At 58.7% G+C, this 230,686-nt stretch carries 188 protein-coding genes, 6 tRNA genes, 1 pseudogene and 1 CRISPR repeat array (2 of these 196 cut by a window edge); of the genes and pseudogenes, 97 read left to right on the top strand and 98 right to left on the bottom strand.

Features of this window, described 5'->3' with window-relative positions; genetic code table 11:
* From DMP17_RS02345 to glpD, 5 genes are all read right to left on the bottom strand, one after another.
* On the bottom strand, positions 1-421 hold the beginning of the coding sequence (locus DMP17_RS02345) for an N-acetylmuramic acid 6-phosphate etherase (protein WP_337827475.1). 494 nt of this gene lie to the left of the window's left edge; 421 of the gene's 915 nt are visible here — the first part of the coding sequence; the start codon lies at positions 419-421; its stop codon lies off the left edge, out of view.
* A complete protein-coding gene (locus DMP17_RS02340; RefSeq protein WP_337827474.1) occupies positions 414-1,991 on the bottom strand; it encodes a sodium:solute symporter in 1,578 nt (525 codons plus the stop codon). Before DMP17_RS02340 ends, DMP17_RS02345 begins: the two co-directional genes overlap by 8 nt.
* 56 nt (positions 1,992-2,047) lie before the next feature.
* Positions 2,048-4,846, bottom strand: coding sequence for a TonB-dependent receptor plug domain-containing protein (locus DMP17_RS02335; RefSeq protein ID WP_337827473.1), 2,799 nt, complete (start codon positions 4,844-4,846; stop codon positions 2,048-2,050).
* Positions 4,847-5,149: 303 nt separating this feature from the next.
* Positions 5,150-5,704 (bottom strand): SOS response-associated peptidase family protein, encoded by a 555-nt coding sequence (locus tag DMP17_RS02330; RefSeq protein ID WP_337827472.1) that lies wholly within the window; start codon positions 5,702-5,704, stop codon positions 5,150-5,152.
* Entirely contained in the window at positions 5,704-7,212 is a 1,509-nt protein-coding gene (glpD, locus tag DMP17_RS02325; RefSeq protein ID WP_337827471.1) for a glycerol-3-phosphate dehydrogenase, read from the bottom strand. The genes DMP17_RS02330 and glpD overlap by 1 nt, the downstream gene beginning before the upstream one ends.
* A gap of 79 nt (positions 7,213-7,291) precedes the next feature.
* Between glpD and glpK the strand changes: the two genes are divergently transcribed.
* Positions 7,292-8,773, top strand: coding sequence for a glycerol kinase GlpK (gene glpK, locus DMP17_RS02320; protein WP_337827470.1), 1,482 nt, complete (start codon positions 7,292-7,294; stop codon positions 8,771-8,773).
* 253 nt (positions 8,774-9,026) lie between these two features.
* On the opposite strand, the gene rpmE is transcribed toward glpK, so the two are convergent.
* The 14 genes from rpmE to DMP17_RS02250 all read right to left on the bottom strand — a co-directional run bounded on the left by rpmE (position 9,027) and on the right by DMP17_RS02250 (position 22,829).
* On the bottom strand, positions 9,027-9,254 hold the full coding sequence (gene rpmE, locus DMP17_RS02315; RefSeq protein WP_337827469.1) for a 50S ribosomal protein L31: 228 nt from the start codon (positions 9,252-9,254) through the stop codon (positions 9,027-9,029).
* A 134-nt stretch (positions 9,255-9,388) separates the two neighbouring features.
* Complete coding sequence (fabZ, locus tag DMP17_RS02310; protein WP_337827468.1) at positions 9,389-9,868, bottom strand: 3-hydroxyacyl-ACP dehydratase FabZ; 480 nt, start codon at positions 9,866-9,868, stop codon at positions 9,389-9,391.
* Between the two features lie 5 nt (positions 9,869-9,873).
* Entirely contained in the window at positions 9,874-10,482 is a 609-nt protein-coding gene (locus tag DMP17_RS02305; protein ID WP_337827467.1) for an OmpH family outer membrane protein, read from the bottom strand.
* The gene (bamA, locus tag DMP17_RS02300; protein ID WP_337827466.1) at positions 10,482-13,232 is read right to left on the bottom strand and encodes an outer membrane protein assembly factor BamA; all 2,751 of its coding nucleotides are present in this window, start codon (positions 13,230-13,232) and stop codon (positions 10,482-10,484) included. The genes DMP17_RS02305 and bamA overlap by 1 nt, the downstream gene beginning before the upstream one ends.
* A 91-nt stretch (positions 13,233-13,323) precedes the next feature.
* Positions 13,324-14,457, bottom strand: a complete 1,134-nt coding sequence (rseP, locus tag DMP17_RS02295; RefSeq protein ID WP_337827465.1) for an RIP metalloprotease RseP — start codon at positions 14,455-14,457, stop codon at positions 13,324-13,326.
* Entirely contained in the window at positions 14,454-15,620 is a 1,167-nt protein-coding gene (locus DMP17_RS02290) for a 1-deoxy-D-xylulose-5-phosphate reductoisomerase (RefSeq protein ID WP_337827464.1), read from the bottom strand. The genes rseP and DMP17_RS02290 overlap by 4 nt, the downstream gene beginning before the upstream one ends.
* On the bottom strand, positions 15,617-16,366 hold the full coding sequence (locus tag DMP17_RS02285) for a phosphatidate cytidylyltransferase (RefSeq protein ID WP_337827463.1): 750 nt from the start codon (positions 16,364-16,366) through the stop codon (positions 15,617-15,619). Before DMP17_RS02285 ends, DMP17_RS02290 begins: the two co-directional genes overlap by 4 nt.
* The gene (uppS, locus tag DMP17_RS02280; protein ID WP_337827462.1) at positions 16,363-17,055 is read right to left on the bottom strand and encodes a polyprenyl diphosphate synthase; all 693 of its coding nucleotides are present in this window, start codon (positions 17,053-17,055) and stop codon (positions 16,363-16,365) included. The genes DMP17_RS02285 and uppS overlap by 4 nt, the downstream gene beginning before the upstream one ends.
* Positions 17,056-17,085: 30 nt before the next feature.
* Complete coding sequence (gene frr / locus DMP17_RS02275; protein WP_337827461.1) at positions 17,086-17,643, bottom strand: ribosome recycling factor; 558 nt, start codon at positions 17,641-17,643, stop codon at positions 17,086-17,088.
* A 4-nt stretch (positions 17,644-17,647) separates the two neighbouring features.
* Entirely contained in the window at positions 17,648-18,373 is a 726-nt protein-coding gene (gene pyrH / locus DMP17_RS02270) for a UMP kinase (RefSeq protein WP_337827460.1), read from the bottom strand.
* A 364-nt stretch (positions 18,374-18,737) separates the two neighbouring features.
* On the bottom strand, positions 18,738-19,682 hold the full coding sequence (tsf, locus tag DMP17_RS02265; RefSeq protein WP_337827459.1) for a translation elongation factor Ts: 945 nt from the start codon (positions 19,680-19,682) through the stop codon (positions 18,738-18,740).
* 117 nt (positions 19,683-19,799) lie between these two features.
* The gene (gene rpsB, locus DMP17_RS02260) at positions 19,800-20,588 is read right to left on the bottom strand and encodes a 30S ribosomal protein S2 (RefSeq protein WP_337827458.1); all 789 of its coding nucleotides are present in this window, start codon (positions 20,586-20,588) and stop codon (positions 19,800-19,802) included.
* Between the two features lie 247 nt (positions 20,589-20,835).
* The gene (locus DMP17_RS02255; RefSeq protein ID WP_337827457.1) at positions 20,836-21,588 is read right to left on the bottom strand and encodes a hypothetical protein; all 753 of its coding nucleotides are present in this window, start codon (positions 21,586-21,588) and stop codon (positions 20,836-20,838) included.
* A gap of 149 nt (positions 21,589-21,737) precedes the next feature.
* Entirely contained in the window at positions 21,738-22,829 is a 1,092-nt protein-coding gene (locus DMP17_RS02250) for an NAD-dependent epimerase/dehydratase family protein (protein ID WP_337827456.1), read from the bottom strand.
* Between the two features lie 254 nt (positions 22,830-23,083).
* Here DMP17_RS02250 and DMP17_RS02245 point away from each other — a divergent pair, with 254 nt between their 5' ends.
* Both DMP17_RS02245 and DMP17_RS02240 read left to right on the top strand, forming a co-directional pair.
* Positions 23,084-24,031, top strand: coding sequence for an SDR family oxidoreductase (locus DMP17_RS02245; protein WP_337827455.1), 948 nt, complete (start codon positions 23,084-23,086; stop codon positions 24,029-24,031).
* A 216-nt stretch (positions 24,032-24,247) separates the two neighbouring features.
* Entirely contained in the window at positions 24,248-24,490 is a 243-nt protein-coding gene (locus DMP17_RS02240; RefSeq protein WP_337827454.1) for a hypothetical protein, read from the top strand.
* 432 nt (positions 24,491-24,922) lie between these two features.
* Here DMP17_RS02240 and DMP17_RS02235 read toward each other — a convergent pair whose 3' ends face one another.
* Together DMP17_RS02235 and DMP17_RS02230 are read right to left on the bottom strand one after the other, a co-directional pair.
* Positions 24,923-25,723: a CDP-alcohol phosphatidyltransferase family protein gene (locus DMP17_RS02235; RefSeq protein WP_337827453.1), complete on the bottom strand. Its 801-nt coding sequence runs from the start codon at positions 25,721-25,723 to the stop codon at positions 24,923-24,925.
* 86 nt (positions 25,724-25,809) lie between these two features.
* Positions 25,810-26,547 (bottom strand): phosphatidylserine decarboxylase, encoded by a 738-nt coding sequence (locus tag DMP17_RS02230; RefSeq protein WP_337827452.1) that lies wholly within the window; start codon positions 26,545-26,547, stop codon positions 25,810-25,812.
* 224 nt (positions 26,548-26,771) lie between these two features.
* Between DMP17_RS02230 and DMP17_RS02225 the strand changes: the two genes are divergently transcribed.
* A complete protein-coding gene (locus DMP17_RS02225) occupies positions 26,772-27,992 on the top strand; it encodes an NADP-dependent isocitrate dehydrogenase (protein WP_337827451.1) in 1,221 nt (406 codons plus the stop codon).
* A gap of 100 nt (positions 27,993-28,092) precedes the next feature.
* Positions 28,093-29,709 carry a bifunctional GNAT family N-acetyltransferase/carbon-nitrogen hydrolase family protein gene (locus DMP17_RS02220; RefSeq protein ID WP_337827450.1) on the top strand — a complete coding sequence of 539 codons (1,617 nt, stop codon included), beginning with the start codon at positions 28,093-28,095 and terminating at the stop codon, positions 29,707-29,709.
* Positions 29,710-29,833: 124 nt separating this feature from the next.
* Here DMP17_RS02220 and DMP17_RS02215 read toward each other — a convergent pair whose 3' ends face one another.
* Complete coding sequence (locus DMP17_RS02215; RefSeq protein ID WP_337827449.1) at positions 29,834-31,081, bottom strand: FAD-dependent oxidoreductase; 1,248 nt, start codon at positions 31,079-31,081, stop codon at positions 29,834-29,836.
* A 181-nt stretch (positions 31,082-31,262) separates the two neighbouring features.
* Between DMP17_RS02215 and DMP17_RS02210 the strand changes: the two genes are divergently transcribed.
* Positions 31,263-33,050, top strand: a complete 1,788-nt coding sequence (locus DMP17_RS02210) for a cation:proton antiporter domain-containing protein (RefSeq protein ID WP_337827448.1) — start codon at positions 31,263-31,265, stop codon at positions 33,048-33,050.
* A gap of 162 nt (positions 33,051-33,212) precedes the next feature.
* On the opposite strand, the gene DMP17_RS02205 is transcribed toward DMP17_RS02210, so the two are convergent.
* A complete protein-coding gene (locus DMP17_RS02205) occupies positions 33,213-36,161 on the bottom strand; it encodes an insulinase family protein (RefSeq protein WP_337827447.1) in 2,949 nt (982 codons plus the stop codon).
* A 129-nt stretch (positions 36,162-36,290) separates the two neighbouring features.
* Here DMP17_RS02205 and DMP17_RS02200 point away from each other — a divergent pair, with 129 nt between their 5' ends.
* Positions 36,291-37,139, top strand: a complete 849-nt coding sequence (locus DMP17_RS02200) for a carbon-nitrogen hydrolase family protein (protein ID WP_337827446.1) — start codon at positions 36,291-36,293, stop codon at positions 37,137-37,139.
* 21 nt (positions 37,140-37,160) lie between these two features.
* Here DMP17_RS02200 and DMP17_RS02195 read toward each other — a convergent pair whose 3' ends face one another.
* The 3 genes from DMP17_RS02195 to DMP17_RS02185 all read right to left on the bottom strand — a co-directional run bounded on the left by DMP17_RS02195 (position 37,161) and on the right by DMP17_RS02185 (position 40,603).
* Entirely contained in the window at positions 37,161-38,882 is a 1,722-nt protein-coding gene (locus tag DMP17_RS02195) for a DEAD/DEAH box helicase (protein ID WP_337827445.1), read from the bottom strand.
* 357 nt (positions 38,883-39,239) lie between these two features.
* Complete coding sequence (locus DMP17_RS02190; RefSeq protein WP_337827444.1) at positions 39,240-39,464, bottom strand: hypothetical protein; 225 nt, start codon at positions 39,462-39,464, stop codon at positions 39,240-39,242.
* 359 nt (positions 39,465-39,823) lie between these two features.
* The gene (locus DMP17_RS02185; protein WP_337827443.1) at positions 39,824-40,603 is read right to left on the bottom strand and encodes an NUDIX hydrolase; all 780 of its coding nucleotides are present in this window, start codon (positions 40,601-40,603) and stop codon (positions 39,824-39,826) included.
* 213 nt (positions 40,604-40,816) lie between these two features.
* On the opposite strand from DMP17_RS02185, the gene DMP17_RS02180 reads away from it, so the two are divergent.
* Complete coding sequence (locus DMP17_RS02180; protein WP_337827442.1) at positions 40,817-41,431, top strand: DUF4126 domain-containing protein; 615 nt, start codon at positions 40,817-40,819, stop codon at positions 41,429-41,431.
* A gap of 22 nt (positions 41,432-41,453) precedes the next feature.
* Here DMP17_RS02180 and DMP17_RS02175 read toward each other — a convergent pair.
* Positions 41,454-41,529, bottom strand: a tRNA-Ala gene (locus DMP17_RS02175).
* A 78-nt stretch (positions 41,530-41,607) separates the two neighbouring features.
* Between DMP17_RS02175 and DMP17_RS02170 the strand changes: the two genes are divergently transcribed.
* Complete coding sequence (locus DMP17_RS02170) at positions 41,608-42,684, top strand: NADP-dependent oxidoreductase (protein WP_337827441.1); 1,077 nt, start codon at positions 41,608-41,610, stop codon at positions 42,682-42,684.
* A 50-nt stretch (positions 42,685-42,734) separates the two neighbouring features.
* On the top strand, positions 42,735-44,381 hold the full coding sequence (locus tag DMP17_RS02165) for a hypothetical protein (RefSeq protein ID WP_337827440.1): 1,647 nt from the start codon (positions 42,735-42,737) through the stop codon (positions 44,379-44,381).
* 55 nt (positions 44,382-44,436) lie between these two features.
* On the opposite strand, the gene DMP17_RS02160 is transcribed toward DMP17_RS02165, so the two are convergent.
* The 3 genes from DMP17_RS02160 to DMP17_RS02150 form a co-directional block, all read right to left on the bottom strand.
* Positions 44,437-45,333 carry a hypothetical protein gene (locus DMP17_RS02160; protein WP_337827439.1) on the bottom strand — a complete coding sequence of 299 codons (897 nt, stop codon included), beginning with the start codon at positions 45,331-45,333 and terminating at the stop codon, positions 44,437-44,439.
* Positions 45,334-45,429: 96 nt separating this feature from the next.
* The gene (locus DMP17_RS02155) at positions 45,430-46,860 is read right to left on the bottom strand and encodes a DEAD/DEAH box helicase (protein WP_337827438.1); all 1,431 of its coding nucleotides are present in this window, start codon (positions 46,858-46,860) and stop codon (positions 45,430-45,432) included.
* Between the two features lie 143 nt (positions 46,861-47,003).
* Entirely contained in the window at positions 47,004-47,537 is a 534-nt protein-coding gene (locus DMP17_RS02150) for a hypothetical protein (RefSeq protein WP_337827437.1), read from the bottom strand.
* 173 nt (positions 47,538-47,710) lie between these two features.
* Between DMP17_RS02150 and DMP17_RS02145 the strand changes: the two genes are divergently transcribed.
* A complete protein-coding gene (locus DMP17_RS02145; RefSeq protein ID WP_337827436.1) occupies positions 47,711-49,168 on the top strand; it encodes an FAD-binding oxidoreductase in 1,458 nt (485 codons plus the stop codon).
* A gap of 192 nt (positions 49,169-49,360) precedes the next feature.
* Positions 49,361-50,146 carry a SapC family protein gene (locus DMP17_RS02140; RefSeq protein ID WP_337827435.1) on the top strand — a complete coding sequence of 262 codons (786 nt, stop codon included), beginning with the start codon at positions 49,361-49,363 and terminating at the stop codon, positions 50,144-50,146.
* A gap of 334 nt (positions 50,147-50,480) precedes the next feature.
* Here the strand turns inward: DMP17_RS02140 and DMP17_RS02135 are convergent, their stop codons facing one another.
* Positions 50,481-51,407, bottom strand: coding sequence for an N-formylglutamate amidohydrolase (locus DMP17_RS02135; protein WP_337827434.1), 927 nt, complete (start codon positions 51,405-51,407; stop codon positions 50,481-50,483).
* Between the two features lie 133 nt (positions 51,408-51,540).
* On the opposite strand from DMP17_RS02135, the gene cpdR reads away from it, so the two are divergent.
* From cpdR to acs, 3 genes are all read left to right on the top strand, one after another.
* Entirely contained in the window at positions 51,541-51,936 is a 396-nt protein-coding gene (gene cpdR, locus DMP17_RS02130; RefSeq protein WP_337827433.1) for a cell cycle two-component system response regulator CpdR, read from the top strand.
* Positions 51,937-51,998: 62 nt separating this feature from the next.
* Positions 51,999-52,073 (top strand) — tRNA-Val (locus DMP17_RS02125).
* A gap of 140 nt (positions 52,074-52,213) precedes the next feature.
* Complete coding sequence (gene acs / locus DMP17_RS02120) at positions 52,214-54,175, top strand: acetate--CoA ligase (RefSeq protein ID WP_443217806.1); 1,962 nt, start codon at positions 52,214-52,216, stop codon at positions 54,173-54,175.
* Positions 54,176-54,552: 377 nt separating this feature from the next.
* Here acs and DMP17_RS02115 read toward each other — a convergent pair.
* Positions 54,553-54,627 (bottom strand) — tRNA-Thr (locus DMP17_RS02115).
* Positions 54,628-54,744: 117 nt separating this feature from the next.
* On the opposite strand from DMP17_RS02115, the gene DMP17_RS02110 reads away from it, so the two are divergent.
* Positions 54,745-54,879 carry a hypothetical protein gene (locus DMP17_RS02110; protein WP_337827431.1) on the top strand — a complete coding sequence of 45 codons (135 nt, stop codon included), beginning with the start codon at positions 54,745-54,747 and terminating at the stop codon, positions 54,877-54,879.
* Between the two features lie 327 nt (positions 54,880-55,206).
* Here the strand turns inward: DMP17_RS02110 and DMP17_RS02105 are convergent, their stop codons facing one another.
* On the bottom strand, positions 55,207-56,211 hold the full coding sequence (locus tag DMP17_RS02105; RefSeq protein WP_337827430.1) for a peptidylprolyl isomerase: 1,005 nt from the start codon (positions 56,209-56,211) through the stop codon (positions 55,207-55,209).
* A gap of 103 nt (positions 56,212-56,314) precedes the next feature.
* Here DMP17_RS02105 and DMP17_RS02100 point away from each other — a divergent pair.
* Positions 56,315-56,405, top strand: a tRNA-Ser gene (locus DMP17_RS02100).
* A 67-nt stretch (positions 56,406-56,472) separates the two neighbouring features.
* A CRISPR array of direct repeats spans positions 56,473-57,829; the repeat unit is 36 nt; unit sequence GTTGCAGCTGGACCGTGATTTCTGAACTGCTATGAT.
* 73 nt (positions 57,830-57,902) lie between these two features.
* Here the strand turns inward: DMP17_RS02100 and cas2 are convergent.
* The 3 genes from cas2 to cas9 all read right to left on the bottom strand — a co-directional run bounded on the left by cas2 (position 57,903) and on the right by cas9 (position 62,469).
* Positions 57,903-58,208: a CRISPR-associated endonuclease Cas2 gene (gene cas2 / locus DMP17_RS02095; protein ID WP_337829749.1), complete on the bottom strand. Its 306-nt coding sequence runs from the start codon at positions 58,206-58,208 to the stop codon at positions 57,903-57,905.
* Positions 58,209-58,246: 38 nt separating this feature from the next.
* Positions 58,247-59,185, bottom strand: coding sequence for a type II CRISPR-associated endonuclease Cas1 (gene cas1, locus DMP17_RS02090; RefSeq protein WP_337827429.1), 939 nt, complete (start codon positions 59,183-59,185; stop codon positions 58,247-58,249).
* A gap of 71 nt (positions 59,186-59,256) precedes the next feature.
* Positions 59,257-62,469, bottom strand: a complete 3,213-nt coding sequence (cas9, locus tag DMP17_RS02085) for a type II CRISPR RNA-guided endonuclease Cas9 (protein WP_337827428.1) — start codon at positions 62,467-62,469, stop codon at positions 59,257-59,259.
* Between the two features lie 462 nt (positions 62,470-62,931).
* On the opposite strand from cas9, the gene DMP17_RS02080 reads away from it, so the two are divergent.
* Genes DMP17_RS02080 through DMP17_RS02070 form a run of 3 tightly spaced genes read left to right on the top strand, consistent with a single transcriptional unit; the run spans position 62,932 to position 69,399 of the window.
* On the top strand, positions 62,932-66,111 hold the full coding sequence (locus DMP17_RS02080; protein ID WP_337827427.1) for a TonB-dependent receptor domain-containing protein: 3,180 nt from the start codon (positions 62,932-62,934) through the stop codon (positions 66,109-66,111).
* Positions 66,092-67,885, top strand: coding sequence for a gamma-glutamyltransferase (ggt, locus tag DMP17_RS02075; protein ID WP_337827426.1), 1,794 nt, complete (start codon positions 66,092-66,094; stop codon positions 67,883-67,885). The genes DMP17_RS02080 and ggt overlap by 20 nt, the downstream gene beginning before the upstream one ends.
* Before the next feature lie 53 nt (positions 67,886-67,938).
* A complete protein-coding gene (locus DMP17_RS02070) occupies positions 67,939-69,399 on the top strand; it encodes an amidohydrolase (protein ID WP_337827425.1) in 1,461 nt (486 codons plus the stop codon).
* A gap of 90 nt (positions 69,400-69,489) precedes the next feature.
* Here DMP17_RS02070 and DMP17_RS02065 read toward each other — a convergent pair whose 3' ends face one another.
* Positions 69,490-69,693: a DUF1674 domain-containing protein gene (locus DMP17_RS02065; RefSeq protein WP_337827424.1), complete on the bottom strand. Its 204-nt coding sequence runs from the start codon at positions 69,691-69,693 to the stop codon at positions 69,490-69,492.
* 146 nt (positions 69,694-69,839) lie between these two features.
* Between DMP17_RS02065 and htpX the strand changes: the two genes are divergently transcribed.
* Positions 69,840-70,739, top strand: a complete 900-nt coding sequence (htpX, locus tag DMP17_RS02060; protein ID WP_337827423.1) for a zinc metalloprotease HtpX — start codon at positions 69,840-69,842, stop codon at positions 70,737-70,739.
* Between the two features lie 133 nt (positions 70,740-70,872).
* Positions 70,873-72,144 (top strand): RsmB/NOP family class I SAM-dependent RNA methyltransferase, encoded by a 1,272-nt coding sequence (locus DMP17_RS02055; RefSeq protein WP_337827422.1) that lies wholly within the window; start codon positions 70,873-70,875, stop codon positions 72,142-72,144.
* Between the two features lie 3 nt (positions 72,145-72,147).
* On the opposite strand, the gene DMP17_RS02050 is transcribed toward DMP17_RS02055, so the two are convergent.
* The 4 genes from DMP17_RS02050 to DMP17_RS02035 all read right to left on the bottom strand — a co-directional run bounded on the left by DMP17_RS02050 (position 72,148) and on the right by DMP17_RS02035 (position 74,918).
* On the bottom strand, positions 72,148-72,483 hold the full coding sequence (locus DMP17_RS02050) for a hypothetical protein (protein WP_337827421.1): 336 nt from the start codon (positions 72,481-72,483) through the stop codon (positions 72,148-72,150).
* 88 nt (positions 72,484-72,571) lie between these two features.
* Positions 72,572-73,285 carry a ribonuclease T2 family protein gene (locus tag DMP17_RS02045; RefSeq protein WP_337827420.1) on the bottom strand — a complete coding sequence of 238 codons (714 nt, stop codon included), beginning with the start codon at positions 73,283-73,285 and terminating at the stop codon, positions 72,572-72,574.
* On the bottom strand, positions 73,272-74,117 hold the full coding sequence (gene nadC / locus DMP17_RS02040) for a carboxylating nicotinate-nucleotide diphosphorylase (protein ID WP_337827419.1): 846 nt from the start codon (positions 74,115-74,117) through the stop codon (positions 73,272-73,274). Before nadC ends, DMP17_RS02045 begins: the two co-directional genes overlap by 14 nt.
* An 81-nt stretch (positions 74,118-74,198) precedes the next feature.
* Entirely contained in the window at positions 74,199-74,918 is a 720-nt protein-coding gene (locus DMP17_RS02035) for a TetR/AcrR family transcriptional regulator (RefSeq protein ID WP_337827418.1), read from the bottom strand.
* A 348-nt stretch (positions 74,919-75,266) separates the two neighbouring features.
* Here DMP17_RS02035 and DMP17_RS02030 point away from each other — a divergent pair, with 348 nt between their 5' ends.
* The 5 genes from DMP17_RS02030 to DMP17_RS02010 all read left to right on the top strand — a co-directional run bounded on the left by DMP17_RS02030 (position 75,267) and on the right by DMP17_RS02010 (position 80,820).
* A complete protein-coding gene (locus tag DMP17_RS02030; RefSeq protein WP_337827417.1) occupies positions 75,267-76,457 on the top strand; it encodes a CaiB/BaiF CoA transferase family protein in 1,191 nt (396 codons plus the stop codon).
* 82 nt (positions 76,458-76,539) lie between these two features.
* A tRNA-Leu gene (locus tag DMP17_RS02025) sits at positions 76,540-76,626 on the top strand.
* A 230-nt stretch (positions 76,627-76,856) separates the two neighbouring features.
* Positions 76,857-77,720 carry a LytTR family DNA-binding domain-containing protein gene (locus DMP17_RS02020; protein ID WP_337827416.1) on the top strand — a complete coding sequence of 288 codons (864 nt, stop codon included), beginning with the start codon at positions 76,857-76,859 and terminating at the stop codon, positions 77,718-77,720.
* A gap of 108 nt (positions 77,721-77,828) precedes the next feature.
* Positions 77,829-80,087: a TonB-dependent receptor gene (locus DMP17_RS02015; RefSeq protein WP_337827415.1), complete on the top strand. Its 2,259-nt coding sequence runs from the start codon at positions 77,829-77,831 to the stop codon at positions 80,085-80,087.
* Between the two features lie 25 nt (positions 80,088-80,112).
* The gene (locus DMP17_RS02010) at positions 80,113-80,820 is read left to right on the top strand and encodes a hypothetical protein (RefSeq protein WP_337827414.1); all 708 of its coding nucleotides are present in this window, start codon (positions 80,113-80,115) and stop codon (positions 80,818-80,820) included.
* Between the two features lie 102 nt (positions 80,821-80,922).
* Here DMP17_RS02010 and DMP17_RS02005 read toward each other — a convergent pair whose 3' ends face one another.
* From DMP17_RS02005 to DMP17_RS01985, 5 genes are all read right to left on the bottom strand, one after another.
* Positions 80,923-81,921: a FecR family protein gene (locus tag DMP17_RS02005; RefSeq protein WP_337827413.1), complete on the bottom strand. Its 999-nt coding sequence runs from the start codon at positions 81,919-81,921 to the stop codon at positions 80,923-80,925.
* A complete protein-coding gene (locus DMP17_RS02000; RefSeq protein WP_337827412.1) occupies positions 81,918-82,244 on the bottom strand; it encodes an RNA polymerase sigma factor in 327 nt (108 codons plus the stop codon). Before DMP17_RS02000 ends, DMP17_RS02005 begins: the two co-directional genes overlap by 4 nt.
* Positions 82,245-82,250: 6 nt before the next feature.
* A complete protein-coding gene (locus tag DMP17_RS01995) occupies positions 82,251-82,436 on the bottom strand; it encodes a sigma factor (RefSeq protein WP_337827411.1) in 186 nt (61 codons plus the stop codon).
* A 330-nt stretch (positions 82,437-82,766) separates the two neighbouring features.
* Positions 82,767-83,006, bottom strand: coding sequence for a hypothetical protein (locus tag DMP17_RS01990; protein ID WP_337827410.1), 240 nt, complete (start codon positions 83,004-83,006; stop codon positions 82,767-82,769).
* A 2-nt stretch (positions 83,007-83,008) separates the two neighbouring features.
* Entirely contained in the window at positions 83,009-83,383 is a 375-nt protein-coding gene (locus DMP17_RS01985; protein WP_337827409.1) for a TetR/AcrR family transcriptional regulator, read from the bottom strand.
* A gap of 432 nt (positions 83,384-83,815) precedes the next feature.
* On the opposite strand from DMP17_RS01985, the gene DMP17_RS01980 reads away from it, so the two are divergent.
* Both DMP17_RS01980 and DMP17_RS01975 read left to right on the top strand, forming a co-directional pair.
* Positions 83,816-87,091, top strand: coding sequence for a TonB-dependent receptor domain-containing protein (locus DMP17_RS01980; protein ID WP_337827408.1), 3,276 nt, complete (start codon positions 83,816-83,818; stop codon positions 87,089-87,091).
* 219 nt (positions 87,092-87,310) lie between these two features.
* On the top strand, positions 87,311-87,781 hold the full coding sequence (locus DMP17_RS01975) for a hypothetical protein (protein ID WP_337827407.1): 471 nt from the start codon (positions 87,311-87,313) through the stop codon (positions 87,779-87,781).
* An 86-nt stretch (positions 87,782-87,867) separates the two neighbouring features.
* Here the strand turns inward: DMP17_RS01975 and DMP17_RS01970 are convergent, their stop codons facing one another.
* Positions 87,868-90,651 (bottom strand): TonB-dependent receptor plug domain-containing protein, encoded by a 2,784-nt coding sequence (locus DMP17_RS01970; RefSeq protein ID WP_337827406.1) that lies wholly within the window; start codon positions 90,649-90,651, stop codon positions 87,868-87,870.
* A 258-nt stretch (positions 90,652-90,909) separates the two neighbouring features.
* On the opposite strand from DMP17_RS01970, the gene DMP17_RS01965 reads away from it, so the two are divergent.
* Together DMP17_RS01965 and DMP17_RS01960 are read left to right on the top strand one after the other, a co-directional pair.
* A complete protein-coding gene (locus tag DMP17_RS01965) occupies positions 90,910-92,808 on the top strand; it encodes an isoaspartyl peptidase/L-asparaginase (protein WP_337827405.1) in 1,899 nt (632 codons plus the stop codon).
* Positions 92,809-92,903: 95 nt separating this feature from the next.
* Positions 92,904-96,251 (top strand): hybrid sensor histidine kinase/response regulator, encoded by a 3,348-nt coding sequence (locus tag DMP17_RS01960; RefSeq protein ID WP_337827404.1) that lies wholly within the window; start codon positions 92,904-92,906, stop codon positions 96,249-96,251.
* On the opposite strand, the gene DMP17_RS01955 is transcribed toward DMP17_RS01960, so the two are convergent.
* A complete protein-coding gene (locus DMP17_RS01955; protein ID WP_337827403.1) occupies positions 96,228-96,860 on the bottom strand; it encodes a response regulator transcription factor in 633 nt (210 codons plus the stop codon). The genes DMP17_RS01960 and DMP17_RS01955 overlap by 24 nt on opposite strands.
* 209 nt (positions 96,861-97,069) lie before the next feature.
* Between DMP17_RS01955 and DMP17_RS01950 the strand changes: the two genes are divergently transcribed.
* Together DMP17_RS01950 and DMP17_RS01945 are read left to right on the top strand one after the other, a co-directional pair.
* Entirely contained in the window at positions 97,070-98,500 is a 1,431-nt protein-coding gene (locus DMP17_RS01950) for a DcaP family trimeric outer membrane transporter (protein WP_337827402.1), read from the top strand.
* 51 nt (positions 98,501-98,551) lie between these two features.
* Entirely contained in the window at positions 98,552-100,222 is a 1,671-nt protein-coding gene (locus DMP17_RS01945) for an MFS transporter (RefSeq protein ID WP_337827401.1), read from the top strand.
* 175 nt (positions 100,223-100,397) lie between these two features.
* Here DMP17_RS01945 and DMP17_RS01940 read toward each other — a convergent pair whose 3' ends face one another.
* Positions 100,398-100,562: a hypothetical protein gene (locus DMP17_RS01940; protein WP_337827400.1), complete on the bottom strand. Its 165-nt coding sequence runs from the start codon at positions 100,560-100,562 to the stop codon at positions 100,398-100,400.
* Positions 100,563-101,130: 568 nt separating this feature from the next.
* On the opposite strand from DMP17_RS01940, the gene DMP17_RS01935 reads away from it, so the two are divergent.
* The 3 genes from DMP17_RS01935 to DMP17_RS01925 are packed head-to-tail and all read left to right on the top strand — an operon-like array spanning position 101,131 to position 105,466.
* On the top strand, positions 101,131-102,396 hold the full coding sequence (locus DMP17_RS01935; protein ID WP_337827399.1) for an HlyD family secretion protein: 1,266 nt from the start codon (positions 101,131-101,133) through the stop codon (positions 102,394-102,396).
* Positions 102,393-103,988 carry an MDR family MFS transporter gene (locus tag DMP17_RS01930; RefSeq protein WP_337827398.1) on the top strand — a complete coding sequence of 532 codons (1,596 nt, stop codon included), beginning with the start codon at positions 102,393-102,395 and terminating at the stop codon, positions 103,986-103,988. The genes DMP17_RS01935 and DMP17_RS01930 overlap by 4 nt, the downstream gene beginning before the upstream one ends.
* A 2-nt stretch (positions 103,989-103,990) precedes the next feature.
* The gene (locus DMP17_RS01925; protein ID WP_337827397.1) at positions 103,991-105,466 is read left to right on the top strand and encodes an efflux transporter outer membrane subunit; all 1,476 of its coding nucleotides are present in this window, start codon (positions 103,991-103,993) and stop codon (positions 105,464-105,466) included.
* Positions 105,467-105,705: 239 nt separating this feature from the next.
* Here the strand turns inward: DMP17_RS01925 and DMP17_RS01920 are convergent, their stop codons facing one another.
* Complete coding sequence (locus tag DMP17_RS01920) at positions 105,706-105,924, bottom strand: hypothetical protein (RefSeq protein WP_337827396.1); 219 nt, start codon at positions 105,922-105,924, stop codon at positions 105,706-105,708.
* 70 nt (positions 105,925-105,994) lie between these two features.
* On the opposite strand from DMP17_RS01920, the gene DMP17_RS01915 reads away from it, so the two are divergent.
* The 4 genes from DMP17_RS01915 (at position 105,995) to DMP17_RS01900 (ending at position 110,342) form a co-directional block, all read left to right on the top strand.
* Complete coding sequence (locus tag DMP17_RS01915) at positions 105,995-106,555, top strand: TetR/AcrR family transcriptional regulator (RefSeq protein ID WP_337827395.1); 561 nt, start codon at positions 105,995-105,997, stop codon at positions 106,553-106,555.
* Between the two features lie 194 nt (positions 106,556-106,749).
* Complete coding sequence (locus DMP17_RS01910; RefSeq protein WP_337827394.1) at positions 106,750-107,448, top strand: RBBP9/YdeN family alpha/beta hydrolase; 699 nt, start codon at positions 106,750-106,752, stop codon at positions 107,446-107,448.
* 184 nt (positions 107,449-107,632) lie between these two features.
* Complete coding sequence (locus DMP17_RS01905; RefSeq protein WP_337827393.1) at positions 107,633-107,812, top strand: YezD family protein; 180 nt, start codon at positions 107,633-107,635, stop codon at positions 107,810-107,812.
* Between the two features lie 106 nt (positions 107,813-107,918).
* A complete protein-coding gene (locus DMP17_RS01900; protein ID WP_337827392.1) occupies positions 107,919-110,342 on the top strand; it encodes a TonB-dependent receptor in 2,424 nt (807 codons plus the stop codon).
* Between the two features lie 182 nt (positions 110,343-110,524).
* Here the strand turns inward: DMP17_RS01900 and DMP17_RS01895 are convergent, their stop codons facing one another.
* Positions 110,525-111,595 carry a PLP-dependent cysteine synthase family protein gene (locus tag DMP17_RS01895; protein ID WP_337827391.1) on the bottom strand — a complete coding sequence of 357 codons (1,071 nt, stop codon included), beginning with the start codon at positions 111,593-111,595 and terminating at the stop codon, positions 110,525-110,527.
* 198 nt (positions 111,596-111,793) lie between these two features.
* On the opposite strand from DMP17_RS01895, the gene DMP17_RS01890 reads away from it, so the two are divergent.
* From DMP17_RS01890 to DMP17_RS01855, 8 genes are all read left to right on the top strand, one after another.
* Positions 111,794-112,801 carry a complex I NDUFA9 subunit family protein gene (locus DMP17_RS01890; protein WP_337827390.1) on the top strand — a complete coding sequence of 336 codons (1,008 nt, stop codon included), beginning with the start codon at positions 111,794-111,796 and terminating at the stop codon, positions 112,799-112,801.
* Positions 112,802-112,907: 106 nt separating this feature from the next.
* A complete protein-coding gene (locus DMP17_RS01885; protein ID WP_337827389.1) occupies positions 112,908-113,708 on the top strand; it encodes an undecaprenyl-diphosphate phosphatase in 801 nt (266 codons plus the stop codon).
* A gap of 131 nt (positions 113,709-113,839) precedes the next feature.
* Positions 113,840-115,327 (top strand): NAD(P)-dependent oxidoreductase, encoded by a 1,488-nt coding sequence (locus DMP17_RS01880; RefSeq protein ID WP_337827388.1) that lies wholly within the window; start codon positions 113,840-113,842, stop codon positions 115,325-115,327.
* Positions 115,324-116,163, top strand: coding sequence for a DUF2059 domain-containing protein (locus DMP17_RS01875; RefSeq protein WP_337827387.1), 840 nt, complete (start codon positions 115,324-115,326; stop codon positions 116,161-116,163). Before DMP17_RS01880 ends, DMP17_RS01875 begins: the two co-directional genes overlap by 4 nt.
* Positions 116,163-120,677, top strand: a complete 4,515-nt coding sequence (gene gltB / locus DMP17_RS01870) for a glutamate synthase large subunit (RefSeq protein ID WP_337827386.1) — start codon at positions 116,163-116,165, stop codon at positions 120,675-120,677. Before DMP17_RS01875 ends, gltB begins: the two co-directional genes overlap by 1 nt.
* A 170-nt stretch (positions 120,678-120,847) precedes the next feature.
* Positions 120,848-121,798: a PEP-CTERM sorting domain-containing protein gene (locus DMP17_RS01865; protein ID WP_337827385.1), complete on the top strand. Its 951-nt coding sequence runs from the start codon at positions 120,848-120,850 to the stop codon at positions 121,796-121,798.
* Between the two features lie 135 nt (positions 121,799-121,933).
* Positions 121,934-122,536 carry a hypothetical protein gene (locus DMP17_RS01860; protein WP_337827384.1) on the top strand — a complete coding sequence of 201 codons (603 nt, stop codon included), beginning with the start codon at positions 121,934-121,936 and terminating at the stop codon, positions 122,534-122,536.
* Positions 122,537-122,708: 172 nt separating this feature from the next.
* Positions 122,709-123,380 carry a glutathione S-transferase family protein gene (locus tag DMP17_RS01855; RefSeq protein WP_337827383.1) on the top strand — a complete coding sequence of 224 codons (672 nt, stop codon included), beginning with the start codon at positions 122,709-122,711 and terminating at the stop codon, positions 123,378-123,380.
* A 30-nt stretch (positions 123,381-123,410) separates the two neighbouring features.
* Here DMP17_RS01855 and DMP17_RS01850 read toward each other — a convergent pair whose 3' ends face one another.
* Both DMP17_RS01850 and ubiG read right to left on the bottom strand, forming a co-directional pair.
* Complete coding sequence (locus DMP17_RS01850) at positions 123,411-124,013, bottom strand: YdeI/OmpD-associated family protein (RefSeq protein ID WP_337827382.1); 603 nt, start codon at positions 124,011-124,013, stop codon at positions 123,411-123,413.
* A 33-nt stretch (positions 124,014-124,046) separates the two neighbouring features.
* On the bottom strand, positions 124,047-124,763 hold the full coding sequence (gene ubiG, locus DMP17_RS01845) for a bifunctional 2-polyprenyl-6-hydroxyphenol methylase/3-demethylubiquinol 3-O-methyltransferase UbiG (RefSeq protein WP_337827381.1): 717 nt from the start codon (positions 124,761-124,763) through the stop codon (positions 124,047-124,049).
* A gap of 123 nt (positions 124,764-124,886) precedes the next feature.
* Here ubiG and DMP17_RS01840 point away from each other — a divergent pair, with 123 nt between their 5' ends.
* From DMP17_RS01840 to DMP17_RS01790, 11 genes are all read left to right on the top strand, one after another.
* Positions 124,887-126,131: an aspartate kinase gene (locus DMP17_RS01840; RefSeq protein ID WP_337827380.1), complete on the top strand. Its 1,245-nt coding sequence runs from the start codon at positions 124,887-124,889 to the stop codon at positions 126,129-126,131.
* The gene (locus tag DMP17_RS01835) at positions 126,131-127,129 is read left to right on the top strand and encodes an NAD(P)H-dependent flavin oxidoreductase (RefSeq protein ID WP_337827379.1); all 999 of its coding nucleotides are present in this window, start codon (positions 126,131-126,133) and stop codon (positions 127,127-127,129) included. The genes DMP17_RS01840 and DMP17_RS01835 overlap by 1 nt, the downstream gene beginning before the upstream one ends.
* Positions 127,130-127,329: 200 nt before the next feature.
* Complete coding sequence (locus tag DMP17_RS01830; RefSeq protein ID WP_337827378.1) at positions 127,330-128,370, top strand: hypothetical protein; 1,041 nt, start codon at positions 127,330-127,332, stop codon at positions 128,368-128,370.
* A gap of 79 nt (positions 128,371-128,449) precedes the next feature.
* Complete coding sequence (ptsP, locus tag DMP17_RS01825) at positions 128,450-130,744, top strand: phosphoenolpyruvate--protein phosphotransferase (RefSeq protein ID WP_337827377.1); 2,295 nt, start codon at positions 128,450-128,452, stop codon at positions 130,742-130,744.
* Positions 130,745-130,908: 164 nt separating this feature from the next.
* Complete coding sequence (locus DMP17_RS01820) at positions 130,909-131,811, top strand: helix-turn-helix domain-containing protein (protein WP_337827376.1); 903 nt, start codon at positions 130,909-130,911, stop codon at positions 131,809-131,811.
* A gap of 205 nt (positions 131,812-132,016) precedes the next feature.
* Positions 132,017-132,916 carry a tetratricopeptide repeat protein gene (locus DMP17_RS01815; protein ID WP_337827375.1) on the top strand — a complete coding sequence of 300 codons (900 nt, stop codon included), beginning with the start codon at positions 132,017-132,019 and terminating at the stop codon, positions 132,914-132,916.
* Complete coding sequence (gene tilS, locus DMP17_RS01810) at positions 132,888-134,015, top strand: tRNA lysidine(34) synthetase TilS (protein ID WP_337827374.1); 1,128 nt, start codon at positions 132,888-132,890, stop codon at positions 134,013-134,015. The genes DMP17_RS01815 and tilS overlap by 29 nt, the downstream gene beginning before the upstream one ends.
* A 2-nt stretch (positions 134,016-134,017) precedes the next feature.
* On the top strand, positions 134,018-134,785 hold the full coding sequence (locus DMP17_RS01805; RefSeq protein ID WP_337827373.1) for an energy transducer TonB: 768 nt from the start codon (positions 134,018-134,020) through the stop codon (positions 134,783-134,785).
* 177 nt (positions 134,786-134,962) lie between these two features.
* On the top strand, positions 134,963-136,915 hold the full coding sequence (gene ftsH / locus DMP17_RS01800) for an ATP-dependent zinc metalloprotease FtsH (RefSeq protein WP_337827372.1): 1,953 nt from the start codon (positions 134,963-134,965) through the stop codon (positions 136,913-136,915).
* 254 nt (positions 136,916-137,169) lie between these two features.
* Positions 137,170-137,649: a hypothetical protein gene (locus tag DMP17_RS01795; RefSeq protein WP_337827371.1), complete on the top strand. Its 480-nt coding sequence runs from the start codon at positions 137,170-137,172 to the stop codon at positions 137,647-137,649.
* An 81-nt stretch (positions 137,650-137,730) separates the two neighbouring features.
* Positions 137,731-138,339 carry a DUF3800 domain-containing protein gene (locus DMP17_RS01790; RefSeq protein ID WP_337829748.1) on the top strand — a complete coding sequence of 203 codons (609 nt, stop codon included), beginning with the start codon at positions 137,731-137,733 and terminating at the stop codon, positions 138,337-138,339.
* A 58-nt stretch (positions 138,340-138,397) separates the two neighbouring features.
* Here the strand turns inward: DMP17_RS01790 and rpoZ are convergent, their stop codons facing one another.
* A complete protein-coding gene (gene rpoZ, locus DMP17_RS01785) occupies positions 138,398-138,742 on the bottom strand; it encodes a DNA-directed RNA polymerase subunit omega (protein ID WP_337827370.1) in 345 nt (114 codons plus the stop codon).
* 91 nt (positions 138,743-138,833) lie between these two features.
* Between rpoZ and DMP17_RS01780 the strand changes: the two genes are divergently transcribed.
* Positions 138,834-140,231, top strand: coding sequence for a phospholipase D-like domain-containing protein (locus DMP17_RS01780; RefSeq protein ID WP_337827369.1), 1,398 nt, complete (start codon positions 138,834-138,836; stop codon positions 140,229-140,231).
* 16 nt (positions 140,232-140,247) lie between these two features.
* Here the strand turns inward: DMP17_RS01780 and DMP17_RS01775 are convergent, their stop codons facing one another.
* The gene (locus DMP17_RS01775) at positions 140,248-140,868 is read right to left on the bottom strand and encodes a class I SAM-dependent methyltransferase (RefSeq protein WP_337827368.1); all 621 of its coding nucleotides are present in this window, start codon (positions 140,866-140,868) and stop codon (positions 140,248-140,250) included.
* Positions 140,869-141,027: 159 nt separating this feature from the next.
* Here DMP17_RS01775 and DMP17_RS01770 point away from each other — a divergent pair, with 159 nt between their 5' ends.
* Positions 141,028-141,339 carry an antibiotic biosynthesis monooxygenase family protein gene (locus tag DMP17_RS01770; RefSeq protein WP_337827367.1) on the top strand — a complete coding sequence of 104 codons (312 nt, stop codon included), beginning with the start codon at positions 141,028-141,030 and terminating at the stop codon, positions 141,337-141,339.
* 52 nt (positions 141,340-141,391) lie between these two features.
* The gene (locus DMP17_RS01765) at positions 141,392-142,669 is read left to right on the top strand and encodes an MFS transporter (protein WP_337827366.1); all 1,278 of its coding nucleotides are present in this window, start codon (positions 141,392-141,394) and stop codon (positions 142,667-142,669) included.
* Positions 142,670-142,720: 51 nt separating this feature from the next.
* Here the strand turns inward: DMP17_RS01765 and DMP17_RS01760 are convergent, their stop codons facing one another.
* Positions 142,721-145,054: a CDC48 family AAA ATPase gene (locus DMP17_RS01760; protein ID WP_337827365.1), complete on the bottom strand. Its 2,334-nt coding sequence runs from the start codon at positions 145,052-145,054 to the stop codon at positions 142,721-142,723.
* Positions 145,055-145,506: 452 nt separating this feature from the next.
* Here DMP17_RS01760 and DMP17_RS01755 point away from each other — a divergent pair, with 452 nt between their 5' ends.
* Entirely contained in the window at positions 145,507-146,385 is an 879-nt protein-coding gene (locus tag DMP17_RS01755; RefSeq protein WP_337827364.1) for a LysR substrate-binding domain-containing protein, read from the top strand.
* A gap of 164 nt (positions 146,386-146,549) precedes the next feature.
* Here DMP17_RS01755 and DMP17_RS01750 read toward each other — a convergent pair whose 3' ends face one another.
* On the bottom strand, positions 146,550-147,002 hold the full coding sequence (locus DMP17_RS01750) for a peptidylprolyl isomerase (protein WP_337827363.1): 453 nt from the start codon (positions 147,000-147,002) through the stop codon (positions 146,550-146,552).
* 142 nt (positions 147,003-147,144) lie between these two features.
* Here DMP17_RS01750 and mgtE point away from each other — a divergent pair, with 142 nt between their 5' ends.
* Complete coding sequence (gene mgtE / locus DMP17_RS01745) at positions 147,145-148,689, top strand: magnesium transporter (protein WP_337827362.1); 1,545 nt, start codon at positions 147,145-147,147, stop codon at positions 148,687-148,689.
* Positions 148,690-149,176: 487 nt separating this feature from the next.
* Here mgtE and DMP17_RS01740 read toward each other — a convergent pair whose 3' ends face one another.
* Positions 149,177-149,863, bottom strand: coding sequence for a hypothetical protein (locus DMP17_RS01740; RefSeq protein ID WP_337827361.1), 687 nt, complete (start codon positions 149,861-149,863; stop codon positions 149,177-149,179).
* 181 nt (positions 149,864-150,044) lie between these two features.
* Complete coding sequence (locus DMP17_RS01735) at positions 150,045-151,310, bottom strand: YncE family protein (RefSeq protein ID WP_337827360.1); 1,266 nt, start codon at positions 151,308-151,310, stop codon at positions 150,045-150,047.
* Between the two features lie 78 nt (positions 151,311-151,388).
* Between DMP17_RS01735 and DMP17_RS01730 the strand changes: the two genes are divergently transcribed.
* The 4 genes and pseudogenes from DMP17_RS01730 (at position 151,389) to DMP17_RS01715 (ending at position 158,773) form a co-directional block, all read left to right on the top strand.
* Entirely contained in the window at positions 151,389-153,518 is a 2,130-nt protein-coding gene (locus tag DMP17_RS01730; protein ID WP_337827359.1) for a S9 family peptidase, read from the top strand.
* A gap of 98 nt (positions 153,519-153,616) precedes the next feature.
* A pseudogene (locus DMP17_RS01725) lies at positions 153,617-156,709 on the top strand (valine--tRNA ligase); the annotation flags it as partial.
* A gap of 131 nt (positions 156,710-156,840) precedes the next feature.
* Positions 156,841-157,320: a hypothetical protein gene (locus DMP17_RS01720; RefSeq protein WP_337827357.1), complete on the top strand. Its 480-nt coding sequence runs from the start codon at positions 156,841-156,843 to the stop codon at positions 157,318-157,320.
* A 37-nt stretch (positions 157,321-157,357) separates the two neighbouring features.
* A complete protein-coding gene (locus DMP17_RS01715) occupies positions 157,358-158,773 on the top strand; it encodes an MATE family efflux transporter (protein ID WP_337827356.1) in 1,416 nt (471 codons plus the stop codon).
* 2 nt (positions 158,774-158,775) lie between these two features.
* Here the strand turns inward: DMP17_RS01715 and DMP17_RS01710 are convergent, their stop codons facing one another.
* Together DMP17_RS01710 and DMP17_RS01705 are read right to left on the bottom strand one after the other, a co-directional pair.
* Entirely contained in the window at positions 158,776-159,522 is a 747-nt protein-coding gene (locus DMP17_RS01710; RefSeq protein WP_337827355.1) for a lysozyme inhibitor LprI family protein, read from the bottom strand.
* Between the two features lie 47 nt (positions 159,523-159,569).
* Entirely contained in the window at positions 159,570-160,106 is a 537-nt protein-coding gene (locus DMP17_RS01705; RefSeq protein WP_337827354.1) for a hypothetical protein, read from the bottom strand.
* A 160-nt stretch (positions 160,107-160,266) separates the two neighbouring features.
* Here DMP17_RS01705 and uvrA point away from each other — a divergent pair, with 160 nt between their 5' ends.
* The 3 genes from uvrA to DMP17_RS01690 all read left to right on the top strand — a co-directional run bounded on the left by uvrA (position 160,267) and on the right by DMP17_RS01690 (position 165,526).
* Positions 160,267-163,344 (top strand): excinuclease ABC subunit UvrA, encoded by a 3,078-nt coding sequence (gene uvrA, locus DMP17_RS01700; protein WP_337827353.1) that lies wholly within the window; start codon positions 160,267-160,269, stop codon positions 163,342-163,344.
* A gap of 66 nt (positions 163,345-163,410) precedes the next feature.
* Positions 163,411-164,496, top strand: a complete 1,086-nt coding sequence (locus DMP17_RS01695) for a restriction endonuclease, SacI family (protein ID WP_337827352.1) — start codon at positions 163,411-163,413, stop codon at positions 164,494-164,496.
* A 34-nt stretch (positions 164,497-164,530) separates the two neighbouring features.
* Positions 164,531-165,526, top strand: a complete 996-nt coding sequence (locus tag DMP17_RS01690; RefSeq protein ID WP_337827351.1) for a DNA cytosine methyltransferase — start codon at positions 164,531-164,533, stop codon at positions 165,524-165,526.
* A 42-nt stretch (positions 165,527-165,568) separates the two neighbouring features.
* Here DMP17_RS01690 and DMP17_RS01685 read toward each other — a convergent pair whose 3' ends face one another.
* The 3 genes from DMP17_RS01685 to dinB form a co-directional block, all read right to left on the bottom strand.
* Complete coding sequence (locus DMP17_RS01685) at positions 165,569-166,954, bottom strand: amidohydrolase (protein WP_337827350.1); 1,386 nt, start codon at positions 166,952-166,954, stop codon at positions 165,569-165,571.
* A gap of 20 nt (positions 166,955-166,974) precedes the next feature.
* Positions 166,975-167,646 carry a DUF4893 domain-containing protein gene (locus DMP17_RS01680; protein WP_337827349.1) on the bottom strand — a complete coding sequence of 224 codons (672 nt, stop codon included), beginning with the start codon at positions 167,644-167,646 and terminating at the stop codon, positions 166,975-166,977.
* A 112-nt stretch (positions 167,647-167,758) separates the two neighbouring features.
* Positions 167,759-168,856, bottom strand: coding sequence for a DNA polymerase IV (gene dinB, locus DMP17_RS01675; protein ID WP_337827348.1), 1,098 nt, complete (start codon positions 168,854-168,856; stop codon positions 167,759-167,761).
* Between the two features lie 193 nt (positions 168,857-169,049).
* On the opposite strand from dinB, the gene DMP17_RS01670 reads away from it, so the two are divergent.
* Positions 169,050-169,838, top strand: coding sequence for a sulfite exporter TauE/SafE family protein (locus tag DMP17_RS01670; protein ID WP_337827347.1), 789 nt, complete (start codon positions 169,050-169,052; stop codon positions 169,836-169,838).
* Here DMP17_RS01670 and DMP17_RS01665 read toward each other — a convergent pair.
* The 4 genes from DMP17_RS01665 to DMP17_RS01650 form a co-directional block, all read right to left on the bottom strand.
* Positions 169,835-170,482, bottom strand: a complete 648-nt coding sequence (locus DMP17_RS01665) for an RES family NAD+ phosphorylase (RefSeq protein ID WP_337827346.1) — start codon at positions 170,480-170,482, stop codon at positions 169,835-169,837. The two genes, DMP17_RS01670 and DMP17_RS01665, sit on opposite strands and share 4 nt — an antisense overlap.
* Before the next feature lie 34 nt (positions 170,483-170,516).
* A complete protein-coding gene (locus DMP17_RS01660; protein WP_337827345.1) occupies positions 170,517-170,900 on the bottom strand; it encodes an antitoxin Xre-like helix-turn-helix domain-containing protein in 384 nt (127 codons plus the stop codon).
* 80 nt (positions 170,901-170,980) lie between these two features.
* The gene (locus DMP17_RS01655) at positions 170,981-171,889 is read right to left on the bottom strand and encodes a 3-hydroxybutyrate dehydrogenase (protein ID WP_337827344.1); all 909 of its coding nucleotides are present in this window, start codon (positions 171,887-171,889) and stop codon (positions 170,981-170,983) included.
* Positions 171,886-173,088 carry a patatin-like phospholipase family protein gene (locus DMP17_RS01650; RefSeq protein WP_337827343.1) on the bottom strand — a complete coding sequence of 401 codons (1,203 nt, stop codon included), beginning with the start codon at positions 173,086-173,088 and terminating at the stop codon, positions 171,886-171,888. The genes DMP17_RS01655 and DMP17_RS01650 overlap by 4 nt, the downstream gene beginning before the upstream one ends.
* 68 nt (positions 173,089-173,156) lie before the next feature.
* Here DMP17_RS01650 and DMP17_RS01645 point away from each other — a divergent pair, with 68 nt between their 5' ends.
* Positions 173,157-173,636 (top strand): PaaI family thioesterase, encoded by a 480-nt coding sequence (locus tag DMP17_RS01645; RefSeq protein WP_337827342.1) that lies wholly within the window; start codon positions 173,157-173,159, stop codon positions 173,634-173,636.
* Entirely contained in the window at positions 173,633-174,007 is a 375-nt protein-coding gene (locus DMP17_RS01640) for a PaaI family thioesterase (protein ID WP_337827341.1), read from the top strand. Before DMP17_RS01645 ends, DMP17_RS01640 begins: the two co-directional genes overlap by 4 nt.
* A gap of 19 nt (positions 174,008-174,026) precedes the next feature.
* Here DMP17_RS01640 and DMP17_RS01635 read toward each other — a convergent pair whose 3' ends face one another.
* The 5 genes from DMP17_RS01635 to argH are packed head-to-tail and all read right to left on the bottom strand — an operon-like array spanning position 174,027 to position 178,805.
* On the bottom strand, positions 174,027-175,037 hold the full coding sequence (locus DMP17_RS01635) for a zinc transporter ZntB (RefSeq protein ID WP_337827340.1): 1,011 nt from the start codon (positions 175,035-175,037) through the stop codon (positions 174,027-174,029).
* Positions 175,019-175,795 carry a precorrin-2 dehydrogenase/sirohydrochlorin ferrochelatase family protein gene (locus DMP17_RS01630; RefSeq protein ID WP_337827339.1) on the bottom strand — a complete coding sequence of 259 codons (777 nt, stop codon included), beginning with the start codon at positions 175,793-175,795 and terminating at the stop codon, positions 175,019-175,021. The genes DMP17_RS01635 and DMP17_RS01630 overlap by 19 nt, the downstream gene beginning before the upstream one ends.
* A complete protein-coding gene (gene lysA, locus DMP17_RS01625) occupies positions 175,795-177,078 on the bottom strand; it encodes a diaminopimelate decarboxylase (RefSeq protein WP_337827338.1) in 1,284 nt (427 codons plus the stop codon). The genes DMP17_RS01630 and lysA overlap by 1 nt, the downstream gene beginning before the upstream one ends.
* A 24-nt stretch (positions 177,079-177,102) precedes the next feature.
* Positions 177,103-177,369 (bottom strand): hypothetical protein, encoded by a 267-nt coding sequence (locus DMP17_RS01620; RefSeq protein ID WP_337827337.1) that lies wholly within the window; start codon positions 177,367-177,369, stop codon positions 177,103-177,105.
* Complete coding sequence (gene argH / locus DMP17_RS01615) at positions 177,366-178,805, bottom strand: argininosuccinate lyase (RefSeq protein WP_337827336.1); 1,440 nt, start codon at positions 178,803-178,805, stop codon at positions 177,366-177,368. Before argH ends, DMP17_RS01620 begins: the two co-directional genes overlap by 4 nt.
* Here argH and DMP17_RS01610 point away from each other — a divergent pair.
* Entirely contained in the window at positions 178,765-179,382 is a 618-nt protein-coding gene (locus DMP17_RS01610; protein ID WP_337827335.1) for a TlpA family protein disulfide reductase, read from the top strand. The two genes, argH and DMP17_RS01610, sit on opposite strands and share 41 nt — an antisense overlap.
* A 256-nt stretch (positions 179,383-179,638) precedes the next feature.
* Entirely contained in the window at positions 179,639-180,820 is a 1,182-nt protein-coding gene (locus DMP17_RS01605; RefSeq protein ID WP_337827334.1) for a cell wall hydrolase, read from the top strand.
* A 127-nt stretch (positions 180,821-180,947) separates the two neighbouring features.
* On the opposite strand, the gene DMP17_RS01600 is transcribed toward DMP17_RS01605, so the two are convergent.
* The 14 genes from DMP17_RS01600 to hisG form a co-directional block, all read right to left on the bottom strand.
* Positions 180,948-183,944 (bottom strand): TonB-dependent receptor domain-containing protein, encoded by a 2,997-nt coding sequence (locus DMP17_RS01600; RefSeq protein WP_337827333.1) that lies wholly within the window; start codon positions 183,942-183,944, stop codon positions 180,948-180,950.
* A gap of 223 nt (positions 183,945-184,167) precedes the next feature.
* Positions 184,168-184,243: transfer RNA gene (locus DMP17_RS01595), tRNA-Phe, on the bottom strand.
* Between the two features lie 55 nt (positions 184,244-184,298).
* Positions 184,299-184,556, bottom strand: a complete 258-nt coding sequence (locus tag DMP17_RS01590) for a DNA gyrase inhibitor YacG (protein ID WP_337827332.1) — start codon at positions 184,554-184,556, stop codon at positions 184,299-184,301.
* Complete coding sequence (locus DMP17_RS01585) at positions 184,537-185,529, bottom strand: hypothetical protein (protein WP_337827331.1); 993 nt, start codon at positions 185,527-185,529, stop codon at positions 184,537-184,539. Before DMP17_RS01585 ends, DMP17_RS01590 begins: the two co-directional genes overlap by 20 nt.
* An 8-nt stretch (positions 185,530-185,537) precedes the next feature.
* Positions 185,538-186,113 (bottom strand): Maf family protein, encoded by a 576-nt coding sequence (locus tag DMP17_RS01580; RefSeq protein ID WP_337827330.1) that lies wholly within the window; start codon positions 186,111-186,113, stop codon positions 185,538-185,540.
* Positions 186,114-186,149: 36 nt separating this feature from the next.
* Entirely contained in the window at positions 186,150-186,401 is a 252-nt protein-coding gene (infA, locus tag DMP17_RS01575) for a translation initiation factor IF-1 (RefSeq protein WP_337827329.1), read from the bottom strand.
* A gap of 112 nt (positions 186,402-186,513) precedes the next feature.
* On the bottom strand, positions 186,514-187,374 hold the full coding sequence (locus tag DMP17_RS01570; RefSeq protein WP_337827328.1) for a cupin-like domain-containing protein: 861 nt from the start codon (positions 187,372-187,374) through the stop codon (positions 186,514-186,516).
* The gene (locus tag DMP17_RS01565) at positions 187,371-188,453 is read right to left on the bottom strand and encodes a GNAT family N-acetyltransferase (RefSeq protein WP_337827327.1); all 1,083 of its coding nucleotides are present in this window, start codon (positions 188,451-188,453) and stop codon (positions 187,371-187,373) included. The genes DMP17_RS01570 and DMP17_RS01565 overlap by 4 nt, the downstream gene beginning before the upstream one ends.
* A 280-nt stretch (positions 188,454-188,733) precedes the next feature.
* Complete coding sequence (locus tag DMP17_RS01560) at positions 188,734-190,839, bottom strand: sodium-translocating pyrophosphatase (protein ID WP_337827326.1); 2,106 nt, start codon at positions 190,837-190,839, stop codon at positions 188,734-188,736.
* Between the two features lie 235 nt (positions 190,840-191,074).
* On the bottom strand, positions 191,075-191,995 hold the full coding sequence (thiL, locus tag DMP17_RS01555; RefSeq protein WP_337827325.1) for a thiamine-phosphate kinase: 921 nt from the start codon (positions 191,993-191,995) through the stop codon (positions 191,075-191,077).
* A 41-nt stretch (positions 191,996-192,036) separates the two neighbouring features.
* Positions 192,037-192,483: a transcription antitermination factor NusB gene (nusB, locus tag DMP17_RS01550; RefSeq protein ID WP_337827324.1), complete on the bottom strand. Its 447-nt coding sequence runs from the start codon at positions 192,481-192,483 to the stop codon at positions 192,037-192,039.
* Between the two features lie 24 nt (positions 192,484-192,507).
* On the bottom strand, positions 192,508-193,029 hold the full coding sequence (locus tag DMP17_RS01545; protein ID WP_337827323.1) for a DUF1993 domain-containing protein: 522 nt from the start codon (positions 193,027-193,029) through the stop codon (positions 192,508-192,510).
* A 10-nt stretch (positions 193,030-193,039) separates the two neighbouring features.
* Positions 193,040-194,338 (bottom strand): histidinol dehydrogenase, encoded by a 1,299-nt coding sequence (hisD, locus tag DMP17_RS01540; RefSeq protein WP_337827322.1) that lies wholly within the window; start codon positions 194,336-194,338, stop codon positions 193,040-193,042.
* The gene (gene hisG, locus DMP17_RS01535) at positions 194,325-195,068 is read right to left on the bottom strand and encodes an ATP phosphoribosyltransferase (protein ID WP_337827321.1); all 744 of its coding nucleotides are present in this window, start codon (positions 195,066-195,068) and stop codon (positions 194,325-194,327) included. Before hisG ends, hisD begins: the two co-directional genes overlap by 14 nt.
* Between hisG and DMP17_RS01530 the strand changes: the two genes are divergently transcribed.
* Positions 195,036-196,112 carry a DUF2332 domain-containing protein gene (locus DMP17_RS01530; RefSeq protein ID WP_337827320.1) on the top strand — a complete coding sequence of 359 codons (1,077 nt, stop codon included), beginning with the start codon at positions 195,036-195,038 and terminating at the stop codon, positions 196,110-196,112. The two genes, hisG and DMP17_RS01530, sit on opposite strands and share 33 nt — an antisense overlap.
* 7 nt (positions 196,113-196,119) lie before the next feature.
* On the opposite strand, the gene DMP17_RS01525 is transcribed toward DMP17_RS01530, so the two are convergent.
* Both DMP17_RS01525 and DMP17_RS01520 read right to left on the bottom strand, forming a co-directional pair.
* The gene (locus tag DMP17_RS01525; protein ID WP_337827319.1) at positions 196,120-197,043 is read right to left on the bottom strand and encodes an alpha/beta fold hydrolase; all 924 of its coding nucleotides are present in this window, start codon (positions 197,041-197,043) and stop codon (positions 196,120-196,122) included.
* A 305-nt stretch (positions 197,044-197,348) separates the two neighbouring features.
* Positions 197,349-197,687: a BolA family protein gene (locus DMP17_RS01520; RefSeq protein ID WP_337827318.1), complete on the bottom strand. Its 339-nt coding sequence runs from the start codon at positions 197,685-197,687 to the stop codon at positions 197,349-197,351.
* Between the two features lie 86 nt (positions 197,688-197,773).
* Here DMP17_RS01520 and DMP17_RS01515 point away from each other — a divergent pair, with 86 nt between their 5' ends.
* Both DMP17_RS01515 and cobS read left to right on the top strand, forming a co-directional pair.
* A complete protein-coding gene (locus DMP17_RS01515; RefSeq protein ID WP_337827317.1) occupies positions 197,774-198,373 on the top strand; it encodes a J domain-containing protein in 600 nt (199 codons plus the stop codon).
* Positions 198,373-199,377: a cobaltochelatase subunit CobS gene (cobS, locus tag DMP17_RS01510; protein ID WP_337827316.1), complete on the top strand. Its 1,005-nt coding sequence runs from the start codon at positions 198,373-198,375 to the stop codon at positions 199,375-199,377. Before DMP17_RS01515 ends, cobS begins: the two co-directional genes overlap by 1 nt.
* 356 nt (positions 199,378-199,733) lie before the next feature.
* On the opposite strand, the gene DMP17_RS01505 is transcribed toward cobS, so the two are convergent.
* On the bottom strand, positions 199,734-200,675 hold the full coding sequence (locus DMP17_RS01505) for a DUF808 domain-containing protein (RefSeq protein ID WP_337827315.1): 942 nt from the start codon (positions 200,673-200,675) through the stop codon (positions 199,734-199,736).
* Between the two features lie 80 nt (positions 200,676-200,755).
* Entirely contained in the window at positions 200,756-201,397 is a 642-nt protein-coding gene (locus DMP17_RS01500; RefSeq protein WP_337827314.1) for a hypothetical protein, read from the bottom strand.
* A gap of 56 nt (positions 201,398-201,453) precedes the next feature.
* Here DMP17_RS01500 and cobT point away from each other — a divergent pair, with 56 nt between their 5' ends.
* Complete coding sequence (gene cobT / locus DMP17_RS01495) at positions 201,454-203,364, top strand: cobaltochelatase subunit CobT (protein ID WP_337827313.1); 1,911 nt, start codon at positions 201,454-201,456, stop codon at positions 203,362-203,364.
* Here the strand turns inward: cobT and DMP17_RS01490 are convergent.
* Positions 203,361-204,047 carry a TetR/AcrR family transcriptional regulator gene (locus tag DMP17_RS01490; protein ID WP_337827312.1) on the bottom strand — a complete coding sequence of 229 codons (687 nt, stop codon included), beginning with the start codon at positions 204,045-204,047 and terminating at the stop codon, positions 203,361-203,363. The genes cobT and DMP17_RS01490 overlap by 4 nt on opposite strands.
* A gap of 91 nt (positions 204,048-204,138) precedes the next feature.
* Between DMP17_RS01490 and DMP17_RS01485 the strand changes: the two genes are divergently transcribed.
* Positions 204,139-205,575: an 8'-apo-carotenoid 13,14-cleaving dioxygenase gene (locus DMP17_RS01485; RefSeq protein ID WP_337827311.1), complete on the top strand. Its 1,437-nt coding sequence runs from the start codon at positions 204,139-204,141 to the stop codon at positions 205,573-205,575.
* A gap of 443 nt (positions 205,576-206,018) precedes the next feature.
* Here DMP17_RS01485 and DMP17_RS01480 read toward each other — a convergent pair whose 3' ends face one another.
* Positions 206,019-208,658: a TonB-dependent receptor plug domain-containing protein gene (locus DMP17_RS01480; protein WP_337827310.1), complete on the bottom strand. Its 2,640-nt coding sequence runs from the start codon at positions 208,656-208,658 to the stop codon at positions 206,019-206,021.
* 351 nt (positions 208,659-209,009) lie between these two features.
* On the opposite strand from DMP17_RS01480, the gene DMP17_RS01475 reads away from it, so the two are divergent.
* Together DMP17_RS01475 and DMP17_RS01470 are read left to right on the top strand one after the other, a co-directional pair.
* Positions 209,010-210,386 (top strand): class II 3-deoxy-7-phosphoheptulonate synthase, encoded by a 1,377-nt coding sequence (locus tag DMP17_RS01475; protein WP_337827309.1) that lies wholly within the window; start codon positions 209,010-209,012, stop codon positions 210,384-210,386.
* 13 nt (positions 210,387-210,399) lie between these two features.
* A complete protein-coding gene (locus DMP17_RS01470) occupies positions 210,400-211,344 on the top strand; it encodes a cation diffusion facilitator family transporter (protein WP_337827308.1) in 945 nt (314 codons plus the stop codon).
* 232 nt (positions 211,345-211,576) lie between these two features.
* On the opposite strand, the gene DMP17_RS01465 is transcribed toward DMP17_RS01470, so the two are convergent.
* The gene (locus DMP17_RS01465; protein ID WP_337827307.1) at positions 211,577-211,984 is read right to left on the bottom strand and encodes an EVE domain-containing protein; all 408 of its coding nucleotides are present in this window, start codon (positions 211,982-211,984) and stop codon (positions 211,577-211,579) included.
* Here DMP17_RS01465 and DMP17_RS01460 point away from each other — a divergent pair.
* Positions 211,976-213,031 carry an isopenicillin N synthase family dioxygenase gene (locus DMP17_RS01460; RefSeq protein ID WP_337827306.1) on the top strand — a complete coding sequence of 352 codons (1,056 nt, stop codon included), beginning with the start codon at positions 211,976-211,978 and terminating at the stop codon, positions 213,029-213,031. The genes DMP17_RS01465 and DMP17_RS01460 overlap by 9 nt on opposite strands.
* Positions 213,032-213,161: 130 nt before the next feature.
* On the opposite strand, the gene DMP17_RS01455 is transcribed toward DMP17_RS01460, so the two are convergent.
* Together DMP17_RS01455 and DMP17_RS01450 are read right to left on the bottom strand one after the other, a co-directional pair.
* Positions 213,162-213,923, bottom strand: coding sequence for an SDR family oxidoreductase (locus DMP17_RS01455; protein ID WP_337827305.1), 762 nt, complete (start codon positions 213,921-213,923; stop codon positions 213,162-213,164).
* The gene (locus DMP17_RS01450; RefSeq protein WP_337827304.1) at positions 213,920-214,291 is read right to left on the bottom strand and encodes a dihydroneopterin aldolase; all 372 of its coding nucleotides are present in this window, start codon (positions 214,289-214,291) and stop codon (positions 213,920-213,922) included. Before DMP17_RS01450 ends, DMP17_RS01455 begins: the two co-directional genes overlap by 4 nt.
* Positions 214,292-214,393: 102 nt before the next feature.
* Here DMP17_RS01450 and DMP17_RS01445 point away from each other — a divergent pair, with 102 nt between their 5' ends.
* The 4 genes from DMP17_RS01445 to DMP17_RS01430 all read left to right on the top strand — a co-directional run bounded on the left by DMP17_RS01445 (position 214,394) and on the right by DMP17_RS01430 (position 217,547).
* The gene (locus tag DMP17_RS01445) at positions 214,394-214,930 is read left to right on the top strand and encodes a GNAT family N-acetyltransferase (RefSeq protein ID WP_337827303.1); all 537 of its coding nucleotides are present in this window, start codon (positions 214,394-214,396) and stop codon (positions 214,928-214,930) included.
* Between the two features lie 180 nt (positions 214,931-215,110).
* Entirely contained in the window at positions 215,111-215,713 is a 603-nt protein-coding gene (locus tag DMP17_RS01440; protein ID WP_337827302.1) for a DUF1285 domain-containing protein, read from the top strand.
* Positions 215,710-216,342, top strand: coding sequence for a CoA pyrophosphatase (locus DMP17_RS01435; protein WP_337827301.1), 633 nt, complete (start codon positions 215,710-215,712; stop codon positions 216,340-216,342). The genes DMP17_RS01440 and DMP17_RS01435 overlap by 4 nt, the downstream gene beginning before the upstream one ends.
* Entirely contained in the window at positions 216,339-217,547 is a 1,209-nt protein-coding gene (locus tag DMP17_RS01430) for a CCA tRNA nucleotidyltransferase (protein ID WP_337827300.1), read from the top strand. Before DMP17_RS01435 ends, DMP17_RS01430 begins: the two co-directional genes overlap by 4 nt.
* A 347-nt stretch (positions 217,548-217,894) precedes the next feature.
* Here the strand turns inward: DMP17_RS01430 and parC are convergent, their stop codons facing one another.
* Positions 217,895-220,201 carry a DNA topoisomerase IV subunit A gene (gene parC, locus DMP17_RS01425; protein ID WP_337827299.1) on the bottom strand — a complete coding sequence of 769 codons (2,307 nt, stop codon included), beginning with the start codon at positions 220,199-220,201 and terminating at the stop codon, positions 217,895-217,897.
* A gap of 517 nt (positions 220,202-220,718) precedes the next feature.
* On the opposite strand from parC, the gene DMP17_RS01420 reads away from it, so the two are divergent.
* Positions 220,719-221,939: a GGDEF domain-containing protein gene (locus DMP17_RS01420; RefSeq protein ID WP_337827298.1), complete on the top strand. Its 1,221-nt coding sequence runs from the start codon at positions 220,719-220,721 to the stop codon at positions 221,937-221,939.
* Between the two features lie 193 nt (positions 221,940-222,132).
* Positions 222,133-223,284 (top strand): GGDEF domain-containing protein, encoded by a 1,152-nt coding sequence (locus DMP17_RS01415; protein WP_337827297.1) that lies wholly within the window; start codon positions 222,133-222,135, stop codon positions 223,282-223,284.
* A gap of 36 nt (positions 223,285-223,320) precedes the next feature.
* Here DMP17_RS01415 and DMP17_RS01410 read toward each other — a convergent pair whose 3' ends face one another.
* The gene (locus DMP17_RS01410; protein ID WP_337827296.1) at positions 223,321-224,613 is read right to left on the bottom strand and encodes a M20/M25/M40 family metallo-hydrolase; all 1,293 of its coding nucleotides are present in this window, start codon (positions 224,611-224,613) and stop codon (positions 223,321-223,323) included.
* A 361-nt stretch (positions 224,614-224,974) separates the two neighbouring features.
* Between DMP17_RS01410 and rnk the strand changes: the two genes are divergently transcribed.
* From rnk to DMP17_RS01375, 7 genes are all read left to right on the top strand, one after another.
* Complete coding sequence (rnk, locus tag DMP17_RS01405) at positions 224,975-225,388, top strand: nucleoside diphosphate kinase regulator (protein ID WP_337827295.1); 414 nt, start codon at positions 224,975-224,977, stop codon at positions 225,386-225,388.
* A gap of 114 nt (positions 225,389-225,502) precedes the next feature.
* Positions 225,503-226,246, top strand: coding sequence for a class I SAM-dependent methyltransferase (locus DMP17_RS01400; protein ID WP_337827294.1), 744 nt, complete (start codon positions 225,503-225,505; stop codon positions 226,244-226,246).
* Between the two features lie 469 nt (positions 226,247-226,715).
* Positions 226,716-228,293 carry a 2-polyprenylphenol 6-hydroxylase gene (gene ubiB / locus DMP17_RS01395; protein ID WP_337827293.1) on the top strand — a complete coding sequence of 526 codons (1,578 nt, stop codon included), beginning with the start codon at positions 226,716-226,718 and terminating at the stop codon, positions 228,291-228,293.
* A 26-nt stretch (positions 228,294-228,319) separates the two neighbouring features.
* Positions 228,320-229,543 carry a bifunctional phosphopantothenoylcysteine decarboxylase/phosphopantothenate--cysteine ligase CoaBC gene (gene coaBC / locus DMP17_RS01390; protein ID WP_337827292.1) on the top strand — a complete coding sequence of 408 codons (1,224 nt, stop codon included), beginning with the start codon at positions 228,320-228,322 and terminating at the stop codon, positions 229,541-229,543.
* Between the two features lie 3 nt (positions 229,544-229,546).
* Positions 229,547-229,966 carry a DoxX family protein gene (locus DMP17_RS01385; RefSeq protein WP_337827291.1) on the top strand — a complete coding sequence of 140 codons (420 nt, stop codon included), beginning with the start codon at positions 229,547-229,549 and terminating at the stop codon, positions 229,964-229,966.
* Positions 229,963-230,403, top strand: coding sequence for a dUTP diphosphatase (dut, locus tag DMP17_RS01380; RefSeq protein ID WP_337827290.1), 441 nt, complete (start codon positions 229,963-229,965; stop codon positions 230,401-230,403). The genes DMP17_RS01385 and dut overlap by 4 nt, the downstream gene beginning before the upstream one ends.
* Before the next feature lie 93 nt (positions 230,404-230,496).
* On the top strand, positions 230,497-230,686 hold the 5' portion of the coding sequence (locus DMP17_RS01375; protein WP_337827289.1) for a HesA/MoeB/ThiF family protein. It continues 572 nt past the right edge of the window; only the first 190 of its 762 coding nucleotides appear in the window; the start codon lies at positions 230,497-230,499; its stop codon lies off the right edge, out of view.

The raw sequence follows: 230,686 nt of genomic DNA, 5'->3' as shown, positions 1-230,686 counted from the left end.
GGGTGCGCCCGCTCGCCGCCACACCGATGAGGACATCGTCGGCTCCGACACCCAGCGCCGCTATTTCCGCGCGCGCGGCAGCGCCATCATCTTCCGCGCCTTCGACGCTCGCCGCCAAAGCGCCCATACCGCCCGACATCAGATAGCCGAGCCGCGCTTCGGGCCAGCCGAAGGTCGGGCCAAGTTCGACACCATCCTGCACCGCGACGCGCCCCGATGTGCCCGCGCCTGCATAAAGAAGGCGGCCTTTATCGCCCATCCTGTCGGCAGCCGCATCGGCGGCGTCCGCTATCGCCTGAGTCTGGCTGTGGAGTGCGGCAATCGCGGCGGCCTGCCCGTCAATCATCGCCTGCACCGCATCCGCCGTCGGCCAACGGTCTATGTCCGCATAGAGCGGATCGACGCTTTCGGTATCAGCCATATGCGCGCTCTCCCGCTGCCGGTGCCGCCTTATTCTGGTTGCCCGTCAGGCAAACCAGTGTGGCGACCAGCGTACCGAAGCAAAGCTGGAACGGGAAGGCAATATTTTTGAGCATTACCGGCAGGCCGAGGCTGTCCACCACATAGGGCTGGAACAACAGGATCGTTACAAAGCCGATGACAAGTGCGGCGATGACCGAGGCCGCCGATCCGCGCTTGGTAAACACTGCCGTAAAATAGACACCGAGCAGCCCGGAATAAGCGAACGCCATCACGCCCAGCACAAATTCAAGCAGCGGGCTGTTACTATAGCGTTGCCAATAATAGCACAGGATCGACATGGCGAAGAGCGCAAGGCCGATGATAATCATCGTCACACGACCGGCGAAAATATAATGTTGCTCGCTCGGCTTTTCCTGCCCCTGCCGCTCCTTCCACGGGCGATAGAAATCATTCACGAACACCGCCGACATGGAAATCACACCGGAGTTGATTGCCGCCGCTGCAATCACGCCGACCGTCACCAGCCCGCGTAAGCCCGGAGGAATTTCGCTTAGGATGAAGTGCATGAAGACGGTAATCTTCTCGCCTTGGAAATTTTTCGAAATCTGGCTCGCGCTGGTCCCCATAAGGTCGGGCCGTTCATAGAAAATATAAAGGAGCGAGCCGATCATCAGGAACAGGAAAATGACCGGGATAGACACCCAGACCGACGCATAAAGCGCGCGCGCACCATCTTTGGAATCGCGGCAGGCGAGAAGGCGCTGCGTCGTGTCCTGATCCAGCCCCGAATTGGCAAGGTTAATCAACACAAGTCCTGTAAAGGCTGCCAGCACCGAAAAAGGCGCGGTGAGGCTCAAGGAGCTATCGACCATTTGCAGCTTGTTGACGCCATCGGGCGCGTGGCGCAGCCCTTCGATAATCTCCGGCACGCTCGCGGGAATTTTCATGAGCAGGAAAACCAGCACCATGATCGCCGCGCCGACATACAGCACGACCTGCACCAGATCGCTCCAGATGACCGAATTCAATCCGCCCATGAAGGTGAATACCAGCCCGAAAATCAGCAGGATGAAGGAGGCAATGATGATGTGCGAAGGCTGGACATCAAGAAACACGATCATCGACACGGCAATGGCCGCAAGATAAAGCCGCGCTCCGCTCGCCAACACGCGCCCGACCAGATACATCGCCGCCGCCGCGCGTCTTGCGGTCACGTTAAAGCGTTGCTCAAGCAGTTCGTAAACAGTGGACGCACCCATCGCATAAAAGCGCGGGATGAGAACCGTTGCGACCACCCAAGCGCCGATCAACGCGCCGACCGTGCTCATAATATAAGTATAATTGCCACGGAAACTATTGTCCGGAACGCCAAGGAAAGTCGCCGCCGACTGCACCGTCGATAACACCGACACCGCTACCAGCCATGTCGGCGCATGGTGGCTGGCAAGGAAATAATCGTCGGCCTTGGTCATATCGCGGCGCGTCGACAAATAGCCCGCCACCGCAAGGATCAGCACATAGCCACCCAAAATCGCCCAGTCGAAAGCGGTAAAGGAAAGTGCGTTCATCGGCCCACCCTAACGAGATAACGGGGTGCCTTTATGAGACACCCCGCATCATAACATCAATGCTTATAGGTAATCGACACACCAAAGGTCGTGCCCAGCACATCATAAGTATCGGGATAGGTATTATAGGCCCCCGCATTTTTGGGAAGCGGCGGCTTTTTGTTAAAGAGATTATCGACCCCGAAACCCAGTTCCAGCCCTTGAAGCGGCGTCGGGCGCAGGCTGAAATTAAGGTCGAAATAATTATAGGCCGGGATTTTTGCGGTGCTACCGACGGTCGAATCCTTGACCGACCCGATGCGGGTCCAGCCGATTTGCGCGGTGAGCGGTTCGCTGTCCCAGGTGAAGGTCGCACGGTGGCGGTAATCGGGGGCAACAAGCGTCACAAGGTCGGACGAACAGCGCGCACCATAGCTGCCCTTACAATCAACCGGCTCCAGCACCGCGTTGCGGCGGATCGAATAATCGGTCACAATCGAGCCGACATAGCCGAAATTCCACCGCTTGCCCGGCAGGCCGAACGGCACATCAAAGCCATAGCGCGCTTCAATGTCGATGCCTTCCTGCTTGATCGACGCCAAGTTGCGGTCATCGACATAGGCGTGGAGCAGATAGCCGGTGGCGGGGTCGCGGGTAATCGCCTGACACAGCGGATTGTCTGCGCGCGGATCAGTCACATAACAGCTTGAAATCGCATCGACCGGCTGGATTTGTCCGACCGCATCCTTGATGTTGATCTTGTACCAGTCGACCGACAGCATGAAGCCGGGCAGGAATCGCGGCGTCAATACACCGCCTGCGGTCCAGGTCTTGCCCTTTTCCGCATGGATGGTGGGGTTGCCGCCGAAATAATATTGCCCCTTAAGGTTCGCCGGATTGTCGGAATCATAAGCGCCTTTATAGCCCATCGCCGTACATTGGCTGATTGTCGCCTGATTGGTCGCGCCGACGCACGGGTCGCCAGCATAGCGCGGGAAGAGACGCGCAACGGTGCGTAGATTGGCGAACGGAATCGAGAAGATCGGGTTCGCAAATTCGCCAAGATTGGGATCGCGGATGACCGTCTGACGTGTGCCGCGCAGGCGCAGATCATCGCTCACCGTCCAGTTGACGCCAAGCTTATGCGTCGCATAATCCTGCTTCACGCCGAAGGAGCGGGTGTACCAGCTTTGGCGATACGCACCTTCGACGGTAAGTTTTTGAATGAGCGGCACATCCTTGATGACCGGCACAATAAGTTCGCCGAACAATTCATGCACGCTGATGAACGGGTCGACCACCGGCGAGCTTTCCGCGCCTTGGTTGAACGACAGGCCCAAATCCGCGCCATAATCGAACTTGCCCTTTTCGTGGCGATATTCATAGCCTGCGGTAAAGCCCCACGGCCCGGCCCACCCATTGAAGAAATCGCTGCTATCGCCCGACAGATAGGCCGATGCGACCTGCTGGATACGGGTGCGGTCGCCATAGTCGAAATCGCGCACGAGCGGGGAATAATCGCCGCCGGGGCCGAAAATATCGGTGGCGTTGGCAAGGCCCGCGAACGCCGATTTGAGGCCGTCATTCTTGACCGTAATTTCTTCCTTGGAGCGGCCATATTGATAATAAGCGTCCCAACGGATCGCGGGAGTTAAATCACCGCGCAGGCCAATCTGGCCTTGAATATTGTTGCGCTCATTGGCGGCATAAGTGGTGCCAAGCTCGCCCAGCGACTTTTGCACATTGACCGTCGCGACGCCATTCACAAAGGTCAGCATCGAGCGCGCTTGCGCATCGAGATAGGGATTATCTTGACGGATCTGGACATTGATGCCCGCCGCCCCCGTCGTAATCGGGTTCTGGCCCGAACGGGTGCCGCCCTTAGTCTTGACCTTGGCATACATCACGCGGCCATAGGCTTCGATGCCGTCGGTCAGTTCATAGTTGAAGAACAGGTCGGCATTGATGCGCTGGAGCGGCTGAACCAGCAAAAATTCCGGCGTATAATCGGTCGTCTGCGGGGTCAGCGTGAACTGGCCATTGGCGTCATAGGAAAATTTCCGTCCGCTCGCCACATCGGTATAATTGCCGCCAATGGGAAGCGTCGCCACGCCCTTGCGCGCAAAATTACGCTTGCCTGCGAGCAGCGCATTGCGGTCGGTATATTCGACATAGCCGAGGATATTGCCACGATCTCCAAGGTTTGCGCCCGCCATCAAATGCGCGCTCGCTTGCGACCCGCCGCTGCTGACCGCACGATAGCTCGCATTGGCGGTGATGCCTTCATAGTTGCGCTTGGTGATGAAGTTGACGACGCCGGCAACCGCATCCGCACCATAAACCGCAGCAGCGCCGCCCGTCAGCACATCGACCCGATCGAGCAAAGCCGCCGGAATCGTGTTCACATCGACCGCGTTGCGGAAACTGAAGGGCAGCGCGCGCGTGCCGTTGACCAGCACAAGAGTGCGGTTCTGGCCCAAGTTCCGCAGGTCCAGCGTTTGCGCGCCAAAAGCATCGCTGCCGACCGAAGTTGCATTGACGCCGCCCGCAAGCTGCGGGACTTTGGCGGTGAAGTCTTCAATCGTGACCGCGCGTTGCAGCTTGATCTGCTCGCCGCCCAAGGCACTGACGGGGCTGGTCGAAGTGAGGCCCGGCGAGCGGATGCGCGTGCCGGTGACGACAATGTCGCTCTCGCCCGATGTTTCCGCAGCAACACTCGCGTCACTGGCCGCCTCTTGCTGATCCTGCGCATAAGCCGGGACCGCCGCCAACATCATCGACACCGCCAGCACAGCACTCCCGCCCATCAGGCGGCGCGAAACATTAGAAACCATCAGACTTCCCCTTTTTGTCTTGCCCCCACGGGCAGGCATCATGTCATGAATTTGTAACGCGAATTATCCCAGCTTCACGCGCCATGCAATACCATTTTGATACCAATTTTTATGGGGAGGAAACTCTGCCGGAGGAGCGTAGCGCAACATTGCCCCTAGCTCCTCCCCGAGCTTGCTCGGGGAGGTGGCGCGCGCGTTAGCGCGTGACGGAGGGGTTGCGAGCGATAGCGAGCGTGCCGAGCTGTCGGAGATGAAGGGGGTTCGCTTACGCTCACCACCCCTCCACCATTCGCCTTTGGCGAACGGTCCCCCTCCCCGAGCAAGCTCGGGGAGGAACTGTTTTTTTCACCCCACCCGCAATAATTGGCTCGGATAGCTTTCCACCAATTTCTGCGCTTGACGCCAATCTTGGGTCAGCCAATGGGCCTGTTCGGCCGCATCCAAAATCACCGGCATTGAAAACACGCCTCGGTCCACCAGCGCACGGTTGGCGTCGGTGGTGACAATCGCAAAGGCGGGATAGTCGGTCGTGTCTTTCCAAATCCCGGCAAAGGCGAACAATCCGCCCGACACCACACCACATTCCACCGCCCGTCCCTTGGCGCGGAGGGTGAAGCTGGTAGCGGGCACCAGGCAGCGCAGCCCCACATGGCGTAAATTTCCAATCCAGAACGGGCTTTCCAGATTGCGCACGGTCAGCACTGCCGCGTCTCCGCCCTTTGGCGGGGGATAGCCCCAGAAAAAGGGCCGCAACATCCGCTTGCCATCGGGCCGCGCGGTGATGACCGGCGCAGGCGACAGCGCATTGACCGTGCCCTCCTCCCACACATCCTGACCAATGCTCGCGCGGAAATGGTCACCTATGGCAGGAGCGCTGGCATCAAGTTGATATTGGTGCATCAATCTACCCCGGAAGATGTTGGGATATCGGGATATTCAACCGCAAACCAATCCGCAAAAGCCGCGCGTTCTTCGCCGCGCATATGCAGCCCGCATTTGGTCCGCCGCCATAAAATATCGTCGGGCGCGCGTGCAAATTCCTGTGCGACCAGATAGCGGACTTCGGCTTCGGTCAAACCCCCGCCAAAATCGCGGCCCAGTTCGGAAAACATGGCAATATCACCCAATAAAATATTGGTTTTACTACCATAGCAACGGAAAAGACGGTGCAGATATGCCTTGCCCAGCTTGGGATAAGCCGCCTCCAGCTTCCGGCGCTCCACCGCAATATCCCCGACGGCAAAATCGCCGCCCGGCAAATGCGCGCGTGCGGTCCAAGGCGCGCCTTGCGCCCCCAGCGCATCCTCGACCCGCTCCAGCACGGTTTCGGCCAGCTCGCGATAGGTGGTGATTTTACCCCCGAAAATGGAGAGGATCGGCGCGTCACTTCCGCCCTCCCCTACGTCCAGCGCCAACACAAAGTCGCGCGTTACCGCGCTCGCATCCTTGGCATGATCTTCATAGAGCGGGCGCACCCCGGCATAGCTCCACACCACATCATCCGCCGTGATATCGTGGAGAAAATAACGGTTCGCCGCCGCAACCAGATAGGCGGTTTCGGCCTCCGAAATGGCGGTCCCCTCCTCCGGCGTCCCTACCGATACCTCGGTCGTGCCTATGAGCGTGAACGCTTCCTCATAGGGGATAGCGAAGATAATCCGGCCGTCTTCCTGCTGGAACATATAGGCCCAATCGCCATCATGGAGGCGCGGCACGATGATATGGCTGCCTTTGACGAGCCGCACATGGGCGGCTTCATCATGCGCGCGATATTGGGCGATGATGCGGTCGACAAAAGGCCCGCCCGCATTTATGATCTTGCGCGCCTCGACGCTGGTGCCGTCACCCAATTCGGCCTGCCAATGGCCGTCCCTGCGCTGGAGGCCGGTGCAAGCGGTGCGGGAACGTAATTCCCCGCCGCGTGCGACAAAATCGACCGCGTTCAACGCCACCAATCGCGCATCATCGACCCAGCAATCCGAATAGGCAAAGCCCGTCACCAGATCATGATGGAGCGGCGCGCCCTCGCGCACATGACGCAGGCGTAGCGTGTCGGTGCCGGGGAGCAATTCGCGCTTGCCCAGATGATCGTAGAGAAACAGGCCCAGCCGCAGCAACCAGGCAGGCCGCATCCCCTCCACTACCGGCAGGATGAAACGCAGCGGCCAGATAATATGCGGGGCCGCGCGCAACAAAATCTCGCGCTCCCCAAGGGCTTTCCTGACCAACGCAAAGTCATAATGTTCCAGATAGCGCAGGCCGCCGTGGATGAGTTTCGTGGACGCGCTTGACGTATGGCTCGCCAAATCCTCCTTTTCGACGAGCAGCACCTTATAGCCGCGCCCCGCCGCATCGCGCGCGACGCCTACGCCGTTAATCCCGCCGCCTATCACCAGAAGATCATACATTTTGGCCGCCATTCCTTTTGCAACGCGGCTTGACCCCATCCGCGCGTCGCGCTCTATTCTCCCTCATAAGGGGAAGCGCATGACAGGCAACCGCCAGAGTAAGATTATCATTCTCGACGAAGGCACGACATCGACGCGCGCGATGCTGTTTGATGCGGGCGGGACATTGCTGGGGAGTGCGCAGCGCGACCTCACCCAATATTATCCAGCGCCGGGTCTCGTCGAACATGATGCAGGCGAGATTTGGGATAAGACGCTCACCTGCTTGCTCGAAATGATTGCCCATGCGGGCGGCGCGGGCGAAATTGCCGCCATCGGCATCACCAACCAGCGCGAAACCGTAGTTTTTTGGGATAAGGAAAGCGGGCAACCGCTCACCCGCGCCATTGTGTGGCAGGACCGGCGCACCGCAGATCGCTGTGCCGCGCTCAAAGTCGAGGGTGCGGAAACGATGGTGCAGGCCAAGACTGGCCTGCTGCTCGACCCTTATTTTTCTGGGAGCAAAATCGGCTGGGCGCTTGAAAATTGGCCGGAGCTCAAGCGCGCCGGAAGCCGCCTTGCGGTGGGAACCATCGATAGCTGGCTTGTTTATAAACTCACCGGCGGCGCGCGGCATCTGACCGATGCGTCTAATGCCTCGCGCACCGCTTTGATGGACATCGAAAAAGGCGGCTGGGATGCAGAACTTTGCACGCTGTTCGGGGTGCCGATGGAGATTTTACCGACCATCGCCGACAGTATCGGGACATTCGGTGCTAGCGACGCGCGGCTAACCGGCGCCGCTATTCCGATCACCGGCATTGCTGGCGACCAGCAGGCCGCGACCATCGGGCAAGCCTGTCTGTCGGTCGGCGAAACCAAGGCGACCTTTGGCACAGGAGCCTTTGTGCTGACCAATACGGGCACGAAAAAGCCCGTCTCGACCAACCGCTTGCTCGGCACCATCCTGTACCAGCAGCAAGGCGAGCGGCATTATGCGCTGGAAGGGTCGGTATTTGTCGCGGGGTCGCTCGTCCAATGGCTGCGTGACGGGTTGAAACTCATCGGATCGAGCGCGGAAACCGAAGGCTTGGCGCGTTCGGTGGAGGATAATGGCGGCGTGACTTTAATCCCTGCGCTGAGCGGGTTGGGCGCGCCTTGGTGGCGCTCCGATGTCAGCGCAACCATGACGGGTATGAGCTTTGCCACCGGCAAGGCGCATATTGTGCGCGCCGCTTTGGAGGCGATGGCGCACCAGACGCATGATTTGCAACGCGCTTTTGCGGCAGATGGCGCGGATTGGGCGGGTTTGAAAATCGACGGCGGGATGAGCGCCAATGACTGGATCGCACAGGATCTGGCTGATATTTTGCAAGTGACGGTCGAACGGCCCTTATTCGTCGAAACCACCGCCTTGGGTGCGGCAATGCTGGCGGCTGTTGGGGCCGGAATTTATCCAGACCTCAAGGCCGCAGCTGTGATGCGCGGCGAAACGCAAAGCTTTGCGCCACAGATGAACGAGCAGGTGCGCAGCGCAAGGGTCGTGCAATGGCGCGGCGCGATGGAGCGGTTGCTGGGATGAAGCTGGCGGTGATCTAGCCCCTCCTCCTTTAGGGGAGGGGCCTACGGAGACTTAGGAATTTTACGCGCAAGCGAAAATTCTTAGTCGTAGTGGGGTGGGGTTTGTCGGCAAACGCCGTGCCTGACTGACAACCCCCACCCCAACCCCTCCCCTGAAGGGGAGGGGCAAAATTGTGTCGCCACACACCCCGCCCAAAAAGAAAGGGCGCCCGAAACCGGACGCCCATCCGTTTTTTGCTTGGCGCAAGAAAAGCTTATTTCTTGAGCGTCAAACCACCGAAACGCTTGTTGAAGCGTGCAACCTGACCGCCAGTGTCGAGGAGACGGCTGTTGCCGCCGGTCCAGGCCGGGTGCGAGGTCGGGTCGATATCGAGTTGCAGCGTGTCGCCTTCCTTGCCCCAGGTGGAGCGCGTTTCGAACACATTGCCGTCGGTCATCTGGACCTTGATCATGTGGTAATCGGGATGGGTATCTTTTTTCATGTCAATAAGCTCCGATAAATTGGCTGGTTCCGACCAGCCTCTTGGATGCAAGTAAAAATCGAAGCCGCGCCCCTATCGCAGAGCGCGGCCTAAAGCAAGGTTTATCCGTTGCCGTTAGGAACTGGCCTACCGACTTATTCCGGCGCGTCGGCAATCATTGCGGTAAATTCACATTCCGCCGCCAATCCGTCTTCCAGCTCGGCGCGGCCTTTGAATTTGCAAATGGTGCGCTTTTGCTGGAGGATTTCGGCATGAAGGCTCAGCAACACGCCGGGTTCAACCGGCTTTCTGAACTTCGCGCCTTCAATCGCCATAAAATAGACGAGCTTGCCCGAATTGGCGAGGCCAAGCGATTCGACCGCGAGGACGCCAGCCGCTTGTGCCAAGGCTTCGACGATCAGTACGCCCGGCATGATCGGGCGGCCCGGAAAATGGCCTTGGAAGAAAGGCTCGTTCATCGACACGGCTTTGACCGCATGGATGCTCTTGCCCAATTCCATCGACACAACGCGGTCGACGAGCAGCATCGGATAGCGATGCGGCAAAAGTTGCATGACCCGCCGGACGTCCAGCGGGCCACGCATTTCATTTGCGGCAGTGTCTTCGCCTGCCATGTGTCTTAGCGGCCCTTGGGTGCCGGTGCCGGAGCTGCCGCCGGAGCGGGGGCCGGCGCAGGGGCTACAACATTGACCGAGGGAAGCTGGCGGTTCAGTTCGGCCAGCACATCATTGGTGATGTCCACCGACTTTGCGGTCGCCATCGTCACCGCCATGTCGAGCGCAATATTCGCACCCTTGGCGGTCATTTGCTGGGTCACGATGGGGTTCAGGCGATCTTCGATCTGCTTTGCAACATAAGCGCGGTTACGACCGAACGTCTGTTCGCCGCGTGCGATTTCCTGCTGTGCTGCCGATTGCTTCTGCTGGAACGCGGTCGCACGCTGTTGCAGCGCGGCGTCGGGAGCTTTGCCGTTCAGCGCCTGAATAGCGGTGTCGAGCGACTGGGCTTCGGTCTGGAGCGGCTGGCCGAGCTGCTGCGCACGGGTCTGGAGCTGCTGAAGCTGGGTCTGAAGCTGGGTTTGTGCCGCCTTGCACGCGGTGCATTCGGCAAAGATACGCTCGCGATCAACAACCGCAACAACGGCGGGGCCGATCTTTTGCGCCTGCGCGATGGACGGAACAGCCGCGGCAGCACCAACGGCCAGAATGGTCAGAAGAGTCTTTTTCATCAGAATTGGGTTCCTACATTAAAGGTGAACAATTTTGTATCGTCGCCGGGTTCTTTGAGAAGGGCACGCGCCACGTCGATGCGGAACGGACCAAATGGGGAATTCCAGTTGACGCCGACACCAATAGAAAGACGCGGCTTGGCCGAATTACCATAAAAACGTTCTTCAAACGGGGAAAGGGCGGTGAAGCCTTCCGGGCAGACATTATACTGCGTGCCCGTTATCGTTGTTCCGTTGTCGCCGGTGGTTACCGATTGGGTCGCAAATTTCTGCTCTCCGGTGGTCCCGTTGCGGCAAATGGATTTGATGATTTTTTCCCCGCCGACAACATCGGTAAATGTATTTTCAAGCGTGGTCAGCGTCGGCGTCTTCACTCTCCACACCGAACCGATGTCAACAAAGACCGAAGGGCGCAAGCCCATGGATTTGGTTCCGGATCCCATCGGAATTTCCAGTTCGGCACGGCCCATATAGAAAGCCCGGCCACCCAACGCATCGTCCACCGCGCCTTTGCGGAAAAGGTTGAAAACGGGGTTTTTGGGGTCGGTAATGTCAATTGCCGCCTTATCTGACATATCGGCATAATATTTGAGAACGCGCGGACCGATGCCGCGAATATCGAATCCACGCATTTGCGGTTCGCCGAGGAAGAAACGGTCGTTCAGACGGATCTCGTCTATGCCGGGACCACGGCTCTTTTCGAACGGGTGGATATAGCCGCCTTGCGCCTGTACCGAGAAGATGAAGCCCTTGCCCAAATTCCAATATTTGTCGGCATTGAGCGAAGTGCGCAGATATTTGACGTCCCCGCCAAGGCCAGCAAAATCCTGACTAAGCGCGATGCTGTGACCGCGCGTCGGGCGCAAGCTGTTGTCGCGGCGGTCATAGGCGATGGTATAACCCAGAAGCGAGGTGGTGCGCTTGCCGATAGCATCGCAAAGATAACGGCCCGCAATATAAGGATCGCACTTGCCGCCAAAATAATAAATATCCTTGTCGAGGCTGACCTTGTCCAGATTGAATGTATAGCGCCCCTGCATCGTCATATATTCCGTGAGCGGCACACCGATCCGGATGGACGCACCCGTGGTCGATTGTTCGAATGTGGTCTTGCGCTCGTTCGAATTGATGAAGTTGAACGAGTTGAGGTCGCGGCGGTAAATGCTGCCGCTCAATGCAATATTGCGGTCGAACAGATAGGGTTCGGTAAAGCTCAGCTCCGCCGATTTGGAATAGCTCGACCAGTTGACCGAGGCGCCAAGCTGTTGCCCTTTCCCGCGGAAGTTGCGCTGGCGGATCGAGCCATTCAAAATGAAACTTTCAAGGCTGGAGAAACCGGCCGAAAGCTGTAATTCGCCGGTCGATTTTTCTTCGACATTGGCTTCCAATATGATGCGGTCCGGTGCGCTGCCGGGCTTTTGTTCGATTTTCAGATTTTCCTGAAAATAGCCGAGCGAATTGATGCGGTTTTCCGAACGCTTGACGGCGAAAGTATTGAACGCATCGCCTTCATTCAAACGGAATTCGCGACGGACAACCTTGTCCTGCGTCAGCGTATTGCCGTTCACATCGATACGTTCGACATAAACGCGCGGTGATTCCCCGACCTTGAACAAGATGCCCATGGTCTTGGCGTCTTTATCGCGCGAAAATTGCGGATTAATATCGGCAAACGCATAGCCGAACATACCGGCGGTTTCGGTGAGGCGGTCGACCGTATCTTCGACCAGCTTGGCATTATACCAATCGCCCTGCTTCATCGGCAGCGTGGCCTGCAGCATTTCCGGACGGAAATCGCGCAATTCGCTTTCGACCTTCACATCGCCGAATTTATAGCGTTCGCCTTCTTCGACTACATAGGTGATGATGAAGTCCTGCTTGTCGCTGGTAAGCTCGGCCACCGCCGACACTACGCGGAAATCGGCATAGCCTTCAGTCAGGTAAAATTGACGCAGCTTTTGCTGGTCATAAGCCATGCGGTCGGGGTCATAGCTGGTATTACCGCTGAGGATGGTGGTGAGACCAGCCTGTTTGGTCGCCATTTCGCCGCGCAATTCGCCATCGGAAAATTGGGTATTGCCGATAATGTTGATCTGGCGGACCTTGGATTTCGGCCCTTCGTTGATTTCGAACACGATGTCGACGCGGTTCTGGTCAAGCTGGACCATCTTCGGTTCGACGCTCGCGGCATAGCGGCCTTGGCGCTTGTAAAGTTCAAGGATGCGCGCAACATCGGCGCGGACCTTGGAACGCGTATAAATCTGGCGCGCCTGCATCTTGATTTCAGGGCGGATTTTATCTTCTTTGAGGCGCTTATTGCCTTCAAGGATGACGCGGTTGATGACCGGATTTTCCTTGACCTGAATGACCAACGCGCCCTGATTATCGGTAATCTGCGCGTCAGCGAACAATTCGGTCGCGTAAAGATCCTTGAGCGCCTCGTCCAACGACGCGCGCGTATAAGGTTGGCCGGGGCGCAGGCGGATATAGGATAAGACTGTGTCGGGTTCGAGGCGCTGGTTGCCGACGACGACTACCGAACGGATCGTGCCGACCTGCTGCGTCGTCACCAGCGAGGGGGCGGTTTGGGCAGCGGGGTCTTGCGCAGCCGGTGCGGGTGCTGGCGCAGGCGCGGTTTGGGCCGCAGCGGGCACCGCCATCGAGACGAGGATTGTTCCCGTCAGCAGCACGGCCATAAAACGGCGCGAGGTATGAAACTGGCCACCGCTCTGGTTGTTTTTCGCTGTCACGCGCATCTATCCTCTATCTCTAATCACTTTGTGCAAGCCGCTGGCAAGTTCCATCGGTAACCAATCGGCTGCTCTCCCTGCCCCAAGCTGGCTATCCAATCAAGCCAACGATGCGTTTCCATACGCCAAAACTTTCAAGGTCGTTGAATGTCACGACCAGAAACAATGTTGCGACCGCCGCAAATCCGAACCGGAAGGCCCATTCCTGAACCTTCGGATTGGCCGGTTTGCGGCGAACGGCCTCTATCGCATAAAATAGCAAATGCCCACCGTCCAGCATCGGCAGTGGCAGCAAATTGATGAACCCAAGATTGATGGAGATAAGCGCAATCAGGAAAATGAAGGCCTCGACGCCAATCGCCGCGCTCTCGCCCGATTGCTTGGCAATCTTGAGCGGGCCACCCAAATCCTTGATCGTGCGCTTGCCGGTAATAATCTGTTTCAAGCCCTCGACCATCGTGTCGAGGATCACGACCGTTTGCCGCCACGCATAGCCCGGGGCTTCCAGCAATGACACATCGGCCCATTGCGGCTTGCCGGGAGAAACACCGATAAAGCCGCGGCGGAATTCATTGCCGAAACGGTCTTTTTCGACCAGCTCGCGCGTGGTTACTATGAGTTCGCGTGATGCACCATCGCGTTCAATCACCAATTTTACAGGCTCGCGCACCTGTAGCGCGACGCTGCTCACAATATCCTGGAACACGGTGATGCGGTCGCCATTGGCGCTGACGATACGGTCGCCTGCCTTAAGGCCCGCTTGTTCGGCGGCGGAGCCTTCCACTACCTGCCCCACCACCGGCGGCGTGACAGACTGTCCGTACACAAGGCCGAAGCCCATCAGGATAAGAAACGCAAAAATGAAATTGATTGCAGGGCCTGCAAATACAATCGCCGCGCGTTTCCAGATCGGCTGATATTGGAACATATGCGCGCGCTCGGCGGCGGTTGCATCGGGTTCGATGTCGCCGGGCTGGCTCACCGGGTTCATATCGCCTGCAAATTGCACATAGCCGCCCAAAGGCAGCCAGCCAAATTTCCAGCGCGTGCCATGCTTGTCGGTAAACCCGGCCACCTCGCGGCCAAAGCCGATGGAGAAAATGTCCGATTTCACCCCGCACCAGCGCGCGACAATATAATGGCCGAATTCATGCACGAACACCAACGGGCCAAGCACGAGGATGAACGCGCCGATGGTCCATAAAATGCCGGGATTTTCGATCACGCTGCTTTGCGCTCCACCATTTGGGCTGCGATCCGGCGGGCTTCTTCGTCGGCCGCATAAATATCCGCCAATTCCTTTGGCGTGTGCGGCCTATAGCTGTCCAATACCGCCTCGACAATGGCCGCTATATCAAGAAAAGCGATGCGCTTTTGTAAAAAAGCAGCAACGGCGATTTCATTGGCGGCATTAAGCTGGGCCGGGCGCGCCCCGCCCTCCTCTATCGCCTGTCGCGTCAGGCGCAGCGCAGGGAATCGCACCGGATCGGGCGCTTCAAAATCGAGGCGGCCTATCGTCGCCAGATCGAGCGGCGCGCACGGCGTTTCCATCCGCACCGGCCAAGCGAGCGTCGAGGCAATCGGGATACGCATATCGGGCGAGCCAAGCTGCGCCAAGGTCGAGCGGTCGCGATATTCGACAAGGCTGTGGATCACCGATTGCGGGTGGACGATGATTTCGATTGCGTCATGACCGACGGGGAACAGATGATGAGCTTCAATCAGCTCCAGCCCCTTATTCATCATCGTCGCGCTGTCGATCGAGATTTTCGCGCCCATGGACCAGTTAGGATGCGCAACCGCCTGTTCGGGGGTGACTTTGCGCATATCGTCAAGGCTATGACAACGGAACGGACCGCCGCTTGCGGTGAGGATGATGCGGCGCACATCTTCAATCCGCCCGCCCGACAGGCATTGGAAAATCGCATTATGCTCGCTGTCGACGGGGAGCAGTGTCGCGCCTGACCGTGCGGCGGCGGCCATCATCAATTCGCCCGCACTGACCAGCGATTCCTTATTGGCGAGCGCGACCGTCTTGCCGCCTTCAAGCGCGGCCATAGTCGGCGCAAGGCCCGCACAGCCGACAATCGCGGCCATGGTGAAGTCTGCTCCCATGCGCGCCACTTCGACCAGCGCCGCCTCTCCGCTTGCGCGGCCGATATTGGTGCCGGAGAGGGCCGTATCGAGGTCAGCGTCGCGCGCGCTGTCGCCGATGACGGCAATTTTTGCTTCAAATTCGCGCGCTAACGCCGCTAGACCCGCCGCATCCTGATGGGCGGTAAGCGCCACCACGCGCCATTGGTCGCGGTTACGCCGCACCAGATCAAGTGTGGACTGGCCGATAGAGCCGGTCGCGCCAAAGATGGAAATGCTGCGTTGCTGGCTCATGCCGGGCTGCCGGTGAGCCAGAGAATCGCGCCTATCGCGATGGCGACAGGCAGCAGACCGTCAAGCCGGTCCAAGACTCCGCCATGCCCCGGGATGAGCGCGCTCGAATCCTTGACTCCGGCGCGGCGCTTCATCCAGCTTTCGAAAAAATCACCCATTTGCGCGAGCACCGCCATTGGCGCGCCAAGCTTGAACAGGGTTGCATCGGATCCGATCCAGCGCCCGATCAGCCAGCTCACCAGTCCTGCGGCAACCATACCGCCGATCAGCCCCGCCCAAGTTTTGGACGGCGAGATTGCGGGCGCAATTTTGGGGCCGCCTATCGTGCGACCTGCAAAATAAGCGCCGATGTCGGTCGCCCACACGGTCGCCATCAGCCATAAGGCGCCTGCAAAGCCCAGCACCTCGCGCACCAGAAACAGCGCCAAAACGCCAAGCGCAACATAAAGGAAGCCGCCGGTCAGCCAGCCCCCGCGCGCAAAGGACGTCAGCGGCATTTTGCCGGTAATGCCATGCCATTCCCACAGCATCGCCGCCGCTGCCGCCAGTGCTAGCGCGGCAAAGACCCAGCCGCCTGCCCATAATGCAGCCACCGCGACCGCGATCATCACCACGCCCGACACAGCGCGCACGCCAAGGTCGCTGTTGCGCTTCAAAGTCACGGTTGTGGAATCGGTCGGCGTGGAATCAGCAAGCGGCACGCCGCCTTCGCTGCTGTCACCCGTTTTCATCTCGTCAGGGGTCATAGACCGCCATATCTCCGGTTACGGTGGGCAAATTCTTCTAGCGCCTTTTCCAAATGTTTAGGCGTGAAATCCGGCCATAATATGTCTGTAAAATAAAGCTCTGCATAGGCGGCCTGCCACAAAAGAAAGTTGGACAGCCTTTGTTCACCCGATGTGCGGATGATAAGATCAAGCGGCGGCATCCCGGCGGTATAAAGATGCGCCTCGATGGCCTCGGTGCTAATGTCACCCGCAGCAGCGGCGGCTTGCGCGGCCCGCACCAGCTCATCCTGCGCGCCATAGTTGAGCGCAACCGCGAGCGTAGAACCTGTATTGCCCGCCGTGCGCGCAACCGCCTCGTCGAGCAGCTTCACCAGTTCGGGCGCGAGCGCCTGATAATGGCCGATAATTTTGAGCCGCACATTATTGGCGTCAAATTCGTCAATATCAGCTTGGATGAAATGTTTGAGCAGGCCCATGAGGTCGCTCACTTCCTCCGCCGGACGCTTCCAATTTTCCGACGAAAAAGCATAGAGGGTGAGCGCCTCCAGCCCCATTTCGCGCGCCGCCCGCGCGATCTTGCGGACCGTTTCTACCCCCGCCTTATGCCCGGCAAAGCGCGGCAACAGGCGCTTTTTCGCCCAGCGGCCATTGCCATCCATGATGATGGCAACATGGCGCGCAAGCGGGGGGATGTCGGGCGGCGTCACAAAAACAGATTTCGGCAAAAGACCCCCGGCTTATTGGCCGAGAATTTCCTTTTCCTTGGTGCTTGCGGCGGCATCGGCATCTTCAATCGCCTTGTCGGTGAGCTTTTGCACCTCGGTTTCCAGACGTTTTTTATCGTCTTCGGAAATCTCTTTCTTATTTTCGTCGGTCTTGATGGCGTCCATCGCGTCGCGGCGCACGTTCCGGATCGCAACCCGCGCTTTTTCCGCATATTGGCCCGCAACCTTGGAAAGCTCCTTGCGGCGCTCTTCGGTCATGTCGGGGATCGGCAAGCGGATAGTCTGGCCATCGGTGATGGGGTTAAGTCCCAGCCCTGCCGAGCGGATCGCTTTTTCCACCGGCGTGAGGTTCGATTTATCCCACACCTGCACCGACAACATACGCGGTTCGGGAGCGGACACGGTCGCAACCTGATTCAACGGCATATTCGCGCCATAGACTTCGACCTGAATCGGATCGAGCAGCGACACGTTGGCACGGCCCGTGCGTAAGCCGCCCAGATCATGCTTCAACGATTCAACAGCGCCCGTCATGCGGCGTTCTACATCCGCTTTGTCATATTTCGGCATGGGATTAATCCTCCTGATTGCTGACGACCGTGGCATCGCCCTCACCGCTCAAAACCCGCGCAAGATTGCCGGGTTCGCGGATGTTGAACACCACGATCGGGATATTATTGTCTCTGCACAAGGCGACCGCGCTCGCGTCCATGACTTTCAAGTCGTCTGCCAGCACCTTGTTAAAACTCACATGGTCATAGCGTTTGGCGTCCGTGACCTTTTTGGGGTCGGCATTATAAACGCCGTCCACGCTCGTCCCTTTGAACAGCGCGTCGCACTTCATTTCGGCAGCACGCAAAGCTGCGCCGCTATCGGTGGTGAAATAGGGCGCGCCAACGCCTGCGGCGAAAATCACCACCCGCCCTTTTTCAAGATGGCGTTCGGCGCGGCGGCGGATGACCGGTTCGCACACCTGATCCATCTGGATGGCCGATTGCACGCGGGTCGGAACGCCCAGTTGCTCCAGCGCATTTTGCATGGCGAGCGCGTTCATGACGGTGGCGAGCATCCCCATATAGTCGGCCTGCGCGCGGTCCATGCCCTTGGCAGCGCCCGCCATACCGCGGAAAATATTACCGCCGCCGATAACAAGGCACAGTTCAAAACCGCTATCCTTGGCCGCTTTCACCTCGGCCGCCATGCTCGCCACGGTGTCGGGGTCAATCCCGAACGGGGTCGCGCCCATCAACGCTTCGCCGCTGAGCTTGAGCAAAATCCGGCGATAGGTGGGGCGGGTCATGGAAGGGGCGTTCCTCTTATATTTTCGCTAGGGTTTCTAGCATATTCCGGGGCGTCGGGAAGCGCCCGATGCAACTATGGCGCGGACCATAGGGGAGCCGCGCCATAGTCTCAAGACAGGATTGGCAAACTTGTATTTTGCTTACAAGTCCGTCCGGCAGGTTTGCCCGCCAAGTCCATCCAAGCGGCTATTCTTTTACGAACATTCGCCTACCCCCTCACCGTTCGCACTGAGTAGAGGTCGAAGACCTCGTATCGAAGTGCCTATTTCCGGTCCTTCGATACGCAGCTTCGCTGCTACTCAGGACGAACGGGGAAAGGGAAGAAGTGTCGAAAAGAACCTGCCACTCGTTAAGAAATATGGCTTATGCGCCGCCGACAGCCGCCGCAACTTCTGCGGCAAAGTCGGTTTCCTTCTTTTCAATGCCTTCGCCAAGCTGGAAGCGCGCATAGTCGGTGAGCGTGATGGTGGCACCCGCTTCACGACCGGCAGCGGCCACAACTTCGGCGACCGGCGTTTTGCCGTCCATCACGAAAAGTTGCGACAGAAGCGCATTTTCCTTGCGATATTTGGCAATCGCACCGTCAACCATCTTGGCGACAACATCGGCAGGCTTGCCGCTTTCGGCAGCCTTTTCTTCGGCAATCGCACGTTCGCGGGCAATCGTGTTGGCATCAAGGCCTTCACCATTCAATGCGAGCGGGAAAGCGGCAGCAATGTGCATCGCAATCTGCTTGCCGAGCGGTTCGAGAACATCGGCACCCGCCGAGCTTTCGAGCGCAACCAGCACGCCGATCTTGCCAAGGCCGGTAGCCGCTGCATTGTGAACATAGCTCACAACCGCGCCTTCGTTGACGTTGAGCAGCTTCACGCGGCGGACATTCTGGTTTTCACCGATGGTCGCAACATTGTTGGTGAGCGCATCCTGCACCGTGCCGCCAGCGGGGTAAGTCGCCGCGAGCAAAGCGTCGGCGCTGTCCGCACCGGTTTCAAGGGCAACTTGCGTCACGTTACGCACGAAATCCTGGAACTGTTCATTTTTGGCAACAAAGTCGGTTTCCGAATTGACTTCGACAACCGCACCCTTGGTGCCACTGGTGGCAACGCCGACCAGACCTTCAGCCGCCGTACGGCTCGACTTTTTGGCAGCCGCAGCAAGACCTTTCGAGCGCAGCCAGTCCACAGCTGCTTCAAGATCGCCATTGGTTTCGGCCAATGCGGTCTTGCAGTCCATCATACCGGCGCCCGAACGTTCGCGCAGTTCTTTTACGGTAGCAGCAGTAACTACAGACATGGTTACTTCCTTCATTTGTTTGAATGTGCAAGCGGAGGAGCGCTGCGAGTTTGACCCTCAGCGCCCCCCGTGAATTTATTTGTTTACATATATGTGACGGGGCCGCGTTTTTCCGCTGCTCCCGTCATTATATCAGGCGTCAGCAGCCGGGGCTTCTTCAGCCACCGCTTCTACCACGACTTCTTCCGCAACCGGATTTTCGGCAGCGCCGATGTCCATGCCACGGTCAGCCTGACCACGCTGGTTGCCACGGGTGGCAGCAGTCGCAACCGCTTCACAATAAAGGCGGATAGCGCGGCTGGCGTCGTCATTCGCCGGAACCGGGAAAGCGATGCCGTCGGGCGACACGTTCGAATCGAGGATCGCAACCACGGGGATGCCAAGCACATTGGCTTCCTTGATGGCGAGTTCTTCCTTGTTGGCGTCGATCACGAACATCACGTCCGGAATACCGCCCATGTCGCGGATACCGCCGAGCGAAAGCTGGAGCTTTTCCAGTTCGCGCGTGCGCTGCAACACTTCCTTCTTGGTGAGACCGGCGGTGTCACCCGAAAGCTGTTCTTCCAGCGTCTTCATGCGCTTGATCGAGTTCGAGATGGTCTTCCAGTTGGTGAGCATCCCGCCCAGCCAGCGATGGTTGACGAAATGCTGACCCGAAGCTTGCGCTGCTTCCGCGATCGGGCCTTGCGCCTGACGCTTGGTGCCGACGAACAGCACTTTGCCGCCATTAGCAGCAACTTGCGCAACAAAGTCGAGCGCGCGCGCGAACAATGGCACGGTCTGCGACAAGTCAAGAATGTGGATGCCGTTGCGGTCGCCGAAAATATAAGGCTTCATCCGCGGGTTCCAGCGATGGGTCTGGTGGCCGAAATGTGCGCCGGCCTCAATCAATTGCTGCATCGTGACGACAGGTGCCGCCATAGTCTTTCTCCTTCCGGTTGGTCCTCTGGAAAGCAAGAAACCTTGAACAGACCTGAAAGGACGTTCGCGGCACCGGTATGTGCGCTTTCCATGTGGAATGGCGCGGCCCTTAACGGGCATGGCCTATAATTGCAAGATGTAATTGCCGTATAAAGCCGACGCTTTGCGGCTGGAACGGCCGGGCGACGGAAGCAAGCCAAATGCCTGACAGGCTTGCCTCCGTCGACTTAAAGGGCAAAACCCAAACTTACTGCGCAACCCGCAGCGTATATTTCCCCTTGCCGCGATCGCCTGTGCTGGTCGCGCGGATGACATAATTACCGGTTGTTTCAGGAGTGAATACGATCATCGCATTGACGCCACTGCCGCCATCATCGTCGGTTTCAAGCGGCTCGCCGGTGTTACGCTCGCCCTGGAACAGCGCAAGGGCGGGGTCGAGATCATCATTATTGCGGTCACGGTCCATGCCGATAATCGCAGGCTTTCCGCCTTCCATCCGCACCAGATAGTCATCGACGCGCTTATTCTGCACTTCGGGATCGCTCGCGGTCAGTTCGCCATGGAACAGCCGCACCGTCATCGTGCCGGTGCTGGCGGGCGTTGCGCGGGTCGGCGCAGGCAAAGGCGGCAATTCGCGGATCCGCAGCGTATAGCGACCAAGGTCGCTATCGACCGCCTTGATGCGCAGCTTATATTGGCCGCTGCGGTCCGGTGTATATTCGATAGCCGCGCCATTGCCTTCGCCGCTATCATCATCCTGCGCCACCGCATTATCGTCATCGCGCATATCCGCATCAGGCGCATAAAGTTCGAGCATCGGGTCGAAATCTTCGGAATCGGCGGTAATCACATAGCGTTGCCCGGCCTTTAGCGTCAGCGTGCGCGTGCCATAGGGGCGACCGTCGCGCGGGCTATCCGCCCCCAGCGTCCCCTGAATCGGCGTCCCGGCGCCTTGCGCAATAGCAGGGGCGCTTATGCCGCCTATGCCGAGGGCCACCACCGATGCCATGCCTGCCAATGCCGTTGCCAAACGCTTCATGCTTGAACCTCCTATTATGTTGAACCCTGTATCCGCTCAGAGCCTTAACCGGAACGAAGGTAAATGGAACCGCAAATTGCGGGAGATTTTTGATAAAAAATTGCGCTATCTCATAGGGCATTGTTGGCAAACAGACTATTTGCACAATCGACCACCGTTTCCGCAACGGGGCGCGGCCTATAGTCAAGCCGTTCCGCCGCACGGGCGCTGGAAAAAACCGGAAGGCCGCTATGGCTGGCCACAAGCTGGCGTAGTTCGGGATCGAAGCCCGACGCAAGCTTCACAATCATGTCCGGATAGGCGCCCGTCGGCACTTTACGCGCCTTGTCGCCCAGTCGCTCGCGCAAATGCTGGGCGATTTCGGGCAAGCTCACCGCTTCGCCCGCAATGATGAAGCGTTGTCCGTCGGCTTGGGGGCTGAGCATCGCCGCAATATGCGCTTCGGCAAGATCGCGCACATCGGCAATCTGCAAGCGCAATTCGGGAAGGACGCGCGGCTTTCCTTGTAATATCCGTTGGATAAGCCCTACAGCTTCCACCATATCGCGGTGGAGGACCGGTCCCAATATTGTGCCGGGGAGCAAGGTCACAAATTCCATCTTGCTACCGCCGCGCCGGACTTCTTCGGCCATAAAGTCCCATGCTCCGCGCTCGGCATATAATTTGGACAGGCTATAATCATCCATCCCCGGTTTTTCGGGGTCGGTCCATACATGTTCGGTCGATACAGGCGCGCCGTCCGGCATCGCAGCCATGAGCGAAGAGGTCATGACGACGCGCTTCACGCGCGCATTCATGCTCGCACGCAGCACGCGGATCGCCCCGCCAACCGCCTGGTTGATGAGATCAGGTCCTTGATTTTCAATATCTTGCGCTTTGGGATAGGCAAGGTGCAACACATGGGTGCAGCCGCGCACCGCAGCATCCCATCCAGCTTCGGAGGCGAGATCCGCCTCGGCAAAGTCCAGCCGTTCTTGCCAGTCCTGCTGTGCGCCGGGCATCTTGGCCAGCGCCGCGCGGACAAGCGTTTCCCCTTCGCTGCGCCGCACGCTTGCGCGCACCGCAAAGCCACGTTCCAGCAAGAGCGCAATGCACCATCCTGCTACGAAACCGGTCCCGCCGGTGACCAACACGCGTCCGCCTTGTGACGGATGTAGTTCAACCACCTTGCCCCGCGTCGCGCTTGCGCGCTCCTGTTCCATACCGTCTCCAGACCCGTCTTATGACGTCCGTGATAGATTTTATGTCGCGCAAGGCAAGCGTTAGATGATTGTAAAATTGTGAAAAAAGTCACATTTTTCAGTTGCATCGCCTGTTTTGCCTAGCGGTTTTAACAGCCTTGAAAATTGAAAAACGGGCATAAAAGCGGATTAACCGAAGTTAGATTATGCAACCCTCTGCCCATCCCATCTGTTCTCTTTTTTGCAGGATATAACCCTCCTGACGGTGAGAAGAGATGGCACAGCAGAAAAACAAAGGCCGATTGGCCAAAGGACGAGAGGGCAAAGTCGGCGAAACCCCTGCCGAGAAAAAAGGCAAGGCCAAGGCTGCGCAAAAGTTGAAGCAAAAGGGAAGCCGGAAAGCCCCTGACCGCGGGCAGGAGGAATCGCTTGCCCGCGCGCCGGATTACACTCCCGTCTATCGCGGCTCCGACCGGCTTAAGGGCCGCGCCGCGATCATTACCGGCGGGGATAGCGGGATCGGCCGCGCGGTGGCTCTCCTGTTCGCGCGTGAAGGGGCGATGGTAGCCATCACCTATCGCGACGATGATGTCGACGCCAAGGAAACGCTTCGCCTCATCGAAGCAGAAGGCGCGCGCGGGCTTATCATCAAGGCCGACGTGTCCGATCCTGCCGCCTGCAAACGCACGGTTGCGAGCACGGTCAAAAGCTTTGGTCGCCTTGATATTCTGGTCAATAATGCGGGCGTCCAATGTCCGGCAGAAGATATTCGCGAAATCAGCACGCGCCAGCTTGAAGATACATTTTCCGTCAATATTTTCGGAATATTCTATATGGTTCAGGCGGCGCTCGACCATTTGGAGCGCGGCGCGGCGATTATCAACTGCACCAGCGTCACAATGTATGAAGGCTCGCCCAAATTGCTGGATTATAGCGCGACCAAGGGCGCGATTACCGCCTTCACCCGCTCGCTGAGCGAAAATTTGGTGGCGCACGGTATCCGCGTCAATGCGGTTGCACCGGGGCCGATCTGGACGCCGCTTAATCCGCTGGGCGGTGCCGATGCCGACAAGGTGCGCCATTTTGGCGAGACGACGCCGATGCAGCGCCCCGGCGAACCCAATGAAGTCGCCCCCGCCTTCCTGTTCCTCGCTTGCGCTGATTCGAGTTATATGAGCGGACAGGTATTGCATCCCAATGGCGGCACGATTGTGAACGGATGAGGCGGTTGGCCCCTGCCCCCTTAAGCGCCAGCAAATTGGCCGTTTTCCACGGCGTTACGCGAATGAGAACAAAAAGTGAATATTTACGCTTGACGCGCAGAAGGAATAATGGAACATAAAGCGAACATGGAACCGGAAACGCCGGAACATCGTTATCCCTGCCATAAAGGCGGGAGGAACGGATTGACCGGATAAAGGCTTGATAAGGATTTGGTTATGGTCGCGTTCATTGCTTCGATGCTGTTTACTGTCGCGTTTCTTGGCTCGCTCGCCGTCATCGGCGTGATGCTTTATGGCAAGCGCGACACAATCCTGTTAGCGCTGATGGGCGAACATATCCCCGATGGCAGCAAAGGCGCGCCAATCCGCGTTCACGCACCCCGCCACGCGCCCCGCACACAGCGTCGCTTGGCCCCAGCCCCCTCCCCCGCCCAAATCCGCCGCGCCGCCGTGGCGTAAGAGGGTTGCGCGGGAAGTCGCCTTGCGGTGACCGCTCCGCACGAATTCAGATTTCCGCGAGTTCGATATAAGATCACCACAATGCGTGCCGGATAATATCTATGAATATCGGAATATAGATAATGCGCGGGATATTACCCCGCCATTGTTAACGGATAGGAGCCAATCCTCAAAATCCGACGCCGCCTCTCAAAAACCTCCCCTGAAAAGGGGAGGTGGCATTTGCGCAGCAGATGACGGAGGGGTGACACCCTCTCGGGAGCAGATGCTCTATCACATCATTCAGCAGCGACCTCGCAATCAACGCCTCTCTTTTGCGGGACACCACATTGATGGAATATCGCACTTTCGGGGCAGTTTTTACCGTGCAGCCTTACCAAACATCACTGCAGCCTATGCGTTAGCATCACCACGATACGCTATTCGTCCACCCTACCCCGCCACGCGGTTGCGTTTCACTTTCGCATAGCTTGCAATGCTGAACGGAATGGCGACCAGATAGAGGATGCACACTACCGACAATGTAGGCCAAGGCGCGGTGATGAGCGCAACGCCGAGCAGGCCGATTGCCGCAATCGCTTCCATCCGCACCGAACGACGCAGGCGCACCGAGGCCCAGCTAAAGGTCGCAATGTTCGAGATCATCAGGAAAGCCACCAAAAGCATCCACGGCATGACCACATACCATGTGCGGAACCAGTCATTATCGGTCACAAACCATAAGAACATCGGCAACAACGCGAGGCCCGCGCCCGCAGGAGCCGGAACGCCGGTGTTGAACCCTGCCGATTTGTGCGGCTGATCGCTCACATCAATGCGCGCATTGAACCGCGCCAACCGCAAGGCACAGCAGACCGCAAGCGCAATCGAGGCCACCCAGCCGAATTTGGGCGCGCTACTCAGCGACCACAGGAAAATGGTAAGCGCGGGCGCGACGCCGAACGCGGTCACATCGGAGAGGCTATCCAGTTCAGCCCCGAAACGGGTACTACCCTTGAGCGCACGGGCAACCCGCCCGTCCAGACCGTCCAAAATCCCTGCAAAAATGATGCATAACAGCGCATTTTCCCACAAGCCGCCAATCGCAAAACGCACACCGGTAAGTCCCATGCACAGCGCCAGCGCGGTAATCGCATTGGCCGGGACCGCGCGCAGCGGGATATTGCCGATATGCGCGCCCTTGGCTTGCAGCCGTTCAGGCGCGTCGGGGTCGGGCTGTTGCTCTGCTTCCATCGTCTTTGTGTCGGCCCTCTCTTATGGCGGTCTTATAGCGGGTTTTGACGAGCTTGCCGAAACCGTGGCACCCTTCATGCCGCAAATTAGTGCGGAATGCCAATCAGTTCCGACGCATTGCCAATATCGGCTATGATGGTTTCGCCCGCAACTGTCCGCTGCCCTTGCGTCACGCGCGGTTCAGTGCCTTCGGGAAGATAAACATCGACACGGCTGCCAAAGCGGATAAGCCCGACGCGCTCGCCCGATGCGACCATATCGCCGGGCTTCACAAAGGTGACAATGCGCCGCGCGACCAGCCCGGCAATTTGGGTAAAGCCGATTTTGACGCCATCGGCGCGCTCGACCAGAAAATGCTGGCGCTCATTGTCTTCGCTCGCTTTATCAAGATCGGCGTTCAGGAATTTGCCCGGAATATAGATGACCTGCCGCACCGTGCCCGCCATTGGCGAACGGTTGATGTGGACATCGAATACGCTCATGAAAATCGACACGCGCGTCATCGGCGCATCGCCCAGCCCCATCGGTCCGGACATTTCGGGCGGCGGCGGCACTTTCTGGATGAGCGTGATAAGCCCGTCTGCGGGCGCAATCACGAAATTTTCGCCCTGCGGCGTGACCCGTACCGGATCGCGGAAAAAAGCCAGCACCCAAAGCGTGATGCCCGCCATCGGCCAAGCAAGGGTCTCCCATGCCATGAAAGCGAAAAAGGCGGTGATAGCGGCGGCGATAAGCGCGAATTTGCGCCCTTCCGGATGCACGTCGGGCCGTTCCCATTTAATGCCGGGACCGGCGCGATTATCATATTTTTGCGGTAAAGACATGGGTTCATTCCCTAAGCAGTGTTGCGCTCCGTTACAACAGTCCAAATGCACTCGACTGCCAAAAACGATATGCAAAGCGTTTCACAACCAATAAAATCCGCCTTATTCGTCCGGCCAGACGCTTGAATATCCCAGACGCTTGAATATCGACGCCGCTTTGCTTAAGGCCCTCCCATTCATTCATGGCCCCGAGTGGCTCTCCCCGGCAAAGAGGCAAATCTTCTATGAGCAAGATCAAGGTAAAGAACCCGGTCGTCGAAATGGACGGCGATGAAATGACCCGGATCATCTGGCAATGGATCCGCGAAAAGCTGATCCTGCCTTATCTTGATATTGACCTCAAATATTATGATCTGGGCGTCGAAAAGCGCGACGAAACCGAAGACAAGATTACGGTCGAAGCCGCTAAGGCGGTCCAGCAATATGGTGTCGGCGTCAAATGCGCGACCATCACGCCGGACGAAGCGCGCGTTGAAGAATTTAACCTCAAATCGATGTGGAAGTCGCCCAACGGCACGATCCGCAACATTTTGGGCGGCGTCGTGTTCCGCGAGCCGATCGTTATCAAGAACGTCCCCCGCCTCATTCCGGGCTGGACAGACCCCATCGTAGTTGGCCGTCACGCTTTTGGCGACCAGTATAAGGCAACCGATTTCCGCGTTCCCGGCCCCGGCAAGCTCACCATCAAATGGGCGGGCGAAAATGGCGAAGTGATCGAACATGAAGTGTATGACTTCCCCGATTCCGGTGTGGCCATGGGTATGTATAACCTCGATGAATCGATCCGCGATTTTGCCCGCGCATCGCTCAATTTCGGTTTGCAGCGCAAATGGCCGGTCTATCTGTCGACCAAGAATACGATTTTGAAAGCCTATGACGGCCGCTTCAAGGATATTTTCCAGGAAGTTTTCGACAAGGAATTCAAAACCCAATTTGATGAAGCTGGCATTGAATATCAGCATCGCCTGATCGACGACATGGTGGCTTCGGCCCTCAAATGGTCGGGCAAGTTCGTCTGGGCGTGTAAGAATTATGATGGCGATGTGCAGTCGGATCAGGTCGCCCAAGGCTTTGGTTCGCTTGGCCTCATGACCTCGATCCTGATGACGCCGGACGGCAAGACGGTCGAAGCCGAAGCCGCGCACGGCACCGTTACCCGCCACTATCGCCAGCATCAAGAAGGCAAGGCGACATCGACCAATCCGATTGCGTCGATCTTTGCCTGGACCGGCGGCCTTAAATATCGCGGCGAATTTGACGGCACGCCGGACGTCACCCGTTTTGCCGAAACGCTGGAACGCGTGTGTATCGAAACGGTTGAAAATGGTCAGATGACCAAGGATCTTGCAATCCTCATCGGCCCCGACCAGCCGTGGATGACCACCGAGCAATTCTTTGAAGCCATCCGCGTCAATCTGGAAAAGGCGATGGCGGACTGGAAATAATCCGCAAGCCATGCGTTAACAGACACCGAGGGGGTGGCGATCACACATCGCCGCCCCTTTTCTTTTGCCTATCCATCGGCCCATCAATCAGGGAGCCAGCATGACCACCACCCGTTCCGCCCGCCTTGAAGTGCGGCAGGCCAAACATAGCGATGTGCCGGGCATCGCCGCGCTCATCCGCCGCGTTTATGAAGAGTTGCCGCCTTATACTTATGGCGAAATTCGGGCGCAGATGAACAATTATCCCGAAGGCGAATTTGTCGCGGTGCTGGACGATAAGGTGGTCGGCTATTGCGCCTCGATGCGGATTTCGGGCGCGATTGCGCTGAAACCGCATGATTGGGACGAGATTACGGGCAACGGCTTCGGCTCGCGCCATGACCCGACCGGTGACTGGCTTTATGGCTATGAGATGTGCGTTGATCCCAAGGTGCGCGGCACCCGTATCGGGCGCAGGCTTTATGAAGAGCGCCGCGCGCTCGCCGAGCGGCTGGAGCTATCCGGCATCGTGTTCGGTGGCCGGATGCCGGGCCTGTCCCGCGTATGGAAGAAAATGGGCGAGGATCCGGAGGAATATCTCGCGCAAATTGTCGCGGGCAAAATCCATGATCCGGTGATCCGTTTCCAGCTCGCCAACGGGTTTGAACCGATTGGCGTCCTCGCCAATTATCTCCCCGAAGATAAACGCTCCAAAGGTTTTGCCGCGCATATGGTGTGGCACAATCCCTATGTCGAACGCGATAAGCCGGTGAAGCACCGCCTACCGCGCGGGGTCGAGGCGGTGCGTTTGGCAACATGCCAGTTGCAGGCGCGCGCGGTCAAAGACTTTGACGAATTTTTGAAGAATATAGAATATTTCGTTGATGTTGCAGCAGATTATGAAGCCGACTTCATTGTCTTTCCCGAACTTTTCACCCTCTCATTGCTCTCGTTCGAAGATCGCGAGTTGAGCCCGCAAGAGGCTATCGAGGCGCTTACCAAATATACGCCCAAGCTTAAAAAAGCCTTCGCGGCGATGGCGCTCAAATATAATATCAACATCATCGGCGGCTCGCACCCGACGCGCGCGGACGATCATGATATTCAAAATGTCGCTTATGTATTCCTGCGCGACGGGTCGGTGCATGAGCAGGAAAAAATCCACCCTACGCCCAATGAACGCTATTGGTGGAACATCAAGGGCGGCGATAAAATCGAAGCAATTCCGACCGATTGCGGACCGATTGGCGTGCTGATTTGCTATGATAGCGAGTTTCCGGAATTGGCACGGCGTTTGGCAGATGAAGGCGCGCGCATCATCTTCACGCCTTTTTGCACCGATAGCCGTCAGGGCTATTTGCGGGTGCGCTATTGTTCACAAGCGCGCGCGATTGAAAATCAATGTTTTGTCGTGCTGTCCGGCAATGTCGGCAACCTTCCCAATGTCGGCAATATGGACATCCAATATGCGCAAAGCTGCATATTGACGCCGTGCGACTTCCCGTTCGCGCGCGATGGCATTGCGGCGGAAGCCACGGAAAATGTAGAAACTTTGACGATCAGCGACGTCAACTTGGCCGACCTCAACTGGGCACGCGCCGAAGGCACAGTGCGCAACCTCGCCGACCGCCGTTTCGACCTCTACCATATCGAATGGGACCGCGCGCAGGGCAAAGGCCATGGGCGGAGCAAGCCGAGGGCGGAACCGATCGGCACGAATAAGCCGGGTGGTGGTTGATGGGATGGCTCCCCTCGCGCTTGCGGGAGGGGGCGGGGGTGGGTCTGCCCGCTAATCCAATAGCCTAGGCTTGAACCATAGCCCACCCCTACTACGACTAAGAATTTTCACTATGTTCAAATTCCTAAGTCTGCGTTGCCCCGCCCGCAAGTGGAAGGGGGTTTAATGCGCCGCCTTCCGGACTCTCCACTCTTTCCCGCCTTATGCCTAAGCCGACCATCCGCCCGGGGATCCGTTGCAAAAGCGGGTAGCGGTCGAGTAGCCGCACTATCCACGGGGCTTTCGTCGGGCCTTTGCCTTGCAGCAAGGGGGTAATCAACCCGTTTTGCGCCAATCTTTGTCCGACCTGAATGAGCCGCGTGGGGAGCATCCGGCGGGCCTGCACTTTGGCGAGCAGCGCGTCTATTGCTGCCCCCTGCGCCATCGGCCCTGCGAGGATATTGGCCGCCGCGACCGCATCCTGAATAGCAAGATTAATCCCCACACCGCCAATCGGCGACATGGTGTGGGCCGCGTCCCCGATGACGAGCAACCCCGGCTTCGACCAGTTTTTGAGCCTATCGAGCGCGACCGAGAGCAGTTTCAACTGCGCCACATCGGTCAGCACCGTGTCGAGCGGTGCAAGCTCTGGCGCGAGCCTTTCTATTCGCGCGCGGAACGCCGCTATCCCTTCGGCTTTCAACGCTTCCGCGCTGTCTTTGGGGATGAGATAGGCGCATTGCCAATAATCGCTGCGGTCGATCATCACCATCATCGCACCGCCATCTACAACGCCGCGCAAGCCCCCTTGCGCGTTCGGCGATTTGGGGATGGGGAACCATAATATATCCATCGGCGCGCCCAATATTTCGGCCTCAAACCCGGCATTATCGCGCACGATAGAGCCGCGCCCGTCTGCCGCAATGACCAGCCCGCCGCCATCGGTGATGATGCGGCCATCGTCCAATTGCACCCCCGCAACCCGCCCGTTTTCTTCGACCAGCCCCGCGACCTTGGCCTTCATATGGAGCGTGAAATGCGGGTAGCGCATCGCTTCATCGCGGAGAAAGTCTAGAAATTCCCATTGCGGCATCATCGCGATAAAGGGCGCGGGCGTTGGCAAATGGCTCAAATCGCCAAGCTTATAATCTTTGCCTCCAAAGCGGGTTTGCGCGCTATCAATCCGGCTATGCGGCCGCGCGAGAAACATATCCAGCAGCCCCAACTGGTCGAGTATCTCCATCGTCGAGGGATGCACCGTATCGCCGCGAAAATCGCGGAAGAAATCGATATGTTTTTCAAATACCGTCACCGGCACGCCAGCGCGCGCGAACAGCAAAGCGGCCATCATACCGGCAGGGCCGCCGCCGATAACAAGGAGGGAGCGGGACATGATAGGGCCTCCTTCGGAAACAAAAACAATGCCAAGATTGGCCAAAGGCGCAAGAAAAGTCACTAGCGCACGATTTTTTTCTGTTCAGTGCGGCCCCTGCGCCATAGACCCTATGTCATGAATTTATCGCCGCGCCTTTGCCTTTTGTCCCCTGCCCGCTTCCCGATGCACGGAGGGCGGTTTGGCGTCTGACCTGCTGATCCGCGATATTTCGGACGCGTTGGTGATTTTAGGCGCGGCGGGGCTGGTCATCCCGGCCTTTGCGCGGTTCCGCATCAGCCCGGTGATCGGTTTCATTCTGGTCGGCGTGTTGGTCGGCCCGTCCGCGCTCGGCTCTCTGGTGGATGACTATCCCTGGCTTTTTTATGTCACCATCACCGACCCGGAAGGGATAGCGCCTTTTGCCGAATTCGGCATCATCTTGCTGCTCTTTTCCATTGGGCTGGAGCTGAGTTTCAAGCGTTTATGGTCGATGCGGCGGCAAGTGTTCGGCGTAGGTGCGGCAGAATTGCTAGGCTGCGGCGCGCTGATTGCGCTCATCCTTTACGGCTTTGGCCTGTCGGAAAAAGGCGCGATCGGGCTGGGCCTCGCGCTCGCTTTATCCTCGACCGCGCTGGTGCTGCCGATGGTCGGCACCAAAAGCCCGGTCGGAAAAGCCGCCTTTTCGATGCTCTTATTTGAAGATCTGGCGCTGGTCCCGATCATCTTCGCGCTTGGTGCTATGGCGCCTTATGCGAGCAAAGATGGCTGGGATGGCCTGTTCGAAACGCTGGGGTTTGGCGCGCTCACCATCATCATATTGTTCCTCGCCGGCCGTTTTTTCCTGCCGCGCCTATTTGCCCAAGCCGCGCGCACCAAAAGCCCCGAACTATTCCTGTCGGCCAGCCTGCTCGTCGTGATTGTCGCCAGTCTGGCGACCGCGGGCGTCGGCCTGTCGCCGATTGTCGGCGCGCTGCTGGCCGGGCTGCTCATCGCTGAAACCGAATATCATGGCGAGGTTGAAACCATGACCGCGCCGTTCAAGGGGCTGGCCTTGGGGGTGTTCCTCATCACCATCGGCATGAGTCTCGACATTGCGACCATCCTCAAACAATGGCCGGACCTGTTGATGGCGGTGGTCGGCGTGGTGCTGATAAAATCGGTGGTGACGGGTTTGCTGCTGCGTTTTTCGGGCGCGCCCAAGGGGCTGTCGGCGGAAGTTGGCCTGCTCATGGCCTCGCCTTCGGAAACCACGCTCATCGTTTTAACAACGGCGCTGGCGGCGGGCATTATCAGTATGCAAACCGCGCAATTCTGGCAGATTGTGACGGCCATCGGCCTCACCATCACGCCTTTGCTGGCGAAACTCGGCCAATATATTGCGCGGCGCATCGAAAATAAAAGCGGCGATTTGCAGCAGATTATGGATGCCGACAGCGGCGAGCGGCGCACCATCATATTGGGCTTTGGCCGCGTGGGGCAGGTGGTCGCCGACATGCTGGAGCGGCACGGCCAGCCCTATCTTGCTGTCGAGGCGAATATTGATGTGGTCATCGCCGCGCGCGCGGACGGCTATAAGGTGATTTTCGGCAATACCGCGCGGCCCGAAATGCTAAACCGGCTCAATCTCGACAATGCCGCAGCGATTGTCATGACGATGAATGATCCGGTGCAGCAGGTGCGCTCGACCGCGCAAATCCGCAAAAACTGGCCCGACGTGCCGATTGTAAGCCGCGCGCGCGATGCCGACCATGCTGCTGCCCTCTATAAAGCAGGCGCGACCGATGCGGTGCCGGAAACGCTGGAAAGCTCGTTACAGCTTTCCGAAGCGGTGCTGGTGGATTTGGGCATCGCGATGGGCCCGGTGATCGCGTCGATCCATGAACGCCGCGCGGAAATGCGGTCCGAAATCATGCGCAAGGGTGACATGGACGAAGAGCCCCGTTTGCGACGGACACAAATGCCTCAGCCTAAGCCAAGTGAGGGGTAAGGCGCGGTCGGCTCCCTTTATTGTCATTGCGAGCGCCGTTAGGCGCGCGGCAATCCAGAGCAGTCAAACGCGGACGCCTGTGCTATTCGGTTCTGGATTGCCGCGCCGCTTCGCGGCTCGCAATGACGGGCGTTCGGGAAATAAGGAGCGTAAACCCGCCCCTTATTTCGGCCCTTTTTCCGGCATGACCTGCATCGTCCAAGCCCCGTTCGGGGTCATATACTGCTTGGCCATGCGCTGGATGTCGGCAGGCGTCACGCTTGCAAGGTCGGCAATATAGTTGCGCAGCGAATTGAACCTCTGCGGCTCGCTCGTTGCCCCTTCCAGTTGCAGCATCCAGAACATATTGCCGGACGAAGCGCGCACCACCTGCTCTTTGATCGGGCCGACCGCGCGCTGGAGTTCGTCGTCCGTCGGCGGTGTTTTGGCAAGATCAGCGGCGATGCTGCGTGAAATTTCGAAAAATTTCGCGACATCATCGGGTTGGAGCAGGCTGACGGCCATCAAGGTGCCGCCATTGTTTAGGCTGTCCGGCCATTCACTCACCACTTGCGGGGCATAGCTTGCGCCCTGCTCCTGCCGCATCCGGTCGAACAGACGGTCGGTGAAGATCGCCGCCAGCACATCGAGCCCGCGCCCTTCCTTGACCTTGGCAAGCCCGCCGCCGGTCGGCCAAGCGATGACTGCTGCGGCTTGGTTATCGTCGCCCTTATGGGTGAGCGTAACCGGCGCTTTGCCGACCGCCAAGGGGGTGACATTGGCATGTGCTGCCGGAATGGTCGCCGGACGGTCCGCCAGCGCGCCGAAGGTTTCGGTCAAAAGAGCATTGATATCAACCGTGCGCAAATCGCCGAAAACTTGGATTTCCACCGGTCCATTGGCGAGCAAAGGCGACCAAAAGGCCTTGAATTTTTCAGGCGTCAGCGCGTCAATGTCCGCCTTGTCCGGGGCCATCCAACGTTTGTCCCCGCCGTGGAGCAAGCCTTCCAACTGGCGCTTGATAACCTCCATCGCCGATCCCTGCTGCGACACAAAGCCCATCTGCTCGCTCGCTTTGATGCGATGCACCGGCTCGGGATTCCACGCAGGCGCGGAAAGCTGGGCTGCGAGCAGACGCAACTGGTCTTTCAGATCCTGCGGCGTGGTTTCGGCCCGCAATTCGAACGCATCATCATCAATATTGAAATCAAGATTGATGAGCCGCCCGTTGGTGATGCGGTCAATATCATTCTGTTTGAGCTTGCCGATACCGCTGGCTTCAAGGCCGTAAAGGCCGGTCCATAACAGGTTCGGAGCGGTCGGGCTCAACGCCTTGCGCCCGCCGCCAAAGCGCACATTGACGCGCACCTTGCCTGGCTCGATATCGCTATTATAGACCAGCGCGGTCATGCCATTGCTGAAGCGTTTGAGGTCCATGTCAAACACCGGCACCTTGGCTTCAGCGGTGACACTGCCCGGCGCGCCAAGTTTAGGCAGATCGTCAAAGGTCGCCTTGCTTTCGACCAGCCGCGCCTTGCTGTCCGCCGGAATAGTGCCGGTCGCCGCCGATGCGAGCTTTTTCTCGGCATCGGGTATGGCCATCGGGCTGGACATGAACGCACGGGTTGTGCCGGAAAACAGCTTGCGCGTGGTTTCGAGCAAAGCCTGGGGCGTCGCCAATTGTTTGGTCGAGCGGAACAGCCAACGTTGGTTCGTCGGGTCCGTCACGGTTTCGCGAATATCGAGCGCGTTGACCAAATCATCGGCCTGCTTCGAGCCTGCCTCATTCTGGCGGTTTTCTACCTCTTTGGTGAGGAAAGCATCGACGGTCGCAAATTCGCGGTCAATATCCGCCTGACTTGGCGGTGATTTCATCGCATCCTCGATCACGCCGCGCACATCGCGTAGCGCCTTTTCCCACTCATTATTGAGCGGGACAATCGACACCGATGTCACGTGCGCCGAGCGGCTGATCTTGTCGTCCGATACCGATGCGACCAGATAAGAGCCCCCGTTGCGCGCGCGATTTTCCAGACGGCGGTTAATCAGCATATTGGCGAGATAGTCGAGATACAGGCCTTGCGTATATTTGATCGAGTCGGTGACCTGCCGCCAAGGCCGCGCGACCGTATAGGTCACGACCATCGGCTGGGTCGGCTCGACTATTGTTTTGGCAACCGCTTTGCCCTTAACCGGATCGCCGAAGTCGGGGTCGGTCGGGGCCGCGCCATCAGCTTTCCAATCGCCGAAATATTTGGCGACCAGTCCCGCATATTGCGCCGGATCGCCATCACCGGAAATGATGATGACCACACGGTCGGGACGATACCAGCGGTCGTGGAACGCCTGGATGGCACTGGCCGTTGCGCCACCGATGGTTTTGGGGGTGCCGATGGGCGAGCGCACTGCAAGCCGTTGTCCGGCAAAGACATGTTCGCGCTGCGCATCCCCTTGCCGCTGTTGCGGGCCGTCGGATTCACGCTGTTCGGCCATAACCACCGATTTTTCGGTGTCGATGGTGCGCTGGTCTAGTTTGGGCTCGCGCACCATGCCCGACAATATCTTGATGCTTTCGTCCAGCCCTGATGCGGTCGCATTGGGGAGGTCAAGCTGATAGACGGTGTGGGTCGGCGATGTTTGCGCATTGCTGTCGCTACCAAAGGTCGCGCCGAGCCGTTGCCATACGCGCTTGGCTTCGCCATCGGGCACATATTTGGATCCCCGGAACAGGAGATGTTCAAGGAAATGCGCAAAGCCGCGCTCGCTATCTTCCTCCATCAGCGAACCGGCATCGACGCGCACGCGGATCGCGACCTGTCCCGGCGGCACTCCGTTTTTGCGCACCGCATAGCGCAGGCCATTGGATAAAGTGCCGAACTGCCAGCCCTTGTCCGGCGGAATATCGCTGCCCTTGTAGAGCCAGGCCGACGTATCGACATCGGCCGGAAGCGGCGGAATGGCAGGCGCTTGTACCGGCGGATGCGTGGCCATGACCGGCGTTGGCGGAGCGGGTGCGGGACTTTGCGTAGTTTGTGCCTGCACCAAGGTCGGCATCAATGCCGTGGTCAGAAGGAAAGACAGCAAGAGCGCAGGGCGCTTCTTGCGCGAGGCCACAACATTTTGATGTTTCATAAACCAGCTATATAAGCCCGTTTGCTTGCTCGCCAGTGAATAGTGATGTCGGAAAGAATGTGCGGGGGAGGCCTGACAGGATGAAGTTAACATTCCGATCGGATTTCTTTTCTGTATGATGCGGCCATCATGACCGGTTCCAACGCCCCATTCACCATTGCCCTTTTGCAGATGACCAGCGGCATTGAGCCTCAACGCAATTGCGCGCAGATTGTTGCAGCTTTGGAAGAGGCACGGGCGGGAGGCGCAAAAATATTATTTGCGCCCGAAATGTCGCTGTTGCTCGACCGTGACCGGCAGCGGTCAGCGGCGCATATCGGCTATGAGGTAGAGAGCAGCGAGATTGCGGCGTTGCAGCAAGCCGCGCGCGATAGCGGCTTATGGCTCCATCTCGGCTCCGCGCCTTTTGTGGACGAGCAGGATGGAAATAAGCGCGTCAACCGCACATTAGTTATTGATGACAAGGGCGTGGTGCGGGCGCGTTATGATAAAATCCATCTGTTCGATGTGGATTTGGCGACCGGCGAAAGCTGGCGGGAATCCTCGACTTATACAGGGGGTGGAGCGCCGGTTGCCGTCGATACGCCGTGGGGCCGGTTGGGGCTTTCCATCTGCTATGATCTGCGCTTTCCCGACCTTTATCGCGCGCTCACCGATGCAGGCGCGACAATGCTCGCCATTCCAGCGGCCTTCACCGTGCCGACGGGCGAGGCGCACTGGCATATTTTGCAGAGCGCGCGGGCGATTGAAGCGGGGGTATTTGTGATTGCGGCGGCACAGGTCGGCCCCCATGAGGACGGGCGCAAAACCTATGGCCATTCGCTCGTCATCGACCCGTGGGGCAGGATTTTACTGGATATGGGAGATACGCACGGCGTCGGCTTTGCGAAACTCGACCCGGCGGAGATCGCCAAGGTGCGCGCCGCCGTCCCTGCCCTCGCCAACCGCAAAGCCATTGGCGAGGTCCAGATTTTTTAAGGATAGGCGTGAAAGGCGCGCTTAGCCCTGACGGCCCCGACCATTGCCGCCACCGCGACGCTGGCCACCATAATGCTGTCCGCCCTGATGTTGCCCGCCAGAACGTTGTCCGCCCGCACGTTGGCCACCTTGGCTGCGCTCGCCCTGCGCCCGTTCACCCTGTCCGCCAGCATAGGCTTTGACGCGGTTGGCGTAATTTTTCTTCGGGCGGAAGGATGTGCCGCGTTCACCGCGCTCTTCGCCACCGGCACCAGCACCGCCAGCACCGAGCGGATCAAAGCTGCTATTACGTGGACGATCAGGGTTGCGACCACGATTCTGTCCGCCTGCATTATGGCGACCCGCCTGATGCGCGCGTTCCTTGCGGTTGGCATAGTCGCGCTGCGGGGTTGCTTCGCCTGCGGCACCCCCGTCACGGAACCGTTTGGGAACAGGGCCGCCTTCTGCCGAGCGTTCAATCTGCTCGGCAAATTCGGCGCGACCACGCGGAGCCGAACGCGCGCTTCCGCGTCCTGCACCTTCATGCCGCGCAGGACGGCCCGAACCGCCACGACGCGGGTCCGGCCCTTTACGCAAGGGCGCAGGCTTGGGCAATTTTGCCGCCGCTTCCGCAAAATTGGCGGGGAGCGGCACCGGCTCCAGCTTGACACGGGTCATGCGCTCGATGCCCCGCAGATGCGCCTTTTCGTCGGGCGCACAAAAGCTCATCGCAATGCCTTCGCGGCCCGCACGGCCCGTGCGCCCGATGCGGTGGACATATTGTTCCGGCACATTAGGCAGCTCGAAATTAAACACATGGCTCAACCCCGATACGTCGATACCGCGCGCGGCGATGTCTGTCGCAACAAGGATATTGATGCGCCCGTCGCGAAAGCCCTGCAGCGCGGTGGTGCGCTGGGCCTGGCTCTTATTGCCGTGGATTGCCGCACAGCCAATGCCAGCGCCTTCAAGGAAGCGCACCACGCGGTCCGCGCCATGTTTGGTGCGAGTGAACACCAGCGCACGTTCGATTTCGGTCGAACGCAGCAACATCGTCAACAAAGCCTGTTTTTCCGGCTGGTTGATGAAGGTCACATATTGCTGGACGCGCTCGGCGGTGGTCGATTGCGGGGTGACCGCGACCTGCACCGGATCGGTCAGGAATTGCTGCGACAGATTGGCGATGTCCGATGGCATAGTTGCCGAAAAGAACAGGCTCTGGCGCTTGGCGGGGAGCAACCGCACAACACGGCGGAGCGGCTGGATAAAGCCCATATCCATCATCTGGTCGGCTTCATCGAGGACGAAAATTTCAACGCCCTTAAGGTTGAAGGCGCGCTGGTCGATAAGGTCGAGTAGACGCCCCGGCGTTGCCACCAGTACATCGACTCCGCCCTGAAGCTTGCGGATTTGGCCGCCAATCGGCACGCCGCCGAATACGGTTTCGACCGACAATTTCAGGAAACGACCATATTTGCGGAAATTTTCCGCAATTTGCGCGGCCAGTTCGCGCGTGGGCGACAGGATCAGCATCCGGCAGCTCCCCATCGGGCGCGGTTTGGGGTTGCGCGCGAGATAATCGAGCGAGGGCAGCGCGAACGCGGCGGTCTTGCCCGTGCCGGTCTGTGCAATCCCGCACAGGTCGCGGCCTTCCAGCAATGCCGGAATAGCCTGCGTCTGGATCGGCGTCGGCGTATCATAGCCCGACGCTTCAAGCGCGCGCAAAATGGGTTCGGCCAAGCCGAGATCAGTAAAATAAGACATGATTACTTCCGTTATAGTTCAACGCATTGCGCGAAAACGAACCGCCTCGTTCGGGCGGATTCCGGGCGCGCAACGCACAAAGGGGTTGCGAAACACCCTGCGTGAAAAAAGGGAAGCTTCAAAAAAAATATGGCCTGACGGGATTTAAGTCCGTCCTCTCACGCCACCATCGGGTTAACACCCGTTTATCACGGGCGCAGACAGGAACAGCTTAATATCGCCATTCCTTATAAAACTGCCGCATGGCCGTTACGCCATACCGCATGTTACAGGCCTATATAGAGATAAGCCTTCATAATAAAAGCCCCCCGCCGAAGCGAGGGGCTCCCTTTTCTAACTCGAAATCAGAAAAACTGATTACGGGCTGGTCGGCTTGTCATCGGTGCCATCAGCAGCGATGATGATGCCGGCAATGACAGCAGCTGCAGCAAGCAGAGCCAGGATGATGCCGCTGCCGCGGAGATCATTCTGCTCGGTCATGCTGGCTTCAGCGCGTGCAACCGGAGCAGCCGAAGCAGCAACGGGAGCCACAGCCATCGAAGCGACAGCAAGCGCAACAGATGCCTTCTTGACGATATTCATTATACAATTCTCCATCCACTGGACGTTCTACAACATTGTACCGAGTAGTATTCCGTGAACCACGAAAGAACGCTAGCACCTTTCGTGCAGACACTACTTCACTACGATGTCGCGGTTTCAGCTAGCGACTTCCTTACGAATAGGCAACCCGAATGTTCCCCTAAACCGGAAATATCCGGTGAAAAATACGGAAATGTAAAATGGCAATGCCTGTTTCGTGGCTATGTTGTTACGGTAGTTAAATTAATTATTGGCTAAAAACGGTCAATTTTTCTACCCTGCTTATGTATAGGCACTGGGTGATGCTGATTTACAACAGCGGAGGTAATTTTTTGTGCAGCGCAACCTGTTTTGCTGCTTCACCCCCGTTTGATCGAGCGCACCGGCTCGCTCGTGACCGGATAACCAAGCCCCGATTCGATACATAAATGGCGCTCGCCGTAGCGTTCTTCGAAATAAGGGGTAATGATTCTCACATCATGCGCCAGCGCATGGTCTCGCGCTTCAGCAAAAGAGGCAAATTGGGCGAGCCGTTCAAGGTTACGCCGCGTCGGGTAAATAATATGCCCTTCATCACTGTCGGCGCGGTCAATCATCGCTTGCGCACTGGTCCAGAACGCATGGCTATTTTCGCTGGTATCGACCGTGACTTCGCTCGTCCCCTGATGGTCATGCGCAATATAAAAGCGCGTGTCGAAGATGCGCTCGTGCAAATGCGCGGGCCGCCAGCGGGCAAACGGTATCAACTGGTCCGGATGCAACACCCAGCCATGCGCCTGCACAATTTCCGAAAAATCCGTGCCTTTAAGGATGGCCTTGCGCGCCTCGGCCAACGTCGCGGCGTTCGATTGATGGGCAATGCCCACCGCCAAACCGGTTTCTTCCAGCGTTTCGCGGATAGCGGCAATGCGCGCGGCACCGTCGTCCGGCTCCAGCGCAGGCGCAAAGATTTTGGCGAGATATTGGTCGTCGGCATCAACCCGGCCACCGGGGAAGACCGCAGCGCCTGCTGCAAACACCATCGTATCCGCGCGGCGCACCATCAAAAGCTGCACCGGCGTATCGCCCGCGTCTCCTTCACGGAAAATCACCAGAGTTGCGGCGGGAATCGCCTTTTGCACCGGATGCTCCACCGTCATGCCTATCCTTGCTTCTTTGCCCCCGACGCAAATAGCGGCATCGGGTTTCTAACCCCATTGTCACACCTTGGATTGATTTGTTCAAGCCGTCAGACGATAGTGCCCTCCGCATAGCCCTTACAAAATGCAGCAAAAAGCCGGATTGCGGTAAGGGGTATAGTGGCGGGATATAGCGACCCGAGCCTTCGGGTGCGCATATGGGAGAGGAGCCTTATGGGTATCATCGAACTTCTGGGCCTTGCCGGGAGCATCAGTTTACTGTCGGGCTGGCGGCTCTATCTCACCGTTTTTGCGGTTGGTTTAGCGCGCTATATGAACTGGATCGACCTTCCCGATAATCTCGCCATCCTCAATGTGCTGGCTAATCCTTGGGTGATGGGAGTCGCGGCGATTGGGGCGATTGCGGAATTTTTCGCTGATAAGGTCGCATGGCTCGATAGTGTGTGGGATACGGTCCATACGGTGGTGCGCCCTGTTGGCGGCGCGCTGCTCGCCATGTCCGTAGTGAGCGCACAGGATCCAGCCTGGCAGGTGATTGCCTTTCTATTGGGCGGCGGCGCGGCGCTTCTCAGCCACGGCGCGAAGGCTGGCACCCGCGCGGTGGTCAACGCAAGCCCTGAACCTTTTTCCAATATCGCAGTGTCTGCGGGGGAAGATGTTGCCACGACCGGCCTCCTCGTCCTCGCGCTCGCCAATCCGGTCGCGGCGGTGATTATCGCGGTGGTAATGCTGATCGCGGTGCTGGTCGTGCTTTATTATCTGCGCCGCCTGCTCAAAAAATTGTTCGGTGATAGCCGCAGGCCGCCGCAACCTTATCCGGACGCTTGAATATATCGCATTTGAAGTGGGATGGTGGAGCTGAGGGGAATCGAACCCCTGACCTCGTCATTGCGAACGACGCGCTCTACCAACTGAGCTACAGCCCCATCCGGACGGCTCTTTTATGGGCGCTGTCCCGCGCGCGCAACAAATTTTGTCAGCCCTTGCCCGCACCATCTGGCAAAATGGAAACAGCGCGCTATGATACAAGTTTCAAAATAAAACTGATAATTTCACCCTATGTTTTTGAGGAGAGCAGCATGGCCCGTGCATGGTATTTCAAATCCCGCCCCGAAGGGATGCCCACCGCCGATAATTTCGAGCTGAAGGAGATGCCCGACACCGCGCTGGAGCCGGGGCAGGTCCGTGTCAAAAATCTGTGGCTTTCGGTCGATCCTTATATGCGCGGGCGGATGAATGATGTGAAAAGCTATGTCCCCGGCTTCCAGTTGGGCGAACCGTTGCAAGGCGGCGCGATTGGCGAAGTGGTAGAAAGCAACAGCCCCGATTTTGCCGTTGGCGATATGCTGTTCCACATGGGCGGCTGGCGCGATGGCGGGGTGATCGGTCCAGAACTCATGCCCAACAAAATAGATGCAAGCGTGCTGCCGCCGCAAACCTTCCTCCATAATATGGGGCTGACCGGCGCGACCGCATGGGTAGGATTGTTGAAAACCGCCGAGGCAAAGCCGGGCGAAACCGTCTTTGTGTCCGCAGCGGCAGGCGCGGTCGGCTCGGCGGTCGTGCAAATTGCCAAGGCCAAGGGCATGACCGTTATCGGATCAGCGGGCGGCGCAGAAAAATGCGCGTGGGTCAAAGCGTTGGGCGCGGATGCTTGTATTGATTATAAGTCAGGCCCGGTGCTGCCGCAGCTTGCTGCCGCGCTCAAGGGTATCGGCAAGGAAGGCGTTGACGTTTATTTCGACAATGTCGGCGGCGAGCATCTTGATGCGGCTTTTGCAAACGCCAACAGCTGGGCGCGCTTTGCGATTTGCGGGATGATCGACGTTTATAATGACGGCAAGCCGCAGGAGATGAAATATATCATCCGCACCATCCCGGCGCGCATCCGGATGCAAGGCTTTATCTACACCGACTATATGAAGGATTTGCCCGAATTTTATCAGGATATGGGCGGGCTTATCGCGGCCGGAAAAGTGCAGGCGCGCGAAACCGTGCGCGAAGGATTGGACGCAACGCTCGATGCGTTTCTGGGACTGTTCAGCGGGGAAAATACGGGCAAGATGCTGGTGAAATTATAGGTATCACCGGCAGCCTTGCCAATATTAGCGAAGGATGCTCAACATGAGTTATGGCCAACGCACTGTCCCCTTTCGTCCGCCGTTTCCTCCGTCGCCTTAGCGCCGCCGCTTGGGTCGCGCTCGCGCTCGCTGTGCCATCGGCGGCCTATGCCGCGCCGGAGCCTTCGCCATCTCCGGTCGGCATCTGGCGGGGTGAATCGGTCGATAGTGTCTCGCAGCTTATTGTGCTCGACGATCATCAATATTGCTTCACCCTGATCGCTGGCAGTCTCGACCTCATTTCGGCGGGGCGGTGGGAGGCAGAAGGCGGGCTTTACAAATTCACCGAAAAAAAGGCCCAATCCCCTCTTTTCCCGATGGCAATGCGGACCGGCCATGCAAAGCCCGGCACACGGAAGCTGGCGCTTGAAGGGGATATGTTTTCTTATGCCAATGCCCCGGTGATCGGCTTCCTCAAAACCCGCACCGATGCGCTATCGCTGCGCCGCCTGTTCCCGCGTGACAAGCATAGCTGGTCGGGGAGGTTCGAAGTGCCTGCCGCCGCGATGGCGGGTGCGCGCTATGTTGTGATCGGCGAGGCGTCCGATGTGCAGGTGGACGAAGCATCGGACAAGCCCTACCGGCTCAATATTTATGAACTGGGGCAAGAGGATGCGGAATATCGCATCACCTATGACCGGCAACAAGCCATGCCCCCGCTCGATTTCACCGCCAATGTCGGTAGGCAGGAGTTGACGGCCGACGAAGTCGGGCGCCTGCGCCGGTCGGACATTAAACTCACCGCGACCTTGGCCGACGCTATCCGCCGCGATTGCATCGAGGGCGCAGAGATGGTCGATGCCGCCGCGCTGCAAAGCCGCGGTATCACGTGGCCTGCTCCGGTTGAAACACGGATAGTCGCCGCGCCCGCTATCAACGAAGATCCGGTATTTGAAACAACCAGTGTGGTCGAAGCTACGGACATTCTCGAACCGCTGGAAAGCACGCAAGTCCCTGCCCCGCTCGCGCGCGAAACCTTAGACCAGCCTTCACCCTCGCCAGGTGTTGACGGGTTGGAAAAGCGGTTTAACGCGATTATCAAAATCGAAAGCGCAGCCAAGCGGGTGGTTGGTTATGAAGCTTTGTGGAAGGCCGCGATTAACAGCGAATATACCGACCAGCGCGAAGTTGCGGCGCGCGCGGCGATCAATATGAGCAATGACCTGTCTGCAATCGGCAAATATAACGAGGCTATCAAGGTGAGCGGCGATGCCTATGCCGCGCTCATCTCCGCGCCCGATCCGGTGCTGCGCTCGCGCGCGGCCAGCCTGCTTAACAATCAGGCGACTGCGTGGGAGGGGTTGAAAAAAACCGACGAGCAGGAGGCGGTCTGGCAACGCATCATCACTGATTTTGGCGCCGACAGCTATCCCACCACCGTCTATGTGCGGGCCACCACGGTGCTGAATATGGTCGACCGGCTGATCATCAAGGGCCGCCCAGCCGAAGCAGTGGCAATGCTCGACACATTCGAGCGCGACTATATAGAGTCAGGCCGCCTCGCCACGCGCCCCGAAGAAGCGTTCGGGATTAATTGCGATTCCGACGGCAAGCAATTCACTTTCGCGGTGCCGTGCAGGGGATCAAAAAGGCCTGACCTTGCCTATTTCAAAGATTATGTCGCGGCCTATCGCAAGAAAATTGCGAGTCTGAAATAAGCGGGCGCGTTCACGGATGGGCAACGCCGTGCGGGCGCGACATATTGCCGGACGTTTATTCCAATCCGTCAAACGGTTCGCACACCCACGGTTCTTTGCGGAACTTGCCTTTCTCCATGCGATAGGTTGACCCCATGTGGAAGTCGATCTGGTTGCACCAGAAGCGTGTGGTCAGATAACCGCTACGTGCTTCGAAATCGCGCGCGCGGGCAAAGCTGCGTGTCGTAGGATTATATAACCAATATAGATATTTATCGGTGTCAAAATCCTGCAGGATACGCAAATCCATATAGCCGTCATAATTGATATCTTCATAATCAACATAAGCAACCGGTTCCGCCCAAAAGCCGGTGAGCGTCTGGAGGCGTTTATCGCTTCTATAATCACGTATTTCTATACGGGTGATACGGTCACGATGGCTTGCCGCATTATGATAACCAAAGAGGCGAATTTTTATGAGTGGGCGGTCAGGAACTGCAATGTTCGGCACAAACCGCATATTGCGGACTTTACCATCCCGGTTATCTTTGATCGCCAAGGTCACTTCATTATCGAGCAGATGGACCTCGCCCTGCATCGTAAGATCCGGCGGCGCATCCATGCCGCGCTCGCCGTCAAAGCTGTTGAGGGTCAATTTGGTGCCTTTCTGCACCCCTTCGAAACTGGTGAAATAACGCCGGTCGCGCATCAGTAGCGCGCCGCCGAGCTTCCACACGCCGGAGCGCAGATATAGCAACATGGTGCCATCCATCGATTTGAGATGGCGGTTGACATTGATCGCGATATTGACCGGCTTGAGCGTTGCCGGTGAAGGGTCAGCCGAAGCGGGATTAACGCGCGTCGGCGCTGCGGTTTTGGCTGGAGCTGTCCTGCGCTGTGCATCCGGCGCAACCGCGCCCGTCAACAGGCTTGCACATAAGAGGCCACATGACAGGCCGATACCCGATTTCATGAAAGAAAACATGCCCCGCCCATAACCGACTTTGCCCGCGCGCACCAAAAAAATCGCGCGCGTTCAAAGGGCTAATCGAGCAGCCGGACGGTGTGTTTAGCCGATCCCGACCGACAGGAAGCTAGGCATCGGGCCATTCCATGCGCCATCTTCTTCAGCGTCAATCTGCTCGAAGCGGGGCTTGCGTTCGGGGCGGTCGCCGCGCGGTTCTTTGGCCGGAGACTTGCGCTGTCCGTCATCCTTGCCTGCCTGAGCCTTACGGCCGGAAGCAGGGGCACGGTCCTTTTTGCGCATATCGTCCTGCGTCTTGTCATTGCGCGATTTTTCGCCGCGCCCTTCACTGCGAGAATTTTCACCGCGCGCCTCACCACGCCCCTCACCGCGCGACCTGTCGGCCCGTCCGGCATCACCGCCCGGCGTGTCGATCAGCGGAATATCGCTGCCGATCAGCTTCTGGATATTGTCGAGTGCCTCGGCGTCTTCCTTGGTGACAAAGGTAAACGCCCTGCCCTTCGCGCCTGCGCGGCCGGTGCGGCCAATGCGGTGGACATAATCGTCGGGGTGCCAGGGCGCGTCAAAGTTGAACACATGGCTCACGCCCTTAATATCAAGTCCGCGCGCAGCGACGTCCGATGCGACCAGTATGTTGACCGACCCGTCCTTGAACCGCGCCAATTCCTTGAGCCGCGCCGACTGGTCAATGTCGCCGTGGATTTCGCCGCTCGCAAAGCCGTGGCGCTGCAGGCTCTTGTTAAGCTCGCGCACCGTGGTTTTGCGGTTACAGAAAATGATTGCGGTCGAAACATCTTCGCTGCGCAACAGCGAGCGCAAAACTTCGCGTTTCTTGCGGGATTCGACCTTCACCAGATGCTGGGCAATATTGGTGTTGGTGGTCGCAGGACGCGCAACTTCGATGGTTTTGGGGTTGCTGAGGAATTTATCCGCGAGCTTCTTGATCGGCGGCGGCATGGTCGCCGAAAACAGCAAGGTCTGGCGGTTGCCCGGCAGCTTGGTGCAGATTTCCTCAATGTCCGGAATGAAGCCCATGTCGAGCATCCGGTCGGCTTCGTCGATGACGAGGAGGTTGCAACCGGTGAGCAAAATATTGCCGCGCGCAAACAGGTCCATCAACCGGCCCGGCGTTGCAATGAGGACGTCGACGCCCTTTTCCAAGGCCTTCACCTGATCGCCCATCGATACGCCGCCGATCAGCAAAGCCATCGAAAGCTTGTGATATTTGCCGTATTTTTCAAAATTTTCGGCAACCTGCGCGGCGAGTTCGCGTGTCGGTTCAAGGATGAGGCTGCGCGGCATCCGCGCGCGGCTGCGTCCATGCGCCAATATGTCGATCATCGGCAGCACGAAGGAGGCGGTCTTGCCAGTCCCCGTCTGCGCAATGCCGATAATATCCTTCATCATCAACACAGGCGAGATCGCCTGCGCCTGAATGGGGGTCGGCGTGTCATAGCCCGCCTCGGTAACGGCGCGCAGCAATTCATCGGATAGGCCGAGGTCGGCAAAACTCATAAAATCAGATCATTCCGGAAAAATAATGATGGAAGCAAAGCGGGTTCGCTGCCAATCCAGCACTTCGCGCGGTGACGCAATTTCGCGAAAAAGTCAAGAATAACGCGCAGGCGCTTTCGGACTAAAGGCCATAAAAATGCAGATTAGTCGTCGCGCGGTTCAGGGACAAGGTAGCTGAATTTGCGCACATCACAGCGCGCACCGGACCGCGCGTGCAGCACATCGCGGCCCGCGCACAGCATCCCGTCCTTGGGCGTAAGCATATAAAAACCCGAATAAAAGTCAGCCGCGCGACATTCGCCATCGAGCGCAGCGCGCAGGCGCTGGCGTTCACGGGTGATAAGGTCGATGCTGCTGCGCTGGGTATATTGCACCCCCATCAGGCTGCGCATCGGGATGCAGCGCGGGGCTTTGACCTCGCGCCATTCGACGCGCATCGGCACATCGCGCGCGCGGCCCGACCGGGTGTTGGAAAAGCCGTTGACCTGTGCGCGCGAGGCGGGGATGCGAATCATTACTTGTTGTTCGACCACTACCGACTGGAAATGGAGCGTGTCTGCACCCGCGACGCTGCCCGTTTCAGCTTGCACGGCTATCGCCTCCGGCGCTGCCGCCGGGACAGCCGGATCGGCCCCTAATAAGGGTGCGGCAAAAAACAGCAAAAACGGTGCCAACACTATAACGTCCCCACGTTGTTCATCCCCCGCCTGGATTCCGGCAGGAGCCTGCGTCTATGCCGTGCGGCGGTTGAACTGTGTATGAATTGCGTCGGGCACATATATTCAGGAAGAAAGCGCGGCCTGCCCGCCAAGGGTAGCGCGCTGCACCGTTCCGGCCTATTCCTGTTGGCATGACACCCCTTCCGACACATGATGCGCCTGTCATTGCGGACGGTTCCGGGCTGGAACCGCTGCAAAGCTTGCTCGGCCCGAAAGGCTTTTGCAATAGCGTTGACGCCATGGCTCCTTGGCTCACCGATTGGCGGGGGAAATATCATGGCCGCGCGGCGGCACTGCTGTCGCCCGCCACAGTCGAAGAAGTCCAATATATTCTGCGCTTTGCCAATGCCCACCGCATTGCGCTGGTGCCGCAAGGGGGTAATAGCGGCATGGTCGCAGGCGCTACGCCCGATGAGAGCGGGACAAGCCTTATCCTGTCGCTGCGTCGCATGAACCGGATTCGCGCAATAGATTCGGGCGCGCGTCAGGTTGTTGCCGAAGCCGGCGTTATCCTTCAGCATCTCCATGAAGCGGTCGCAGAGGAAGGTTTGCGCTTTCCATTAACGTTAGGCGGCAAAGGATCGGCCACGGTCGGCGGGTTGGTGTCAACCAATGCGGGCGGCACGCAAGTGTTACGCCACGGACCGATGCGTTCGCTGGTGCTGGGCCTTGAGGCGGTCCTGCCCGACGGATCGCTCCATTCAAGCCTTGCCGCGCTACGCAAAGATAATCGCGGCTATAATCTCGACCAATTGCTGATCGGCGCAGAAGGAACACTCGGCATTGTGACCGCCGCCACGTTGAAGCTGGTGCCCGCCATCAGCGCGCGCCATGTGGTGTGGGCCGCGACCGACAGCCCGCATCAGGCGCTGGCTGCGCTGCGCCGTCTGGAGGCGCTGTTGGGCGATGCGGTGGAAGGGTTTGAAATCATTCCGGGGAGCGCGCTCGCCACCGTGGTCGCGCATATCTCCGCCGCTCAAGCCCCACTCGCGCCGCACTATGCGTGGCACATCCTTGTCGAAGCGGTCGAGAGCGGCGGCACCGCGCGGCCGATTGCAAGCGCGCTTGAAACCGGTTTGGCCGCGCTCATTGAGGAAGGCGTGCTGCGCGATGCGGTGATTGCCAAGAATGAACGCGAGGCCGACGCCATGTGGCGGCTGCGCGATTCCGTTTCGGAATCCGAACGTGCGCTTGGTCCCGCGCTCCAGCATGACATCAGTGTGCCGGTCGAGCGGATGCCCGATTTTTTAACACAAGATGCCACCGTCATCGCCGCGCAATTTCCCGGCGTCACCATGATGGGCTTCGGCCATTTGGGGGACGGCAATATCCATCTCCACGCCAAACCGCCGCGCGATGCCCAAGATCGCGGCGCTGCATGGCTTGCCGCGCATGGCGAAGCGGTGTCCAAAGCTATCTATGGCCGCGTCATTGCTGCGGGCGGGTCTATCTCTGCCGAGCATGGCATTGGCCGCGCCAAACGTGCTTATTTCCATGCGCTTGATGATCCGGCCCGCATCGCGGCGTTGCGCGCAATCAAGCAGGCGCTCGACCCCAATGCTATCCTCAATCCCGGCGTGCTGGTTTAGCATTACAAAAATGTGACTGTAAGGCGCAGCGGAGCAGATGTAATCTCTCCCCCTTTTGCGGGTGCTTATCACCGCTTTCCGCTTGCGCCGCGCCGCCCGACACCGTAGGGCGAGCCATATTTTCGCGCGAGGGGTGGGCGCTTGCGACCTCCCTTGCATCCAAGACCATATTTTTATTGGAGAACCACGATCATGGCCAGCGCGCCGCAAGCTTCAAATCTTCCGCTTTTCTACAATGACCTTGTTCCGCTTTCGAGCAACGATCATGCCGAATGGCGCGCAAAACCCGCTGAATCGGCTGACTTCCTCAAGGATCACCACGCGGTTCCGCTGACCAGCGACGAATTCATCCAAGCCGGGCGCTATTTCCCGATCGTATTTTCGGTCGGCGAAAATCCGGTTCCGCTCGCGCTGATGGGCCTCAACGAAGGCGTCAACACTTTCCTTGATGCCGACAATAAATTCAGCGGTCCGGTCTATGTTCCGGCCTATATCCGCCGCTATCCGTTCATGCTCGCGCGCCTCAACCCGCAAAGCGAAGAATTGTCGCTGTGCTTTGACCCGACATCGGGCGTGATTGGCGATTTCAAGGATGGCGAAAAGCTGTTCGACAATGGCGAGCCGACCCAACCGGTTCAGGAAATTCTCGCCTTCTGCGAACAATTTGAACAAGCGGGCGCGCGCACCGGTCAGTTTATGGAAGACCTTGCCAAGCTGGAAATCCTCATGGACGGCGAAGTCGCCATCCAGCAGGAAGGCGTGGAACAGCCGTTCGTCTATCGCGGTTTCCAGATGGTCGACGAAAACAAGCTGCGCGAATTGCGCGGCGACCAGTTGCGTAAGCTCGCCCAGAACGGGATGCTTCCGCTCATCTACGCTCACCTCTTCTCGCTCCAATTGATGCGCGAAATTTTCGCAGCGCAAGTGCAGCAGGGCAAAATGCCCCCGCAAATGCCCGCCCCCGCCGGCGAAGCATAAGCAATAATTTTTCGTGGCTTTGGCCAAAACGGAAAAAGGGCGCCTTCGGGGGCCCTTTTTTGTGACCTTTTTGGCTGCCCCGGCACGTCATATTCGTTGAACCTGCACGGCCCCCGCTGTCACGCCAATGCCGTGCAAATGACCCGATAGTTTCATCTGATAATAAACAGCCCTGCGGCTCTTGAAGGCAGGGGCCGCCTCCTCTATATTCCTAATGTGCACTGCTTGCCGGGTTCCCCCTTTCCGGTCGGTGCATAGATACGCTCCTTGGAGTGTATCTCCTCCCTGGACCTTGGCCACCTCGTGCTCCGGTACGAGGTGGTTTTTTTATCCTTTATTCAGCAGCCTGCGACCAGAGCGGCGGACCGAACCGTTCGGCCAGCGCAAATTCCGCGACCGTTGCCACGCGCGCGACCAGCGCCGAAAGCCGCGCGCAAGCTGCCCTCTCCGGCTGTCCCTGCGCATCAAGATAGGCGGTGCGGTCAATCTCGATCTGGACCGCATAGCGCCGCCGTTCGGGGCGACTATGGCGCGCGATGATATAGCCACCCGCATAAGGCCGGTTGTAAGCGACGCGCAAACCCGTGCTTTGCACTTCCTGCTCGATGGCTTCGACCAGCCAAGGCGGTGCAGTTGCGCCATGACGGTCGCCAATCACCAAAGTAGCAGGCGCGATACCCCCCAGCCCCGGCATCGAATGAAGGTCGATGAGGAGCGTATGGCCATGCGCGCGCAACGCCACGTCCATCCGCTGTTCCAGCGCCTGATGATAGGGCCGGTGGATGGCGGCAATCCTTGCCTGCAATTCGTCCCAGTCAAAACCGCCCCGCCACAATTCGCCGAAGCGGTGCAGGCGACGCGGAAACAGGCCAAGCCCTGCCAGCACTTTCTCGCTCGGCTTGCCGACGCGCGTAGCAGCGCGCGACTGCGCGACATCGCGCACCATCCCGGCATCAATTTCATCGGGCGCACGGTTAAGGTCGATAAAGGCGCGCGCATGGGTCGCGGTCTGCACCATGAAGCCCTGCTCTGCGGTATCGGCTGTCAGCCGGTCCACATAACGGTCTTCAAGCCGCTGCAAAGCCTCCACCGGCACGCGCGCGGCCTCAAGCAAGGACTGCGGATAATAACGCCCCGCATGAGGCACCGACAGAAGCACCGCGCGCGCGGGTGCATCTGCGTTCGCCAGCACAAAAGGCGGCACGACAACCGTTGCCGGGTCGCAGGCCGCGCGCTCAAGGTCGGACGAATCACGCTTCATGTTCCGTAGCTTAGCCTTGTCCGGACGCTGCACAGCTTTTTATTTTTCACCCAAGGCACCGCCTTGCTGGAAAATGTTAAACATTCGCGGCATATAAGGGGGGCTAATCCGCGCGATTTGCGGGGCATCTCCAATGGACCAAAACTGCGTCATGATAAGAATTTTGCTTGCCGAAGATGATGATGTCATGCGCGAATATCTGACGCGCGCGCTGTTTGCGGCGGGATATGAAGTGATGGCCGTCGATCGCGGGACAGCAGCGCTGCCCTATCTCGAATCGGGTGTTTATGACCTTCTTCTGTCCGATATTGTGATGCCGGAAATGGACGGTATCGAGCTGGCGCAACATGCTGCAGTGGTCGCGCCCGACACACAGATCATGTTCATCACCGGCTTTGCCGCCGTCCAGTTAAAGGCAGGCGAAACCGTGCCGCAGGCAAAATTGCTGTCCAAGCCTTTCCACTTGAGGGATTTGGTGGCCCAGGTTGATGCGATGTTCGCGCATCGCAAGGTTTCCGAACAAAATTGACTTGAACGCGCTTTTGGCGCTTGCACTTGCGGGCTGTGCCGACTAATAGCCCGCTCTCGAATGGGCGTATAGCTCAGTGGTAGAGCACTATGTTGACATCGTAGGGGTCGCAAGTTCAATCCTTGCTACGCCCACCATTCGATCAAAAACCCGCCGGTCAACGCATGGCCCGGCGGGTTTTTTGTTATCGCGCGCGGCCTTAGACATTGGTCGTAATTCCGGCCTTTTTCCTTGATTTGTGCGTCGGCCTCCCCAAAATTGGGAGAAAGCCTGTTATATGCGCAAAGGAGAGCCCGCCATGTCCGAACCCCTTTATCCCGTTCCCGAAGAGTGGGCCGAGCGCGCGACCATCAATGCCGAACGCTATGCAGCAATGTATAAAGAGTCGGTCGACGACCCGAACGGTTTTTGGACGCGCGAGGCAGAGCGGCTCGACTGGATGAAATTCCCGACCAAGATCAAGGATACGAGCTTCGACGAGGCGACCTTTGGCATCAAATGGTTTGAAGACGGCATTATCAACGTCTCGGCTAATTGCCTTGACCGTCATCTGGAAACGCGCGGCGACCAGCCTGCGATCATCTGGGAAGGCGATAATCCGACCGAAAGCCGGACCATCACCTATAAGCAATTATTCCTCGAAACTTGCCGCTTCGCCAATGTGCTACGCGCGCAAGGGGTGCGGCGCGGCGATCGTGTGACCATTTATATGCCGATGATCCCCGAAGCGGCGATGGCAATGCTCGCCTGCACCCGCATCGGCGCAATCCATTCCATCGTGTTTGGCGGCTTTTCCCCCGACGCGCTCGCGGGGCGCATCCAGGATTGCGATTCGTCACTGGTGGTAACCGCTGATGAAGGCTTGCGCGGCGGCAAGATTGTCCCGCTCAAGGCCAATGTCGATGAAGCCCTCAAACATTGCCCGTCGGTAAAGCGCGTCGTCGTGGTCGAGCGCACCGGCGGTACGGTCGCGATGCAATCGGGCCGCGATGTGTGGTATCATGACGCCGCGCGCCATGTCTCCGACCATATCGAGCCGTGGGAGATGAATGCGGAAGATCCGATGTTCATCCTCTATACGTCGGGTTCGACCGGTAAGCCCAAGGGTGTGCTGCACACCACCGGCGGCTATTTGCTGTGGGCGGCGATGACGCATGATTATGTGTTCGATTATAAGCCCGGCGAGGTTTATTGGTGCACCGCGGACATCGGCTGGGTCACCGGCCACACTTATATCGTCTATGGTCCGCTCGCTAATGGCGCGACGACCTTGATGTTTGAAGGCATCCCCAACTATCCCGATCATGGCCGCTTCTGGGATGTGGTCGACAAGCATAAGGTCAATACTTTCTATACCGCGCCCACGGCGTTGCGCGCGCTCATGCGCGAAGGCGATGAATGGGTGAAGAAAAGCTCGCGCGCTTCGTTGAAGCTGCTCGGCTCGGTCGGCGAACCGATCAACCCCGAAGCCTGGGAATGGTATCACCGCGTCGTCGGTGACAGCCGTTGCCCGATTGTCGACACATGGTGGCAAACCGAAACCGGCGGCACACTCATGACCCCGCTCCCCGGCGCCCATGCCGCCAAGCCCGGCGCGGCGAGCTTCCCGATGTTCGGCATCGTCCCCCAAGTGGTCGATGAAAAAGGCACGGTGCTGGAAGGTGCGACCGAAGGCAATCTGTGCATATTGGATAGCTGGCCGGGGCAGATGCGGACCGTCTGGGGCGACCATGAACGCTTCTTCCAGACCTATTTCACCACCTATCCCGGCAAATATTTCACCGGCGACGGCTGCCGCCGCGACGAGGATGGCTATTATTGGATTACCGGCCGCGTCGATGATGTCATCAACGTGTCCGGCCACCGCATGGGCACCGCCGAAGTCGAAAGCGCGCTCGTTTCGCACCCGACCGTTGCCGAAGCCGCCGTTGTCGGGATGCCACATGATGTGAAAGGCCAAGGCATTTACGCCTATGTGACGCTCAACGTGAATGAAGAGCCATCCGAGGAGCTGCGCCTGACGCTGATCCAATGGGTGCGCCGCGAAATCGGCCCGATTGCAACCCCCGACTTCCTACAATTCGCGCCGGGCCTCCCCAAGACCCGCTCGGGCAAGATCATGCGCCGCATTTTGCGCAAGATTGCGGAAAATGATGTGTCGAACTTGGGCGATACCTCCACCCTCGCGGACCCGAGCGTCGTCGATAATCTGGTCGTCAACCGCATGGGTGCGCGTTGAGGAATAGCTAAAACACGACTTATCCTCCCCTCCCGCTCATTGGGTGGGAGGGGGTATGTCGGCACGCATAGAGTAAACCTCTGCCCTCCCCGACTTCGGCTAAGAATTTTCGCTACGCTTCAAATTCCCAAGTCTCCGTTGCCCCTCCCGTGAACGGGAGGGGATAAAGGTCTGTCGCAACCTAAAGCCCCTCCCCTTCAGGGGAGGGGTTGGGGTGGGGTCTGTCAGTAAACGCAGCGCGAGCGTCCACCCACCCCACTCGCCTAAGGGCTTACAGCCCTAAGGCTCCATTGCCCCTCCCGCGGGCGGGAGGGGATAAAGTGTGTGCGCACCCGATAGGCGGCTTTTTCACATCATCATCAGGAAAATCAGGAAAATGGTGCTGCTGGGGAGGATTGAACTCCCGGCCTCTCCCTTACCAAGGGAGTGCTCTACCACTGAGCTACAGCAGCACATTACGGGCGGCCTTTGGGACAAGGCCATCAACCGGAAGCGGCCCTATGGCGGGGGACGCGGTGCCTGTCAAGGCAGGCCTTGCGCTAATGCCGCAAAAAAGCAAAAGAAGCCTTATGAGCGACCAGAAAATATCCGATGCCACCGCGCGCGCCAAGGCCGAACAAAAGGCAAAACTTGCCGAACAATTGCGCGCGAACCTGCGCCGCCGCAAAGCCCAATCGCGCGAAATGGACGGGAAAGAGGGGTAAGCTGCACCGCCCTCCAAAAAGCGTGCCAAGCCGCAACACGCAAGCAGCAGCCCTCTCCTCTACCATACGCCCTCTTCTCGCCCTCCCCTCGTCATGCCCGACTTGATCGGGCATCCATCTCCCGCACTTGAAATTTCAAAAAACCGCGAGAGGGATGGGCTTCGATGACCTTCATTCACCCGTCATTGCGAGCACCGAAGGTGCGCGGCAATCCAGAGCGGGCGACCATCACGCTGGATTGCTTCGCTACCGCTCGCAATGACGAAACGGGTGTGGCTCCAACATATCCGACCAGCCTCAGGGTACCCTAAAGCTGGGGACTACCCCCTATTTCCCCTTCACCGCGCGCACCGGCACCGGCACATTGCAAATATCCACACCGCCCGCCGGCACATTATAAAAACTGTCCCGCCGGTTCGCGCGTAGTTTCGCATAGTCGGCAAAACTCTTGCTGCCGGTGTTCATATATTCAAAGCGCGGACGGCTGGCGGCTGGCAGTTCGCTCGCGAGCCGCACCGACCTGATCGGCGTGCGCTCCTGCGGCGTTTCATAAAAACCCAGAGCGCCCGTCCCGCGCGGCAGGCTCGACAGCCATTCCATGCCCGAAATCACGCGCCCGACGACCGCTATATTGCGGTCAAGTTGGCGTGGCGCTTGACCGATGACGGTATAAAGCTCGGCACCCGTTCCGGTGTCTGGTGACGTGTTCCGGCCTACGCCGACTGCGCCATAGCAGTGCAGCGGCCAGATCATATGACCATCACTTGCAAACGGCCACCCTCTTTCAAATCCGGCAGCTTTCCCGTAAGAATCACCTGCGAGCGTGAGATCGTCAAATAGCGGTGCCGGTTGCGTTTTCTCTCCGACTGGCGTCGTATTTTGCAGCCTTGCGGAGACATAATTCTCCTCCGGCACCGTCACCAAATCTTTGGGCAGCGGCTTGGCCTTCGCCTTATCCTCGCCATCCGGGTCGCCCCATTGGGTCACATAATTATCCTGCACCCGCACAATCGCGGTGCCATCCCACCAATGGGCGGCGGCGAGCTTTTTGATATTGCCGACCCAGCCTTGGCTGAACGGCGCGGGCATCAGTTGAATGACGACACGGCGCGGCTTGCTCCCCACAGGCGTTGCAACGGGCGGCAAGTCCATCACCAGCAAATCATCCGGCGCAATTTCGACCCATTCGGCCTTGGACGCATTGTCCACAACATCGGCCGGCGTCGGCAATTTGGAGCGGTCCACTGCGCCATCATCGGCCGCATAAGCACTGCACGCCGCTAGCGTCATCGCCACCAGCCCGAACCCCAATTTGTCGCGTGTGCGAATCATAAAAATGCCTCCCGCTATAATTTTATTGCCTTTCCCATCCTGCGCACGCTTGCGCCGGAGCGCAAGGCAGGATAGGGGCTTGCGCTTCCTAACCGGGATATGCGGAGACGTGGCCGAGTGGTCGAAGGCGCTCGCCTGGAAAGTGAGTATACGGCAAAACCGTATCGAGGGTTCGAATCCCTCCGTCTCCGCCAGTTTTTTTGATAAGCGTGATTTCTGAACTGCTATGATCTTTGCGCCCGCCGCGCCCACCGCCAAAAGGTTGTAGCTGGACCGTGATTTCTGAACTGCTATGATGATCCGATTGTGAAGCGGTCGGGTCTGGTAGTTGCAGCTGGACCGTGATTTCTGAACTGCTATGATGCGTGGTGTCGTAATACATATCGCCCGGCTGTTGCAGCTGGACCGTGATTTCTGAACTGCTATGATGACCAAGTGGTCGTCTCATCTTACTCTGGCGTTGCAGCTGGACCGTGATTTCTGAACTGCTATGATGCGGCCTTTGGGCTGGTCTTCGGTCACGACGTTGCAGCTGGACCGTGATTTCTGAACTGCTATGATATGCGGCCCCGACGGCACACGTGGTTGGTTGTTGCAGCTGGACCGTGATTTCTGAACTGCTATGATTGCGGCCGTGCGTACAACGTGTCCGGCACCGTTGCAGCTGGACCGTGATTTCTGAACTGCTATGATTTGGGTTCGGAAATGCGCGGTAGCAATTTGGTTGCAGCTGGACCGTGATTTCTGAACTGCTATGATCTCATGTGATTTCTCCGGTTTAACTTTTGAGTTGCAGCTGGACCGTGATTTCTGAACTGCTATGATCGCAAAAACCGTCGACCTTGAGGTCCGCTTGTTGCAGCTGGACCGTGATTTCTGAACTGCTATGATAACCGTTCTGGACGATATGGACAATCGCCGGTTGCAGCTGGACCGTGATTTCTGAACTGCTATGATGTGCTGGGCGAAGTCGTCATCTATGTCGAGGTTGCAGCTGGACCGTGATTTCTGAACTGCTATGATCTTAGCGTCTTCAACATCCTCGGGACCTTTGTTGCAGCTGGACCGTGATTTCTGAACTGCTATGATATCACCGATATGCTGCCATCGCGCGGCGAGGTTGCAGCTGGACCGTGATTTCTGAACTGCTATGATGTTTCGCCATTGGGCAAGCGGTCATTGTTAGTTGCAGCTGGACCGTGATTTCTGAACTGCTATGATGCTGGCGTTCGACGGGAGATCGGCAGCGGCGTTGCAGCTGGACCGTGATTTCTGAACTGCTATGATGAAGCCAAAAGCGGCGACAAGTATGGCGATGTTGCAGCTGGACCGTGATTTCTGAACTGCTATGATATAGGACGCGCACAGATAATCGAGCGTTCCGTTGCAGCTGGACCGTGATTTCTGAACTGCTATGATCGAGATACTCGCGAGCTTTGGCTTCGTCGTGGTTGCAGCTGGACCGTGATTTCTGAACTGCTATGATTGTGGGCGTCTCCATTTCCGCGACGAGCGTGTTGCAGCTGGACCGTGATTTCTGAACTGCTATGATCGCTATTGGGACAAGGTGGATGCGGTGATGGTTGCAGCTGGACCGTGATTTCTGAACTGCTATGATCGATACGGCGTTAAATTATTGTAATTAATCAATTTAACACCGCATCGACTAGCAAAAATCCCGCGCGAATCGATCAAAATAGCGCGAGTTGGCCCGGGTTTTTGCGTTGGCGTTTTCGGGATTGGCCAGAAAAGCGGATGATATTTTCATATTGGCGGTCGGTAAATCCGAGGATGTGGACGTCGCCTTTTTCAGGCAGGTTTGCGCCGATGCGCCGGACATAGGTTTCATATTGCTCTTTGCCGGAACAAAAGCGTGCATAGATGGAAAACTGGCTCATTTCATAGCCCTCGTCCAGCAAAAATTCGCGGAATTTTGTGGCGGCGCGCGATTGTTCGCGCGTTGTCACCGGCAGATCGAACATGACCAAAATCCACATAAGCTGATATCCGCTATAATGCGCCGCCCCCTGCCCTTTCATCGCGTTTCACCGTCGGGGATGTGCCGCGCGATTCTTGCCCATGACAAGGGCGACGGCGGGGCGAACAAGGCGAGCGAAAGGTCGTTATTTTCAAAACTGGCGGCCAAGGATTGGGCGAGCCGTTGCGCGGCTACCGAAACGGGGGAGGAGGCGCCCTCAAGATCAAGGTCCGCGGCGATAATCGCGGTTAAGCGTGCCTTGCAATCGCTGTCCACGCTCGCAACCCCGTCCGCCTGCATTTGCCAAACCACCGCGTCCACCAACGGGCGGAAAGGCTCGACCAGATCGTCGGCGAGCGCGAAACTGTTGAGCCGATTGGCGTGATGGAGGCCGATGCTGGGATGCAAGCCCGACGCGACAACGGATCGCGCCACCATCGCCCGCATCACGGTATAACCATAGTTGAGCATCGCATTAACGCCCTCTGCCTGCCGGTCGCGGCGGAAGTCGGGACCGAAAAGCGCGGTCCAGTAACGGCGTGCAGCTTGCGCTTCGATATTGTCGGGGTCGCCGGAACGGACACGATCGGCCATCAGATATAAGGCTTGCGCTTCATCACGGCCATGCGCGTCGAGGAGGCTCGCCTGCATCCGCACTTTATGCGCAACAATCCGTTTCCACGCTTGCTTGAAAAAGGGGCGCGGTATGTCCCATTGCGCGCGCATCCGCGCATTTTGGGCGTGATGGCCGGACAGCGGCATCGTCACCGCGACAGGGGCATGGTTGGAACCGCACAGTATCATGATGGCCCCGCGTCCGGCCAATTCTACCACTAAATTGGTGGTCCAGCTTACGCGATGGGCATGGACGATGAGGGCCGCAATATCGTCGAGCGCGACGCGCCCCTGTTCTTGCCCGTCGCGGCTGACAAGAAGCAGCCCGCGATAGGCAGACAGATGGAGATTGTCGGTGGCAATATCGACAATACGGTCCAATTCTGGCCCCTTTCAAGGGGCGGAGTATCGCAGACTATGCCTAACCATTGGTTAATCCGGTAGTTTGGGCGTCAATCGCGCGGGCCGGGATCGAATATCTGGCCAAGCTCGTCGATGCGGACCTGACGAGCCTTCATTTTTTTGAGCGCATTTACGCCGGGGCCGTATAATTTGAACGGGTCATCCGGATCCTTGTCGCGTTGGGCCATGTTGCCGGTTTCGTTATGGTTTATCAGGAATATTTGCCCATTCTGTCCGAATTTCTGTACGCGGACGATTGAACGGATGCCCGGCTCTTTCTCGATGGCCAATATGTCATCCTGTTTGAGGCTCATAATCTTTTTGGCGGCAGGATGCGGGCGCTGTTCGACAAAATCATGGCGATGGAAATCATAGGTCGAAATCACATCATAAGTCCAACTGCCATCCGGCAAGCGCCAGACATTATAGCGTTCATTGGAATCGCCCTGATAGGCTTTATAGGGCCGCCCCTGCGCATCGCGAATTGCGATCACATGCAAAGGCTCGCGCACGCGGACGTGGCGGATGCCTTGATAATGTTCGGCCGTTTTAGAAAAATCGACCAAGGCCTTTTGGAATTCGCTCCCGCTTAGCCCTTGCGTGGCCTTGTAAAGCTCTTCTTGCAAAAGCTTGTCGGCGATCCGTTCCGGATTGGTCAGATCTTTGGGCTGGAGCGACATAAACGGAATCCGGTGGACAACAATCGGCGCGCCGCGGGCGTTGACCTTGCCGGTCAAGCCATAAGCGGTTTCATTGTGCAGGCGGCCCGACGTAACATCGCGATTTTTTTCCGGTTTGCCCTTGCGGCCATGGTCGGGCTTGAAACTGACGATAGTAGCGCGCAGCCGTTGTTGCAGGTCTTCGCGGAATGTCGGCCAAGGTTTGGCAAGGTCCGAAAACAGGCTGTCCAATTCCATCTTTTCTGCGGTCCCGGCTGCGGTCGCGATGCGTTGCAATAAAGACAGGTTTGTCAGCCCGATAATCGCCGCGTCAATCGCATGGTGGCGATGGTCGAGCCGGTTTTTGGGCGCATCACTATGTTCGTTTTCGACATAATTATGGTCGGGCAAAATCGAATTCAGCCCCCATAAGCGGCGCAGCATCGCGGTCATCCGCCCCGGCACAGCATAAACGCGGCGCGAGCCTTCCCCTTTTTCCGCGTAAAGGCTGCGCAAATATTGCGACGCCAAGCGGGCGAGATATTGGGTGTCATGCAGTTGGCGGGCCAAAAACCCATTCTCTGTTACGTGGCCGTCAACTTTGTTCACACGCTCCATCGCATCGGGGCCAAAGCGCCATTGTTTGGATTTGTGCATCCACGCGACCTGGTCCTGGATAATTTCCCAGCGTTCGCTATGGCTCCATTGTTCCCACGGGGTTTTCCGCCCTTTCTGGCGGTTGCAGTGGATGTGGCACACGGTTTTGTTGCTCGCTCCGTCATCGAGGCAGCGCGAATAGGGAATGATATGGTCTACATCTGCTGACCCGTTCATCAGCATTTCGGCGCTGATCTGCTCGCCGCAATAAGGGCAGCGGCGGTTGAGCGGATCGGACGGGTTTAACTCCTCCCATAAACGCATCAGCATCCGGTTGCCGCCGCTATCACGTTGTCCCATGCTTTCCAGATAGTCCGAACGCCGCCGCGCTGCTTCGGTATTGGCTTTGATCTTGCGATTGGCTTCGGCTTTCTGCTTTTCGTTAAGCTTCAATTCGCGGGCCAGTTCGACAAAAATAACGTCCGGGCGGCCATGTTTTTTGATGATTGCATTCACCACCCGGCGAAGCTGGTTCATCCCGATATGGACGGTGGGGTTAGTGATTTTGCCATATTGGCGCTCGTCATTGTCGCCATATTCCTCCTTGCCCGGCGCGATTTCGCGGGTGAGCACAGCGCCATAATAAGGCAGTTCATCATAGGCTTCGCCCGTGCGGAAATCGCTATGGTGGAAACCCGCCGCGAGCGCAGCCTTGTCATAGGTGATAACGCTTGCCTTGAGCTGGTCCAGCAACAAGCGTGTCGCGGTTTCACCGAACCGGCCATAGCCTTCGGGGAGCTTTGCGTTCGCCACAGCCTCGGCGGTGTTATCGTCGAGCGCATATTCGGCCTTGAGCCATGCCAGCAAGGCTTCGGGGGATTCTTCATTTTCGAGCTTGTCGATAATCCGCAACTGCTCGCCGAGCGGGAAGTCGCCCCAGCGTCCCGCGAAGCGTTTATTGTCCGCCATCACGGCATAGACTTCATTGCCGAGCAGGTCTTTCCTGTTTTCGCTTTCCTTGTTGAATCGTTCACCTTCGGCCAGTTTGATGGTTTTGCCGAGCGTGCTGAAACTCACTTTCTGCTTGGTGCGCAGCTTGTGAATGAGCGCATTGCGATCGTCAAAACTCAAGTCCCGCTCAGCCGCGCCTGCGGAAACAATGCGCAACTGGTTGACCTCTTCATAGAGCCGCCGTTCCTGAAAGAGCGGATGCGCTTTTGGCAGGCGCTTTTCGTCCGCCGGAACGCCGCCGGTCCCTGCAAAGGTGCAAAAGCCGACGACCTGCTCTTTCAACGGGCGCTGGTAAAAAATCACGCGATGGATAGCCGCGCGCGCTTCTTCGGTTAGCAGGTCCGGATGATAAGCGGCTTGCGCAGCCCAGATTTTTTCAAATTCTCCCTCATAATGGCGGCGGTCGGGATAAAAATCATAGCCCTCTGCATCTGGCCGCATCCGCACGCGCTTGCCCAAGCGCCCACCGGAGGCGCGGTCTCGTTTCAGCAAAAATTCACCGTACGTCCGCGCGCCCATTTCGTCCATCGCACTATCGAGCGCCTTGGAGCCGCTCGCAATCTTGCCACCCTCATTGTCTTTGGATTTACGGTCCGCCTTGCGGTTTGACTTGAAACCGCGGCGTTGGTTCAGATGGAATAGCGCGCGCCCGAATTCATAAGGCTCAAGCTTTTCATCGAGCGCCCGCACCCGCAATTCATACGGATCTTCTTTCTCCAAGGCTTTGGCATCGAGCAAAGCGGGCGGCATCAGATGGTAGCGCATCAACACGCGCAGCAAGGCGGAGCGACGGCCGATATAACGGTCACGGCGGCGGCGCATTGCGCGCGCATCGCGGCGGTCCACGGCCAGCGAAGCACCGGATTTCGGATCGCGGCCATCGGGAAAAATCCGGACACCGATGTCGATAATCCGTTTTGGGGTGTCCCCGTCCATTTCATACAAGCACCAGCCCAAAGAGTTGGTGCCAAGGTCCAGTCCCAAGGATGTTTTCATCTGATTCTCCCCCCACAATTGCTTACGTATCAAAATGTCACATTTCTGCAATTGACATTGTTGTCGGGTTGGGTCAGATTTGCCCTATTCAGAAATCGCGGTTCTGGTTGTTAACAAGCAATCTGAATTGCACCAAATAAGGCGGGGGCTACGGCCCCCGTTTTTTATTTTAGCGCGTTTTTGCGCGCGATTGCGGGGCTCGCAAGGCTAGCGCCTAACTCCCTCCCCGCCGACACCTCTCCTGTCCGCCTACCATATAACGCAGCTCTGCGGTTCGCGCGCGCCCTTCCTACTTTGACATTTTTGTTAACTTGTCCGGTCATTGATTTGACGCGAAATGCGCAAAATCCGTGGCATTTTTGTCGCAGGCGGAGAAATTTGGCGCACCTTCCTTTTCATATGCAGGTCACAAAGCTATGGTCCACCTTGTGATATTAGTCACAAACCATTGTGGGGGATCCTATGCGCGTAACAAAATTTCTTCTCCTCGCTTCAGCCGCTTCGCTGACTTTGGCCGGACCGGCGCTCGCCCAGAATAGCGGCGCTGCCGGAACGCAGACGGCAGACCCCGCCCCCGACGACGCGCCGCAAAACGCCGCAGCCGATACTTCCGCCGACGCAACCACCGATGATGGCGACGCGATTGTCGTGGTCGGATCGCAGATCAAAGGCAGCAAAATCACCGAAGCTCTCCCCGTCACCGTGGTTGGCAGCGAAGAAATTGCGAACACGGCCGCCGCTTCCGGCGACGAATTGTTCCGCTCCATACCGCAAATGGGCGATGTGAGTTTCAACAGCGCCTATCTGCCCAATAGCTCCAACTCGGCGCGCGGCGATGTGGGTTCGGTGAACCTGCGCAACCTTGGCGTCGGTAACACGCTGACCTTGCTCAATGGCCGCCGCGTGGTGTGGCACCCGACCAGCCGCGCGGACGATAATCTGGTGCCGGTCCTCACCTATAATACCAATGCGATTCCCGTATCGGGCGTCGAGCGGCTGGAAGTGCTGCGCGATGGTGCAGCGGCGATTTACGGGTCGGATGCGGTCGCAGGCGTGGTCAACACCGTGCTGCGCAAGGATTTTGAAGGCGGCGAAGTCTCGCTCCAATATGGTATGGCCGAAGGCACGCATCTTCACGAATTTAACGCCAACGCTATCCTTGGTCATAATTTCGGCGACGGGCGCGGCAATGTGACCCTGTTTGTCGATTATACCGACCGGTCGGCGCTCAAAGCTGCCGATCAGGACTATACGCGCTCGGCCAACAAGATGAACCTGTTCGAAGGCACAAGATTTGAAGGATCGACCGCGCTTGACGGACGCAGCACGATTACGCCTTGGGGCTCGTTCACCGCGACCGGCGGCGCGGTCGGTATCGGCACGCGCAACCTCACCAATGCGTCGGGGCAATTCCATATCCAGCCCGGCACCAATGCAGGCTGCCAGACCGGTCTTGCGGGCGGCATCTGCATTGACGATGGCACCAATACGGCGGTCGCCGACCGCAACCTGCGCTTTGACGCGCCCTATGCCTATAATACCGATGTGATGCCTGCGGTGCAGCGTTTGAACCTGTTCCTCACCAGCCGTTATGAAATAGCCGATGGCGTCGAATTGTTCGGTGAGGCCGGATATTATCGCGCCGAAACCGACAGCGTCCAGTCGCCGACCGGCACGCTGAGTTCCGGTCCGGTTGTTATTCCGGCGAGCAATTACTGGAACCCGTTCGGCGCTGCGACGCTGCCCAATGGTCAGCCCAACCCGAACCGGATTCCGGGATTGGTGCGCGGGCGCATCGTCAATGGCGTGTTCACCCCGACCGGCCCTGTGCCTGCCGCTGGCGTCCCGATTACATTGAGCAGCTATAATTTCGCCGATGTCGGCCCCAATCTGGTCAATGTGAAGAATGAGCAATTCCGTTTGCTCGGCGGCATCCGCTTTGAAGCAGCGGGTTTTGATTGGGAATCGGCGGTGGTTTATTCCGAAGCCACCGCGCGCGACCGGTCGGACGGGATTAGTGCGACCTTGCTGCAACGCCAGCTCGCGCTGTCAACGCCCGATGCCTATAACCCTTTTACCGGCGGCAATCTGCTCGACCCGTCAGGCGCTGATACGACCTTCAACAGCCAGGCGGCGATTGATGCGATCCGTATTGAAACCGTGCGCCGCTCCAAAACCTCGCTCGCTATGTGGGATATTAAGGGCAGCAAGGCGGACCTGTTTTCGCTTCCTGCGGGTGACGTAGGCCTTGCCATCGGCGGCGAAGTGCGCCGCGAAACCCAATTTGACGACCGTGATGCCCGGGTTGATGGCACCATCACCTTCACCGATGCCGTCACCGGCTTTGTCAATGGCAGCGACCTTGTCGGCTCCAGCCCCTCGCCCGACACACGCGGCAAGCGCACCGTCTTTGCCGCTTATGGCGAAGTTGCAATCCCTATCGTGTCGCCCGAAATGAATATTCCGCTCGTGCATCGCTTCGACCTGCAAGTGGCGGGCCGGTTCGAACATTATAGCGATGTGGGTTCGGTCGCGAAGCCAAAGGTTGCGGCGGCGTGGGATGTGATTGACGGCATCCGCTTGCGTGGCTCCTATTCCGAAGGCTTCAAGGCGCCGAACCTTGAACAGATTAACGCGACCTTGGTGACGCGCTCCAACACGCGCACCGATTATCTGCGTTGCGAAGCGCAACTGCGCCAACCGGCGACCCTCCCCGGCGGCGCGCCCAACCCGCTCCACATCACCGGTTTCAATAATTGTTCGCAAGGCTTTGCGACCACGGCGCAGCGGTCGGGCAACCCCGACCTCAAGCCCGAAACGTCGAAAAGCTGGACGGTCGGCGTGGTGCTGCAACCGCGCTTCCTTGAAGATAGCGTCGGCCGCGTCGTGTTCACCGCCGACTATTGGAACATCAAGCAAAAGGGCATTGTCGGCCTGTTCGGTGAAGGCAATGCGCTTATCAATGATTATTGGTTGCGCACGCAAGGATCGTCCGATCCCAATGTCATCCGCGCCGATCCGACCGCCGATGATATTGCTCTTTTCGAAGGCACCGGCCTCACGCCCGCTGGCCGTGTGCTTTATGTGAAGGACCAATATGTGAACCTTTTGCCGCAAGCGGCGTCGGGGATTGACTTCGGCCTGAGCTGGCGCACCCCGCAAACGGGGATTGGCCGGTTCAACCTGTCGGTCAATGTTGCGTATCTGAAGAAATTCTTCCTCGAACCCTCCGCGCCGATCAAGGCTTTGCTCGAAGCGCGCGAAAAGGGCGAGATTAATGCAGGCACCAATATTTTCGAACAGGGCGATCTTGTCCGGCGCAACGGCAAGCCCAAGTGGAAATGGAATGCCTCGCTCACCTGGGACATTGACGATCAGATGCAGGTTGGCGGCTATACGCAATATACCGGCTATGTCGAAGATACCGGGCTTCTCGACAGCGACGGTAATAATTGGCTGGTCGATGATACGCTGACGGGCAATCTTTATGTCCAGTTCAAGCCGACGGACAAATATCGTTTCCGCATCGGCGCGCGTAACATCACCAATAAAAAGCCGCCCTTGTCATCGGACGGTTATCTTGGCAGCCTCTATAATCCTTATGGCCGTTACTGGTATGCCAATGTCCGCGTCGGTTTCTAAGCGGTTCCTCGCACTGGGGCTGGCGGTTGCCCTCGCCGCCCCGGCTTTCACCCCGGCTGGCGCGCAAAGCGCAGCGCCTGCTGCCCCCGCAACCGTCACGACACGCGGGCCTAGCGGCGGCGACATTGTCGGCTATGGCCAGATCCACCATCCCGAAATCGGGCGCGGCGGCATGGTCGTGAGCCAGAACGAGATTGCCACGCGCGTTGGCGTGCAAATCCTGCGCGAAGGCGGCAATGCGGTGGACGCGGCGGTCGCCACCGGCTTTGCGCTCGCCGTCACTCTGCCGCGCGCAGGCAATGTCGGCGGCGGCGGCTATATGGTTGTCCATATGGCAGCCCAAGGCGGGAAGCCTGCCGAAACCATCGCCATCGACTATTATGGCCAAGCGCCCGCCGCAACCACGCCCGACCTGTTGCTAGACGATAAAGGCAAGTTTGACAGCGCCAAGGGCATGTCGATGAAGGGGGTTTCGATCCCCGGCACCGTTATGGGGCTGTGGGAAGCGCATCGCCGTTATGGCAAACTCAAATGGAGCAAGCTGGTCGCGCCCGCGATAGATTTGGCGCGCAAGGGTGTGCCGCTATCGGACGATGAAGCCGAAGCCCATGCCGACCAGAAAAAGCTGATGAGCGATGATGCCGCCGCGATGGCGATATTTTTCCGCCGCGATGGCACGCCTTGGCAAGCGGGCGATACCTTCCGGCAAACCGACCTTGCATGGACGCTCACCCAGATTGCGCGCAAAGGCCCGGACGGCTTTTACAAAGGGCCAGTTGCAGACCGCATCGTTGCGGGGATGAAGGCAGGCGGCGGGATTATCACCCATGAGGATCTGGCCAATTACCGCGCGATTATCACCCCGCCCATCTGGTCAAGCTATCGCGGCAACCGCATTGCCTATATGCCACCCACCGCGTCAGGGGTGACGGTCGCAGAAGCGATGAACATCCTCGAACGCTTCCCGATCAAGGAGATGCAATGGGGGAGCGCGGACACGCTCCACATTGTTGCCGAAGCGGTGAAAATCGCCTCGTCCGACCGGCGCTTTGTCGGGGGTCTGCCCGATTGGCGCACGCCTTCGTCCGGCCTTGCGAGCAAAGCCTATGCGGCTGAACGCGCAAAGCTCATCCGCAAGGATAAGGCGCTCGATGCGACCAAATTGCCGGACGGCAACCCCTATCCTTATGAAAGCAAGGACACGACCCATTATTCGGTCGCGGACCAATGGGGTAATGCGGTCGCCAATACCTATACGCTTTCGGCAAGCTATGGCGCGCATGTGGTTGCGCCCGGCACCGGTGTATTGCTCAACAATTCGCTCGGCAATCTGGCATGGACCAAGCGCGAGGGCGTGGACCAGCACGCCACCGCTCCGGTTCCGGGCAAGCGGGTTGGCTCCACCATTACGCCCCTCATCGTGTTCAAGGAGGATAAGCCGTGGATTATCTCGGGCACGCCGGGCGGCGGCTATATTATCGCGACGATGGTGCAGCTATTGTCGAACGTCATCGACCATGATCTCAACATTGCCGAAGCCGCCCAGCGCCCGCGCATCAACCAAGGCTGGGCCGATGCGCCGATCGAGCTGGAAACCGGATTTTCGCCGGACCTTATTCCGCTTCTCGAAAAGAAGGGCCATAAGGTCAAAGGGTCGAACACGATGGGCAGCATCCAGTCGATCATGGTCGAACGCCGCCCCGATGGTAGTGTGCGCTTTCTGGGCGCTGCCGACACGCGCCGCCCCGACGCGCTCGCCGAAGGGGTGAAATAGAGCTAAGAACAAAATAAACCGGCCCGTTAATGAGGCCGCAACAGGAGGTTGATATGAAACGGGTCGGAATGATGGGCGCGCTTGCGGCGCTGATGATGGGCGCAGGGGCCGCGCAGGCAGGCGAACTGCCCGCAAATGAACAGGCCGCGCTCCAAGCCTCGGTCGATGCGGACGCCAAACAGCTTTCCGACACCGCGCTCAAAATCTGGCAATGGGCCGAGGTTGGCTATCAGGAAAATCAAAGCTCCGCGCTCCTCCAATCACGGTTAAAGGCCGCAGGCTTTACGATCGATAAGGGCGTTGCCGGGATGCCGACTGCGTTCGTTGCCCGCTATAAGCGCGGCAATGGCGGGCCGGTCATCGGCCTCATCGCCGAATATGATGCCCTTCCCGGCCTTGCGCAAAAAGCCGAGCCCGTCCACGCGCCGATTGCAGGCCAGATTGCGGGCCATGCGTGCGGCCATAATGTGTTCGGCGCGGCGTCCGTCACCGCTGCGATAGCCGTCAAACAATGGATGGACGCCAACAAAGTCGATGGCGAGTTACGCCTTTATGGTAGCCCCGCCGAAGAAGGCGGATCGGGCAAAGTCTATCTGGTGCGCGCGGGGCTGTTCAACGATGTCGACATCGTGCTGCACTGGCACCCCGGCTCCGGCAATGGCGCAAGCCAGGCGCGCAGCCTTGCCAATATCAGCGGCAAATTCCGTTTCAAGGGCGTTTCCGCCCACGCCGCCGCCGCGCCCTCACGCGGGCTGTCGGCGCTCGATGGCGTGGAAGTGATGAATGTCGCGGTCAATTATTTGCGCGAACATATCCCCGACGGCACGCGCATCCATTATGTCGTGACCGACGGCGGCAAGGCCCCCAATGTCGTCCCCGACTTTGCCGAAAGCTATTATTATGTCCGCCACGTCGATCCGCAGATCGTCAAGGATGTGATGGCGCGCGTGCAAAAAGCCGCCGAAGGGGCGGCGCTTGCGACCGGCACTAGCGTGACGTTCGAAGCGACCGGCGGGGTCTATTCAATGCTCCCCAATGCAACGCTCGCAACCGTGATGGACCGCAATTTGCGCAAGGTGAAATGGGAACCCTTCACCCCTGCCGAAATCGCCTTTGCCGAAAATCTGCAAAAGACCCTGACGGTCAAAAAACCGCTCTCCAGCGCCACCGAAGTGGAAAAAATGGTCATTGGCGAAGCGGGCGGCGGGTCGACCGATGTGGCCGATATTAGCTGGACGGTGCCGACCGTCGGCCTTGGCACTGCGGTCTGGGTGCCGGGGACAGCCGCGCATAGCTGGCAAGCGGTTGCAGCGAGCGGCAATAGCTATGGCATGAAAGGCGGCGTGGTCGCGGCAAAAACGCTCGCGCTCACCACCGCAGAACTGTTCCGCTCGCCCGATGTGATTGCGGCGGCCAAGGCGGAATTCCAGAAAGAGCGCGGCCCCGACTTCAAATATGAAGCGATGGTCGGCAACCGCCAACCGCCTTTGGATTACCGCAAGACCAAAGAGTAAGGTGCCTGCGCCTTACTCTAAATTAAAAGAAATGTGAGGCGCTTGCGCCTTACTCTAAAACTAAATTGATGTGAGGGGCTTGCGCCCTACTCAAAAATCGACAGCTACACCGTTACGCTCCCAATCGCCATAGCGGACCGGATCGAGCGGTTCGAGCACCGGTTCGACGTCAAGCGGATCGGGCTTTGGCGCGGCGCTTTTGTCCCAATGCGCCGGGGCTTTGACGTGCGGCGGGCGTTGGGTGGCGCGGCGGGGGTGCGGCGCGTCTGCGCGTGTCGGTTCAGGGTCGGACATGGCACTGATTTACCCCTAATAATCGAAAAGTTGAAGAGGGCCGCCGCCATTCCCATATATTTTTTTATTGAAGGGGGTGCCGCTTTTGCATCCTCCCTGTCACACTGCACGTCCAAAAGCGTGCCGATCGAGCGAGGGTTTAACGGATGAACGGTTTGAAGACGACAATGCTGCTGGCGGCGCTCACCGCGCTGTTCATGGCGCTGGGCTATACGCTCGGCCGTCAAAGCGGGATGCTGATCGCCTTTCTGGTCGCCATCGGCATGAATATTTTCACTTACTGGAATGCCGACAAAATTGTCCTCAAAATGCACAATGCGCGCGAGGTGGACGCCGCCAGCGCGCCCGATTTTTACGGCATGGTGCAACAGCTTGCCACGCGTGGCGGTTTGCCGATGCCGCGCGTCTATATTGTCGAAGACCCCAATCCCAACGCCTTTGCAACGGGCCGCAATCCCGAACATGCGGCGGTTGCCGCAACCACCGGCTTGCTCTCGATGCTGAGCCGCGACGAGGTGGCGGCGGTGATGGCGCATGAATTGGCCCATGTTAAAAACCGCGACACGCTCATCATGACAATGGTGGCGACGATTGCGGGCGCCATTTCGATGCTCGCTAATTTCGGCCTATTCTTCCGTGGCGGCGGTGACAATCGCGGGGCAGGTATTGCCAGCATTTTGGCGGTCCTTGTCGCCCCCTTTGCCGCGATGATCGTGCAAATGGCCATCAGCCGCACACGCGAATTTGGCGCAGATGCAGGCTCGGCCCAAATGACCGGCGACCCGATGGCGCTCGCCTCCGCGCTCGCCAAAATTGCCGGGCCCGCCGCCAGCCGCCCGACCGAAGCCGAGCGCAGCAATCCGGCGGTGGCGCAGCTTTACATTGTGCCGACCGGCGTGAGCGAGCTTTTCTCGACCCACCCCGCGACCGAAAACCGCATTGCTGCCTTGCAGGATATTGCCGCGCAAATGGGCGCAGAACCGCGCGCCGCTATGGACAGCAAGCCGCGTCCGTCGAGTGCGCTGAATCCGCTGCGCCGCGATTAGTCGCATATAGGAAAGCCGGATTTGTGTGGACTTTGCCGCCAAGTCCGGCTTTTTCTTTGCGTAAATGCGGTAGGACGCCTATCGGCCTGCCATGCGCCCCAAAAAACCATTTTCCGCAAAACCCTTTTCGGACGTGACCGATCCGGTCGGCACCGCCACGCGCCGTGCCGCGCTCAAAATGCTTGATGCGGTGATGCGTCGGGGGGAAGCTTTGGACCGCGCGCAACATGCCGCGACCCAAGGCTTGCGCAATCCCGCAGACCGCGCGCACGCGGTGGTCTTGGCGGCCGAAGTGCTGCGTCATTTGCCCGACCTTGATGCGCTGATCGACAGCGCCACCCGTCAGCGCATCCCCGATGATGCCAAATCGCGCATGGTCTTGCGGCTCGCGCTGGTGCAATGTCTGGCGCTCGGCACGCCGCCGCACGCCGCTATCGCGACCGCGCTTCCCTTGGTCGATGGCGGCCCCAAAAGGCTGGTGCATGGCGTATTCGGCACTTTGATGCGCAGCGAACCGGAACTTCCTGCCCCGCCTGCCTTGCCGGATGATGTGACGGCGCGCTGGGCCGATCAATGGGGCGAGGCAATGGTCGAGGCCGCGCGCGGTGCGATTGCGCAGCATCCGCCGATTGACCTCACTTTACGCGATGCCAGCAACACCGGACGGATGGTGGACGCATTGGGCGGCGTCAGCCTTGGCGCGGGCAATGTGCGGTTGAGCGACCCCGGCAACATCACCACCCTCCCCGGCTTTGATGAAGGCGCGTGGTGGGTGCAGGATCTGTCCGCAAGCCTCCCCGCAAAGCTGCTCGGAGCCGGTGAAGGCCGCACCGTGCTCGACCTGTGCGCTGCCCCCGGCGGCAAGACCATGCAGCTTGCCGCAGCAGGCTGGGACGTCACCGGCGTCGATATTTCGGCCAAGCGGCTGGAGCGGCTGGAAGCCAATCTTGCGCGCACCGGCCTGCCTGCGCATCTGGTGCAGGGCGATATTGAAAAATGGCAACCGCAAGCGCCCGCCGATGCGGTGTTGCTCGATGCGCCGTGCAGCGCGACCGGCATTTTCCGGCGGCATCCCGATGTGCTGTATCGCATCGGCCCGCGCCAGATTGCCGAATTGGCTGACCTCCAGGCCCGCTTGCTCGACCGCGCGGCGGACTGGGTCAAGCCGGGCGGCCTCCTGCTCTATGCTACCTGCTCGCTTGAACGGGCGGAAGGCGAAGACAGGATCGCGGATTTCCTCGCGCGCCACTCCGATTTTGCGCGGGTGCCGGTGAGCGCAGACGAATTATGTGCAGGCTTCACGCCGAACATGGAAGGCGATGTGCGCATCCTCCCCGGCCCGCTTGCAGAGCAAGGCGGCGCGGACGGATTTTTCATCGCACGACTGCGTAAATTAACTATTTGAAATTCAAGCCAAAAATACCATAAGCCCGACAAAGGCGAGCGTAAAGGTCATGGTAAAATCCCGCACATCCTCATTCGCCCACAAACGCAGCGGCAGCGAAAGCGCCTCCCCCGCCACCAAGGACTGTGCCTGATCAATGCCCGTAGTCACGGACGCAACACCCGGCGCTCCACCGGCGTTTTTAGCCCGCATTTCAAAGCGGTGCTTGAACAGGTCCGGATTCCACAAGGCATCACGCCGGGGCGGATATTGGCGGACAATGATACGGGCCAGATCACGACTCATGGCCTTGACGTTAAGAGTTTGTTTACCGTCCGCAACGGCAAAGATGCGGTGCATGTGCGGTTATGGGACAGACGGTTATGGGAAGGCGGTTATGAATGGGCGGTTACACGCCCCGGACGGGGCGCTTAAACCCTCAAACCCCTCACCGCCCGCCACGCCAGATTTTAAGCTTGGACCGGTCGGACGGCATCCGCACATGGGCGGGGCAGCGTTGCGGCTTGAAATCTTTGGCAAGGCAAATCCGCACCTCATCGAGCCAATTTTCCTTGGTCTTGGCGACCTGTATCATGTCGGGCCGGATGCCCTTATTCGCCCGCGCGAAATTGAGCCGGAAGGTGCCGACCGTCAAATTGCGGTCGCGCGACATCCGGTCCATGTCGGGATAGCGGATCGCTTCATACATGATGCGCGCGGGCCGGAAATATTTTTGCGGATCGCGCGTCATGCAACTGCCATGCTTGGCCCATTCATGCTGCAGCAGGTCCACTGACGGCGTCATACAGAAATTTTCGCGGATAATCTGCCGCGAGAGCGCAGGCACCGGCGCGCACCATTGCGGATAGGCCGGGCCATCGGTTTCGGGCCAAAGCCCGTGCAGCACAAAGCCGAACCGCCCCGCGCTGCCATCGCATTGCGTGCTGTCCCGATTGCGTTCCGAACGGCAATGCCCAGGCGACCAGCTTAGGGTCAGCAGATAATTGGTCACCTTGGTCGGGCGCACATCTTGCGCGCGTGGCGGATATTCGGGCCGTGCATCGGGGAGCCGTTGGGGCAGGCGACAAAGCGCACTTTGCGCAAAAGCGGTTTGCGGCAGCATCAACGCCGCCACAAACAGCGCGCCCTTAGAGCTGGACAAAATCAAGCCCTATATCCGCCGCCGGTGCCGACTGGGTGAGCCGCCCGACCGAGATAAAATCGACGCCGGTTTCGGCAATACCGCGAATAGTGTCGAGCCGCACCCCGCCACTCGCTTCGGTCGGCACGCGCTTGCCCACCAGCGCCACCGCCCGTTTCAAAGTCGGCACGTCCATATTGTCGAGCAGCAAATGCGTCGCGCCCGCACCAAGCGCCGGTTCAATCTGCTCCAGACTGTCCACCTCGACAATAATCCGCGCAATCCCTGCATCAACCGCTCGGCGTACCGCTTCGCTGATGCCGCCTGCCACCGCGACATGATTATCCTTGATCATCGCGGCATCATCGAGCCGCATCCTGTGGTTGGTCGCTCCGCCCATGCGCGTTGCATATTTCTCCAGCACCCTAAGCCCCGGAATGGTCTTGCGCGTATCGAGCAAGGTCGCGCCAGTACCGGCAATCGCGTCGACATAGCTGCGCGTCATCGTCGCAATGCCCGACAAATGCTGCACCGTATTGAGCGCCGACCGCTCCGCCGTCAGCATCGCGCGGCCATTGCCTTTGAGGCGCATAAGGTCGGTTTTGCGTGGCACCTCATCGCCATCGGCCACGAGCAGTTCAATCTCCACCGCCGGGTCGAGCTTGCGGAAAAACGCTTCGGCCAAGAGTAATCCCGCAACCACAATATCATCGCGCGTATCCATCACGCCCGAAAAGCGTGCCTCGGCGGGGATAACAGCGGCGGAAGTAATATCGCCAAAATCGCCGAGATCCTCCGATAGGGTTGCGGCGACAAACTGGTCGAGATCGAAACGGTCAAGCTGGAAGGTCATGGATGTACCGCTATCGCCCGACACTTCTGTGCGCAAGTCCGCAATGGCCCCGCGCCATGTCATGTGCGCCCGATATGCCTATCACCCTTTGACTGCGTCCGGCCCCATATCGAGAAGGCGGACATATTCCGACGCGATCATATTGGCGACCGAATTGAACACAATTTGCGGATCAAGACTGTCGTCATCCATCGCCAGATCAATTGTCGAATGGATAAGGTCCAGCGCAACCCTTCCGGCAACCAATACATCGTCATAGGAAGCATGGAACGGTTGCGCGCCAAGATGCTGTTTCAGCAATGCCCAAGAATGGGCGCGCGACTCCGTGCGTAATTCCGCCATAGCAGGCTGGGTACGTATGATCCGACCGATCCATAAATTTGCCGGATTATCCTTGGTTGCTGTATAGATCGCCATCTGGATTTCAAAAATAGCGCCAACGATCATTTTATGATCGAGATTGCCCCCGGATTGCAAAAGCGCAGCGCCTCCACGCTCGACCCAATCGCTGAAAATTTCGAACTGTAGATTTTTAAGGCGGACAGCCAATTCCTTAAGCACCGCATATTTGTTCGGGAAATAGCGATAAAGTGCTGGCGGTGTAAGGCCCGCCCGCTCGCAGATCATATTGGTAGAAAGATTTTCCACGCCTTGTTCAACCAACAAGTTGGATGTTGCGTCCAAAATGGCTTCAATCGTAACGCGGGCGCGGCGTTGACGCGGCGCAATTTTCATTTCCGAATGTTTATTGTCGCCGGTTGGCAACGCATATTTATTGCCGGTGCGCTTGACCGTACTCATTCTTTATCACCCTTCTTGCCGTCACACATAAGAGCAGCCTGAAGCTCTTATGTGCTGGCCCCCAATACCAACATTTCGCGCCCGGTTAGGCGCTTGTTATCACGATTCATAGCCGCAATGTAAACAGGGTTAACACACTGACGCTGCTCATGTTCCCCAACATACTGATTTACCGGATTAACCATTTTCATCTCATCGACTTATAACGTTCCTGTACGGCCACGGTTGCCGACCCGCTCAAAAAAATCTGTCTGGATAAGAGGAGGTGGTGGGGAGTCGCTTGTTGCCCGCGCATCCGCTAAGGCTCGCTGCCAAACATTTCGACAATAACGCGATCAGGAAACCAGCATGTTCGATACCGCCGCGCGCACGCCCCCTTATGAAAATTTGAAGATTGTCGAACTTGCGCGCATCCTCGCGGGGCCTTGGATCGGGCAAACACTTGCGGATCTGGGCGCGGATGTAATCAAGGTTGAAAGTCCCGCAGGCGACGATACCCGCAAGTGGGGGCCGCCCTTCATCCTCCGTAATGATGGCCGGCAGGAAGCGGCCTATTATCATGCGTGCAACCGCGGCAAACGTTCGGTGATCGTCGATTTCACCACGCCGCAAGGCCAGGAGATTATCCGCACCCTTGTGCGTGAAGCCGACGTGCTGATTGAAAATTTCAAGCTTGGCGGGCTCGCCAAATACGGGCTTGATTATGAAAGCCTCGCCGAAATCAACCCGCGCCTTATCTATTGCTCGGTCACCGGCTTTGGTCAGACAGGCCCTTATGCCCCGCGCGCCGGTTATGATTTCATCGTTCAAGGGATGAGCGGTATCATGGACCTGACAGGAGAGCCGGACGGGCCGCCCGAGAAGATCGGCGTTGCCTTTGCCGACATTATGACCGGCCTTTATGGCACCATCGCGATACAGGCCGCGCTTGCCCAACGCGAGCGCACCGGCATGGGGCAACATATTGACATGGCCTTGCTCGATTCGATGGTCGGCGTCCTCGCCAACCAAGCGATGAACTATCTCGCATCGGGCAAGCCGCCCACGCGCATGGGCAATGCGCATCCCAATATTGTGCCTTATTCGGTATTTCCGTGCAGCGATGGCCACTTCATTCTGGCGGTCGGCAATGACGGCCAATTTACGCGTTTTGTAACCGCGCTTGGCCGCGGGGACCTCGCGCAAGACGAACGCTTCACAACCAATGCTTTGCGCGTGGCAAACCGCAGCATTATGATGGACGAGATTGCACACGAAACCGCCAAACATACCCGCGTGGGTATGCTTGCCTTATGCGAAACATATGGCGTTCCCGCAGGCCCCATTAACCCGCTCGACGATGTTTTTGCTGACCCCCAAGTAGAGGCGCGCGCCATGCAAATCGCGCCAGTCGATAGCAGCGGCCAAACCATCCCCGGCGTTAGAACGCCAATCCGTTTTTCCGGAGCATCCCTCCAAACCGACACGCCCTCCCCCATGCACGGCGAACATGACATAATATTGCGCGATTTGACCGGCTGGCCGGAGCGTAAGGGGTAGTCGGGATATTTTAAATCCACCTCAACCGCTTTCTCCGTTGACACCCTTGCACACCCCAGCTATCCGCCCCCTCCTACCCCGTGCCCAGATGGCGGAATTGGTAGACGCACCAGCTTCAGGTGCTGGCGCTCGCAAGGGCGTGGAGGTTCGAGTCCTCTTCTGGGCACCATTTTCCTGATCATAATTTGTTTTTGATGTGTGCGTAGCGTACTGGAAATGTGCGTGTCTCTCCTGCGCGGCAACCTACGCTTGCGTCCTCTCAAAATAAATTTGTCCGGACAACGTTGACATTCATAGCCGTTTTTTGGTTCCTTATGTGCAGACGATCAAAAGGTCGCTGCATAAACATGGGATGGGGAGAAATGCGGGATGGGTGGATTCATCGATAGATTGACTCGCGTGGTTCAGCAGGCGCGTTCGCACATCATGGCGCCGCAACGGATGGGGCGGATGATGATCCTCGTCGTTGCACCGGTCACGCTCGCCTTCATTGTCGCCTGGTTCGGGCTGGGCGTGTTCAAGCCTTGGTCGAGTCGGCTTGCGCCCATTCCCTTTTGGGTCGGGCTGATGCTCCTCCTGTGGAACTTCACTTATCTGGTTTACCGGCTGATGCGCCGCAAAATCCGCGTGCGGGAATCTTTCCCGCTGCATTTCGGGGTTGCAGCATGTAGCGCCATTATCGGAACCGCATTTTTCCGCCCGATCGCGAGCCTTTATGGCCATAGCTATGGCTGGCTGATGGGCTATGCGCGCGACAAGGTGGTCACGCCCTATCCCGTTTCGCTTGAAAGCCTGATTATCTGGCACACCGATTATACGCCCTTCCTGATGATGTGGACATTCGGCATATTGCTGCTCGATTTTTACGAACGGCGCGCGAGGAAAGCAGGCAGCCCTCAGAACAATGCCGACCTGTTTGTCGATCATATCGACACGCTTGGCGATGAGGCGCTGATCGCCGTCTGTGCCGAGGGCCATTATGTCCGCATCCTTTCCACCCACGGAGAAGAGCGCATCTTCTATCGCTTTTCGGAAGCCCTGTCGCGTTTGAGCGCGCGCAGCGGTGTGCGTATCCACCGTTCCTATTGGGCCAATTTGCGCCATGTCAAAAAATTGGAGGGCAATGCCGCCAAGGCCAATGTGCTTTTGACGACGGGGCTTCGCTTGCCCGTCAGCTTGACCTATCGGGACGAGGTCGCCACCCATTTCGGCGCGCGCCATGCCCGGCGGGCGGATAATTCCCCCGTTATGGCGGGGCGTTGATCCTCTCGCCTCCAGCATAACTACTTCAGGCCCATTTTTCGTGAAATGCCATGCTTCGCGAAATCTGATTTCGTGAAATTGCACGAGTTTGCTTTGGTTTGAGAGCCGATGCCCGATAGCCCGATGGCTGTTCCGGCATGTGTCGCCAACGCTTTTCGCAGGCCGAAGTCACGGGCCGGAACGACCAAATCTACAAAAAATAAAAACCGCTTCAGCGGACATCCAGATCGAGAGGAAAATGCAATGCGCCCCAGGCTCCCCCGCTTCCGTTCCCTATTATTGGCGACCTGTCCGCTATTGCTGCCCACCCTTCCGGTTGCCGCGCAAGAAGCGCAAATGGACGATGATACAGCCAGCGACAGCGGGGTCGGCGACATTATCGTGACAGCGCAGCGGCGCGAGCAAAATTTGCAGGATGTCCCCATCGCCGTCACGACCGTAAGCGCTAATCAGCTCAGCGCCCAAGGGGTCGCCGAACTTAAGGATATTACGGCCACCGTTCCCAACCTCGTTCTCGCGGCAGGGTCGTCCTCGCCGAGCGCGGTGCGCGCCTTCATGCGCGGGGCAGGATCAAATGATTCTCTGACCGCAACGACCGAACAAGCGGTGGGTTTTTATATCGACGATATTTACCAAGCGCGCGGCGGCGGGCTTAATCTGGAATTGCCGGACATTGAGCGGATCGAAATTTTGCGCGGGCCACAAGGCACGCTGTACGGGCGCAACACGATGGTCGGCGCGCTCAAGGTCGTGACCTATCGCCCCGGCAGCAACGTCCGGATGGAAGCCGATGCGACCTATGGCAGCTATGATTATTGGCGGGTGCGCGGCTTATTGGCAGGCCCGATCAGCGACGGACTTTCGGCAAGCCTGTCCGGTCTGTGGACCAAAAGGGATGGCCGCACCTTCAACCGCGCACTCGGCATCCATGTCAATAATCGCGAGGCCAGCAATATCCGCGCGACCTTACGCTATCATGGCGATCCGGAATGGGACATCATCCTGCGCGCCGGCCATATGCGCGATAGCGGCGATGGCATGACCGCGACCCCGCTTGCCCCCGGCACCAAGATGGAGCCGCTTTATGGCTCGATGTTCGAAACCAGTGCCCTTGAACGCGCGTTCAGCCGCTACCGCGAAACCAACGCCAATATTGATGCGACTTGGAAGCCCGACGGGTTCAACCTCCAATATATCGGCAGCCTTAGTTGGATCGACAATGATGTGAGTGCGGACCTTACCGGCGGGCAGCGCCCCGACCTTGGCATGATGGACGACACGCTCGACAATAAACAAATGTCGCATGAGCTGAAATTCCAGCCGGACGGCCTGTTCAATGACCATGTGGACTTGTTGATGGGCGCTTATGCGTTTCACGAAAAGAGCAATGGCCGCATCGGGTCGGGCTTGCCGACAAGCTATACCCGCCTCGACCGCGCATCGACCACCAGCTTTGCCTTATTCGGTCAGGCAACGGTCAATTTCACCGACCGTTTTTCGGCAACATTGGGCGGTCGCTGGACGCATGACCGCAAAATTTTGCAGGCCATGCTGGCCAATGGGGCGATTGTCGATGCGCGCAAAAGCTTTAGCGAATTTACCCCCAAAATCGATGTCCAGTTCAAGGCCAGCAAAGACATAATGGTCTATGCCTCTTATTCCAGCGGCTTCAAGGGCGGGGGCTTTAATGGCCGTGCGCTCAATGCGCTGGCCATGTCCACACCGTTTGAAGCGGAAAAGGTCCAAGCGTGGGAAGCAGGTGTAAAATCGGAATTATTCGACCGCAAGCTGCGGCTCAACATCGCTTATTTCTACAATAATTTTAAAGACCTCCAGCTCACCAATTTTGTCGGCACGGGCAATGCGACGCTTATCAGCAATGCAGGCGGCGCGGTTGTGCAGGGCGTGGAAGCCGAGGCGACTGCTGCCATCACTTCCAATTTCCGGCTTATCGGCACATTGTCCACCATGGCCGACCATTATAAAAATCTGGAGCCCAGTTCGCAGCCCGTCCGGCTCAACTCCACCGATGTGCCAAGCACCCCCGCTTTGTCATGGAGCGCAGGCTTTAACTGGGACAAATATTTTGATGGTTTCGGCAAAATCGCGGTCGGATCGACTGTGGCCTATCGCGCCGACTACCAGCTTGGCGTTAGCCCGGTGCCGCGCTTGCGTGTGCCGTCCGTCTATCTCGTCAACGCCAATATCGAATGGGAAAGTGAAGACGAACGGTGGGGCCTCATCCTTGCCGCGACCAACCTTGCCAATGAACATTATCAGGAAACCGCCATCCAGATCGGCACCGCAGCTGCGGTCGTTCCGGCCAAGCCGCGGGAATGGAAGCTGACGCTCCGCCATAAATTCTGATCCCCACTCAACAACGAAGGAGAAAATGATGAAGTTTTGGGCCCATTTTGGTGCATTGACGGCGCTCGCCCTCAGCGCACCGGTTTTTGCAACCTCCGCAAGCGAGGCGCCTGTCGTCCCCGGCACCAGCGCCGAAGCCAGCGACCTTGGCACATGGGAACTTCTCGGCAACCCCAATATGGCCGCCAATGTCGGCGTGTGGGACAGCCATTTTTACGTGCGCGACCGCAAGGGCAATTTGATGCAACAATATCGCGCCCGCAAAAATATGCAGGTCTATGGCAATGTCTATTATCAGGTGAATGAATATTGGTACGAGGACGGCACCTATAAAAAAGTCCGCTTCATCGGCGTGCCGCGCAAGGATGGCAGCGTCGAAACGGATTCGCCCGACCGTGGCTATTTCAAGCGGCTCCAGCGCGTTTATGCGTCGATGGGCCCGACCATCGCTATCTGGACCTTGCGGGACCGCAAGAGCGGCCAGGATCTGGGCGCGGAATTTGTGACCACCTTTGAAAATAAGCGCACCGCCACCCCGCATTTCTATGAAGTTTCAAAAGAGCGGCGCGAACAATTGGGCGTGCGTCCCGAAGACCCGCCAATCGGGCAGGATGCAACCACCACGATCATCGAAACCCGCGCCGGTCCGATGGTCACCGACAAGCCGCTTTTCACCCTCACCGCACAGGAAAAGAACGACCTTCTGCCAATCTTCCATAATGCGTTGAAATAAGAAAAAGCCATCTCCCTCCTGCGGCGGGGTGCTACGCGCTATGACGCTTGGCATCCCGTTGCTTTTGTATTGCAGGCAGATGCGTGGAGCGCGACAGCATATTCAGTGAAAATTTTCGCGAAGAATGATGGCATCATCCCTTGTTTCCACAGTTTTGGCGATATCGTTCAGTTCGATTGCGGTAACAAAACTGTCCACATCGCCGGCGTCAAACACGCCAATGATGTTTTTCTGTGGGACTCTTCCATTTTCAAAAATGATTTTTTTCTTGGAATAGCGGTTCATATCATAAACCGCTTTCGATAACGGATCGCGCATATAAGTGAGTTTTCCGATCGTCCAGCTTTCCTCTTTGCTGCTGTCGACCGATTTCATCGTCCAATTCTGATTCTTGCGTGCAATTAATTGCCGTCCGGGGGTCATTTCAACGCTTGTTTCCGTTCCGCCGACATCCGTCACGCGCACCTTACCTTCGACGAGCGTTACCACGACATCATTGCCGTCAATGCTGACGGAAAATGCGGTGCCCAATGCCCGGATAGCTTTTCCGTTCGCGATAACGGTGAAGGGGCGGTCCGGATTTTTGGCGACATCAAAATAAGCGCGCCCGCTTTTCAACACTACGTTGCGGGATGTCGGCAAATTTCGTGCGACCATATTGGTTTCGGAATCGAGCTTGACCGCAGAACCGTCAGCCAATGTTATGTCCGCACGTTGTCCCAATTGCGTCAAAAATGCTTGCGGCGCACTTGAACTATCGGGAGCGGGTTCAAGATATTTTTCCAACGCCACGACCGACGGCACCACGAACAAGGCTATTGTAGCGGCGAGCCCCACCATATTTTTATAACGCCCCTTGGTGTAGCGGGATTGCACCTTCTTCCTCATTGCGAGGATTTCAGGCTCCTGCGCAACCAATCGCGATGCCGCCCACCCCCTCTGCATCTTTTCAAATGCGCTTTGGTTTTCAGGTGAAGCTTCTATCCAGGCAAAAAATTTCTGCTCGTCCGCTTCGGACATTTCGCCCGATTGATGCAACACCATCCAGTGCGCGGCCTGCGCCCTCGCAGCATCATCAAGCTTCGCAAGAGGGGCTTTCATTCGTCTGTATCCATTTCCATTGCGATACGAACCAGCGCCCGATGCATAAGCTCTTTTACAGATTCTTTCGAGATACACATACGATCGGCGATTTCCTGGTAAGTAAGATTATCAAATCTGTGAAATTGAAACGCAGCCCTTGCCCTTGGAGGAAGGTCCAGAATAGATTGCATGACACGCTCATATTCTTCCTTTGCTATGACTATGCGTTCGGGCGTAATTTCATCCGCATAGTCCCGGGATTCTTTTAATTCACTATGCAAACGGAAACGTCTGGCGGTGCGTTTGCGATTCTGGCTTACAAGAACATTGCGTGCTATCACAAACATCTAGCGTTCGACATTTTGAATCGGCTGCTTGGATTGGGCCGCTTGCATCCTTACAAAAACATCCTGCACCAAATCTTCGACATCTGACGCTGGCACCCGGCGGCAAAAATAGTGGCGAAGAGCCGGGGCATAGCGTTGCACCCGATCTGCAAATTGCAGTTGCGGCTGCGGCGACTGCGCCGTCATGACAGGATACCAATAGGCTGCAACCATAATATTCTTGCCGCGCGCGACCTCCTTTTTGCCGCCGGAATTGATGGGGAATGTAGCGCCATGCGCGCTGCACTCCCCCTTAAAGACGCAAGACGAAGGAGATCGGGGGGATGGCGGAACAATTTTTTTACAAGTTTTTTATGCGCGTCGAAGCGCTCACCGCATTTTCCGTGGCGTCTGTGAATCATTATCCTCTCCTGTTCAGACAGGAAATGATCGGCATATTGACGTCAATGTCAAGAATTGCAGAAAAGCGATCAACGCCCGCGATAATATTTGTGCAGACTGGAAATTACCTCTTTCCTATAAGTTCAACATATTAGGGTCATTCGATAAGATAACTGACAGGATATCGGACAAAAATGTCTCGCTGGCATCGGCTGGAAGGTCCAGCGTGGTCTTCAAATATTTACCGATTAATGCATCGCCCAGCGCGCACAGGGCAACGACCAGAATGATAGAGGAAATATTCTCCTCCACAATTTGGGAGGAACCGGAGGCCAGTAATGTAGCTTTAAGCTCATCGATTGCCCCGTCGATCATATTCAAATGGTCCGTGGAATTGGAAAGGACCAGCCACGCGGCCAACACAGCCCGCCCCCTTCCCTACCGAAAGCCTTGAATGTCTTGGCGACCATCGACCGGCTTAAAGGCTTGCCAGAAGCAGGCTCCACCGCAGCCTCGCCCAAGGCGGTCGACAGGTCCTGGATCATTTCGCGCATCAGATCATGCTGGAGATTGGTCGCCGAACCGAAATGATGGAGGATATTGGAATGGCCCATTCCGACTTCTTGCCCCACATTGACGAGGGTAACGGCCGAAGGTCCACCTTTGAGCAATAAACGCCTCGCTGCCGCCAAACCTTGTTCGCGTGCAACTTCGGCCTTTCTATGCCGTCGCTTACGGGATGCAGTCACCATCGGTCACACAATCGACCGCAGGGGGATGCGGAAAACGGGATATTGTCCGGTCGTGAAGGGCAAATTGGTCATGGCGTCATGGCTTCCTCATGCTGGCGTAGCCAAACAGCCATTTTCGTAAATGCGGCTATCCGGCATCAAACGCATTGTGATCGTCGCTGTTAAATAGACGCAGCAGGACCGGATGCGGGGGGAGCCCCAAAAGAGAAAAATTTTTTTAATAGCGGGCCGCATTATGCGACGCGCCCTTTCCTTTTGAAATATTTCGGAAATTGACATCAGTGTCCAAACCAAGGGCCCGACAAAATAAAAAAAAGTGAAATTTTTTTAAAAAACGATCCCCCCCCTCCTGATTGCAATGCGTCTTATAGGGGGTCAGACGGATACAAAATGTGCCGTTTGGCAACCTGACAAAATAGGGAGGACCTAAAAATGGCAAATTGGGCGGGCAGTGTTCAGCGGCAATTATTCGCGAGCACTGCGTTAATATGTGCAGTCACAATCGCAACACCGGCACAGGCGCAAGAACGGGTGAGGTTCAATATCGCGTCACAGTCGCTTGATACGGCTCTGCGCGAATTTGCGCGGCAGGGTAAAATCACCATCATGGCTGACGCGCACCTCACGGCACGCAAGCGCAGCGCCAAAATCAATGTGGTTGCCGCGCCCGATGCGGCATTGCGCACGCTATTGAATGGCAGCGGGCTAAGCTTCCGCCGCGATGGTAATGTTTATGTCGTCGTTTTAAAGGCCAGTGCGGCCGAAATACAAACGGCTCCGCCCGTTCCGGAATCGGCAAGCGCTCCGATGGAAGATAGCGGCGAAGACATTATCGTCACCGCGCAAAAGAAAGAGGAAAAGCTTCAAAACGTCCCGATCGCGGTGACCGCCATTTCTGCGCAGGGGCTGGATGACCACAAGATTGAAGGCGGGTCCGAACTTGTCCGCGCCGTGCCCAACGTCAATTTTTCCAAAAGCAATTTCAGCGGATATGATTTCACTATCCGCGGGATCGGCACCAAGGCCATATCGGCGTCGAATGACCCGGCGGTGGCGGTCAGTTTCAACAACACCCCGCTCATCCGCAACCGATTGTTCGAAGCGGAGTTTTTCGATCTCCAGCGTGTCGAAGTCCTGCGCGGCCCGCAAGGCACACTCTATGGCCGCAACGCGACGGCTGGCGTCGTCAATGTCCTGCCCGAATTGCCCAGCCACCGCTTTGAAGCGGACATGAAGGGCGAGGTAGGCAGTTATGAAACCCGCCGCCTGTCGGGCATGGTCAACCTCCCCCTCGGCGATACGCTGGCTGTGCGCGTCGCGGGCGCGATGACCAAGCGTCAGGGCTTTGATTATAACACCTATACCCAAAAACATGTGAACGGGCGCGATTTATGGTCCACGCGTGCGACGATCGCATGGGAACCGAGCGACCGTTTCAAAGCAAATTTCATCTGGCAGCATTTTGAAGAGGATGACAACCGCTCGCGCACAGGCAAACAGCTTTGTACGCGCGACCCCGGCTTGACCGAAGTGAACGGCACCGCCATTTCCCCCTTCCTGCAAAACCGTTTCAGCCAAGGGTGTAAGCCCGCATCGCTTTATGACGACGCAGCCTTTGGCGCGCCGAACGGAGCATCGCTGGCCTATATTTATTATCTGCAAATCAATATGGGCATGGGGCGCGACCCAGACGCGCTGCGAAATTTGGTTTTTCCGATTAACCGTGGAACCGACCCTTATGGCAATGTGGTCCAGTCCCGGAATTTAAGGGAAATCGAAACAAGCTATGATCCGGTTTTCCGGGCCAATAATGATGTATTCCAGTTGAATATGGAGGCGGGATTAGGCGATAATCTAAAATTAATTTCCCAGACCGCTTATTCCGAAGATCAATATTATTCGTCGCAAGATTATAACCGGTTCCTGTCTGCCCCGGTATTCAATGATTCATCCATTCTTAGCAGTAACATATTTCGATTTGTACCGGTTACTACTCCCGGACCCACGCCTGGTGGCATATTCACCGACCCCCAATTGGGCGCTTCCAACCGTATTTTATCCGCCGATCTTAGCCGGTCCGATAACCGGCAATGGTCGCAAGAATTACGATTGCAATCATCGTTCGATGGTCCGTTCAATTTTAATCTGGGCGCAAATTATCTCGATTTTAAATCTCTGGATGATTATTTTGTATATAATAATCTGTTCACCTTTATCGCCCAATATAATTATAACAGGGACAATGGTTTCTTTGGCGGGATGGCAACGAAAAATTGCGGCGAACCGGGAGGGAGACGACCGGATTGTCTTTGGGTTGATCCCAACCCCATTGGCCAAGGCCCCGAAGATGGTCATAATTATTTCCGTAGCAAAAATCCGGTACGGACAAAATCACAAGCCTTATTCGGCGAATTTTACTGGCAACCCAATGAGGATTTGAAATTTACTTTAGGACTGCGTTACACCCACGACAAAAAAATTGCGACGCCGGTGCCAAGTCAGCTTTTGCTCGGTGCGCATGAAAGCATTCCCGATCTCCCCGGCCCGGTGTCCGGCGGCTCTATCACGCGCGGTTTTCACAATCTTCCCGACATTGTCCAGAAATGGGGCGCCTTCACCGGCCGGTTTGTGGTGGATTGGAAACCGCGATTTTCCTTTACCGATGACAGCCTCTTATATGCTTCCATTTCACGAGGATATAAAGGCGGCGGCGCAAACCCGCCGCGCGCCGACATTAATCCGAAAGTCATTCAATATCAGCCCTTACCCGAAACATTCCGTCCCGAATATGTGACGGCTTTTGAAATCGGCAGCAAGAACAGCTTTGACGGGGGACGGTTCACCCTCAATGCCTCGGCCTTTTACAATATGTATAAAGATTACCAAGTTTCCCAGATTGTCGACCGCATCTCTTTGAACGAAAATTTCAATGCATCGACATGGGGGTTGGAACTGGAAGCGGCATGGCGTCCGTCGCGAAATTTCCGCCTCGATGCCACTTTGGGGCTTTTGCGAACCCGCATCGGCAAAGGTGCCCAATCAATTGATGTGATGGACCGCACCCAGGGCAATCCCGACTGGATGGTCTTGCGACCGTGGATTCAGGTGCCGTCAAATTGTATCGCACCCAAAAAACATGTTGAAGCCATTCTTCAATATACCGCTTCGGACGAACAAAAGCTGTTGATGTTGTCCGCGCTATGTGCTGGCGCTGCGCGCTTCGGGACATTCAACCCCGATCTTCCGAATGTCGCCCCATTTTACCGTTATGATCTCATGCTCGGTTTTACCTATAATCCTTTGACCGATGCGCCCAATGGCGGACGGGGCTTTTATGCCAATCTGGAAGGCAATGAATTGCCCAATGCCCCCAAATATACGTTCAATGTGGGGGCCCAATATAGCGTCTTTCTGGAAGGGGGCGATTGGAAATTGACGTTCCGCGGCGATTATTACCGGCAGGACAAAAGCTTCGCACGCGTATTCAATACAGAATATGACAGGCTCAAAGCATGGGATAATGCCAATCTGGCCGTCACATTGTCGAGAGGCGATGGCGATTTTGCGCTCCAGGCTTATGTGAAAAATATATTCGATAAAGCGCCGATCACCGGAACCTTCACCAACAGCGATGATACCGGTCTCAGCACCAATATTTTTACATTGGACCCCCGTATTATCGGGTTTAGCGCATCAGTCCGCTTTTAATTTCCTTTAATATCAACAATCTTCTCCCGCCTAAGGTTGTTACCGTCATGAAAATCACGGTAACAACCTTTCTTTTTTATTTGATTTCAAGACAATAAAAAAAATATCAAAAAAATTTGATTAGGCATCCCCCCTCTTTCTCCGCCATCGCGTCTATATATACGGAGACAAAGTTAGTCTCCGTTTCTAAAACTTTTGTTATTCAAAAAGGATGATTTTATGAAAGGTCTTACAAAAATCTTGACCGGCTCTGCCATTTCGATCGCTATGGCAACGGCTGCGTCCGCGCAGACAATGTCGAACGCGGCAGTAACCGGTAATGGCTATGCTACTTTAAGCCAATCGACTACGCTGAATTGCGATGTTACCGTTTCGGCTGATGCCGGAACCACAACAAAGCCGATCAGTAGCCGTAGCATCACGCCCGGCGACGCGAGTTGCATTGTGGTTGTGCCTCATGGGGCTTGGAGCATGGCAGTGGTTCCGGGCGACGCAACCAAATTGTCGCTGACCTTGGGTGCCAATACCATCATGAACGAGCCTTGCTATGGTACGGTTATTGGGGATTGGAATAACAGCACCAAAATTCTGACCATCACCAATAAAACATTGCCGCCGGTTGATCCTACCCATCAAACCTGCACGATCCTTAATGCAGAAATCAATATTCCCGGATTGAACGTAAGCTAAATCCTGATCCTATGGCGGACGGGGGTATCATATCCCCGCCCGTTTTTATGTCCTGCGCTCTAACACTAGTTTAATATTGGCCGCAATTATAGCGCGCGGCCGCCCAGCTTATAGGTGAGTTGCAGGAACACGCTGCGCCCGATGCTGTCATACCAGCTTGTATTATAATAAGGATAGCTGGACCAGGTGTCGTCCTTGACCGGTTTTTTGTCGGTGAGGTTCTTGACCGTGATGGATCCCCGGAAATGATCGGTGAAATCATATTGCAGGGTCGTGTTGAACAAATAGCTCGCCTTGATCCACGCATCCTCGTCATAATTGGGCAAGCGGCCAAGACGCGTGCCTGACACGGTCAGTTGCAACCCGTCATTCTTCCAGCTGAGGCTCGCATTGGATTTGTCGCGCGGGGTATAATAGCCGCTATCGACCGCAAGCTTGTTGATATAGGCATCGCCCGGATATTGCTGGTATTTATGGTTGATGACGTGGGTGTGGCCCAGCGCCAGCGTGAAATCGCCGATCTCCGTGGGCAAGGTGCCGCGGAAGGAAAAGTCGATGCCGCTGGTGCGTTCGCGCGAGATATTGACGGGGTTGATGCGGATCGCCTCAATCTCTCCTTCGCGCGCTGTGCCTGCCCCGAACCGCCTGATACGGTCAAACGCATCCTGACAGGTGGGCGAGGACGGATCCATTGACGGCGACGCGCCGCTGCAATCCGCTTCGGTGCGCGCGAGCGTATCTAGGCTGAGGTCAGTTACCTGATTGCTCAAGGTCACGCGGAAATAATCGACCGAAAGATGGATGCGGCGCGACGGTGAAAAGACAAAGCCTGCGGTCAGGCTGCGTCCGGTTTCGGGCTTTAGCAAACGGTTGCCGTTGCGGTTTACGATGACGCCGGTGTCGGCATAATCGCAATCGTCAATATCCTGCCCTTCTTTCGCGCAAAGCATATAGTCGTTGACGCTACCTTCGACATTGCCCGGCCCGGTGAAGATATAATGGAGGTCGGGCGCGCGGAAGGCGGTCCCATAGGCTGCGCGGATGAGGATGCTATCGGTCGGACGCAGTTCCGCGCCACCATTATAGGTAAATTTTCCGACCCCGCGTCCGGCAAAGCGGAAATGGTCATAGCGCCCTGCCCCTGTCAGCGTGAGGAAACTCAATACCGGCACACGCACTTCGCCGCCGATAGCCGCATGGCTGCGCTTGCCTTCGCCATCGCTATCTTTCCAGCTATAATAATAGTCGGTGAGTGCCAGCGGGTCGGGGTTGAGATTATAGCCTTGCTTGCCATATTCGGCGACTGCGGCAAAACCTACTGGACCAGCGGGCAATTCGAACAAAGATGTGTTCGATACCGTTGCCTGCGCATTGCTGGTCCAACTTACCGGCTTATAGACGGTGTCCGCCGAAATACTGTCATATTCGGCCGGTGTGAGCGGGCGATAGAGCCGTGCGGGGTCGGCATTATAGATCGGATAGCCGGTGTCCGGATCAATCCCCAACCGGTCGCCCAAGAACAGCTTTTGCGCCTTGCTATTGATAATCTGCGGCCAGCGCACGGTCGATTTATAGCGGCTATAGTTGAACGACAGCTCATAATCCCAGCTTCCGCCAAATGTGCCACGAATGCCCGGCGTGATGCTGTACGTAATCTGCTTGCTGCGCTGCATTTCCAGCCCGCCGGTTTCTTCAGGCGTGAACTGGCGCGACCAATCCTCCAACTGGCCGGTAAAGGCGTTGAAGAAATAATTGTCCGCGCTGCTCGATTCCTGCTCGAACGCCCAGTTTGTCGTGTCATACATCAGCTTGACCTTGCTGATACCAAGCTGGAAATCGGCGAATAATTTGGCATTATCCGACAATTCGTAAGACAGGGTGCCAAAGCTGTTAAAGCCTTTGCGGCTCGATATGATTGTGCCGTAGCCGATCGAGGTGCGGCTGCCGCAATAATAGCCATAGCGCGGGCGGAAGGCGAGTTCCATGCTGCCGCCATTGAGGCCCGCCATTGCTTCGCAAGCCCCCGCAGGTGGGGCGATATAATCAACATTTTCGTCGATGCGCAGGAAGGTGCGGCGTGGGATGCCGGTCGATGCGCTGGGGCTGTCGTCCGTGCTGTCCTGAATGGCGCGCTGGTAAGCCCAAAGCGGGCGCTGGTCGAGATATTCGATGCCGCCAGCGATGTTGAAGCGGTCGGTTGACCAGCCTGCGGTCGCGGTGAAGCGGTGCGACATGCCGCCGCCATGTTCGGTGCGGCCGTGGCGGTAATCGAGTGTGACCCCGTCCAGTTTCTCCTTCATCTTGAAGTTGACGACACCCGCAATTGCGTCCGACCCGTAAATGGCCGAACCCGCCCCGCTCATAATTTCGACGCGCTCGATAAGACTCACCGGAATATTGGAAATATCGGTGAAGTTGCTGCGCCCGATATAGGGAAGCGGGAAGTCCGCGATGCGGCGCCCATTCACCAGCACCAGCGTATGGTTTGGACCAAGCCCGCGCAAATCGACCTGCTGCGCACCCGGCGTAAAGTCGGCGCTGCTCCCGGACTGCGGGCTTTGGGTTTCGCCGCTATTTTGCGTCATCGCGCTCAACAGGTCGGGGACGCTGGTATAGCCGTTGGCACGGATAGAATCGGCATCAACCACGGTGACAGGCGACGGGCCTTGGTCCTTGATGGTCGGGATACGCGATCCGGTGACGACGATAGCGTCACTTTCTTCCTGCGGCGCGGTTGAAGCGGGCGGGTCAGGAACCTCTTGGGCGGCGGCGGCCGTTGCCAAACTGCCCAGACTCACCCCTGCCAAAGCAAGGGCTGCACCTTTGATTTTTTCGGGTAAATATCCGGACAAATTTAATCTTTTTGCCATTTCCTCTTAACTCCCCGGCTCTATTTTTGATATTGGAGGAATGAGAACGCCACTTCCCCAAAAATTGCAATCAAATTATTACAGGTTAATTTCCATTGTAATTATGTTGCTTTTTAGCGATGGGATGATCCCATAGATTTTCACGCTTCCGGAGAAAATATGATGCCCCGCTTGCCCGCTTTGTCGCCTCTATACTGTGCCCTTCTGGTTGCCTCAATTGCGCTTGGTCAACCTGCTTATGCGCAAGAGGCGCGAACAGTGACGGACAGCGCGGCAAACGCGGTGCAGGCCCAGCAAGGCTATGCTGAATATGTGGTCGGCAATCCGCGCGCCAAACGCCCGCACAAACCATCGGGCGGCCTCATGCTCATGGGCGGCGGCGAGTGGGATTATGATGCGTTCCGATGGTTCATCAACCGCGCGGGCGGCGGGCATATCGTCGTGTTGCGCGCGTCTGGTGAAGGGCAGAATGGCGAGGAAATCTATCACACGATTGGCGGCGTCCAGTCGGTCCGCACCTTTGTGTTCAACGACCGCAAGGCATCGACTGACAAGAATGTCCTTGCTGCCATCAAAGCCGCAGACGGCTTATTTTTGGGCGGCGGGGATCAGGCCAATTATGTGCGCTATTGGAAAGGCACAGCGGTTGCCGACCTCATCAACCGTCATGTCGCGGCAGGCAAACCATTGGGCGGCACCAGCGCGGGCTTGGCGGTCCAAGGCGAATATCTTTATGGCGCGATGGACGGTGGTAGCATCACCAGCGAAGAGGCATTAGCCGATCCGCTCGGCTCCAAAGTCACCATCGAGACCGGCCTGTTCCGCCTGCCCTATATGGACCATATCATCACCGACAGCCATTTTTCTGCACGCGACCGGCTGGGGCGATTGATCGCCTTTGTTACCAAAGCCAATAGCATGAATCGCACAAGCTCTCCGTCCGTCACCGGCATTGGTGTCGATGAGGAAACCGCGCTTGTCATCGACGATAAAGGCTTTGGTCGGATTTTCAGTATGAATGGCGGCAGCGCATGGCTGGTAAGCCCGGTATCGCCCGCCGCTCCGCGCGAAGACGCGCCGCTCGACCTCGCCAAAGTGCGCGTCACCGGTATTAGTGTACGCTCCAGTATCGACATGAAGCGGCTGACGGTTGCCAACCCTTCCTTCACCCGCAGTTTCCGCGTTGAAGGCGGCAAGCTGGTCGGCGACCAACAATGGTCGCTCGCTATTCATGGCGGAGCCGGCACTATCGACCGCAAGGACCTGACACCCCAAAAAGATGCAGCCTACCGCAAGGGGCTCGACGAGGCACTCGCGGCTGGCGAAGCGGTATTGCGCCAAGGCGGCAGCGCGCTGGATGCGGTTGAAAAAACCGTGCGCGTGCTGGAAGATAATCCCCTGTTCAATGCCGGGCGCGGCGCGGTGTTCACCGCCGAGGGCAAGAATGAACTCGACGCGTCGATCATGGACGGCAAAACGAGGAAGGCAGGCGCGGTTGCCGGTGTCACCCGCACCCGGCACCCCATCAGCCTTGCCCGAACCGTCATGGAAAAATCGCGCCATGTCATGCTCGCGCGCGATGGCGCGGACCGTTTTTCGGTCGAGCAAGGGCTGGAACAAGTAAACCCTTCATGGTTCCGCACCGATGAACGCTGGCAACAGCTTCAAAAATGGAAGAAGGATAATCGCGCAAGCCTTGACCCCACCCATTTGTTCGGCACGGTCGGCGCGGTTGCGATCGACAATATGGGCAATATGGCCGCAGCTACATCGACCGGCGGCATGACCGGTAAGCGCTGGGGCCGCATTGGCGATTCACCGGTAATCGGCGCAGGCACTTATGCACGCAATGGTGTGTGTGCGACATCGGCCACAGGGTCGGGCGAATATTTCATCCGCGAAAGCGCAGGCCGCCAGCTATGCGACCGTGTGATGTGGCGTCGTCAGGATATTGACAGCGCAGGCTATGACACAATCATGGCGATTGGCACCATCGGCGGCGATGGTGGCTTGATAGCGATGGATGCTGCGGGCCGACCGGCCTTCGCGATCAATGATCTGGGCATGTATCGCGGCGCGGTCAGCGCAACCAGTCCGCGCCGCACCGCCATTTATGCCGACGAGAAAATCACGCCCGCGCCTGCCCCACGCCCGTAAAATCCCCGTCAATCGTCGCCAATAAGAATATTGCGCTTCGCATCCCGCGCGTTACGGTCGCGCGCAAGGAGAGTTAGGGGGAGAGGCGTCAAGGCATGAGTCTCAATTCGTCCATCATTTTGGCGCTCGTCATGATTATCGTGCTGTTCATGGTGGCGGCGCTGGTCGAAGCGCGCAGCGAAGAATTCCGCAAACGTCCGCGCTTGCGCCACCTTGCCTATACGCTCGCGCTGGGCGTCTATTGTTCAAGCTGGACCTTTTACGGTGCGGTCGGGAGCGCTGTGCGTGATGGCTGGCTGTACCTGCCTATCTATCTCGCGCCCGTGCTGTTGCTGGTCGGCGCGCCCAAATTTTTGCGCCGCCTGTCCCATGCGGTCGCCGAAGAACAGGCCACCACCGTATCCGATTTTATCGCCGCGCGGTTCGGCCATGATGTAATTGTCGCGCGTCTGGTGACGATTATCGCGCTGCTCGGCACCGTCCCTTATGTTGCGCTGCAATTCCGTTCGATCGGGAGCGCACTGACGGCGGTTTCGGGGCGACAGGTGGCCACCAGCGCAATGGTCGCCGCCGCGCTCATTCTTGCGCTTTTCTCTATCCTGTTCGGCGCGCGGCGGTTTGAGCTGGCCGGGCGCAGCGAAGGCTTGCTCGCGGCCATCGGGCTTGAATCGGTCGTCAAAATCGCCGCGCTGTTACTGGTCGGCGCACTTGCCATAACCATGCTCGCTAGCGCGCCACCCGTCACCGCCGACATGGCGCGCAGCATATTTGCGCAAACCTTCCACCCGTCAGGATTATCGCTGGAATTTTTCGTGATCTGCCTCATATCGGCGATGGCGATTATCGTGTTGCCACGCCAATTTTATATGGGCCTTGCCGAAGCGCAGCAGCCCGATGATCTGGTGCGCGCACGGTTCGGACTAGCTGCCTATCTGGCGATTATGGCGCTGGTTATCCTGCCGATAGCCTTGGCGGGGAGTGCACCGCTCACCGGTCCGGTGACCGCCGACCTTTATGTGCTGCAACTCCCTGTGGCGGCGGGCCAGCAATGGATTATCGGTATTGCGCTGTTGGGCGGGATTAGCGCAGCAGCATCGATGGTGATTGTCGATTCTTCGGCACTTGCAACGATGGTGTCGAACGACCTGATTTTTCCGACGGTATTGAAACAAGGGTCGGGCGCGGCAGATGGCACCATCGGACGGCGGATGCTGCGCGTGCGCCGCCTGTCGATTATCGGCATTATCGGGCTGGCATTGACATGGGCGTTACTGCTGTCGCCCATGGAATCGCTTGCCTCCATCGGACTGGTCGCCTTTGCCGCGATGGCACAGTTCACCCCGCATCTCATTCTCGCTACCAACCGCGCACACCGCGATCCGCTCGCCGCCCGCGCCAGCCTTGTGACCGGCCTTATCCTGTGGATTTATACGCTCGCGCTGCCGCCTATCCTGCCAACCGAGTGGATGGCCACCCTGTCGGGAACCGCGATGGACCCGCTGCGCCTGTTCGGCATCGGCCAAGCCACGCCCATTGTGCATGGCGTCTTGTGGAGTCTTGGCGCCAATATTGCGGTGCTGGCGCTCGTCGCGGCGCGCAAGGCACAAGGCAATCCCCTGCCCCGCTTGCTGTGGCCCGACCGCAAGGTTACCGACCTTAACGATCTTGTCCAGCTCACTGCCAGCTTTGTCGGGCGCGAGCGGGCCGACCATGAATTCCCCAAGGTCCGCACCGGCGTTCCGGTTGATGGTAAATCGGCCCATCGCGCACGGCAGCTCATCGCCAGCGTGGTGGGCGCATCATCGGCCCGCTCGCTCGTCGCCTCGGCGCTTGAAGGCGGGCAGATGAGCTTGCAGGCGGTCGCGCGGCTTTTGGACGAACGCGCGCAATCCTTACGTTTTTCGCGCCAGCTTCTCAACGAAACCTTCGAAAATATGGATGCGGGCATCAGCGTGGTTGATGCCGAATTGAACCTTGTCGCGTGGAACAATCGCTATGAGGAATTGTTCGATTATCCGCCGGGACTGGTGCGCGTCGGGGTGCCGGTCGCAGACCTTATCCGCCACAATGCGTTGCGCGGCGATTTCGGCGCGGGCGATATAGAATTCCATATCGAAAAGCGGCTCAGCCATTTGCGGCGGAGGCTTGACCATAGTTTTGAACGGCACCGCAAGGACGGACGCGTTATCAAAACGGTCGGCGGCCCGATGTCGGGCGGCGGCTATATCATGTCCTTCACCGACATTACCGCCGATGTCGAAATCCGCGACGAATTGCAGCGCACTTTGGAAGGGTTGGAACAACGGGTTGCCGAACGCACCTTTGCCTTGAGCGAAGCCAACCGCCAGCTTGACCGCGCGACACAGGATAAGACCCGCTTTCTCGCCGCTGCCAGCCATGATTTGCTCCAGCCGCTCCACGCCGCGCGCTTATTCGCAGCAGCGTTGGAACGTGATGTATCCGACAGCGCGCGGCCTTTGGTGAAGCGCGTCGATAATGCGATTATTGCGGCCGAAGATTTGCTGAAGGCGCTGCTCGATATTTCGCGTATTGATGCAGGCGGGGTGGAGCCGCAGCCCGAACCGCTCGCGCTCGCACCCTTCCTCACCGATATGGCGGAAAGTTTCAGGCCGATGCTGGCGGCCAAAGGGTTGGACCTCAAAGTCGGTCCGTTAAGCGGACATCTTTTCACCGACCCCGGCCTATTCCGCTCGGTCATGCAGAATTTCCTGTCGAACGCGGTGCGTTATACCGAAAGCGGCGGTGTGCTCATCGGCACAAGGCGGCGCGGCGACCAATTGCGCATTGATGTGGTAGATACCGGCGTTGGCATAGAGCCGGACAAGATTGGCAGCATCTTCAACGAATTTGTGCGCTTGGGCGAAGTGGAGGTGGAAGGCATCGGCCTTGGCCTTGCGCTGTGTGACCGGATTGTGCGCCTATTGGGAGGCCGCATCGATGTCGCCTCACGCCCGGGTATGGGGAGCCGGTTCAGCCTCTATCTCCCTGCCTTTGAAGGCCGCCCCGAACGCACACACGAACCGCCCGGCCAAAGCACCGGCCAAGCGCAAAGGCTCGCTATATTGGTGGTCGATAATGATCCGCGCATCGTCGAAGCTAGCCTTGCGCTCCTCACCCGCCTTGGCCACCGCGCTTATGGAGCGGGCGACTATGCGGGCGCATTGGCGCGGCTTGCCGAAACGCGCATTGATGCGATGCTGGTCGATTATCATCTCGATCATGGCGAAGACGGGCTGAGTTTGGTCGAGCAAGTGCGTACGGGCTATCCCGCGCTTCCTGCCATCCTGATTACCGCCGAAACCAATGTCGCTATCCGCCAGCGCGCCGCAGCCTTGGGCATCGACATATTGGCCAAGCCGGTCTCGCCCGCGCTCATCGACGCATTTCTGGCGCGACTGTCAGTGGCGCAAATCCAGCCCTAACGAGCGCGCGACCAGCGCCGCCTGTGTGCGGTTGCGCACGTCCAGCTTGCGCATGATCGCGGTCATATGGGCCTTGACCGTCGCCTCGCTAATGCCAAGGCTGTGCGCAATCTGTTTGTTAAGCTGGCCGTCCAGCACCGCGAGCAGCACTTTAAGCTGCATCGGCGTGAGGCCCGCCACTTCCTGCCGGATGGTCTCCAGCGGCGCATCCTCGCCCGCCTGTTGCGGCGCGAGCGCGGCCCCCGACAGCGCGGCGGCAATCGCGGCTTCAATGGTCGCAAGATCGCTGTCCTTGCGCAGGAAGCCGATCGCGCCGAACGCGCGCACTTCGTCGGCAGCGGCATGGCCTTCGACGCTGGAGACAACCAGAATCGGCACCGAAGGCCGCTCGGCATGGAGCATCGCAATGCCCGAATAGCCGACCGCGCCCGGCATTTTAAGATCGAGCAGAATGAGCTTCAGATCCGCCGCCTCGACTGCCGAGCGGGCCGCCGCCGCCAGCGTCCCCGCCTCGACAATCAGCGCATCCGGCCGCACCCGTCCGACCGCAAGCGCAATCGCCTGCCGGAACAAGGGATGGTCGTCCGCAATGAGGATCGTGTCGGTCATATGGATGTCCAGATATAAGGCTTTTGTTACAAAGCGTCCCCTATAAATTATGCCGCCGCGCGTTCGTCCGCACCCCCTACCTAAGTCGTAAGCGCCTACGACCTATGTCCGGCTGTTATTATGCGGCCGTCCGACCGATGCTGCCTGTCTCGAAAAGTGGATGCGGCCTCCCCCCAAGCGCACGCTCCACGGCGATACGGGAGAGAGATATGATGAAAAACATCCTGAAAAACGGCCTTATGGGCGGGGTCGCGGCATTGGCCTTGATCCCCGCCAGCGCACTCGCGCAAACCAGCAAGGAGCAACAGCTTGAAGCGCGCATCGAAGCATTGGAACGCGCGTTCGGCACCATGCAGGGCGAGCTGGAAAGCAGCCGCGCTGAAAATGCCCAGTTGAAGGCCGCCGTCGCCCGCGCTGAAGCCCGCACCGCCGAACTGGCCACAGCGCCTTCCCCCGCACCCGCAAACGCTCCCGGCCCTGCGCTCGCCGCCGCCCCGCCGCAAGACGGCTTCACCGTCGGCAATGGCAAAACCCGCATCAAAATCGGAGGCTTTTTGAAGACCACCGCGACCTTCAGCCGGTGGGATGATGGCGCTGTGGCGGGCAATTCGCTGGGCCGCGATTTCTATCTGCCGCAATCCATTCCCGTCGGCGGCACGCGCGAATCCACCGATAATGATTTCAATGCCAAACAAACCCGCCTGTGGCTCAGCATGGATACGCAGATTGCGGGGCATAGCGTCAAAGGCTATGTCGAAACCGATTTCCAGACTGCGACCGGCACCCAAGGGTCGGAACGCACGACCAATGGCTATAATCTCGCGCTGCGCCGTGCCTTTGTCCAGTTTGATAATCTGACCGTGGGGCAAGACTGGTCGACCTTCCAATATGTCGGCGCTCTGCCGGAATCGACCGATTTTGTGGGCACAACCGAAGGCACGGTCTTTTCGCGCCAGCCGCTGGTGCGCTATTCCATTCCGTTCAACGGCAAGGCGACCACGCTCCAACTGTCGGTCGAAAATGCCGAAACCGCATCGTCCACCAATGCTAGCCCCGCCTTGGTCGAAAATGACGATGACAGCCTCCCCGATTTTGCCGCGCGGTTGCAGCATAATGCCGCATTTGGCGAATTGTCGCTCGCAGGCCTTGTGCGTCGCCTGTCGGTCGATGACGGAGCTTTGGGTGACAGCAGCACCGCTTATGGCGCAAGCCTTGGCGGCAAAATCTATCTCGACGCCGACAAACGCTATGATGTGCGCTTCATGGCCACTTATGGCAGCGGCATCGGCCGCTATGTCGGCCTCAATTTCGCGCCCGATGCGATCTGGGTGCCTGCGACCGGTAAGCTCCACAAGGTCGATAATCTCGCCGCCTTCGTTGCGGTGCGGCTGGGCTGGACGCCGACGCTGCGCTCCAACCTCATGGCGAGTTACCAAAAGGCTTATTATCCCGACGATTTCGCCGCGGGTTACTTCAACGCCTTCAACAAGGAAGCGTGGAGTGTCGCGGGCAACCTGTTCTGGTCGCCTGTCCCCAGCATCGACCTTGGCGTCGAATATCGCCACGGCGAGCGCATCCTCGTCAATGGTTTGAGCGGCCAGCTCAACCGGCTCGAATTTGCCGCCAAATATAATTTCTAACCCATAAGCAACAGGCCGCATATATCGGGCCTTAACAACAGGAGAGCGTGCATGGCTACCGTACATGATGACGGCCTGCCCAAGCATCACGAGGCGACACAAAGCGAAAAGCTTGTGATCACCGCCTCGTCGCTGGGTACGGTTTTTGAATGGTATGATTTCTACCTTTACGGGCTTTTGGCCGTAATTATCACCGCCCAGTTTTTTTCGGGTGTCAATGAAACCACCGGCTTCATTCTGGCCCTCGGCGCTTTCGCGGCAGGCTTTGCCGTGCGGCCCTTTGGCGCGCTGGTGTTCGGGCGCATCGGCGACCTTGTCGGGCGCAAGAATACCTTCCTTGTGACGATGGGCCTGATGGGGCTTTCGACCTTCGTTGTCGGCCTCCTCCCCTCTTATGCCTCGATAGGGGTCGCAGCGCCGATCCTTCTCGTCCTTATGCGTATTATCCAGGGCCTTGCCTTGGGCGGCGAATATGGCGGGGCGGCAACTTATGTGGCCGAACACGCACCCAATAATAAGCGCGGCCTTTACACCAGCTTCATCCAGACGACCGCGACGCTCGGCCTGTTTGCCGCGCTTCTGGTGGTCATCGGCACGCGCACGCTGGTTGGCGAAGAAGCGTTTAAAGAATGGGGCTGGCGTATTCCGTTTCTCGTGTCGATCATCCTGTTGGGTGTCTCCATGTGGATCCGTATGCAGCTTGCCGAAAGCCCCGTTTTCCTCAAGATGAAGGAAGAAGGCAAAACATCGAAGGCCCCGCTTACCGAAGCTTTCGGCCAGTGGAAAAACGCCAAATGGGTGCTGGTCGCCTTGCTCGGCGCGGTCGCGGGCCAAGCGGTGGTTTGGTATACCGGCCAATTTTACGCCTTGTTCTTCCTTGAAAAAATGCTGCTGGTGGATGGCGCGACGACCAATATATTGATCGCCATTGCGCTCGCTCTCGCAACGCCTTTCTTTGTCTTTTTCGGTTGGCTGTCGGACCGGATCGGGCGCAAGCCGATCATCCTGTTCGGTTGTGCCTTGGCGGCCCTCACCTATTTCCCCGCCTTCCATATGTTGTCGCAAGCCGCCAACCCTGCGCTCGCCCGCGCAGAAGCCGCATCGCCTGTGACGATTGTGACCCATGATGCGGATTGTTCGGTGCAATTCGATCCGATCGGTCGCAATAAATTTGACAGCAAAAGCTGCGATATTGCCAAATCCTTCCTCGCCAAAAATGCGATCAGCTATAATAATGTCGAAGCTCCTGCGGGCAGCATTGCGATGGTGAAGATTGGTGACCAAAGCTTTACCGCGCCCGATCCGTCGCAAGTGACGGGCGAAGCGCGGGCCGCCGCGATCAAGAGCTTCCAGGGCGAAATCAAGGGCGCGCTCCAGGCAGCGGGCTATCCGGCCAAGGCCGACCTTGACCAGATGAACAAGCCGATGGTGGTTGCAGTGCTCTTCTATCTCGTCCTGTTGGTGACGATGGTTTACGGGCCGATCGCCGCAATGCTGGTCGAACTGTTCCCCAGCCGTATCCGTTATACATCAATGTCCTTGCCCTATCATATCGGTAATGGCTGGTTTGGCGGTTTCCTCCCGACAATCGCCTTTGCGATGGTCGCGGCGACCGGCAATATCTATTACGGCCTATGGTATCCGATAGTGATTGCGGCGCTGACCGTGGTGGTCGGCCTCATCTTCCTGCCGGAAACCTTCCGCCGCAATATTGACGATTAAGACCAAGCCGCGCCCGGCGGACCAAACCCCGCCGGGCGCGCAGCTATCCAGAAGGGGCACCCCCAACGCCCCCACCTTCGGGCCCCGCCCCGGCGATCATCCTTCATCAGAAAGGATGGGGCCGGGGCGTTTTTTTTGCGCCGCACGCTTGGAAGGGGGCGCCAAGCAGCATGGCTTAATCAACATGTTGTGCTTTGCACGACGGAATATAAAACTCCTGCAATTCTGCCGAAAACACCCCCTTAGCTTCGCAAAGTTCGGGCAAATCGCCAAATTTGCGAACCCCCATATATTGTGGTGTCGTTCGGGCGCCCCGTTCCGGTTTCACCTGCATATTCATGTCCTTTCCCCGATAGTTGCGTGCAACGGCTAAACCGATTCCACGGCAAGGCTGGCAAACGGGCCGGACGTAGGACAGGCAATATTTAATCCGTTCGTCCTGACTAGGCTCGTAGAGCCGTATCAAAGGAGCCGAGGTTTAAACCGGTCCTTCGATACACATCTTCTCGATAGCCGAAGGGCCGCTCAGGACGAACGGGTTTAATATAATTTTCAGCGATTTTAATTGCTCGAACAATATATATTTCACTCCCCCCATTTCCCCATCCCAATTATGCAGCGCACCTCCGCATCAAAAAAACTCCGCGTCTCCGCGCCTCCGCGTGCCCCCTTACTTCAAACTTCCGCGCCCTATGCGTCTCTGCGTGAAGCATATCGACCCCATCGATCCAAAACGCCAAACGGTTGGAACTCCATCATAGTTTCCGTGTTGAACGCCGAAGCGCCGCATTGTCGCGCGGATGCAATCGCGGTTGCATAATTCACACTTGACCGGGCGCGCACTGACGCTTATCTGGCTCGCGAATAACTAAACGATACCGTTTCGTTCTTTCAGGGAATATGAATTTATGAACGACAAAACGCCCGCCGCCGGTCATGACGACACCGAAGCTGTCCGTGACGCTGCGCCCGCAAAATCCTCCGCCGCAACCACGGCGGAAACTGACGCCGGACCGGCTGATGAAACCATGCTCGATGTGGATGATGACAGCGATGATGGCGATGATGACGCCCCCGCCAAAAAGCGCCCCTGGCTCGCGCCGGTCCTGTTGACCCTGCTGGCGGGCGGCCTGCTTTATGGCGGTTATGCCTATATCGACTACCGCAATGTCGGCCAATATATGCAGTCAACCAACGATGCTTATGTGCGCGCCGATGGCGTTGCGGTAAGCTCCAAGCTGGGCGGCTATGTGAAGGCCGTCAATGTCGCCGATAATGAGCAAGTCAGCCCCGGCTCCTTGCTGGTCGAGGTCGACCCCACCGATTATCAATCGCGCATCGACCAAGCCGCCGCGCAAATCGACGTCGCCCGCGCCACCGAAGCCGCTACGTTGTCCAGCATTGGCGAGGCCGAAGCCGGTGTGCGTCAAGCCCAGGCCGGGGTCGCCGCTGCCCGCCGCGATGTGAGTTTCCTTAACGGCGAGATTGCGCGCTACCGCCCGCTCGTCGCGACTGGCGCAGAGCCGAAAATGGCGCTCGACCAGTTGATTTCGAACCGCGATAAAGCCTTGGCCGATGTGCAGGCCAAGGAAGCCTCGGTCGTTGCCGCCCAGCGCCGCATCTCTTCCATCAAATCGCAGAGCGGCCAATCGGTCGCGCAAATCCGCGCCGCCGAAGTGCAGCGCCGCGCCGCCGCCAATGACCTCAATGCCACGCGCCTCACCGCGCCGGTGGGCGGCAAGGTTGCGAGTTCGACCGTGCGCGTCGGCCAATTTGTCCAACCCGGCCAGCGGCTCATGACCATTGTTCCGACCGGCAATCTTTATGTCGAAGCCAATTTCAAGGAAACGCAGATCGGCCTGATGCGCGTCGGACAGCCGGTGACCATTTCTGTCGATGCGCTGCCCGATGTCGAATTCAAGGGCGTGGTGGACAGCATCACACCGGGCACGGGCGCAAATTTCTCGCTGATCCCGCCGCAAAATGCGACCGGTAACTTCACCAAAATCGTCCAGCGCGTCCCCGTCCGTATCAAGCTTAATGCAGGCCCGGAATCGCGCAAAGTGCTGGTCCCCGGGCTGTCATTGGAGGTGAAGGTCGACACCCGCACCGCCAAGAGCGCGCTTGAAGCAATCCGGCGCGAACAGGAAGGTAAAGCGGGAGCGGCCAAGTGAGCAAGGCCGCCACAATGGAGGCGGGGACGGATGCGTCTCCGCCCGCCAAGCCGACCGAGGAACGCGCGGATGTGACCGCATGGCTCGGCGTTGCGGCGGGCGCTATCGGCTCGCTCATGGCGACGCTCGACATTTCGATTGTCAACGCATCGCTGCCGACCATTCAAGGCGAAATCGGCGCGTCAGCATCGGAAGGCACATGGGTTGCGACCGCTTATCTGGTCGCGGAAATTGTCGTCATTCCGCTCACCGGCTGGCTGGAGCGCGTATTCGGTTTGCGCCGCTTCCTGCTCGCTGCCGCCGCGCTATTCACCGTTTTTTCGGTGATTTGCGGCCTGTCCACCGATCTAACCACGATGATTATCGGGCGTATCGGCCAAGGCTTTACCGGCGGCGCGATGATCCCGACCGCGATGACGATTATCGCAACAAGGCTGCCGCGCTCGCAACAGCCGATCGGCACCGCCGTGTTCGGTGCTACGGTCATTTTGGGGCCGGTGATGGGGCCGCTGGTCGGCGGCTGGCTCACCGAAAATTTTAGCTGGCATTATGCCTTTTTCGTCAATGTGCCGATTTGTCTGGCGCTGATGGGCCTGCTGATTGTCGGCCTGCCCAATGACAAGATGCGGCTCGACGAGCTGGTCGATGCCGACTGGCTCGGCATTGCGGGTATGTCGATCGGCTTGGGCGGTTTGACGCTCGTGCTGGAAGAAGGCCACCGCGAACAATGGTTTGAATCGCCTTTGATCTGGCAGTTAACCGCGATGACGATTGTGGGTTTCATCCTGCTCGCCGCCGGACAATTTTTCGCCAAAAAGCCGGTGATTAAACTCGCGCTTCTCAAAAACCGCGAATTTGCCGCCGTATTTGTGCTGGCGCTTATCTTGGGTGCGGTGCTTTACGGCACCTCCTATGTCATCCCGCAATTTCTGGCCGCGATAGCCGGTTATAATGCGATGCAGGCGGGCCATGTCGTGTTCCTGTCCGGTATCCCCGCTCTGATGATGATGCCGCTGGTGCCGTTAATGATCCGCTATGTCGATTTGCGGCTGGCGGTGATGGTCGGCTTTATCGTGATGGCCTTGTCCTGCTGGATCGACACCACGCTCACCGCAGGGTCAACGGGGAGCGACTTCACCGACTCCCAATTGCTGCGCGGTTTCGGGCAGGTGCTGGGCATGATGTTTTTGAACCAGGCCGCGATCAGCGCGGTGCGGATGGACGAAGCGGGCGATGCGTCCGGCCTGTTCAACGCCGCGCGTAATCTTGGCGGCTCCATCGGCTTGGCGCTGCTCGCGACCTTACAAGACCAAAGATGGGAATATCATCGCTGGACGCTGCATAGCGGGATTTCCGCCAATGACGCAGCGGTTCAGGAACAGGTTCAGGGCATGGCGATGCAATATGGCGGTGGCCCCGAAGGCTTGGCGGCGGCCTATCGCATGATCGACGGCATGGTCACGCGCGATGCGCTGGTGATGGCGTTCAACGATGAATTTTTCGCACTGACGGTCGGGATTGCCGTGGTGCTGCCGCTCGTACTTCTTTTGAAACCGCTGCCCAAGGGGCAGGTCAATATGGCTATGCATTGAGGATGAATATTATGCCCTCTTCTTACCCGTCGCTGCGCTCCGCCGCCGCTATTCTGCTGCTTGCAAGCGTCAGCGCCTGCACCACGGTCGGTCCCGACTATCAAGGCCCGCCGCAAACCGCATCGAGCGCAGAAGCGCGCGGCGCGTTCCTGCGTGCCGGTCAAGCCGTGCCCGATGCGCCGGTGGCGCGCTGGTGGGAGCAGCTTAACGATCCTTTGCTCACCCGCCTTGTCGATGATGCGATCACCGGGTCTCCCAATATCGCGATAGCCAATGCCAAAATTGCGCAAGCGCGCGCGGGGCTGGCGGCGAACAAGACCGCCAATGTGCCGACCATCGGCACGTCGGTTTCGGCCCCGCACCTCAATATGCCGAACAATCCGTTCCTCCAGCAGCAGGGGCAAAGCGACGAGCGGTTGGATGTGCAGCAATATAGTCTCGGCTTTGATGCGTCGTGGGAGATTGACCTGTTCGGCGGCACGCGGCGCAAGGTCGAGTCGGCATCAGCCAAGGCGCAAGCCGCCGAAGCGGGCCTTGCCGACGCGCAAGTATCGCTCTCCGCCGAAGTCGCGCGCGCCTATGTCGGCATCCGCGCACGGCAGGCGATTTTGGCAGAGTTTGAAGCGCAAAAGCGGGTGGATAGCCAGTTGGTGAGCCTTGCCAGCCAACGCCTGACGCGCGGCACCGCGCCCGAACAGCCGCTCAATCAGGTGCGCGGACAGGCTGCCCAGACGGACGGGCAGATTGCGTCGACCACCGCCGAAATCACCGTATTGAAGGACCAGCTTGCGCTGCTGACCGGACGCGAGCCCGGCGCGCTTGATGCTGATCTTGCGGCGTCTGCACCCATCCCCTTGCCGCCTGCGCAGGTTGCGATTGGCGATCCGGCGCGGCTTTTGCGCAACCGGCCCGACATCCGCATTGCAGAGCGGCAAATGGTCGCCGCCAATGCCGATGTCGGCGCGACGATTGCGGAGAAATTTCCCAAGATAAGCTTTATGGGGATGCTCGGCATGGGCGGCACGTCGGTGGGCGATATGCTGAACCCTAGTAATTTGCTCGGTCTTGTGCTGCCGCGCATTAGCTGGAACCTGTTCGACGGCGGGCGCACCGAGGCGAAGATTGACGCGAGCAAAGGCGCTTATGCCGAAGCCGAGGCCAATTATCGCGCCAAAGTGTTGAGCGCGCTGACCGACGCCGAAAACGCCCTCACCCGGTTCGGCAGCGACCGTGTGGAGTTAGCCAAGGCGCTTGAAACCGAAGCGCAAGCGGCGCGCGCGACCGAATTGCAGCGCCAGCGGGCGCGGGCTGGCACCATCGGCACCAGCGATGCGCTCACCGCCGAACGCCAGCGGATTCAGGCCGGAATGGCCGCGATCAATGCGCGCGCCGAACTTACCAGCGACTATATCGCAGTGCAAAAGGCGCTGGGCTTGGGGTGGGAAGCCCCGACGATAAGCTCAAGAAAAAGCGACTAAAATGCTTGGTGGAGCGCCGGTCATCGGCCCGCAGCAAAAGGCAAGCCCCTTGACATCTCGTCCGATTGGGGCATCCTTTCATCCGATCATTGCCGAAAAGCGCAAAAGCGTCAGGCAATATGGTGAGGATGTGAGGGATGAGTTTGCTGAACAACGCTGTCCGGCGTTTTTTGGCCGCCTATCAGGAAGGGTTGACCATGTCATGCCCTGTCCACAAGGCGACCAAAAATGCAGTTAAATCATTGAAAAAGCGGCATGAAAAAAATAGAAACACCCTTGCCGCCGTCAAACGGAAAGTCGCGCACTAAGGAAGCCGCTCCGGCCCAGCCGTCCGCACGTCCCATGCCGCCAGCCGCGTCGCCGCGCAGCCGCGCGCCGTCCAAGCGAGTCCCGGCAAAGGCGGCTTCTTCAAAACTGGCCCCTTCAAAAACATCCTCCCCGAAACCGGCATCCTCCAAGCGCATCCTGTCCAAACCCGCGCGCACCGGTCGTCCGACCGCAGCCGAAGCCGAACTCTTGTCCGAACATATGTTCGAAGCCGGTTGGGATTTGCTGCTCGCGCACGGCTTTGACGGTTTTTCGTTCGACAAGCTGGCGCGCAAGGCCCGCGTCGGCAAACCGACCATCTATTCGCGCTTCACCAATAAACGCGCTTTCCTCCAAGCCTTGCTCCAGCATCGCATCGAGCAGCGCCAGATGGAAATTACCGCCTCCGCCGGTGAAAAGCCGTTCAAGGAGGTCATGCCCTTCCTTGCGATCCAGATCCTCCAAACCTTCCTGTCACCCGAAGGCCGGTTGATGGACCGGCTGGTCGATTGGCTCGACCATGAGGGCAATGCCGGGGAAGCCTCGGTGCGGCAATGGGCGTTCGAAACTGCGTTCGAGCGCGCCGAAGATTTGATGCGCGCCGCCAATAGCCGCGGCGAATTGCGCATCACCGATGTGCCAGAAGCCGCGCGCTTCATGCTGGAAGGCGTTATCGGCCATGCGCGCGTTACCGATTGCGCCAAGCCTTTCGATACCGACGCCCAATATCGCTGGGCGACGCGCTTTATCGGATTGATGCTCGACGCTTTTACCGCGCGCTAAGACACGCATTTCACCCGCATTTATTCCGCGCCACACCGCGTCCGGCCCCCTCGCGTCCCGATTTCAACCTGCCGAAAAACTCTTTCGGGTGGGCGCAAGCCTATTCTCAATTAAAATTGTTGAAATAGTTTGTTGCTGTCGGGACGTAAACAGAGTCGACCGGCCAGAACCCTTTTTTTGAAGGAGTATGGACGATGACGATATTTGAAACCGCAAGCGCGCCGGAAACGGCCAATAGCCCTGTCATGCTGATCATTCCGGGGATCGACAATAGCGGCCCTGCCCATTGGCAAAGCCTGTGGGAAGAGCAGCACGCCCATGCCTATCGCGTCAATATGGAAAGCTGGACACAGCCGCACCGCAACAGTTGGGTGACGCGGCTCAATCTGGCGGTCACACACGCCGAACGCCCGCTCATATTGGTGGCGCACAGTCTTGGCTGCCACGCGGTCGCATGGTGGGCGGCGCTCGCGGACGAAGAGGTCACACAAAAGGTAGCAGGCGCGCTGCTCGTCGCCCCGCCCGAAGTCGATGCCTTCCCCACCGACCATCGGCTTGCCTCGTTCGGGCCGACGCCCAAGGCGATCTTGCCTTTCCCTTCGATCCTCGTCGCGAGCCGCAATGACCCTTATGTGCAGTTTGACCGCGCGCGGGCCTTGGCGGGCTTTTGGGGGAGCCGCTTTGTCGATGGCGGCTATCTTGGCCATATCAACACCGAAACCGGATTGGGCGCATGGGAGGAAGGACAACAACTCGCAGCACTCGTGGCAAGCCATGCGCCGGTGCCGCCGCCGCTCGCTGAACTGTCCCCGCACCAGCATTGGCCCTCCTCGCACGGGGTCAGCGATGGCCGCAATGCTGTCCACAGGGCGCCTGTGCCCCTGACGGGATAACCGAACATATGAGCGGGCAGCTTGGCCAGCCCTAAGGCAAAAGCCAGATTTGCCCGCGCATAAGGATAAGTTTATTGTCAACTAAATTACTTGAGTATAGCGATAAGCCGGACAACAGATAGAGCCAATGAAGGAGAGCCTATGAAACGCGCAGACCTGTCGAACCGATGGAAGGCCCGTTAAGATGAACGCGCCGATCCCCCGCCCGATCTCGTCGGATACGCTCCGGCATATTGACCAGAGCCTCGCCAATGTCCGCGATGCGCTGTTGAACCTCAGCTTCGGTAATATTGCGCTCACCGTCCATGAAGGGCGGGTCGTGCAAATCGACATTACCGAAAAGAAGCGGCTCAACTTTAGCTGAGCCGCAACTTTCCCGCCGCCACCGATAACGGCGCGCCTATCCCCAATCAGCACCGTTGACCGGACCACCGGAAACGCTGCGATCTCGTCACAAAAGGAAAATTTTGATGATCGCACGTTCCCTCTGGCTGGCCGGGGCGGCCAGTCTTGCCTTTTGCGCGTCCGGCGTAAGGGCGGAAAATTCTACCCCCAACACTCCTGCTGACAGCGCGCCTGAAGTGGTTGCACCCGAAACGGAAGCGCCCGACACCGAAGCAGGCGACACCGAAGCAAGCGACATTGTCGTCACCGCCCGCCGCCGCGCCGAAACCGCGCAAAATGTGCCGATCGCCATTTCGGTGGTGAGCGGGGCGCAGATTGACAGCACCGGCGCGTTCAATGTCGGGCGCTTGCAACAGCTTGCCCCGACCTTGCAATTTTATACGAGCAACCCGCGTAACTCTGCGGTCAATATTCGTGGGATCGGCGCGCCGTTCGGCCTCACCAATGACGGCATCGAACAGGGCGTCGGCATCTATGTCGATGATGTCTATTATTCGCGTGTGGCGTCCGCGACGTTCGACTTTCTCGACGTTGCGCAAATCGAGGTGCTCCGCGGGCCGCAGGGCACGCTTTATGGCAAGAATACCACGGCGGGCGCGGTCAATATCACCACCAACCAGCCGACCTTCGATTTCGAAGCCAAGGCCGAACTCAGCATCGGCAATCTGAATTTCAAACAAGCCAAGGCGGCGATTTCGGGACCGCTCTCCGATACGCTCGCCGCGCGCGTGGCGATTTCGGCGACCAGTCGGCGCGGCACCATCTATAATGTCGCGACCGACCGCTGGACACAGAGCCAGGATAATATCGGGATACGCGGGCAGCTCTTATGGAAGCCGACCGATAATCTCAGTATCACTTTAGTGGGCGATTATAATAAGCAGGATGCGGTGTGCTGCTCGTCGGTCTTTGTCCGCACCGGCGCGACCCAGCGGCCTTTGAACCGCCAATATGAAGCTTTGGCCGCCGCGCAAAACTATCAGGTGGTGAGCCGCAACCCCTATGATCGCCTGACCGATCTCGATGCCAACCTCAATGCGGGCAATGAAATTGGCGGCGCGGCTTTGCGCATCAAATGGGATGTTGGTCCCGGCACGCTGACGTCGGTCACCGCGTGGCGCTATTGGGATTGGCAACCGGAAAATGACCGCGACTTTACCGCTTTGCCTATCGTCACGAAATCGCAAAACCCTTCACAGCAAAAACAATATACGCAGGAATTGCGCTATAATGTGAGCGCCGACCGGTTCGATTTTGTCGTGGGCGGCTTTGCCTATTATCAGCGCATCGACACGCAAGGGACCGAAGCGCATGGGCCAGCCTCCAGCCGCTGGACGCTCAATCCGTCCAGTGCGCTCGCGAACGACCCGTCGGTGCTGGACGGGCTGACCGCGATCAACACGCAATATTTGAAAAATACCAGCCTTGCCCTGTTCGGGCAGGCGACGTGGAAAGTGAGCGACCATTTTTCTATCCAGCCCGGCATCCGCGTCAATTATGACAAGAAGAAAGGCTTTTACCAGCGGCGGGTGTTTGCAGGCGACAGGTCGCCGGTGGTTTACGGCCCGACCGATGCGGTGACGCTCGCAAGGCTGGGCGTGTTCGCGCCGCAGGAAATTTCCCCGACCTTTAGCGACTGGAATTTCAGCTATGACCTCACCGCAACCTATAAGCCGGACCGCGACCTTCTTTTCTATGCAACCTATGCCAAGACCTTCAAATCGGGGGGCATCAACCAGAATGGCGTGCCGTCCGATGCGAGCAATAATCCCATCCTTGCCGCCGCGACGGTCAAGCCGGAATCGGTCCATCATTTCGAACTGGGGGCAAAGACCGAATTTTGGGATCGCCGCGCGACCTTTAACCTGTCGGCCTTCCGCACCGACATTAAAAATTATCAGGCCAATGTGAATAACGGCCAATTTGGCGTGCTGCGCGGCTATCTTGCCAATGCGGGTAAGGTGCGCACGCAAGGGGTCGAGGCCGACTTTAGCGTGCGACCGAGCGCGCGTTTCCATGCTTATGTCAACGGCGCGTATACCGATGCCAAATATGTGAAATTTGTCGATGCGCCCTGCCCGCCGGAATTGTCGGGTGGCAGCAACAGCCCGCCCAATTGCGACATTTCCGGCGCGCGGCTCCCCGGCGTGTCCAAATGGGCCTTCTCGTTCGGGGCGGAGGCCAATGTGCCCGCCAAGTTCCTTGGCAAGGACGGTCAATTTTATCTGGGCTATGACGGCAATTACCGCTCGGATTTCTCGTCCAACCCGACGCCTTCGGCCTATACTTGGATAGACGGCTATGCGCTGTCCAATTTCCGCGGCGGTTTCCGCACCGGGGACGGGCTGGACGCTTATCTGTGGGTGCGCAATGCGTTTGACCGCAATTATATGGAGCAATTAAGCGTGGGGCCCGGCAATACGGGATTGATCGTAGGCCTCCCCGGCGACCCGCAGACGTGGGGCGGCACGGTGAAAGTGCGGTTTTGAATTAAATCCTCCCCTGCAAGGGGAGGTGGATTGCCCGCAAGGGCAAGACGGAGGGGTGTCATGCTATCGATAGGGTGTCACCCCTCCGTCATTTGCTGACGCAAATGCCACCTCCCCTTGTCAGGGGAGGATTTTGCTGAGTTAATGGGAGATGAGGGGAAGTTTACAGGAAAAAACCTACCTCACTCGTCCCACAACCCCGTATCGAAAAACCGGTCCATGCGCCGTTCATAGGGCGCGATGTCCTGTCCTTGTTCGGCGACCCAAGCATCATTGAAATAGCTCGACCGATAACGTTCGCCATCGTCGCACAGGATCGAGACAATCGAGCCCGCCTCCCCGCGCGTGGCCATTTCGGAGGCGATGACCGCGCAGGCCCACAGGCTCGTGCCGGTCGATCCACCGCACAGCTTGCCCAAGCGGCGGCTTAAAACGCGGGTGGCGGCGACGCTTTGCGCGTCTTCAATCGCCATCACTCGGTCGATCACATCGGGGAGGAAGCTGGGTTCGACGCGCGGGCGGCCAATGCCTTCGATGCGCCCTGCCCCGCCTTCCTGCCGCACAATGGAGCGGTCATGCCAATGTTTGTGGAAGATTGACGCTTCGGGGTCGGCAACGCAAATCTTGGTCGCGTGGCGGTTATAGCGTGCAAAGCGGCCTATGGTCGCGGACGTGCCCCCGGTCCCCGCGCCGGTCACAATCCAGGTCGGAATGGGGTGCGGCTCATGGCTCATTTGGCTGAAGATGGATTCGGCGATATTATTATTGCCGCGCCAGTCGGTCGCACGCTCGGCATAGGTGAACTGGTCGATATAATGGCCGCCGGTTTCGTCCGCGAGCTGCTGTGCCGCGCCATACATTTCATGCGCGGTATCGACGAAATGGCAGCGTCCGCCGTAAAATTCGATCGCCTCGATTTTGGCAGGCGCGGTGCTGGCGGGACAGACCGCGACGAAGGGGATGCCGAGCATCCGTGCAAAATAGGCTTCCGAAACGGCGGTCGAGCCGCTCGACGCATCGACCACCGTAGTGCGCGGGCCGATGCGGCCATTGCAGAGCGCATAGAGGAACAGCGAGCGCGCAAGCCGATGCTTGAGGCTCCCCGTCGGATGGCTCGATTCATCCTTTAAATAGAGCGCAATATGCGGCAGCGCGGGCAGCGCAACGGGGATAAGATGCGTATCTGCCGAGCGGTTGAAATCCGCTTCGATCCGTCCGATGGCCCAATTTACCCAATCGCGGTCACACGCCACGCGCTATTCCTTTCCGTAAAATCTGTCATTACCGTTACGCAATCCGCGCACAAACAGGCCCCGCCCTTCTGCCGGATTGGCCCCTGTGTCAATGGAGAGCGTCAATGGCGTGTGTTAAGGGTATGTGTCCATCCTTTGTCCGCTCCGTTTGTGGCGGAAAGACGCGCAAGAGGCTTGCCTCGGGCGAGGGTTCGCGGCATGGGCTTGGGACAGATATTTTCGCAGCAAATCAGAAGGGCGCGGGACAGGCCAATGGCACATCGGCAATTGAACGGAAAACTGGTCACAATCTTTGGCGGCGGCGGCTTTATCGGCCATTATGTCGCACAGCTTTTGATGGATGAAGGCGCGCGTATCCGCATCGCCGAGCGCCAGCCCAAAGATGCCTATGCGATCCGCCCGCTCGGCAAGCTCGGCCAGACGCAGTTCGTCCCCGCTGACGTAACCAAGCCCGATACGGTCGCGGCTGCTTGTGCGGGCGCGGACATTGTCATCAACCTCGTCGGCACGATTGCGGGCGATTTTGACGGCGTCAACGCGCGCGGGGCGAAACATATTGCCGAAGCGGCCAAAGCGCATGGCGTGCAGCATCTCGTCCATGTGTCCGCCATCGGTGCCGATAGCGCGAGCGAGGCGGCTTATGCGCGCACCAAGGGCGAAGGCGAAGCCGCGGTCCGCGCCGCCTTCCCCGAAGCCGTGATCCTGCGCCCGTCGATCGTGTTTGGCCGCGAGGACAAGTTCATCAACAAATTTGCCGGCTATTTTAGCGGGCTGAACCTCATGCCCATCGTCATGGGCAAGACCCGGCTGCAACCCGTCTATGTCGAAGATGTCGCCCAAGCGGTGCGCGCGGCCATATTGGAGGCGCCCGCGACCCAGGGCCAGACCTATGAGCTGGGCGGCCCCGAAATTTCGACGATGAAGGGCCTGCTCTTCTGGATCGGCCGCGCGACGGGGCAGACCGTCTATCCGCTCGATATTCCGGATTTCATTTCAGGCCTTGCCGCGCGCCTCACCGGCTGGCTTCCCGGTGCGCCGGTCACTTATGAGCAATGGCTGATGCTGCAAAAGGATGTGGTCGTCAGCGAGGGCGCAAAGACGCTCGCCGATCTGGGCGTTTCCGCTACCCCGATTGCGGCGGTGGCCGAGCCTTGGCTGGTGCAATATCGCACCAATGGCCGTTTCGGCAACAAGGCCCGCGCCTGAAGCGTATCGCCCGCGTGGGGGCAACGCGGTTCAGGCGGGCCCACGCACGCCTATACGAGCAACGCCTCTCCTGCATCCCATCATCTGACGGAAAGTAATCCTGCCCATGTCCCCTATCCTTCTGGCGGTTCTGCTTGGTATCATCGAGGGGCTGACAGAGTTTCTCCCCGTTTCCTCGACCGGCCACCTCATCCTTGCAAGCGCGCTGCTCGGTTTTACCGGCGAAGGCACGGTCGCGTTCAAAATCGCGATCCAGCTTGGCGCGATCCTTGCGGTGATTGTCGCCTATTGGAAGCGTTTCTGGAATGTCGGCGTCGGTTTGCTGCACCGCGATCAGGATGCGATCAGCTTCACCCGCAACATTCTTGTCGGCTTTTTCCCCGCCATGCTGATCGGCGCTTTTGCCTATAAGGGCATCCGCCAGTTGCTCCAGTCGCCAATGACCGTCGCGATCATGCTGATTGTCGGCGGCATCGCGATTTTGCTCATCGAGCGCATGGTCAAACATGTGCGCGTCGAAAGCGTCGAAAAAATGCCGCTCAAGACCGCCATCGCCATTGGCGCGGTGCAATGTATTGCGATGATCCCCGGCGTGAGCCGCTCGGGCGCGACCATCATGGGCGCTTTGCTCATGGGCGTCGAACGCAAGACCGCCGCCGAGTTCAGCTTTTTCTTGGCCGTGCCGACAATGATCGGCGCGACCGTCTTTTCGCTGTGGAGCGACCGCGAACTTTTGTCCTTGGACGACCTTAATCTCATCCTAATCGGCCTTGGCACCGCCTTTGTCGTGGCGCTGTTCATCGTCAAAGCCTTTGTCGCCTTAGTCGGGCGCTATGGCTTTGCGCCCTTTGCTTGGTATCGAATCGTGCTGGGAAGTGTTGCGCTGGTGTGGCTTCTTGCAAAATAGTCCCATAAATTTACTAATTAATAGGCTACAGCCAGAAACTTCGCGACAAGCACGAAACATAATTTCTTATTAGGTCAATAAAACTGACCTATCATGCATTTTCCGCGTGACAGCAGCATCGCGGTCAGGCCATGCGCTCTTCTGTTATTCCAACAGGTGAGACGATTATGGCCGACACTGTGATGCTGAAATTTGTGGAGACGGGGCAGGATTATCCCGACAAGCGCACCCCCGCCGAGCGCGCCCGCGACTTTCAGGAAATTGCCGACCGCTATGCCGCGCCCAAGGCCGAAGAACAGGCCGGACGCTGCTCGCAATGCGGCGTGCCTTATTGTTCGGTCCATTGCCCGCTCCATAATCATATCCCCGACTGGCTGCGTTTGACCGCCGAAGGACGGCTCAAAGAAGCCTATGAACTGAGCAATGCCACATCGACCATGCCCGAAATTTGCGGGCGTATCTGTCCGCAGGATCGCTTATGCGAAGGAAATTGCGTGATCGAGTTTTCCGGCCACGGCGCGGTCACCATCGGCTCGGTTGAAAAATATATCACCGACACCGCATGGGCCGAAGGCTGGGTCGAACCGGTCAGCGTAGGCACCGCGACCGGCCAGTCGGTCGGCATTATCGGGGCGGGGCCCGCGGGGCTCGCGGCGGCCGAATATCTGCGCAATGCGGGGCATGAGGTCCATGTCTATGACCGCCACGACCGCGCAGGGGGCCTCCTCACTTATGGCATCCCCGGCTTCAAGCTGGAAAAAGAGGTCGTCATGCGCCGCGTCGACCGTTTGAAAGAAAGCGGCATCATTTTCCACGAAGGCTTCGAGGTCGGCAAGGATGCGACGCTCGATGCGCTGCGCGCCAAACATGATGCGCTGTTGATTGCCACCGGCGTCTATAAGGCCAAGCCGATGGGCATCGCTGGCGACGACAAGGCCGGCATGGTCGAGGCGCTTGACTATCTCACCGCCTCCAACCGCAAAAGCTTTGGCGATAAGGTGGCTGCGTTTGACGATGGCAGCCTGGACGCCAAGGGCAAGAATGTCGTCGTCATCGGCGGCGGCGATACCGCGATGGATTGCGTCCGCACCGCCATCCGCCAAGGCGCAACATCGGTCAAATGCCTCTACCGCCGCGACCGCGCCAATATGCCGGGTTCCCAACGCGAAGTGCAAAATGCCGAAGAAGAAGGCGTCGATTTCGAATGGCTGTCTGCCCCCACCCATTTTGAGGGCAAGGATAAGGTCAGCGGCGTTGGCGTCACGCGGATGCGTCTCGGCGCGCCCGATGCCTCTGGCCGCCGCGCGCCGGAAGCGGATCCCGGGAGCGAAACCACCCTCCCCGCTGACCTTGTCATCAAGGCGCTCGGCTTTGACGCGGAAGAATTGCCGCGCCTGTTCGGGGCCGAAGATTTGGGCGTCACGCGCTGGGGCACGGTGCGCGTCGATCATCAAAGCATGATGACCAGCCTCGATGGCGTATTCGCCGCCGGGGATATTGTGCGCGGCGCAAGCCTTGTTGTGTGGGGCATCCGTGATGGCCGCGATGTGTCGGCGCATATGAACGCCTATCTGAAAGCCGCACGCGCGGCGAAAAAAGCGGAAAGGAAAGCGGCATGACGCGCGCAACGATCCTTGCCCTCCCATTGCTGCTGGCCGCTTCACCGCTGGCCGCGCAACAGGTGCAGCCCGTTGCTGATGCCCCGGCACCAACGGCTCCTGTGGCAAATAATCCTGCCCCCGACCGGCTGGCCGCTGCAACCCGGCTGATGGACACCACTTATCCTGTGGGCGAGCGCGACGCTTATTTCGAACAACTGGCACGGCCTTTAATGGACAATCTTGTTCAAGGGCTCACTGCGGATCCGGAATTCCAGACGCAACTGGAACAAACAGCCGGAGCAAAACCGCTGTTCGACCGGTTTGTCGCCGATGTGAAGCAACTGGCAATCGACTCGATGCGCGAAACCATGCCCGAAACCATGACGGCGATGACCAATGCCTATGCGCGTCTATTCAGCGTGGAAGAACTGGACGGGATGACGCGGTTTTTTGCAACGCCAGTGGGCCGCGCCTATCTGGCACGGCTCCCCGATGTGATGCGCGATCCTGAAGTCGCCGCCGCCCAGCAAAAATCCATGACCGCAAGCAACGCCAAAGCTATGGCGCGGGTGCAACAATTTGCGCTGGATATGGATGCGCTATCGCGGAAAAATGGTAGTGCAAGCACAGAGGACGTCGCGACCGAAGCCCCGCGCAGCCGCTGGTCCGCCGCCGACCGCAAAGCCGTCGAGCGTCTGGAAGCCGAGGTCGCGGGCGCAGAATCCCGCCTCGCTGACCAACGGGGCCGCCTTGAAATCCTAACCTATGAAGCCCGGCTCCGTAGCGGGGAAAAATTATCCGAAGCAGAACAGGATTATCTGGACGCTTTGCGCGACTCTATCGGGAAAAAATAATGAGCAACGACCAACGCCAATATCTCGCCGACCACGGCATGTATCGTCCCGAATTTGAAGGGGATGCGTGCGGTGTCGGGCTTGTTGCCGCCACCGATGGCAAGCCGTCGCGCCGTGTAGTCGCCTCCGCCATTGATGCGCTGAAAGCCGTATGGCACCGCGGCGCGGTCGATGCCGATGGCAAGACCGGCGATGGCGCAGGGTTGCATGTCGATCTGCCCGTGCGTTTCTTTGACGATGCGATTGCAGCATCCGGCCACAAGCCGCGGGTCAACCGGCTCGCGGTCGGCATGGTGTTCTTGCCGCGCACCGACTTGGACGCGCAGGAAACGTGCCGCACCATCGTTGAAGCGGAAATTATCGACGCGGGCTATACCATTTATGGCTGGCGGCAGGTGCCGGTGGATGTGTCGGTGATCGGCGACAAGGCGCAGCGCACCCGCCCCGAAATCGAACAGATCATGATTGCGGGGCCGCTCCCCGACGAGCAATCCGCCGCCGAGTTTGAAAAACAGCTCTACCTCATCCGCCGCCGCATCGAAAAAAAGGTGATCGCCGCGCAGATTGCGGATTTTTATATCTGTAGCCTGTCGTGCCGCTCGATCATCTATAAGGGCCTGTTCCTCGCGGAATCCCTGTCGGTTTTCTATCCCGACCTTGTCGACCCGCGCTTTGAAAGCCGCCTTGCGATTTTCCACCAGCGTTATTCGACCAACACGTTCCCGCAATGGTGGCTGGCCCAACCCTTCCGTTGCCTTGCCCATAATGGCGAAATCAACACCATTCGCGGCAATAAAAATTGGATGAAAAGCCACGAAATCAAGATGGCGAGCCTCGCATTTGGCGAACATTCGGAGGACATTAAACCCGTCATTCCGGCGGGCGCGTCCGATACCGCAGCCCTCGATGCCGTGTTCGAAGCGATTTGCCGCTCGGGCCGCGATGGTCCGACTGCCAAGCTGATGCTCGTTCCCGAAGCATGGGGCGATGATAGCGATGTGCCGGACAATCACCGCGCCATGTATAGCTTTTTGGCCTCGGTCATGGAGCCGTGGGATGGTCCTGCCGCGCTTGCGATGACCGATGGCCGCTGGGCGGTTGCGGGCATGGACAGGAACGCGCTGCGTCCCTTGCGCTATACGATCACCAATGACGGCCTGCTGGTTGTCGGCTCCGAAGCGGGCATGGTGGTGCTGCCGGAAAGCAGCATCGTCCAGAAAGGCCGGCTTGGCCCCGGACAGATGATCGCGGTCGATCTGGAAGAGGGCAAGCTCTACCACGACCATGCGATCAAGGACCGCATCGCTGACGAACAGCCCTATGCCGATATGGTCAAAGGCTTCCGCACGCTCGCCGATTTGCCGCACGCCAAAACCTCGTCCGCCCCCGCCTGGTCGAAGGAAGAATTAACGCGCCGCCAAGTCGCCGCAGGGCAAACGCTAGAGGATATGGAACTCATCCTCTCGCCGATGGTCGAAGACGCCAAGGAAGCGGTCGGCTCGATGGGCGATGACACGCCGCTTGCGGTCATTTCCGACAAGCCGCGCATGGTCAGCCAATTTTTCCGCCAGAATTTCAGCCAAGTCACCAACCCGCCGATTGATCCGTTGCGCGAGCGCCATGTGATGAGCCTCAAGACGCGCTATTCGAACCTTGCCAATATCCTCGAAACCGATGCGCAGAATGACCATGTCCTGATTATCGATTCGCCTGTACTGACCTCGAACGATTGGGACCGGTTGCGCGCTTATTTTGGCGATGCGGTCGCGACGATTGATTGCTCCTTCCCCGCAGGCTCCGGCCAGCAAGGCTTGCGCGATGCGATTGCCCGCATCCGCGCCGAAGCCGAACAGGCGGTGCGCGCCGGACAAACCGAACTTTTCTTAACCGACGAACATATTGGCGCGGACAAGATCGGCATTGCGATGGTGCTAGCCGCCGCCGCAGTCCATACCCATTTGGTGCGCAAGGGGCTGCGTTCCTATGCGTCGGTCAATGTGCGTTCGGCGGAAGCTTTGGACACCCATGCGTTCGCGGTGCTGATCGGCGTCGGCGCAACCTCGGTCAACGCTTACCTTGCCGAAGCGGTGATTGCCGACCGGCAGGCGCGCGGCCTGTTCGGGGATCGCAATTTGGAGGATTGCCTCGAACGCTTCCGCACCGCAATCAAGGAAGGCCTCCTCAAAATCCTCTCCAAAATGGGGATTGCGGTCATCAGCTCCTATCGCGGCGGCTATAATTTCGAAGCGGTCGGCCTCTCCCGCGCGCTGGTCAATGACCTGTTCCCGGGGATGCCTGCCAAGATTTCGGGCGAAGGCTATGCCTCGCTCTACCTCAACGCCGAAATGCGCCATGATGCCGCCTTTGCCGATGGCGTCGTGCATTTGCCGATTGGCGGCTTTTATCGCCAGCGTGCAGGAGGCGAGACGCACGCTTATTCGGCACAGCTCATGCACTTGTTGCAAACCGCGGTCGCGACCGACAGCTATTCAACCTATCTCCAATTTGCGCGCGGGGTGCAGGATATGGCCCCCGTTTACCTGCGCGACCTCATGGAGTTTTCCTCCGACCATGTGCCGGTATCGATCGACGAGGTTGAAGCGATTACCGAAATCCGCAAACGCTTTGTGACGCCGGGAATGTCCTTGGGCGCGCTGTCGCCCGAAGCGCATGAAACGCTGGCCATCGCGATGAACCGTATCGGCGCAAAAGCCGTGTCGGGCGAAGGCGGCGAAGATAGCAGCCGCTTCCACCCTTATGCCAATGGCGACAATGCCAATAGCGTCATCAAGCAGGTCGCATCAGGCCGCTTTGGCGTGACGGCAGAATATCTGGGCGCGTGCGAGGAAATCGAGGTCAAGGTCGCCCAAGGCGCAAAGCCGGGCGAAGGCGGCCAGCTTCCCGGCTTCAAGGTCACCGAATTTATCGCCAAGCTGCGCCATGCAACGCCGGGCGTCACGCTGATTTCTCCGCCGCCGCACCATGACATTTATTCGATCGAGGATCTGGCGCAGCTTATCTATGACTTGAAGCAAATCAACCCGCGCGCGCGGGTGTGCGTGAAACTGGTTTCCTCGGCAGGCATCGGCACCGTCGCGGCGGGCGTCGCCAAGGCCCATGCAGATGTCATCCTTGTGTCCGGCAACGTCGGCGGCACCGGTGCGTCCCCGCTCACCAGCATCAAATATGCCGGAACGCCGTGGGAAATGGGTTTGAGCGAAGTCAATCAAGTGCTGACCTTGAACGGCCTACGTCACCGCATCAAGCTACGCACCGATGGCGGCCTCAAAACCGGTCGCGACATTGTGATTGCGGCGATTTTGGGCGCGGAAGAGTTTGGCATCGGCACATTAAGCCTTGTCGCGATGGGCTGCATCATGGTGCGCCAGTGCCACAGCAATACCTGTCCGGTCGGCGTGTGTGTGCAGGACGAGCGCCTGCGCGCCAAATTCACCGGCACGCCGGAAAAGGTCATCAATTTGATGACTTTCATCGCCGAAGAAGTGCGCGAAATATTGGCACGGCTGGGCTTCCGCAGCTTGGACGAAGTGATTGGCCGCACCGAATTGCTGAAACAGGTGAGCCGCGGGGCGGAGCATCTTGATGACCTCGATTTAAACCCGATCCTCGCCAAGGTCGATGCGCCGGACGATCAACGCCGCTTCAGCATCCCGACCTTCCGCAACGAAGTGCCGGACAGTTTGGACGCGCAGATGATTGCGGACGCGCGCGCGGTATTCGAACGCGGCGAAAAGATGCAGCTCACCTACACGGTGCGCAACACGCATCGCGCGGTCGGCACTAGATTGTCGGCAGAGGTCACCGCCAAATTCGGTATGAAAACGCTGGCGGACGACCATATCCAGGTGCGGCTGCGCGGCACGGCAGGCCAGTCTTTGGGCGCATTCCTGTGCAAAGGCATCACGCTCGAAGTGTTTGGCGAGGCCAATGATTATGTCGGCAAGGGGCTATCGGGCGGCCGCATCATCGTGCGCCCGACCGTCTCCAGCCCGCTGGTCAGTCAGGATAATACGATCCTTGGCAACACCGTCCTTTACGGCGCAACCTCCGGCACCTTGCTCGCAGCGGGTCAGGCAGGCGAGCGTTTCGCGGTGCGCAACTCCGGCGCGACCGTTGTGGTCGAAGGCGCAGGTGCCAATGCGTGCGAATATATGACCGGCGGCATCGCGGTGATCTTGGGCAAAACCGGCGCCAATTTCGGCGCGGGCATGACCGGCGGCATGGCGTTCATCTATGATGATGGCGACATCTTCCCCCGCAATGCCAACCCCGAAAATATCGTCTGGCAACGCATCGAAAGCGCGCATTGGGAGGGCGTCCTGAAAGCCCTCATCGAAGACCATGCGCAGGCAACCGATAGCCAATGGTCGGCAGAATTGCTCCGCGATTGGGACCGCGCCCGCGATAAATTCTGGCAGGTGTGCCCGAAGGAAATGCTGACGCGGTTAGCCCATCCGTTGAGCGATCAGGTGGCACTGGAAGCGGCGGAATAATTGGCATTTTCCCGGCGCGTGTGTCGGTAAAACTTACACGCGCGCCGGACGTGGTTAACAAGGCGTTAAGTAAAATGGCGCAATTCTGCCATGTCCGGACAATTGGCCAGAAACTTGCATCTTTTCTCCCGGTAATTTTATCCGCATAGAAACCAACGGGGAAGCAAGAGATGATGAAAATGGTGACGGGCGCGATCATGGCCGCCTTGATGTTTACAGCAGCAGCGCCAGCCCTGGCGCAACAGCCCGCGCCTGCGGACAATGAAAAAACCGCGCTCACCATGACCTTCAAAGGCACGGTTGTGGATGATGTCAAAAATAGCATCCGCATCCGCCAGCCCGACGGGAGCTATTCCTCCTATATCGGCCCGGTACCCGAATATCCGTATAAAAAAGGCGACGAAGTTTCGATCAGCTTTTCCACCATCGTGCCCACCAGCGCTTATTATCAGCGTTATGTAGGCCAACAATCGGCGGACGGTATTTACCGGTTTGCGGTGAATACACCGGCAGCCCATGCCAATACGCCTTTTGGTATCACCAGGGATATTGATGTGAGCGGGCCAATCAATCCGGTCAATCGTCCCGACTATGAAATGGGCGTGCGCGGTTTGGTGATTGTCTATGACAGCAATACCGAAACCTATTCGCTGGAATTTCCGAACGGCGAGTGGACATCGCGGCCATGGGATGGTCCGGGCTATCGCTATGATGCGACCACCGGCGAAATCATGTCCGCGCCCAGCACCTGCTATGGCGGCGTAACCGATGGGTGTAACGCTATGGTCGGCACCGGCGGCTTTGCGCTTAAAGGCACGCATGACAGCGCCGGAACCACCTTTTTGGGCGTCCCGATTTGGGCTGCTGATCCGGCAGGCACACCGGGGCCGCTTGGCATGGTGCAGCAATATATTGCGGGCTTGTTCGACCTTAATATCAGCGGAGGCTGGTCCGTCACCGCAGCAAATAGTAGCGGGTCGACCACGGGCGGATCAAGCAGCGGCAATCCGACGCAGGTTCCCGAACCCTCCTTGCTCCTCCTGTTTGGCGCAGGCGCGGGCGCGGTGATGGTTGCGCGGCGGCGGCGGCGCTCGTCCGCCCGCACATCGGCCTCCTCCTGACACCGGTCTGCTGCGTTACACCAGTTCACATACCGGGTTTTTCCCGTTCAGCTTGGACTCAGCGCCGTTCGTCTAACAGCATTGGAACGATGACCATTTCCGTGGTTTCTTTGCCTTGCCCGTAAGGAGGACAAGATGAACAAATATGTCTGGATGGGCGCGATTGCCGGCCCGTTTGCGCTGCTTGGCGCAACCCCGCTCGCGGCGCAGGATGCCCGCTCATCCGATTATAACGCCGACTATAACGCCGGTTATAATTATGAGTCGGACGATAGCGCCGATGATTATGCTGGCGAGGATTACGCCAGCGACGACTACACTGGCGACGACGCCGAAATGCGTGAAGCCCAAGGCGATATGGTGCGGCGGATGAACGACCCTGCCTTTCAGGACGGTGTTGCCGATATGATGGGCGGGATGGTCAAGGCGGTCATGGCGATGAAGGTCGGCCCGGTCATTGACGCGGCCAACAAGATGGACCCGCGCGGGCGTCACCGTCGTGTGCATCCCGATGCGACTGTGGGCGATATGGTCGCGCGCGGTGATCCCCATGTGGCCGACCGCGTTGCGCATCAATCGCGCGCCGCCACCCGCTCGATGGGCGTGATGGCGTCGGGCATGGCGCGGATGATGCCGGTGATGGTCGAAATGGCGCGCGATATGGGCGCACAGATGGAAAAGTCGATGGGTCGCGAAATGCGCAAAATCGACCGCGATATGCGCCGTCCGGTCGATTGACCGCCCGCACTTCGGGCGCGCGCCTTACATATAATTTTCAAAAGCCCGGTCCACTATGGCCGGGCTTTTTTGTGAGCGCCTCTTTACCGGCGAGCGTTATGCGTGGCGCTTTTTAACACGCCTGTAATATTCGCTTCCGGAATCCGCGCGCCTCGCCTAACAGGGACATAGCATGTGGCAAGTCTTTCAATTCCCTCTCTGTCCTTTTTCGCGCAAGGTGCGCCTGCTGCTCGGTGAAAAGGGCGTCGGCTATGAAGTGGTGCGCGAATCGCCGTGGGAGCGCCGTGACGAATTTATCGACATGAACCCCACGGGCCGCACGCCGGTCATGCGCGACCATGAACGCGATATTACGCTCATCGACAGTCAGGCGATCTGCGAATATCTGGAAGAAACGGTCGAAAAAAACCCGATGATTGCGGGGACCGCGACCAGCCGCGCGGAAATCCGGCGCTTGGTGTCCTGGTTTGACGAACAATTTTTCGGCGATGTCGGCGCGCCTTTGCTCCACGAACGGATGCTGAAACGCATCGTCCACCGCCAGCCGCCCGACGCGCGCATCCTTCGGGAAGCTATGAAGTTTGCGAACTTCCACCTTGATTATATTGATTATCTCTTGGACCACCGCCCTTGGCTCGCGGGCGCGACCATGAGCCTTGCCGACATTACGGCCGCAGCGCATCTGTCGGTTGCCGATTATCTGGGCGGGATTGACTGGACAGGGCATGAGCTCACCAAAGGCTGGTATGCCGGTTTCAAATCGCGCCCCAGCTTTCGCCCCTTGCTGTCCGAACGCATGGAAATTGTGGGGCCGCCGCCCCATTATGAGCAGCTTGATTTTTAACAATTGTCGGACCGGGCATCGCCCTAACCGTCAACAGCCCATATATTTCCAGTTGCGCTGTTTGCCCTCTGCAATCCATTCGACCGCTTGGGCGATGCGTTTTGCGCGGGTTTCTTCGCGTTTTGCCTCGATGACCCAGTCGAGATATTCGCGCTTATGTGACGGCGCAAACCCGTCCCATACCGCGCTCGCAGCGGCATTGGCAGCAAGCGCCTCCGCCAGATCATCGGGCATAGGCGGGAGCGGTTTGGCAGGCTTTTTGGGCTTGGGTGGGGCTTTAATCCCTGCGCGGAGTATCGCCGCCCCTTTTTGCAGCCGCGCGGTCAAATCCGCCGCATCGGGGAGGTCGGAAAGCGAGGCAAGCTTGCCGAAACTGCCCATGCCATCGCGGGTCGCTTCGGGGGCATCCTCCTCCAAGGTCGGCCAGATACCGAAACTCGCATGGGCCTTGAACGCGGCCATCCCTGCCAGATTTTTGCCGTTGACGGTAAAATGCGGCATCCCCCATTTGATCGCCTCCTCCACCTCCGGCACGGCGTCATGGACGAGCTTGCGCAGATGCGTCAGGATGGGCTGCGCGAAGGCCGCGGATTTTTCGATATAGGCGTCAATGCGCGGGTCGGTTTCGGGCATGGCAACTCCTTCTGAATCACCTTCCTTTTACCCCTAAGCGCGCACCAAGGTCATCAAATAATTCAACGTCATATCATCGCTAATCTTGAACCCGCGCGAAGGCGAAAAAGACAGGCCGCGTTTATCGGTAACGACCAGCCCCGCCGCTTTGGCATGGGCTTCCAGTTCGTCAGGCGTCAAAAACTGGCTCCAATTATGCGTCCCCTTGGGGATTTGCCCCAGCCCTTCGCCGACCGTAATCATTGCCAGCCGCGACAAGGCGGTGCGGTTGGGGGTGGACAGGATCATCAACCCGCCATCAGCCAGCTTGTCGGCCAGCGCGGCCACAAAAGCTGCCGGATCCGCGACATGCTCGACCACCTCAAGGCTGGTCACAAGGTCGAATGGCTCCAGCTTCATCTTCGCAATATCGCCATGACGATAATGGACCGAAAGCCCCTGCCCCGCCGCATGGTCCTTGGCCGCTGCGATATTTTCGGGTGCGGCATCCACCCCCGTCACATCGGCGCCCATGCGCGCGAGCGGTTCGCACAGCAGCCCCGCGCCGCAACCGACATCGAGCGCGCGTTTGCCTTCAAGCGGCGTGCGGCTGCGCGCATCACGTCCCCAATGCCGGTCAATCGCCTCGCGGATATAGCCCAGACGCACCGGGTTCAGCTTGTGCAGCATGGCGGACGATCCTTTGGGATTCCACCAATCCGCCGCCAGCTCACCGAAATGTTCTGCTTCCCGCGCGACAATAGAAGACATGTTTTGTTGCTTTCTGCCTAAAGAAAATATTCGTTCGTTGCGGTTGCCATCAAAAGGCCGCTTGCCTAAGAGGCGCTGGCATTCGCAAAGACGGAGAATAAACCACAGACCATGGCCCGTATAGTGATGAAATTCGGCGGCACCTCGATGGCCGGAACGGAACGTATCCGCACGGTTGCGTCAATCGTCAAACGCGAGGTGGATGCGGGCAATGAAGTGGCCGTGGTGGTTTCCGCCATGTCGGGCGAAACCGACCGTTTGGTCAATTTCTGCCGTGAAGCGTCGCCCATTTATGATCCGGCGGAATATGATGTGGTGGTCGCGTCCGGCGAACAGGTGACATCGGGCTTGCTCGCTTTGTCCTTGCAGGCGCTTGGTGTGCCAGCGCGCAGCTGGCTTGGCTGGCAGCTTCCCATCCGCACGATGGAAGCGCATGAAAAAGCGCGCATCGATACAGTAGAAACCGAAGGCCTAGTTGCCGCGATGCAAGCAGGCAAGGTTGCGGTCATTCCCGGCTTTCAAGGCTTGATGGGCGATAACCGCGTCGCGACTTTGGGCCGCGGCGGCTCCGATACGTCGGCGGTCGCGATCGCGGCCGCTATCAAGGCGGACCGCTGCGACATTTATACCGATGTCGATGGCGTCTATACCACCGACCCGCGCATTGTGCCCAAGGCGCAAAAGCTGCAAATGGTCACCTATGAAGAAATGCTGGAACTGGCGAGCGTCGGCGCGAAAGTGTTGCAGACCCGCTCGGTCGGCTTGGCCATGAAAGAAGGCGTGCGCGTGCAGGTCTTGTCGAGCTTTGTCGAGCCCGGCCAAGCCCCCACCCCCGGCACAATGATCGTCAGCGACGAAGAAATTGAAGGAAGCGATATGGAACGGCAACTCATCACCGGTGTCGCCTATGACAAGAATGAAGCCAAGATCATCCTGACGCGGGTGCCCGACAAGCCGGGCGCGGTTGCGCATATTTTTGGCCCGCTGGCCGATGCTGCAATCAATGTCGACATGATCATCCAGAATGTCGGACGCGAAAAAGGCGAAACCGATGTGACCTTCACTTTGCCCCGCGCCGACCTTGCGCGCGCGTCGCAAATTCTGGAAAATGCCAAAGAAACCATAGGTTTCAACCGTATTCTTCATGACAGCACGATTGCCAAAATCTCGATTGTCGGGGTCGGCATGAAGAGCCACGCAGGCGTAGCCGCCACCATGTTTGAAGCGCTGGCCGAACGCGGCATCAATATCGAGGCCATCTCGACCAGTGAAATCAAGATCAGCGTGCTGATCAACGAAGATTTCACCGAACTTGCGGTGCGCGTGCTGCACACGGCCTATGGCCTTGATGCGGAAGATGCGGCCTGATGGGTAGCCTTAAATCCCTGATGCAACGCGGCACCGATTTTCTCGGTTGCGAGGTCGCTATCATGTGCGGCGCGATGAGCTGGGTGTCGGAACGCCATCTGGTCGCGGCCATTTCCAATGCGGGCGGCTTTGGCGTAATTGCGTGCGGCGCGATGACGCCCGAATTGCTCGACAGCGAAATCGCAGGCACCAAGGCGCTCACGCAAAAGCCGTTCGGCGTTAACCTCATCACCATGCACCCGCAATTGTTCGATCTTATCGCGGTTTGCGCCAAGCATGAGGTCAGCCATGTGGTGCTGGCGGGCGGATTGCCGCCCAAAGGCAGCCTTGAAGCGATCAAGGAAATGGGCGCGAAAGTCATTTGTTTTGCGCCGACTTTGGCGCTCGCCAAGAAGCTGGTGCGCTCGGGCGCGGACGCCATTGTCATCGAGGGTATGGAAGCAGGCGGTCATATCGGGCCGGTCGCGACCAGCGTATTGGCGCAAGAAATCCTCCCCGCCATCGCCGATGATGTGCCGATTTTTGTCGCAGGCGGCATCGGGCGCGGCGAAGCGATTGCGGGCTATCTGGAAATGGGCGCAGCGGGTGTGCAGTTGGGCTCGCGTTTTGTGTGCGCCAATGAAAGCATCGCGCACCCCAATTTCAAAAAAGCCTTCATCCGCGCCTCGGCCCGTGATGCGGTGGCGAGCGTCCAGATTGACCCACGCCTTCCGGTCATCCCCGTGCGCGCGCTCAAAAATGCAGGCACCGAAGCCTTTACCGCCAAGCAGCGCGAAGTCGCCAACCGGCTCGACGAAGGCTTGGTCGATATGGCCGAAGCCCAGCTTGAAATCGAACATTATTGGGCGGGCGCATTGCGTCGCGCGGTGATTGATGGCGATGTTGAAAATGGCTCACTCATGGCGGGGCAATCGGTCGGCATGGTCAATAAGGAAGAACCGGTCGCCGATATTATCGCGCGGCTGGTCGAAGAGGCTGAAACCGCGCTGGCGCGCTAAGCCTCCGGCCCCCGCACCCCATCCCCGGCGCGCATCGCCGCGCATCTGCTGCATGGCCAGTGCATTTTGACTCGCCACAGGACCGTTTCGTCGCGCGGTTCAGCGGTGATTAAAGCTGGTTGCTTGACCTTCGGGGGTGTAAACTGGCAACAGGGCCTTCAAGGTTAATCTATGGTATCCAGACAAATGGGGTGGCACGAATGACGTACGGGAATTGGGTTAAACGCGGAACGCTTGTCGCGCTGACGATGGTGCTGGCAGGCTGTGGCACCAAAACCCCGCCGCCGCAGTTGGTGGCGACATTGCCCCCGCCGCCTCCGCCGCCAGTACCGATGCCGGTCCCGCCCAATCAGGCTGCGACCAATCTTGCCATTCCGGCGACCGACCAGTTTGGCACGCGTCTGACGCCCAATGTGAATCTGTCCCGCGAACAGGCTTTGTGGAATTTCCGCATCGCGCTGAACGTCGCAGCGCTCGGCTGTCGCGGTGCGGGCGAGGACCAGCTTATCGCCAATTATAACGGCTTTCTGAAAGCCAATAAAAAGCCGATTGCGGACTCCGAAAAATGGGTCATCAAGAACCTCGCGACCATGTATGGCACCAACGGCATTGCCGAACGCGACAAGCTTTCGACCAGGCTGTATAATTATTTCGCAACGCCGCCGGTGATGAAGCAATTCTGTTCGACCGCGATGACCTTGGCGGGACAGGCGGTGCTGACTACGCCCGCGACGGTGCATGATTTTGTCACGCTCAACATGGCGGCGATGGACAAGCCGTTCGTCGATTTCTTTGAAGCTTATGCCAATTACCAGCGCGAATATGCGGCCTGGTATGCGCTCCAGCCCAAGCCCGAATTTGCCTCCACCGCGCCGACCGGTGCGATGATGCCGGCGGCTGCGCCCTATCAGCCCGCGCCTGCCGCGCAAGTTGTGGGTCCGGTGGCGGTCTATCCGATCGCGCCGGGATCGACGCCGGAGCAGCGCGTCGTGTTTGCCCCCGCGCGTGAAATTACCGGCCCTGCAAGCGCCCAGCCCGCTGTCCAGCCGGACAATCCGGTCGTTTTTGCAGCGCCGCGCGAAGTGACCGGCCCTGCCACCACGACGCCCGCCAATCCGGTAAGCGGTCCGGTAACCACGCCGCTCCCGCCGAGCAGCGTGCCTGCACCGGTAGTTACCCCTGCGCCCGCGCCCGCACCGACCACGGCACCGGCTCCCGCAACCCAGCCGCCCAAAAAATAGGCCGGAAGCGGGTTTTGCCCGCATAAGCCGGACAAAATAACGGGACAAAGGCAGATTCACTCTGCTAAGGGAGGGGAGCATGACCACGCCTCCCCCTCCCCCCTCTTCCGCCGCGCAGGCCGCCCGTCAAATCCTCACCCGCCTTCATGATGTCATGGCATCGCGCACCAACGCGCAGGCCAAGCTTAATCAGGTCGTCCAGATTATCGGTGAAGCGCTCGATAGCGAGGTGTGCTCCATCTATCTGCTGCGCGAAGGCGTACTGGAATTGTTCGCGACGCGCGGGCTTAACCAGGAGGCGGTCCATGTCACCAAATTGGCGCTGGGCGAAGGGCTTGTGGGGACGATTGCGTCCAATATCGAAACGCTGAACCTTGATGAAGCCGCCGCCCATCCGGACTTTGCTTATAAGCCCGAAACCGGCGAGGAAATGTTCAACAGCTTTGCCGGTGTCCCCATCGTCCGGCGCGAACGCGCGGTCGGTGTTTTGTCGGTCCAGCACCGCGAATCCCGTCGCTATGACGAAGTAGAAATCGAAGCGCTTCAAACAGTTGCGATGGTTCTTTCGGAATTAATCTCAAATGCGGGGCTGGTCGATGAAAACCTCCCCGGCGCAACTGACAGCTTTGATACATCGACACAGCGGCTCGACGGGCTGAAGCTGGTCGACGGCATGGCGCGCGGGGCCGCGGTGTTCCACCAGCCACGCATCACCATCGAACATACGGTCGCCGAAGACATCGAAGCCGAACGCCACCGCGTCTATTCCGCCTTTGACAAGATGCGCGAGCAGATCGACAAAATGGCGACGCAGGCCGAATTTGGCGGTGGCGGCGAACATGACGAGGTGCTGCAAACCTATAAAATGTTCGCCTATGACGAAGGCTGGTCGCGACGCATTAACGAAGCAATTGACAGCGGCCTCACCGCCGAAGCTGCCATCGAACGTGTCCAGCAACGCACTAGGATGCGGATGCGGCAGATTGACGATCCACTGCTGCGCGACCGGATGCACGATCTGGAAGATCTGTCCAACCGCTTGCTGCGCATCGTATCGGGTCAGGTCGGCACCGCCGCGCAAATGGGCTTGCGACAGGATTCCATCCTGATCGCGCGCAATCTGGGTCCGGCAGAATTGCTCGAATATGACCGCCGCCGCCTGAAGGGTGTGGTGCTGGAAGAAGGCTCGCTCACCGCGCATGTCATCATCGTCGCGCGTGCGATGGGCGTCCCGGTACTGGGCCGTGTTCGCGACATTCGCCACAAGGTGCGCGAAGGCGATATGCTGCTCCTCGACACGATGGACGCAACCGTCATCGTGCGCCCCAGCGCGCAGCTTGACGAAGCCTTTGACGGGCGTTTGGCCCGCACGCAAAAGCGCCGCGCAGCTTTTGCCGCGTTGCGCGACAAGCCGCCGGTCAGCCTTGACGGCAAGCGCATCACCTTGATGATTAACGCAGGGTTGCGCGATGATGTGACCAATCTGGACCTCACCGGCGCGGACGGCATCGGCCTGTTCCGTACCGAGTTCCAGTTCCTTGTGTCCGCCACCATGCCCCAACGCGAGCGGCAACAGCGGCTTTATCGCGATGTGCTGGATGCTGCAGGCGACCGTCCGGTGGTGTTCCGCACCGTCGATATTGGCGGTGATAAGGCGCTGCCTTATATGCGCAGCGACATTGAGGATGAGGAAAATCCGGCAATGGGCTGGCGCGCGTTAAGGCTCGCGATGGAACGCGAAGGGCTGATGAAAAGTCAGGCACGCGCGCTTCTCGAAGCCGCCGCCGGGCGCACGCTTCATGTCATGTTCCCGATGGTGTCGGAGCCGTGGGAGTTTGAACAGGCGCGCGCCCTGTTTGCCGCCCAGCGCGATTTTCTGTGCAAGCGCGGCGCAAAGCTTCCCTCCGCCATCCAATATGGCGCGATGCTGGAAGTGCCTGCGCTGGCCGAAACATTGGATCTCATCCTGCCGCATCTCGATTTTCTTTCGGTCGGCACCAATGACCTCACCCAATTCCTGTTCGCCGCAGACCGCTCGCACCCCAAGCTTGCCGAACGCTATGACTGGCTCAGCCCTGCGGTGCTACGTTTCCTCCACCGCGTCGTCACTATTGTTGGCGCAAGCCCCGTCAAGCTGGGCGTTTGCGGCGAAATGGGCGGCAAACCGCTTGAGGCGATGGCGTTGCTCGGCCTTGGGATCGAGCGGCTTTCGATTACCCCTGCGGGCATCGGGCCGGTGAAGGCGATGATCCATTCGCTCGATGTGCAGAAGCTGCGCGATTTCATGCCGCAACTCATCGCCCATCCCCCCGCAAAGCCGCGTGAAACCTTGCTCGGCTGGGCCAAGGATAATGGCGTGGATCTCAGCCTCTAAAAAGATAGCTGGTGAACGCAAAAATATAACAATGGGCAGGCAAGCCGATAAAATCTTGAGGCAGCCCCCGCACCGGATTTGACAATGGTTAAAAACTATTGTGTTGAAGCGGGACGAGGGCAGAAAATAACGATGTGGGTGGGCACGCCCTTCGGGAGACGATCATGGACGAGACGAATGAAGACGCAACCGAAACGCCGCAAATCAGCGCGGTCGGGGCGTTTTTGAAAGAAACCCGCGAAAAAGCGGGGAAATCTATTGAAGATATTGCAACCGACACCCGCATCCCGTTGCGGCATTTGAAGGCGATCGAGGCGAGCGATTATTCGGGCCTGCCCGGTAAAACATATGCCATGGGTTTTGTGCGCGCCTTTGCCCGCTCGCTTGGCCTTGACGAAGTGCAGATGGTCGCACGGTTGCGAGAAGAATTGGGCACGGACGATTATCGTCCGGCGCAAACCTATGAAGCTTATGAGCCGGTCGATCCGGCCCGTGTCCCGCCTCGCAAGCTGGCCTGGACCGCAGGGCTGATCGCGCTGCTGCTTGTCGGCGCATGGGGCGTGTGGCGTTCGGGCGTGTTCACCAGCAGCAATGATGTGACCGTCGCCGATACCGAACTCACTCCCGAAGCCGACACCGGCGCACCGGTTGGCGCTGCAACCGGCACCGCGACCGCGGCGGCGCCTGCTGTCGATGCCAATGCCGAAGTCGTGATTGCCGCCAAGGATACGGTCTGGTTCCGCATCGACGATGCGACCGGCAAGCGCGTCCATGAAGCCGAACTTAAAACCGGAGAGCGTTATGTCGTTCCCGCAGGCAGCAAGGGCCTCACCATCCGCACCAGCCGTCCGCAGGCGATGGATGTGTCGGTCGCGGGCCGTGTGGTGCCGCAACTGGGCGCGGCGGATACATTGGTCAAAAATGTCGCGCTCGATCCGGCAGAACTTGCCAAGCGCATAGGGGCAGCACCTGCTGCGGGCACTGCCGGGGCTGCGGGCGCTACCGGGGCTGCGGGCGCCGGGACAAGCGGCACGACACCGGCGGCAGGGGCTGATCTTTCGGACTAAGGCGCGCGCCTTTGTTTCTGCCTCAGGCCCTGCCTCTACCCTAGTCGGACCACCCGATTCTGGCCGCGTTCATATTGGGATCAGGCGCGTTGGGGCAATATCAAAATATGGAAATGACAGCGCAATTCCGGACCTCTTGTAAGATAGCAGGAAGCTGCGCTATCAACGCGGAAAATATGGTTAATATTTACGGGAAAGGTTGAATATGCGTCGCACGCTCATAGTAGGACTGGCCACGGTTTCGATGGCGGGGCTGTCCGCTCCGGTGAGCGCGCAGGACGGCGTAACCGTCCAGCGGGTCGATAAATTGGAGCGCGAAATGCGTGCGGTGCAGCGCAAGGTGTTCGGCGCTGGCGGCGTGGTCGAACCCGAAATGGGCATCCCCACCGCTCCCACCACCGCGCCGATCGGATCGAGCGCACCGGTTGCCGACCTTACCGCGCGTGTCGATGCGATCGAGGCCCAACTGGCCAAGCTGACCGGACAGGTTGAACAGAATAGCTTCAAGCTGCGCCAGCTTGAAAATGACTTTGCCACCTATAAGGCCAATGCAGGCGCGGCGACCGTCGTTCCGGCTGCGCCCGCAGCAACTGGGACAACGCCTTCAACCGCCGCCCCTTCCGCGTCCGTGACTCCACCCAAGGTCACAACCACGACCAAAGCGTCGGCCGACCGGCTCGCCAAGGTCAAAGCGGTGGAAATCCCTTCGACCGGCAATGCGGCGGAAGATACCTATAATTACGGTTTCCGCCTGTGGAGCGCGGGACTTTACCCCGAAGCGCAAGGGCAGCTTGAAAAACTTGTCAAAACCTACCCTAATTATAGCCGCATGAGCTTTGCGCAAAATCTGCTGGGCCGCGCCTATATGGACGACCAGCAATATGAAAATGCAGTCCACACGCTTTACGGCAATTACAAGAATAACCCCAAGGGTGAACGCGCGGCGGACAGTTTGATGTATCTGGGCATGACCTTTGCCAAGATGAAAAACAAGGAAGCGTCCTGCACCGCCTTTACCGAATTGTTCAAAGTTTATGGCAACAGCATGAGCGGCGGGTTGAAGTCGCAGGCGTCGAGTGAGCGCAGCAAAGCTGGTTGCGCCTGATCCGTTTCAGGGCTTGGTTTTGCCGGGGGCGCAGGACGCCACCCGCTATCGTGCAAGCCTGACCGCCTTATTGGCGCGGACGGAGGCGCGGGAGGCGTCGGGGATCTTCTCATCCCCTGCCCCTGAGAGCATAGAGCCCCGCACAGATAGTGCTACAGGGCCCAGCCTGAATTCCGACATCCCGAGCGCGCGTTTTGGCGTGGCGCTTTCCGGCGGGCCGGATAGTGTCGCGCTGTTGCTGCTCGCAGCCGCCACAACGCCGGGGCAAGTCGAGGCGGCGACGGTCGACCATCGCCTCCGCCCCGAAGCGCGCGCGGAAGCCTTATGGTGCGCGGATTTATGCGCGAAGCTTGCGATCCCCCACAGTATTTTGACGGTCGAACGCGCGATTGAAGGCAATATCCAGTCGGGCGCGCGGGCGGCGCGCTATGCTTTATTGCAAGAATGGAGGGCCACGCGCGGGCTGGATTGGCTGCTCACCGCACATCATGCCGACGATCAGGCCGAAACTTTGCTGATGCGCTTGAACCGCGGTGCCGGGGTGGGCGGCCTTGCCGGAGTGCGGGCGCGCAACGGCACTGTCCTGCGCCCGCTGCTCGGGTGGCGGCGCGCAGAATTACAAGCGATTGTGGACCAGGCCGGTCTTGTCGCCCGCGATGACCCCTCCAACCGCAACCACGCCTATGATCGCGTCCGGATGCGCCAAGCCATAGCCGCCAGCGATTGGATTGATGTTGCATCCTTATCCAATGCTTCCAACCACCTGTCTGACGCCGAGGCCGCCCTGTCATGGACCGCCCGCCAGTTAGAAAATAAACATGTCGTGCGCGATGGTAGCGATGATGGCGCCGCGATTTTGCTCAACGCGCCGCTCACCGAACTACCGCGCGAACTGGCCCGCCGATTGCTCGCCCGCGCGCTCGCCGCCGCCGATCCCGACATCGCCCCGCGCGGCGACGCGCTCGACCGGCTGCTCGAAAACATGGTCGCACGTCAGAAAGCGATGATCGGCAATCTGCTGGTTACGCCCGAAACGCCCGCGCCGCGCTGGCTCATCCGCCTCGCCCCGCCGCGCGCTTCTGCCAAGGAGGCCCGCTAAAAATGGCCTATGGCGATGAAAGCCGCACACGCGACCGCATCAAGGCGGGCATTGGCGTGGCGCTCATTTGCCTGCTCGTCGGCTCCGGCCTCCTTTACGGCATCCGCCCCGATATTGCGCAGAGGGTCGAAAATAGTTTCGACCTGATCGCGCTCGACGCCGAACCGCCACCGCCGCCTCCCCAACCGCCGCCACCCGAAGCAAGGCCCGAAAAAAGCGCGCCCAAAAATCCGGAAGGCGCGGCATCGCCCGAAAATCTAAAATCCAAGGCGACACAAACCACCGCACCTAAACCGAAAATCGTCACGCCGCCCAAAAATCCGACGCCCGCCGCTGAAAAGCCCGGCACCGGCAATGATGCAACCCAAGGCGCGTCCGACCGCCCCGGTCCCGGCACCGGCGCTGGCGGCATCGGCACCGGAAGCGGCAGCGGGATGAGCGGCTCCGGCGATGGTGGCGGCGGAAGCGGTGGCGGCGTCCTCACGCCAGCGCGAAAAATTGCCGGCACCATCCGGATCAAGGATTTCCCTAAAAATCGCCGCGATGCGCGCAACGGCAAATCGGTCGGGGTGCGCTTCACCGTACAGCCCAGTGGCCGCGTCACCGGATGCCGCATCATCCGCACCAGCGGCAGCGGCGAAGATGATGCGATTACCTGCCGCCTCATCGAAGAGAGATTCCGCTATGAACCCGCGCGCAATGCCGCCGGAACGCCGGTCGCCTCGCAACAGCAATGGTTCCAGAAATGGTGGCTCGAACCGAGGGATTAAATATAGTGCCACGCGCCAACCTGCTGCCACCAGGACAGGAATTGCGCTTGCCCGCCGCCATCCGGCGCAACCCATGCACAAATTAGACCATTGGGTCATTGCCTATTAAGCGATAATCCCTACATTCACCCATGAAAGTGCGTGCGTTTCGCGCGCCGGAAACGAGTGGACAAAGCGATGAACGACGACAAAGACCCGCAGCAGCAACCCAGCCCCCTCATTCGGGGCTTGCTGATCTGGTCGGGTCTCTTGGTAGCTTTATTTCTGGTGACCTCGCTCATCAGTGGCGGCACGCGCATGGGCGCGGAACCCATTCCTTATTCGGACTTCAAAAAGAAGGTTGCCGAAGGTCAGGTGCAATCGGTCGTGATGAACGACAATTCGATTTCGGGGATGTTGAAGGACGACAAGCCCTTCACCACCGTCCCGATCCGCGATCCGGAACTGACCAAAAAGCTTGATGAAAAGGGCGTGACCTATTCGGCTAAAGCGCCGGAAGGTAACAGCATCCTCATGATTTTGCTGGTGCAGGCCCTCCCCTTCCTGCTCATTTTGGGCGTCGGCTATTTCGTGTTCCGCCAGATGCAGAAATCGAGCGGCGCGGGCGGTGCGATGGGCTTTGGCAAATCCAAAGCCAAATTGCTCACCGAAAAGCAAGGCAAGGTGACATTTGACGATGTCGCAGGCATCGACGAAGCGCGCGAGGAATTGCAGGAAATCGTCGAATTCCTCAAAAACCCGCAGAAATTTTCGCGCCTTGGCGGACAAATTCCGAAAGGCGCCTTGCTCGTCGGTTCACCCGGCACCGGTAAAACCTTGCTGGCGCGCGCGATTGCGGGCGAAGCGGGCGTGCCCTTCTTCACCATTTCAGGGTCGGACTTTGTCGAAATGTTCGTCGGCGTCGGCGCAAGCCGCGTGCGCGATATGTTCGAACAGGCCAAAAAGAACGCGCCGTGCATCGTCTTTATCGACGAAATCGACGCGGTCGGCCGCCATCGCGGCGCAGGGCTTGGCAATGGCAATGACGAGCGCGAACAGACGCTGAACCAGCTTCTCGTCGAAATGGACGGATTTGAAGCCAATGAGGGCATCATCATCATCGCGGCGACAAACCGCCCCGATGTGCTTGACCCTGCGCTGCTGCGTCCGGGTCGTTTCGACCGTCAGGTGGTCGTGCCGCGCCCCGACATTGAAGGCCGCGAAAAAATTCTTCAGGTCCATATGAAGAAAACCCCGCTCGCCCCTGACGTTGATGTCCGCACGATTGCGCGCGGCACGCCGGGCTTTTCGGGCGCGGACTTGGCGAACCTCGTCAATGAAGCGGCGCTTCTGGCCGCGCGCAAGGGCAAGCGCCTTGTCGCCATGCTAGAATTTGAAGAGGCCAAGGACAAGGTGATGATGGGCGCGGAACGCCGCTCTATGGTCATGACCGAAGATGAAAAGAAAGCGACCGCCTATCATGAAGCAGGCCATGCGTTGGTCTCGCTGCATGTCGAAGGTTGCGATCCGCTCCACAAGGTTACGATTATCCCGCGTGGGCGTGCGCTCGGCGTCACGTGGAACCTTCCCGAACGCGACCGCTTCAGCATGAATATGAAGCAGATGAAGGCGCGGCTTGCGCTGGCATTCGGTGGCCGTATTGCCGAACAGCTCATCTATGGCTTGGATGAACTCAACACCGGCGCGTCCAATGACATCCAGCAAGCGACCGACATGGCGCGCGCGATGGTCATGGAATATGGGATGAGCGAAAAGCTTGGCTGGCTGCGCTACCGCGACAATCAGGACGAAGTGTTCCTCGGCCATTCGGTTGCCCGTTCGCAAACGGTATCGGAAGAAACCGCGCGGCTCATCGACCAGGAGGTCCGCCGCTTGGTCGAAGAAGGCGAAGCCAAAGCCCGCGAAGTGCTGACCGAAAATATTGACGAACTGCACCGCCTGGCGGGCGCACTTCTGGAATATGAAACCCTGTCCGGCGATGAAGCTAAAAAGGCGATTGCGGGCGATCCGATTGACCGCGATCATGGCAAGAAGGCCACGATCCAGCCGGTTAGCGGCCATGCAGGCTCGATCCCGAAGATCAAGCGCCCGCGCGACCCGTTCGGCGATATCCGCCCGCAAGGAACTTGAGATAGCGCCCGCGCCTTCATCGCATGAAAGCGCGCGCATATTTAACCATAAGGCCGGATGCCACACGGGCGATCCGGCCTTATTGGTAAAGAAAAGGTTAAAGCGGTATTAAGAGCCCATTCACCAGTTTTACGCTAAACAGGACTATAAGAAATGTGCCGCCAAACGGCATGACATTGGTTTACAAATCGGGGATTTCCTGCGGGTACGGACAAGGCTAACGCAGGGGGCATCCAATCATCGGGGTAACGAGCATGAAGATGAACAGCTTTTTCGGGCAGGCCGCCATTGCGGCATTTGCAGGCGCCGCGCTTTTCGCGGCCGCTCCAGCCTTTGCACAAGATGCACGGCCGAAGATTACCTCTTCGTCCTTTGTTGAAAAAACGACCACTGATGCTGCGGGTAAAAAGAAGGTTACGCTGGCACCGACCACTGTAGTGGTACCGGGCGATACCGTTTTGTTCGTGCATGAATATGTGAACAACACGACAGCGCCCGCGCCGGGCTTTATCATCAACAACCCCCTGCCCGCGCAGGTGCAATATGTCGGGTCGACCGATGCCAACATCATCGTGTCGGTGGATGGCGGCAAGACGTTCGGCAAACTGGAAACGCTCAAAGTCGGCGATCGCGCGGCTACGGGCGCGGATGTGACCCATGTGCGCTGGACCTTTGCCCAGCCGATCGCTGTCGGCCAAAGCGGCAAGGTGAGCTTCCGCGGCCTGCTCAAATAAGTCGTGGCCTTGCGCACGATTTGACTGCCCTATGACAAGCCTTCCTTATGATGCGCTGAGCCGCAGTCGGGAGGCTTTGTCATAACCATTTACTGCGATGAAAGCGGTGGATTGCCCGCAGGCGCAATGTGCTTTGCGGCCATTGCGTTGCCGTCCGATAGCGCGGTTGCATTGCTCGACCGCTATCGTGATGTTACGGGCCTGCGCGGCGAGTTGAAAGGCAGCCGCATCGGCCTTGTCGAGCGCGCCTTATTCTTTGAAATTTTCCACCGCTTCCAAGGCCGCGCCTGGGTGAGCGTCGTCCGGCGGGACAAGCTTGAGGGCCCGGGCGGGAAACTGCCGGAAGATATAATAGTCTATCAACGCCTGCTCGAAACCATTCTGGACCGCTGGCGGCAGGATATGGAAAGCACCGGCAAGGCCGCGCAAGACATTATCATCGACGCAGGTCGCTATGATGCGGAACTGCTCCAAAGCCTTCAGCGCGGCTTGCAGCAGCATCTCGGTAGCTGGGCGCATATAAGCGTCGCCGACAGTCGGCGCAGCGCGGGCATCCAGATTGCCGATGTGGTAGCGAACAGCATCTATAATCTCGCCACCGCGTCCAACCGGTCAGGCCGCATCCGCCATATCCTCGCGCCGTTCATCAAAGATAAAAGCGTGCGCGTCGTCGAACTTGAGCAAATATGAAAAAACCCGGCCTGAATATCAGACCGGGCTTTTCAAATATTCTTACGAAAAGACGGGCTTAGCCGTCATAATCCGCACCGATATTGGTGTTGCGCGGCGGTGCAGCAGCAGTCAAACGCAGCGCTTCTGCCGAACGGCTGATCGAACCGATTTCATCGGGCGTATCATCATCGTCAATCTGCAGCTTCTGCAAGCCCGACACCAGCGTATGTTCCAGATCATCGGGGCGAATGGTCTGCTCGGCGATTTCGCGCAGCGCGACCACCGGATTTTTATCCCGGTCGCGGTCAAGCGTCAGTTCGGCGCCGCCCGAAATCTCGCGCGCACGCTGCGCAGCAAGCAAGACCAGATCGAACCGGTTAGGGATTTTGTCGACACAATCTTCGACTGTAACGCGAGCCATATCGTTCGCTTCCTTGAAAAAATATCGCCTTCTTGCGAAGGTCCGTTGTTTCGGAAAGGCTGCCCGCTAACAATTTAGCGGTGCAGAGTCAATGAAAACCGCGCCCTTCCCGCGCGCATCTTTGCATGTAGGAAGGCGCGTCAAAAATTTCCAGACCTTGGCACAAGCGGCGGTGTTTGGCATGGGGGTCGCGATGGACAAGGAGACTCCCTCCCCTCTCGTTCCCGATCTTGATCTTCTCAAGGGACCTGACCATGCGCCCGCCATCAAAGGCAGCGCTGCGCTGACCCGCAGTTGGCAGCATGAAACCGACGGCAATGGGCTGGATTTCCTCCCCGGAGGGCCGGAGCGGCTGACCAAATTGCTCGCCATTATCAACGATGCGCGCCATTCGCTGCGCCTGCTTTATTATATGTTTTGCGATGATGCTTCTGGCCGCGCGGTGATGGCGGCGTTGATGGCGGCGCTGGAGCGCGGGGTTTCGGTATCGCTTATCATCGACAGTTTCGGCTCCGACCAGACACCAGCGGCCTTTTTCGAACCTTTCCGTCATGCAGGCGGAGATTATCATGTGTTTTCATCCAAATGGCGCGTGACATATCTGATCCGCAACCACCAGAAATTGCTGATTGCCGACGACCGTACGCTTGTCATTGGCGGGTTCAATATTGCCGATGATTATTTTGCGCCCGTGTCCGACACCGAAGGCTGGCAGGATCTGGGGCTCCAGATTACCGGCCCCGCCGTCGCGCCGATGGTCGATTATTATCGCAAGCTCAATCGCTGGGTCAGCACGCGCGGCAATAATTGGAAGAGCCTGCGCTATCTTATCCACAGCTGGGACCGTGTTGATCCGGAGCGGGCGCGCAAACGCTTCGCTTATTCCTCGCCCTCGTGCCAGAAAGGCGCGCTCCACTGGTATGTCGGCGGGCCGACGCGGCGGCTCAATCCTTGGGCCAAAGCGATCAAGGCCGATATGGAACGCGGCCAGCAACTCGATATGATCGAAGCCTATTTTGCACCGGGGCAAGGCATGTTGCGCCGCATCGCGCGCATGGCCAAATATGGCAAAGGCGCGCGCATTATACTGCCGTCCAAATCGGACAATGGCGCCACCATTGGTGCGGCGCGCATCCTTTATGGCTATTTGCTAAAGCGCGGTGTCAAAATTGCCGAATTTGCCCCGTGCCAACTGCACACCAAGCTGATCGTCATCGATTCGATCACCTATATCGGTAGCGCCAATTTCGATATGCGCAGCCTGTTCATCAATATGGAATTGATGTTGCGGATTGACGATGCAAGCCTTGCGCAGGAAATGCGCGCCTTTATCGGCATCCACGCCGATTATAGCGATATCATCACGCGCAAGGAGCATAAGCGCAAATTGACGCCATTGAACCGCCTGCGCTGGAGTCTCGCTTATTTCATCGTCGCCGTCATGGATTATGGCGTCACGCGGCGGTTGAATTTCGGGATTAAGGGCTGAGGCTTAAACCGCCCCGTCAGTCTTTCCACGCCCAGAACAGGAAGCAAGGTGGGATGTTCCACCAGGCCATGCCCTTGTCGATGCGCTTGAAGAAAGGCGCAACAAAATCGCGGGCCTTGGCGCGGAACTGGTAGATGAGAAACGCACCGCCGGGGCGGATAACCTGTGCGGTTTCCTTGGCGATAATGTCGCCAACACCCGCCGGAAGGGTCGAAAAAGGCAGGCCGGAGACAACATAGTCGGCATGGTCAAAGCCATGCGCCTTGATGATTTCGGCGACATCGGTTGCCGAACCATGAACCGGAATGAAGCGGCTGTCCTTGATGTCACGCTTTAGATAGTCGATAAAATCTTCATTCAGATCAATCGCGATGAGCGTGGCATCGGGCCGCATCTTTTCAAGAATCGGGCGGCAAAAAGTGCCGACGCCAGGGCCATATTCCACGAACAGCTTGGTATTTTGCCAATCCACCGGCTCCAGCATCTGTTCGATCAGCACCCGCGTCGACGGAATGATCGAGCCGACCATGACCGGATGCTTGATAAACCCTTTGAGAAAAACGCCCCATGGCCCCATCGCCCGCATAATCCGCGCTGAAATACGCCGGGTTTCCGGGTTGGTATCGGCTTTACTCAAAGTCATCGGCTACCCGCGTCATTGTTTATAATGTCGTTCCCGTCGCAAAAAAAAGGCGCGGATGCAACCAATATACGGATTATTTGCGACGACAGGGTTGCTGCATTGCACGGATTGTCTATGCCTTCTGTCCGCACCAAGCTTGGAAGGGAGGCCAGCATGATCGCCGTGATTTTTTCATCGCAGCGGACCAAAGCCGATGAGGCGGGCTATCAGGCCGCGGCTCAGGAGATGGAACAGCTCGCCGCCAAACAGCCCGGCTATATCGCGATCGAATCGGCGCGCGGGCCGGACGGCTTTGGTATTACGGTGAGCTATTGGGCCGACGAAGAGGCCGCGCGTAATTGGCGCGACCATCCGCGCCACAGCGAAATCCGCGAACAGGGTCGCGCGCTTTGGTATGAAAGCTATCAACTGACGGTTGCGGACATGGTGCGCAACTATGGCTGGACCAAATATAGCGATGGGTAAGCCGCCCCGCGACCGTCCGTCCTTAGGCCCGTCGTCGATCCGCAGGGACCGCATGGTCATCCTGTTTCTGGTGATGATGGTGGCAGCGGCCGGCAATACCGCGATGCAATCCATCCTCCCCTCCATCGGGGCCGCGCTCAAAGTGCCGGACGTATGGGTGGCGATGGCGTTTAGCTGGTCGGCCTTATTATGGGTTCTGACCGCACCCTATTGGGCGCGTATGTCGGACCGGCGCGGGCGACGGATGCTGATGGCGCTTGGCCTTATCGGTTTTTCCGCGTCAATGGGCCTGTGCGGAGCGGCCCTGTTCGGTGGTTTGCAAGGATGGATGGGCGCAGGGCTGACCTTCATCCTGTTTGCATTGTTCCGCAGCCTTTATGGCGGGTTCGGCTCAGCGGCCCCGCCTGCCGTCCAAGCCTATGTCGCCGCACGCACCGAAGCCGATGACCGCAGCAAAGCGATGGCGCTTTTATCCTCCTCCTTCGGCCTCGGCACGGTGATTGGCCCGGCGATTGCGCCTTATCTTATCTTTCCGGTGGTGGGTCTATCGGGGCCATTGCTCAGCTTTGCGGTGATCGGGATCATGGTGCTTATCGGGCTGCGTATCATTTTGCCGGATGACGCCCCGCGTTTTGAAGCGCGCGGAGTGGTGGCGACCTATCCGGGCGGCGGGAGCGCCAATGCGACGCCCGCTGCCGACAGCGAGGACGATGCGCTGGAGGATGCAGAGCTTGCAGCCCCCGACCAGGGCGAAACCGACCTTGCATGGAGCGACCGCCGCATCCGCCCTTGGCTGGTTGCAGGCCTTATCGGCGGCCATGCGCAAGCGGTGCTGATCGGGGTTATCGGCTTCTTCGTCCTCGACCGGCTGCATATGCGCCAGCAACCCGCCGAAGCCGCACAAGCGCTGGGCATCATCATGATGTCGGGCGCGGGCGCGACATTATTGTCGCAATGGGGCATCATTCCGATGCTCAACCCCAGCGCGCGCGCCAATGTGATCTGGGGCGGCCTGTTGGGTGGCCTCGGCACGGTAATGGTCGGGAGCGCGACCACACTCCACAGCATCATGATTGGCTATGCCGTTGCGTCATTGGGCTTTGGCCTGTTCCGCCCCGGATTTACGGCGGGCGCATCGCTCGCCGTGGGGCGCGACCAGCAAGGCGCGGTAGCGGGCATGGTCGCCTCGATTAACGGGGCGGCCTATATTGTCGCACCAGCCATCGGTGTGTGGATTTATTCGCTCCATGCCTGGTGGCTGTTTGGCGGCGTTACCGCGCTCAGCCTCATCATGGCCATATGGGGCTGGATGTCGTTGAAGGCGCGATAGGGCCTACCCACCCCCTACCCCTCCCGCAAGCGGGAGGGGAGATAGTCGGCTTTAAGAACTCACATCATCTGCGGGATGTTTTTCCTCGCGCACCGGTTTCAACTGGCCGGGCGCGACGAACCCGATGGGGTCGAGCCGCAACGCATTTTGTTTGATCTGGCCCGCAATGGCTTCATATTCCTTCTCCATTTCGGGCGTGACCGATGCGCGGGTTTCTTTGAGCGCCTCTTCAAAATCCTCCATCGTCACCTTTTTGGATTTCAAGGAATTTCGCAACGCCACCATCCCTGCGCGCCGGACCAGATCTTCCAGATCGGCCCCGGTAAAGCGCGGGGTGCGCGTGGCCAGCGCGTCAAGGTCGACATCTTTGTCGAGCGGCATCTTCTTAGTGTGGATACCCAAAATGATGCGCCGCCCCTTCTCGTCGGGCACCGGCACATAGATAAGCTCGTCCAAGCGACCGGGTCGCAGCAATGCCGGATCAATCAGGTTGGGCCGGTTGGTCGCGCCAATCACGACCACCGAGTTCAACTCTTCCAGCCCGTCCATTTCGGCGAGCAGAGTGTTGACCACACGGTCGGTCACAGCCGGTTCATTACCGCCCGATTTGCGCGCCGGCACCAGCGCGTCAAGTTCGTCAATGAAGATGACGCAAGGCGCAACCTGCCGCGCGCGGGCGAATAATTTGCTGATCTGCTGCTCGCTCTCGCCATACCATTTGGACAGGAGATCGCTCGATTTGGTCGCCATGAAATTGGCTTCCGATTCGCGTGCGACCGCTTTGGCGAGCAAGGTCTTGCCGGTGCCGGGCGGCCCATAGAGCAAAAAGCCCTTCGCCGGACGGATGCCGAGGCGGCGGAACGCGCCGGGATCCTTGAGCGGCAATTCCACCCCGTCTTTAAGCTTGCGGATGGCATCGTCCAGTCCGCCAAGATCCGACCATTTGACGTCCGGGGCCTGCACCATCACTTCGCGCATGGCCGAAGGCTGGACGCGTTTGGCGGCGTTCAGGAAATCATCGCGGGTGACGCGCACATCTTCCAGAACTTCGGGCGGGATGCTGCGTTCTTCCAAATCCAGCTTGGGCATGATGCGACGCACCGCTTCGATGGCGGCCTCGCGCGCAAGGGCAGCAAGATCGGCCCCAACAAAGCCGTAAGTGGTGCGGGCAAGCTCGCCCAAATCCACATCATCGGCCAGAGGCATACCGCGAGTGTGGATGCCCAAAATCTCCTTGCGCCCGCGTTCGTCCGGCACGCCGACCACAATTTCGCGGTCGAAGCGGCCCGGGCGGCGCAGCGCCTCGTCAATCGCTTCGGGACGGTTGGTGGCGGCAATGACAACCACATTGGCACGCGCCTCCATCCCGTCCATGAGGGTCAGGAGTTGCGCCACGATACGCTTTTCGGTTTCGCCCTGAACCTGATCGCGTTTGCGCGCGATCGAATCGATTTCGTCGATGAAGATGATCGACGGCGCGGATTTTTGCGCCTGTTCAAACACATCGCGCAATTTCTTTTCGGATTCGCCATAGGCCGAGCCGAAAATTTCAGGACCGTTGATGAGGAAAAATTCCGCGTCGCTTTCATTAGCGACCGCGCGCGCAAGCCGTGTCTTGCCGGTGCCGGGCGATCCGTGCAGCAACACCCCGCGCGGCGGGTCAACGCCCAAGCGGGTGAACAGTTCAGGATAACGCAGCGGCAGCTCGACCATTTCGCGAAGCTGGTCGATGGCTTCAGCCATACCGCCCAGATCGTCATAGGTCACATCGGCACGGCGCGCGGTGGACGGCTCTTCATATTCGGAGCGCAGTTCAACCTCGGTATCGGCGTCGATATGGACGATGCCCTTGGGCAAGCTCGATACAACGACAAGCCGTATTTCCTGCAAGGCAAAGGTCGGCGCGGCGAGCATCTGGCGTAGTTCGGGGGGCATATTGCCCTGATCGACGCGCTGCTGCCCGTGGGTGGCGACCACATCACCGGCCATGATCGGGCGTCCGATAAAGGTGCGCTTCAACGCCTCGCCCGACCCTTGCAGCACCAGATTTTGCTGCGCGGGGGCGAACACGACCCGCTGCGCTGCTTTCGATTCGGCCTTGCGCACGACGACATAATCGCCTGAACCAACGCCCGCATTGGCGCGCTGGAGGCCGTCGAGGCGCATCACATCAATGCCTTCATCTTCGGTATAAGGCATTACCGCGCGGCTGGCGGTGGTGCGCTTACCGACAATTTCGATAAGGTCGCCTTCGACCAGCCCTAATTTCTGCATGAAGGCGCGGGGTAAGCGGGCAAGACCGCGACCGCTATCTTCTGGGCGCGCATTGGCTACCTGGATTTTTTCTCCGCCCGCTACCGGCTTTTCATTTTCGCTATCGGCCATTCGCTCCGTTCCATCTTTTGTGGCTATTTTTTCGAGTTGCTGAAAGGCAACATAGGGTGCCCGCCCCCCTGTTTCGAGAGAGATAACGAGCGAAGCGGAAAAAAGGCCCGAAACAAAGACGATATTATGGGCGTAAAATAGCAAGCATCGCGCACAACGCGATTTGCGACGCATCTTGAACTGACAAAAAAAGGGCCGCTCCGAAGAGCGACCCGTTGAAAGTTTTATAGGAGAGGATGCCTGAAAGGCCCGTCCCATATGGTCGAGACTCGGTTATTGTGCAAGTGCGAAGAACAAAATCGCGATTGCAGTTTTTGCAATTACAACCTATACGCATTACACAGAAAATGGCAGGAAACGGTCATTCACTTCCTGTTTGCACCCGCACAAGAACCCGTTATTTGCAATGCGCTCATGCAAAATTTGCAAATAAAGTAAAAAGGTAGAGATGGATGAGACGGCTCCCGCCCCTCACAGGGCTTGAAGCATTTATTCAGGTTGCGCGGCTGGGGTCGGTTAAAGCCGCCGCAGCCGAACTGAATCTGTCGATGCCCGCTTTGTCGCGCCGGGTGCAGGGGCTGGAGCAAGCCATCGGCCATTCGCTGTTCGACCGGCACCATCAATCGCTCAAACTCACCGAAACCGGCAAGGCCCTGCTCGCGCGGTTGGGGCCGGCGCTCGACGAGGTCCATGCCGCGATTGACAGCGTGATTGGCGGGCAGGAAAATTTGCGGTTGCGGCTCAACGTCCTGCCGCTTTTTGCCAGCCAACGATTATTCCCCCACCTCCCCGGTTTGCGCGCCAAACATCCCAATCTCCATATTGATGTCGAAACATTGGGCAATGGCGAGGCGCGGCTGGGCGAAGGGGTAGATGCGGCCATCACCCTTGCCCGCGATATTGACCCGGCGGTCTATTCGATCAAGCTCGACCAAGATTTTGTCTTTCCCATTGCAGCCAAAAAATATGCGGAAGGGCCGGACCGCATCACCGCGCCCGAACAGCTTGGCCGGATGTCGGTGCTGATCCACAGCGAAATGCCCGACACTTTTTACGAATGGCGCAAAGCGATAGGACAGCCTTATCTTGAACCGCAAAGCATTGACGAATTCGATTCCGGCCCGCTGATGCTGGAGGCCGCTGCCCAAGGGGTCGGGGTCGCCTTCATGCTGGGGCATCATTTAACCGATTCGCACGACCCGCGCCTTGTCCGCCTGTTCGATTTCGAGGTCGAAAGCCCGTATAGCTATTATTTTATCTGCAGGCCGCGGGCGCTTAAAAATCCGGCGGTAAAAACTTTTCACGACTGGCTGGTCAGTGAAAGTGTGTGACGCATACATTAGGTGCGCTTAGGCCTAGCCCGTTGCGCCAATAAAAAACCGCCGCTCCTGATAAATTTCCAAAAAGAAACCATCAACAGCGGCGGTTATTTGCAGAGTGAGGCCGCATGTAGCGGCCTCGCCTTGCTGTAAGCTTAACAAATGCGCGAAAGCAATTATTCGCTGACGCTAGCTTTCAAAATTTTACCCGGATTGGCGGGCGGCTCGCCCTTGGGGAGCGCGTCAACCGCCTCCATGCCCGAAATCACATTGCCCCACACCGTATATTGGTTGTCGAGGAAGCGCGCATCGTCAAAGCAGATGAAAAACTGGCTGTTGGCGCTGTCGGGGTTCATCGCGCGCGCCATCGAGCAAGTGCCGCGCACATGCGGTTCGGCGTTGAATTCCTGCTTGAGGTCGGGAAGCTTGGAGCCGCTCATGCCGGTGCCGGTCGGATCGCCGCCTTGCGCCATGAAGCCGTCAATGACGCGGTGGAACACAACATCGTCGTAAAAGCCTTCCTTGGCGAGTTGGGTGATGCGCTCGACATGGCCGGGGGCAAGGTCGGGACGCAATTTAATCACAACATCGCCGGTCGACAGCGACAGGGTCAGGGTCTGGTCGGTCATTTTATATCCTTTATTCCGAAGTAGAAATGATGCGGCATAAGCTTGCCCGCTACATAAGGACTCATCCGCCATCCGCTACCCCCTGCAACCAAAATAGTTGCCTTTCGCCTGTCACCCGCTTAGGGCACGCTTCCGATATGCAATGATGCGCAACGCAACCGAGCGTGAAAGCGAAAAGGATTACCGCCATGCCCCAGGAAGGAGACAGTCGATGCAGCCAGACCGTCCCGACCTGCAGCCGCATGATCCGCTGAACCGCAAGGCCGACGCCGACACGGCGACGCTCGACCGCACCCACGACCACGTCGCCAGCCCGCCCGAAAGCAATTTCGACGATGATGACCGGCTGAAACCGAAATTCGTCCGCAAAGTCCTCGCCCGTGTCGAAGCAGGCGATGATGAAGCCGCGCGCGACCTTGTCCGCCCGCTGCATGACGCCGACATTGCCGACCTGTTCGAACTGGTGTCCGAAGAGGAGCGCACCGAACTTGCGGTAGCGTTGGGCGATCTTGTTTCCGCCGAAGTGCTGGCGGAAATGAATGATTATGTCCGCGAGGATGTTCTCGAACATATGCCCGCAGCGCAGGTTGCGGAACTGGCGAGCGAGCTTGATACCGACGATGCGGTCGCGATCATCGAGGAAATGGACGAGGATGACCAGCAGGCCGTCCTTGCCGAACTTGCGCCTGAAGACCGTATCGCAATCGAAGATGCGCTGTCCTATCCCGAAGACAGTGCAGGCCGTATCATGCAGCGCGACCTTATCGCGGTGCCCGAACATGCAACGGTAGGTCAGGTCATTGACCGGCTGCGCGAAGATGGCGATATGACCACCGATTTCTGGGAAATTTATGTGGTCGACCCGATGCACCGTCCGGTCGGTTTCTGCCAGCTTAGCTGGATTTTGCGCACGCCCCGCAACATTGCGATTTCCGATGTAATGAAGCGCGAACAAACGCTTATTCCGGTCGATATGGATCAGGAAGAAGTGGCGCTGCGGTTCCAGAAATATGCGCTGATTTCCGCCGCGGTTATCGACGGGTCGGGCCGCCTTGTGGGGATGATTACGGTCGATGACGTGGTCCACATCATCCAGGAAGAGGCGAGCGAAGATATTTTGCGCCTGTCCGGTGCAGGCGAAGGCGATATTAACGAACCGGTCTTTGAAAGCTATAAAAGCCGCGTGCGTTGGCTCATTGCCAATCTGGGGACCGCGCTCATCGCATCGTCGATTATCTCGCTGTTCGGCGGGGCCATTGAACATATGGTCGCGCTGGCAGTGCTGATGCCGATTGTCGCCTCGATTGGCGGCAATGCAGGCACGCAAACGCTGGCGGTCACGGTGCGCGCCCTTGCCACCAACCAGTTGACCGAATCGAACAGTTTGCGCGCGGTGATGCGCGAAATGCGCGTGGCGCTCGCTATGGGCTCGACCATCGCGCTGCTGGCCGGGGTCGGCGCGTGGTTGTGGTTCCAAAACCCGATGCTGGGCGGCGTCATCGCGGTGGCGATCCTCACCAATATCATGATGGCCGGATTGTCGGGCGTGATTATCCCGGTGCTGCTCGACCGGCTCGATCAGGACCCGGCGGTGTCGAGCAGCATTTTCGTGACGATGATTACCGACAGCATGGGCTTCCTCGCCTTTTTGGGCCTTGCGGTCGCGAGCGGATTGGTCACGCTGTAACTGCGCAGGCAAGCGCTTTGATACCATATATTGTGGTTCAAACAGACATTGCGATAAAAGCCCGCAAATCTGCCAAAAACACCCCCTTAGCTTCGCAAAGTTCAGGCAAATCGGCGAATTTTCCGACCACCATATATGGTATGAAGCGTCTGCGCGGGGCGGGAGGATGGCGTGATAGCCCGGTTGAAAACGGGCTATAGACATGGGGTGATTGGCCTCATTTGGGTTGCTGCGCCCACCCCCTCATCGTCATTGCGAGGAGGCGAAGCCGACGCGGCAATCCAGTGTTGCTTGACTTGGGTCTGGATTGCCGCGCGCCTTGCGGCGCTCGCAATAACCTTGAAGGGGTTGGGTCATCCGCTGAGCCTGTAATATGGCGCATCTGTAGGACAGGCTTATCTTGGCATTTACGGCGTTGCACGATGCCCATAGCAGGGAATCCGCCCGTTCAATCAACGCAAAGCCCGTTCAATGAATTCCGAGAAAGTCAGCCTGCCGCAACATAGCGATCCATCAATTCCGCCAGATATCCACCGGGAAGTTCACGCGGCGCGGGCTCATACAGGCGCGGCACCGAATTTTCCTGATAAAAGTCGAACCAGCTTCCGGCAAAATCCTGAATGAGTCGATTGTCGGGGTAGAGGCGGTCCACCAGACCGCCGATGCAGGGCCGCATATAATGCGCCATATCGGCGTCATATTTGTCCGTGTCCAAAACCATCATCGCGCCCGGAACCGCGCGTAGCATAATCTCTTCGTCCAGCATGGCAAAGTCGCGCAGCAGCGAGAAGATGATATAATCACCGTCCGGGCGCTCTTCCTCCCAAGCGCGCCGGTCACGGGTCGCATCGCTCCCGATCAGTGGAAGTTCTTGCCCCAACCATTGGTCGCGCGCTTGCAAGACAGATTGCCGCCGGGCAGCGTCAAAAACATCCTTCTGGTCCAGCCCGATATGCGCCATCAAGCCCGCCAGTATCGCCAAGCGTTCACTCCGCACGGCATTATGCCAGTTGAAATTTTCCAGCGCCTGTTCGGGCGTAAGACGGGGCCCCGCACCGATCAGGGTGCGGGTGGTTTCACCAAGATGCGGCGGGATCGCCGCCGGATAATCGCGCAGCAATAACGCCAGACGCGACTGTTTTTCGGGCTTCTTACGGATCAGGCCAAACACCATTCTTACAATTTAGAACCAGCCCTTTACGAAGTCGACCGCTTTGTCGGCAATGCCGCTGCCGATAATGCCGCTGCCGATAATGCCGCCAACCGCGGCTCCGACCACACCGCCTACAACCGTGCCCACCGGTCCGCCGAAGCTGCCTATAGCTGCACCCAATTGCGCGTCGGCCTAACGCCGCCTACCAATCAAAATCATCCAGATTATAAGACTGGATCGATCCGAAGCCGTCTTTTCCCTCATATTTTTCAGCGCCGCTTTCGTGGGTCACGTAAAGCCTGTCACCGATGACATTGGCGCCTTCGGCATAATAAGGAATTTCCCCTAAAGTTTTTGCATCGTCACGATCTTCCAGCGCAAATCCTTCCGAAGGATCCTTAGCGAATTTCTGGAAAATCACCTCTTTGGGTGAAATCCATTTGATGTTGCCATAGCTTGTCGTGAAAATCAGGCCTTCGTCGGTGACCGCAACACCTTGCGCATTGTTCGGGATTTTCACCGGGCCTTGATGATTGATAAGCGCGCCGGTTGCCTGATCTATTTCATAGCGGTGGAGTTCGGGCCAGCCAGCGGTGTCTTCCTTGAATAGCACATTCCTGTCGAATTCCCCGACATAGGCATATTTCCCGTCCGGCGAGACATTCATAAAGCTGGAGGCCCCGGCTTCCGTCACAGTGTCGGCCGTCAAAGTTGCGCCGGGCAACGCGGCCTCAATCTTCGCGCGGTCATACGCATAAACTTTATCGCTATCGCTCACAAACACCCATTTTCCGGCCTGCGCGACCCCGCCACCATGCCCAAGTCCAGCGCCATTTTCGTCGGTGAGTTTGACATAGGATGTTTCATATCCCGTTGCCTTGTCCTGAATCGACAAGCGCACATCCCGAACATCTTTGGCATAATAAGTGGTCAGAAATTCATTGGTTCTGGCATCATAGCCCTGCCCTTGGGGAATCCCCTCATAATCGGCGTCGCGCAAATGCAAGTGGCTGACCGGCGGCTCCATGCCGATAGTTTTCAAGATTTGGGCATGGGTGACCGCGCCAGCCTCGCTGGATGTAACAATCCCGTTGCGGTCAATATCATAGGGCGATCTCGGAATCGCCGGCGGCTTATCCTTGATCGTTTTCGACCAGCCATCCGTTCCATCGCCGCCTCCCCCGCGCGCGGTCAATTCCCGCGAAAGCTGACCGGTCTCAACAGGTGTGAGGTAGGATTCTACGGCCGCGCGCATCTGTCGCGCGGCTTGGGGGTCCGCGGTTTTTGCGGAACTTAGCTGTGCCGCCAATTGCGGAATGTCAGGGCGGGTTGATCCGATAGGCGTCGCCTGTTCGACCATTGCCTCGGCTTGCTCGATTGCGGGTGGTGGCGGTGGCGCAACAACGGCCGGACGTGTGACCGAACTCGTTGTGGTGGACGTCGTGCTGCCTACATCATCGACCCGCATAGCTATTCTCCTTGTTTTTCAAGGGAGGAATATAAGCGGCACGGGCGGCCTGTGTCTCTCAGCGATTCGTTTAGGCCGATGCCGCATTTGCACCGCCAGCCGTTCAAAAATCACGATTGCCAGTGCGCAAGGGCAGTCGTAACAATCGTTACCATGACTCGCACCTCCTTGTTCGGCACTGTTGCCGCTTTCGCCCTTGCCCTCCCCTTTGCATCGCCCGCGCTCGCCAAGCCGATGACGCCGACCGATCTGGCGACGTTGAAGCGGCTCGCCGCGCCGACCGCTTCGCCTGACGGGCGCTGGGTGGTGTATCAACTGCGCGAAACCGATCTCGACAATAATCGCGGCAAGATGGATCTCTATCTGCTCGACCTCAAAAAAGCAGGCGCGCAGCCGGTCAAGATTGCATCGGCCCCCGACAAGAATGAACATGACCCCGTGTTCGGGCCGGACGGGCATCTTTATTATCTCAGCAACCAGAGCGGTTCGGAGCAAATCTGGCGCGTGGCGCTGGAAGGCGGCACCCCCGCCCAAGTGAGCGAAACAGGCTATGATATATCGGGCTTCAAGATCAGCCCCAAGGGCGACAAGATGGCGGTATGGGCCGACCGTCCGATTGCCTGCCCCGACGCGGAATGTTCGACCGTCAAGCTTGCGGGACCGGGGCCGGGTTCGGGCCGCGTTTATGACCAGATGTTCGTGCGCCATTGGGACACATGGATTAATCCCAAGGAACGCTCGCGCCTGTTCGTTTATGACCTTGCCGACGGCAAGATGAGCGGCATGGGCCAATCGCGCGTCGGCCAGCTTGTCGGCGATACGCCCTCCAAACCGTTCGGCGGCGGCGAGGAAATTGCGTGGAGCCCGGATAATGAAACCTTATTCTTCACGCTGCGCAAGGCGGACCGCGATGAACCGCTGTCGACCAATCTCGATATTTATGCGGTCAATGCCAAGGAAGGCCCGCCGCAAAATCTGACCGAAGCGAATAAGGCGATGGACACGCTCCCCTCGCCCTCGCCCGATGGCAAGACGCTCGCTTATGCCGCAATGGCGCGGCCCGGCTATGAAAGCGACCGGCAGGTGTTGATGCTGCGCGATCTCGCGAGCGGCAATGTCCGCGCGCTGACCCAAGATTGGGACCGTTCGGTGGGCAGCATCGCCTGGGCGCCCGACAGCAAAAGCATCATCGTCACCGCACAGGATACGCTCGACCATCCCGCCTTCCGCGTCGATGTCGCGAGCGGCAAGGTAACGCGGCTTACCAAGCAAGGCTCGGCCAATAATGCGATTGCGCTCGCGGACGGATCGGTCCTCTATACGCTGAATAGCATCCAAGCGCCCGATGACCTTTATCGTGTGGCCAAAAATGGCAAGGTGACGCGGCTCACCAATGTCAATGCGACGCAGGATGCGGCAATCGACAAGGTGGATGTGAAACGCTTCAGCTTTGCCGGAGCCAATGGCGACAAAGTGTGGGGCATGGTGACCAAGCCCGCAGGCAAAACCGGCAAGCTGCCGGTCGCGTTCGTCGTTCATGGCGGCCCGCAAGGATCGTTCGGCGAAGGCTGGTCGTTCCGCTGGAACCCCAAGGTGATGGCGAGCCAAGGCTATGCGGTGGTCAGCATCGACTTCCACGGATCGACCGGTTACGGCCAGGCCTTCACCGACAGCATCAACAAGGATTGGGGCGGCAAGCCGCTTGAAGATTTGAAGCTGGGGCTGGCGGCTGCGGCGAAATTCGACGCGCAGGTGGATACCGCCAATGCGTGTGCGCTCGGCGCTTCCTATGGCGGCTATATGATGAACTGGATTGCGGGCCAGTGGCCGGACGCTTTCAAATGTCTTGTCCAGCATGACGGCGTGTTCGACGCGCGCGCGATGGCCTATGAAACCGAAGAATTATGGTTCGACGAATGGGAACATGGCGGCAAGCCTTATCATGAAGCGCCGGAAGAATATGAAAAATGGAACCCGGTCAACCATGTCGCCAACTGGAAAACGCCGATGCTGGTGATTACCGGCGAAAAGGATTTCCGTATCCCTTACACGCAAGGCTTGGCAGCCTTCACCGCGCTTCAACGCAAAAATATCGATTCGCGCCTGATCGTCTTTCCGGACGAAAACCATTGGGTGACCAAGCCGCAAAATTCGATCCAGTGGCACAGTGAAGTGTTCGGCTGGCTCGCCAAATATCTGAAGAAATAATCGGGCCGAACCGATAGGCTACTGATGCACTGCATCAACAATGAAAAGGGGAACTCTTGGGTTCCCCTTTTTTGTTCCTCCGGTTATGAGCATCGCCCATGACTGACACGCCTGACGCATCGCCATCGCAAACCACGCTTGCCAAAACCTTTGACCCTGCCGCTATCGAGGCGAAATGGGCGCAGCATTGGGAGGCCAATGGATTGTTCCGTCCCGAGCGCCCCGACGCCGAGCCCTTCACCATTGTCAATCCGCCGCCCAATGTGACCGGCGCGCTCCATATCGGCCATGCGCTCGACAATACGTTGCAGGATGTGCTGGTGCGATATGAACGGATGCGCGGCAAGGATGCGTTGTGGGTGGTCGGCACCGACCATGCGGGCATTGCCACGCAGATGGTGGTCGAGCGCCAGCTTGAAGAGCGGCAGGACAAGCGCACCAATTATTCGCGCGACCAGTTTGTCGACAAAGTGTGGGAATGGAAGGCTGAATCCGGCGGCCAGATTACCCAGCAACTCCGCCGTCTGGGTTGCTCGATGGACTGGAGCCGCGAACAATTCACGATGGACCCGCATTTTACCAAGGCGGTCGTCAAAGTGTTTGTGGACCTTTATAATGAGGGCCTCATCTATCGCGATAAGCGTTTGGTGAATTGGGATCCCAAGCTCAAAACCACCATTTCCGACCTTGAAGTCGAAACCCGCGAGATGAAGGGCCATTTCTGGAGCTTCCGCTATCCGCTGGCGGATGGTGTGACGCTCGACGATGGTCGCGACCATCTGGTGGTGTCGACCACGCGGCCGGAAACCATGCTCGCGGATATGGCGGTTGCGGTGAATGGCGCAGACCCGCGCTATAAGAGCGTTATCGGCAAATTTGTGACCTTGCCGCTCACGGGGCGTCGCGTGCCGATTGTTGCCGATGACCATGCCGACCCCGAACTTGGCACCGGCGCGGTCAAGATTACGCCCGGCCATGATTTCAACGATTTTGAAGTCGGCAAACGCGCGGGCATCAAGACGAGCGACATGCTCAATATGTTCGATCAGGATGCAAAGGTTGTGCAGACCGCCGACGGGCTCATCCCCGAAGCCTTCCTCGGCCTCGACCGGTTCGATGCGCGCAACGATGTGGTGCAGGCCCTCAAGGCGCAAGGCCTGCTCGTGCCGCATATCACCAAGAATAAAGACGGCGAAAGCGTCGAACAGGACGCCGAACCGCGCACCATCCAGACCCCCTTTGGCGACCGCGGCGGCGTGGTGATCGAGCCGTGGCTGACGGACCAATGGTATGTCGATGCCGAAACGCTCGCCAAGCCCGCGATTGAAGCGGTGCGTTCGGGCGCGGTCGAAATTGTCCCGAAAAGCTGGGAGAAAACCTATTTCCACTGGATGGAGAATATCCAGCCTTGGGCGATTTCGCGGCAATTATGGTGGGGGCATCAGATCCCGGCTTGGTATGGGCCAGATACAAACGACAGAATTGATGCCATAATAGAGGGATACCCCCATGCGCCAAAAGCGTCTTATCCCAACGCCAAAATTATTGTTGCTGCAAATGAAGAGCAGGCGCTTCAAATCGCGGAAGAATATTACGGCGGTAAAGTTGGCATAATTGGCTATCATCCGCAGAACTATATGCCCAACGTATGGATTAGGCGCGATCCGGACGTGCTAGACACATGGTTTTCGTCGGCGCTGTGGCCGTTTGCGACATTGGGTTGGCCGGACGCTTCTCCCCTCCCCTTCAGGGGAGAGGCCGGGGGTGGGGGCCGTCAGTCTGACGCTGTCCCTGTCGACAGCCCCCACCCCAACCCAGCGAACGCGAAACTGCCCCCGGCAGTTTCGGTTGATGCCGGGGGCATCAACCAGTTCGCTCCTGAAGGGGAGGGGCTTAAGAAGGATTTACTGTCCCGCCATTACCCCAATGATGTGCTGATCTCCGGCTTTGACATCCTGTTCTTCTGGGATGCGCGGATGCTTATGCAGGGTATCCACTTCATGGGCGAAGCGCCGTGGAAGAAGCTTTATCTCCACGGCCTTGTCCGCGCCGCCGATGGTCAGAAAATGTCGAAATCCAAGGGCAATGTGGTCAATCCGCTTGGCCTCATCGACAAATATGGCGCGGACGCGCTGCGTTTCTTCATGTCGGCGATGGAAAGCCAGGGCCGCGACATCAAGATGGATGACAGCCGCTTGGAAGGCTATCGCAACTTTGCGACCAAACTGTGGAACGCGACGCGTTTCTGCCAGTCGAACGGCATCGGCGCGAGCCAGTCCATCGCCGCACCGACCGTCACCACCGCGGTCAACCGCTGGATCATCGGCGAGGTCGCAGCGACCGTGCAGCGCATGGACGAAGCCTTCGCGGCGCTCCGGTTCGATGATGCGGCCAATGCGATTTACCAATTTGCATGGGCGACCTTCTGTGACTGGTATCTGGAGCTGATTAAGGGGCAACTCTCTCCCCTCCCGCTTGCGGGAGGGGTCGAGGGAGGGCCTGACCAAACACCGTCAGTTGAAACCAATCCCACCCCTAACCCCTCCCGCAAGCGGGAGGGGAACGATGTTGCGACCGAAACCCGCACGGTCGCGGGTTGGGTGCTCGACCAGATCCTTGTCCTGCTCCACCCGTTCATGCCGTTTATCACGGAAGAATTGTGGCACGCCCAAGGCGAGCGGCCCTATGACCTCATCATTGCCAAATGGCCGGAACCGCGCGCGCAGATTGATGGCGAAGCGAGCGCCGACATTAATTGGCTGGTGACGTTGGTGCAGGCCCTGCGCGGCGCGAAGGCGGAACTGGGTTTGGCCCCCGGAGCGCGCCTCCCGCTCTATGCGGCGGATGCGGGTGACGTAATTAAGGCGCGCTTTACGCGGCTTGCAACGGCGGTCGAGCGGGTCGGGCGCGTCGAGGCGGTGCATTTTGCCCCTGCCCCCGCCGGCGCGTCGATGGCGCTGGTGGTCGAAGGCGCAACCTATGCGGTGCCGCTTGAAGGCTTGATTGATGTGGGCGCGGAAAAAGCGCGGCTGGAAAAGGCTTTGGCCGCCGCGCAAAAGGATGCGGCTTCGCTTGCCGGACGCCTCAACAACCCCGCTTTCACCGAAAAGGCCAAGCCCGAAGCGGTGGAAAAAGCCCGCGAGGACCATGCCAGCCGCACCGCCGAGGTGGAGCGCCTCACAGCTGCCCTGGCGCGCTTGGGATAAGGGGACATAACGGGATGCGACGCGCTGCTAAATTAACGGCCCTGAAGATTGCAAGCATGGGGATTGCAGGCGTAGGGATTGCGGGCGTAGGGATTGCGGGCCTAGGGATCGCAGGCATGGCGATCGCCACGGCCTCGTCGCTGCCTGCCCAAGCGGCAACGCCCCGCGCGCCCGCCGTCTATACGCCCAAAGTCGGGAGCGCCGAGCGCAATGCTTTATTGGCGGCGTTGCGCTTCCACCCTACTGCGCGTTTCACCTTCACCCATTTGCGGGTCCGCCATTCCGGCAGCCGCGCGATTGCTTATGCTGAAGGCGACAATGGTATAACGGGCAGCTTCCGGATGCTGCTCGTCAAACAAAAGGGGCAAAGCTGGCGCTCCGTCTGGGTAGAAGGCGATGGCGGGAGCAATAGCTGTGCGGACGGCGCGCGCCATTATCGCTGGGCAATGAATCTCATCCGCACCTATGGCATTGCGCCCGACGCCCTCGTGCCCGGCATTACCGCCGAAACGCAAAAGCTGGAGCAGCAGGCTAAGGTCGATCCCGAGATTCATTGTGTCGGCGATATAGAAGGCGGCCCTGCCCGAACATCATGACGGCGGAACGCATTGAGACACAAATGGTTTGTTGCGGATGAGCAGCAAACCAAGCGGACAGCGCGACCTTACCCAAGGTCCGATTGCAAAGACATTGCTCATCTTCGCGCTGCCGACGCTCGGTGCCAATGTGCTGCAATCCTTGAACGGATCGGTCAATTCGATCTGGGTCGGCAATTTCCTTGGCGAACAGGCTTTGGCCGCGACCTCCAACGCCAATCTGGTGATGTTCCTCATGTTTGCGGGGATATTCGGGCTGGCGATGGCTACGACCATCATGGTCGGGCAGAATATGGGCCGCCGCGATGTCGAAGCCGCCCGCCGCGCATTGGGAAGCGCGATCGCGTTAATTGCGGGCTTGTCGGTGGTGACGGCCCTCCTCGGCTGGATATTCACGCCCGCTTTGCTCGATGTGCTGGCGACACCGGCGGACGCGAAACCGCTCGCGATTTCCTATTTGCGCATTATTTTCCTGCTCATGCCGTTCGCCTTTTTGACGACATTGGCGTCGAGTGCGTTGCGCGGCATGGGCGATGCTATGACGCCATTCTGGATCATGGTGCTGAATGTCGTGCTGGACGCCCTGTTCAACCCGCTCCTCATATTGGGGATTGGCCCCTTCCCCGCGATGGGCATTGCAGGCTCTGCAACCGCCACCTTGATCGCCGCGCTGGTGACCGTGGTGGTGACCATCATCATCATCTATAAGCGCGATCTGCCCATCCGTTTGCGCGGGGCGGAATGGGCGTATCTGAAGCCCGATCCGGTGCTGCTCAAAAGCATTATCGCCAAGGGCGTGCCGATGAGCCTTTCGATGACCGTCCTGTCCGCGTCGATGCTGGTGATGATCGGGCTAGTCAACCGGCAGGGCGTGACCACCACCGCAGCCTTTGGCGTCACCAGCCAGTTGTGGAGCTATATCCAGATGCCCGCGCTCGCCATCGGCGCGGCGGTGAGCGCCATGGCGGCGCAAAATATCGGCGCGAACAAATGGGATCGGGTCGAGCGTATTGCCTGGTCGGGCGCGGGGATTAACGTCTTGCTCACCGGCACGATGGTGGTTGCGCTGACCTTGGTGGACCGTCCGCTGCTCGGCCTGTTCCTCACGCCCGACAGCCCCGCGGTGCCGATTGCCATGCACATCCACAATATCGTCGCATGGAGCTTCATCCTGTTCGGCGTGTCGATGGTTTTGTCCAGCACGATGCGTGCCAATGGCGCTGTGATGGTGCCGCTGTTCATCCTGTTTATCGCCTGTTTTCCGGTGCGCGTGGGTTTTGCCGAATTTGCCCGCGACTGGCTCGGCACCGATGCGCTGTGGTGGGCGTTCAGCGCCACCAGCATCGCCTCGCTCATCCTGACGCTGGCTTATTATCTATGGGGACCGTGGCGCAAAGCGCGGATGCTGGTCGCCGATCCTGCCCCGGATACAGCCGGAGCCGGTCTTACTTAGGGTTAGGACTTAGAACCTTTACGGGCCACATAGAAATAATGGCCATTCATGGTGCCGTTCAGGCCGCAATTCTCGTTGCTATATGTATCCGGCGGATAATGTTGCGAGATGGTCAGCATATCCCCTTCGCGCACGAAGCGCAGTTCGGTTGTGTTATCTGGAGTCGCATCCAAAACCAGAGCGCCGCCGCGATTTGCGGCAATGCCTTTTGCTTCGCACACCCAGCGGACCGATAAAGGGTCGGCGGTCGCAACATCCACCTCGAACGCGCGCGGCGGCCAGGCTTTGATGACCGGACCGCCGAAAAGATTACGCCACTCTCCCGTCACAATCGCGCGGCTGTCGGGCTTGCGGATAGACCGGAGGAAGTTGCGGCGCTCTGTCAGCACTGTTGCCATGCGCTGACGGGCGGGGCGCGGATCGAAATGTGTGAAATCCGGATTGGCAACACCTTCGCGCAGGCGCAAAAAGGCCTGCTGGTCTTCTTGCAGCGCCTTACGCGCGCGTGCATCAAGCTTGGCCAGCGCGGTTTGGTATGCCGCGCCAACCGCACGGTCGAGCGCCGCAAGATCGGCATATTGGCAGATAAGCTTTTCCGACTGGTTCGCCGCGCGGGAACAGTTGAAAGTCGGCGCGGCGCGCACCTTGGCTTTGGCCGGGGCAGCGGAAAGCTGGACCGGAATTGCGGCCAAGGGAAGCGCCATCAGTGCGGCGATGCCAGCGATACTATAAGCGTGTTTATAGGCCATGTTCGCAGGCTATATTTTCGCCCCTGAACGGGAAATAAACGGCCCGCTCACACTGCGCATTTATGATAGCGATACACTTCGCCGCCGCGTTCATAGACCAATGTCTTGCCGCCATCGGCAAGGCTGAACTTATGTTCGGCAACCGATGCCTGCCCTTCGGCGCTGATGTCCATATCGGCAATCGTCACATCGCCCGCTTGCTCGACCTTTTTGACCTTGGCCTGGGCTTCATAGAAGATCACCTGACGCGCGCCGACACGGATGCGCGTTTCGCCCGATCCGCGCGCGCAATCCGCCGCATTGATCGCCCATGCGCCTTCCAGCGCCTTGGGAAGATCGCCATTATAGACCGGCCCCGGCTTTTGCCCGTCCATCTTGGGGGTGCCGTCATTGTTGAGGACCGGATTGCCCTTATCGTCAATCACCACATTGGGAACCGTTTTGAGGCCGTTTTCAACGACAATTTCCTGCCCCGACCGGGGTTGGCCCTTGCCCTCGTCCACCATATCGCCCGGCTCGTCGCCGCCGCACCCGCCAAGCAGCGCCAACGCCGCAATTCCTGTGATAATCCCGAATTTTGTCATTCACTTCTCTCCATCAGTGATGCAGTTGTAACGCATATCACCGGCCCTTGTTTCCGAGAAGACTCATTCCCATTTGCACCATGTTGTCGGCCGCTTCTGTGACAGGATAGAGGAATTGAGGCTTGCAGCATCAGAACATATATGGAACATATCTCCCCCTATGCTGACTCACATTAAAGTTAAGGGCGCGCGCGAGCATAATCTCAAGGGCGTCGATGTCGAATTGCCGCGCGACAGTCTGGTCGTGATTACGGGGCTTTCGGGATCGGGCAAATCGTCCCTCGCGTTTGACACCATCTATGCCGAAGGACAGCGCCGCTATGTCGAATCGCTGTCGGCTTATGCGCGCCAGTTTTTGGAGATGATGCAAAAGCCCGATGTCGAACATATTGACGGCCTATCCCCCGCGATCAGCATCGAGCAGAAAACCACCAGCCGCAACCCGCGCTCGACGGTCGCGACGGTCACCGAAATTTATGACTATATGCGGCTCCTGTGGGCGCGTGTGGGTATCCCTTATTCGCCCGCGACCGGTGAACCGATTTCCGCGCAAACGGTGAGCATGATGGTCGACCGCGTGATGGCGCTCCCCGAAGGCACGCGCGCCTATCTGCTCGCGCCGGTCGTGCGCGGGCGCAAGGGCGAATATAAAAAGGAACTCGCCGAATGGCAGAAAGCGGGCTTCACCCGCGTGCGCATCGACGGCGAATTTTACGACATCGACGAAGCCCCCGCGCTCGATAAAAAATATAAGCATGACATTGAAGTTGTGGTCGACCGCGTGGTCGTGCGCGAAGGCAGCGAAACAAGGCTGGCCGACAGCTTCGAAACCGCCCTGAAACTGGCCGAGGGGTTGGCTTATATTGATTTGGCCGACGGGACGGTAGCGGAGGCAATGAAGGCGGCAGGTCATTCTCCCCTCCCGCTTGCGGGAGGGGCCGGGGGTGGGTCTGTCGAGAAAAATACGTCAGAAAACCTCCCCTCCCCTTCAGGGGAGGGGCCGGGGGTGGGGTCTGTCAACACAGAGCAAACCTCACGACCCCACCCCAACCCCTCCCCTGAAGGGGAGGGGCTAAAAGGCTCCAACCTCACGGGCGGGATGAAAAATGCCACCCTCCCCGCCAACCGTATCATCTTCAGCGAAAAATTCGCCTGTCCGGTCTCCGGCTTCACCATCGCTGAAATTGAGCCGCGCCTCTTCTCCTTCAACGCTCCGCAAGGCGCGTGTCCGGCGTGCGATGGCCTTGGCGAGCGATTGGAGTTCGACCCCGAACTCATTGTTCCCAATGAAAGCCTGTCCTTGAAAAAAGGCGCGGTCGTGCCTTGGGCCAAATCCAACCCGCCCAGCCCTTATTATATGCAGGTGCTGGGGAGCCTCGCTCGCGAATTCGGGTTCAGCCTTGAAACCCCGTGGAATGAACTGCTGCCCGAACAACGGCTCATCATCCTCCACGGTACGGCGGGCAAGCCCGTGACTTTACGCTTTGTCGATGGCCGCAAAAGCTATGAAGTGCAAAAGCCGTTCGAGGGCGTCATCGGCAATTTGAACCGCCGGATGCTGCAAACCGACAGCGCATGGATGCGCGAGGAATTGAGCAAATTCCAGACCGCGCAACCGTGCGAAACCTGCCACGGCGCACGATTGAAACCCGAAGCCCTGTCGGTCAAAATTGCGGGCGAGAATATCTCGATCCCGACGCGGCGCAGCGTGGTGGACGCGCTCGGCTGGTTCACCGCGCTCCAATCGGACACCTCCCCGCTCACCGACCAGCAGCGCCAGATCGCAACGCCGATCCTTAAGGAAATCATCGAGCGGCTGGGCTTCCTCAACAATGTCGGCCTCGATTATCTCAATCTCGACCGCACTTCCGGCACCTTGTCGGGCGGAGAAAGCCAGCGCATCCGCCTTGCCAGCCAGATCGGCTCCGGCCTGTCGGGTGTTCTCTACGTTCTCGATGAGCCCAGCATCGGCCTCCACCAGCGCGACAATGACCGCTTGCTGGTGACGCTCAAACGCCTGCGCGACCTTGGCAATACGGTGATCGTGGTCGAGCATGACGAGGATGCGATCCGCAGCGCCGATTATATTGTCGATATGGGGCCGGGCGCGGGCGTGCATGGCGGCGAGATTGTCGCGCAAGGCACGCTCAAACAGGTGCTGAAGGCCAAGAACAGCCTGACCGCCGATTATTTGAATGGCACGCGCAAGATCGAGGTTCCGAAAAAACGCCGCAAGGGCACGGGCAAAAAGCTCACCGTCCATAATGCCACCGCCAATAATCTCAAACATGTCACCGCGAGCATCCCGCTCGGCACCTTCACTTGCATCACCGGTGTGTCGGGGTCGGGCAAGTCGAGCTTTACCATCGACACTCTCTATGCGGCCGCCGCGCGCACGTTGAACGGCGCGCGCATCATTGCGGGGCGGCATGACAAGGTGACGGGACTCGAATATCTCGACAAGGTCATCGACATTGACCAATCGCCCATCGGCCGCACCCCGCGCAGTAATCCGGCGACCTATACCGGCGCGTTCACCAATATCCGTGACTGGTTTGCCGGGCTCCCCGAAGCACAGGCGCGCGGCTATAAGCCGGGGCGTTTTTCGTTCAATGTGAAGGGCGGACGCTGTGAAATGTGCAGCGGCGACGGGCTTATCAAAATCGAAATGCACTTCCTCCCCGACGTTTATGTGACGTGCGAGGAATGTCACGGCAAACGCTATAATCGCGAAACGCTGGAGGTGAAATTCAAGGGCAAAAGCATCGCCGACGTGCTCGACATGACGGTCGAAGATGCGGTCGAGTTTTTCAAAGCCGTGCCGCCGATCCGCGACAAAATGGCGATGCTGGCCGAGGTGGGCCTAGGCTATATCAAGGTCGGCCAACAAGCGACCACGCTATCCGGCGGCGAAGCCCAGCGCGTCAAACTCGCCAAGGAACTAAGCCGCCGCGCAACCGGCAACACGCTCTATATATTGGACGAACCCACCACCGGCCTTCACTTCGAAGACGTCCGCAAACTATTGGAAGTCCTCCACGCGCTGGTCGAACAAGGCAATAGCGTCGTCGTCATCGAACATAATCTCGATGTGATCAAAACAGCGGACTACATCATCGACATGGGGCCACTAGGCGGCGTCAATGGCGGTGAAGTGGTCGCGCAAGGCACGCCGGAAGAGGTCGCGAAGAATGATGCGAGCTTTACGGGTGGCTATTTGAAGGGGATGTTGGGGTGAATCTATTTACAATCAGATCACACGCATTATTGCTCCCAAGCCTTGCCTGTGGGAGGAGGGGAATAGATGACTTCGCATATACAAAAAGGCCTAGAGCTTCTCCATAAAGCGTGGAGCGAGATAAGTGGTGACGATATTGTAGAAGTAGACCCGTCTTTTGCTGAACTCGTTGATAACGTCTTTAGCGGAACCGAAACTGGCTATAAAAAAGCGATAATCATCCAAGCTGCAGGTAAAGCTGCTGATCCTTCCCTTGATGCACAGTCCATGCAAAAGGGCGATGGCACTGAAAACTCCTGGGATGCGCGAGAATTTGCGAAACAGACCTTTGTACCATGGAATCAGAGCGTTAATGAGCCTTTTACACATTCAGCAGATCCGTATGTTAGCAATCCGTATAGAGTTCCACGTTTCGACGTAAGCCAACGATCTCAGCGTCAAAAGAAAGGTGAATTTGATTTTGCGCTTTCGGTATTGGAGCATCTAAATACGACTGATAGTGATGATAAAGCATATACAAATTTAGTCCAAATTTTACTCGGATTAAAGCGCTGGATTGCAGACAAAGATGTAAACTACCCTCTTCCAAATCGCGCAAGCCTATCCAAAATAACGGAAGCAACTGCCGAATTTTTGAATGTGAAGTCTGGAGGCACACGCCTTCAAGCAGTTGTTGCTGCGCTTTTTCAAACCTTGGCGAATGCAGGATTCCAGATAGTAGATATCGCCTCGGCACACGTCAATTCTGCGGACTCATCAGCGAAAAAAGCGGGCGACGTATCCTTCCAATCTGCAGCAGCAAATTTTGCTGCAGAAGTAAAAGACAGACCTCTCAATGAGGCAGAAGTGATAGCTTCGATTAACAAAGCTAGGATCGCGAATATATCTGATTTGATGTTTATTGTCAGAGCACGCCGTCCATTCGAAAAGGAATCTGAATTAGCCATGTTTGAGGATATCTGCACAACACAATTTTCGTCAGGGCTAAACATTTACCTCGAAAAATTCGAAGATTTTTCCCGAGTATGTTTGTCCCTCGTGGGAGAAGACGGACGCCGCACCTTTCTCGAAGAAGTCGGAAATAGCCTATCAAGTCAAAAAGCAGATATTTCTCACAAATGGGCTTGGTCTAAAATCGTAAAAGCACTATAGATTCATGCTATGTTCCCAAACGGAGATTTATCGTATGCGGTCAGCCATTGATCTATTTTCTGGTGCGGGAGGCCTTTCGTTAGGTCTAAAAAATTCACGCTGGTCGGTAAAGGCCGCCATAGAGTTTGACGAAATCGCTGCCGCCACTCATGCATTGAATTTTCCAGACGTCGAGCACGTGACCTCTGATGTTAGACAAGTCAATTTTGCGAAATATAATGGAATTGATCTCGTGGCAGGAGGTCCTCCTTGCCAACCTTTCTCTGTAAGTGGAAAGCGTCTCGGCGCATTCGATGTTAGGGACATGGTACCTGAATTTGTTCGAGCTATCAATGAGGCGCGCCCTAAAGCATTCCTGATGGAAAATGTTGCCGGTCTAGCAGGCGCGCGGTTTAGTGATTATCTTTCTGAACAGGTATTTGCTTTACATTCACTCGGCTACACCGTTTTTTCGAAGGTGCTCTGCGCCGCTGATTTCGGAGTCGCGCAAAAGCGGAATAGATTGTTTTTGGTCGGCATCCGCGCAGATCAAAACAAACGCCCCTTCGAATTCCCTGAACCAACGCATGGAGTTGGCAAGAAAAAGAAACTTATTTCCGTCGGAGATGCTCTTGCGAATGTTCCAGAGGACGTACCGAATCGTGCAAAGGTTGTTTTTTGCAAGAATCCCGTTTTACGGAAATCGCCATTTGCAGGGATGATGTTCAACGGAAAAGGGCGGCCTCTCGATCACAATGGTTTAGGTCATACAATACCGGCGAGTGCCGGAGGAAATAGAACTCATATTTTGGATCCTTTAAGGATAATTGAAAAATACCATGCTGGTTTGATGGCTGGAAAACAGCCGAGATCAGGTGAATTGACAGAAGTACGTCGATTAACGGTCAGAGAATCTGCGAGGTTACAATCATTCCCTGATAATTTTGAGTTTTTAGGAAGGCAAAGCGCACGATATTCACAAGTAGGCAACGCGGTTCCTCCTCTACTTGCTGCGTCTGTCGCCAAAGCAATTTTACGATCGATAGATTAATGCACTCAGAACCGATTCCTGTCTATCAGAGAGTAATGACCTCTATTTGCTTTTCCTCATAATTCGCATGGCCATCGTCGTCATTGCTTCGGTCGCCGTGGCAATCACCTTATCCGCTTCCGGTGCCCAGAAAGGCGAGTGCAAGGACGGCAATTTCGCCGGATCACCCCCCGCCGCTTTGATCTTCTCGGCATTTTCGCCGCCTACCCAGAAGATGAGCGACTTGATAGTCTTGTCCGCCAGGTAAAATTCGCTGAAATCTTCGCCGCCCATGACCGGAGGCATTTTGGCGTTGACGCGTTGCTCGCCGAAGCGTTCGGTTAGGAGTGCGCCCATTTCTGTGGCGAAATCGGGGTCGTTATAGGTGGCGGGGTATGGGCGCGGATCGACCGTGACCACCGGCATTTTATCGTCCGGCATCCCCGCCGCAATCGCTTCACCGCGCGCGATGCGGGCGATGCCGTCGAGCAAGGCTTTGCGCACTTCGGGGCGATAGCTGCGCACGGTCAGTTGCAATTTCGCTTCGTCCGAAATGATATTATGTTTGGAGCCCGCGTGGAAGCTCCCCACCGTCACCACCGCATTGTCGAGCGGGTTAATCTCGCGCGACACCAAAGTCTGGAGGCTGGTCACGATACGGCTCGCCAGCACCACCGGATCCTTGGTCGTGTGCGGGTAAGCGCCATGCCCGCCAACGCCTTTGACGGTGATATCGACGCTATCGACACTGGCGAGCGCATAGCCCGGCGAAATGCCGATCTTGCCCGCTTCCAACGCCGCGGCATCATGGAAAGCCAGCGCATATTGGGGCTTCGGGAAACGGGTATAAAGCCCGTCGTCAATCATCGGTTTTGCCCCGCCCACTTCCTCGGCGGGTTGCCCCAGCATGATAAGCGTGCCCGACCATTTATCCTTGTTCGCCGCCATAATCCGCGCGGTGCCGATCCAGCTGGCCATATGGGTGTCATGGCCGCACGCGTGCATCACGCCGGTTTCGACGCCCGACGCCGGGGTCGCCTTGACCTTCGAGGCGAACGGCAGGCCGGTCTGTTCGACCACGGGGAGCGCATCCATGTCGGTGCGGATCATGACGACCGGCCCCGGGCCATTTTTCATCACCGCAACCACGCCGGTGCCGCCAACCTTTTCGGTGACGGTGAAGCCGAGTTTCCGGACTTCGGCGGCGAGTTTCGCGGCGGTTTTGACTTCCATGAAGGAGAGTTCGGGATTGGCGTGGAGGTCGCGGTAAATCGCCATGAGCGAAGGCATTTGCTTGGCGACTTCCGGCCCCGTGCCGCTGCTGGTCGCGCCACCGCCGGTCGCGCCGCTGTTATTCGTGCCGCCGACTTGCGCCGCCACTGGAGTAGCCAGAGGATTGGCCAGCAGCATCAAAGCCAAAGCCAGTGCGCCTGTTCCGTTATGTTTCATTTTACGCCCCTCCGCCTGATTTATGGAACCACTTCCATCACATCGACAATCGATTCAAACGTCGGATAAGGAAATACCAGCCGCCAGCGGTTCGGCCCTATGCGTTCGACCAGCGCCACGCGGTCGCGGCTTTTGTCCACGCCATAATCCATCGCGCCACGCTCATCGCCCAATATTTCGGTGCCGAGAAAAATCTGGCGCCGGTCATTATCGTCAAAGATGAGGCCGACGGGGCGCTGCGATCCGGTGAGTTTTTCAAAGCTGAAAATCCCCTCTTCAGGCCGCACGCGGCATTTGAAAAAGGGATAGGAAATATAGGTCAATGTGCTGTTGCTTTTGCTGCCCAGCTTGATCACGCGGCAACGATAATCGCCCGGCGGCAAATGCGGATTGGGGAGCGCCGCGTCTGCACGCAGCAACGCGCCTTCCTTCAAGGCTTGCGGGGTGTAGCCACCTGCGGCAACGCTCGCATGGGCCTCGCGCCAGGCTTGATACCAGCCGCGCACCCGCTCGCGATCCTGTGCGGTCGCGACCCGCCGCCAGCCGTCGGGCTGGGAGGCACTAGCGTCCGTGTTGGGCGCGGGGGCCGGAGAAGGCGCAGGGTTCGGCGCGGGCGTGCTACCCGCATTTTGCGCCGCGCACCCGCCCATCATCAGGCCCGCCAATATGGCACCCAAAGCGGTGCGCTCCATTGTAATGGCTGGTATCATGATGCTGCGGCCCTCTTATATTAAGTTTTTTTGATTATCCCGCCAGTCTATGCTGCGCGCCGCCGATAGCAAGGCTTTTGCGCGCGGGGGCGGCTTATAATTCGAACGAGAGTTGTTGCGGGGTCGGGGCAACGGGGCTGCTGTCCTTTTCCTCTCGCGCGCCGAAATTGGACAAAGTGACGCCGAGCAAGCGGATGCCGAGATGCACCGGATAGACGCTGCGGACAAGTTCAAGCGCAATCCGGTGAAGCGCCGCGCGGCTAGTAACGGGCGCGCCCGATGTGCGGCTGCGCGTTGCGATGCGGAAGTCGGCATATTTGATTTTGACCGTCACCGTGCGGCCAAAGCTTTGCGTGCGCGCGCTCCATTCCCACACATCATCGGCCTGCCCCAAAAGCCCGGCCTCGATTTCTTCCGGCGCGGTCAGGTCATGGTTGAAGGTGGTTTCGGAACCGGACGATTTGCGGATGCGGTCGGGCTTGACCGGCCGATCATCTATCCCGCGCGCGATGCCGAAATACCAGCGTCCCGCTTTACCGAAATGCTCCTCCAGCCAGGCAAGGCTATATTGTTTAAGGTCAGCGCCGGTAAAAATACCATAGCGGTTGAGCTTTTCCGCGGTGCGCGGGCCGATGCCGTGAAAGCGGCCAACTTCAAGCGCGGCGACAAAGGCTTCGCCCTGTTCGGGGCGGATCACGCACTGGCCGTTGGGCTTATTCTGGTCCGACCCCAGCTTGGCGAGCAGCTTATTATAGCTGATCCCCGCCGATGCGGTGAGGCCGGTTTCTTCCAATATCCGCGCGCGGATTTGCTGCGCCGTCGCGGTCGCACTTGGCAGGCCGCGCCAATTGGCGGTGACATCAAGATAGGCTTCATCAAGCGACAAAGGCTCGATAAGATCGGTATAATCGGCGAAAATCGTCCGGATGTGCGCCGATGCTTCCTTATACGCAGCAAAGCGCGGTTTCACGAACAGCAACTCCGGACAGAGGCGCAGCGCGGTTTGCGAGGGCATGGCCGAGCGCACACCATATTTACGCGCCTCATAGCTCGCCGCTGCGACAACCCCGCGCGTAATCCCGCCGACTGCGACCGGTTTGCCGCGCAACTCCGGATTGTCGCGCTGTTCCACCGACGCGAAAAAAGCGTCCATATCAATATGGATAATCTTGCGGACCAGATCGGGGGACATAAAGCCCAGTCTAGCTTATCCTCCTGCCCATCTGAACCATTTTTGCGTGTGATTTCATTTGGAGCGCAAATTTCGCTTGGGCGCGCGAAAGGCAAATTTCGTCGCACCATCATATTCAATCATTTTAGTAGGGTTAAAGTTTCATCGGGGCGCGAGTCGACAGGCGGCGTCCGTCCAAGGAGAGCATCCGCCTATGTTTCCGTTTGTCCTACCGGAACTGACGCCCGAACATATCCAGACAATATTGCCCTTCATTGCGGTCGGTTTTTTCGCCCAGTTGATTGATGGCGCGCTCGGCATGGCGTTCGGGGTTATTACCAATACGCTGTTGGTGAGCGTGCTGGGTCTCCCCCCTGCCCGCGCGTCCGCAAGCGTGCATCTGGTCGAAAGCTTTACAACGGCAGCGTCGGGCATCAGCCACATTTATCATCGCAATGTCGATTGGAAGCTATTTTCAAGGCTGGTGATACCCGGCGTTATCGGCGGCGTTGGCGGGGCCTATATTTTGGCCAATGTCCATGCCGATGCGGCCAAGCCGTTCGTCATGGCCTATCTCACCGGCATCGGGCTTTATCTGCTGTGGAAAGCATGGGAAATGGGGCATGGCGTCGTCCATAAAACGCCGCGCTATGTCGCCCCGCTCGGTCTTGTCGGCGGCTTTTTGGATGCGGCGGGCGGCGGCGGTTGGGGACCGGTTGTGACCTCGAACCTCCTCGTCCAAGGCAGCGAACCGCGCCGCACCATCGGCACGGTCAATACGGCGGAATTTTTCCTGACCACCGCCGTATCGCTCACCTTCATCAGCCAGATCGGCCTTAGCGCCTTCACCATCGCTGCGGTTGGGTTGATTATCGGCGGGCTGTTGGCAGCACCGATGGGGGCGGTCCTCGTCAAGCGTATCCCGCCCAAACGCTTGCTCGCGCTGGTCGGCGTGCTGCTCATCGCAACCAGCCTGTTCAGCCTTTACAAGTCGCTTTTCTAAAGCCCGAAGTCTGCCGTGGTGAAGCGCATCGCGCGTGCGCCCAATTCTTGCGTGGCGATAAGGGTGTCGCCGTTGAGCGTGAAGGCCCAACTCGAATGGGGCCGCGGCGGCGGGCGTAGAGCGGCGGGATCAAGGATCGCGACGTTCACACCATCTTTGGCGCGCGCGGATGGTGCGCGTAGCAGCTCGATGCCAGCCTCCCGCGCAGTCGCCCCCAAGGCCTGGGTGGCGCTATAGTCGGATGGGTGGGTCCAGAGCGCGCTATCTTTAGCGAGCGCCCCTTGCGTCAGGTCCAATGCGCGTAAACTTTCCGTACCCACCGAAAAGGCGGACATTGGCGTGGGTGTGCGGGGCTTTTGAAAACCCGGCGAGCGCGAAAAACCGAGCAAGCGCCAATAAGCCGCTTCCGTGATCGCGGTTTCCACCTTTTCGGACGCATAAAATATGCCCGGCATCATATGCGCCGCGCGGAAGCGGGAGGGTCGTCCGAAACCATAGCGGAAGGGCGACGCGAGCAGCCAAGGAAGATGGTGCGCAGATTGCGGAAGGTTCGGCTTCACCGCATCGGCCAGCCGTTCGAGGAGTATCTGGTCGCCAGCATTATCCGCGAGCCGGTTGGTCGAAATCCGGTGCTGTGCCTCCACAACCCGGATGATCCGGCCCTTATAGGCTCGCGCCTCAGACGCGAGCGCGGAGGGTGTCCACATAGTCATTGATATGCACAAGGCCCCTTACGGTCGCGATCAGTTCGATGGGGGCTGCTTCAAGATCGAGGTTGCGCGTCGCAAGCCACGAGCGCGCGGCCATGTCATCTTGCCCCAACCAGCTATCGAGCGAACGGAACAGCCGGAGCAAATGCTGCGCCAGTTCAAACGGTTTGCTGCCGGGTTCCAGACGATATTGCCCCGCGCGGAGGCGCGAAACCGTGGGACCGGAGAGGCCGATAATCGCTCCAAGGCGCGCGTTGGACAGCCCCCAAAACTCAGCAATTCTCGCGGTTGCTTCGGTGAGGACGCGCGCTTCGTCAGGCGGTCGGGCGGTGGTGGGGGCAATGCTGGCCATAACTTCTCCTTGGAACGAATATAGTATATTTCATTCCAAGGAACAAGTCATCTCCCGAAGAAATCAGGGTGGAAGAATGCTTATCCGGCGGTCCAGCCGCCGTCCATCGACATATTCGCGCCGGTGATCGACGCGGCGGCGTCCCCGGTGAGATAGAGCGCAAGGCTCGCCACCTGATCGACCGTCACAAATTGCTTGGTCGGCTGGCCGGCGAGCAGCACATCGTTAATCACCTGATCGCGCGTCATTTTGCGCGCCTTCATCGTGTCGGGAATCTGGTTTTCGACCAACGGCGTCCACACATAGCCGGGGCTGATACAGTTGACGGTCACGCCAAAGGTCGCTGCTTCAAGCGCGACCGTCTTGGTCAGCCCTGCAATCCCGTGCTTTGCCGCGACATAGGCCGATTTGAACGGCGAGGCGACGAGCGAGTGGGCGGATGCGGTATTGATGATGCGCCCCCATTTCTTCTTCTTCATATGAGGCAGTGCAAGCCGCGTCGTGTGGAAGGCCGCGGACAGGTTGAGCGCCAGAATGAGGTTCCATTTTTCAACCGGAAAATCCTCGATCGGGCTGACAAATTGCATCCCCGCATTATTGACGAGAATATCGACGCCGCCGGTTTCTTTTTCGGCCATCGCCATCATCGCTTCGATAGCGGCAACATCGGTAAGGTCAGCGGGGGAATAAAGTGCCTTCGCACCCGACAGCGCGCTGATTTCGGCTAGCTCCTTGTCGATAGCCGCCTGATCACCGAAGCCGTTGATGATGACATGCGCACCCGCGCCTGCATAAGCTTTGGCAATGGCAAGACCGATGCCGGAGGTTGAACCGGTGACGAGCGCGGTTTTGCCCTGAAGCGTCGGGGCAGCCCCGATAGCCGGTGCGGATGCGGGGGCAGGCGTCGCCTTCACAGCCGGCGTTGTCGCCGCCTTGATCGCCTTGGCCGGTTTCTTGTCCGCTTTTTTGGCCTTTTTCTCTTTGCTCATGGTTCAACTCCTTTTGCGTCTTTTTTGCAAAGATGGTGGTTGCGATCGACGTCGAACGCCGCCGTTTTGCCATCCGAAATATTTTGCGCGAGCATATCGCCGTCGAGCAGCGCGTCCTGCACGGCTTCTTGCCCTTGCTGCCAATGATCCTTCATCGTCGCATTGGAAAATTCGAAATCGCGCGCGCCGGTTTCCCATTCGCGGTTGCGGTAGATCAAGTGAACAATATTGACCGCGCTGTCGTCGATAAAGCTTTCCAGCGTCTTCGCCTGCTTGGTTTCGCGCAGGTCGGGGGGCAAAATGTCGAGCAGCTCGCACATCGCCTTATGTTCACGCCGCGCGCGCAAATATTGGTCGGTGACCATGCGGGTGCGGCTGGAATAGCGTATGTCTTTTTCGCGGCTCCACACTTCCGACATCAGACGCGGCAAAGCGCCTTCTGCGGGGAACAGGTCCACCTGGAAGATCAGCATATCGCCTTCCTGATGGTCGAGAATATGCTGCAACGGCGTATTGGAAACGAGGCCGCCATCCCAATAAAAGCGCCCGTCAATTTCAACCGGCGGAAAGCCCGGCGGGAGTGCGCCGGAGGCCAGCACATGGCGCGCATCAATCTTGCCTCTCCACGCGCTGTCGCGATTGTCGAAATAGGCAAAATTGCCGCTTTCGACATCGACCGCGCCGACCGAAAAACGAATCGGTCCATGATTGACGCGATCCCAATCCACCAACTCGTCGAGCGTCTTAATGAGCGGGCTGGTGTCATAATAGCTGATCGCCGCATTCGATCCTTCCGGCGCCCAGAAGGGATTGACGAGGTGCGGCGCGAAAAAGCCCGGAACCCCCATCGCGGTCACCGCACCCGCCGACCAAAGATGCGCCATTTCGCGCATTTCATTGCCGGGCAGCGGGACAATATCGGGAAACCAGCCGGACACTTGCGTCCAGAAGGTTTTCAGTTTTTCCAGACAATCGCTCTTGCGGTTCCCCGCAATAATCGCCGCGTTGACAGCGCCAATCGAAATGCCCGCGACCCAATCCAGTTCGATGTCGAGTTCGTAAAGCTGCTCATACACGCCCGCCTGATAGCTGCCGAGCGCGCCGCCGCCTTGAAGCACCAGCGCCACCTGATCGGGGAGGGGGAGGATGGGATGGGATTTTTTGCGAGGCATGGCGTCGATGTAGGGGTTGGCAGGCACAGGGTAAAGGGGGCGACTCACTTCGGGCTTGCGCCATGTGCCCTGTGCCTCCAAAGAGTTGCCTTCTTATGACCGATATTTCCGCCCCTTCCGATTCCGCTTATCCGCCGCCCGGCGCATTTGATGGCGAACGCTTTTCCAAAGCGACGATGGTGCATGGGCATGGCGGCGTCCTTGGCATGAAATGGCACGGGCGCGGGCCGGACTGGATCGAGCTGTGCCTCCCCTGGCAGGATGCGCTGGTCGGCGATGCGGCGCGCGGCGTTATGGCGACCGGCCCGATCATCACGCTGATGGACATGGCGACCAGCCTTGCGGCGTGGGAAAAGCAAGGCCATTTCCGCCCGCAGGCCACGCTGGACCTGCGCGTTGATTATCTGCGCGCGGCGGGCGTCGGCAATGCGATTATCGGGCGCGGCCAATGCTACCGGCTCACCAAATCCATCGCCTTTGTACGCGGCATTGCGCATGAAGGCGATGCCGATGATCCGGTCGCCCATGTCGCAGGCACCTTCATGTTTACCGGCGAGCCTTGGGGCAAAAGATGAGCGCAAACCTTCCCCCTTATGCGCATCTGTTGGGCATCAGCGTCGAAGCGGATGGCACGCTTGCCATGCCGTTCGGCACCGCGGTATTGGGCCGCCCCGGCTATTTGCATGGCGGCGCGATTGCAGGATTGCTGGAGATGGCGCTGCACAAGGCATTGCGCGAAGAATTGGGCGCGGAAGCCGCCGACACCGTCATCAAGCCGATCAATGTCACCATCACTTATATGCGCGGCGGGCGCGAGATGATGACCTATGCCAAAGCGGTGGTGAACCGTGTCGGCAGCCGCGTCGCCAATGTCGAGGCCCATGCCTGGCAGGATGATGCCAATGCCCCGATTGCGTCGGCAAGCTGCAACTTCCTCAAAGGCTGATTAGCACCAGCGTCCGCGCTTAATTCTGATACCATTTGCGGATCGAAAACCAGCCGATAATCGCGACCGACAGCAGGAAACAGCCGCCCGTCACCCACCAGAAAGCGTGCGGATGCTGGGCATAAGGGATTCCTGCGACATTCATGCCGAGAAGGCCGGTGATGAAGGTCAAGGGCAGGAAAATCATCGCGACAATCGACAGGAAAAGCGAACGCTGATCGATGGTTTCCGCGCGCAGATCGGTCAGTTCTTCATGCGCAACCGCCGAGCGTTCGCGCACCGCTTCCAATTCTTCGGCCATGCGCGCGCAGCGGTCGGCGGCGGCGCGGATTTTGATCTGGTCACTTTCGTCGAGCCAGTCGAAATTCATTTGCTGGAGCCGCTCCAAGGCCGCGCGTTGCGGGGCGATGAAGCGGCGATAACCGATCGCCGTTTGCCGCACACGCGACACGCGGCGGCGGATAGCCATCGGGCGCTGCGCGGTTTCGAGGACCGATTCAATATCGTCGAGCCTGTCGCCCAGATCGGCGACTTTCGGGTCCAATTCTTCGGTAATCGCATCGGCGAGCGCGGCTATCACATCGCCCGCATCGCTATATTTGCCCCGCTCCATCGCGGCATGGACCGTATGGAGCGCGAGAAGGTCGCGAAAGCTTGCGGTGACAAGGAAATTGCGCTCCGCCCACATCCGGAGCGACACCAGCGGGTCGCCATTATATTGCTCGACCTCGCCAAGCCCGCGCAGGTTTAGCATCGCGCCGTCGCCCAGCCGTTCGGACCGCGGGCGGGTTTCAAAGGCGGTCAACGCATCGCGCGCCATATCGGGCATTGAAATCGGGCAATCCGCCGGATGCAGCGCCGCACCGCGCTCCAGATCATAATGGATCCAGACAAGCTCCGCGCCATTGGCGGCGGCCGGGTTCGCGTCTTCAAGCCGCGCTTTGTGCGGGCCGTTCTGATCGACAATCCACACGGTCAGCTTGCGCGTCGTGTCGCTCTCGACGGTTTCACTCAGCCCTTTGTCAACCAAATGATGATCCTTCCGCCTGTGGCCGCGCTGTCGGGCGGCGGCGTTTCGCTTGGCACCCGTTTCGCATCGGCGCGCGCGCGATGCAAGATGGCGGGCGCAATCGCCATCTGGTGCCAGATTTCATCGGCTTGGCCGAGCAAACGCGCCGCTTTTAGCGTCAGATCGTCGGGATCATCGCTGGCGATTTTGAAGTGGTGGAGCGCCGGATACTCCGCGCCGGATGCGGTGAGCCAGCGGTCGATATGGTCGGCGGCATCGGGCCGCAGCGGGTCGATGTTCCCACCTTCTGCAAGGCCTTCGTCAATCGCGCGGCGGCGGGCATCGGCATCGGGCCAGCGCGCGGTGATGCGTGGACGGTTGGTGAACAAAGCGGCGGCGAGCGCGCCCAGCTTTGCGGGCAAAAGTGCCTCGATTCGCTGGCGCAGCGCCTTGGCCAATCCGGCGGAAGCCCCGCCGGTGCCGATGGCGATAATCACCGGATCGCGGTCGACAATGGCGGGCAAGGTAAAATCGCAAAGATCGCGCATATCGGCGACATTGACGAGCATCCCGCGCCCTCGCAGAAACGCCGCCGTCGCCGCCATTTCTTGGCTATTTTCCAAGGCGATAAAGGCAAAACGCGCAGGCATGGCAGGGTCATCGGTGACGATACCGCCCGCGCGGTCGACCAGCCGCCTTTTGGCGTCCGCGGCATCGCCTTCGCCCAGCACCAGCACGGTTTCGCCCGTCAAGCGGACAAAGACCGGCAGGCTATGCATCAGTCCGCGCCGCCCTTGGCCGGATGGGCAAGGAAATCAGGGACGCGCTCGGCCGCAGCAATGGTGGCGGCGGGGATGCGGTCCGCGACAATCGCCCATTGGTCGCCATCGACCATGACTTCGGGCACCATCGGGCGGCTGTTATACGTGGACGCCATCGTCGCGCCATAAGCGCCCGCCGAACGGAACACCGCCAAATCGCCCGCTTCGACCGCATCAATGTCGCGTGCCATCGCGAAAGTATCGCTCGATTCGCACACCGGTCCGACAATGTTCGCGACCATCCGCTTGTCATTGGGCGTGACCGCCGCAAAATCATGCCAAGCATCATAGAGCGCAGGCCGCGCCAGATCATTCATCGCCGCATCGACGATGACGAACGGGTGCGCGATACCCGGCTTTACGCGGATTACAGTCGTCGCCATGATGCCTGCATTGGCGCAGATTACGCGGCCCGGTTCGAACATCAAAGTGACGCCCCAATCCTTGGTCACGCGCGCGACCATCGCGCCATATTCTTCCGGTGTCGGCGGCACTTCGCCTTCCTTGTAGCGCACGCCAAGACCGCCGCCCAAATCCACGCGGCTGATTGTATGGCCGTCCGCGCGAAGCTTGGCGATAAGGTCGCCAATGCGCTTAAACGCCGCCTCCAACGGGTCAAGGCTCAGCAATTGGCTGCCGATATGGAGCGCAATGCCGCGCATTTCCAAGCCCGGCAATGCGGCCAAGCGGCCATAAATATCCGCCGACAAATCATAAGGCACGCCGAATTTATTTTCCGCCTTGCCGGTCGAAATTTTGGCGTGGGTGCCAGCGTCCACATCCGGATTGACGCGCAAGGTCGCCACCGCGCGCTTGCCCGTTTTTTCGGCTACCGCCGCCAATTCGACGCCTTCAATCTCGCTTTCGAGGTTGAATTGGCCGATACCGCGTTCCAGCCCGACGCGCATTTCCTCTTCGGTTTTGCCGACGCCGGAAAAGACGATGTCCTCCGGCTTCATGCCCGCCGCAATCGCGCGCTCAAGCTCGCCTGCCGAGACAACATCCGCGCCATAGCCCATGCGCGCCATCAGGCCCAGAACTGCAAGGTTGGGATTGGCTTTGACCGCGAAACAACATTTGACATCGCCCGCCTGCGCTACCCCTTCGGCAAAGCTTTTCGCATGGCGTTCCAGCGTGCTGCGCGAATAAAGATAAACGGGTGTGCCGACGTCGGCGGCGATGGTCGCAACCGGAATGTCTTCGGCCATCAACTGGCCGTCGCGATATTGGAAATGATCCACTGTCAAATTGTCCTGTTAGTTTTTTTAGCCGGGAGGAGGAAGATCGAACGGGTCGTCTTTCCGTTTTTCGGACCGCCGGAGCAGTTCGTCGCTGCGGTCCGGACGGGTTTGCGGTTTGGGCGTGATGAGATCATCGGCGGTCGGCGGTGTTTCCGCGCCTGCTGGCGCGACCGGCAGGCTTTCGCCCGACGCCGGTTTCAACGCGACCTTTTTGCCGCAAGCCGTAAGCGACAGGCTCCCGACAAGGAGCGCCGCCAGCATGACCTTTTTTTTGCGCGCTATCGGCATCACAAGCCCAATTCCTTCCGTGCTTCGGCGACACGCGCGCGCACCTCGGACGGTGCGGTGCCGCCGAAACTGGTCCGGCTCGCCACCGATGCGTCCACCGGTAGCATAGCCATAGCGCCCGCGTCGATACGGCTATCAATCGCCTTCAAATCGTCAAGCGTGAGCGCCATGAGGCCGCCGCCCTTATCCTCGGCCGCTTTGACTACCGCGCCGGTGATATGGTGCGCCTCGCGGAACGGCACGCCCGCTTCGCGCACCAGCCAGTCGGCCAGGTCGGTGGCGGTCGCAAAACCGCTTTCGGCCAGCGCGCGCATCCGGTCAGTGCGGAAAGTCGTGGTTTCGACCATGCCGGTCATCGCCGCGATGGAGAGGGCAAGCAGGTCATGCGCTTCGAATACGGGCGGCTTATCATCCTGCATATCTTTGGAATAAGCGAGCGGCAGGCCCTTCATCGTCATGACGAGCGCGGTCATACAACCCGCAATTCGCCCCGCATGGCCGCGCACCAGTTCGGCGGCGTCAGGGTTGCGCTTTTGCGGCATGATAGAGCTGCCGGTCGAATAAGCATCAGGGAGCGAGACAAAGCCGAACGGCTGGCTTGCCCAGATGATAAACTCTTCGGCCAAGCGCGACAGATGGAGCGCACATTGGGTCGCGGCCATCAGATAATCGAGCGCGAAATCGCGGTCGGAAACGCTGTCCAAGCTATTGCGTGTCGGGCCATTTTCAAAGCCGAGCGCGGCGGCGGTGGCTTGCCGGTCAATCTTGTGACCGGTGCCTGCAAGCGCGGCGGCCCCCAAGGGCGACTGGTTTAATCGCGCGCGCGCATCGGCAAAGCGGCTGCGGTCGCGCGCAATCATTTCATAATAGGCCATAAGATGGTGGCCAAGCGTTACCGGCTGGGCGCTCTGCAAATGGGTGAAGCCGGGCATGATGCTGTCTGCATGTTCATCGGCGCGGATCACCAACTGTGTCTGGAGCGCGGCCAGCCCTGCATCGACCTCGTCAATCGCATCGCGCACCCACAGCTTAAAATCGGTCGCGACCTGATCGTTGCGCGAACGGGCGGTATGGAGCCTTCCGGCGGCGGGGCCGATCAGCTCGGCGAGCCGCGATTCCACCGTCATATGAATATCTTCAAGCGCCATATCGACCGGAACGCCATTGGCCTCATAATCGGCGGCGATCCGGTCCAGCCCGTCTATAATGGCTTTGACATCGGCGTTGGCAATAATGGCCTGCGCGCCCAGCATCGCGACATGGGCCTTGGACCCTGCTATATCCTGTTGCCACAAACGCTTGTCGAACGGGATGGAGGCATTTATCTCGCGCATGATGGCGCTTGGCCCCGCGGCAAAGCGCCCGCCCCACATATTATTCGCCTTTGGAGTATCCGCCATGTCTGCCTTTTCCCGCATCGCTTTTGGCACGCTCGTCACGGGCGCGCTGCTGCTCGGCGCGTGCGATAAGGAAAAGGCGGGGGACGGGCAACCCCCGGCGGGGCAGAATATGGTAACAGATGGAACTGTTCCGGAGGGGCCAGCCGCGCAAGCTGCCGATGGCTCCAAGGAAAATTACACAATCGACCGCAGCCGTAAGGGAAAGCCGGTCGCTGATCTGGACTTTACCGGCGATAATGATGCGGCGGTAAGTTTAAGCGATTATCGCGGGAAACCGATGCTTTTGAACCTGTGGGCGACATGGTGCGGGCCGTGCGTGGTTGAAATGCCCGCGCTCGACAGTCTTGCCGGAACGCTTGCGGACAAGGTGGCGGTGGTGGCGGTGTCGCAGGATCTCAAAGGCGCGGAGCCGGTCGATGCTTTTTTTGCCAAAACAGGGCTCAAGCATCTGAAGCCCTTTATCGACCCCGAAAACAAATTGGGGCAAGGGTTGGAAGTCGGCGCGCTCCCGACCACCATCCTCATCGACAAGGACGGCAAGGAAGTGTTGCGCGTCAATGGCGCGCTGGATTGGACCGGCAAGGAAGCCGCGGCGCTGATTGCCGAAGCGGGGTGAGATGTTGCACGGCGCACACCCCCTAAACCCCTAGTAATCACAGGATATTTTGCGTTACATCTTGATACCGCGTGCTGCTGGTTTCAGGGTTAAACTTCTGCTAAGGGCGTGTCCCTTAACGGGACAAAGCGGGTTCCGGCCCGATTCCTTTGGTTATTTGGCAATAAATATCGGGTAAAAGGGTCGAAATTTGCAATCCGGGCGGGTGGCCTTGGCCCCCTCCCCCACAAAGATTTGTGCGACATAGTTGAACGAGATGCAAAAGGGCTGGGCACATAAGGACAGGCTGCGCAAGGCAGCAGCAGCCGAGCGCGCGGCGTTGGGGATGAAAGCCCCCTTCCCCGCATGGGTGCGCTATGGCGCGGGCACGGCGCTCATCCTGTCGCTATTTACCGTGTCGCACGCCGTCGCAAGCAGCGCGGCGGAGGGGTATAAAGTGTCCACCCCCGTCCGCTTCAAACCTTATGATACGCAGCTATGGGCCGCGACCCATGCCGGATCGCGCGATGCCGCCGCGATGATCGACCCGTCCATCCCCGACCCCAATGCCGCCGACCTTCTGAACGCAGCGAGCGGCACTGCGCTGACGCCGTTGCAGGTCAAGGAGCAGGCGTTTATCGGTCCCGCCGCCAACCGCTATGTGTTCCACGGGCGCAGCGCGACCGATACATCGCGCGCGTTGCAATGCCTCACCACCGCTATCTATTATGAAGCCGCGTCCGAAAGCGATGACGGGATGCGCGGCGTCGCCCAAGTGGTGCTGAACCGCGTGCGCCATCCGAGTTTCCCGAACAGCGTGTGCGGCGTGGTGTTCCAAGGGTCGGAGCGCACCACCGGCTGCCAGTTCAGCTTTGCGTGCGATGGCGCGATGGCGCGGCGGCCCGCAACGGCGGAATGGCTACGCTCGCGCCGCATTGCCGCCGAAGCCTTGTCGGGGCGGACCTTCCCGAGCGTCGGCCTTGCGACCCATTATCACACGCAGGCGATCTGGCCCTATTGGGGCAAGACGTTGGTGATGACCAATGTGATCGGCGCGCATATTTTCCACCGCTGGCGTGGGCGCTGGGGCGAACTCTCCGCTTTCCGCCAGCCTTATGCGGGCCGCGAGCCGGTGCCGGGGCCGCATCGTTCGATTGCCGACCAGATTGCGGGTAAAGCGACTACGCCGATGGCGGGCGTAGCGGGCGGCGAAGCGGTCGCGCTTGATCCGGCAGTTGCGAAAGCAATTGCAGAGGCCAAAGCCGCCGACCTTGGCGGACGGCCTGTAACGGATGGAAGCACACCGCATCCGACGCCCTCTACGCCTACCCGCTCGGCCTCAACGCCCGGCTTCACCGCCGCCCCGCCGGTCCAGCGCGACTATGCCGACCCCGCGCTCAACACATCGGGCGAGGTCAAGGAACAGTTTAAGGAAAGCGGGAGCTGGAAGACGAAATAAGGGGCGGCGCAGGTTCACGCCCTCACCCATTATTTGGCTCACCTCCGCTCGCGCTTCCCCCAACCATAAAAAAAGGGGCGCTTCCACCATCGGGAAGCGCCCCTTTTTATCGCTTATACGGCTTTGGTCAGAATTTCGCTTCGACGCCCACCGTGAAGGAACGCCCACGCGGATCGGCCACACGCGGCTCCCAGCTCGACCCCGCGCCGGTATTACTGTCATAGGTAATCGCAAAGGGCGGGTCGGTGTCGAACAGGTTACGGACACCCAAGGTCATCTGATACCGGTCCGTAACCTTGAAGGCCGTCGACAGATTATAGATGACATAATCCTTGACCTTTTCATTATAGTCCGGACGGGTCAGCGCACCTGCAATCAACCGGTTATTTTCATAGCCTTTGCGGAAGATTTGCGAGAAGGACACGCTAATGTCATCGTTCGACCATGTCACAAAGGCATTATGCTTCCAGCGCAAGCCAAGGTCGCCAGTGTAAGTGAAAATACCAACGAGATCGCGCCACGGCGCTTCATCGACAAAACGCTCTTTCTTTTTAACAAGATAGGTTCCGTCAATGCCCGCCGTTAATGCGCCATTGCCAACATCGAACCCGCCACGCAGGACCAGTTCAATCCCTTGGGTGCGGCGCGAGCCGAGATTACCCGTCCGCAAATCCAACTGGTCGATGACTCCGGCCTGATTGCGGATAATCCGGTCTGCAAAAAATTGGGAATAACGCAGCACGTCACCCGATGTCGGTGCGCCAATCACATCATCGACATTGATCGACCAGAAATCGACCGAGGCGGTGAAATGACGCGAAGGCTTCACCACGACACCAACGCTATATTGTTTCGATTTTTCGGGTCCGACGTCAAGCTTGCCGCCGTTGAGCGTTTCCGCATTGATATTCTGTGACGCGATCGACACACAGCCGGGAACCGAGGTTGTGACGACACCATTGGGACATAGCAGCGGGTCACCCAGCGATGCGCCGGTGATCGGCGATTCGGTCGTGCCGTTGAAAATCTGGTTGAAATTGGGGACGCGGAAGCCGGTGCTGTACGATCCCCGGAACATCAACCAATCGGTCGGGCGGAACTGTACCGCAACCTTGGGATTCCATGTTGTGCCAAAGCCGGTATAATCGTCGACGCGGCCCGCCAGCGTCACATCCAACCTGTCAAACACCGGCAATAATATTTCGGCGTAGGCGGCCTTCACCGTGCGGTGCAGCCCCTCCAACGCATTCACATTGTCAAAGGCGACGTTGAAGATGTCGGGCGCACCGACAATACCGGCAGAAGACCCGTCAAACGTGTAGCTTTCGCGGCGATAGTCGATACCAGCCGCCAATTTTGCATCGCCACCGGGCAGCGCGAACAATGTCCCGGAAACCGACCCGTCAAACTGCGTCACCTTATATTGCCCGCTATACAGCATCACCCCTTCCGCGGAGATAGCCTTGAGAGCAGCCATAGCCTCCGGCGTTTGCGTGACCGAGAAGGGATTCAAAATGCCGCTATTGAGCAAGCCGACAATGCCCGGAGCCGTCGCACCGGGCGCGATAGGCGCGCGCGGGTCGATATCACCAGCAACCACAGGAATTCTTTTGGTGGGATCGTTCGGATCGGGCTTCGTCACGCCCGATGCTGCTGCATAGGCTGCATTGGGAAAAACGCCGCGATAATGATAGCCACTCCCCAAGGTGGAGGTAACGCGGCTGCGGGCAAACGACCCCCCCACGCGATAATCCCAATTGGTCGCGATCGGGCCTTCAAGGCCAAGAGCCGCACGCAGCGTATTGGTATCGGTTATATATTCGCGCTCGCCACAGGCAATACAACGCCAGCGATAAGCGATAGGCTTGCCATAATTGGCGCGCAAAGCCGCATCATTGGGGAAAGCGGCCACCAGCTGATTGAAAATGCCGTTATAGGTCGATTGTGTTACATTGTTGAGCGGATAATAAAGCGGCAACGCGGCAGTATTACCCGAATATTGGTTATGCGAAAAAATCTTGCGTGATTCCGCATCCGATCCTGTGATTTCCGCATAGGCTTGGTGGTCGCCCAGTTTCACCGTAGCGCGGCCATAATAGGTCAGGGTCTGCAGCGGTTGCTGCAGCACTGCGGCCCGCCCGGTATCCCAAGCACAAGCATAGCGGGCTGTGGGCGCGCCCCACAACAGCTCATCATAAGCCATGCCACCTTCGACCGAATCGCAACCGGCACCGCCCGGCAGATCCAGCGTATTTACCCCGCCATTCGGGACTGCTGTTCCTGCAAGAAGGCTTCCGTTCGGCGCAAAAATACCGTTCGCCCCGATGGAAAATATCGTCGCGATAGGCGTGCCGCGTGTATCCGCCGACAGGCCGCGTTCCGGCTGGTTGGTGTTGACAAAGTCGCGCTTAGATCCGCGCAGGATTTTATTCCAACTATACGAAACAGCGCCCATGATATTGAAGCCCTGTTCTTCGAGATCGCCATAGCCAGCCGTCGCCGACAAACGATAAATATTACCATCCCCCCTTTCGGTGAAATCGGTAAAGCCGTTCAGGGTAAGGCCTTGATAATTTGTCTTGGTGATAAAGTTGATCACGCCGCCGATGGCATCAGTGCCGTAAATAGCGGATGCACCGTCTTTCAAGACTTCGACCCGTTCGATTGCGGCAAAGGGAATCTGGTTGACGTCGACCGCAGAACCGGTGAGGCCGTGCGCCGCAACGCGCCGTCCATTGAGCAACACCAAGGTCGATGATGCCCCCTGCCCGCGCAGGTTGGCTGCCGACAAGCCGTTGGTGCCGCGCTGCGCGCCGCTGGTGACATCGGAATTCGCCGCAAGATTGTCCGAACCGTTGCCGTTGGTCGACAAATAGGAAATTAGTTGTTCGGGGCTGTTAATCCCTTCGCGTTGCAATTCCTGGCTGGTCACAACCTGGAGCGGCAGGGCGCTTTTGGTCGGATCCTGCTTGATGCGCGATCCGGTCACGATGATGGCGCTATCGCCGGACGATTCGGCAGAATCGCTTGCAACGCTGGTCGTGGTTTCGGTCGTTTCCTGCGCATAAAGCGGGGTTGCCGCAACGCCAAACGCCAGAACGGACGCCGTTACCTTAAAGGCCATTTTCCTCATCTTATATCCCCTTTTATCTCCGGCACTTCCCTTGTTTCTTGCGGATACTTTTGCCGGTCTCCCATGCGAGGCTAATCAATCCTTGAAAGCTTGGCAATCAGGATGATGACGAAAATGTGACCGGACAAGCAGGAGCATCAAAAGTGCGACACGCAAGACACAGTTTGGCGGCCAGTAAAGGCGCATAGGCCGATAATAATATGAAGGGGAAAAGTGGTGCCTCGGGGCGGGATCGAACCACCGACACTGCGATTTTCAGTCGCATGCTCTACCAACTGAGCTACCGAGGCATCTTTGGCGGGCCGGTTCGCTTCAACCGGCTCCGTCTGGAAGCCGCGCCTTTAATCAGTCATCGGTGCCACTGTCCAGCCCGTTTATGTTATTTTTTTCGATTTGTTCGAGCGCATCCTCGTCGAGCGCCGCTCCGGGGAGCTTGTAACCGTCGTCCGCCCAGTGCAAAAAGTCGCGGTCGCGGCAGCCTTTGCTACAGAAAGGGCGATAGTCCTGAACCGTCGCTTTGCCGCAAATCGGGCAGGCGCGTGCGCGTTTGGTTGCGGTTTTGGTTGGGTTTTGGGAAACAGGTTTAACTGACATAGCCGCCATGAATGCCAAGGCTGGCATCGCTTGCCAAGCTTATTTCACGGCCCAGACTGCGCGCCAACTGTCCGCCCCAATCGGGCCGACTTTCAAGCAAGGCGATGACCGCAGGCGGTGCGGTGATGGTCGCAAGCCCTGTTCCTTGCGCACGTTCTGCCCGTCGCAGCAGCGCGAGCGCTGCTGATTCGACCGGCGCATATTGGATAAGTTCGGCCAAGGACGCCCGTTCACGACGGCGCACGACCTGCATCAGGCCAAAACCGTTGACCGCCGTGCGTTCGAACGGTTGCGGCAGCACCGCATCAAACGCATCGGCAATCGCAGCGCGTGCGGCTTTTTCTTCGAGCGTCGGAAAGTCGATACCGATCGAGCCAGCAATCCCCATGCGGCGGATTGCGTCGGCCGCCGCCGCGCTGCCGCGCTTTGCAAGCTCTGCGGGCTTTAACGGGCCATCAATGTCGATGACGGTCATGGCAGGGGTGAGCGCGATGCGCAGCGCCCCGCCGTCAAAGGCCACCTCACCGCTCGCCGCTTCCTCCAGCAATTCGCTCCAACCCGCCTCTTCCAGCCGGTCCTCGGCATCATGCGGGCTGGCCATCAACACATTATGGCCGGTCATTCGGATGCGCTGGAGCAATTTCTTGCCGGGGGCCGGTTTGGCAGCGCCCTTCACTCCGCGCGCCTTGGCCAGCTTGGCGCGGCCGGGTTCTATAATCGCTTCACGCACTATTTCGACCGTCACGCGCCCGCCTTCGGTCAATTTGGGCGGGATGGGTTCAAGCAGCACATCCTCGCCGCTATCCAGCCGGACAATGCCACGCAGCTTGGCGATACGCTGTTCGACCATGCGCCCGCCAGCAATCGCGCCAATGCGGGCCTGATCGCTGTCGCGTTCGATCTGCGCTTCAACGATGCGCCCTTTATGGACGAGCGCGGCGCGCGCTTCGCCGATACCGTCTTCGTAAATCCATTCCGCCATGATGCGTTTCAATCCACCGGATAGCCCGCCGAACGCAGCAGGGTGCGCACTTCGTAAAGCGGCAAGCCGACCACGCCCGTATAGGTGCCGGACATAAAATCAACGAGCGCAGCCGCGCGGCCTTGAATGGCATAGCCGCCCGCTTTGCCGCGTCCTTCACCGCTCGCGACATAGGCCGCGATTTCAGTGTCGCTCAAGCGTTTGAAACGGACAATCGTGTCGGTGATGCGGCTGCGCATCCGCCCTTCGGTGTCGATGAGCGCAATCGCGCTCCACACATGGTGGCGACGGCCCGATAATCTGGCGATGAGGTCGGCGACGATTGCGTCTGTATCGGCAGGCGGCAATATGCGGCGGCCGAGCGCCACAGTCGTATCGCCTGCCAGCACGATATGCCCTTCGGGGCGCGGCACGGCTTCGGCTTTTTCTTCGGCCATGCGCAGCGCATAGAGGCGCGGCAATTCGCCAGAGCGCGGGCTTTCGTCAATGTCGGGCGAGTGGATGGCGTCAGGCGTCACGCCGATTTGCGCCAAAAGGTCGCGTCGGCGCGGCGATGAAGAGGCAAGGATCAGCCGCGCCGTCATAGTCTTAACCCGTAAACGTCCGCAAAAATGCGGCTTTTACGACGAGGACGGCCCGGGGCCGCCACGGCCCGGCATGAAGCGGTAGGTGATACGGCCCTTGGTAAGATCATAGGGCGTCAATTCGACCAGCACTTCATCGCCCACCAGCACGCGGATGCGGTTCTTGCGCATCTTGCCTGCGGTATGCCCCAATATTTCATGGTCATTTTCCAGTTTCACACGGAACATCGCGTTGGGGAGAAGCTCCACAACGGTGCCGCGCATTTCAAGCAGTTCTTCTTTTGCCATAAATCTCTTTTACAGATGTAATATTCGAATATTCTTGGCGCGCCTGTAACGCCAAAGCAGGAAAAAAGAAAGTCTTTGCGCAGAAAAGTCGTGCGGCCCGGCGGATGCGGGGTCAGTGGACCAGCTTCAAGCGCCGCAGCCCGCGCCACAGCAAGGATTTGGCGTGCGCTTCGTCGGGCCAGCGCGGCGGGGCTGTGGGTGCGATGCCCCATTTACGGATAAGGCCGTTGGTGCGGCGCGCTTCGGCTTCGCGGTAACTCCATTCAGACCGCCAGGTAATCGACAAGGAAATCGCGGCCTTATCCGCTACCTTGACCCAGTGCGGGGCCATGACGGGGACATAAATGGCATCCCCCGGCGCAAGCGCAACGGCCAGCCCCGCCCCGTCAAAACCATCCTCCCAAACAAGGTTGCGATGGCCGCCCGCATGGTAATTTTCATGCGCAGTGTCGGCGGCAAAGCGCGCATCGCCCGCCGGATAGACGGTCATTGTCTTGGCACCGCGTAAATGGACAAGAATATTATGTTCAGGGTCGAAATGAAACGGCGTCACCGCGCCCGGCGAGGAGATGAAGATAAACCCTTGCGGCGTCAGCATCTCGCCGGTCGTCGCGCGCACGGTCGGTTCCAGTTCACCGAGCAACGCCAGCAGGAGCGCGCGATAGGCGGGCACCGTCTCGATATTTTTGAGCACCATCCAAGAGCCGTTATCGTCAATCGTGCGGATGGTTTCGGCAATGGCAAGGCCGTTTGCGGGAATATCGTCGGGGTCGATGCCGACCGGCAAATCGCCTCGATTATATTCGATAGCGGACGGCGCAAGCAGCCCCGACAGATCCGCCAATGCGTCCAATGTCAGCAGGTCATGCGCGTGCAAATTATGACGCAGCGCGCGCGGTTGTTCGGGATAAGCGGCGGCAAAATCGGCAAGCGCCTCTGCGCCGAACACCCGCTGTTGGTCGGTTGCCGTCATATCTGCCCCTTTTGCTCCGCCTTTGGCCGCTTGCTCCATGCGCGCAACCGTTCGAGTGCGCGGATGCTTTTGAAGATCAGCCGGTTCCTTGGACCGCCCACCGCAACCGCAATGCGCACAATCGCACGCCGTTCGGCCCACAGGCTGTTGATCATCGAATGATTTTGCGCAGCGCAGCTATCAATCCAGTCCAGCCCGCGCGCGGCGAGCAATTCCAGATTTTCGCGCTGGATGAGAACACCCGGCGAATAGCGCGCATAATCTTCGTCATAGGCGGTTTTGAACGAAAAGCCGCCGCGCCCGCTCAGGAAATGGCACAGCATCGCAATCGGCTTGTCGCCTAGCCATAAGGTCAGCCCGTCAAGCTGCCCGTGCCGATGTGCGCCCTCCAGCACATCGCGGAAAAAACCCGCAGTGCGCGCGTCAGACCCGAGCGCCGAGCCTTCCTCGCCTTTCCAACCGGTGCGTTCGAGCGCAAGGAAGCGTGTCGCCCACGCATCGACATCATCGCCTTTAGCCAACCGTTCAAAGCGCATCGGCCCAAGCTCGGCAAGCCGCGCGGCCTGCCGCCGCAATTCCTTGCGCTTTTTGCCGCGCACATGGCGGTCCCAATAATCCTGCGCGGGAATGTCGGTTTGCACCATTGCGCGGGATTCGCGCAGTACAATGTCGCACCCCCTGCCCTCGCGCGCGGCTACGGCGCTTAGCGCACGGCAAACCGGCCCGTCTTCGACCATGCCGACCAGATAGAGTATGGGATGCGCGATGCGCGCCCTGTCGAGCGCGTCCAGCAAGGCCGCCCAGAACGTCTCCTCCCATCCCGGCAGGATGAGCGGCGTGCCAAGAAAACAATTGGGATGCACCCAATTTTCCGAATGGGTCACCGGAAAGCGGCCATAGCGGCGCGCCGGAGCCAGCGCGATCAGCCCCGCCAATTCCCCTTCGCTTTGCCACAATGCGAACAGCCGCGCCTTGGCGTCGCTATCAAACAGCCGCAAACCCGGCAGCATGAACCAGCTTTCGGCAAAAGGGTTGGGTTCGACCGCGCCGCCCGCCAACCGGTCCCACGCCGCCTGCAACCCCGGCATTGTGCATAAAGGGGCAGATAAAGGATCGTGAACGGTCAGTTTGGGATAGGCTGTCTGCGCGGCGCACGACAAAGCCACCGCCTCGCCAAGCGGACGGTGACTGTCTTGCGCATATGCCCCGTTGAACAGAGTCTGTCCCCGCTATTGTTGCACATTCACTGCGGCCCTAGCGCAATCAGGTTAACATATATCAACAGCAAAAAAAGCCCTGCCCGTTTATGTCCGGACAGGGCTTTGAAAGGAGTGTATTAAAAATAGTGTCGCGCGCGGATTATATGGCTCCGTGCGCCAAAGCGGCAAGCAGCAGCAGCGCGACAATATTGGTAATCTTGATCATCGGGTTGACCGCAGGGCCAGCCGTGTCCTTGTAAGGATCGCCCACCGTGTCACCGGTCACCGCCGCTTTATGGGCTTCGGAGCCCTTGCCGCCATGATTGCCATCCTCGATATATTTTTTGGCATTGTCCCAAGCACCGCCGCCCGATGTCATCGACAGCGCGACGAACAGACCGCCGACAATGACGCCAAGGAGCAAGGCACCCAAAGCCGCAAAGCCGTTTTCCTGACCCGCCACAGCGGTAATCACGAAATAGACCACAATCGGAGCGAGCACCGGCAGCAGCGAAGGGATAATCATCTCCTTGATCGCCGCTTTGGTCACAAGGTCGACCGTGCGCGCATAGTCGGGACGCGAGGAATAATCCATGATGCCGGGATTGGCTTTGAATTGTTCACGCACATCCTTCACCACATCGCCCGCAGCGCGGCCAACAGCGGTCATGCCCATCGCCCCGAACAGATAAGGGAGCAACGCGCCGAGCAGCAGGCCCACGATCACATAGGGATTTTCGAGGCTGAAATTGACTTGCAACTCCCCGAAATATTCCTTGAGGTCGGTGGTATAAGCCGCAAACAGCACCAGCGCCGCCAAGCCTGCCGAACCGATGGCATAGCCTTTGGTGACGGCCTTGGTGGTGTTGCCCACCGCATCGAGCGCATCGGTCTTTTCACGGACCGAATCGTCAAGCCCTGCCATTTCGGCAATGCCGCCCGCATTATCCGTCACCGGACCATAAGCGTCGAGCGCGACGACCATACCGGCCAGCGCCAGCATCGCGGTCGCAGCAAAGGCAATGCCGATGAGGCCCGCCAACTGGTATGCGATGATGATACCGGCACAGATCACCAAGGTCGGCAGCGCGGTCGCTTCGAGCGAAATCGCAAGGCCTTGGATGACGTTGGTGCCGTGGCCGGTTTCCGATGCCTTGGCAATCGAGCGCACCGGACGATAGTTGGTGCCGGTATAATATTCGGTGATCCAGACAATGAGACCGGTCACAACCAGCCCCAGCATCATACACCAGAATAGGCTCATGCCGGTAAAGCTGCTGCCACCAGGGCCGGAAATGGCGCTGTTCAAATCGCCCAGCACATATTGGCTTGCAAACCAGATAGCGGGGATCGACAGCAAGGCAGTCACAAGGAAGCCTTTATACATGGCCCCCATAATGTTGGTGCCACCGCCCAGACGGACGAAATAGGTGCCGATAATCGAGGTGATGATGCACACCCCGCCGACCAGAAGCGGCAAGGACATGAGCGGAAGCAGCATATCGCCTGCATCCTTCATCAACAGTGCGAGCAACACCATGGTTGCGCCCACTGTCACGACATAGGTTTCGAAAAGGTCGGCGGCCATCCCTGCGCAATCGCCGACATTGTCGCCGACATTGTCCGCAATCACCGCAGGGTTGCGCGGGTCATCTTCGGGGATACCGGCTTCGACCTTGCCGACAAGGTCAGCGCCAACGTCCGCCGCTTTGGTGAAGATACCACCACCAAGACGCGCGAAAATGGAAATCAACGAGGCACCGAAGGCCAAAGCGACCAGCGCATCGACTACCGTGCGGCTGCCCGGCGCATGGCCTGCAACACCGACAAGATAGTAGAAAAAGCCTGCAATCGCGAGCAACGCGAGGCCTGCCACCAGCATCCCGGTAATCGCACCGGCTCTGAAAGCGAGGGTCAGGCCCTGCTGCAAGCCCGACTGCGCGGCTGCGGCGGTGCGGACGTTCGACTGCACCGAAATATTCATGCCGATAAAACCGGCCACGCCTGACAGGATCGCGCCGAGTGCAAAACCGATGGCCGATAGCGGACCCAGAAAGACACCGACCAGCACGGCCACCACCACGCCGACAATGGCGATGGTGCGATATTGGCGACCCAGATAGGCGCGTGCGCCTTCCTGAATGGCTCCGGCAATTTCCTGCATTTTTTCATTGCCCGCATCGGAGCGCATAATTTGCGCGCGGGTCACAAAGCCATAAATCACTGCGGCGAGCCCACAGGCAATGGCAATCAAAACCACATTCATGTGTTGATTTCCTTCCCCTTTTGTAAAGTGCGGGAAACCGCAGGCTTTGAGGCCTGCTTTTTAGATCCCCGCCATTTGATTATTATCTCTACAGCGTAATCTATGCGGGGAAAGTTACAGCAGAGCAAGCCCGAACAATTTGTTTTTTGCGTGGGAGGGGCGTGGCGTGCATGGGGAAGTGCCGTTGCGGAAGCGCGGCTGCGCGGCCTGTGTGCGCTAGGGAGCGGGCCTGCGCTTAATGCTGGTAGCCGAGCCTGTCGGGTAGCGGCAGGGCCTCGCCTGCAAAGCTGAGCGACAAACCTGTCCCGTCCGCGACATGGCCGATGGCGGTTGCATTGACCGGCGGAACCAATCCTTCGCCCAAGGTGAACAGGAGTTGATAATCATCACCCGCAGTTGCGGCCGCAAGGCGTGCTTCAATGCCCCCGCCTGAATGGGCTTTATAAGCCTCGGACAGCGGCACCGCGTCGAGGCGAATATGGAGAGCGACCCCGCTCGCCTCCGCCATGCGCCGCGCATCCACGAGCAGGCCATCCGATATGTCCATCATCGCGCTAACCTGTGGTCCAAGCGCCTGCCCTTCGGTTAGCTTCGGCTGTGGGCGGTTGTGCGCGGTAAGCAGCGCGGCGGGTTCGCTCTGCCCTAGCTGCGCCAGCGCAAGCCCCGCGCCTGCATCACCAATGGTCCCCGTGACCCACACTATGTCGCCCGGCTTCGCACCGGCACGCGAGGGCGCGCCGTTCGGACCTGCCTTGCCGATCGCGGTCAGCCCGAACGCACGCGCCGCGCCTTGCGGCATCCGCACCGTATCGCCGCCAAGCAACGGCACCGCAAAATGGTGGAGCGCCGCGCCCAGCCCTTCGACAAAGCGCGTATCCCATTTGTCGCTATCGGCAAGGCTATAGCCTAATAGCACGCCCACCGGCGTTGCGCCTGCTGCGGCCAGATCGGACAGATTGACCGCAACCAACCGCCAGGCAATATCGGCGGGGTCGGCACCTTTAAGGAAATGCACGCCTTCCACAATCATGTCATGGGTCAGCACCAGCGCGCCGCGCATATCGGGCAGCACCGCGCAATCATCGGCGAGACCCCGCGCGGACGGATCCACCGCAAGAGCCCTTAAGGCGTCGATAAACCGGCTTTCACCTGTCATGGCTGCATCTTCATGGCTGCACCCTACAGCACAAACCCGATTTAAGCGCGCACTTCCTTGGCGACCGCATCGAGCAGGCCGTTGATAAAGCCCGCCTCGCGCTTGTCGTAAAAGGCTTTGGCGACATCGACATATTCGCTGATCACGCTCCCCGTCGGCACATCGGCGCGCGCGAGCAGTTCATAAGTGCCAACGCGCAGGATTGCCTTCATCGGCTTATCGAGCCGCTCCAGCGACCATTGTGCATTGAGTTTGGACGCGACGACACCATCAATCTCGTCGAGCCGCGCATCGGTGCCGGTCACCAGATCGTCGAAAAAATCGACCTCGGCTTCGGCATATTCGACATCTTCGATGGTCGCGCCCAAACGGTGCTGGTGGAATTCATGGAGCAAGGACGGAATCGCCGTTCCTTCCATCTCTTTCTGGTAGAGCGCCTGCACCGCCGCGAGCCGCGCTGCCGAGCGGGATTGAGCTTTATTTGTCATCATATCAACCTGTTATAGCGCCTTTTAACGAGCCAGTCTCATGCGGCCCAAAAAGTCCCGCTTGCCGACCGGAACGCCAAGCATCCGGACCAGATCATAAGCGGTCGTGGCATGGAAATAGAAGTTGGGCTGCGAAAAAGACAGCAGGAAGTTTGCGCCGGTAAACGGCATCCGGATATCTCCGATTGCAAATACCACCTCGCGGTCCGCGAGCGCGTTCACTTCTTCGGGGGTGGCGGCCTCAAGTGCCGCAATCGCGTCGGCCAGTCTGGCCTTCAGTCCTGCAAAATCGCTCGGCGGCGGCGTGAAGTCGGGCGAAAACAACCCTTCGCGCGCCCCTTCCAGTGCGCCTGCCGAATGGAAAGCGGTGGATTTCACCTGATAGGCAAAGGGCAACATATCGTCGGCCAACCGCGCGCCGATAACCTTGTCGGCCTCATGCCCGTTTTCCGCGCACCAGCGTTCCGCTTTGTCGACAATAGCCGACACCGCGCCCAAAATCTGGAGGTTGGACGGCACGACCGCGTCATAAAGGGAGAAACTCATGGATATATCCTTATGCTTGTGAGGGGGCCAGCCGCTGAGCGACCGACAAAGCGTGAGCGGGCAGCCCTTCGGCTTCGGCAAGCGTGACCGCTGCTGGACCGATTGCCGCCAAGGCCGCATCATCGAGCGACAGGAAGCTGGTGCGCTTCATAAAATCGGTAACTGACAGGCCCGACGAAAAGCGCGCGCGGCGGCCCGTGGGTAACACATGGTTCGGCCCCGCCACATAATCGCCAATCGCTTCGGGCGTCATGCGGCCAAGGAATACCGATCCTGCGTGCTTTACTTGCGCAAACAGCGTATCGTGATTGTCGACCGCCAGTTCCAGATGTTCGGGCGCGAGGGCGTTGACGAGCGGCATTGCCGCTTCCAAGGTCGGCACCAACACGACCGCACCATAGGCCGCCCAGCTTGTCTGCGCCGTCGTTGCGGTCGCCAAAGCGGGGATGATCCGATCGACCGCCGCTATCACCGCATCGGCAAAAGCGGCATCATCGGTGAACAGGATCGACTGGCTGGTCGGGTCATGTTCGGCCTGACTCATCAAATCCGCGGCAATCCAGTCCGGATGATTATGCTTGTCCGCGACCACCACAATCTCGCTTGGCCCCGCCACCATGTCGATGCCGACCACGCCATAAAGCTGGCGCTTGGCTTCGGCGACCCACGCATTGCCGGGGCCGGTTATCACATCGACGCTACGAATTTTTTCCGTTCCATAGGCAAGCGCGGCCACCGCCTGAGCGCCGCCGATGCACCAAATTTCCTCGACGCCTGCAATCGCTGCGGCCGCCATCACCGCCGGATTAAGCGCGCCGTCGCGGGTCGGCGTTACCATGACGATGCGTTCAACGCCCGCCACTTTGGCCGGGATAGCGTTCATCAACAGCGAGCTGAGATAGGCCGCGCGGCCACCCGGCACATAGACGCCTGCCGCGTCCACCGGCGTCCAGCGGCTACCGAGTGTTGCGCCAATACTGTCGGTCGTCCGGCTATCCTGCGGCTTCTGCTTTTCGTGGAAAGTCGCGATGCGTTCCGCCGCCAATTCGAGCGCCGCGCGCAAATCCTCGGGGAGTTCATCGCGTGCCTTGGCACATAGAGCGGGGTCCACATGCCAGCCATCGGCGTCGAGATCATGATTATCAAAGCGGCGCGTATAGTCGGCCACCGCCGCATCCCCCTGTTCGCGCACCGCCGCGATGATTTGCGCAACATCGCGCGCTACATCGGCATCGCTTTCGCGCCGCCCGTTGACGAGCGCATTAAAGTCATCGGCAAAGCCAGCCGCGCTTGCGTCAAGCCGCAACATCGGCGCGCTCCGCTACGATCTGGCGGAAACGGTCGACCAGCGGCACCACTTCGGCGCTGCGCTGTTTGAAGGCCGCCCGGTTGACGATGAGCCGCGCGGACACTTGCGCCAACACATCGGTTTCGGTGAGGCCGTTTTCCTTGAGCGTGCGCCCCGACGACACAAGATCAACAATCCGCCGCGACAGGCCGAGCAAGGGCGCAATTTCCATCGCGCCGTTCAATTTCACACATTCGGCCTGGATGCCCTGCGCTTCATAATAGCGCCGTGTCGTCGCCGGATATTTGGTCGCAACGCGCACATGGCTCATGCCGCGCACATCTTCCGCCGCCAGCCCTTCCGGCTCTGCGACCGACAAGCGGCAATGGCCGATCTTCAAATCGACCGGCGCATATAATTCCGAATAGTTGAACTCGTCGACCACGTCCGAGCCGACAATGCCGATCTGCGCTGCGCCATGCGCCACAAAAGTCGCCACATCGAACGCGCGCACGCGGATGATGTCGATGTCGGGCCGGTTGGTCGCAAAGGTCAGTGCGCGGCTTTCCTTGTCGAAAAAAGCCGCTTCGGGTTCAATGCCCGCCGCCTTTAACAAAGGTAAGGCTTCGTCGAGAATCCGCCCCTTGGGGATTGCAAAGATGAGTTTTTGGGTCATGCTGCGGTGCAGCGTTACGCGACCATCAAGCGAAGGGCAACCATGATGACGGATAGAATTGAAGCATCGGGACATAGCGCGGATATTGTCCGCGCCGCCTTCGAAATACAGGCCGCTTATTGCGATGCGAATCAGGCACCTATCACGGCGCAAATATGCAGCGCGCTGGCGGGCGGGTTAAGCGCGGCAACCGAGACAGGTCGCGTAGTGCTGGGCTGGACCGGCAATGCGGTCGCGGACGGGCTGGTGTTGCGGCTGGTCGGCGGCGTGCATGACCTGTGGCTTACGGGTGATGCGCCGGAACTGGACGGGCTGTTTAAGGGGGAAGCGCGCGCGGACGATATGCTCCCGATTGTTGCGGCCTTTCTGGAACGGCAGGACGCGGCGCTGCTTCCCTGGCTTGATAGCCCGCCGCAAACCAATGAGCCGGGGCGGTCGGCTTCGCTGATGACCGGCCTCCTCCACCTTGCAGCGCGACATGGCGGGCGTATGGAGATTATCGAAATCGGTTCAAGTGCAGGGCTTAACCTGTTGATTGACCGCTTCCATATGGATTTAGGCGGGGTCAAAGTCGGGCCGGAGAACTCCACCGTCCAGATCACACCCGAATGGCGCGGTAGTCCCCCGCCGCACACGCTGCCCGATATTCTCTCCGTGCGCGGGAGCGACATCCAGCCGATGGATGCGACCCGGCCCGCCAATGAGCGGCGCTTGCTCGCTTATATATGGCAAGACCATCCGGCGCGGTTCGAGCGGGTTGCCAAAGCAATTGCGATGCAACGCGAACGGGCGGTCGATCTGGTCAAGGCCGATGCCGCCTATTGGGTCGAAGCGCAACTGGCTTTACCGCAGGACGATGGCGTGATGCGCGTCCTCATGCACTCGATCATGTGGCAATATATGGACGAACCGCGCCAACGCCGGATCACACAAGCGATGGAGGCAGCGGGCGCCAAAGCCACGCCCGACCGCCCGCTCGGCTGGGTCGCGGTAGAGGCCAACCGCAATTTGAGCCGCCATGATATTGTCATCCGCAGTTGGCCGGGACATGGCGAGCCGATGCTAATCGGCCATGCCCATGCCCACGGCTTTTGGGTCGAGCATAGCCCTCCGGCCTAAACCCATCTCAATGCGTCGATAACCATTCGTCCATTACGGCGTTGACCGCATCGGGCTTTTCCCACGGCACGAAATGGCCCGCGCCCGGAATTTTGACCACTTTCAGATCCGGCACCATATCGCCCAACCCGTCGAGGTTACACGGCGGCAAAGCGACATCATCCAGCGCCCAGATCACTAGGGTCGGCATTGCGGTGGGCGGGAACGGGCCATCGACTGATGCAGGGCGCTCCGGCGTTTCATCCATTGCGGGCACAATCACGTTGGACGCGCGATACCAGTTCAGCATCGCAAAAGCCGCGCCCGGCTCGTTCCAGTCACGGAAATAAATTTGCCGGTCCTGATCGGTGAGCGCGGAGCTTCCTTCTGCCCCGCCAAATTCCTTCATCAATATGCCCGCAATGCCGGTGTCGCGGATGAGGTCATCATTGGCGCTATCGCGAAAGCCGCGAATATATTGGCTCGCCGCGCGCTGCTCCGGATTGTCGAACAGCAATTTCTGGAAAATATAAGGATGCGGTGCATTGGCGATGATGAGCCGCGCGACTTTGCCGCGATAGGTGGCAGGGCCGGTGGGTCCGCTCATCAGGGCGATCAGCCATGCGAGCGCGCCGCCCCAATCGTGACCAACCAGCGTGAAGCGTTCGATGCCCAAAGCTTCGGCGAGCGCGAAAATATCCTGCGCCAGCTTGTCGGCCGTATAATTTTCGACACCTTCGGGCTTGGATGATTTGGCATAGCCGCGCTGGTCGGGGACAATCACCCGGTAGCGGTCGGAAAAATGCGGGATCTGGTTGCGCCAGGTCCAATGTGATTCCGGAAAGCCGTGGAGGAAAAGCATCGCGGGCGCATCGCGCGGCCCTTCATCGACATAATCCAGTTCAATCCCGCTGGGCAGTGTGATCCGGTCCAGTGCAAAAGGTTGGCGCATGATAATTCTCTCCCCATTTTATTGAATGACCGGCTGATAGTGCGCGAAACAATATCCTGACAAGGAAATATTGGCGACAATATGCCAACACCCATATAAAGTAACCGATTAGCGGCAATCGCCTGCTTAGGAATACGCACCTATCATCCGGATCTATTAACCGCAGATTATTTTCAAATATTGATTTAAGTATTTGTTTTTATTGTTTAGATAAGATGGTTATATATGTCGTATGACAGAATATTCCATTTTATTGATCGTTTTTTGACGACACTTTCATATGCGCCACCATCAGCCGAAATGCCTTACTCCCCCGGCGCAACAGCCTTGATGGCGAGCGCGTGAATCCGCTCTGCCATTAAATCGCCAAGTGCCTGATTGACCAGCCTTTGCCGCGCAACGCGGTTGAGGCCGGAAAATTTTGCACTTGTCACCGCGACCGAAAAATGGCTTTCGCCCGTGCCGTCATATCCAGCATGACCGCGATGCTTTTCGCTGTCATTGGTGACGACGAGCTGGTCGGGCGATAGCGCCGCGATCAACCGCTTTTCCATTTCCTGTTGCACTGGACCTTTGCTCATATAATCCCCATTTAACACAATCACGCCATCCCTCTGAAACGGGATCCACCCCCTGATCTCCATTTTCAAACGCAAGGTCCGGAGATGGATCCCCGCTTTCGCGGGGATGACGATTATTACAATCCGACTATGCCCATATAGACAAAGCTGTGACAGACAAAACACGACATTCAAGATTTCATGGCCGGGTCGGCGACGGCACGCGCGCTTGCGCGGTCGAAGGCTGCCCCGAACCCGGAGAGTTTCGCGCACCGCCGCTTTATGGCCTGCCCGAAGATGGTTCGCCCCCTGCGTGGCGCTGGCTGTGCCTCGACCATGTCCGCGCGTTTAATGCGGGCTTCAACTATTTTTCCGGCATGACCAGCGAGGAGATTTATGCCGCGCAAACCCCTTATGCGGGGTGGCAGCGCGAAACCCGCGCCTTTGCCTCGAACGGCACCGATCCGGGGCCGCGCTGGGCCGATTTTGCCGATCCGCTCGACGCCATCGGCGCACGTTATGCCGCCCATCGCAAAGCGCCCCCTGCCCGCAATGGCCATATGTTGAGCGATGCGGATAGAAAAGCGCTCAAAGCCTTGGGGCTCGCCCCCGACGCCGACCGCCGCGCCATCCGCAAACGCTATACCGAGCTTGTCCATAAATATCATCCTGACCGTAACGGCGGCGACCGCACCCACGAAAAGGCGTTGCAACGCACCGTTTCCGCCTATACGCAGCTTCGAAACTCACCTTTTTTCCGAGAGTCCTGATGTCCGATCTGCCCAACGTCCAGCTTGCCAGCATGGAAACGACCATCCTCGAAGCCCCTGACAAGATGGTCAAGGTGCGCGAGATGTTCGGGATTGATTCGGACATGGAAGTCCCCGCTTTCAGCGAAGCCGACGAGCGGGTGCCCGACCTTGACCCCGCTTATGTGTTTGATCCCGACACGACTTTTGCGATCCTTGCAGGCTTTTCGTTCAATCGCCGCGTGATGATCCAGGGCTATCATGGCACCGGCAAATCGACCCATATCGAACAGGTCGCCGCGCGCCTTAAATGGCCGTGCGTACGGATCAACCTCGACAGCCATATCAGCCGCGTCGATCTGGTCGGCCGCGATGCGATTGTGTTGAAGGACGGCAAGCAAGTCACCGAGTTTCGTGAAGGCTTGCTCCCTTGGGCGCTGCAAACCCCGACCGCTTTGGTGTTCGACGAATATGATGCGGGGCGGCCCGATGTGATGTTCGTTATCCAGCGCGTGCTCGAAACCGACGGCAAGCTGACCCTGCTCGACCAGAACCGCGTAATCCGCCCCAACCCCTATTTCCGGCTGTTTGCGACGTCGAACACAATTGGTTTGGGCGATACCAGCGGGCTGTATCATGGCACGCAGCAGATCAACCAGGGCCAGATGGACCGTTGGAACATCGTCGTCACGTTGAACTATCTGCCTGCCGAAACCGAAGCCAATATCGTGCTGGCGAAATCCGGCGAATATGATGCGCCGGGCGCGCGCGCGCTGGTCGACAAGATGGTCAAGGTCGCGGACTTGACGCGCCAAGGCTTTATCAACGGCGACATTTCGACCGTGATGAGCCCGCGCACCGTGATTAGCTGGGCACAGAATAGCGAGATTTTCAAAAATGTCGGCTTTGCCTTCCGCCTCTCCTTCCTCAACAAATGCGACGAGGCCGAGCGGATGATTGTCGCTGAATATTATCAGCGCGTGTTCGGCGAAGATTTGCCCGAAAGCATTATCGGCAAGGCCTGAGTCGGCGCTGACTTCGACAGATGGTCGCAATCCGGAACCCGGAGCGGGGGCCGGACAAGAAACCACTATATGTAGTGGTGGGAGACTGTGTCGGCAAAAATCGCCGGTTTCTGCCGGAAACACCCCCTTAACTTCGCAAAGTTCGGGCAAATCCCGCTTTTTCAAACCATACCATATATAGTGGCTCGCGATATAGTGGTTCTCGCTGCGCCCTCTATCGCCTGCCTGCATCGTTCGCATGAACAACCGTCCCCGTCCTTTCCGGCCCGATGCCGAAAACAGACAAGCCTGCGCTACCCGCTATTGTGTAGGCAAGAATGTTCGCGGGAGACGCAAAAAACTGACGGGCGCGCCTGTCAGGCCGCCTTTTTCTTGGGCAGCATATGGAGCGCCGCGACGATGATACCGCCGATAATCACCCCGAATATGCCGGAGCCGATCGCGTGGACGACCCATTCGATAAAGCCTTGCGCAACGCCGATCCCGGCGGCGACGCTATGCGACAGGCTGTCGAGCCATTCGGGCAGCTTGGTGATGTGGAATTCGTGCATCCCGTGAAGGATGATGCCGCCGCCGACCCAGATCATTGCGGCCACACCGATAATCGACAAGGCTTTCAACACTTTGGGCATCGCTTTTACAAGGAAATGGCCAAAGCCTTTTGCGCCGCGTCCTTCTTTTTGCGCCATATGGAGGCCGATATCGTCCATCTTAACGATAAGCCCGACCGCGCCATATACAACAGCCGTAATCGCGAGCGCGACCACGATGAGCGCGCCTGCCTGCATCCAGATATTCTGGTCGGCGACTTCATTCAGCGCAATCGCCATAATTTCGGCGGACAGGATGAGGTCGGTGCGGATTGCGCCCGCGACCATCTTGGCCTCATGGTCCGCCGCGCTCAACTGTTCGGCTTCCTCCTCCAGCGAGGCATTGTCATGGTGGAAGAAATGTTCGTAAAGCTTTTCCGCGCCTTCAAAGCAGAGATAGGCCCCGCCAACCATCAGGATCGGCGTAATCGCCCAAGGCAGAAACGCGCTTAACAGCAAGGCCGCGGGCAGGATGAATAATAATTTATTCTTGGCCGAGCCCTTGGCGATTTTCCAGATGATCGGCAGTTCGCGCTGCGGCGTAAAGCCCGTCACATAGCGTGGCGTCACCGCTGCGTCGTCGATAACCACACCCGCCGCCTTGGCGCTCGCTTTGCCAGCGGCTGCGCCTATATCATCGACCGACGCAGCGGCTAATTTGGCAATGGTTGCAACATCATCGAGAAGGGCAGCTAGACCGGAGGGCATAAAGGGTTGGGCTCCTTGAGCGTCAAAAAAGAGTTAAGTTTGCGTGTAATGGCTCGCTCACAATTGTCGAGAGCGAATGACTATTCGGTCTTTGCGGCGGTGGACGCTCCATCTTGTAGCCCGCAATTTTCGGCGAAATATTGTTTGACCTCATCGGTGCCGGTCAGGCCGGATGTGGATGATCCGCTTTTGCCGTCAATCGTCTTGATCGAAAAGGTTATGGATTTGCCGTTCAGCACCGCATCGCGGAACGCTTCGGCCTGTTCGGGCAGGATATTGAAGCTGGAGCGCGAAAATTGCGTTGCGTCGAATTTTTTATCGTCCACCTCGACATTCATCGTGCCGCGATTGGCGGGGGCGCTGTCATAGGCGACCTCGAAAGGCAGGTCGATGCTGGCCTGCCAGCGTGCATTTTTCTCCCCGCCCCAGCTTGCAGGACAGCGGAGTGTGAGGCGCGATTTTTCGAACTTCATGTCATTATCGTTGGACGCATCGGCCATGACGAGCAAAGCGGAGCCTTGGAAACTTTCCTCCTTGCCCGCCTCTTTGGGGGACAGCGACCAGCGTTCTCCGGCGATTTCCTGCTTCACGCGCACGACGCTTTCATCGTCCGTCGCGCCTTGTTGAGGCGCCCCGTCGTCCGGCTTCTTACACGCAGACAGCGCCAATGCGGCCCCCGTCAGCGCCATCAGGATAAGCTTAGAGAAGCGGCGTTCGGGCATGATCTATTCCTTATGACTGCGTCGGGAGGCACCATGACTATGCAAATTATCGCACCATGTTCAATGCGGTTGCGGTGCGCTGCGCCTTTTCGCGCGCATCAAGGCTTGGCAAAGCGGCTGCGCGCTGGCATCGGGGGAAGGTTATGACATCGCGCTCGCCTCTCGACGATTTCAAGACTGCCCTCACCTCGGCGGCAAGAGCGGTTGCGCGCGAGCCGGAAGTCGAAATTGCGTTTACCGCCGATGCGCCGGGCGCGTCCAATAAACATTTCCGCGTGCCGATGCCGGGGCGGGTTTTGCCCAAGGATCAGGTTGCCGAAGCGCGCGGCTTTTCCGACAGTATGGCGCTCAAATTGCGGCATCATGATACGAGCCTCCACGCCGCGCACCGCCCGTCCGATCCGGTCGCGGGCGCGGTGTTTGACGCGATCGAAAATGCCCGCGTCGAAGCTTTGGGCGCGCGCAGCATGGACGGGGTCGCGCGCAACCTTGATGCCGCGATGGTCATGCGGATGCGCTCCGACCCCATCGCGCGCGCACAACATGCCGAAGAAGTGCCGTTGCAATCCGCGTTAGAATTGCTCGCGCGGCAAAGGCTGACGGGGGCGGAGCCGCCCGAAAGCGCGGTCAAAGGTCTCGATCTGGTGCGCGACTGGATCGAGGATAAGGCAGGCGGCGATCTGGATGCGCTCGCACTGGCGCTCGACGATCAGGCCGCGTTTCAAGGACTGGTCGGCAAATTGCTCGCCGACCTGGACCTCACCCAAGGCGAAGTCGCGCCGGAAGAGGAAATGGAGCCGGACGAGGCCGAAGAAGAGCAGGACGCCGAACAGGACCAAGACCAAAGCGACGAGAGCGAACAGTCGGGCGACAGCCAACAGACCGATGCGCGCGCCGATATGGAAGGCGATGACGCCGATGATGGCGACAGCGACCCTTCCGCCGAAGAGGCTGATGGCGAAGCGGACGCGGACTCGCAGGATTTTGACGATGACGGGATGATGCCGGTCCGGCCCAACCGCCCTTATGGCGACATCCCCAATTTCGACTATAAAATCTGGACCGAAAAATATGACGAGGTGGTCGAGGCAACCGACCTGTGCGACGAGGAAGAATTAACCCGATTGCGCGGGTTTTTGGACCTCCAGATGGCGAATTTGCAAGGGGCGGTGACCAAGCTTGCCAACCGGCTCCAGCGCCGCTTGATGGCACAGCAAAACCGCGCATGGGATTTCGATCAGGAAGAAGGCTTGCTCGACCCCGCCCGGCTTGCGCGCGTGGTCATCAACCCGGCGCATAATCTCAGCTATAAGATCGAGCGCGACACCGATTTCCGCGATACGGTGGTGACGATCCTTATCGACAATAGCGGTTCGATGCGCGGGCGACCCATCGGCATTGCCGCGATTTCCGCCGACATATTGGCGCGCACATTGGAACGCTGCGGGGTCAAAACCGAGATTTTGGGCTTTACCACGCGCACCTGGAAGGGCGGGAACAGCCGTGAAGATTGGCTTGCCGCAGGCCGCACGCCCAATCCGGGCCGTTTGAATGACCTACGCCACATCATCTATAAAAAAGCCGATGAGCCCTACCGCCGCGCGCGCCGTTCGCTCGGCCTGATGATGCGTGAAGGGTTACTCAAGGAAAATATCGACGGCGAAGCCTTGCTGTGGGCGCATAACCGCATCGTCCACCGCCCCGAAGACCGCCGCATCCTCATGGTGATTTCGGACGGCGCACCGGTCGATGACAGCACCCAATCAGTCAATAATGGCAATTATCTGAACCAGCATTTGCGCGAGGTGATTGGCTGGATCGAGAAAAAATCGCCGGTCGAACTGATCGCCATCGGCATCGGCCATGATGTGACGCGCTGGTATGCGCGCGCGGTGACAATCATGGATGCAGAACAGCTTGGCGGCACAATGATCGAACAATTGGCCTCGCTGTTCGACACGGCCTAACCGGTTTTTGCAGGCGGCTTGCGGGCCTTGCCGCCGTCAAGGCTGTTGGCCAGCAACAACCAGTCCGCACAGCCGCTTGGAATGACTTTTTCGATCAGCGCATCAATATCGGTGAGCCGTACCTGCCCGTCGAGTATCAGCATGGCAAGCCCATGCACTAGCGCCCAAGCGCGCATCGCCGCGACCAGTCGCACCTCCTCGCTCGCTTCCGGGCCCAACAGCACCGCGATATTCTGAATGAGCAGCCCCGCCGCGCTGTCATCGGGCGGGGTTTCAAACGGGTGGGTCTGGTTCACCGCGCAAGAGAAAATCATGCGGAACAAGGACGGCTTGGCAATCGCAAAGCGCACATAAGCGCGGCCCGATGCGGCGAAAGCGGCTTGCGGTTCAAGCCCTTCCATCGCGTCGGCCTGTGCTTCGGCGAGCATTTCAAAGCCGCGCGAGGCGATCGCCCCCATCAGCGCATCCTTGTCCGGAAAATGGCGGTAAAGCGCGGTCGCGCTCACCCCGACCTTGCGCGCAATTTCCCGCAAGGACAATTGTTCGACGCTCGAATGTTCAAGCTGGCGCAACCCTTCTTCGAGCGCCGCCGCGCGCAAATCGCCATGATGATAGCTTGATTTGGCAGCGCGGGGGCGGCGCTTTACCACTTCAATGTTGACACTGTTATCATTATCAATCATCACGGCACCTTAAAACAGGTTTACGCCCTTGCTGCCCTCGCATGGCAGTTGGCGGGAATCGGTCCATATTGCGGAAAAAAGGAAGACTATCATGTCCCTTACCGAACGCGAGCGCAACATCCGAAGCCGTGTGGGCAAGACTTTGGCGGCCATAGGGCGGGTTGCGAGCGCGCTGCGTCCGATGCCCGACGGCCCGCATCCCTATCTGGAAGGTCTCCACAAAGGCATGGAGGAGGAGGTGACTTTAGAGGCGCTATCCGTCACCGGAACCATCCCGCCGACGCTCGCCGGACGCTATTTGCGCATCGGTCCCAATCCGGTGCGCCCGCCCAATCCCAAAAATTATCATTGGTTTACCGGCGACGGCATGGCGCATGGCATCCGCATCAAGGATGGCAAGGCTTTATGGTATCGCAACCGCTGGGTGCGCTCGACCGCTGTGTCGCAGGCTTTGGGCGAGGCGCCCCTCCCCGGTCGGCGCGGTCCGAACGAGGTGGTCAACACCAATATTCTGCGCTTGGGCGACCGGATATGGGCGCTATCCGAAGCGGGCAGCGTGCCGGTGGAAATGAGCGATACACTCGAAACCATCGCGCATAATCCGTTTGGCGGCGGGCTGGAAAATGCCTTTTCCGCCCATCCGCATATCGACCCGCACACCGGTGAGGCGCACGCCATATGCTATCGCGGCGGGATTATGGACCGGGTGTGGCATGTCGTGCTGGACCGGAACGCGCAAGTCCTGCGCGAAGAAGCCATCAAGGTCGCGCATGGCCCGTCCATCCATGATTGCCAGATTACGCCGCATCATGTGCTGGTATTCGATCTTCCGATAACCTTTTCGCTAAAAGCGATGCTGGGCGGCCGGAATTTCCCCTATCGCTGGAACGCGCAACACAAGCCGCGCGTCGGGCTTTTGGGGCGGGATGCGCCGGGGCAGAGTATCATCTGGTATGATGTGGAGCCTTGCTATATTTTCCACACCGGCAATGCGTTTGAAGACGAACAAGGGCGCACTCAGGTCGATGTCGTGGTCCATGACCATCTGTTCGACCGCATCACCAACGGCCCCCATGAATCGAAAACCAGCCTTGAACGCTGGACCTTCGACGCGGCCAGCCGCAGCATCCTGCGCACGGTGCTGGACGCCCAAGGACAGGAATTTCCGCGCTATGACGAGCGGCGCACGGGCACGCCCTATCGTTATCTCTACACCGTCGCGATGGATAATGACCAAGCGGGTCTCATCAATGATACGCGGCTGATCAAGCAGGATCTGGTGGCGGGCAGCAAGCAAGTGATCGACTTCGGCCCCGCGCGCCATCCCGGCGAATTTGTGTTTGTGCCCGCGCACGCACAGGCAGCAGAGGATGAAGGCTGGCTGATCGGGCTGGTGGTGGATGCGAACAAGGCGCCCACCGACCTCATGATCCTCGACGCGCAAAATTTCGAAAGCCCGCCCCAAGCCATCATCCACCTCCCCCACCACATCCCGCCGGGCTTCCACGGCAATTGGGTGGAGGATTGAAGGCGTATCGGGTTTGTGTGGGTTTTAGAGGATTCACGCGGAGGCGCGGAGCTTTTTTGAAAGAGGTTCATGCAGATGGCGCAGAGGGTATAGAGGGCGCAGAATGTGCCGATGGGATATATGATGCAGGCCGCGTGATGATATTAAGGCTGGAAAATAATGTCTGGGATTAAGGTCCAGTAATATGGGCCTAAAGTCAGGACCGGAAACTATAATCTCCGTTCGTGCTGAGTAGGGTTCGCAGAACCCGTATCGAAGCACCGGTTTCAACCAAGCTCTTCGATACGGCTCTTACGAGCCTACTCAGAGCGAACGGAATGGGGGCTCCCGTGACAATGGCGGGCGTGACAGATAGCCTTCCTTGGCCCGTCACCGCCCCCCACATAAAAAACCGGGTGACGGCGCTTGCTTCCGTCACCCGGTTGGCTTTTTAAGAACGCGGATCAGAACATTTTGCGGAAGCTGATTTCCACATAGCGCCCGCGCGGGTCGAGATAGCCGGGCTGGTAGGTCAACGGCACATCGCCTTCGCGGTTTTTGACCGTCTGGATCGCGTTGGTCACATTATTGACTGACAGGCGCAGGCGGCTGCCTTTGAGGAACGGCACCGCTTCGACCAATTTGGGCTGCTGGTCGAAATTCATAAAGGCCGACAGGTTGAAGGTCAGCAATTCGCCAAAGCGCAACTGGTCGTTGATGCTATCGCCTTCCGCCGTGGTCGCGCTTTGATATTTGGCGTTACCGCGAAGGCCGAAACCTTTGTAGAACCAGCCCGCATCAAGGTCGAGTTGGTGGCGCGCGGTGCCGCCGCTGCTGCCGGTGGCGCTGCCGTCGAGCAAGTCAAGCTTGGGCAGGCCCGGCCCCATATCAATCGTATCGGTCAGGCGGATGGTATGGAACAAGGACAGGTTCCAGCGCCCACCCGATCCGCCGCCCATGCCGCCGCGTCCGCCGCCACCGCGCGGACCGCCGCCGCCCCGGCCTCCGGCATTGGCCCCGGGCGGAGGTCCGCCTTCGCCGCCGCTACGCATACCGCCTTGGCCGCGCCCCCCCCGCCCTTCCCCACGTCCTTCCCCGCGCCCGCGCTGTTGCTGGCCAAAGGATTTGAAGAAGGTGAAGCCATAGCGGATATTGCTATTATCGCGGCTGTCATAATTGAGCGGGCGATTGTCGATTTCGATAAGATTGCCGTCCGCATCGCGGATAATCCGGTCGGGGAAAGCCGCTTCCACCTCCGGCGTCAACAAAGGCAGCGAACCGATGGGATTATCCATATGGTTGTTATAATAGTTGGCGCTAAACCGCAGATTATCGACCCACGGCAGATTATAATTGAGCGCCAGCTTCCATTCGCGCTTCTTTTGCGAAAGCAGGTCCGGATTACCGCCGCTGATCGAATTGACCAGCACGGTCTGGCCGGTCTGGAAGTCATAGACAGCGCGGTTGGGGTTATTCACAACCGGCGAACCAAGCTGCGACATGGAAGGCGCCCCTTCATCAATCGCGATCGAAGCGGACAGGTTCAAGCGGCCGGACGGCGACCAGTTCAGCCCCGTGCCCCAACTGGTCAGCCCGCCAAAATCGGACACATGATTATAGCCCGCATTGGCGTTCAAGGAGAGGCGGCCAAGGAAGGGCAGCACATGGCTGTCCGCGTCGGCAATCGGCACTTCGATGCTCGCCAACACATTGCCTTCCTGACGCTTCAAATCGGTGCTGCTGAAGGTGCCGCGTCGGTTGCTCCAGCCTTCATAATCGCGTGCGACAAAGCCGGTGGTGAGGCTCGCGCGGACGCGGCCTGCGGGCAGGTCGAACAGCGGGCCGTTGAACACGGCGGTCGCGTCGGTCGATACATCTTGGCCCCGGGACTCATCCTGATCGGCGTCAACCGTGGCACAGCGACGCAGGCCATCCGCGCCTTCTTCCAACACACATTGGTCGACAAGGCTGGTCGTGTTGGTGCGGTCATGATTGGCCGAAAAATTCCAGCGCCAGCGACCAATATCGCCGTTAAAGCCGGTGCCGGCATGGAAAGTGCGGCTGCGGTTTTCGGTGTCGATGCGGCCATCGCACAGCAAAGCCGACGGGTTGGCACAGGACATGCTATCGTCCGCCCAATAGCCGGTCGGGCCGTTCGCGCCCTTGCTGTTGGACAGCTCGTAAGACAGGTTGAGCGAACCCGAAATATCGTCGGTCAGATAGCGTTGCAGCGTGCCTTCAAGCTTGGCTTCCAGCGTTTTGGACCGCAGCGTGTTGAAATCGGCGGGCGTGGTGCCGGGCGGCAAGGCCTGTGTCGGGTCGATGCGGTAGGCAATATCGCGGTCGCTTTCCCACAAGGGCGTCGCGCGCTTCACTTCGCCGGTGATGTTGGTGCGGCCATTGCTTTCGATGCGCAGCAGGCTCGCTTCCAGCTCCTGTGCGGAAAAGCCGCCTGCGGTCGGCTGGCCATATTCGGCCTCGACCGTCACCGCGCGGAAATTCTTTTTGAGGATGAAGTTCACCACGCGCTGGTCGGGCTTATAGCCTTGCGATACCGCGACTTCTTCGGGGTAAACTTCCATTTTGTCGATGGCTTCGGGCGGGATATTGCGGATTTCGCGGAAGCTCGACACGCGGCGGCCATTGACCAGCACCACCGGACGGCCCGACCCGCGCCCCGATTGGGTGAGCGAGGCGGTGGCATCGAGCAATTCGTCAATCGAAGACGCGCCATAGCCTTGGATGGTTTCGGCATCCAGCACCTGTTCGGCAGGCGTATCGGTGATAAGCGAGCCCGCCGATGTGCGCCCGACCACGACAATCGCATCGCCGTCACCGCTATCCGCTACGTCATCACCCGCGGGGGCGTCAGGGTCATTTTCATCCTGCACTGCACCATCAACGGTGATGTCGCCGCTTTCCTGTGTATCGCCATCCTGCGTATCGCTTTCCGGCGCTTCGGCTTGCGGAGCGGCGGGCGGAGGTGTCGGTACAGGGGCCGGCGCGGGGGCGCTCTGGGCGGGGACAGCAGGCGCTACAGGCGCAGCGTTCTGCGCGCTTTGTGCCAACGCTGGCGTTGCGCCCAACAGCGCGACCAAAGCCACGCCGCACCCAAGATGCGCAAATTTCGGTTTGGAAACATGTAAGGTCAAAGCCTGATCTTTCTACTTGCCTGTTTCAATTTCAAGCTGTCGAACTAGCTATAAAATGTATCAAAATTGTCCCCAACAGGGCGGATAATTGTATCAACGCAAAATTTCACGGACGCGCATTAACATTACCGGATAGCGCAACTATCGTGCGAAAAAGCAGTTCCATGCACGCTATCGCTTGCGCGCGCGGCGTTTCGGTTCCAAGGCGTCCTCCTCATAAAATGGGCCCTTATGTTGCATTGCGGCATAAACCTAGCCCATATATGATGAACATGGATTGACAGAAGTAAGGAGTGACACAAGGTGGCGGCGAACTGGACCCCGACGAGCTGGAGAGAGCATGAAGGCCGGCAGATGCCGACCTATCGCGATCCGGCTGCGCTCGAAGCGGCGGAAAATGAATTGCAGAACTACCCGCCGCTGGTGTTTGCAGGGGAAGCGCGCAACCTTACCACCGACCTTGCCCAAGTGGTCGAGGGCAAAGGCTTCCTCCTCCAGGGTGGCGATTGCGCCGAAAGCTTTGCCGAATTTCACCCGAACAATATCCGCGACACATTCCGCGTGATTTTGCAAATGGCGGTGGTGCTGACCTATGCGTCCAAGCTTCCCGTCGTCAAAGTCGGGCGCATGGCGGGCCAATTTGCCAAGCCCCGTTCGGCGGATTTTGAAGAGGTGGGCGGCGTGTCGCTCCCCAGCTATCGCGGCGACATTATCAACGATATTGCGTTTGAGGAGAAAGGCCGCGAGCCGGACCCGCAGCGCATGGTGCGCGCGTACAGCCAAGCGGCGGCAACGCTCAACCTGCTGCGCGCTTTTTCCAATGGCGGTTATGCGAACCTCCACCAGGTCCATGCCTGGACCCATGACTTTATGGGCCGCAGCCCTTGGGCGAAAAAATATAGCGAAATGGCCGACCGGATCGGGGAAGCCTTGTCCTTCATGGAAGCGTGCGGGATTAATCCTGAAACCGTGCCGCAGATCAAGGCGACGACCTTCTATACAAGCCATGAAGCCTTGCTGCTCCCTTATGAGCAGGCGCTCACCCGTCAGGACAGCCTCACCGGCGACTGGTATGATACATCCGCGCATATGTTGTGGATTGGCGACCGCACCCGCTTTGAAGGGTCGGCGCATATCGAATATCTGCGCGGCATCGGCAATCCGATTGGCATGAAATGCGGCCCCACCCTTGAGCCGGACGAGTTGCTGCGTATCCTTGATACGCTGAACCCGTCGCGCACCGCAGGGCGGATGACGCTCATCACCCGCTATGGCCATGACAAGATTGAAGCGGGACTCCCCAAGCTTGTCCGCGCGGTCAAGGCCGAAGGGCATCCGGTGGTGTGGTCGTGCGACCCGATGCACGGCAATGTCATCAAGGCGGCGAGCGGCTATAAGACGCGGCCGTTTGAACGCATCCTTGCCGAAGTGCGCGGCTTCTTCGCCGTGCATCGCGCCGAAGGCACGTTTGCGGGCGGCATCCATGCCGAAATGACCGGACAGAATGTGACGGAATGCACCGGCGGCGCGATTGCGATCACCGATGAAGGCCTGTCCGACCGTTACCACACCCATTGCGACCCGCGTTTGAACGCGGCGCAAAGTCTGGAACTCGCTTTCCTGCTGGCTGAAATGCTCAATCAGGAAATGGCCGACCGCGGCAAGCGCGAAGCGGCCTGAGGCTGGCATTAATATGCACTCGTCAAAGCTGACCGTTTATGCAGCCTTGGCGGGAAATCTGGCTGTCGCTTGCACCAAGCTTGCGGCGGCCATCATTACCGGCAGCTCGGCGATGTTCAGCGAAGCGGTCCATTCGCTCGTCGATACCGGTAACGAGGCGCTATTATTGTTCGGATACCGGCAGGCCGAGCGACGCCCCAATCTGGCCCATCCGTTCGGCTATGGCCGCGAGCTTTATTTCTGGAGCTTCATCGTCGCGCTGGCTTTGTTCGGCCTCGGCGCGGGCGTGTCGCTCTATCAGGGCATCCACCACATCATCAATCCCGAACCCGTGCGGCAGGTGATGGTGAGCTATGTCGTCCTTGGCTTGTCCTTCCTGTTTGAAGGCGCGTCCTGGTGGGTCGCATGGCGCGGTTTTGAAAAAGCGCGCGGGACCACGCCCTTCTGGCAAGCCTTCCGTCAGAGCAAAGACCCGCCCGCCTTCATGGTATTGTTCGAAGATAGCGCCGCGCTTATCGGCATTTTGCTCGCCGCCGCCGGGATTTTCGCCGCCGATACATTCGATATGCCGGTGTTTGATGGCATCGCGTCGGTGATGATCGGGCTGGTGCTGGCGATTACCGCAGGGCTGCTCGCGGTCGAAAGCAAAAGCCTGCTCATTGGCGAACGCGCGCCGCCGGACCTCGTCGCAGCCGTCCAGCGCATTGCAGAAGCAACGCCCGGCGTCATCCGCGCCAACAGCGCCCTCACCGCCCAGCTTTCCCCAAACCAGTCCACCGTCGGCCTCAACATCGAATTTGACGATGATTTAACCACCCCGCAAATCGAGGCGATTGTCGAGGACATCGAAAATAAAGTCCGCGCCGCGCATCCGGAGGTGGTTGCGCTGTTTGTAAAACCGCAGACCCATGAGCGGTTTGAACAGGTGGTGAAGCACCGGTTCGGGGAAGCGGGTTAGCGCCACCTGCCTCAACTTCGCGCGACACGAACGGAGGTGGGTTAGCCCGACCTTTAACATCCCCTCCCGTTTACGGGAGGGGCAACAGAGCCTTAATGAGCGAAGCGAATTTAGGCGGAGTCGGGGAGGGTTTGGTTTACGCTCCGCTATTTGGTTTACGCTACGCTAGATGACAGGCCCTCCCCCGACCCCTCCCGCAAGCGGGAGGGGAGTTTTTTAGCGCCCCCTCCTCTCACTCCCCTGCCATATCCAGTATCGCGGCCCATTCGGCATCGCTCACCGGCACCACCGACAGCCTACCCTGCCTTAGCATCACAAAATCCTTGAGCCGTTCATCGGCTTTCATTTGTTGCAAGGTCACGGGCTGTTTCAGTTTGCGCTTGGGCTTGACCTTCACCGTCCACCATTTGCCGTCCTCGGCAGTGGGGTCGCGGAACGGGTCGCTCGAAACTTCCATGATACCGACCGCTTCCAAGCCCTGTCGGCTATGATAGAATAACACCTCGTCACCCGGCTGCATTTCGGACAGGTTTTTGGACGCGCTATGGTTGCGCACGCCTTCCCACATATCTTCGCCCTTGGCGACCAGATGGTCCCAGCCATAACAATCCGGTTCGCTTTTCATCAGCCAGTGCCGCATCGCCTGTTTCCTTTCGTCTTTGATCTTTATCATTTACCCTACCCCCATTGTTGGCAAGGGGCTAATGCTGGCCGCATGGACAGAGTCGTTACAAGACGGCCCGCTCGACAGGATATGATGATGAACGCAGTTGCTTTGATTTCGATGGCGCAGGATGAAGCCGCATTTGCCAAGGCTTTCGGGGAAAGTTTTGAACGCTACGGCTTTGCGATGGTCAAGGACCATGATCTTGACGCCGATCTGGTCGCCCGCGCCTGGACCGCCGCGCAGGAATTTTTTGCGCAAGGCACCGACGCCAAGATGCGTTATGATGCGCGCGATATTGGCGGCGCGCGCGGCTATACGCCTTATGGCACCGAAATTGCCAAGGATGCCAAATATGTCGACCAGAAGGAATTCTGGCACGTCGGCCGCGATTTGCCGGACGACCATCCGTTAAAGCCGTCGACGCCCGGCAATATCTGGCCCGATTATCCGGAAGATTTCCGCGCGGTGTTTGAAACGCTTTATGCGCAATTTGACCGGACCGGCGCGAAATTGTTGCGCGCCATTGCCATTTATCTTGGCCTTGATCCGGAATTTTTCGAACGCTCTTCGCGCGAAGGCAATAGCGTGCTGCGCCTCCTCCATTATCCGCCGGTCGATGAAAATGCGCCGGGCATCCGCGCCGAAGCGCATGGCGACATCAACCTCATCACCATGCTCTTGGGGGCCGAAGAAGCGGGCCTCGAAATTATCGACAAGAGCGGCGAATGGCTCCCCGTGTCGCCGCCGCCGGGCGGGCTTGCGGTCAATGTCGGCGATATGCTGGAGCGGCTCACCAATAACCGCCTGCCCTCGACCATCCACCGTGTGCGCAATCCGGATGAAGGCCGCAAAGGCCATGCGCGCTATTCAATGCCCTTCTTCATGCATCTCCCCAGCGATTTCCCGATTGAAACGCTGGAAAGCTGTGTGGATGCGGAGCATCCTAACCTCTATCCCGAACCCTTGCTTGCGGATGATTTCCTGCAACAAAGATTGCGGGAAATCGGGTTGAAGAAATAGGGGTTTTGCCTTTTCTTCCCATTTTACCCCACGTCATGCCCGACTTGATCGGGCATCCATCTCCGGATCTGTAAATTTATAGTGCAGGAGATGGATTCCCGCTTTCGCGGGAATGACGAAGGGTAAATAATCACCGTTCCATAAACAAAAAGTCGCGGCGGAACGCGGTCAAATGCGCGCCGCCATCGACGAAAATTGTTTGCCCGCTGGTCGCCTTAGCCCCCGCCAGATAGGCCACCGCATCGGCAATTTGCTCCGGCGTCGGCAGTAGGCCCAAAGGCATATCGCCCGCCAGCCGCTCCATCTGTCCTGCCGTAAAATCATCCGTCGGCAAGGTCATGCCGGGGGCCACCGCATTGACCCGCGCCTTGGGGCCGAACGCGACCGCAAGCGTGCGTGTCGCCTGCCACAAGGCCTGTTTGGACAGCGTGTAAGCGGTCTGGTCGGCAGGCGGATTCAGCACGCGCTGGTCGAGGATATGGACGATGGCCGGAACTTGGCCGTCTCCAGCCGCTTCCACCACGGCCTTGGCGAGCATCACCGGCGCGGCGCAATTGACCTGATAATGGAGCGCGAGGCTCTCCGCCGTCAGCGTCTCCCACCCGCCTTGCCCGAACAGTGACGCATTATTGACCAGCACATCCGGCGCGCGGCCAAAATGCGCAGCGACGTCCGGCACCAAGGCCGCCACATCCGCCGCATCAGCCAGATCGGCGGTAAAAATTTGAGCCGCAACGCCGGTTTCGGCCAAAGCCTGCGCTAACGCCGCATCGGGCTCGCCGTCATTGCGCCCATGCAGCGCCAACATATAGCTTTCCCGCGCCAGACGGGCGGCAATCGCGGCACCGACCCGATGCAAGCCCCCCGTCACCAGCGCGACTTTACCGCTCATTGGCGCACTCTTTTCATGGTGATGCCGATCGACTCGCCCGCTTCGGCAATGGCCAGTTTGACAATCTTGACCTCGACCGACAGCACCTTGTCATCCTGAAGCAATATCGTCCCGATAATATGGTCGGCGACCGCTTCGATCAGCGTGAAATGCACATCTTTGGGGATGGCATCGGTCGCGGCATGTTTAAGGTGCATATAATTTTTCGACGCGCTGAGCGGAGTCGCGGGATCATAATGGTCCGCCATTTTCATTTCGGCGCGGATCGAGATGCGCAACGGCTGCGGCAAGTGGGTTTCTTCCGAATAAATGCCGGTCAGCACGTCCACTTCAACATCGCTGACTTCCAGAAACAGACTGTCTTGCATCCTAGACCCCAAAAAACTCGACAAAACGCCGCAGCGCCCATAATGCGCGGCCCTTAACCCAAGCGACCCCAAAGGCCAACCATAAAGGATTTCCCTGCAGCGATGAAGCCAGAGCCCGTAAAGCCAGAGGCCGTCACCATGGTTCCGCTCAGCCGGATTGCGCCGCACGCGGTCGAAACGCTGCTCGATGCGGCGTTCGGGACGGACCGGCACGGGCGCACAGCTTATAAATTGCGGGCCGGAACCAGTGCGATTGCGGAGTTGAGCTTTGCGATGGTCAGCGAGAACGGGACGTTGCTTGGTACCATCCAATGCTGGCCGTGCGGCCTGTTTGACGGGGAAGGCACGCTGGTGCAGCCGCTTATACTGGTCGGCCCGGTTGCGGTTGCCCCCGATGTGCAGAGCAAGGGGCTGGGCAAAGCGCTGATGGACGCAACGCTTGCAGCCGCCAAAACGCAGGCCGACGGCCCGCTGATGATGATCGGCGACCCCGATTATTATCACCGCTTTTTCGGGTTCAGCGCCAAGGAAACCGGCGCGTGGGTGGTGCCGGGTCCTGTCGAACGCCACCGCTTGCTGGCCAAGGCCGTGCGCGGTGAGACGATTGCGCGGGAGGGCGCGTTGGGGCCTAGAAAATAAAAAAACACTTCGTCATTGCGAGCGTAGCGAAGCAATCCAGAGCAGCACTGCGCCAACACTGGATTGCTTCGTCGCTTCGCTCCTCGCAATGACGGAAGAGGGGTTCGTCCGGGGAGCAGGCATAAAACTCTCCCTCCGCCCCTTCCCTTATTGCCCACGCCTGCCTATCGTCGCGCGCTTATGGCCGAACCGATCCAGCCCCCGCCGCCTGATCTTGCAACCGCATCGCTTGCCGACATTGCGCAGGCGGTGGCGGATAAGCGTTTGCCGCCGGTGGAGAAATGGAACCCCGAACGCTGCGGCGATAGCGATATGCGGATCGCGCGCGACGGGACGTGGTTTTATCAAGGGTCTCCGATTGGCCGTGCGGCGATGGTGCGGCTGTTTTCGACTGTGCTGCGGCGCGAAGGCGATGGCGGTTATGTGCTGGTCACGCCGGTGGAAAAGCTCGACATCTTGGTCGAGGATGCCCCGTTTGTTGCGGTCGAATTGAAGAGCGAGGGCGAAGGGCCTGCGCGCCGCCTTGCCTTCCGGCTCAACACCGATGAGGTGGTGGTGGCTGGTGCCGATCATCCGCTGCGCTTTTCCGAAGGCGCGGCCCCGGAAAATACAGATGGCCCGCGTCCTTATCTCCATGTGCGCGGGGAAATCGGCAAGGGCTTGGAGGCGCTCATCGCGCGCCCGCTTTATTATGAACTGGCAGAAATGGCGCTCAATGATGGCGACGAGCCGTTGTCAGTATGGAGCGATGGCGCACGTTTTCCCTTGGTTCCGGCGGCATGACCGCACCGCTTGTCGACCGCTTGGCCGCCTTGCTGGCCGGCCCTGCTCCGTCCGACATGCGCGATGCCGATGAAGGCGTGACGCCCGATCTGTTCGACCATGACCCGCGCGAAGCCGCCGTGCTGGTCGCGTTCGTGGATCGCCCGCGTCCCACGGTGCTGCTCACCCGCCGCACCGAGCATTTGACCAACCATGCAGGCCAAGTCGCCTTCCCCGGCGGGCGCGTCGATCCCGATGATGCCGATATTTACGCCGCCGCTTTACGCGAAGCGGATGAAGAAATCGGCCTGCCGCGCCATATTGCGACGCTGGTTGGCACCAGCACGCCTTATCTCACCGGTACCGGATTTCATGTCGTGCCGGTCGTAGGCGTGATCCCGCCCGACCTTCCACTGGTGCCGCAGGAAGCCGAGGTTGCGACCATATTCGAAGTGCCTGCCGACATATTGTTCGACCCCGCCAATCACAGCCGCAAGACGATTGAATGGAAGGGCCGGATGCGCAGCTTTTACGAAATTGCGGGGAGCGAGGAATATATTTGGGGCGCGACCGCGGGCATGATTGTGTCTTTGGGGGCAAAATTGGGGCTTGCCGATAATCCTTCCTTGTTGAACAGCAAAGCTGCATGAAACTTCCCGCCTCTTCCGCCTTTGACGCCGCCTCTTTCCGCACGCTTGCCGAAGCGTTGGGCGCGAGTGAAGGCCGGTTGCGCATCGTCGGCGGGGCGGTGCGCGATACGTTGATGGGGATAAGAAGCGAGGATGTCGATCTCGCAACACCGCTCCTCCCCCAAGAGGTCACGCGCCGCGCCGAAGCTTTGGGCGCAAAGGTCATCCCGACCGGCATCGCGCACGGCACCGTCACCATCGTCTATCGCGACCATATCTATGAAGTCACGACCTTGCGCCGCGATGTATCAACCGACGGCAGGCGCGCGACCGTCGCCTTTTCGGACGATTGGAAGGAAGATGCGAGCCGCCGCGACTTCACTATCAACGCGCTTTATGCCGACCCGCTGACCGGCGAGATTTTCGATTATTTTGGCGGGTTGGCCGATCTGGAAGCGCGGCGGGTGCGGTTTATCGGCGAACCGCAGCAGCGCATTGCCGAGGATTATTTACGCATCCTGCGCTATTTCCGCTTCCATGCGCGCTTTGGCGAAGGGCCGCTTGATACGGCGGCGTATGAAGCCGTGGCCCGCGATGCCGACCGGATGATGGGCCTGTCGCGCGAACGGGTGGCGGACGAGTTGTTAAAACTGCTCGCGCTCCCCGATCCGGTGCCGACCTTGGCCTTGATGGATGAAGGCCGCATCTGGCGCGCAGTTCTCCCCGAAGCCGATAGCGCGAGCGTCGCGCGGGTCGCCAAGCTGGTCGCGAATGAACAGGCGATGGGTATCGAGGCCGATGCGGTGCGGCGCCTAGTGGCGTTCCTGCCGGAGCAAGCGGACGTTGCGCGCGGCATTGCGTCCAAGCTTAAATTATCGAACATCATCCGCAAGCGTATCGTCAAGGTGCGCGGGGCTGGGGTCGATATTCTCACCCTCTCGCCACGTGCAGCCGCCCATGCGCTCGGCATCGAAGGCGCGCGCGATTTATGGCTGATCGACGGCGAAGGCGCGAGGCTTAGGCAGGCGATGGCGGATTTGACCGACTGGACGGTGCCAAGGCTTCCCATAGGCGGCGGAGCCATCGTCGCACGCGGCATCGCCAAAGGGCCTGACGTTGCGCGGTTGCTGCAACGGGTCGAAGCGCAATGGGTCGCAGAAGGCTTTCCCGACGCGGCGCGGGTGGAGGCGATTGCGGACGATGTGGTGGCTGGGGAGCGGGAGTAGGAACGCCTTACAATTAAACCTTCGTCATTCCCGCGAAAGCGGGAAACGAAGTTCATCGAAGATAATCCATCTGCTGACATAATCGTTTAAGCTGACACCTACGGCCGATTTAACCTATCGGTCCCGAGATGGATCCCCGGCCAAGCCGGGGATGACGAAGGTTTGAATTTCGGTCTTGGCGATTGCCGATGATGTGGTGTCGAGAGAACGCGGGTAAGGCCTTCAGTATAATAGGCTCGTCATGCCCGACTTGATCGGGCATCCATCTCGTGACATTGACATTTACAAGTCCGGAGATGGGTTCCCGCCTTCGCGGGAATGACGAAGTTTAAAATTCTTCCTCGCCCTCAATCAAACCGGTTGTTCCTTGGAAAACCCGTCGGCGGCATTCGGCCCCCGGCGCCGCGCGCGACGCGCCATTGGGTTAAGTCGGTTTCGGTCCTTGTCCGGTCGGTCTCGCCGCCCATTTTCCAGCTTAGGCCTTTGCTCAACTGGAAGAAAATCGCGTCGGACAAGCCGCCATCCTTATAGCGTTGCAAGGTCACGCCCTGCCCCTTGGCCATTTCCAGAATCTCGATTTGCGGGAACACCACCAGCTTGCGATTTTCACCGATGACCGCGACATATTGGTCGCGCCGCTCTTCTTCGTTGGCGGCGGCAGGCGGGGCGACGCGCACGACTTTCAGCTTCGCGCCGGGCTTCAAATTCATCACACCGCGCCCCTTTCGGGTTTCGGCGACGACATCGGCCATGCTGGCGATAAAGCCTTTGCCGTTGGACGCTGCCAGCAGCATTTTACCGCCCGCTACCACCGGCACAATCGCGACAATTTTGGCGGCCTCGTCAATATCGACCATCAGCCGCACCGGTTCGCCAAAGCCGCGTCCGCCGGGGAGTTTATCTGCGCCGATGGTATAGATGCGGCCATTGTCGACGATGATGAGAATTTTGTCCGTGGTCTGCGCATGGACCGCAAAAGCGGGGCCATCGCCTTCCTTGAACTTGAAATCATCAGGCTTGGAGAGGTCCACATGGCCCTTCATCGCGCGGATCCAGCCGCGCTGTGACATGATGACCGTGACCGGCTCGCGCTCGATAAAGGCTTCGATGGAAATTTCGCGCGCGGGGCCTTGTTCTTCGACCGTGGTGCGGCGGCGGCCAAGTTCGGTGTCCGGCCCATAAGTTTCGCGTAATTTGCCAAGGTCGCGCTTCAACCGTTTAACCTGTAGTTTGTCGCTTCCGATAAGCTTAGCAAGCTCGTCGCGTTCCTTTTCCAGCGCCTCTTTTTCGCGCCGCAATTCCATTTCCTCAAGTTTGCGCAAGGACCGCAGCCGCATGTTGAGGATCGCTTCGGCCTGCCGGTCGGTGAGCTGGAATTCCTCCATCATCACCGCTTTAGGCTCGTCTTCGGTGCGGATGATTTCGATCACGCGGTCGAGATTGAGGAAGGCGATGATATAGCCCGCGAGCAATTCCAGCCGGTCGTCAATCTTCGCCAGCCGATGTTCGGCGCGGCGTTTGATGACGATGATCTGGTGCTTGAGCCACTCGCCGAGCAATTCCTTGAGGCCCATCACGCGCGGGGTGCGTTCGGCGTCGAGCACGTTGAGATTCAAGTTGAACCGCACCTCCAAATCGGTCAGGCGATAAAGGCTTTCCTTCAAAATCTCCGGATCGACATTGCGGCTTTTGGGGACGAGGACGATGCGGACATCTTCGGTCGATTCATCGCGCACATCTTCCAATATCGGCAATTTCTTGTCGGCAATAAGCTGGGCAATCTGTTCGATGAGTTTCGATTTTTGCACCTGATAGGGGATCTCGGTGACGACGAGTTGCCAGCTTCCCGCGCCCTGCCCCTTTTCCTGCTCGCCAAAACGCGCGCGCACGCGGAACGCGCCGCGTCCGGTGGTGTAAGCATGTTTGATGATCGCGGGGCTATCGACAAGAAGCCCCCCGGTCGGGAAATCGGGGCCGTGGAACACCTCCATCAACTGGTCGATCTCGGTCGCGGGGTTTTCGAGCAGCATCAAGCTCGCATCGATCACCTCGGCGACATTGTGCGACGGAATGTTGGTCGCCATGCCCACCGCAATCCCGCTCGCGCCATTGGCGAGCAGATTGGGGAACAGCCCCGGCATGATTTCCGGCTCTTCATCCTCGCCATTATAGGTCGGGCGAAAATCAACTGTGCCTTCGTCGAGGCCTTGCATGAGGTCGATAGCAACACGGGTGAGTTTGGCTTCGGTGTAACGATAGGCTGCAGCATTATCGCCGTCGATATTGCCAAAATTGCCCTGCCCGTCGACCAGCGGATAGCGCAGCGAAAAAGTCTGCGCCATGCGGACCATCGCATCATAAACCGACGCATCGCCATGCGGGTGATATTTACCGATAACATCGCCGACCACGCGCGCGCATTTTTTATAGCCTTGGCTTGGGTCCAGTTTCAGGAGCCGCATCGCCCAGAGGAGGCGGCGGTGGACCGGCTTTAACCCGTCGCGCAGGTCAGGGAGTGACCGCGCGGTGATGGTCGACATCGCATAGACAAGGTAACGCTGCGACAGCGCGCTATCGAAGGGATGTTCGACAATCGCATCGAACGGATCATCGGGCAGCTCGCCCGGAATGTCAGTGGTATCGTTGTCGCTCATGGCGCCCCTTTTGCTCTTGTGACAGCGATTAGCAAGCGATGCGCGCTTTGGCGAGGGGCGGCACGAAGTTTGATGAAACGATCCGTTTCACGAAAATGCGGATTTTGCTGGGGAGAATTGACCAACATCCGAATTCTGCCCCCGTCTGACCGGCATCATCCGGTCAAACAGGTGCGCCTTTTACAGTCAGGCTGTCCCGGCGGCTAAGGAATATTGATGGTCCCACCTTATTCGGGGGCGAACGAATCAGGCGCTTAAAATCCGCTTTTTTCCGACACTTTTTTGTCCGCTCCGCGCTCCGCTCGCGTCCCCGAACCATACAGGATAGTAAAATAGTGTATCGCCGATATTTGTCCGGACTCATTAATAAATGCAGCAACATTCGGTTTTGTTTAATAATTTTACATCTATTATCATTTTACGCTGTCTTACAAATTTTACCGTAGCATGATTAGTGTTGAGAAATGCCGCGTTTCGACTATGCGCGCCCTCATATTTCAGGAGGCTTGGTTCCGGCGTGACTGTCCGTTTTTTCATGTTGCTGCTCGGGCCGAGCATATTCCTGATTTTCGGGATCGCCGCGACCGTCCTGTGGGCGGTAGAGCGCAGCCGCTACTATCTGTTATTGCTGGGAGGGGCCTGCCTCCTTTTCTGGTTGGGTATTGTCAGCCAGATTTTCATGTTGCCGCCGCATATCGGCTCCAATGCGATGGTCTCCGGTGCGTTCCATACCGCCGCTGTGCTGGTCTTGTGCCAAGCCTTGCTTATGCGCTCGGGCAAATGCGCGTCCTGGCCCATCGGCGTTGCGCTATTCGCGGTTTTCATGGGGCTGCTCTGGCTTTTCGCCTTCATCAAGCCGGACTTGCTCGCGCGCATCTATGTGCAGAATTTCGGCTATGGCGTGGTGCTGCTCGTCACCGCTTTATTCCTGCGTGAGCTTGCGGCCGGGCGGTTTATCGACCGTATGTTATGGTGGGTATTTGTCGCCTTTGCGATATTGTTCTTCCCGCGCACTTTGCTCACCACCCAAGCGGTCCCGCACAGCATCGACCCGTTTTTTGAATCCTCCTTCTGGCAGATATTGCAGTTCGCTCTCGCGGTGCCGGGGTCTATCCTAGCGATGACCATATTGGGCGCAGCGATGAGCGATATTTATAATGACCTGCGCCGCGAACGCGATCTTGATGTGCTGACCGGCCTGTTGAACCGCCGCGCCTTTGACGAAAGGGTGAGCGCGCAGGTCGCCCGCCACCGTGGCGCGAGTGCGCTCATCCTGTGCGACCTCGATTTTTTCAAGCGCATCAATGACCGTTATGGCCATCCGGCGGGCGACAAAGTGCTGCGCGATCTGGCGGCGCTGTTATCCCGCACCGCGCGCAAAAACGATATTGTCGGGCGCTATGGCGGCGAAGAATTTATCATCTTCCTCCCCGGCACCAGCCTTGGGGATGCGCATGAATGCGCCGAGCGGTTACGCCGCGCCATCGCCGCGCATCATTTCGATCTTGGAGCCGGTGACCATATTATCACCGCCAGCTTCGGCGTCGCCCAGTTAAAGCCGGGCGAAAACTGGATTGCCGTGCTGGAGCGCACCGACGCGCGGCTTTATGCGGCCAAAAGTTCGGGCCGCAACCATATCATTTCGCATGATCCGGTGCCGCATCCCGACCCGCAGCCCCTGCCCTTGCCCGCGAATCAGGCCGCTATCGCGACCGGCCGCGCGGCCAGCAACGCGTAAAAAGCCCTACGTAATTTTATATATGCTTATAGCTATTATCATATAATTATTACAATAATTCATAATGATAAGACCTAGTTTTAATATAAAAGTTGAAATTGTAACGAGATTTTACTAATGCGCCGCGCGGGGGATAAGATGGGGGCACATTTTGGTCGGGCGATTACCTTTATTATTAATCGGGCCGTCGATTATGATCGTTTTCGGGCTGGCCTTCGCCGGTCTGTGGATGATGGACCGGCGCAAAACCTATATTGCCCTGCTCGCATTCGCCTCGACCAGCTTTGCGGTCGGCTCGCTTGTCCAGATTTTATGGTGGAGCCACGGGCCTGATCCCAATGCGGTCCTGTCCGATATTTTTTATACTTTAGCCGGGTTCATGATGGTGCAGGCGCTTTTGCTGCGCGCCCAAGTCCCGCTCAAGGCGCTTGAGGCGCTGGCCATTTTCGGCCTGTTCCTGTTGGTCCAGATTTTCTTCATCTATATTATCCAGGATGTGCTGGTCCGCGCGCATATGCAAAATTTTGTCTATGGCTTCATTTTGGCGGCGACCGCGATGCGGCTGCGCCATCTGGTGCGCGGCAGCGCGCCCGACCGCGTGCTGCTCGGTGTGCTGGTCATCTATGCCACGCATTTCTTTGTGCGCTCGCTGTTGATGGTGACGCAGGATATGCCGCACGATCACACCTCCTATTTCCGCACGCCTTTCTGGCAGACGCTGCAATTCAGCCTGACCTTTGTGAGCGTGACCGTCGCGATGACGGCGCTGGGCGCGGCGGTGTGCGACCTTATCTCCGATTTGCGCGACGAGCGTGACCGCGACAGCCTGACCGGTCTGTTGAACCGGCGCGGCTTTGAAGACAGGGTGTCGCAAATATTGCGCCGCCGCCCGCTGCCGGTATCCTTGCTGGTATGCGATATTGACCGCTTCAAGCAGATTAACGACCGGCTCGGCCATCATGTCGGCGATCTGGTCTTGTGCGATATAGCCGCGATCCTCACCAGCACCGCGCGCAAGCAGGATGTGCTGGGGCGCTTTGGCGGCGAGGAGTTTACCGTCTTTCTGCCCGGCACCGACATTGAGGAAGCCTTGCAATGCGCCGAGCGGCTGCGCGTGGCGATTGCCTCCTATCATTTTTCCCAGCTTCCCGAAGGCGAGCAGGTGACGGCGAGCTTCGGCGTCGCCCAGTTCGAGCCGGAAGATTGCTGGAGCAGCCTGATGAACCGCGCGGATATGCGGCTTTATGCGGCGAAAAATGCGGGCCGCAACTGTGCGGTCGCAACCAGTGGCCCGATTGTGATGACGCTCGACAGTACCGACACGCCGGTCAAATTAACGGTTTAGGCCTGCCAGAGTCCAAAAATGATAGCGGCGGCAGCGCTATTTACCGACGCCCGCAACGCCCAGCAGCGCGAGCAGCCCGACGCTCATCCCTTGCAGGCTCGACTGGCGTTCGACCACCACATATTCGTCGAGCGCATGGGCGCGCCCGCCGCTCCCGCCAGCACCAATGGTGACAGCGGGGATGCCGAGGCTCATCGGGATATTAGCGTCGGTCGAGCTGCCGTTCAATTTGGCGGTAAAGCCCTTGGCGGCAATGGCGGCGCGGGTGGCGGCGACAATGGCGCTGGTTTCGGGCGTCGTGCCTGCAGGCCGTTCGCCAATCACTTTCTTGTCCGCCGAAATGCTGCCCGATTTGGTCGAGCGCGCAGCATTTTCCGCCGCGACCGCTTCATCGACCAGCGCCACAAATTGCTTGTCGAGCTTGGCAAGTTCGGCGGCGCTTTCGGAGCGCATATCATATTCGACGAAAATATCATGCGGGATCGAATTGACCGATGTGCCGCCGCCGATGACGCTGGCCGAATAGGTGGTTTTGGGCGTGGCGGGCGGCTGGATGCGGTAAAGCCGGTCAATGCTGCCCGCGACCGCGCCCATCGGATTCACAATACCGAACGCGCCAAAGCTGTGGCCGCCGGGGCCTTTATAGGTGACGCGGTAGCGTTTGGAGCCGACCCCGCCATTGACAATCCCCGCCGGATCGCTGCCGTCAATCGAAAAGAAAGCGCCGATACGGTCTTTCCACGCGCCTTTGGTGAACAAATGCCGCACGCCGCGCAGATCGCCCGGCCCTTCCTCGCCGACCGTGGCGACGAACAGGATCGGCGCTTTGGTGCGGATTTTGGCGGCATCAAGCGCGCGCACATAAGCGAGCATATTGGCAAGCCCGCGGCTGTCATCGCCAATGCCGGGCGCGTGCAGCTTATCGCCCTCGCGCCGCACCTTGATGACCGTATCTTCGGGGAACACCGTGTCGAGATGCGCGGACAGGACGACCGCCTTGGCCTTGGGGTCGGTGCCGGTGCGCAGCGCCAGCACATTGCCGACCTCGTCTATCGTCACATCCTTAAGGCCCGCCGCGCGCAGCATATCGGCATAGGCCTTGCCGCGTGCTTCTTCCTTGAACGGCGGCGCGGGGATTTCGGTGATGGTGATGAGCTGTTCGATAAACAGATCGAAATCCGATGCAAGCTTGGCCTCGGCCTGTTTGAAGGCTGCGCTGCCCGCAATCGCATTGACGGCGCGCGCACCGGAACCGGCGTCTGCAGGGGCGGCGGCGAGCGGCTGGGCGAGCAACAGCAAGGGCAAAACGGCCAAAGCGGGGCGAAGCATCAATCTCTCCTTATCGAGGGGCGGTATCGCTTTATGGGCGGCATCCGGACTTTTGCCAGTGCTAACCCGCCGCCGCGCGCACCGCAAGCACGCGCTTTACATTGCCCCCGCATACGATCTCCCATTGACTTTACGCGGCAAGTTGCAATGATCGCGGGCATGACTTTAACCGTCTCCTCTTTCCTGCCGTTCCGCTGTCATGCGGGGCAGTTGCTCGTGGGCTTTTCACCCCGGCTTGCATAGGGTTTCCCCCCGCAAGTCCGGGGCCGCCTTTTTCGCATAGCATCCATCGCTGACACCATTAAGGGCGCATACTAGCCCCTACGCAGCACAATTAACCGATTGATTTGAGGTATATATCATGGCCAAAACCAGCAAGCTGGCCCGTCCGCCCATCACCCTGACCGAAGCCGATGCCGAAGCCTTGTCCGGCCTTGCCGCGACGGTGGAAAACCGCCTGCCGGATCTGGCCGATATGCTCACCGACGAAATCGACCGCGCGAAAATCGTCAAGGATGGCAAGCTGCCCGCCGATATTGTGCGGATGAATTCGACCGTCACTTTCGTGAATGAAAGTGTCGGCGCCGACCAGGGCACGGGCCGCGAGCGCACCGTAACCTTGGTTTACCCCGCCGAAGCCGACATTGAAAGCGGACGCATTTCCATCCTGACGCCGATCGGCGCGGGGCTGATCGGCCTTAAAACCGGGCAGGCGATCCAATGGCCCGACCGCGACGGCAAGGACCATGTGCTGCGCATCATCAAGGTCGCCTGACGAAGCGTGCGGGCGTGCGGCGCGTCTTTTTTCGCGCCCTAACCCCATCTTATATTTGCCCTTGATAGCGCGCCCGTCTAAGGCTCACCGCATCTCATGCCCCGTCAGATATAGGTGAGCGCCGCTATGAAAAAGACTGTTTCCTTTGGCTATGAAGAGATTGACCCGTCCGAAAAGACGGCGCGGGTCGGCCATGTCTTTTCCAATGTCGCCGCGCGGTATGACCTGATGAATGATGCGATGTCGGGCGGGATGCACCGGCTGTGGAAGGATAAATTCGTCCGCCGCGTAAAGCCGCAACCGCATGAGGATATTCTCGATATGGCGGGCGGCACCGGCGATATTGCGTTCCGCATGGCAGACCACGACGCGAATATCACCGTATCGGACATCAACCCCGAAATGCTCGCCGTGGGCATGGAGCGCGCCGCGGAACGCGATTTGACCGACCTTGTCTGGTCCGAACAAAATGCCGAAAAGCTGACCTTTCCGGACGCGCATTTCGACGCCTATACGATTGCATTCGGCATCCGCAACGTGACCGACATACCAGCGGCGCTTAAAGAAGCGCACCGCGTGCTGCGCTATGGCGGGCGCTTTTTCTGCCTCGAATTTTCGACCACCACCTGGCCCGGATTTTCGGACGTGTATGACGTTTATTCGCACAAGCTGGTCCCGAAACTTGGCAAGCTGCTCGCCAATGACGAGGATAGCTACCGCTACCTCATCGAATCCATCCGCCGCTTCCCCGATATGCCGGGCTTTGAAAAAATGATCCGCGATGCCGGTTTTATGAACACGCGCGTCGAGCCGATCATGGGCGGGTTGGTGGCGATCCATTCGGGTTGGAAGGTGTGATGGGGATTGCGACATCTCAACCCCTCCCCTTCAGGGGAGGGGCAGTGAAGCCTTATGACCCTGAGCGCAGCGAAGGGGCATCAGGCGAACGGGGTGGGGTCTGTCCCCCTACGCTGCGCCTATTTGACAGCCCCCACCCCAACCCAGTGGCAGATCGCCCAGTCCCCCGGACTGGGCTTGAACTGCCGGGGGCAGTTCAATCTGCCACTCCTGAAGGGGAGGGGCTTTTCAGGTTGCGCCCTCCCCTCCCGCAAGCGGGAGGGGCTTTAGGCCGCCTCTGCCCCTCCCCTTCAGGGGAGGGGCAACGGAGACTTGGGAATTTGAACGCAGTGAAAATTCTTAGTCGTAGTGGGGTGGGGTTTTTCCGCACACGCTGCGCCTATTTGACAGACCCCACCCCAACCCCTCCCCTGAAGGGGAGGGGCTATTCAGGTTATACCCTTCCCGCAAACGTCAAGGGCCTAGCCGCATGACCGCCAACACCACCCATCTCTGGCGGCTCCTCAAATGGGGGCGCACATTGGCCCGGCACGGGGCGCTGCGCGGGATCGAGCAGGATATTAATACACCGCCGCAAGTGCGCCGCATTGCGCGCATTGCGCGGTTCGGCGCGCGGGTGCCGAGCATCCCCGATTATGCCGCGGCCTTTACCGCCATCGGTCCCGCCGCAATCAAGCTGGGGCAAAGCCTTGCCACCCGCCCCGACCTTGTGGGCGAAGAAGCGGCGCGAAACCTCCTGACCTTGCAGGATAATCTCCCGCCCCTCCCCTTCGACCAGATCAAGCCGCAAATCGAAGCCGGGCTTGGCAAGCCGGTCGAGCAATTGTTCCAGTCCATCGACCCCGATCCCGTGGGCGCGGCTTCGGTCGCGCAGGTCCACCGCGCGGTCACCATCGAAGGCAAGCAAGTCGCGGTCAAAGTCTTGCGTCCCGGCATATCGGAACAACTTGCGCGCGACATTGAAACTTATGAATGGGCCGCGGCCCATGTCGAAGCGATGGGCGGGGAAGCGGCGCGCCTGCGCCCCCAACTCGTCATCGCCAATTTCAAACGGTGGACCGCGCGCGAACTGGATTTGCGCCGCGAAGCCGCCTCGGCCTCCGAACTTGCCGAAGCGATGGAGGCAGAACCCGGCTATCTTGTCCCCGCGATTGATTGGGACCGCACCAGCGGCAAGGTCATGACCTTGGAATGGGTCGATGGCATCAAGATTTCCGACCGCGCAGCCCTCATTGCGGCAGGCCATGACCTCCCGCTCATCGCCAAAAGGCTGGTCCTCGCTTTCCTCCACCAAGCCATTTCCTACGGCTTTTTCCACGCGGACATGCATCAGGGCAATTTGTTCGTGAAGGATGATGGCACGATTGTCGCGATTGATTTCGGCATTATGGGCCGCATCAACCGTCAAGCGCGCATGTGGCTGGCGGAGATATTATATGGCCTGATTACAGGCAATTACCGCCGCGTCGCGGAAATCCATTTCGAAGCGCAATATGTGCCATCGCATCATAATGTCGAAGAATTCGCGACCGCCTTGCGCGCGGTGGGCGAGCCGATGCGCGGCAAGCCGGTGAGCGAATTGTCGGTCGGGCAGATGCTCGACGGCCTGTTCGCGATTACCCGCGATTTCGATATGCAGACCCAGCCGCATTTGCTGCTGCTCCAGAAAACAATGGTGATGGTCGAAGGGGTCGCGACCCAACTCGATCCCGGCATCAATATGTGGGAAACCTCCGGCCCGTTCGTCAAAGAATGGATCAGGAGCGAACTCGGCCCCGAAGCCAAGCTTGCCGACCGCATGGTCGAAGATTGGCGCACCTTCCTGCGCCTCCCCGACCTTGTCCGCCGTATCGAACAGAAATTCCCGCCCGCAGGCGGCGCACCGCCCCCGCCCCCGCTCCCCAATGTGAAGCTGATGGGACGATTGGGCGCGCAGCAGCGTTCTGGCGGCGGTTCCAACGGCAATGGCTGGCGCTATGCGCTGACCGCTATGGTCGCGGGCGGTATCGGCGCTGCGGCGATGTGGTTCGGCCAAGGCTGGCTATAGGCCGCCCGCATCGGTAAGGAGGAAGTATGAACGCAAAATCCATCCTTCTCATCATCGGCGGCGGGATTGCCGCTTATAAAGCGTGCGAACTCATTCGCCTTATCCGCAAGAGCGGCATGGCGGTGCGCTGCGTCCTCACCAAGGGCGGCGCGCATTTTGTGACGCCGATGACCTTGGCCGCCTTGAGCGAAAATGAAGTTTACGAAACGCTCTGGGATTTGAAGAATGAAACCGAGATGGGGCATATCCAATTGTCCCGCGAGGCCGACCTTGTTGTGGTCTGCCCCGCGACCGCCGACCTGATGGCGAAGATGGCGGGCGGCTTGGCCGATGATCTTGCGACCACCCTATTGCTCGCAACCGACAAGCCGGTCATGGCGGTGCCAGCCATGAATGTGCGGATGTGGGGCCATGCCGCGACGCAGCGTAATGTCGCGCAGCTCAAGGCCGATGGCGTGCATGTGATGCAGCCGGACGAAGGCGAAATGGCGTGCGGCGAATTTGGCCCCGGACGCCTGCCCGAACCCGAAGCGATTTTGCGCGAAATCAAATCATTGCTGTCGCCCGATGGCCCGCGCTTGCTCGGCTCGCCCGATAGCCTGCCTTTGGGCGGCAAGCATGTGCTGGTAACCGCGGGGCCGACGCATGAGCCGATTGATCCGGTGCGCTATATCGCCAACCGTTCGTCGGGCAAGCAAGGCTTTGCCATTGCCGAAGCCGCCGCCAAAGCTGGCGCGCAGGTGACATTGGTGACGGGACCGGTCGCGCTCGCAACGCCTGCCGGGGTGACGCGGGTTGATGTGGAAACCGCGCGCGAAATGCTGGCAGCGGTCGAGCAAGCGCTTCCCGCCGACATTGCTTTCATGGTCGCCGCCGTGGCCGATTGGCGCGCCGACGCTGTGGACCAGAAGATCAAGAAAGACGGGAGCGGCGCGGTGCCGCCGCTGCATCTTTCCGAAAATCCCGACATTTTGGCAAGTGTCGCCAAAAGCGCCAACCGCCCGGCCTTGCTGGTCGGCTTTGCGGCGGAAACGCAAAATGTGGTGGACCATGCCAAGGCCAAGCTTGCCAAAAAAGGCTGTGACTGGATTGTCGCCAATGATGTGTCGGGCGATGTGATGGGGGGCGCGGCCAACAGCGTCCATATCGTCACGCAAGCAGGTGTTGAAAGTTGGGAGCGGATGCCCAAGGCGGACGTCGCCGTCAAGCTGGTCGCCAAGGCGGCGGACATGCTCGGCAAGGCGCAATAGGCCATGCGGCGCTGGCTGTTTCTGCCTTATTTGAAGCATCATGAAGATTTGGCCTATCTCGCCTTGCGCGTGCTAACCGGCGCGTTTCTGGTCTATGGCGTGTGGGATAATATCACCAGCATCGCGGCGATGCGCGAATTTACCGGTTTTCTACGCGCGCATAAATTTCCCTTGCCCGAAATCTGTGCCTTCCTGTCGGTTTATACGCAGTTTCTGGCAGGGCTTGGCCTGATTTTCGGGCTGTTCACGCGCTGGTCCGGCCTCGTCCTTGTGGTGACATTTGTTGTGGCGGTCCTCATGGTGCATTGGAACCAGAGTTTCCGCGACTGGTGGCCGGCCGCCGTGCTGGTCGCGCTCGGCGCTTTGTTCGCGAGCCGTGGGGGCGCGCGCTTTTCTATTGACAGATTATTGGGGGATAAATGACCATCCGCATATCCATCAAACGGCTTGAAGGCGGTGAAGGCCTGCCGCTTCCCGCTTATGCGACCGAGGGCGCTGCGGGCATGGATGTGGTTGCGGCGGAAAGTCTGGTGCTGGCCCCCGGCGCGCGCCATGCGGTCGCGACCGGCTTCGCTTTCGCCATTCCGGACGGCTATGAAGTGCAGGTCCGCCCGCGTTCGGGCCTTGCGCTCAAATATGGCGTGACCTGCCTCAATACGCCCGGCACCATCGACAGCGATTATCGCGGTGAAGTGAAAGTCATCCTCGCCAATCTGGGAGCCGAACCCTTCCCGATTGCGCGCGGCGACCGCATCGCGCAACTGGTAGCCGCCCCCGTGCAACGCGCTGTTTTCGATGAAGTGTATGATTTGAATAATACAGTCCGTGGCAGCGGCGGCTTCGGCTCGACCGGTGTTTGAAAACGGCCTTTTTGAAGGACACCCTGACCCGGCGCTCCACCGCATGAATATTCTTTGTTTTTATAGCGTTACGCTCCTTTCCGGATCCGCAAGATGAGCCTTAGCGACGAGCAGCTAGACCGCTATGCGCGTCATATCGTCCTCCCCGAAATCGGCGGCGCAGGACAGGTTGCGCTCACCCGCGCCCATGTCGCGATTATCGGTGCAGGCGGCATCGGCTCCCCTGCTCTCCTCTATCTCGCAGCAGCCGGAATGGGTCAGCTCACCATCATCGACGATGACG

Source organism: Pseudonocardia sp. TMWB2A (assembly GCF_017312135.1).
Note: the sequence above shows the minus strand (reverse complement) of the source record. Positions and strands in the feature narration are given on the sequence as shown.

Excerpts from the sequence above, each read along its gene's own strand:
- dinB (WP_337827348.1), bottom strand. The coding sequence starts at position 168,856 with ATGTCCCCCGATCTGGTCCGCAAGATTATCCATATTGATATGGACGCT.
- DMP17_RS02190 (WP_337827444.1), bottom strand. The coding sequence starts at position 39,464 with ATGAATATCGTCAAGAAGGCATCTGTTGCGCTTGCTGTCGCTTCGATG.
- DMP17_RS02335 (WP_337827473.1), bottom strand. The coding sequence starts at position 4,846 with ATGATGCCTGCCCGTGGGGGCAAGACAAAAAGGGGAAGTCTGATGGTT.
- DMP17_RS02225 (WP_337827451.1), top strand. The coding sequence starts at position 26,772 with ATGAGCAAGATCAAGGTAAAGAACCCGGTCGTCGAAATGGACGGCGAT.
- htpX (WP_337827423.1), top strand. The coding sequence starts at position 69,840 with ATGAACGGTTTGAAGACGACAATGCTGCTGGCGGCGCTCACCGCGCTG.
- DMP17_RS02155 (WP_337827438.1), bottom strand. The coding sequence starts at position 46,860 with ATGAGTTTTGCCGACCTCGGCCTATCCGATGAATTGCTGCGCGCCGTT.
- DMP17_RS02185 (WP_337827443.1), bottom strand. The coding sequence starts at position 40,603 with ATGACGGTGGAGCATCCGGTGCAAAAGGCGATTCCCGCCGCAACTCTG.
- DMP17_RS02110 (WP_337827431.1), top strand. The coding sequence starts at position 54,745 with ATGAGCGACCAGAAAATATCCGATGCCACCGCGCGCGCCAAGGCCGAA.
- DMP17_RS01470 (WP_337827308.1), top strand. The coding sequence starts at position 210,400 with ATGCACTCGTCAAAGCTGACCGTTTATGCAGCCTTGGCGGGAAATCTG.
- DMP17_RS01735 (WP_337827360.1), bottom strand. The coding sequence starts at position 151,310 with ATGCGGGTCGATGATGTAGGCAGCACGACGTCCACCACAACGAGTTCG.
- DMP17_RS01430 (WP_337827300.1), top strand. The coding sequence starts at position 216,339 with ATGAAACTTCCCGCCTCTTCCGCCTTTGACGCCGCCTCTTTCCGCACG.
- DMP17_RS01690 (WP_337827351.1), top strand. The coding sequence starts at position 164,531 with ATGCGGTCAGCCATTGATCTATTTTCTGGTGCGGGAGGCCTTTCGTTA.
- ubiG (WP_337827381.1), bottom strand. The coding sequence starts at position 124,763 with ATGTCTTCTATTGTCGCGCGGGAAGCAGAACATTTCGGTGAGCTGGCG.
- rpoZ (WP_337827370.1), bottom strand. The coding sequence starts at position 138,742 with ATGGCTCGCGTTACAGTCGAAGATTGTGTCGACAAAATCCCTAACCGG.
- DMP17_RS02030 (WP_337827417.1), top strand. The coding sequence starts at position 75,267 with ATGTTCGATACCGCCGCGCGCACGCCCCCTTATGAAAATTTGAAGATT.
- DMP17_RS01960 (WP_337827404.1), top strand. The coding sequence starts at position 92,904 with ATGAGTCTCAATTCGTCCATCATTTTGGCGCTCGTCATGATTATCGTG.
- DMP17_RS02135 (WP_337827434.1), bottom strand. The coding sequence starts at position 51,407 with ATGAAGCGTGATTCGTCCGACCTTGAGCGCGCGGCCTGCGACCCGGCA.
- thiL (WP_337827325.1), bottom strand. The coding sequence starts at position 191,995 with ATGACAGGTGAAAGCCGGTTTATCGACGCCTTAAGGGCTCTTGCGGTG.
- DMP17_RS01860 (WP_337827384.1), top strand. The coding sequence starts at position 121,934 with ATGAACAAATATGTCTGGATGGGCGCGATTGCCGGCCCGTTTGCGCTG.
- DMP17_RS02235 (WP_337827453.1), bottom strand. The coding sequence starts at position 25,723 with ATGGAAGCAGAGCAACAGCCCGACCCCGACGCGCCTGAACGGCTGCAA.
- DMP17_RS01995 (WP_337827411.1), bottom strand. The coding sequence starts at position 82,436 with ATGACGGCGCAGTCGCCGCAGCCGCAACTGCAATTTGCAGATCGGGTG.
- frr (WP_337827461.1), bottom strand. The coding sequence starts at position 17,643 with ATGCCGAAATATGACAAAGCGGATGTAGAACGCCGCATGACGGGCGCT.
- DMP17_RS01740 (WP_337827361.1), bottom strand. The coding sequence starts at position 149,863 with ATGGTGTTTGGCCTGATCCGTAAGAAGCCCGAAAAACAGTCGCGTCTG.
- DMP17_RS02070 (WP_337827425.1), top strand. The coding sequence starts at position 67,939 with ATGAAACGGGTCGGAATGATGGGCGCGCTTGCGGCGCTGATGATGGGC.
- DMP17_RS01710 (WP_337827355.1), bottom strand. The coding sequence starts at position 159,522 with ATGGCCTATAAACACGCTTATAGTATCGCTGGCATCGCCGCACTGATG.
- DMP17_RS01505 (WP_337827315.1), bottom strand. The coding sequence starts at position 200,675 with ATGCCCTCCGGTCTAGCTGCCCTTCTCGATGATGTTGCAACCATTGCC.
- DMP17_RS01585 (WP_337827331.1), bottom strand. The coding sequence starts at position 185,529 with ATGGCGGAATGGATTTACGAAGACGGTATCGGCGAAGCGCGCGCCGCG.
- DMP17_RS01640 (WP_337827341.1), top strand. The coding sequence starts at position 173,633 with ATGAGCGCAAACCTTCCCCCTTATGCGCATCTGTTGGGCATCAGCGTC.
- DMP17_RS01605 (WP_337827334.1), top strand. The coding sequence starts at position 179,639 with ATGCAAAAGGGCTGGGCACATAAGGACAGGCTGCGCAAGGCAGCAGCA.
- DMP17_RS02215 (WP_337827449.1), bottom strand. The coding sequence starts at position 31,081 with ATGTCCCGCTCCCTCCTTGTTATCGGCGGCGGCCCTGCCGGTATGATG.
- glpK (WP_337827470.1), top strand. The coding sequence starts at position 7,292 with ATGACAGGCAACCGCCAGAGTAAGATTATCATTCTCGACGAAGGCACG.
- DMP17_RS01815 (WP_337827375.1), top strand. The coding sequence starts at position 132,017 with ATGCGTCGCACGCTCATAGTAGGACTGGCCACGGTTTCGATGGCGGGG.
- DMP17_RS01970 (WP_337827406.1), bottom strand. The coding sequence starts at position 90,651 with ATGGCAAAAAGATTAAATTTGTCCGGATATTTACCCGAAAAAATCAAA.
- DMP17_RS01885 (WP_337827389.1), top strand. The coding sequence starts at position 112,908 with ATGTCCCCTATCCTTCTGGCGGTTCTGCTTGGTATCATCGAGGGGCTG.
- cas2 (WP_337829749.1), bottom strand. The coding sequence starts at position 58,208 with ATGTGGATTTTGGTCATGTTCGATCTGCCGGTGACAACGCGCGAACAA.
- DMP17_RS01820 (WP_337827376.1), top strand. The coding sequence starts at position 130,909 with ATGGACGAGACGAATGAAGACGCAACCGAAACGCCGCAAATCAGCGCG.
- DMP17_RS01980 (WP_337827408.1), top strand. The coding sequence starts at position 83,816 with ATGGCAAATTGGGCGGGCAGTGTTCAGCGGCAATTATTCGCGAGCACT.
- DMP17_RS01570 (WP_337827328.1), bottom strand. The coding sequence starts at position 187,374 with ATGACGGCAACCGACCAACAGCGGGTGTTCGGCGCAGAGGCGCTTGCC.
- DMP17_RS01695 (WP_337827352.1), top strand. The coding sequence starts at position 163,411 with ATGACTTCGCATATACAAAAAGGCCTAGAGCTTCTCCATAAAGCGTGG.
- infA (WP_337827329.1), bottom strand. The coding sequence starts at position 186,401 with ATGGCAAAAGAAGAACTGCTTGAAATGCGCGGCACCGTTGTGGAGCTT.
- DMP17_RS01805 (WP_337827373.1), top strand. The coding sequence starts at position 134,018 with ATGGCCTATGGCGATGAAAGCCGCACACGCGACCGCATCAAGGCGGGC.
- uvrA (WP_337827353.1), top strand. The coding sequence starts at position 160,267 with ATGCTGACTCACATTAAAGTTAAGGGCGCGCGCGAGCATAATCTCAAG.
- DMP17_RS01835 (WP_337827379.1), top strand. The coding sequence starts at position 126,131 with ATGGGTAGCCTTAAATCCCTGATGCAACGCGGCACCGATTTTCTCGGT.
- cobS (WP_337827316.1), top strand. The coding sequence starts at position 198,373 with ATGTCCGATCTGCCCAACGTCCAGCTTGCCAGCATGGAAACGACCATC.
- nadC (WP_337827419.1), bottom strand. The coding sequence starts at position 74,117 with ATGACCTTCCAGCTTGACCGTTTCGATCTCGACCAGTTTGTCGCCGCA.
- DMP17_RS01630 (WP_337827339.1), bottom strand. The coding sequence starts at position 175,795 with ATGCATAGCCTGCCGGTCTTTGTCCGCTTGACGGGCGAAACCGTGCTG.
- DMP17_RS01925 (WP_337827397.1), top strand. The coding sequence starts at position 103,991 with ATGAATATTATGCCCTCTTCTTACCCGTCGCTGCGCTCCGCCGCCGCT.
- ubiB (WP_337827293.1), top strand. The coding sequence starts at position 226,716 with ATGACCGCCAACACCACCCATCTCTGGCGGCTCCTCAAATGGGGGCGC.
- DMP17_RS02170 (WP_337827441.1), top strand. The coding sequence starts at position 41,608 with ATGGAAACAGCGCGCTATGATACAAGTTTCAAAATAAAACTGATAATT.
- DMP17_RS02205 (WP_337827447.1), bottom strand. The coding sequence starts at position 36,161 with ATGAAACATCAAAATGTTGTGGCCTCGCGCAAGAAGCGCCCTGCGCTC.
- DMP17_RS01705 (WP_337827354.1), bottom strand. The coding sequence starts at position 160,106 with ATGACAAAATTCGGGATTATCACAGGAATTGCGGCGTTGGCGCTGCTT.
- dut (WP_337827290.1), top strand. The coding sequence starts at position 229,963 with ATGACCATCCGCATATCCATCAAACGGCTTGAAGGCGGTGAAGGCCTG.
- DMP17_RS01945 (WP_337827401.1), top strand. The coding sequence starts at position 98,552 with ATGGCTACCGTACATGATGACGGCCTGCCCAAGCATCACGAGGCGACA.
- DMP17_RS01905 (WP_337827393.1), top strand. The coding sequence starts at position 107,633 with ATGAACGCGCCGATCCCCCGCCCGATCTCGTCGGATACGCTCCGGCAT.
- hisD (WP_337827322.1), bottom strand. The coding sequence starts at position 194,338 with ATGTTGCGGCTTGACGCAAGCGCGGCTGGCTTTGCCGATGACTTTAAT.
- DMP17_RS01410 (WP_337827296.1), bottom strand. The coding sequence starts at position 224,613 with ATGCTTCGCCCCGCTTTGGCCGTTTTGCCCTTGCTGTTGCTCGCCCAG.
- rpsB (WP_337827458.1), bottom strand. The coding sequence starts at position 20,588 with ATGGCGGCACCTGTCGTCACGATGCAGCAATTGATTGAGGCCGGCGCA.
- DMP17_RS01720 (WP_337827357.1), top strand. The coding sequence starts at position 156,841 with ATGGCGATCGCCACGGCCTCGTCGCTGCCTGCCCAAGCGGCAACGCCC.
- DMP17_RS02015 (WP_337827415.1), top strand. The coding sequence starts at position 77,829 with ATGCCCGATAGCCCGATGGCTGTTCCGGCATGTGTCGCCAACGCTTTT.
- DMP17_RS01670 (WP_337827347.1), top strand. The coding sequence starts at position 169,050 with ATGTTTCCGTTTGTCCTACCGGAACTGACGCCCGAACATATCCAGACA.
- DMP17_RS02005 (WP_337827413.1), bottom strand. The coding sequence starts at position 81,921 with ATGAAAGCCCCTCTTGCGAAGCTTGATGATGCTGCGAGGGCGCAGGCC.
- DMP17_RS02240 (WP_337827454.1), top strand. The coding sequence starts at position 24,248 with ATGGTCGCGTTCATTGCTTCGATGCTGTTTACTGTCGCGTTTCTTGGC.
- DMP17_RS01880 (WP_337827388.1), top strand. The coding sequence starts at position 113,840 with ATGCGCTCTTCTGTTATTCCAACAGGTGAGACGATTATGGCCGACACT.
- mgtE (WP_337827362.1), top strand. The coding sequence starts at position 147,145 with ATGATGCGCAACGCAACCGAGCGTGAAAGCGAAAAGGATTACCGCCAT.
- DMP17_RS01730 (WP_337827359.1), top strand. The coding sequence starts at position 151,389 with ATGCCGCATTTGCACCGCCAGCCGTTCAAAAATCACGATTGCCAGTGC.
- DMP17_RS01890 (WP_337827390.1), top strand. The coding sequence starts at position 111,794 with ATGGGCTTGGGACAGATATTTTCGCAGCAAATCAGAAGGGCGCGGGAC.
- DMP17_RS01865 (WP_337827385.1), top strand. The coding sequence starts at position 120,848 with ATGATGAAAATGGTGACGGGCGCGATCATGGCCGCCTTGATGTTTACA.
- DMP17_RS01760 (WP_337827365.1), bottom strand. The coding sequence starts at position 145,054 with ATGGCCGATAGCGAAAATGAAAAGCCGGTAGCGGGCGGAGAAAAAATC.
- DMP17_RS02165 (WP_337827440.1), top strand. The coding sequence starts at position 42,735 with ATGGCCAACGCACTGTCCCCTTTCGTCCGCCGTTTCCTCCGTCGCCTT.
- DMP17_RS01445 (WP_337827303.1), top strand. The coding sequence starts at position 214,394 with ATGAAGCCAGAGCCCGTAAAGCCAGAGGCCGTCACCATGGTTCCGCTC.
- DMP17_RS01545 (WP_337827323.1), bottom strand. The coding sequence starts at position 193,029 with ATGAGTTTCTCCCTTTATGACGCGGTCGTGCCGTCCAACCTCCAGATT.
- DMP17_RS01450 (WP_337827304.1), bottom strand. The coding sequence starts at position 214,291 with ATGCAAGACAGTCTGTTTCTGGAAGTCAGCGATGTTGAAGTGGACGTG.
- DMP17_RS02200 (WP_337827446.1), top strand. The coding sequence starts at position 36,291 with ATGACCGGTTCCAACGCCCCATTCACCATTGCCCTTTTGCAGATGACC.
- DMP17_RS02065 (WP_337827424.1), bottom strand. The coding sequence starts at position 69,693 with ATGTCCGACCCTGAACCGACACGCGCAGACGCGCCGCACCCCCGCCGC.
- pyrH (WP_337827460.1), bottom strand. The coding sequence starts at position 18,373 with ATGACCCGCCCCACCTATCGCCGGATTTTGCTCAAGCTCAGCGGCGAA.
- DMP17_RS01935 (WP_337827399.1), top strand. The coding sequence starts at position 101,131 with ATGAACGACAAAACGCCCGCCGCCGGTCATGACGACACCGAAGCTGTC.
- cobT (WP_337827313.1), top strand. The coding sequence starts at position 201,454 with ATGTTCAATGCGGTTGCGGTGCGCTGCGCCTTTTCGCGCGCATCAAGG.
- DMP17_RS02050 (WP_337827421.1), bottom strand. The coding sequence starts at position 72,483 with ATGCACCGCATCTTTGCCGTTGCGGACGGTAAACAAACTCTTAACGTC.
- DMP17_RS02180 (WP_337827442.1), top strand. The coding sequence starts at position 40,817 with ATGGGTATCATCGAACTTCTGGGCCTTGCCGGGAGCATCAGTTTACTG.
- DMP17_RS01440 (WP_337827302.1), top strand. The coding sequence starts at position 215,111 with ATGGCCGAACCGATCCAGCCCCCGCCGCCTGATCTTGCAACCGCATCG.
- DMP17_RS02105 (WP_337827430.1), bottom strand. The coding sequence starts at position 56,211 with ATGATTCGCACACGCGACAAATTGGGGTTCGGGCTGGTGGCGATGACG.
- ftsH (WP_337827372.1), top strand. The coding sequence starts at position 134,963 with ATGAACGACGACAAAGACCCGCAGCAGCAACCCAGCCCCCTCATTCGG.
- DMP17_RS01685 (WP_337827350.1), bottom strand. The coding sequence starts at position 166,954 with ATGAAACATAACGGAACAGGCGCACTGGCTTTGGCTTTGATGCTGCTG.
- DMP17_RS01680 (WP_337827349.1), bottom strand. The coding sequence starts at position 167,646 with ATGGAGCGCACCGCTTTGGGTGCCATATTGGCGGGCCTGATGATGGGC.
- nusB (WP_337827324.1), bottom strand. The coding sequence starts at position 192,483 with ATGACAAATAAAGCTCAATCCCGCTCGGCAGCGCGGCTCGCGGCGGTG.
- DMP17_RS01500 (WP_337827314.1), bottom strand. The coding sequence starts at position 201,397 with ATGCCCGAACGCCGCTTCTCTAAGCTTATCCTGATGGCGCTGACGGGG.
- DMP17_RS02195 (WP_337827445.1), bottom strand. The coding sequence starts at position 38,882 with ATGTCTTATTTTACTGATCTCGGCTTGGCCGAACCCATTTTGCGCGCG.
- DMP17_RS02010 (WP_337827414.1), top strand. The coding sequence starts at position 80,113 with ATGATGAAGTTTTGGGCCCATTTTGGTGCATTGACGGCGCTCGCCCTC.
- DMP17_RS01600 (WP_337827333.1), bottom strand. The coding sequence starts at position 183,944 with ATGGCCTTTAAGGTAACGGCGTCCGTTCTGGCGTTTGGCGTTGCGGCA.
- ptsP (WP_337827377.1), top strand. The coding sequence starts at position 128,450 with ATGACCACGCCTCCCCCTCCCCCCTCTTCCGCCGCGCAGGCCGCCCGT.
- DMP17_RS02160 (WP_337827439.1), bottom strand. The coding sequence starts at position 45,333 with ATGAAATCGGGTATCGGCCTGTCATGTGGCCTCTTATGTGCAAGCCTG.
- DMP17_RS02145 (WP_337827436.1), top strand. The coding sequence starts at position 47,711 with ATGACACCCCTTCCGACACATGATGCGCCTGTCATTGCGGACGGTTCC.
- DMP17_RS01610 (WP_337827335.1), top strand. The coding sequence starts at position 178,765 with ATGTCTGCCTTTTCCCGCATCGCTTTTGGCACGCTCGTCACGGGCGCG.
- DMP17_RS02250 (WP_337827456.1), bottom strand. The coding sequence starts at position 22,829 with ATGGAACAGGAGCGCGCAAGCGCGACGCGGGGCAAGGTGGTTGAACTA.
- coaBC (WP_337827292.1), top strand. The coding sequence starts at position 228,320 with ATGAACGCAAAATCCATCCTTCTCATCATCGGCGGCGGGATTGCCGCT.
- DMP17_RS01940 (WP_337827400.1), bottom strand. The coding sequence starts at position 100,562 with ATGAATATGCAGGTGAAACCGGAACGGGGCGCCCGAACGACACCACAA.
- tsf (WP_337827459.1), bottom strand. The coding sequence starts at position 19,682 with ATGAAGGAAGTAACCATGTCTGTAGTTACTGCTGCTACCGTAAAAGAA.
- DMP17_RS02330 (WP_337827472.1), bottom strand. The coding sequence starts at position 5,704 with ATGCACCAATATCAACTTGATGCCAGCGCTCCTGCCATAGGTGACCAT.
- DMP17_RS02290 (WP_337827464.1), bottom strand. The coding sequence starts at position 15,620 with ATGAGCCAGCAACGCAGCATTTCCATCTTTGGCGCGACCGGCTCTATC.
- DMP17_RS01755 (WP_337827364.1), top strand. The coding sequence starts at position 145,507 with ATGAGACGGCTCCCGCCCCTCACAGGGCTTGAAGCATTTATTCAGGTT.
- DMP17_RS01830 (WP_337827378.1), top strand. The coding sequence starts at position 127,330 with ATGACGTACGGGAATTGGGTTAAACGCGGAACGCTTGTCGCGCTGACG.
- DMP17_RS01750 (WP_337827363.1), bottom strand. The coding sequence starts at position 147,002 with ATGACCGACCAGACCCTGACCCTGTCGCTGTCGACCGGCGATGTTGTG.
- DMP17_RS01435 (WP_337827301.1), top strand. The coding sequence starts at position 215,710 with ATGACCGCACCGCTTGTCGACCGCTTGGCCGCCTTGCTGGCCGGCCCT.
- DMP17_RS01525 (WP_337827319.1), bottom strand. The coding sequence starts at position 197,043 with ATGCGCCAACCTTTTGCACTGGACCGGATCACACTGCCCAGCGGGATT.
- DMP17_RS02340 (WP_337827474.1), bottom strand. The coding sequence starts at position 1,991 with ATGAACGCACTTTCCTTTACCGCTTTCGACTGGGCGATTTTGGGTGGC.
- DMP17_RS01910 (WP_337827394.1), top strand. The coding sequence starts at position 106,750 with ATGACGATATTTGAAACCGCAAGCGCGCCGGAAACGGCCAATAGCCCT.
- DMP17_RS02140 (WP_337827435.1), top strand. The coding sequence starts at position 49,361 with ATGGCCAGCGCGCCGCAAGCTTCAAATCTTCCGCTTTTCTACAATGAC.
- DMP17_RS01660 (WP_337827345.1), bottom strand. The coding sequence starts at position 170,900 with ATGGCCAGCATTGCCCCCACCACCGCCCGACCGCCTGACGAAGCGCGC.
- rnk (WP_337827295.1), top strand. The coding sequence starts at position 224,975 with ATGGCCAAAACCAGCAAGCTGGCCCGTCCGCCCATCACCCTGACCGAA.
- DMP17_RS01780 (WP_337827369.1), top strand. The coding sequence starts at position 138,834 with ATGAAAACCGCGCCCTTCCCGCGCGCATCTTTGCATGTAGGAAGGCGC.
- DMP17_RS01985 (WP_337827409.1), bottom strand. The coding sequence starts at position 83,383 with ATGGTGACTGCATCCCGTAAGCGACGGCATAGAAAGGCCGAAGTTGCA.
- DMP17_RS01645 (WP_337827342.1), top strand. The coding sequence starts at position 173,157 with ATGACCGATATTTCCGCCCCTTCCGATTCCGCTTATCCGCCGCCCGGC.
- cas9 (WP_337827428.1), bottom strand. The coding sequence starts at position 62,469 with ATGAAAACATCCTTGGGACTGGACCTTGGCACCAACTCTTTGGGCTGG.
- DMP17_RS01875 (WP_337827387.1), top strand. The coding sequence starts at position 115,324 with ATGACGCGCGCAACGATCCTTGCCCTCCCATTGCTGCTGGCCGCTTCA.
- DMP17_RS01455 (WP_337827305.1), bottom strand. The coding sequence starts at position 213,923 with ATGAGCGGTAAAGTCGCGCTGGTGACGGGGGGCTTGCATCGGGTCGGT.
- DMP17_RS01520 (WP_337827318.1), bottom strand. The coding sequence starts at position 197,687 with ATGGAGATCAGGGGGTGGATCCCGTTTCAGAGGGATGGCGTGATTGTG.
- DMP17_RS01590 (WP_337827332.1), bottom strand. The coding sequence starts at position 184,556 with ATGGCGGCTATGTCAGTTAAACCTGTTTCCCAAAACCCAACCAAAACC.
- DMP17_RS01415 (WP_337827297.1), top strand. The coding sequence starts at position 222,133 with ATGATCGTTTTCGGGCTGGCCTTCGCCGGTCTGTGGATGATGGACCGG.
- DMP17_RS01530 (WP_337827320.1), top strand. The coding sequence starts at position 195,036 with ATGATGACGGATAGAATTGAAGCATCGGGACATAGCGCGGATATTGTC.
- DMP17_RS02305 (WP_337827467.1), bottom strand. The coding sequence starts at position 10,482 with ATGAAAAAGACTCTTCTGACCATTCTGGCCGTTGGTGCTGCCGCGGCT.
- DMP17_RS02285 (WP_337827463.1), bottom strand. The coding sequence starts at position 16,366 with ATGACCCCTGACGAGATGAAAACGGGTGACAGCAGCGAAGGCGGCGTG.
- DMP17_RS01955 (WP_337827403.1), bottom strand. The coding sequence starts at position 96,860 with ATGACCGACACGATCCTCATTGCGGACGACCATCCCTTGTTCCGGCAG.
- DMP17_RS02245 (WP_337827455.1), top strand. The coding sequence starts at position 23,084 with ATGGCACAGCAGAAAAACAAAGGCCGATTGGCCAAAGGACGAGAGGGC.
- rpmE (WP_337827469.1), bottom strand. The coding sequence starts at position 9,254 with ATGAAAAAAGATACCCATCCCGATTACCACATGATCAAGGTCCAGATG.
- DMP17_RS02230 (WP_337827452.1), bottom strand. The coding sequence starts at position 26,547 with ATGTCTTTACCGCAAAAATATGATAATCGCGCCGGTCCCGGCATTAAA.
- cpdR (WP_337827433.1), top strand. The coding sequence starts at position 51,541 with ATGGACCAAAACTGCGTCATGATAAGAATTTTGCTTGCCGAAGATGAT.
- DMP17_RS02220 (WP_337827450.1), top strand. The coding sequence starts at position 28,093 with ATGACCACCACCCGTTCCGCCCGCCTTGAAGTGCGGCAGGCCAAACAT.
- DMP17_RS01490 (WP_337827312.1), bottom strand. The coding sequence starts at position 204,047 with ATGATTGATAATGATAACAGTGTCAACATTGAAGTGGTAAAGCGCCGC.
- ggt (WP_337827426.1), top strand. The coding sequence starts at position 66,092 with ATGTCCGCGTCGGTTTCTAAGCGGTTCCTCGCACTGGGGCTGGCGGTT.
- DMP17_RS01795 (WP_337827371.1), top strand. The coding sequence starts at position 137,170 with ATGAAGATGAACAGCTTTTTCGGGCAGGCCGCCATTGCGGCATTTGCA.
- DMP17_RS02035 (WP_337827418.1), bottom strand. The coding sequence starts at position 74,918 with ATGAGTACGGTCAAGCGCACCGGCAATAAATATGCGTTGCCAACCGGC.
- DMP17_RS01385 (WP_337827291.1), top strand. The coding sequence starts at position 229,547 with ATGCGGCGCTGGCTGTTTCTGCCTTATTTGAAGCATCATGAAGATTTG.
- hisG (WP_337827321.1), bottom strand. The coding sequence starts at position 195,068 with ATGTCCCGATGCTTCAATTCTATCCGTCATCATGGTTGCCCTTCGCTT.
- DMP17_RS01990 (WP_337827410.1), bottom strand. The coding sequence starts at position 83,006 with ATGATCGACGGGGCAATCGATGAGCTTAAAGCTACATTACTGGCCTCC.
- DMP17_RS01465 (WP_337827307.1), bottom strand. The coding sequence starts at position 211,984 with ATGCGGCACTGGCTGATGAAAAGCGAACCGGATTGTTATGGCTGGGAC.
- DMP17_RS01655 (WP_337827344.1), bottom strand. The coding sequence starts at position 171,889 with ATGAGCAAAGAGAAAAAGGCCAAAAAAGCGGACAAGAAACCGGCCAAG.
- DMP17_RS01715 (WP_337827356.1), top strand. The coding sequence starts at position 157,358 with ATGAGCAGCAAACCAAGCGGACAGCGCGACCTTACCCAAGGTCCGATT.
- DMP17_RS01485 (WP_337827311.1), top strand. The coding sequence starts at position 204,139 with ATGTCCCTTACCGAACGCGAGCGCAACATCCGAAGCCGTGTGGGCAAG.
- DMP17_RS01850 (WP_337827382.1), bottom strand. The coding sequence starts at position 124,013 with ATGCCCGAAACCGACCCGCGCATTGACGCCTATATCGAAAAATCCGCG.
- DMP17_RS01915 (WP_337827395.1), top strand. The coding sequence starts at position 105,995 with ATGTTCGAAGCCGGTTGGGATTTGCTGCTCGCGCACGGCTTTGACGGT.
- DMP17_RS01770 (WP_337827367.1), top strand. The coding sequence starts at position 141,028 with ATGATCGCCGTGATTTTTTCATCGCAGCGGACCAAAGCCGATGAGGCG.
- parC (WP_337827299.1), bottom strand. The coding sequence starts at position 220,201 with ATGAGCGACAACGATACCACTGACATTCCGGGCGAGCTGCCCGATGAT.
- DMP17_RS02080 (WP_337827427.1), top strand. The coding sequence starts at position 62,932 with ATGCGCGTAACAAAATTTCTTCTCCTCGCTTCAGCCGCTTCGCTGACT.
- DMP17_RS01765 (WP_337827366.1), top strand. The coding sequence starts at position 141,392 with ATGGTCATCCTGTTTCTGGTGATGATGGTGGCAGCGGCCGGCAATACC.
- DMP17_RS01975 (WP_337827407.1), top strand. The coding sequence starts at position 87,311 with ATGAAAGGTCTTACAAAAATCTTGACCGGCTCTGCCATTTCGATCGCT.
- gltB (WP_337827386.1), top strand. The coding sequence starts at position 116,163 with ATGAGCAACGACCAACGCCAATATCTCGCCGACCACGGCATGTATCGT.
- DMP17_RS01560 (WP_337827326.1), bottom strand. The coding sequence starts at position 190,839 with ATGAATGTGGTTTTGATTGCCATTGCCTGTGGGCTCGCCGCAGTGATT.
- DMP17_RS01580 (WP_337827330.1), bottom strand. The coding sequence starts at position 186,113 with ATGACGGCGCGGCTGATCCTTGCCTCTTCATCGCCGCGCCGACGCGAC.
- fabZ (WP_337827468.1), bottom strand. The coding sequence starts at position 9,868 with ATGGCAGGCGAAGACACTGCCGCAAATGAAATGCGTGGCCCGCTGGAC.
- DMP17_RS01900 (WP_337827392.1), top strand. The coding sequence starts at position 107,919 with ATGATCGCACGTTCCCTCTGGCTGGCCGGGGCGGCCAGTCTTGCCTTT.
- glpD (WP_337827471.1), bottom strand. The coding sequence starts at position 7,212 with ATGTATGATCTTCTGGTGATAGGCGGCGGGATTAACGGCGTAGGCGTC.
- acs (WP_443217806.1), top strand. The coding sequence starts at position 52,214 with ATGCGCAAAGGAGAGCCCGCCATGTCCGAACCCCTTTATCCCGTTCCC.
- DMP17_RS01855 (WP_337827383.1), top strand. The coding sequence starts at position 122,709 with ATGTGGCAAGTCTTTCAATTCCCTCTCTGTCCTTTTTCGCGCAAGGTG.
- DMP17_RS01950 (WP_337827402.1), top strand. The coding sequence starts at position 97,070 with ATGATGAAAAACATCCTGAAAAACGGCCTTATGGGCGGGGTCGCGGCA.